This is a genomic window from Acidiphilium sp. C61, from assembly GCF_905116885.1.
Lineage (GTDB): Bacteria > Pseudomonadota > Alphaproteobacteria > Acetobacterales > Acetobacteraceae > Acidiphilium.
Window position 1 is genome coordinate 2,507,325 of the sequence record NZ_CAJHNI010000005.1, and the last position, 224,593, is coordinate 2,731,917.

Consider the following 224,593-nt stretch of genomic DNA (forward strand, 5'->3'; position numbering starts at 1 on the left):
CGAGGCATGGGTGGCGCTGCTCGCCTATGGCGCGCAGATCTATTTCGATTTCGCGGGCTATTCGGACATGGCGATCGGGCTCGCGCGGATGATCGGCATCGGCTTTCCGCTGAATTTCCGCAGCCCCTATCAGGCGCGCGACATCTCGGATTTCTGGCGGCGCTGGAACATCACGCTCTCGCTCTTCCTGCGCGACTATCTCTACATCCCGCTCGGCGGCAACCGGCGCGGCGAGGTGCGGCGCAATCTCAACCTGATGATCACCATGCTGCTCGGCGGGCTGTGGCATGGCGCGGCGTGGTCGTTCATGCTGTGGGGCGGGCTGCACGGGCTGTATCTCGTGATCCATCACCAGTGGCGGCGGTTCGGGGTGCGCCTGCCGCTTCTGGCGGCGCAGGGGCTGACGCTGCTGGCGGTGCTGCTGGCCTGGGTGCCGTTCCGCGCCGACAGCCTCGCCGCCTGCCGGATCGTGCTGCGCGGGCTCGTCGGCGCCGGCGGGGTGCTGCTGCCGCGCCAGCTCATCGCCGCGATTCCCGCCCTCGGCGCGGTCGCGCGGCCGGTCGCGGTGCTGCCCTGGCTTGGCGCGGCGCGGACGATGAGCGTGGTGCAGGGGGCGGCGCTGATCGCGCTGGCCTGGGGGATCATGCTGCTCGCGCGCGACATCCACACGCTCGGGGTGCGCGGGCGCAATGCCGCGCTGATCGCCGGTTTCGCCTTTACCGCGCAGGCGCTGATCTTCGCGCCCTTTGCGCTTCCCTTCATCTATTTCCAGTTCTGATGCGCCGGTTGTTTCTCTGCGCCATCGCCTCGCTCGCGCTCTATTTCGCAGCCTTCGCCCTCGTGCTCGACCGCCCGCTCTCGCTCGGCCTGCTGCGGCTGGAGATGCGCGAGAAACTCGCCCGCGGCGCGGCGCTGCCCTCGCCGAAGCTGGTGATCCTTGCCGGGTCGAACGGGCCCTATTCGCATTCCTGCCGGGTGATCGGCGCGATGCTGGCGCTGCCGTGCGAGAATGGCGGCATCGCCGTCGGCATCGGGCTCGACGATCTGTTTCTCCGCTGGCTTCCCCTGCTGCATCGCGGCGATGTCGTCTACCTGCCGATGGAGGTGCAGCAATACGACGTCAGCCCTGCGGCGAACCGGATGGATGTCGATGGCGCCATGCTGTTTCGCCACGACCGCGCGCTGCTGTGGCGCATGAAGCCGGGGCGGATACTCGGTGCGGCCTTCCACAACACGATGCCGGACGGGCTGGAGGCGCTGGCGGAGATGGCGGCGCGGACGGGCGGGATTGGCCATTTGCGCGCGCGGCTTGCCCGCGAGGAGGATGCGCAGGGGGATGAGATCGGCACGTCGCTCGCCACCGCCGACCGCGCCTTCCTCGCCGGGCTGCATCGGGTCGAGCCATCGGCGCGGGCGATCCGGGACGGGTATGGCACGGTGCTGATCGGCCGGTTCGTCGCCGCCGCGACGGCGCGGGGGGTGATCGTGATCGGCGGGCTGCCGACGGATTTCCGCGATGTCAGGCTGAGTGCTGCGGATACAGGCGCGATCCGCGCCGTCTATCGGCTTCATGGCGGGCGGTTTCTCGAACTCGCCGGCCGCAGCCGCTATCCGCGCGCCGATTTCTACAACAGCGAGGATCATCTGGCGCAGCCCTGCCAGTATTTTCATTCCATGCTGGTCGCGCGCGGCCTCGCCCCTCTGCTGCACCGGCGCGTCGTCGCGCCGGCGGCGGCGACGCTCAGCCTGGCGGCGACCTGCCCGCAAGAAACGCTGCCGCCCGCGCAACACAGCGTTCGAACATCGCGAGCGAGTCGAAGGGCAGGTCCTGCCCGTCCGGCGGGGTGAGCAGCCCGCCTTCGAGCGCGCCGATCACCATCAGATTGTCGCCGAGGCCGAAATCCTCGATCGCGGTGCCGGCCACCGGATCGGGCTGGGCCGCGACCTGCATGCGGCTGCGGGCGGCGAACGGGATGGCGGCGTTGGAATAGCCGAAACAGGGCCGGCCCCGGCCGAGGAACCAGCCGAGTTCGACCAGCGTGCCGGCATCGGCCGAGGCGCCGCGGAACGGGCTGAGATGGGCGATGACGATGTCGCTGCGCTCCATCATCGCGACGTCCTGGCGGAAGATCGCCTGCCACAGCGCCTCGCCGGGCCGGCAATCGGGCGGCGGCGCATCGAGCGGGGCGAGCGCCTCGATGCCGTGGCGCGCCGCGATGGCGATCCTGCGCGCGGCATGGGCGGCAGCACCGGGCAGGAACAGGTCTGGCCCGGCGAGATAGGCGATGGGCCTCCGCGTCACTTCGGCTCGTTCATCAGGCCGAAGCGGTGCAGCTTCCGGTAGAGCGTGTTGCGGCTCATGCCGAGGCTGGCGGCGGTGGCGCCGATGCGCCAGTGATGCGCATCGAGTGCCGCGACGATGCGCGCGCGTTCGGGATCATGACTGGGATCGGGATCGTGACCGGGATCGTGATCGGGATTGGCGACGGTTACTTGCGGCGTGGCCGCAGGGCCGCCCATCTGCCGGACGATCATGTGCGGCAGGTGATGCACCTCGATCCGGCCGGAATCGGCGAAGGCGATGGCGGTCCGCAGCGTGTTGCGCAGCTCGCGGATATTGCCCGGCCAGTCATAGGCGGTCATCGCCGCCATCGCGGCGGGGGCGATGCCGACCGCGCCGTCCTCGCTCTCCTCGGCGCAGATCGTCTCGATCAGGCGCTGGCGGTCGGCCCGCTCGCGCAGCCCCGGCATGGTGAGGGCGACGCCGTTGAGCCGGTAGTAGAGGTCCATGCGGAATTCGCCGCGCGCGACCATCGCCTCCAGATCGCGGTGGGTGGCGCTGATCACCCTGATATCGATCCGGATCGGCGTCGTGCTGCCGAGCGGCACGATCTCGCGCTCTTCGAGCAGGCGCAGCAGCCGCGCCTGGATGGTGAGCGGCATGTCGCCGATCTCGTCGAGGAAGAGGGTGCCGCCATGCGCCGCCGCCGCCTTGCCGCGCGCCCCGCCCGGCCGCGCGCCGGTGAAGGCGCCGGCCTCGTAGCCGAACAGCTCGCTCTCGATCAGCTGCTCGGGGATCGCGGCACAGCTCATGGCGATGAAGGGCGCGCCGCCGCGGGCGCTGGCGGCGTGGATGGCGCGGGCGAACGTGTCCTTGCCGGTGCCGGTCTCGCCGAGGAGGAGGATGTTGATGTCGCGGTTCATCACCCGCTCGGCGCGCCAGACGTTATGCGCCATTGCCGGATCGGTGCCGGCGAGGGCGGCGAGCGGGGCCGGCGCGTCGCGGCGCGGCCGGGTCATGGCGGGCAGCGTCCGCGCCGGGCGTTCCACCTCGATCGCGCGGCGCTGCGCGGTGGCGCCGGCGGCGAGGCGGGCGCGGGCGCGTTTCGCCGGCCAGACGCTGGCGAAGCCGTGCCGGTCGTTGCCATGGGCGATCGGCCAGATGGCGAAGGGCTGGGTTTCGGCGTGTTCCAGCAGACGGTCGAGCGAGATGTCGAACACCTCGGCCACGCTGCGGCCGACCAGCGTCTCGTGCCCGCTGGCGCCGAGCATGGCGGGCACCGAATTGTCCACCGCGCGGATCAGCCCGTCACCATCGACGGCGAGCAGAGAGTCGTAGGGCAGGCCGACGAGTTCGGGGCGCTCGTGAAAGCGCATGATCATGCAGTCGCGGAAATTGTTGGTGAAGTGCAACTGTTCGATGATGCGGGCGGACATGCTGACCAGGGCGATGGTCGGCACCTGGGCGGCGCGGCTGTCGTCGCAATCGAGGCAGGTGGCGTCGATCGCGCCGAGCAGCCGGCCATTCGCACCCCATACCGGCACCGCCGAACAGGTCATGTTGTTGTTGCAGGTGAAGAAATGCTCGTCGCGGTGGACGACGCGCGAGCGCCGGTCGTGCAGCGAGGTGCCGGGGCCGTTCACGCCGGCATGCGGCTCGTCCCACAGGAAGCCGGGCACCATGTTCGCGGCCCGCGCGCGGCCGGCATTGGCGGTGTCGGTAAAGACGTCGAGCACGGTGCCGTCGGCGTCGGTCAGCATCAGCACGTAGCGCGACGGGGCGGCGGAGGTTGCGGTCTGCTGGCCGATCTGCCCGAGCAGGCGGTGCATCTCGACCCGGCCGAGACGCTCGAACAGCGCGTGTTCCTCGCGGATCCGCCGCAGTGCGGCGCCACCCACATGCACGGCCGCCGGCGGTGCCTCGGGGTTCAGTCCATACTCGTCGCGGCAGCGCCGCCAAGCCGCCTCGATATAGTCCTCGTGCCGGAAGTCCCGGCCGGGCGGCGCCGCTGCGGCGCGCGCCCATCCCTGCTTCATGTCGGTCATCTTCTGGTCGCTCCCCTGACCGGATCCGCTGCCATTCGCATGCCGCTCTTGTGACGGCTTGTCGGGTGACGACAGCGCGAGACAGAGTGTTCCACACAAATTACACATTGTCACCCTGTTCCGCGGCGCTCCGCCACAGGCTTCGGCACAACCTCAGGATTTGCGCCGCCCCGGCACCGCCGGCGCGGTTGGCACGCGAATTGCTGGATCAGATGCCAGCCGGGGAAATCCGGTAACGCGTCAAACGTCCGCAGCCGTCGTCATGTGGCGCCGGCGCACATCTGGAGGGAGCGTAATGACAAGACTTGGGACGAAATCGCTGAAGCGGTCGCTGCTGGCGGCCAGTTTCGGCATCCTGGGGGCAGGGGCGCTTGTGCTTTCCGCGCAGGCGGCTGGATCCGGCAGCGAGTCGCTGGTGCAGATGCAGAAGAACGCCAATGACTGGGTGATGCCGACCGGCACCTACAATAACTGGCGCTACAGCACGCTTGACCAGATCAACGCGAAGAACGCGAAGAACATGCAGGTCGCGTGGACGATGTCGACCGGGACCAATCGCGGCCTCGAGGGCCAGCCGATCGTCATCGGCAACATGATGTATTACGAGACCTCCTATCCGAACTACGTCTACGCCATCAATCTGGACCACCCCGACCAGATCGCCTGGAAATACACCCCGCCGCGCGACACGAACGCGCCGCCGGTCGCCTGCTGCGACGTCGTCAACCGCGGGCCGGCCTATGCCGACGGGATGGTCTTCGTCGACGCGCTCGACGCGAAGCTCTATGCGCTCGATGCCAAGACCGGCAAGGTCGTGTGGTCGGCCCAGAACGGGCACCCGACTGATGGCCAGACCATGACCGGCTCGCCGATGGTCGTCGGCAACAACGTCATCATCGGCATCGCCGGCGGTGAATACGGCGTGCGCGGCTACATCACCGCCTACGACATCCATACCGGCAAGATGGTCTGGCGCGGCTACAGCGAGGGCCCGTCGAAGGACACGCTGATCGATCCGGCGACGACGATCGATGGCGCGACCGGCAAGCCCGTCGGCCCGCATTCGAGCACCAAGACCTGGCAGGGCGACGAGTGGAAAGTGGGCGGCGGCACCACCTGGGGCTGGTATTCCTACGATCCGAAGCTGAACCTGATCTATTACGGGTCGGGCAACCCCGGCACCTGGAACCCGAGCCAGCGCCCCGGCAAGAATCGCTGGTCGATGACCATCTGGGCCCGCAACCCCGAGACCGGCAAGGTCAAGTGGGTGTATCAGATGACCCCGCATGACGGCTGGGACTATGACGGCGTGAACGAGATGGTTCTCGTCAACGTCAAGGATCATGGCAAGGAAGTGCCGGCGCTGGTGCATTTCGACCGCAACGGCTTCAGCTATGTCATGAACCGCGCGAACGGCAGCCCGATCGCGATCCACAAATACGATCCCTCGGTGAACTGGGCGACCGGGATCGACCCGAAGACCAACGAGCCGATCGTCGATCCCGCCAAGATGACCGAGGCGGGCAAGAACGTGAAGGACATCTGCCCCTCGTCGCAGGGCGACAAGGACGAGCAGCCGGTTTCCTACGATCCGAAGACCGGCCTGTTCTACGCGCCGCTGAACCACCTGTGCATGAGCTACCAGGCGTTCAACGTGAAGTACAAATCCGGCTTCCCGTTCGTCGGCGCCATCGTGAACATGATCCCGGGGCCGGGCGGCTATCGCGGCCGCTTCATCGCCTATGACCCGATGACCGGCAAGACCAAGTGGCAGATCCACGACATGTTCCAGGATTGGGGCGGCGCGCTGACCACGGCGGGCAATGTCGCGTTCTACGGCACGCTGAAGGGGATGTTCCGCGCGGTGGACATCCAGACCGGCAAGATCCTCTACCAGTTCAAGACGCCGTCCGGCATCATCGGCAATCCGATCACCTACATGCATGATGGCAAGCAGTATGTGGCGGTGCTGAGCGGTGTCGGCGGCTGGGCCGCGATCGGCATGGCGGACAACCTGCACAAATCCTCCGCCGGTCTCGGCGCGGTGGGCCTGAACGCCACGCTGACCGACTACACGAACCTTGGCGGCACGCTGATGGTGTTCTCGCTGCCCTCGAAAGTGGCCAGCGCGAACTGAGGCGCGTCTTGACCATCCAGCCCGGGTCGCTCCCCTGCCCGGGCTGGAACTTTTTCTGCCTTGCCCGCTCGCGTGGCCACGCGCGGCGGGCGCCTGCAACGACAGGAACCGGCCCGATATCCGGCCGGCCATGCTGACGGAGTGAAACCCATGAAATCGTCGATGACCCGCTGGATGATGTTCGCGGGCTGTGCCGCCTTCCTCGCCGCCACACCGAAGGGCAGCGCCGCGGCCAGCACAACCGCTCAGCCCTCCAAGACCAGCCATTCCGGCACCAGCCATGTGCTGCGTGTTTGCGCCGATCCCGGCTACCTGCCCTATTCGAACCGCGCCGGCGAGGGCTTCGAGAACAAGATCGCCGAACTCGTCGCCCACGCGATGGGCCGCAAGCTCGAATATACCTGGGCGAGCTACCGCGCGCATGGCGGCTTCTCGAACTTCCTCGCCCTCAATCTCGACGCGCGCAAATGCGACGTTATCATGAACCTGCCGGCCGGCGACAACGAGGAGCTGGCGACCAAGCCCTATTACCGCTCCTCCTACGTGTTCGTGACCCGCAAGGACAAGCATCTGCACATCCGCTCGATGCGCTCGGTCTCGATGCATTCGGTCAAGATCGGGTTCGAGGCGGAAACCACGCCGGAGACCGCGGTCAAGATTCTCGGCCTGATCCGCAATGCCGTGGTGTTCCACGTCGCCGGCAATCCCGCCGCCTCGCCGCGCGAACTGCTGCAGGCGGTGCAGGATGGCAAGGTCGGCGTGATGGTGACCTGGGAGCCGGCGATCGGCGCGTTCATGAAGGATTATCCCGATCTGCAGCTGCGCCGGGTGCCGTCGGAGGAATACGGGCCGGGGCTGCCGGCGGTGCATTATTCCTATGCGATGTCGATGGGCGTGCGGAAGGGCGACACCGCGCTGCGCGCCGCACTCGACAAGGTGATCGCCACCCACAAGGCGGAGATCGCCGCGACGCTCGCGAAATTCAATGTCGGTCTGATGCCGAACCCGCGGCACTACAATTACTCCAACGGCTGAAACGGGCCGCGCCACGATCCGAAGCATGAGAAAGTGATACGCATGACCAAGAGTTCGATTTCATCATTCATCGGCGCGAGCGTGATTGGCGCCGCCGCTGCCGGGCTGCTCAGCGCGGCGGCCTTTGCCGCCGGCGGCGCGGGCGCGATGCCGAAGGGCGAGCAGCTCGCCAAGGGGAGCGACTGCTTCTCCTGCCACGCGATCAACCAGAAGGTCGTCGGCCCCGCCTTCGACGCCGTGGCGCAGAAATTCGCCGGCCAGTCCGGCGCCGAGGACACGCTGGTGAACGCGATCCGCAAGGGGCATGTCGGCACCTGGGGCAAGATCCCGATGCCAGCGCACCCGCAGCTCTCGGAGGCCGACACCAAGGAGATCGTCTCCTGGATCCTGAGCCTCAAGGGGGCACAAGCCGCGGGCGCGCCGGCCGCCGCGTCCGGCAAGACCTACAGCTACAAGGTCAACGGCAAGACGGTGAAGGTCGATTTCCCGATCTTCCAGCCCGGCACCGAAAAGGTGACCAAGGATGTCTTCCGCGGCTACGAGCTGTTCAACTCCTACTGCTTCCGCTGCCATGGCGAGGATGCCGTCGGCGGATCCTACGCGCCCAACCTGCGGGCGTCGCTGAATAACGGCATGACCGAGGCCGGCTTCACCAATGTCGCGATGACCGGGGTGAAGGCGAAGGGCATGCCGAGCTGGGCCGGGTTCTTCACCCCGCACCAGATCCACGTGATCTACCAGTATGTGAAGGCACGCGCGGTCGGCGCCGTCGGCACCGGCGCGCCCAAGGAGTGACGGGGCGGGGCCACGCCCAAGGAGTGACGATGTGGGGACATGCCCAAGGAGTGACGATGCGGGGCCATGCCCAAGGAGTGACGATGCGGGGCCATGCCCAAGGAGTGACGATGCGGGGCCATGCCCCGCGCCGGATCAGGATGTTCTGGGTATCAACAATATAGAGCACGACATCCGATCCGGATGGATCGGAAACCGCTCTGAACGAAAGGGAGTTCGGAAACATGGCCATCTCGCTGCATCCGTCCATCGACAATGGAATCAAGCCGGGCGCGTCCGGCTTTGCCGGCGGCACGCTGCGCTGCCACTGCCCGAGCCACCAGGTGGTGGTGCGCGTCGATTCGCAGACCGCCCACAACCACGCCTGCGGCTGTTCCAAATGCTGGAAGCCGGCAGGGGCGAAATTCTCGGTCGTCGCGGTGGTGCCGCGGGACAAGGTTCACATCGTCGAGAACGGCAACAAGCTGCACATCGTCGATCACAACGCGGTCATCCAGCGCCATGCCTGCCGCGAATGCGGCGTGCACATGTTCGGCCGCATCGAGAACAAGGACCATCCGTTCTACGGGCTCGACTTCGTGCATACCGAGCTGTCGTCCGACCAGGGCTGGTCGGCGCCGGAATTCGCCGCCTTCGTCTCCTCGGTGATCGAACAGGGCACGCCGCCCGCGGAGATGGGCGCCATTCGCGCGCGCTTGAAGGAACTCGGCCTTGAGCCGTATGACTGCCTCTCGCCGCCGCTGATGGACGCCATCGCGACCCATGTCGCGAAGGCGAACGGCAAGCTCGCGGCCTGACCGCCCTGGAGCCTGATCCGGCCGGGTGGCATCGCCCGGTCGGAGCGAGAGAGGCTCCGCCGATCAACAGCATGGCGTGATGGTGCCGGCCCCGCGAGGCCGGACGGCGCGCCGAGGAGGATGGATACGATGGACGTTCGCGCCGCGATTGCGTGGAAAGCCGGCGAAAAGCTCGAACTCGGCACCGTGCGGCTGGAAGGGCCGAAGGCGGGCGAGGTGCTGGTCGAGGTCAAGGCCACCGGCATCTGCCATACGGACGAATACACGCTTTCGGGCGCTGACCCCGAAGGGCTGTTCCCGGCGATTCTCGGCCATGAGGGGGCGGGGGTCGTGGTCGATATCGGCCCCGGTGTGACCAGCGTGAAGAAGGGCGATCACGTGATCCCGCTCTACACGCCCGAATGCCGGCAGTGCAAATCCTGCCTGTCGCGCAAGACCAATCTCTGCACCGCGATCCGCGCGACCCAGGGCAAGGGGGTGATGCCGGACGGCACCTCGCGCTTCTCCTGCGACGGCGAGCCGGTGATGCACTACATGGGCTGCTCGACCTTCGCCAACTACACCGTGCTGCCGGAGATCGCGCTGGCGAAGGTGCGCGAGGACGCGCCCTTCGACAAGATCTGCTATATCGGCTGCGGGGTGACCACCGGGATCGGCGCCGTGATCAACACCGCCAAGGTGCAGCCGGGCGACAATGTCGTCGTCTTCGGTCTCGGCGGGATCGGCCTCAACGTGATCCAGGGCGCGCGTCTCGCCGGTGCGAACATGATCGTCGGCGTCGATCTCAACAACGGCCGCAAGCCGATGGCCGAGAAATTCGGCATGACGCATTTCGTCAACCCGGCCGAGATCGGCGAGGATCTCGTGCCCTATATCGTCAACCTGACCGATGGCGGCGCGGACTATTCCTTCGAGTGCATCGGCAATGTGAAGGTGATGCGCCAGGCGCTGGAATGCTGCCATCGCGGCTGGGGCACCTCGATCATCATCGGGGTCGCCGGCGCGGGGCAGGAAATCTCGACCCGGCCGTTCCAGCTGGTCACCGGGCGCAACTGGCGCGGCACCGCGTTCGGCGGCGCGCGCGGCCGCACCGATGTGCCGAAGATCGTCGACTGGTACATGAACGGCAAGATCAACATCGACGACCTGATCACCCATGTCCTGCCCTTCGAGCAGATCAACGAGGGCTTCGAGCTGATGCGCAAGGGCGAGAGCATCCGCAGCGTCGTCGTCTACTGATGTCCCGCCGGCTCTGCCTGTTCGCCGTGTCCCTTCTCGGGGGCACGGCGTTCGCTGCCCCGGCACGCGGGCAGGTGGCACAGCCGCTGGTCGTGCCCTCGCCGGGGGAGATCGCGATCCGCAAGATCGTGGTGAGCGCGACCCGCACGCCGGAGCCGAGCTTCGATGTTCCGGTGTCGATCTACAGTGTTTCCGGCCGGCAGGTCAGCCTCGCCAACGAGGAGGAGAACCTCAGCGAGACGCTGAACCGCGTGCCCGGCATCGATGTGCAGAACCGGCAGGATTATGCCCAAGGGTTGCGCATCACCTCGCGCGGGTTCGGCGCGCAGACGCCCTTCGGCGTGCGCAACATCCGCATCCTCGTCGATGGCATGACGCTGACCGGGCCGGACGGGACGACCGATTCCGAGGTGATCGATCTTGGCGACATCAACCGGATCGAGGTGCTGACCGGCCCGTTCTCGGTGCTCTACGGCAATGCCTCGGGCGGGGTGATCCAGGTGTTCAGCAAGGATGGCCCGGCCCGGCCGACGGTGAGCGGCGGCATCACCGCCGCCTCCTATGGCGGCTGGCGCGTCGGCGCGAGCTATGGCGGCACGGCGCGCCTCGGGCAGGACGGTTCGTTCAACTACATGATGAACGCATCGGATTTCTACACCGGCGGCTACCGCCAGCACAGTGCTGCAAGGCGCCAGCAATTCTATGGCAAGTTCCGCGTCGAGGTGAGCCCGGACACCAGCTACACCCTGCTCGTGGATGGGCTGAACGAGCCCTATTCCGAAGACCCCGGCGGGCTGACCGCGGCGCAATATCACGCCGATCCGACCCAGGCCGGCACCAACACCGAAAAATTCGGCACCCGCAAGGTGCTGCGCCACCTGCAATTCGGGCTGGTCTTCAACCATCGGTTCAACGCGCATAACAGCGTGCGCGTCGTCGTCTACGAGGCGACGCATTCGGTGCTGCAATTCCTGCCCTTCACCGGCAATTTCGCGGCCTCCGGCGGCGGCGTGGTGGATCTCGCCCGCAAATCCGGCGGGATCGATGCCTCCTTTACCCATAAGGACCGGGTCGCCGGCATTCCGCTCACCCTCGTGAGCGGGGTCGATTTCGGCTACGAACAGCAGCACCGCAAGGGCTATGTCAACGAGTATGGCGCGATCGGCGCGCTGCGCCGCAACGAGCAGGACGTGGCGCGCAATATCGCCGAATACGCGCAAGTGAACGCCCACCTGACCAGGCGCACGACATTGGTCGTCGGGCTTCGCCACAGCAACGACTATTTCAGCGTGACCGACAATTACGTGACCAGCGCGCTGACCAACGATTCCGGTTCGGTCAGCTATGGAAACACGAGCCTCGTTGCCGGCGCGACCTATCACCTGACGCCGACGACCAATCTCTACGCCGATTACGGCGAGGGGTTCGAGACGCCGACGCTCGATCAGCTTGCCTACCTGCCCAATGGCCAGGCGGGGTTCAATTCCGCACTCCGCCCCACCAGCAGCCAGAATTTCGAGGCCGGGATCAAGAGCCTGATCGGCGCCGATACCTATCTCCAGCTCGCGGTGTTTCACATCCATACCAACAACGAGATCGAGGTGTCCTCCTCGAAGGATGCGCGCACCGCCTATTCCAACCAGGGGCAGACGGCGCGCAACGGCGTCGATCTCAGCATCGACACGCATCTGCCGCATCATCTCGAACTTTACGGCTCCTACTCGCTGCTGAAGGCGCATTTCCTCGCCAACCAGTTCGCCGGCAAGGCGCTGCCCGGCGTGCCGGACCAGCGCATTTATGGCGAGCTCGACTGGCACGATCCGGCAAGCGGGTTCTACGCCCAGGCGAATGGCCAGTGGCAGAGCCGGATGTATGTCGATTCGCAGAATTCGGCCTATGCGGCGGGGTATTTCACCGCCGGGCTCGCCGCCGGGTTCCGCGAGGATTTCGGGCCGATCCGCTTCAACGAGTTCGCCCGCATCGACAACCTGTTCAACCGCACCTATGTCGGCGCCGTGGTGATCGCGGCGAGCAACGCCGCCTATTACGAGCCGGCGCCGGGGCGGAATTTCGTGATCGGGATGCGCGCGCGCTACCGGTTCTGAGCGGGAGCGCGGGCGACCTCAGGTCAGAACAGCTTGCCGGGATTGAGCGTCGCCGCCGGGTCGAGTGCGGCGCGGATGCGGCGCATGATCTCGCGCTCGGGGGCGGCGCGCCAATGGGCGAAGGCCTCGGTCTTGACCAGGCCGATGCCGTGCTCGGCGGAGAAGCTGCCGTCGAGTTCCATGACGATGGCGTTGACATCCTCCATCAGCGCCTCGGCGCCGGCCATGAAGGCGGCGGGGTCGGCCCCCTCGGGTTGCAGCGCGTTGAGATGGATGTTGCCATCGCCGATATGCCCGAAAGCGACCATGCGGGCGCCCTGGTGGCGGGCGGCGAGCATGGCGGCGGCGCGCTCCAGCAGGGCGGGGACGGCGGCGACCGGCACCGAGACGTCGTTCTTCACCGAGGCGCCGGCGCGGCGCTGCGATTCGGAGAGATGCTCGCGCAGCGCCCAGAAGGCGGCGCGCTGCGCCTCCGATTCGGCGAGTGCGGCATCGCCGATCACGCCATCCCGCAGCGCATCCGCCAGCACCTCCTCCGCGGTGTCGCGCAGGCTGTCGCCGCGCCGCGTGGTGGCGAGTTCGAGCAGGACGTAGTGCGGCGCGGGGGCGGCCAGCGGCAGGCGGAAATCGGGCATGTGCGCCGCGTTCACCGCCATGGCGGCGCCGGAGATGTATTCGAAGGCGTAGAGCGCCGCCTCGTCCTCGTTGCGGAAGCGGGCGAACAGGTCGAGCACGGCATCGACGCTGTCGAGCGCGCAGAAGCAGGTCTGGTACTGGCGCGGCGCGCGGGCGAGGCGCAGCACGGCGGCGGTGACGATGCCGAGCGTGCCCTCGGCGCCGGCGAAGAGCTGGCGCAGCGCGTAGCCGGTATTGTCCTTGCGCAGCCGGCGCAGCCCGTTCCACACCGTGCCGTCCGCCAGCACCACTTCGAGGCCGAGCACGAGGTCGCGCGCATTGCCGAATCGCAGCGTGTTGTTGCCGCCGGCATTGGTGGAGATCACCCCGCCGATCGTCGCCGAGCCCTCCGAGCCGATGGACAGCGGCAGCAGCGCGCCGGCGGCGCGGGCGGCCTCCTGGGCTGCGCGCAGCGGCACGCCGGCCTCAAGCTCGATGGTCAGCCCCGCGGGGTCGAGGGCGCGCACCGCGTTCATCCGCGCGAGCGAGAGCACCATCTCCCGCCCCGCCATGGCCGGCACGGCGCCCGCGACCATCGACGTGTTGCCCCCCTGCGGCACCACCGGCACGCCGGCGGCGGCGCAGAGCCGCAGGGCGGCGGCCACGCCCTGCGCATCGCGCGGGCGCAGCACGGCGCGCGGGGTGTTGCTGAACAGGCCGCGCCAGTCGGCGCCGTAAGGGGCGATCTCGTCGGCGGCGAGGAGCACGCCGCCCGGCCCGAGTGCGGCCGCAAGCTGGTCGATCAGGTCTGGCATGGGCCGACTATATCGCCATTTCCCGGCGGGGAAAGCCGCCCTCGCGCGGCGGCGTTGCTCCGTTTGGGAACAGCCTGTCGCAAAGTGGACACGAAAGCTTGATCGTTTCGCCGCTTATGATAGCGTTATCACGCAGCCACGGGTGCGTCACCGCGTCCCGGCACGCAGCCTGATTTTCAACAGGGGAAACGAAGATGAAGTCGAATTGGATCAAGGGAGGCCGCGGCCTCGTCGGCGGCGTTGCCGCCGCCGCTCTCGCCGCCGGCATTGCCGGGATTGCCCATGCGGGCGCCATTTCCAACACCACGCCGACGCCGAAGGACTACACCAACACCGCGGCCAGCAACTCGACCTGGATTCTCGGTGCGAAGAACTACGACAACAACCGCTACGTCGATATCGGCGAGATCACCCCGGACAACGTTTCCAAGCTGAAGCCGGTCTGGACCTTCCAGGTCTCCGACAACGGCCCGATCGAGGCGGCTCCGGTGATCTGGAACGGCACCGCCTACATCACCTCGGCGCATGACCACGTCTATGCCGTCGATGTGAAGACCGGCAAGCTGAAGTGGGAATTCTCCGACAATCCCCATGTCATCTCCTTCGCCGCCAACCGCGGCGTCACCCTGCTCGACGGCAAGGCCTATCTCGCGACGCTCGATGGCCACCTGATCGCGCTCGACGCGACGACCGGCAAGAAGGTGTTCGACAAGGTCGAGGTCTCCGACACGGCGAACTCGTTCTACACGATGCAGCCGCTGCCCTACACCAACCCGAAGACCGGCAAGACAGTGCTGCTGCTCGGCATCTCCAACGGCGACTGGGGTGGAATCGGCGTGATCCAGGCGATCAACCCGACCACCGGCAAGGTCGAGTGGAAATACGAGACCATCCCCGGGCCGGGCCAGAAGGGCCACAATACCTGGAGCGGTGATTCGTGGAAGCGCGGCGGTGGTGCCGTGTGGACGATGATGGCGCTGAACCCGAAGACCGGCATGCTCTATGCCAATGCAGGCAACCCGCAGCCGGACTTCAACGGCCCGGCGCGCAAGGGCTCGAACCTCTATTCGGACAGCCTGCTCGCGATTAACATCTCGGGTGCGAAGCCGAAGATGGTCTGGGCGCACCAGTTCATCCCGCATGACACCCATGACTGGGATCCGGTGATGCCGCCGATCCTGTTCACCGGCAAGGTGAACGGGCAGGAAATGCCGCTGGTCGCCGATGGCGACAAGGCGGGCAATTTCTGGCTGCTGAACTCGCAGACCGGCAAGCTGGTGAGCCATCTCGCCATTGCCATGCAATACCACCTCAACCTGCCGCCGAGCCTGAAGGGCAACGTGGCCTGCCCGAACACCAATGGCGGCGTCGAATACAACGGCGGCAGCTACGATCCGAAGACCAACATGATCTACCTGCCGAGCTCGAACGAGTGCGGCTTCTGGCGGTCGACGAAGAAGGTGGTCTACATCGCCGGGCAGTTCTACCTCGGTGGCGCGTTCCCGAAATTCGTCGGGCCGAACACCGGGCAGTTCAACGCGATCGACGTGAATACCGGCGTCTTCGCGTGGCGCGACAATTCCAAGCTGCCGATGGCGGGCGGCGCCCTCTCGACTTCGACCGGTGTCGTCTTCACCGGTCTCGAGGATGGTGACTTCAACGCCTATGACGCAACCTCCGGCAAGAAGCTGTGGAGCTATGATACCGGCTCCCCGATCATCGCGCCGCCGGTTGCCTTCACCCAGGGCAACACGGAATACGTCGCGGTTGCGTCCGGCCAGGCTGGCAACCAGATGCTGCCGACCATGCCGAAGACCAACAAGGGCACCATGCTGACCATGTTTGCGCTGGCGAAGTAATGTCACCGACTGGTTTTGCGCGTAGCCTGATCATCGCGGGGGCGGCATTTGCCGCCCTCGCTCTGCCTTGCGCCCATGCCGCCGCACCCGCTTCCGATCAGGCGCGGGCGGCGGCGACGCTGGCCAATATCCGTCTCGCGGTCGGCACGATCATGACCGTCGAGAACGACGCGACCAACGGCCCCGCCCGCTACAAGGCGGCCGCCCATCGCGCGATCAACCTGCTCGTCGGCACCAAGGACGAGGCCTACGATGCCGCCGCCGGCCTGCCCGGCGATCCGGTTGGCGCGATCGGCGAGGTCAACACCCTGCTCGACCGCCGCGCCTCGCCGCCTTTCGTGCCGATGCTGCATGGCGTGCTGGTCAACCTGCAATCCTCGGTCGCGAGCCTGCAGGACGCGGCCAAGGCGCGCGGGCTCGGCGCCTATGAGGTCGACGTGTCGCAGGCGTTGCAGACGCTGGCGATGGCCGAAGGCCGCCCCGGCGCGCATGACGTCTTCGGCGGCATGCTCGGTGCGATGGCCAATACCGGGCTTGGCGTGCCTTCCGGCGCGCCGGTCGAGAATGGCTGTGCGGCGCCGCGCGCGCCGGGCTATGGCATGGCGCAGGGCTGGCTGGTATGGCGAGCCGTGAAACTCGGCAGCACGCCGATCGCCACCGCCGGCGCCGCCATGGTCAGGAAGGAAGGTTCCATGCTCGTGCTCTACACGCCCGTCGCCGCGATGGTGCAGCATCTCTGCGCCGCCAAGGCGACCCACCACGCCGCTGCCCAGGCGATGATCCGGCCCGCCGCCGCCCCGGTCGCGAAAGCGCCGGTCGCCCGGCTGATCCGCGTCTCCGCCACCAGCAGCGATGGCGGCGTGTCCTACACCATGGCGCAGGCCACCGCCGGCAAGGCGGTATATGCCGCGCATTGCGCAAGCTGCCATGGCGCCAATCTGCAGGGCGTCGCGGCACCGGCGATCGCCGGCAAGGACTTCCTGACCACCGCGAACAAGAACGGCTATTCCGCCTCGATCCTGAACACGATCGTCACGCAGAACATGCCGTTCAACGATCCCGGCTCGCTGAAGCCGGCGGAATATGCGGATGTGATGGCCTATCTGCTGGCGGCGAACTGCTTCCCCGCCGGCAAGACCGCGTTTCCGACCGATCCCGGCAGCAGTTTCGGGACGGTGAAACTCTCGACCCCGACCCATCCGGCCGGCACGCCGGACAAGTTCGGCGTCTGCGCGGTAAAATAAGTCCACCGCGCGACATAGAGCATCATCTGATCAGATGGAAACATCTGATCAGATGATGCTCTAATTATCAATGTGGTAGAGCACTAAATCCGATCCGAAAGGATCGGAAAGTGCTCCAGGGTTGAAGCCAACCTGGCCGGAGCGAAATCTCCGGCCAGGTTTTTTCATGCAAGCTCAGACGATGCCGGCGCGCCGCGTGTAGTCGCCGAAACCCTCGCCCGGCTGGCGGTCCTTCGCATAGGCGGCGATCACCGGCTCAAGGGCGGCGAGGATTTCCGCCTCGCCGGCATTCTCGCGATAGACCGTGTTGAGCCGCGAGCCGTCGGCAGCACCGCCGAGCATCAGGTTGTATTTGCCGGGATTGCGGCCGACCAGGCCGATCTCGGCGATATAGGGCCGGGCGCAGCCATTGGGGCAGCCGGTCATGCGGATGGTGATTTTCTGCTCCGCAAGCCCGTGGCCGGCGAGAATCCCGTCGATCTTCGCAACCAGCGTCGGCAGATAGCGCTCGCTCTCGGCCAGGGCGAGGCCGCAGGTCGGCAGGGCGACGCAGGCCATCGCCCCTTCGGCGAGGCGGGACACGTCCTGGCTCACCCGGTGTTCGGCGAGGATCGTATCGATCGCGGCGCGCTCGGCATCGTTCGCGCGGGCGATGATGATGTTCTGGTTGGTGGTCATCACGATCGCGCCGGTGTCGATGAGGCCGGGCAGGGCGGCGATGGCGGCGAGGGCGGATTTCAGCCGCGCATCGTCGCGGTCGGCGATGCGGCCGTTGACGATGTTCAGGGTGAGGTGGTGGTGGCCCTCGGCGTCGGTGGTCCAGCCGAGCTGGTCGTGATTGCCGGCGAAGGTGAAGGGGCGGGCGGGTTCGAGCGGGGTGCTCATCCGGCGGTTGACCTCGGCGCGGAACCAGTCGACCCCGTGGGTGTCGATCGTGTATTTCAGCCGGGCGTGCTTGCGGTTGGTGCGGTCGCCGAAATCGCGCTGGGTGGTCAGCACCGCCTCGGCCGAGTCGATCAGCAGATGCGCCGGGCAATAGCCGATCACGTCGCCCACCCGCGGATAGGTTTCAGGCTCGCCATGCGTCGCCCCCATGCCGCCGCCGACCACGACATTGTATCCGGCGATCACCCCGTTCTCGACGATGGCGATGTAGGAGAGGTCGTGGGCGAAGACGTCGACATCGTTCGAGGGCGGCACGGCGATGGCGATCTTGAACTTGCGCGGCAGGTAGGTCGCGCCATAGATCGGCTCGGCCTCCGGTTCGCCGCCGAGCACCCGCTCATCGCCGATGAACACCTCGCGCCAGGCGCCGGTGCGCGGCAGGAAATGCGCCGAGAGCACCCGCGCCGCCTCCGCCGCCTCGGCATGGGCGCGGGAGAGATAGGGGTTGGCGGTGGAGATCACGTTGCGGTTCACATCGCCGCAGGCCGCGATCGTGTCGAGCAGGGCGGCGTCGATCGCCTGCAGGGCGGCGCGCACGTTCGACTTGATGATGCCGTGGAACTGCACGGTCTGGCGGGTGGTCACGCGGATGGTGCCGTTGGCCCGCTCATCGGCGATGCGGTCGAGCGCGATATACTGGCGCGGCGTCAGCACGCCGGCGGGAATCCGCAGCCGCGCCATGAAGGAATAGGCGCGGTCGAGCTTGCGCTTGGCCCGTTCGGGGCGCAAGTCGCGGTCGTCCTGGACATACATGCCGTGGAACTTGACGAGCTGGCCGCCATCCTCGGTCAGGCCGCCGAGCGCCTGCTGGCCGAGTTCCTCGACCAGCGTGCCGCGGAGAAAGTCGCTCCGCGCCTTGATGTCCTCGTTGCGGGAAAGCTGAATGACGTCACGATCCGCCATGGTGCAATCTTTCGGTTGGTGCATCACCCGATCCGATGGAGCCATCTGACCGGACAGGGATGCTCAGTTTATCGATATGACAGGGCGCTGCATCCGCTCCGGAAGGATCGGAAATTGCCCTGGCGTTGTCGGGTCAGGCGGCCTGGCCGGCGCGGTCGAGGAAGATGCCGCACTCGGTCTTGCTGGTGCCGCTCCAGCGGCCGGCGCGCGGCGGCTCGCCCGGGCGGACGCGGCGGGTGCAGGTGGCACAGCCGATCGAGGGGAAACCCTCCGTCTCCAGCGGGTGGCGCGGCAGGCGGCGGGCGGCGAAATAGGCGTCGATATCGGCGCGCTCCCAGTCATGCAGCGGGTTGACGATGGTCCGCCCGTCCGGCCCGGTCTCGATCGGCAGGATGCGCGCCCGCTGGTCGGACTGGGTGCGCTTGCGGCCGGAAATCCACGCCTCGAACCCGGTGAGGGCGGCATCCAGCGGCATGGTCTTGCGGATGGTGCAGCAGAGATCGGGGTCACGCCCGAACAGCCCGCCATCCGGGTCCAGCTCGGCGAGATGTGCTGGGTCCGGCCGGATGGTGCGGACATCGTGCAGCCGCAGCCGGGCGATCAGCGCGTTGCGATAGGCGATCGTGTCGGGAAACAGCTTGCCGGTTTCAAGGAAGATCACCGGCAGGGTGCGGTCGATCCTCGCCACCATGTCGAGCAGCACGGCCGATTCGGTGCCGAAGGAGGAGACCAGCGCGATCCTGCCGTGATGGGCGTGCAGTGCGGCGCGCAGCATGTCCAGCGTCGCGCTCGCGCGGTCGGAAACGGGTTCGCTCATCAGTAGACGTCCTTCTTGTAGCGGCCGGCGGCGATCAGCGCGTCAACTGCTGCCTGGCCCTTCTGCGCGTCGTCGCCGCCGAGGATGCGCGCGAGTGTTGCATCGACATCGCGGGCCATCGCCTTGGCGTCGCCGCAGAGATAGAGCGTGGCCCCCTCGGCGAGCTGGGCCTGCAGCGCCGCGCGGCGTTCCCACAGCACGTGCTGCACGTAGCGCTTCTCGGGCTGGTCGCGCGAGAAGGCGAGGTCGATCTCGTTGAGCACGCCGCTCTTCAGCCAGTCCTGGATTTCGAGCTGGTAGAGGAAGTCGTGGGTGAAGCGGCGATGGCCGAAGATCAGCCAGTTCCGGCCGGACGCCCCGGTCGCCTCGCGTTCCTGCAGGAAGGCGCGGTAGGGGGCGATGCCGGTGCCGGCGCCGATCATCACGATCGGCGCGGCCGCATCCACGGGCAGGCGGAAATGCGGGTTCGCCTTGATGTGGATCGGCAGCGTGTCGCCCTCGCGCAGCCGCTCGGCGACCATGCCGGAGGCGACGCCGAGCCGCGCCCGGCCGGCGCTTTCATAGGCGACCTTGGCGATGGCGAGATGCGCCGCATCGCCCACCAGCTTCTGCGACGAGGCGATGGAGTAGTAGCGCGGCGGCAGCTTGCGCAGCAGGGAGGCGAGCTGGCCGGCATCGAGACGGTGCGGAAACGCCTCGAACAGGTCGACCGGCTGGCGCCCGGCGATGAAGCCAGGGCGCGCGGCCTCGTCGGCGGCGAGGGCGGCGAGCTTCGCCTCGCCGGTCAGTGCTGCATAATCGGCGATCAGCTTCGGGGTCAGGGTGGTGATGTCGCGCTCGCGGATCAGCGCCTCGCGCGCCGCGGCGTTGCCGGCAAGACCGGTCGCGCCGAGGATCGCATCGGCGAGTGCGGGCGCGTTGGTGGGCGCGATGCCCAGCGTGTCGCCCGGCTCGTAGCTCAGGCCGGAGCCGGTGAGGTCGAGTTCGAGATGCAGCGTCTCGCTCTCCGAGCGCGACGAGGTGATCGGGTGCAGCGCCCCAACCTCGGCCTCGAACGGGTTGGCCTTGCTGATCTCCACCCCCTCGGCGCGGTGGAAATCGACATGGATGACCGAGCCGGCATCCGCCTGCGGGGCGAGCGCGGTGAACAGGCTGTCGATGAAATTCGCGGCCGGGGCCTCGTAGTCGAGATCGCAGTCGAGCCGGGGGGCGATGCGGCGGGCGCCGAGCGCCTCAAGCCGCGCGTCGATCTGCTTTCCGGTCTCGCAGAATTGCGCGTAGGAGGAATCGCCGAGGGCGAGCACCGCGAAGGTCACGCCGTCCAGCGCCGGCGCGTCCTCGGCCAGCAGGGCGCGCATGAACGGGGCGGCGCGCTGCGGCGCCTCGCCCTCGCCCCAGGTCGAGGCGATGACCAGCAGGTTCTCCGCCTCGGCCAGCGCGGCGGGGGCGATATCCGCCATGTCCAGCACGCGGGGGGCGAAGCCGCGCTTCTGCGCGTCCTTCTTCGCGGCGTTGGCCAGGGCCTCGGAATTGCCGGATTCGGTGGCGAACAGGATGGTGAGCTTGGTCTTCGCCGCCGGCGGTGCGGCCGGGGCGGCGGCGTCGCCCTTCGCGGCGTCGATCCCGGCGAGGAAGCCGGCGAGCCAGGCGCGCTGCGTGCTGGAGGCGCGGCCGATCACCTTGTCGAGAACGGCGATGTCCTCGGGGGCGAAGGGGGCGGAATGGGGCAGGGCGGCGATGCGGGTCATGATGTCAACCTTGTGCGGAGCGGATCGAGGGTTCGGCTTCCGGGCGGTGCGGCGCGATCATCGCACCGATTCCGGCGACGGGACCGACGATCACCAGTGTGGCGGCCGGCGGCAGGGTGGCGGCGATTGCGGCGGCGGCGCCGATCGTGGTGTGGACGACGCGCTCGCGCGGCGTCGTGGCGTCGAGCAGGAAGGCGAGCGGGTCGGTCGGGCTGCGGCCGCCGGCGATCAGGGCGGCGGCGATCCGGCCGATATTCTGCCGTGCCATGTAGAGCACCAGCGTATCGGCGGCGCGGCCGAGTGCCGCGAAATCCACCTCGCCGCCGGCCGGCCCCGCCTCGCCGGTGGCGAAGACCACGCTGCGGGCGACGCCGCGATGGGTGATCGGCATATGCGCCGCACTCGCGGCACCGATGCCGGCGGAAATGCCGGGGATGACGCGGAAGGGGATGCTCGCCGCGGCGAGGGCGAGGCACTCCTCGCCGCCGCGGCCAAAGATGAACGGATCGCCCCCTTTCAGGCGCAGCACCCGCAGGCCCTGCCGGGCGAGGGCGATCAGGTCCTCGTTGATCGAGAGCTGCGGCGTGTGGATGCCGCCGGCCCGCTTGCCCGCCGGCACCAGCCGCGTCGCCGCCGGGGCGAGGGCGAGGATTTCGGCCGGCACCAGCGCGTCGTGCAGGATCACGTCGGCGGTCTCGATCGCGTGCAGCGCCGCCAGCGTCAGCAGCGCGGGGTCGCCAGGGCCGGCGCCGGCCAGCCAGACGCTGCCGGGGGCGAATGCGGGATGTCGGATCATGCGAGCCAGCCTTCTTCCTCGACGAGAGTGGCGATCCGCCGCGCGGCCTCGGGCATTTTCACGCCCTCACGCTGCCAGGTGCGGCGCAGCGCGCGGATCTGCGCGACGCGATCGGCCCATTCCGGGCCGAACCGGGTTTCGAGATCGCGGCGCAGCACGCCGGCAAGCCCGGGGGCGGCGCCGGCGGTGGAAATCGTGAGCAGCAGGTCGCCGCGGCGGATTTCGGCGACCGAGTGGAAATCGCAGAACGGCAGCACGTCCTCGACATTGACGAGCACGCGCGCCGCCCGCGCCCGCGTCGCCAGCGCTTCCGCCACCTCGGCCGGCAGATCGACGATCCAGAGCACGTGCAGCGCCGCCAGCGCCGCCTCGTCCGGCAGGGCGCGGCGCAGATTTGCCCCCGCCGCCTCGACCGCCTCGGCGCCGGGATCGTCGGAGAACAGCAGCGCGCCCTCGGCCCCCGCCGCCTGCAACGCGCGATAGCGGCGCACCGCCAGCGGGCCGTTGCCGGCAACGCCGAGCGAGGTCAGACGAGGATCGAGCGCGATCGGGATCATGGTATCTCCTGCACCGCCAGAGTATAGGAACGCGGCCGGGGCAGGAAAACAGGTTTCTCCGAATTCGGCGTTTTCAGCTGAAAATAAGTTTGATTTTCTGAATTACCCCGGGCATACGAAAAACGAGTCTAAATCTGAAGGATAATTTGGAATGGCTGACAAAGCCCGGACCAGCCCGGCGGCGGCCGCTTCAGCCGGCGCCGCCGCGCCTGCCGCCGCCATCGCGCTCGACAATATCGACCGCGCGATTCTCCGCCTGCTCGCGCGCGATGCCACCGTGCCGCTCGCCATCATGGCGAAGGAGGTCGGGCTTTCGGCAACGCCGTGCTGGAAGCGGATCAAGCGGATGGAGGAGGCCGGCGTCATCCAGGGGCGGGTGGTCGCACTCTCGCCCGAGCGGCTGGGCTATCCGGTGTCGGTCTTCGTCTCGATCGAGACGGCGGATCACTCGGATGGCTGGATCGCCCGCTTCGCCGAGGTCGTCGCGACCATGCCCGAGATCGTCGGCGCCTGGCGGATGAGCGGGGATGTCGACTACCTGCTGCACGTCATGGCGCCGGACATCCCGTCCTACGATGCGTTCTACCGCCGGCTGATCGCCGCCGTGCCGCTGCGCAATGTCAGCTCGCGCTTCGCGATGGAGCGGATGAAATCCGGCCCGCCGCCGATCTGACCGGCGGGCGCGCGCGCGCGCGGGGCAGGTGTTCAGGCGGTCAGATGTTCCTGCAACCGCGGCATCAGCTCGACGAGGTTGCACGGGCGGTGGCGGGAATCGAGCTGGAAGACAAGAATGTCGTCCCAGCCATCCTTCACCGCACCGGTCGAGCCGGGCAGGGCGAAGAGATAGGTGCCGCCCGCCACCCCGCCGATTGCGCGGGACTGGATCGTCGAGGTGCCGATCTTCTGGTAGCTCAGCATGCGGAACAATTCGCCGAAGCCTTCGATTTCCTTCTCCAGCACGCGGGAGAAGGCCTCCGGTGTCACATCCCGCCCGGTGATGCCGGTGCCGCCCGAGGTGATCACCACGTCGATCGCCGGATCGGCGATCCAGGCGCGCAGCTGGGCGGCGATGAGGTCGGCGTCGTCGCGCAGGATGGTGCGCGCGGCGAGCCGGTGGCCGGCGGCTACCACGCGCGCGGCCAGCGCGTCGCCCGAACTGTCGGTCTCCGCCGTCCGCGTGTCCGAGACGGTCATCACGGCGATGGCGACGGGAACGAATTTGCGGCTTTCGTCGATGCGCGACATGGCGTGGCTCCTTCTGTCTGCCGCGTCATATAGCGTTTCGGCGCCGGCCGCGCAGCCCGGCCCTTGACGAAGTGCGGGGCGGATGAATGTCTTGCGCATGGCATATCCCGCACTCGCGCTGACGCTCCTGCTCTTTCTCATGCTGGTGATGGCGGGCGCCTGGGTGGCGCAGCGCGCGACCCGCAATTCCGGCTGGGTCGACGTGTTCTGGACCTTCGGCACCGGCATTGCCGGCGCGGTCGGCGCGCTGGTGCCGCTCGGCACGGCGCCGCCGGCGCGGCGGCTGCTGGTGGCGGCGCTGGTGCTGGTCTGGGCCGGGCGGCTCGGCGGCTACATCCTGCGCCGCACCGCCGCCATCCGCCACGAGGATGCGCGCTATGCCCGGTTCCGCGCCGAATGGGGGGCGGGGTTCGAACGACGGATGTTCGTCCTGCTGATGATCCAGGCCGCGGTCGCCTGGCTGCTGGCGCTGGCGGTGACGCTCGCGGCGAGCAACCCTTACCCGCTCGCCCCCGGCCTGACGCTGGCCGGGCTTGCCGTGTTCGCCGGATCGGTCGCCGGCGAGGGGCTGGCGGACCGGCAGATGCATGCCTTCCGCGCCGATCCGGCCAATCGCGGCAAGGTCTGCGCCCGTGGCCTGTGGGCGTGGTCGCGCCATCCGAACTATTTCTTCGAGATCCTGGTCTGGCTCGCCTATCCGCTGATCGGGCTCGCCGGCCCGTGGTGGCCGGGCCTCGCGGGCCTCGCCGCGCCGCTGTTCATGTACTGGCTGCTGGCGAAAATTTCCGGCGTGCCGCCGCTCGAACGCGAGATGCTGGCCTCGCGCGGCGACGCCTATCGCGACTATCAGGCGCGGGTCAGCCCGATCGTGCCCTGGCCGCCGCGCCGGCGGGGCTGAGCGGCGTGCATCCGTATGCCGTCCGGCCCCGTATCAGGTCTGGTCTGACCCAAGCTTCGGAGTGAATGGATGAACCTCGCCGCCACCATGGCCGAAATGGCCGAGCGCCTGCCGATCCCCGATGCGCTGACCCGCCGCGGCATCGCCGGGCTGGTCGGCCGGACCGACCGCAAGCTCGCGGCGATGACGGAAGATGCCGAACGCGCCTTCGCGCGTGACATGGCGCGCCTGCCGATCGCCCTGCACACCGATGCGGCGAACGCCCAGCACTACGAGGTGCCGGCGGCGTTTTTCGGCCATGTGCTCGGACCACGGCGGAAATATTCGAGCTGCTTCTTCCGCTCCCCGGCCGATACGCTGGAGATGGCGGAAATCGAGGCGCTGGAGCAGACCTGCGACCATGCCGGCCTCGCCGACGGGCAGGCGATTCTCGAACTCGGCTGCGGCTGGGGCTCGCTGAGCCTGTTCATGGCGGAACGCTACCCCGCCGCCGCCATCACCGCGGTGTCCAACTCCGCCTCGCAGCGCGCGCATATCGAGGCGGAGGCCGCGCGGCTTGGCCTGGCCAATCTGCGCGTCGTCACCGCCGATATGAACGCATTCACCCCGGAGCGGACATTCGACCGGGTGGTTTCGGTCGAGATGTTCGAGCACATGTCCAACTGGCAGGGCCTGCTCGGGCGCGTCCGCCAGTGGCTCGCCCCCGGCGGCGCGCTGTTCCTGCACGTGTTCTCGCACCGCACCGGCCCCTACCGCTTCGATCACGACGATCCGGCGGACTGGATCGCCCGGCATTTCTTCACCGGCGGCATCATGCCGAGCCACGGGCTGATCGGCCAGTTTTCCGACCTGTTCGCGCTGGAGGCCGACTGGCGCTGGAACGGCACGCATTACGCCCGCACCGCGCGCCTCTGGCTGGAGAATTACGACCGCAATGCCGGCCCGATCGACGAGATTCTGAGCCGCGTCTATGGCGCTGAGGCTGCGGTGTGGAAGCGGCGCTGGCGGCTGTTCTTCCTCGCCACCGAAGGGCTGTTCGGCCATGCCGGCGGCGAATCCTGGGGGGTCAGCCACTACCGGCTGCGTCCGGCCTGATGCGCGCCGCCGCCCGCGCCCTTGCCGGTTTCGTCGCGCATGAGGACGGGCTGACCGCGACCTGCAACACCGTCGCCCTCGTGCTGGCGGGCAACACGCCGTTCTATCCGCTCTATCTCTGGGCCGTGCTCGGGCGGAATGCCGGCCCGTTCGTGCTGCTGACCCTGGCCTCGCTGCCGTTCTGGCTCGCCGTGCCGCTGCTCGCCCGGCGCAGCGGCTATGCCGCGCGCGCACTGCTCTGCACGGTGGCGACGCTGAACACCGCATGGTGCAACCATGTGCTCGGCTTCTCCTCCGGGGTGGCGCTGTTCCTGATCCCCTGCGTGATGCTGGCGACACTCGGCTTTCACCAATCCGAACGGCGGACGATGTTCGCCCTCGCCGGTCTGCCTTTCCTGGCTTATGCCGCGCTGCGCCTTGCCCCGATGCCGCCGGTCGCGACCTATCCGGCGGCGCAAGCCGCCTCGCTCGCGACGCTGAACGGCTTCAGCGTCGCCTGCCTGACCTTCTTTCTCGGGATCGCCTTCGCCGCGATCCGCCCCACCGCGCCGCCGGCGCGGGGCTAATTATCAACATGATAGAGCACTGAATCCGATCCGAAAGGATCGGAAAGTGCTCCAGGGCGGCGCCTCGCCTTACCTCGTCTAGGCCTCTCTTGGGGGACCTCTTGCCTTCGCCGCGCCACGCCGCTAGAGAATTGCCGACCGGGTGCGTAGCTCAGCGGGAGAGCATCGCCTTCACACGGCGGGGGTCACAGGTTCAATCCCTGTCGCACCCACCATCTTTTCGCGATGTCGGAAATGATGGTCACCGGTTCCTCGATCTGGACAGTCAAATATACGTTATCTTCCGGGCCGGCGGCCGCTGTCGGCGGCGGTCTGCGCCCGTTGCTTCGTGCGCGAAGTACCGAAATGGGGCAGGATTGCATGCCCTGTATGCGAGAGCATTTTAGCTTTTCATTAAATAATTGGTCGCATTCTGCGAAACCTTAATTCTGTCTTTCTGAACGCTTGGCGTGAAGACGTATCGATGATGGCGATGGCGAGATGAGTGTGACTGATGAGTGTGACTGAAACGCGTTCCGAAAGCACGAAATCCTGCACCGGTTGCCGGCAGGGCCTGTTCGACAGGCCGCTTGCCATGGCGTTCCAGCCGATCGTCGATGTCGCGGCGCGGTCCGTCTTCGCCTACGAGGCCCTGGTGCGCGGCCCCGCCGGGGAGTCCGCGGCCAGCATCCTGCGCAGCGTGGGCAAGGCGGAACTCTATGCGTTCGACCAGGCCTGCCGCGTCACCGCGATCGAGACCGCCGCGTCACTCGGCCTTGCCGACACGGCGTGGGATCTCTCGATCAATTTCCTGCCCAACGCGGTCTACGAGCCGCGCGCCTGCATCCGCACCACGCTGCAGGCCGCCGCCCGCAGCCGGTTTCCCACCGGCAAGCTCATCTTCGAGATCAACGAGGGCGAACTGCTCGCAGCGCCCGATCATCTGGCCAATATCGTGGCGGAATACGCGGCGATGGGCTTTCGCACCGCCATCGACGATTTCGGGTCCGGATATTCCAACCTCAACCTGCTCGCCAAGTTCCGTCCCGATCTCGTGAAGCTGGACATGGAGCTGATCCGCGGGATCGACACCGATGCGCGGCGGCGGAGCATCGTCGGCCATTGCGCCGCGATGTGCCGGGAGATGGGGATCACGGTCGTGGCCGAGGGTGTTGAAACGCGGGATGAATGCGCAGCGCTGGGCGATCTCGGCATCGCGCTCATGCAGGGCTATATCTTCGCCAAACCCGGCTTCCGCAGCCTGCCCGCGCCGAGCTGGGACGATCGCGCGTAATCCTGCGAAACCCGACGCCGGGTCCGCAGGGCTCATCCGGTGCCGGATCGGGCCCGGGGCAGGAAGCGCCCGCCTGCGGCGCGCAGCGCCAGCGGCGGGATGGCGACCCATTGCAGCGTCGGGCCGAGGCCGACGCCGAGCAGCGGGAGGCGCGGCATCAGCGCCGCATAGTGCCAGGTGCCGAGCCGCAGATGCACCATTTCGCTGCCGATCGTGTAGACGAGGCCGATGGCGATCGTCGTCCACGCGACGGCGGGGCTGATCGGCGGCGCGGCGCGCTCCCTGCCGAACAGGCTGAAGGCGCAAACCAGCGAGACGATCGCGATCGGGATATCGCCGCTTGTCCCGGCGAGGGCGATGAACGCAAGGCGCAGCGGGTCCGCATGATACCAGATGCGATAGAGCGGGAGTTGCAAGACCTCCCAGACCAGGTTGCCGGCAGCGACGGTCAGGACATAGCGCCGCAGCGCCGCAACGCCGAGGCCGCCCGCCCCGGCGGACGTGTTCATCGCCAAGCCCGCGCGGCGGAACCGCGCATCTGTCGGGGCCTCACCATGACGCCGAGATAGGCCAGCCGCCCGGCGCCGGGCAAGCCTGTGCCGGCCCAGAGCATCATCCGATCCGGAAGGATCGGATAAAGATGCTCTGGTTCTCGGTAAGATAGCGCATCATCCGATCCGGAAGGATCGGAACGTGCCCTACCCGCCGGCCTCCAGCCTGATATCGCCATACCAGGCGCGGCCATGGCTGTGGGAATCGTCGCAATCGGTCATGACCGCGACGGCGCCGATGATGTGCCGATGGCCGCCAAAGGCGCGGGCGAGATCGGCCTTCAGGTTGCGCCGCTCCGAGACCCAGCCGCCGGCACCGTCCGGCCCCTGCCGGAGGGCGACGATCTCGGCCTGCGAGGTATAGGGATCCGGATAGAATTTCGTGCCGTGCGGGCCCTGCTTCGCCGCTGTGACCGGGCCGTTCGCCCAGACATAGACGAGGCTGCGCAGCGTCCAGGGCAACAGCGGATTGCCGGCCACAACATAGACGCGCGCGGGATAGTCGTCCCCCGATTTCGCATGCGGGTCGAGCCCGGCATAGACATGGGCGATCTTCCAGCGCCAGCTCATCACCGGGGTCTTGTCGAGATCGATCCGGTGTTTCCAGATCAGGCCGGAGGCCGAATCCCGGCAGATCGCCTGCAACACCGGGCTGCCCCCCGACCGGGCGATACCGTATTGCGTGACATGCCGGCCGTCGAAATGCTTCACCGCCCAGCCCGCCAGCGTGCCCGATGAAAACGCCGGCGGCTGCGGCGCTGCCGCACCGGCCGGAGCGGCGAAGGGCAAAGTGAGTGCAGCCGCCAGAACGCCGCGCGCCGTGAAGGCCTTCACGGCACCGAGGCGGTCTGCACGGTTGTTCCCGGTGCCGCGCATGGCAAACTCCTGTCTCGATATGGGGCGGCGTCCATCGATGCCGCTGTTCCGTATTCGCGGTGACCGACACAATGGTTACAGGCGAAGAGCGGAATGTCCGCCTTTCAGGAGCGCGGCGCCGCCGCGGCGGCCGGAATCAGAACAGCCGGCCGATCACGAGGGTGAACGAGGCATCGTTGCGTGCCCCGCCGCGCACCCGCACATCTGTCGTCAGCGCGCTGTAGGCGAAGATCGTCCGGCTGAGGAAGGAACCCCCGAACACGCCCACCGTGGTCGCATCCGTCCGGTTGCCGGTATCCACCCGCCCGGTCGGGAACGGGCTGAACGCCACCGTCTGCTTGCCGCCGAAGGACTGCGACAGGCTGAGCCCGACATACCCGTCCGTCCGCGGCTGGAAGATATAGGGGAGATAGACGAAGAGCTTCCCGGAGGGCTGCGTGTCCAGCCGCTCGCGCACCGTGCCGAACGGTGTGGCGAGCGTGCCGAAATCGCTGTTGCCGGATTGGAACCGCGCCACCCCCCACAGCTCGATATCCAGCCGCCGCCCGTCATGCGCCTGCCCGAGCAGGACATGGCCATAGCCAGCGGTCATCTCGTTCACCCAGTCATTCGTGCTCGCATTCAGCGTGGCCGCCGGGCTGAACGATCCGCTCGGCGGGCTGACCAGATAGGACAGCACCAGATATTGATCGGCGGACGGATCGTTGACCGGATAGATGTAGCCACCGAGTTGCGGCTCGACAAAGCCGGAATTGTGGGTCAGCTGCCGCCCGCCGATCTCCTGCCCGCCGGAAAACACCACATAGGGCGCGATCACCTGCACCGCCGCCGCCATCCCGCCAACCGAAAATCCCTTGACCACACGCAGCACCGGCACATCCGTCGAGATCCGCGTATGGCCGATCTTCGTGCCGCCCGCCGTATAGAACGAACTCGCCGAACTGTAGGTGTTGTATAGCATGCCGACAGTGATGTGCGGCGGCGGGGCCGGCAGGTCGAAGGGCAGGGGATCGGCGCGGGATGACCGAAGGGCGAGCATGGTTCCGGCCAGCGCGAGCGACAGCATCGCCAACGCGGCAAGGCCCTTGGGTCTTTTGGCGGTCATCGAGACGCTCCGTGTGTTCGTCGGTTGGACATCATTGCGCGCCTTCGCTCTCGCGCAGCCGGTACGAGACGGCGCCGTAGGTGGCGACGCAGTAGGGCACGATGAAGGTGAGGATCATCTTTACCCAGTGCGGCCGGGCGAGGCCGAGCAGCGCATCGCCCTGGTTGATCAGGTTGAGGATCACGCCGACGACGATGGCAACCCGCAACGAGCTGGCGGGAATGCCATCCGCGAGGCTGAGCCGGATCACCCGCCGGGCGGCATGCAGCAGGCTCATCCGCGCCGAAGCCGCATGAACGCGTGATCCCGCATCACCGTCGAAAACGTTTCAGGCAGGCGGTCGTCCGCCGATGGCATCTGCATCATCCTCTCGGGATACCGGTATTCAGGAAATCGGTCGGGGTGGAAGGCGCGTGGGCTGTCCATAACAGCGAATTAATTAACATTTCGTATTCGTTTCGGTGTTCGCCTGCAATTTTGAACATGCGCCGCTCTGCGCATGCCGATACACATCCCGATGCATGCCGGGGGGGGGCGACGCTGCTTCAGCCGGCTTCCTGCCGGCGGCGCGGCGCCCGCACGGCATGGCTCAGGATCGTGCTCGAGGCGAACCAGCCGAGCGCGGTGAACAGAATCACGCTGCCCATCTGCCAGAGCAGCAATGTCACGATATTGACCGAGCCGTGAAACAGCCGCAGCGCCACCTCCGCCGCCGCTGCCGCCGCGAGGGCGCCGCACAGGCAGGCATGGTCGCGCCGGAAGGTCGCGCTGCGGCGCAGCAGCATCACGATGAAGCCGGCCGGAATCACGCCGGCAATGGCGATGCCCGGCACGCACATCGGGTCGAGCGTCAGGCGCAGCATGCCGCCGGCATCCTGCACGCCCAGCACCGCGCATTGCCGGCCGAACTCGCCGAGCCAGGCCAGCATCGCCAGCATCGGCAGCCAGAGTTTCCACCCCGGCTGGTCCGGGCGGCCGGCGCAGAACGCGGCATAGGCCGAGACCAGCGCGGTGACGACGCCGAGCCCCTCCGAAATCAGGAACCCCGCCTCGCCGCATTTCCCGGCGAGATCGGGGCGCGGCCCCATGATCAGCGTGATCGCGGCGAGAACCGGAACGGTGACGCCGAGCCAGGTCGCCAGAAGCCGCGCGGGCGAGGGCAGGGGCCTGACGCCGCGCAGATCCTGCGCAAGCGATGCGATCAGTTCCTCACTCCTCATCGTTCACCCCGAGTTTCGCCCGCAGGCGCCGGATGGCCCGGAAGGTCGCCACCTTCAGCGCGCCCACGCTCATCCCGGTAGCCGCGGATGTCTCGGCAAGGGACATCTCGCGCAGCTTCAGCATCTCCAGAATCTCCCGCTCGCGCGGCGGCAGCGCGCCGACCGCGGATGATATGCGCCCGACATCGATCGAGACCTCCTGCGTCTCTTTCGTCGCAAGTGAAGACGAGGTTACAGGCACATCGTCCAGCGGCGTCGTGCGGAGATGATGCCGCGCCTGCGCGCGCCGCCGGTCGGCCCCCCGCAGTTTCAGGATGCCGAGGAGAAACGGCGCCGCCGGCCGCGCCGGATCGTAGAGATGCAGGTTGCGGTGCAACGCCAGCAGCGTGTCCTGCACGATATCCTCGGCCTCGGCCGCATCGGCCCAGGGAAACCGGCGGCGGGCCATGCCACGCAGCCATGGCAGCGCCGCCCTGAGCACGGCCTCGTAGCTCCGGCGATTCCCGGCCTGCGCCTCGCGCAGCCAGCGCGCCCAATCGCCCTGCTGGTCCATCGGGCAGACTTAATCACACCTCGGGAGCAAGTAAATCGAGCCTTGAAAACGGTCCGGTTTCGAAACCAGCTCTTAACCATCTGCCCCTATGAACGCATCATCCAACCCCATCCGCGGGCCCCGCCACCCGGCAGTGTCTCGCGAAGGATGGCCCCGAAAAAACGAATTTGCGGCCGAAAATCCGGATCCACTTTCAAGAGCAATAAACAGCGAAAATCCTTCCCAAGAAAAAATCTTTTCGTCAGACAACGCTTTCAATGGGATAAAAGATGAAAAGGTTTATCAGCACACATCGTCGCGTGACGTCGGCCCTTGTCGTGTTGGCTTCGCTGCCAGCCTCCTGCGCCGTGGCGCTCGGCGCCGGTGGCAGCGCGGCACTCGCCGGGAATAGAGCGGCCGTCGCCGCGGGCAATGTTTCGGTCGTGCCTTATCTGAAAAATCGCGATCTCTCGCCGCGATCGACGATCAACATGGCCGGCATCGCGATGGCCAGCCACGCGGCGACCTGCCGTGGCGTCGTCACCCTGCTGGCCGCGCATGCGGCCTGCGGTGCGGCGCCTCGGTCGGGGACCTGAGGGGGAAGCTTGCGCCCCTCATCCGGTCGGGCGGCGGCGGGGCATCCCCTGCCGCCGCTTGACCAGGATCATCGACGAAGCGGCTTCGCCCCGCACATGGTCGCCCCATGTCAGACCCCATCCCCCTGCCGAGCGACCTCTACGAACTGTCGATGCTGACGCCCATGCGGCCGACGGCATGGACGAAATCGCTGCCGAGGCGTCCCCGGCAAAGCGCGCCCGGCGCGTCCGCCGCGACTGGAGCCGCCTACGGTCAAACGGAATAACCCGATCGGATGTCGTGCGCCAGAGCGATGGTCCGGCTCCCAAGGCGGTGGCCATCCCCTGTGCGCAAGGTAGGTTCCCGCGGCGCGGACATTTCGATAATGTTTCATTAACCCGTCCGTGCCTAATCACGGCATAGTGATTACCCGGACAGAATCCCGTCCGGCGCATTTGAGGTCGATGCCCGTTTCGCCGTCGGACTGCATTTCAGCCGCCTTTGCCTCTGCCCGTTAGGACCCCCATGTGGACGACAGCCCCGCACCCGAGCCCGGACGCCCCGCCAGATCCCGAGCTTGAGCGGCTGATCGAGCGCGACCGTGCATCGCTGCTTTATTCGATGGGCAGCAGCAGCGTCTTCGTCACCATCGCGGTCTCGGCCATCCTGATCATCGTGGTCAGGACGCCGGACGTCGCCATCGGCCTCTATGAATGGTTCGCCGGCATCCTGCTGGTCTCGGCGGGCCGCTTCGTCGACATTTTCATCCTGTTTCCCCGGCTCCGCCACCAGCCGTTCGACGGGCGGCGGATGATCCGCCGCTTCGGCATCGGCACGATGACCCTCGCCCTGCTGCTCGGCAGTTTCTCCTGGCTGTTCTTCTGGCGCCTGCCGCCGCTCTCCGAAGCCTATGCCTTCATGGTCTTCTTCGCCATGGCCGGCGGCAGCGTCACGGTGCTGAGCGCGAGCTTCCGGCTCATCATTGGCTATTGCAGCGCGGTGATGCTCCCGGGTGTCGCCTTCGTGCTGTTCGTGCGGCCGGACGATGGCGGCAAATTCGCCATTTTCGGGATTTTCGCCTTCTTCGCCTCGTTCTCCTTCGCCCGGCGCACCTCGCGCACCGTGCTGAACGGGCTGCGTCTCACCCGCTGGAACCAGGTGCTCACCCTGCGGTCGGAACAGGAGCGGCAGACCCTCGAACGGGTCAGGCTCGACCTTGCCGATGCCAACGCGACGCTGGAGCGCAGAGTGGCGGAGCGGACCTCAGAACTCGCTCACGAGGTGGCCGAGCGCGAACGCTATGCCGAGGCGCTCCGCCGTCTCGCCTCGAACGATCCGCTGACCGGGCTCTACAACCGCTCCACCTTCAACGGCCGGCTCGCCGCGATGATCGAGGGCGCCCCGCAATCCCCGGCGCGGGTCGCGCTGCTCTTCGTCGATCTCGACAATTTCAAGCAGATCAACGACCTGCGCGGCCACGAGATCGGCGATCAGGTGCTCCGCCGCACCGCCGCGCGGGTGGCGGACGCGGTGGGCGGCATGGGCGATGTCGCCCGCTGGGGCGGGGATGAATTCCTCGTCGCCCTGCCCGATTGCGATGGCGACACGGCACTGCGCCTCGCCGAAAAACTGATCGACGCGATCCGCCCGCCGATCACCGTCGGCACCGATATCTGCCGGATCGAGGCGTCGGTCGGGGTCGCGCTCTATCCGGACAATGGCGGCTCCGCCGACATCGTCATCCGCGCCGCCGATGTGGCGATGTACGCCGCCAAGCGCGAGGGCAAGAGCCGGGCGAAGCGCTTCGACCCCGCCCTCGCCGAGGATATGGCGGACCGCTACGACCTGGAGCAGGGGCTGCGGGATGCGATCCGCGAAGACCAGTTCCGCCTCGTCTTCCAGCCGATCATCGCCGCGCGCAACAGTGCCTGCACCGCGTTCGAGGCGCTGCTCCGCTGGACCCATCCGGTCCGCGGCCCGATCAGCCCGGCCACCTTCATCCCCATCGCCGAGCAGAGCGGGCAGATCCAGCGCATCGGCGGCTGGGTGCTCGAACAGGCCTGCCTCGCCGCCGCCGCCTGGCCCGATCCCTCGATCGCCGTCACCGTCAACATCTCGGTCGGCCACGTGCTGGTCGGCAACCTCATCGAGGATGTCGAGCACGCGCTCGCGGTCTCCGGCCTGCCGCCCGCGCGCCTGAAGATCGAGATCACCGAAACCATGTTCCTGCACGACGCCGAACGCTTCGCCCAACTGTTCGACAGCCTGCGCCGCCAGGGGATCGGCATCCTGCTCGACGATTTCGGCACCGGCTTCTCCTCGCTCTCCTTCCTCGGCAATCTGCCGATCGACGTCATCAAGATCGACCAGTCCTTTGTCCGCGATGCCGGCCGCAACGGCTACGCCACGATCGAGGCGATTCTCTCCATCGCCCGGGCACTCGGCTTGCAGGTGACGGCCGAGGGGGTCGAGACCGCGGAACAGAACAGCCACCTGATCGATCTCGGCGTCGGCTCGCTCCAGGGTTACCTGTACAGCCGGCCGATGCCCGAGGAAGATGTCGCCGGCTGGCTGTGCGCCCGGGCGGATGCGCTGCCGCATCCGTCGCCCGTCTCCTCCTTCGCCAGCACCTGACGCGCCGCCCGCCTCAGGTTGCCCGCCTCAGGCTGCCCCCCTCAGGCTGCCCTCCTCACGCTGAACGCGACACCCCGGACTTGACCCGGCGCAGCGGGATCGAGCTCTCGATCGAGGCGACACCGCGCACCCGCGTCAACTGCCCGACCAGAAATTGCTCGAACGCGGCGAGGCTCGTCGTCACCACCCGCAGCAGATAGTCGCGGTTGCCCGTCATCAGCCAGCAATCGACCACTTCGGGAAACGAGGCGATGGCCGCCTCGAAGCGCACCAGCGCGTCATCCACCTGCTTGTCGAGCTTGACCGACACGAACACCGAGACATCGAAGCCAAGCGCCGCCTCGTCGATCATCACGGTATAGCCGCGGATGATGCCCTCCCGCTCCAGCCGGCGCACGCGGCGGGCCACCGGCGTCGCACTCAGCCCGACCCGCTCGGCGAGATCGAGCATGGAGATACGCGCATCGCTCCGAAGGGCGGACAGGATATCCCTATCGAAATCATCGATCGTGCCGGATTTCACCATGATCGTGTGGCTCCTTGCAGAATATCGCCACGATATTGTCCAATGTCGCGTGAATCGCAAGGATTCGCTCCACCCGCCTGCCTAGACTCCGAGCACCGCCCTCATGCCGGGAGACCGCGAATGACGCCGCATCTGAAAACCGCCGAACAGCGCCTGCTCTGGCTGTCGCACTGGATGATCCACAACGCCAACCATCTCCGGCCGAAGGCGGACGGCATCAAGATCGGCGGGCATCAGGCCTCCTCCGCCTCGATGGTGAGCATCATGGCGGCGCTCTATTTCACCGCGCTGCGCCCGCAAGACCGCGTCGCGGTCAAGCCGCACGCCGCCCCGGTGTTCCACGCGATGCAATACCTGATGGGCAATACCACGCGCGCGCGGCTGGAGACTTTCCGCGGCTTCGGCGGCACCCAGAGCTATCCGAGCCGCACCAAGGACGATGACGACGTCGATTTTTCCACCGGCTCGGTCGGGCTCGGCGTCGCCATCACCTCCTTCGCCGCGCTGGTGCAGGACTATATCGCGGCGAAGCAATGGGGGCGGGATGTGCGGCGCGGCCGCATGGTCGCGCTGATGGGCGATGCCGAGATCGACGAGGGCAACATCCACGAATGCCTCCAGGAAGGCTGGAAGAACGGGCTGCGCGATGTCTGGTGGGTGATCGACTATAACCGCCAGTCGCTCGATGGCGTCGCCCGCGAGGGGCTGTGGCAGCGCATCGAGAAGATCTTCGAGGCGTTCGGCTGGGATGTGGTGCGGATCAAATACGGCGCGCTGCAGCGCGCGGCCTTCGCCGAGCCGGGCGGGGAGGCGCTGCGAAACTGGATCGATTCCTGCCCCAACCAGCGCTACGCAGCACTCACCTTCCAGGGCGGCGCCGCCTGGCGCAAGCGCCTGCTCGACGAGCTGGGCGACCAGGGCGCGGTCTCGGCGCTGATCGCCCGGCGCAGCGATGCCGAGCTGGCCGCGCTGATGGAAAATCTCGGCGGCAACTGCGTGCAGACCATGGCGGATGTTTTCGCCGCCATCGATCATGACCGCCCGACCTGCTTCCTCGCCTACACGATCAAGGGCTGGGGCACGCCGATCGCCGGGCACAAGGACAATCACGGCGGGGTGATGACGGTCGAGCAGATGCAGGCCTGGCAGCGCCACATGGGCGTGGGTCAGGGCGAGGAATGGGAGCGCTTCGCCGCGGTCGCGGATGTGGAGGGCTTCCGCGCCTGGCTCGATGCGGCGCCCTTCTTCGCCGCCGGCCGCCGCCGGCACGACGATGCGCAACTGCCGGTCCCCGCCCTCGCTTCCCCCGGCGAGCGGGAAATCTCCACCCAGGCCGCCTTCGGCCGTATCCTCGACGATCTCGCCCGCGGCGACAGCGCGCTCGCCGCGCGCATCCTCACCACCTCGCCCGACGTCACCGGCACCACCTCGCTCGGCCCCTGGGTCAACCGCCGCCGCCTGTTCGCCCGCGAGGCGATGGCCGATCTTTTCCGCGCCGAGAAAATCCCCTCGACCGCCCGCTGGGATTTCGCCCCTGAGGGCCAGCATCTCGAACTCGGCATCGCCGAGACCAACCTGATGCTGCTGCTCGCCGCCGCCGGCCTCGCCCGGTCGCTGTTCGGCCGCCGCCTGATCCCCATCGGCACCGTCTACGATCCCTTCATCGCCCGCGGGCTCGATGCGCTGAACTACGCCTGTTACCAGGATGCCCGCTTCCTGCTGGTCGGCACGCCCTCCGGGGTCACCCTCGCGCCCGAGGGTGGGGCGCACCAGTCGATCGGCACGCCGGCGATCGGCATGACCCAGCCCGGGCTCGCCGCCTTCGAGCCGGCCTTCGCCGATGAACTGGCGGCGATCATGGAATGGGCGTTCGACCATCTCCAGCGCGACGCCGCCGATCCGCATACCGATCCGCGCATCGATCCACGCACTGGCCTTGCCGATGCGGCGGGCGGCTCGGTCTATCTCCGCCTGTCCACCAACCCGGTCGAGCAGCCGGGCCGGCGCGGCACCGCCTGGCGGCAGGGTGCGACCGACGGCGCCTACTGGCTGCGCGAGCCGGGGCCGAATGCCGAACTCGTCATCGCCTATCAGGGGGTGGTGGCGCCGGAGGCGATCCGCGCCGCCGGGGCGCTGGCGGAAAGCCGGCGCGACATCGGCGTGCTCGCCGTCACCTCGGCCGACCGGCTGCATGAAGGCTGGAGCGCATCCCAGCGCGCGCGCTGCCGCGGCGAGGCGGTAACCTCGCTCGCCGAGCGCCTGCTCGCCCCGCTCCCGCGCGACTGCCGCATCGTCACGGTGATCGACGGCCATCCCGCAACCCTGTCCTGGCTCGGCGGCGTCGCCGGCCATCCGGTGCTGCCGCTCGGCGTCGAGCGCTTCGGCCAGACCGGCACGATCGCCGATCTCTACCGCGCCAACGGCATCGACGCCGCCTCGATCATCGAGCGCGTCGGCACCTTCACCAGCGGCCGTCCGGTGCTGGCCTTCCCGGCCCGTCCGCGCGCCCGGTCCGGGGCGGCCGCTCTCGCGGGGTGATGCTCGCGATCTGATCCCGGCGGGCTTGGCATCGCGCCGCATATCGTCCTACCTGCGGACCAGAGCACGTTCCGATCCATCCGGATCGGATGTCGTGCTCTATCTTGTTGATAATTAGAGCATCTTTATCCGATCAGATGATTCCATCTGATCGGATGATGCTCTAGGAGGACCGACGATGGCAGATTGTGCTGGGCGACGCTCGCAAGGGCGGCATGATGGCGCGACGCTCGCGTTGACGTCATGAGCGCGCCGGTGGAAACGGGCCTCGCGCGGCCGCGCCTGCCGCGCGCCATCTGGGCGCTCGGGTGCGTCAGCCTGCTGATGGATATCTCGTCCGAGATGGTCCACGCGCTGCTGCCGGTTTTCCTCGTCGTCACCCTCGGCGCCGGCACCGAGATGGTCGGCCTGGTCGAGGGGCTGGGCGAGGGGACGGCCTCGATCGTCAAGATGTTCTCCGGCTGGCTGAGCGACCGGCTCGGCCGGCGCAAGGCGCTGGCCATCGTCGGCTATGCGATGGGCGCGCTGTCGAAACCCGTCTTCGCGATCGCCCCGGCGGCGGGCTGGGTGCTCGGCGCCCGCGTGTTCGACCGGATCGGCAAGGGCGTGCGCGGCGCCCCGCGCGATGCGCTTGTGGGCGACCTCGCGCCGCCGGGCATGAGCGGGGCGGCCTTTGGCCTGCGCCAGTCGCTCGACACGGTGGGCGCCTTCGCCGGCCCGCTGCTCGCGATCGTGCTGATGGCGGCGAGCGGCGACAATATCCGCCTCGTCTTCTGGCTGGCGCTGCCCTTCGGCCTCGCCGCGGTGGCGCTGCTCGCGGTCGCGGTGCGCGAGCCGCCGCCAAAGCCCGATCGCCCGCCCGTCCGCCTGCCGCTGCGCGCCAGCGAATTCGCATCGCTCGGCCCGCGCTTCCGCGGCGTCGTGCTGGCCGGCGCGGTGCTGACGCTCGCCCGTTTCGGCGAGGCGTTCCTCGTGCTCCGCGCCCGCAGCCTCGGCCTGCCGCTGGCGCTCACCCCGGCGGTGCTGGTGGTGATGAACGTGGTCTACGGCCTCGCCGCCTATCCCGCCGGCCGCCTCGCCGACCGGCTGGACCGCCGGGGCGTGCTCGCCGCCGGGTTCGGCGTGCTGATCCTGGCCGATCTCTGCCTCGGCTTCGCCCCCTCGCTCGTCGTCGGCCTGATCGGCATCGCCCTGTTCGGCCTGCATATGGGGCTGACCCAGGGCGTGCTCTCGGCGCTGGTCTCCGATGCCGCGCCGCCCGGCGCGCGCGGCACCGCCTTCGGCGTGTTCCACCTCGCCAGCGGCGTCGCGCTGCTGGCCGCGAGCCTGATCGCCGGCCTCGCCTGGAGCGTCGCCGGCCCGGCGGCGACGTTCCTGGCCAGCGCCGGCTTCGCCGTGGCCGGCCTCGCGCTGCTGAGGGCTCCCGCGCGCGACGGCGCGTAAAGCTGAACCCGCGCGCGACTGACCTTGCGCGACCGATCCCGCCGCCGGGTTGCCCCTTGCTGCGGATCAGGCCACATCAGCGCAATGACCGTATCCGACCCCGACGCCGCACTCCGCCGCTCGCTCTTCCGGCACCGGGCCTTCGCGACCGGGCTGCTCGCGCTGATGGCGGCGCTGATGGCGGTGGGCTACGCAATGCCGCCCGACCCCGCCGCCCTGTTCCTGCGCGATGCCGCCAAGGCCGGGCTGATCGGCGGCCTGGCCGACTGGTTCGCCGTCACCGCGCTGTTCCGCCACCCGCTCGGCCTGCCGATCCCGCACACCGCCATCCTGCCGGCGCAGAAGGAGCGGCTCGGCGCCGCCCTCGGCCGCTTCGTCGCCAACCACGTCTTCACCGGCGCCGATGTGACGCGGTTTCTCGCCGGGCTCGACATCCCCGCCCTGCTCGGCCGCTTCCTCGCCGATCCGGCGATGTCGGCGCCGCTCGCCGAAGCCATCGCCGGAGCGCTGCCGCGCCTGCTCGATTCGGTCGAGGACGGCCGCGCGCGGCGCGTGCTCGGCCGGCTGCTGCCGCGCATGGCGGGCGGGCCGACCGCCGGCCGCCTCGTCGCCCGCGCGCTTGCCTCGCTGGTCGAGAGCGGGCGGCACCAGGAGGTGTTCAGTTTCACCCTCGGCCAGCTTCGCCTGCTGCTGCAAAGCCGCGAGGCCGAGCTGAAACAGGCGGTGCGCGAGCGCGTCCGCGAGCAGGGCGGCGCGCTGGTCGGCTGGGCGGTGGGGGCGAACATCGCCGCGCGCGTCGTCACCGCGCTCAACACCGAGCTGGAACGCATCGACCCCGATGGCTCCGAGCTGCGCGCCGCCTTCGATGAATGGGTGCGCCGCGAGATCGTCCGCCTCACCGAGGATCCGGAACGCGCCGCCGAACTCGGCGCCGCCCTGCGCGGCGTGGTCGGGCATGAGAGCGTGCGCGCCTGGGGTGGCGAGCTGTGGGCGCGGCTGCGCGCGGCGATCGCGGCGGACGCCGCACGGCCGGGTGGTCACGCGCAGCTTCTCATCGCCGGCGCCCTCGCCAATTTCGGCACGCTGCTCGCCGCCGATCCCACCATGCGCGCGCGCATCTCCGCCGGCGCCGGCCTCGTCGTCACCCGGCTGCTGCCCGGCGCGCAGGCCGAGATCGCCGGCTTCATCGGCCGCGTGGTCGGGAATTGGGATGCCGCGACCATCACCGAGCGGCTCGAACTGCGCGTCGGCAAGGACCTGCAATTCATCCGCGTCAACGGCACGCTGGTCGGCTTCCTCGCCGGCGGGCTGATCTTCCTTGTCCTGCATTTCGGATTTCACCAGCCGGGGTAAGCATGCACATCCACATCCAGGAATTCGCCGACAGCCCCTATCTCAAGCTGACGGCGCCCGAGTTTCACGAGGCCGCCGGCCTCGCCGGCGAGATCGGCGCCGGCCACACCCTGACCGTGGGCGAGACCGCGGCCGAGTTCGCCGCCGCGGCGCCCGGGATCGAGGCGCTGATCGCCACCCCCGCCGCGATCCGCCGGCTCGATCTCACGCTCGCGCCGCGCTTGCGGCTGATCCAGTCCACCTCCGCCGGCGTCGACCCGCTCGCCCCGTTCGACATGATCCCCAGCGGGGTGATGCTGCTGAACAATCGCGGCGTGCACGCCGACCGCGCCGGCGAATTCGCGATCATGGCGATGCTGATGCTGGCGACCCACATGCCCGCCTTCGCGACCGACCAGCGCGCCCATCGCTGGCAGCGCCGCGCCTCCGGCACGGTGGCCGGCAGGCGCGCGACCATCGTCGGCGTCGGCGGTCTCGGCGGCGGCGCGGCGCGGCGGGCGCGGCAGTTCGGCATCCATGTGACCGGTGTGCGCAACGGCACCGCCCCGCACCCCGATTGCGACGCGACCCGCCCGATCGCCGATCTCGACCTGATGCTGCCCAACACCGATTTCCTGCTCCTCGCCTGTCCGCTCACCGCGGCGACGCGCAACCTGCTCGATGCGCGGCGGCTGGCGCTGCTGCCGCCGCATGCCGGGGTGATCAACATGGGCCGCGGCGCGCTGGCGGATCAGCCGGCACTCTGTGCGGCGCTGCGCGCGGGGACCATCGCCGGCGCGGTGCTCGACGTCTTCGCCACCGAGCCGGTCCCGCCGGATGATCCGGTCTGGGACACGCCGAACCTGATCATGACGCCGCATATCTCCTCGGACGATCCGGCCCGCTACAACGCGGCGACGCTGGCCAGCTTCTTCGCGTCGCTGCGCGCACTCGCCGCCGGCCGCCTCCCGGCCACGCTGGTCGATTTCGCCCGGGGCTATTGAGGCGCGTGGCGCGCGCCGAACAGCGCCGAGCCGACGCGCACCTCGGTCGCCCCGCAGGCGATCGCGGTCTCGAAATCATCGGACATGCCGATCGAGCGCACCGCCAGCCCGTGCGTGTCGGCCATGGCGACGAGGGTGCGGAAATGCGGCGCGGGGTCGTCGCCGAGCGGCGGAATCGCCATCAGCCCGTGCAGGCGCTCGCCGAACCGGGCGCGCATCGCGCGGATGAAACCATCCGCCTCGGCCATGCTCACCCCGGCCTTCTGCGGTTCGTCGCCGACATTCACCTGCACCAGCAGCCGCGGCATCCGCCCGGCGCGCTCGGCGGCCGCCGCCAGCGCATCGGCGAGTTTCGGCCGGTCGAGCGAATCGATGCAGTCGAACAAGTCCACCGCCTCGCGCGCCTTGTTGGTCTGCAACGGCCCGATCAGGTGCAGCGCGAGGCCCGGATGCGCCGGGCGCAGCAGCGGGAACTTCGCCGCCGCCTCCTGCACCCGGTTCTCGCCGAACACGCGTTGCCCGGCGCCGAGCGCCGCCTCGACCGTCGCGACCGGCTTGGTTTTCGACACCGCGATGAGCGTGACCGCGCGTCCCTGTGCGGCCGTGGCGATTCGCGCGCGGAGGGCATCGAGGGCGGGCCTGATCGTGTCGGGGCTGAATTCGCTCATGGATGAACAACTGATCGCGGCGGCGCGGGCGGTCAAGCGCCGCCGCCGCACAAGCCACCCGACGCTGTGGCTGTTCACCGATCCCGCTCGGCTGCCCGATCCGCTGGCGGCGATCGCGGTGCTGCCGCCCGGCCTGTCCGGCGTGGTGCTGCGCGACGAGGTCTCGGTGGCGCGCGCCGCCGCCATCGCCCGGCTGTGCCGCGCGCGGCGGATCGCGCTGGTGGTCGCCGGCGCGCCGCACCTCGCCGCGGCGCTGCATGCCGGGCTGCATCTGCGTCGCGGCGCCCATCTCGGCTGCGCCCACCTCACCCGTGGCTGGATCACCGCCTCCGCGCATGGCCGGGCGGAACTCGTCCGCGCCCGCCGCGCCGGCGCGGACCTCGTGTTTCTCTCGCCCGCCTTCCCGACCGTGAGCCATCCCGGCGCGCCCGCCCTGGGGCCGGTGCGCTGGGCGGCGCTCGCGCGCGGGGCAGGGCTGCCGGTCATCGCGCTGGGCGGCGTGCGGGGGCGCCGGCTGCGCGCGCTCGGCCGATCCTGCGCCGGCGCCGCCGCAATCGGAGCGCTGGCCATTCAGCGCCATACACTGTGTCCTTGATACAACAGCGCATCTAAATAGCCCGCAAGCCGTCCCACGCATGTTGCTTCCTGAGACTGAAATGCCTTTTATCCGCTTGTCCGCTGCCCGGCCGCGATTGGTCGCCTTTCCGATACGGCGCAGGCAGCGCAGGATTCACGCCGGTTCGGCCGGCACAATGGAGGTTTGAATGCGCAAGTATCTTCTGGCGTCTGCCGCGTCGCTCGGCTTGATGGTCGCGGCGTCCGGCGCCGCCCACGCCCAGGCTGCCAAGGCTCCGGCCCCGGGCTCGATCCATGTCTACCTCAACGGCCTGATCAACGACCAGATCAACATGATCGGCGCGTCCGGCGACAGCGTCCAGGGCGGCACCAAGCTGAACCCGATCGGCATGTCCGGCTTCATCCGCCTGTATCCGGGCTTCGACGGCACCACCGAGAATGGCGTGCAGTACGGTGCGCATATCGAGCTGCGCACGGCCTACAGCAGCGCCGGCGTCGGCATTGCCGAGAATAGCGCCAGCGGCAGCCTGACCGGCGTCGCGATCCGCCGCGCCTTCGCCTATATTGGCACGCCGCAGACCGGTTTCGTCCGCTTCGGCCAGACCGATGGCATCTGGTGGCTGCTCTCCACCGGCGAATACTACAATTTCGGTGACGGCAACCTGTGGAACTCCGATGGTGGCGTCGGCGCCGCTGTCCCCTCGCCGGACGCTCCCTCGGGCCTCTTCACCTCGACCGGCGCGCTCTACACCACCAACAAGATCGTCTACATCTCGCCGAAGATCGCGGGCTTCCAGGCCGGCTTCGACTATGAGCCGAACTCGAACGGCTTCAAGCAGGGCGAGGCTTGCGCCATTGGCAGCACCACCTGCGCCACGCTGGCGAGCGCTCCGGGCGGTGCGGGCAATGCCCGTCGCAAGAACACCGTCACCGGCGGCATCGAATATTCCGGCGAGTTCAACGGCGTTGGCGTGACGCTGGCCTATGACTACCTGCACGCCGCGCCGATCGGCAACAGCACCGGCGCCAACGTGTACAAGTCGATGGGCATCAACGAGCTGTCCGGCCAGGTCAAGTATGCCGGCTTCACCCTCGGCGTGAATGCGAAGGCTGGCCAGGTCAACAGCGGCCTGCACTTCCTGATGCCCGGCCAGCGCGACCTGACCTTCTATGAAGTGACCGGCATCTACGACATGGGCCCCTACACGGTCGGTGCCTACTACTTCAACAACCAGTCGGCTGGCGCTTACACGCTCGGCTCCGGCATCGGCCGCACCGAGACCGACTATGGTGTTGCGGTTGGCGCCAACTACGCCCTCAGCAAGAACCTCGGCCTGTATGCGACCTACCTCTATGGTCACCGTCACCAGGCGAACTACAGCTTCGCGTCGAACAGCGCGACGAACCTGAAGAACAACGTGCAGTCCCAGGCGATCAGCCTCGGCGCCGCTCTGAAGTGGTAATCTGACCCGCAAGGTGTTCAGATGGGGCGGCGGAGCGATCCGCCGCCCTTTTCTTTTGGCGGCCTTCACGGCTGCACCTGTTTGCCGGCCCTCACGGCCGCACCCGTTTGGCGGCCTTCGCGGCCGCACCCGTTTGGCGGCCTTCACGGCCGCACGTTTGGCGGCCTTCGCGGCCGCGCGGCCCTTGGCGCGGTCGCGTCGCAGGGTTAAAGACCATCGTTGCCGGCCGGATCCTCCGGTCCGAACTGCGGAGACGAATGTGCGCTTTCCAGACATGACCTGCCCGAACCATTTCCCGCGGACCGCCCTGAAGCTCGCGGCGCTCGCCTCCGCCCTCGCGCTCGTGGCGTGCAGCAACGCGCAGCAGCCGAACCTGCCGAGCATGCAGTCCTACCGGGTGCCCCAGGCAATGGCATCGAGCGGCAATGGCGGCGGCATCGGCTCGCTGTTCAGCCTCGGCGGCAAGAGCCAGGCCGGGCAGACCGGCGTCGCCGTCAACGCCTATCTCTGGCGCGCCTCGCTCGACACGCTGAGCTTCATGCCGCTCGCCTCGGCCGATCCCTTCGCCGGCGTCATCATCTCCGACTGGTATTCCCCGCCCGGCACGACCGACCATCGCTTCAAGGTCACCGCCTATGTGCTCGGCACCACGCTCGCCGCCAACAACCTCCGGGTCTCGGTGTTCGAGCAGGGCCGCAGCGGCGGCGCCTGGGTCGACCAGCCGGTTGATCCCGCGGTCGCCAGCGGCATCGAGGACCGCATCCTCGCCCGCGCCGCCCAGCTCAAGGCCGCGGGACAGCTGAACGGCTGATCCATGGACCAGACCACGCACGATTCCGGCGCCTATGATTTTTCCGCCGCCGAGGCACGCTGGCAGGCCGAATGGGACGCGCGGGCCTGCTTCGCCACCGCCGACATCCCCGCCGGCGGCCGGCGCAAATGCTACGTGCTCGAGATGTTCCCCTACCCCTCGGGCAAGATCCACATGGGCCATGTCCGCAATTACGCGATCGGCGACGTGATCGCCCGCGCCCGCCGCGCCCAGGGCTATGACGTTCTCCACCCGATGGGCTGGGACGCGTTCGGCCTGCCGGCCGAGAACGCGGCGCGCGAGCGCAATGTCGATCCCGCGAAATGGACCCGCGACAACATCGCGGCGATGAAGACCGACCTCAAGCGCGTCGGCCTCTCGGTCGACTGGTCGCGCGAATTCGCCACCTGCGATCCCGAATATTACGGCCACCAGCAGAAGCTCTTCCTCGATCTCTTTCGCGCCGGCCTCGCCTATCGCCGCGAATCGGCGGTGAACTGGGACCCGGTCGACATGACCGTGCTGGCCAATGAACAGGTGATCGACGGGCGGGGCTGGAAATCCGGCGCGCTGGTGGAAAAGCGCAAGCTCCGCCAGTGGTTCTTCCGCATTACCGATTTCGCCGACGACCTGCTCGCCGGGCTCGACACGCTGGAGAACTGGCCTGAGCGCGTGCGCACCATGCAGCGCAACTGGATCGGCCGGTCCGAAGGCGCCGAATTCTCGATCCGCCTGACGGAACCCTGCGCCGGGATCGACAGCGTGCCGGTCTACTCCACCCGGCCGGACACGCTGTTCGGCATGAGCTTCGTCGCCCTCGCGCCGGACCATCCGCTCGCCGCCGCCATCGCCGCGACCAATCAGCAGGCCGCCGCCTTCATCGCCGCCTGCCAGAGTGCCGGCACCTCCGAGGCCGCGATCGAGGCGGCCGAGAAGCGCGGCTTCGACACCGGGCTGCGCGTCGTCCACCCCTTCGACCCGTCGCGCACCCACCCGGTCTGGATCGCCAATTTCGTGCTGATGGACTACGGCACGGGTGCGATTTTCGGCTGCCCGGCGCATGACCAGCGCGACCTCGATTTCGCCCGCAAATACGGGCTCGACGTCACCGTCGTCGTCGCGCCCAAGGACGATCCCGGCCTCGCGGTGGGCGATGTCGCCTTCACCGGCGATGGCCTGATCGTCAATTCCGGCTTCCTCGATGGTCTCGCCGTCGCGGCGGCGAAATCCCGCGCCATCGCCGAGCTTGAGGCGCGCGGCGCCGGCAAGGGCGTGGTCAACTGGCGCCTGCGCGACTGGGGCGTCTCCCGCCAGCGCGCCTGGGGCTGCCCGATCCCGGTGATCCATTGCGAGGTCTGCGGCACCGTTCCCGTGCCGGAGAAGGATCTGCCGGTGCGCCTGCCGGAAGACCTCCCGTTCGACCGGCCGGGCAACGCGCTCGACCATCACCCGAGCTGGAAACACGTCGCCTGCCCGCAATGCGGCGCCGCCGCCCAGCGCGAGACCGACACGTTCGACACGTTCGTCGATTCCTCGTGGTATTTCGCCCGCTTCTGCGCCCCCCGCGCCGCGGTGCCGGCGGACCCGGCGGCGACCTCGCACTGGATGCCGGTCGATCACTATATCGGCGGCATCGAGCACGCGATCCTGCACCTGCTCTACGCCCGCTTCTTCACCCGGGCGATGCACCGGCTCGGCCAGGTCGGCGTCGCCGAGCCCTTCGCCGGCCTGTTCACCCAGGGCATGCTCACGCATGAGAGCTACCGCACCGAAGACGGCAAGTGGCTCTACCCCGAGGAGGTGATCCGCCACACCGATCACGCGACGACGCTCGATGGCCGCAAGGTGATCGTCGGCCCGATCGAGAAAATGTCGAAATCGAAGCGCAACACGGTCGATCCCTCGGCCGTCATCGCCCGCTTCGGCGCCGACACCGCGCGCTGGTTCGTCCTGTCGGACAATCCGCCCGAGCGCGACGTGGAATGGACCGAGGCCGGCGCCCAGGGCGCGTTCCGCTATGTCCAGCGCCTCCATCGCCTCGCCCGCAGCGTCGCCGCCGACCGTGCGGACGAGGTGGCGCTGGAGCGCGCCGAGGGCGAGGCCCGCAAGCTGCGCCAGGCGACCCACCGCACCATCGCCGCGGTCACCGAGGCGATCGACGGCTTCGCCTTCAACGTCGCCATCGCCCGGCTCTACGAGCTGGCCAACGCCATCGCCGAGTCCGAGGGCCGCACCGCCCCCGGCCTGCCGGCGGCGCGGCGCGAGGCGATGTCGGTGCTGATCCGCCTCGCCGCCCCGATCATCCCGCATGTCGCCGAAGAGGCGAACGCGCTGCTCGATCCCGCCTCCGGCCTCGTCGTCGACCAGCCCTGGCCGGTCGCCGACCCGGAGCTGCTCAAGCGGGATTCGATCACGCTGGCGGTGCAGATCATGGGCAAGCTGCGCGGCACGATCGAGCTGCCGCCGGGCGCTGATGCCGAAACCGCCATCGCGGCGGCGCTGGCCGAGCCGCGCATCGCGCAACTGCTGGCGGGGGCGAATATCGTCAAGCGCATCCACGTCCCCGACCGGATCGTGAACTTTGTCGTCCGGCCCTGAAGTCCTGGTCCTCGCCCTGGCGCTGCCGCTGGCGCTCGCCGGCTGCGGCTTCCGCCCGCTCTATGGCGGCGGCCCCGCCGGGGCCGCGGTCAGCGCCCAGCTCGACGAGGTCGATGTCGGCCTCCTGCCGGACCGCCAGGGCCAGCTGCTGCGCCAGGCGCTGGAGGCCGATCTCCAGCGTGCCGGCGCGCCCGGCTTCTACCGTTACTACCTGAAGGTCAGCTATGGCGGCTGGGCCGGCCAGCCCCTCGGCCTCCAGCCCGACAGCTCGAATACCCGCGTCCGCTACATCGCCTCGGCGAGATGGGAGCTGACCGCGGAGGGCAACCGCACCACGGTGATCGCCCGCGGCACCGCCGAGGCGATGGACGCGGCCAACATCATCGACAACCAGAACTTCGCCGCCACCCTCGACCAGGGCGTGCTGCGCCACCATTTCGCCCAGCGCCTCGCCCGGCAGATCACCGCACAACTCGCCGCCTATTTCCGCAATCACCCCGACCGGGGCTAGCCGCTTGAAGATCGACGCCCGCAACGTCGAGCGGTTTCTCGCCGATCCCGGTGCGGCGCGCTTCGTCCTTGTCTATGGGCCCGACACCTCGCTCGTCGCCGAACGGGCGCGGCGCCTTGCGAAGCGCGTCGCCGGCGCGCTCGACGATCCGTTCCGCCTTACCGAACTCGATGCCGACACCGCCGAGCGCCTGCCGGAAGAGGCGGCGGCGCAGGCCTTCGGCGGCGGCCGCCGCGTGGTGCTGCTGCGCGATGCGGCGGATCGTCAGGCTCCGGTCGTCGAGACGATGCTGGAGGGCAGGGGGGATGCGCTGGTGATCGGCATGGCGGCCGATCTCGCCGCTCGCTCGAAGCTGCGCACGCTCGCCGAAAAACACACCGAAGCCGCCGCCATCGCCTGCTACCCGCCGGAGGGCGCGGCGCGCGGCCCGGCGCTGGAGGCGGCCCTGCGCGCCGCCGGGGTGGGCATCGGCCGCGAGGCGCTGGCGCTCGCCGCCAGCCGGCTCGGCGGCGAAACCGGCGCGCTGCGCGACGCCGCCGAGCGGCTCGCCCTCTATGCCGGGCCGGGCGGCGCGGTCGATCTCGCCGCGGTCGAGGCGGTGCTGGACGATCAGGGCTCCGCCTCGATGCAGGATGCGATCGATGCGGCGCTGGCCGGCAACATCGCCGCCGCCGACCATGCGATCGGCCTCGCCCTCGAAGAGGGGGCGGCGCCGGTCGCGGTGATGCGGGTGCTGCTGTCCGAGCTGGCGGCGCTGCGCCTCGTGGCCGATGCGGTCGGACGCGGCGCCAGCCCGCGCGACGCCATCGCCGCCCGCCGCCCGCCGGTTTTTTTCAAGCGCCAGCCGGCCGCCCTGGCCGCCGCCGCACGGTGGCGCGAGCCCGCCATCATGGCCGCGATCGAGCGCGTGCTGCGCGCCGAGGCCGATTGCAAGCGCACCGGCGCGATGCCCGAGCTGATCGCCCGGCAGACCCTGCTCGGCCTCGCCCAGCGCGCCGCGCGCGGGTCGGCCTCCTGATCCATCCCCTCTTTCCAGCCCGCGCCGGCGGGGCCATATCCAGCAATAGCACTATCCGATCAGATGGCGTCGTCTGACCGGAACGTGCTCTAGAGCATCATCGGATCAGATGGAATCATCTGATCGGATAAAGATGCTCTAATTATCAATAGGATAGAGTACGACATCCGATCCGGATGGATCGGAACGTGCTCTAAGACAGATCGGGGTTCAGAGGCGGTTCATGGCAGGGTCGGGCTACATCACCGTGCGCGGCGCGCGCGAGCACAATCTGAAAAACATCGACGTCCGCATCCCGCGCGACCAGCTGACCGTGATCACCGGCCTGTCCGGCTCCGGCAAATCCTCGCTCGCCTTCGACACGATCTATGCCGAGGGCCAGCGCCGCTATGTCGAGAGCCTGTCCGCCTATGCGCGGCAGTTCCTCGAACTGATGGGCAAGCCGGATGTCGACAGTATCGAGGGCCTCTCCCCGGCGATCTCGATCGAGCAGAAAACCACCTCGCGCAACCCGCGCTCCACCGTCGGCACCGTCACCGAAATCCACGACTACATGCGCCTGCTCTGGGCCCGCGCCGGCGTGCCCTATTCGCCGGCCACCGGCCTGCCGATCGAGGCGCAGACGGTGAGCCAGATGGTCGACCGGGTGATGGCGATGCCTTCCGGCACCCGGCTGCTGCTGCTCGCCCCGGTGGTGCGCGACCGCAAGGGCGAATACCGCAAGGAACTCGCCGAATTGCAGCGCCGCGGCTTCACCCGCGTGAAGGTCGACGGCAAGCTCTACGAAATCGCCGAGGTGCCGGCGCTCAACAAGAAGATCAAGCACGAGATCGAGGCGGTGGTGGACCGCATCGTCGTGCGCGAGGGCGCGGAACAGCGCCTCGCCGATTCCTTCGAGACCGCGCTCGCCCTCTCGGATGGCATCGCCTATGCCGAGAACGCCGACAGCGGCGAGCGCACGGTGTTTTCCGCCCGCTTCGCCTGCCCGGTCTCCGGCTTCACGATCGAGGAGATCGAGCCGCGCCTGTTCAGCTTCAACTCGCCGCACGGCGCCTGCCCCGAATGCGCCGGTCTCGGCACCGAAACCGTGTTCGACCCCGCGCTGATCGTCCCCGACGAGCGCCGCCCGCTCGCCGAGCAGGCCATCGCCCCCTGGGCCAACGCGCAATCGCCCTATTACGAACAGACGCTGGCCAGCCTCGCGAAGCATTTCAAGGTGAAGCTGACCACGCCCTGGGAAGACCTGCCCGAGACGGTGCGCGAGGCGATCCTGTTCGGCGCCGGCACCACCGAGATCGCCTTCTCCTACAAGGATGGCGTGCGCGCCTATACCGTCACCCGCCCGTTCGAGGGGGTGGTGCGCAATCTCGAACGCCGCATGCGCGAGACCGACAGTGTCTGGGTGCGCGAGGAGCTGGCGCGCTACCAGGCCGAGCAGCCCTGCCGGCGCTGCCAGGGTGCGCGCCTGCGCGACGAGGCGCTGGCCGTCCGCATCGCCGCGAAAAACATCGCCGAGGCCTCGGATCTCTCGATCCGCGAGGCGCGCGACTGGTTCGCCACCGTGCTCGACACGCTGACCCCGCAGCGCCAGGACATCGCCCGCCGCATCCTGCGCGAGATCAACGAGCGGCTGCAATTCCTCGTCGATGTCGGGCTCGACTATCTCTCCCTTGCCCGCAGCTCGGCGACACTCTCCGGCGGCGAAAGCCAGCGCATCCGCCTCGCCAGCCAGATCGGCTCCGGCCTCACCGGCGTTCTCTATGTTCTCGACGAACCCTCGATCGGTCTGCACCAGCGCGATAACGAGCGGTTACTCGGAACGCTGCGCCGGCTGCGCGATCTCGGCAACACGGTCCTCGTCGTCGAGCATGACGAGGATGCGATCCGCAGCGCCGATCATGTGATCGATATCGGCCCGCGCGCCGGTGTGCATGGCGGCGAGCTGATCGCCGAGGGCACGGTGGCCGACATCGCCGCCAATCCGCGCTCGCTCACCGGCGACTATCTCTCCGGCCGCCGCGCCATCGCGGTGCCGGACCGCCGCCGCCCGGTCGATCCCGCGCGGATGCTGAAACTCGTCGGCGCCCGCGGCAACAATCTCAAGACCGTCACCGGCGAATTCCCCCTCGGCGTGTTCACCGCCGTCACCGGCGTCTCCGGCGGCGGCAAGTCCACTCTGGTGATCGACACGCTCTACAAGGCGGTCTCCCGCCGGCTGATGGGCTCGGGCCAGGTGCCCGCGCCGTTCGACCGGCTCGACGGGCTCGACCTGCTCGACAAGATCATCGAGATCGACCAGTCGCCGATCGGCCGCACCCCGCGCTCGAACCCGGCGACCTATACCGATCTCTTCGCCCCGATCCGCGACTGGTTCGCCGAACTGCCGGAAAGCCGCGCGCGCGGCTACAAATCCGGCCGCTTCTCCTTCAACGTCAAGGGCGGGCGCTGCGAGGCCTGCCAGGGCGACGGTGTGCTGAAAATCGAGATGCACTTCCTGCCCGACGTGTTCGTCACCTGCGACACCTGCAAGGGAAAACGTTACAACCGCGAAACGCTGGAAATCCGCTTCCGCGACAAGTCGATCGCCGATGTGCTCGACATGAATGTCGACGAGGCGATGGGCTATTTCTCCGCCCAGCCGCGCATCCGCGACCGGCTCGAACTGCTCGGCAAGGTCGGGCTCGGCTACATCAAGCTCGGCCAGGCGGCGACCACCCTTTCGGGCGGCGAGGCGCAGCGCATCAAGCTCGCCAAGGAACTCGCCCGCCGCGCCACCGGCCGCACGCTCTATATTCTTGACGAGCCGACAACAGGACTGCACTTTGAGGATGTCCGCAAATTGCTGGAGGTTCTCCATGCGCTGGTCGATGCCGGCAACACCGTGATCGTGATCGAGCACAATCTGGAGGTCATCAAGACCGCCGATTGGATCATCGATCTCGGCCCCGAGGGCGGCGATGGCGGCGGCGAGATCGTCGCCGCCGGCACGCCCGAGGATGTGGTGGGGAGCGACCGCTCGCACACCGCCCGCTTCCTCGCCCCGCTGCTGCCCGATCCGCTGGCCAAGCCGGCGGCGCGACCCCCCGGCCGCCGCCGCAAGGTCGCCTGATGCTGCCCTAGAGCACGTTCCGATCCATCCGGATCGGATGTCGTGCTCTATCTTGTTGATAACCAGAGCATCTTTATCCGATCAGATGCTTCCATCTGATCGGATGTTGCCCTACGCCCCGGCGGCGAGCGGCGCCACGGTGACCGGCACCGATTTGTAGGTCGGCGTGCCGCTCTGCCGGTCGTGCCGCGACAGCGGCATCAGCACGTTGGCCTCCGGGTAATAGGCCGCGACCGAGCCTTCCGCGATGTCGTATTCGATGGCGGTGAACCCGGCGAGGCGATGCGCCCCGTCCTCGGCATGGGCGACGTCGATGCGCCCGCCATGCTCGATGCCGAGCCGCTCCATGTCGGCGCGGTTCATGAACACGACGTCGCGCCGGCCGAACACGCCGCGATAGCGGTCGTCCATCCCGTAGATCGTGGTGTTGTACTGGTCATGGCTGCGGATCGTGGTCAGCAGCAGGGTCTCCTGCTCCGCGCCGGCGCCGCCCGGCGGCATGAACTCGGCGCGGCCCGAGGCGGTGCGCCACTCGCGCTCGGCCGGCGGGATCGGCAGGCGGAAGCCGCCCGGCACGGCGACGCGCGCGTTGAAATCGGCGAAATCGGGGAATACCGCCTCGATCGCGTCGCGGATCAGGCTGTAATCGGCCACCATCTCGCCCCAGGGCACGGTGCTGCGGGGCAGGGTGGCCATCGCCATCCCGGCGACGATCGCTGGCTCCGAGCGCAGCAGCTGCGAGGCCGGCGCGAGCTTGCCGGCCGAGGCATGCACCATCGACATCGAATCCTCGACGGTGATGACCTGCGGTCCGCTCTGCTGGATATCCTCCTCGGTGCGGCCGAGGCAGGGCAGGATGATCGATTCGCGGCCGATCAGCAGATGCGAGCGGTTCAGCTTGGTGGCGACATGCACGGCGAGATCCAGCTTGCGCATCGCCGCGGCGCAGGCCTCGGTATCCGGCATGGCGATGGCGAGATTGCCGCCGAGTGCCAGCAGCGCGCGGGACTCGCCGCGCAGCATCGCCTCCATCGCCGCGACCGCGTCATGCCCGTGGGCGCGCGGCGGCGCGAAGCCGAACCGCTGCGCGATCCGCTCCAGCATCGCCTCGCCCGGCTTTTCGGTGATTCCCACGGTGCGGTCGCCCTGCACGTTGGAATGGCCGCGCAGCGGGCAGATCCCCGCTCCCTCGCGGCCGAAATTCCCGCGCAGCAGCAGCAGGTTGGCGATCTGGCGCACATTCTGCGTGCCGGTCGAATGCTGGGTGATGCCCATGCCATAGGTGACGATGGTCGATTTCGCCCGCGCGTAATGCCCCGCCACGGTGGCGAGATCGGCGCGCGACAGCCCGCTCGCCGCCTCGATCCGCTCCCACGGCGTCGCGCGCAGGTCGGCGGCGAGATCGTCGAACCCGTTGGTGTGGGCCGCGATGAACTCCCGATCCAGGATCCCGGCCTCCGGCCCCGCCTCGGCATCGAGTTCGAGCAGCGCCTTCATGATGCCCGAGAGTGCCGCGGCATCGCCGCCGACCCGCACCTTGAGATAGGTCGAGGCGATCGGCGTCGCCCCCATCGTCGCCATCTCCACCGCGTTCTGCGGATCGGCGAAGCGTTCCAGCGCCCGCTCGCGCATCGGGTTGAACACGATGATCGGCACCCCGCGGCGCGCCACCTCGTGCAGCGTGCCCATCATGCGCGGATGGTTGGTGCCGGGATTGTGGCCCATCGCGATGATCAGGTCGCAATGGTCGAAATCGTCGAGCGAGACGGTGCCCTTGCCGAACCCGATCGACTGCGGCAGCCCGACGCTGGTCGCCTCATGGCACATGTTCGAGCAGTCGGGGAAATTGTTGGTGCCGTATTCGCGGGCGAACAGCTGGTAGAGGAACGCCGCCTCGTTCGAGGCGCGGCCGGAGGTGTAGAACTCCACCATGTTGGGGTCGGGCAGGGCGCGCAGCACCGCGCCGATGCGGGCGAAGGCGTCGTCCCAGCCGATCTCGCGATAGGTGTCGCTCGCGTGGTCATAGGCCAGCGGATGGGTCAGCCGCCCGGCATCCTCCAGCGCGTGGTCGGACCAGCCGAGCAGCTCGCTCACCGTGTGGGCGGCGAAGAAATCGGGGCCGACGCGCTTGCGCGTCGCTTCCCAGGTCACCGCCTTGGCGCCGTTCTCGCAGAACTGGAAGGTCGAGGTGTGTTCCTTGTCCGGCCAGGCGCAGCCGGGGCAGTCGAACCCGGTGGGCTTGTTGGTGCGCAGCAGCAGGCGGGCGGCGTCGCCGGCATCCATCTGGGTGCGGATCGCCTTGGCGGTGGCGCGCAGCGCGCCCCAGCCGCCGGCGGGCGCGCCATAGGGCCGGATGCCCTTCAGGTTGTGATCGGGCACGATGCGACGTCGCGTGGTCATGGGCTGCATCTCCGCTAGAGCGCCTTCCGGTCCGTCGGGGCCGGCCGCGGTTCTCTATGATGGTGATCATTAAAGCATCGTTACCCGCTCGGATATTTCCATCCGCCCGGGCGGTGCTCTGGTCTGGCCGCGCCGGCCCGCAAGCCGGTCGCGCCTCGCACGTGAGCCAGTGTGTCCGAACCTGCAACCCCTTGGACGACAAAATACCTGTGCAGAACGGGGCAGGGGGCACGACCCCCCTTGCTGCGCGGCGGTGTATGGCCGACATCAGGGCCGATCGGCGTCTGCTGTAGGGCGTCGCCCCGCCGGAGGTCAGAACGTGGATTACCTGGGAGCCTTGCGCCTGTTCGGCCGCGCGGTCGAGCTTGGCAGTTTCTCGAAGGCGGCCGAGGCGCAGGGGGCGAAAGTGTCGACCGTCTCGCGCGCCGTCGCCGGGCTCGAGGCCGATCTCGGCGTCGCCCTGTTCCACCGCTCGACCCGCCGCCTCCACCTCACCGAGCCGGGCGAGCAATTCTACGCCCAGGTGCAGGCCATCCTCCGCAATCTTGACGAAGCGCGCGATTCCGTCGCGGCGATGCAGGCGCGGCCGCAGGGCCTGCTGCGGCTCAACCTGCCCGGCGCCTTCGGCCGCCGCCATGTCGTCCCCTTCATCCCGGAATTCCTCAAGCTCTATCCCGGCCTCAGGCTCGAACTCTCCTTCACCGACGTGCGGATGGACCTGCTGGCCAGCGGCGCCGACCTCGCCATCCGCATCGGCCCGCTGATCGATTCGACGCTGATCGCCCGCAAGCTCGCCGGCCATCGCCGCGTCGTCTGCGCGAGCCCGTCCTATCTCGCCAGCGCCCCGCCGCTCGCCGCGCCGCGCGACCTGCTGCGCCACAACGCCCTGATCTACACGCTGCAACCGACCGACCGCTGGTTCTTCCGCCGCGGCGCCGAGGCCGGCGCGCCGGAGGAGGAAGTGCCGATCGCCGGCATTCTCCGCTCCGATGATTCCGAGGCGCTGCTCGATGCCGCCCTCGCCGGCGTCGGCATCGCCCTGCTACCGGTCTGGCTGGTCGGCGAGGACATCGCCCGCGGCCGGCTGGTGCGGCTGCTGCCGGACTGGTTCTCGATGATCTCGACCCGCCCCGGCGGCATCTACGGCATCTACCCGCCGCATGCCCGCATCTCCCCCAAGGTGCGCGCCTTTCTCGACTTCATCGAGACGAAATTCGGCCGCCCGCCCTACTGGGATACCGAGGCCGGCTGATCCCTCCCGCCCGGCCTACCCGTTCCGTCCCGTCTCCCCCGCCCGAGGATTGCCCGCATGATCGTTCACGACCGCGCCAACACGCTGACCCTGCTGACCACCCTGCGCGGCTCGATCCTGCAACGCGTCGCGCCGCGGCTGCTGGCGCTGTTCCTGCTCGCCCTCGCCGTCACCATCGCCCATGCAATCCACCCGCTGCCGGACTGGCCGCTGGCCACCGTGCCCTTCACCCTGCTCGGCCTCGGCCTGTCGATCTTTCTCGGCTTCCGCAACAGCGCCTGCTACGACCGCTGGTGGGAAGGGCGGCGGCAATGGGGAACGCTGATCGCCGAATCCCGCGCCCTGATCCGCGAGATCACCGCGCTCCTGCCCGATGACGCCGCACTCACTCAGCGCCTCGGCGGCCGCATCGCCGCCTTCGCCCACCTGCTGCGCGATCATCTGCGCGGCGCGGCGGGGGCGGACTGGCAGGACTGGCTCGCCCCCGCCGAGCGCGCGTGGCTCGCCGGCCAGCGCAACCGGCCGGACGCGGCGCTGCGCCTGCTCTCCGCCGAACTGGCCGGCCTCGTCGCCGCCGGCAGGCTGAGCGACATGCTCTACCGCATCCTCGCCGAGCGCATCGCCGCGATGACCGGCATCCAGGCCGCCTGCGAGCGCCTGCGCACCACGCCCACCCCCTTCACCTACTCCCTGCTGCTGCACCGCACCGCATGGCTGTTCTGCATCTTCCTCCCCTTCGGCTTCGTGCAGACGCTCGGCCTCGCCACACCCATCGTCACGGTGATCCTCGGCTATGCGTTTTTCGGCCTCGATGCGCTGGGCGACGAGCTGGAGGAGCCTTTCGCCATCTCCCAAAATGCCTTGCCGCTCAATGCTTTCGCACGAACGATCGAGATCGCGGTGCTCGAAGCCCTCGGCGCCGACGAGCTGCCGCCGCCGCTGTTGCCGGTCAATCACGTCCTGTCGTGAACCCCGCCCCATGGGTTGACATGGCCGCGTCACTGGCTACTTGGATTTCAGAAATTACTGAAAGTTCAGACAGTGCCGCTCTCCCCCATCATCGAGGCCTTCGTGCTGCATTTCGGCGAGATGGGCAGCCATTGGGGCATCAACCGCACGGTCGGGCAGATCTACGCGCTGCTCTACGTGTCCGATCGCCCGCTGCCGGCCGACGAGATCGCCGAAACCCTCGGCTTCTCCCGCTCGAACGTCTCGATGGGGCTGAAGGAGCTGCAATCCTGGCGCCTCGTGCGGCTGCAACACCTGTCGGGTGACCGGCGCGAGCATTTCTCGACCCCGGACGACATCTGGCAGATCGTCCGCGCCCTCGCCGAGGAGCGCCGCCGCCGCGAGATCGACCCCACCCTCACCGTGCTGCGCGACCTGCTGATGGAGGCCCCCCGCTCGGAGGCCGACCGGCTCGCCCAGCGCCGCCTCGCCGAGATGCACGACCTGATCGAGCTGCTGATGCGCTGGTCGGAAGACGTGCAGAAGCTCGACAACAAGGATCTGGTCCAGCTGCTCCGCCTCGGCGGCCGCGTCGTCGCGCTGCTGGAACTGAAGAACCGCCTGCCGCTGCTCGGGCGCGGCAAGGCCGGCCGCTCCCGGCCCGAGACAACCGAAGCCGACGCCCTTGCCGGCGCCGACGCCGACGACAACAACGATACGGACAGAGAATGACAAGCATGCATGCCGGCGGGCTGGCGATCGTGCTCGCACGCGCCCAGTTCGGTTTCACCATCGCCTTTCACATCATGTTCCCGGCCTTCTCGATCGGGCTCGCCGCCTATCTGACGGTGCTCGAGCTGATGTGGCTGGTCACCAATCGCCCGGTCTATCTCGACGCCTATCGCTACTGGCTGAAGATCTTCGCCGTGATCTTCGCGATCGGCGTCGTCTCCGGCCTGGTGATGGCCTACGAGGTCGGCGCCAACTGGTCCGGCTACTCGGCCAAGGTCGGGCCGATCCTCGGGCCGCTGCTCGCCTGGGAGACGATGACGGCCTTCTTCCTCGAGGCCGGCTTCCTCGGCATCATGCTGTTCGGCATGTCGCGCGTCGGCCCGAAGCTGCATTTCGCGGCGACCGCGCTGGTCTCGATCGGCACGCTGATCTCGGCCTCGTGGATTCTCGCCGCGAATTCGTGGATGCAGACGCCCCGCGGCTACGCGATCGGCGCGAACGGCGATTTCGTGCCGAAGAACTGGCTCGCCATCATCTTCAACCCGACCTTCCCCTACATGTGGCTGCACATGGTGCTCGCCGCCTTCATCGCGACGGCGCTCGCCGTCGGCGCGGTCGGCGCGTTCCACCTGCTGCGCAACCCGAAAAACCCGGTCAGCCGGCTGATGTTCTCGATGGCGATGTGGATGCTGACCATCGCCGTGCCGGTCCAGGGCTATATCGGCGATGAATCCGGCCGCGCGACGATGACCGACCAGCCGCTGAAGCTCGCCGCGATGGAGGGCGACTTCCACACCCGCGCCGGCCAGGCGCTGCACCTGTTCGGCTGGCCCAGCCGCAGCCTCGGCCGCCTGCTCTATGACGTGAAGATCCCCGATCTCGGCTCGCTGATCATCACCCACAAGCTGCACGGCGTGGTGCAGGGGCTCGATGCGTTCCCGAAATCCGACTGGCCGGTGCTGATCCCGACCTTCTGGGGCTTCCGCGTCATGGTCGGGCTGTGGTCGCTGATGCTGCTCCTCGCCCTCGGCGCGCTGGCCCTGCGCCGCGGCGGCCGGCTCTATGAGAACGCCTGGTTCAAGCGCTTCGCGGTGGCGATGGGCCCGGCCGGCTTCATCACCATCATCGCCGGCTGGGTGGTCACCGAAACCGGCCGCCAGCCCTGGACGGTCTATGGTGTGCTGCGCACGGTGCAGAGCGCCTCGCCGCTCACCCTGGGCGAGATCGTCTGGTCGTTCGGCGTCATCATCGTGCTCTACACGCTCGTCTTCGGCGTCGGCATCCGCTACGTGCTCGGCCTGATGGCGCATGAGCCGACGGTGGGCGAACCGCCGCTGCGCGACGACAAGCCGCTGCGCAGCCATGGCCCGCACCGCCTGCACGATCCCGCTGCCGCCCCGAGCCCGGCGGAGTGACCGCCATGCTCAACGCCCACACATTGCCGATCATCTGGGGCTGCATCATGGCCTTCGTGATCTTCGCCTATGTCGTGCTCGACGGGTTCGATCTCGGCGTCGGCATCCTCTTCGCGGCCGAGCGCGGCCGCACCGAGCGGGACGTGATGGTGAATTCCATCGCCCCGGTCTGGGATGGCAACGAAACCTGGCTGGTGCTCGGCGGCTCCGGCCTCTACGGCGCCTTCCCCGAGGCCTACAGCGTGATCCTGCCGGCGGTCTACCCGCTGGTGATCGCCATGCTGATCGGCCTCATCCTGCGCGGCGTCGCCTTCGAGTTCCGCTTCCGCGCCCATACCGAGCAGCACCGGCTCAACTGGGATTACGGGTTCTGGTTCGGCTCGGTCCTCGCCGCCTTCTGCCAGGGGGCGATCCTCGGCGCCGTGCTGCACGGCACCAGGGTCGTCGGCGACCAGTTCGCCGGCGGGCCCTTCGCCTGGTTCTCCGCCTTCTCGGTGTTCACCGGCCTCGCGGTGGTCTGCGGCTACGCGCTGCTCGGCGCCGCCTGGCTGGTCTGGCGCACCGAAGGCGGGCTGCAACTGCGGATGCGCCACGAAACCGCCCGGCTCACGCTCGGCATGCTCGCCTGCATCCTCGCCGTCAGCATCTGGTCCCCGCTGCTCGACCATGCCTATGCCGTGCGCTGGTTCACCTGGCCGGGCCTCGCCGTCACCGGCCTCGCCCCGCTCGCGGTGATGGCGCTGGCCTTCGTGCTGTTCCGCGCCCTGCGCCGCGGCGCCGCCTCGCGTGACAACACCGCCTTCCTCTGCGCGCTCGGCCTGTTCCTGGTCAGCTTTCTCGGCCTCGGCTTCTCGCTGTTCCCGAACATCATCCCGCCCGGCGTGACCATCTGGCAGGCCGCATCCCCGGTCGGCTCGCAGGAATTCCTGCTGGCCGGTGCCGCGGTGATGCTCCCGGTCATCATCGCCTACAACGCCTTCGCCTACCGCGTCTTCCACGGCAAGGTCGACCACGCGGCCTTCGATCACTGAGCCCGACGCCCGGCCCGCATGCAGGGCCGGGCGCATGGCTGGACAGCATGGCCAAGCCGTGTTGATACAATGTTCCGCCGCGGCAGGACGCCGTGGCGCGGTCTTCGAGCGGAGGGTTGGACAATGGCGGGTAGTGTGAACAAGGTGATTCTGGTCGGCAATCTCGGGCGCGATCCCGAAACGCGGACCACGCAATCCGGCATGAAGATCGTCAATCTCGCCGTGGCGACCTCGGAATCCTGGAACGACAAGGCGAGCGGCGAGCGCCAGGAGCGCACCGAGTGGCACCGCGTCGTCATCATGAACGACCGGCTGGCGGATGTGGCGGAGCGTTATCTGCGCAAGGGCTCCAAGATCTATCTCGAAGGCAAGCTGCAGACCCGCAAATGGACCGACCAGGCGGGCCAGGAGAAATACACGACCGAGGTGATGCTCGGCCGGATCGGCGCCGAGCTGGTCCTGCTCGACCGTGCCGGCGCCGGCGGCGGCGACGACATGCCGCGCCCGGCGCCGCGCGCCCCGGCCGCGTCCCCGGCCGCGCCCGCCGCCAGCCAATCGCGCGGCGGCGGCTGGGATTCCGGCCGCGCCAGCGATCTCGACGACGAGATTCCCTTCTGAGCAGAGCATCATCCGCCCGGATGAAGCTCAGATAAAGCTCAGATCCCGGCACCACCCATGAACGTCTCTTCCAGCGCCCGGCGCAGGTCGCTCACATACCCATCGAGCCCGTTGCGGGCGCGTGGATGCGGCGTGCGGATCGCCACATCCCGCGCGATCCGCGCCGGGCTGCCGGCCAGCAGCACCACCCGCTCGGCGAGATAGGTCGCCTCGTCGAGATCATGCGTCACGAACAGGATCGTGGTGCCGGTCTCCCGCCAGATCCGCAGCAGCTCGTCCTGCAAGGCATGCCTGGTGATCGCATCAAGCGCGCTGAACGGCTCGTCCATCAGCAACAGGTCGGCCGAGACGGCGAGGGCGCGGGCAATGCCGACGCGCTGCCGCTGGCCGCCGGAAAGCTGCCCCGGCCAGCGCCCCGCCGCATCGAGCAGGCCGACGAGGTCGAGCGCCGCCTCCGCCCGCCGCCGCCGCGCCGCCGCGTCCAGCGCCAGCCCCTCCAGCCCGAACTCGACATTGCCGAGCACCCGCCGCCACGGCATCAGCCGCGCATCCTGAAACACCAGCGCCGCCGTCCTGCGGTCGGGCGCCGGGCGGGTCAGCAGCCGCACCTCGCCGCGCCGCGCCGCGGCCAGCCCCGCCACCACCCGCAACAGGGTGGACTTGCCGACGCCGGACGGCCCGACGATCGCGGTAAACCCGCCGCGCTTCAGGCTGAGATCGAGCCCTTCGAGCACGTTGCGCCCGGAGGCATCGCCCGGATGGCCGAAGGCGAGGCCGGTCAGCTCCACGATCATCTCCCCGGCACCGCTCATGCCCGCGTCCACGCCAGAAACCGCCGCGTCACCCGCTCGAACATCAGGTCGGTCATGCCGTAGAGCAGCGCGATCGTCAGCATGTAGAGCACCAGGACATTGGTCGCGAGCACCCCGGCCGCCTCGTTCATCCGCTGCCCGATCCCCGGAATCCCGAACAGCTCCGCCGCCACCACCGCCATCCAGCCCTGGCCGAGCCCCGAGCGCACGCCCGAAAGCATCCCCGGCAGCGCCGCCGGCAGGATCACCTTGCCGAGCCGGCGGGCGAACCCGCCCTGGCCGAACGCCGCGGCGAGTTCCACCAGCCCCTCATCGACCGCCTCGACCGCCGACCACGTCGCGAAATAGTTCAGCCAGAACACGCCGACGCCGATGATGAACGCCGCCGCCGCCTGGCTGGGGCCGAACCAGATCAGCGTGAAGGGAATCCACGCCAGCGGCGGAATCGGCCGCAGCAGCCGCGCGATCCAGGCTTGCACGGCGGCGAAGCGCGGCAGCAGCGCCACCGCCGCCCCGGCGACGATGCCGAGCAGGCTGCCGAGGCAGACGCCGATCAGGTAATGCCCGAGACTCTCGCCGATCGCGGTGAACCAGCTGCCATTGCGGATCTCGCCGATCAGCGCCTGCGGAATCGCACTCGGCGCCGGCACCAGGCTCGCCGGCAGCACCCCGCTGCGCACCGCCGCCTCCCAGGCGCCGATAAAAACCGCGAGCCCCGCCGCCGAGAGCAGCGCCGGCCGGCGTGGCGTGCCCGGCCTCATCCGGCCGATTTCACCGCATGCAGGTAGAACGAGGTGTCGAACATCGCCCCCACATCCGCGACCTTCCCGATATGGTCGATCTTCGCCTGATAGGTGTTGAGCTTTTCGGTCGCCGCGATGATCCGGCGCGGATCGGCGACCGGGTTGAGCGAGGGCGATTGCACCGCCTGCAGCAGCGTCGCCTCCGGGATCAGCCCCTTGCCGAGCGTCTTCGCGAGATCGGCGGCGGCGCGATGCGGATGCGCGCGCAGGAAATGCGTCGCCCGCACATGCAGATCGACCATGGTCTGCACCGCCGCCGGGTTGTCATGCGCGAGGCGGGATGTCACCGCGAGCACAGCGCCTGGCTGGCCAGGGAACATCGTATCGCCGCGCACGAGGATGCGCGCCCCCTTGTCGCGCTCCTGCACGATGGTCAGGGTCGGCTCCAGCGTCGATGCGGCGTCGAGCGATCCCGAGAGCAGCGCCTGCTGCAACGCGCTGGCGCCGAACCCCATCACCTCGACCGTATCCTGCGGCACATGCGCCACCTCGTCGAGCCAGTAGCGCAGCACCGTATCCGGCACCGAGCCGCGCGGCAGGCTGCCGATCCGCGCCTTGCGCCCGGTCGCCTTGCGGAAGGCGGCGAAGGCGGCGGCGGGGGAGGCTGCGTGCGGCCACATCCCGGCGAGCTTGCCGCGCCCGAGCAGGGCGATCTGCCCCTCGCCATTCGCCGCGACGATCCGCAGATCGACGCCATGCGCCTGGGCGACCATCGCCGGGCCGATCCCGATATAGGCGACGTCGAACCGGCCGGAGGCGAGCGCCTGCACCATTGCCGGGCCCGAGGAAAAACTGGTGCCGTGCAGCGCGAGCCCCGCCTGCCGCGCCCAGCCCTCGGCCTCGATGACAAAGAGCTGCGCCATCGGCAGGATCGGGATATAGGCGACGCGGAGCGCCGTCGTCCCTGCCGCCCGCGCCGTCCGCGCGCCCCCTGCGGCCGCCGCGAGCGCCGCGGCCCCCGCCATCATCTGGCGTCGTGATGTCAAAACTCTGTCTGTCTGCGGCATCTTGCTATCCCGGAACTGGCGAACCCGCCGCCGGCGCGGCGCGCGGGCGGGCAACGTAACAGCAGACGGTCCCGCTTCACAATCGCCGCGTCCGCGCACGGTGCCGTGCGCCTGTGTCCCGCGCATCAGCGCGTATTTTCGCGTCCCGCGCATCAGCGTTTATTTTGTATCCCGCGCTCTAGAGCATCATCCGATCAGATGGAATCATCTGATCGAATAAAGATGCTCGACTTATCAATATGCTAGAGCACTACATCCGATCCAATCGGATCGGAAAGTGCTCTAGCGCGGGGGCGGCGGAGCAATCCCCAGCCGCGCCAGCAGCCTTGCATCCCCGGGTGTGACGACATCCGCCAGCGTATAGCGGTCGAACACCGCGAGCAGTGCCGCCTGCGCCTCGTTCATCACCCCGTGCAACCCGCAACAGCCGCCGATCGCGCAGGCCCCGCCCTCCTGGCAGGTCACCAGCGCGAGGCTCGGCTCCATCGCCCGCACCACCTCGCCGAGCCCGATCCGCTCTGCCGGCCGCGCGAGCCGCATTCCGCCATTGCGGCCGCGAATGGTCTCGACCAGCCCTTTCTGGCCGAGCGCGTGCGCCACCTTGGTCAGATGGTTCTCCGAAATCCCGTAGGCGGAAGCCACTTCCGGGATCGACGCATGATCGTCCGGCCGCAACGCGAGGAAAATCAGCGCCCGCAGGCCGTAATCGGTGAACATTGTGAGATGCATTCACCACCCCTAACGCCGCCGCCGCGCCGGATCAACGAAATTGCATTTCCTCGGCGTGGATCTGCGCCGCCGGCACGCCATGACGTCGCGCCGTCGCGACCACCGCCTCGACCAGACGCGGCGGGCCGCAGACATAGACATCCGGCTTGTTCGCGGCTGTTGCGAGGAATCTGTCGAGCGCCTCGGCCGCGGTGCCGACGAACCCCGCCCAGTCGCCCTCCGGATGCCAGATCGCGGTGGTCACCGCGAGGGCGGGCAGCTGTGTGGCGAGATCGGCGATCTCCGCGGTCGCGAACAATTCCGCCTCGCGATTGGCGCCGAACATCAGGTGCGTCTCCTGCATGTCCTGGAAGTCGGCGAGATGGCGCAGCATCGAGAGCAGCGGCGCGAGGCCGCAGCCTCCGCCCACGAGGCAGCGCGGCCGCGGGCTCGTGTCGTCGAGGGTGAACCGCCCGAGCGGGCCGCGCAGCGAGAGCGCATCGCCCGGCTTCGCCCCGGCGCCGAGCCAGGTCGAGAACGCCCCGCCCGGCACGAGCCGGATCAGGAACTCCATCCGCCCGTCCCAGTTCGGCAGGTTGGCCAGCGAATAGGCGCGGCGGATCCCGGCGCCCGGAATCGCCACCTCCATGTATTGGCCCGGCACGAAATCAGCGGCCTCGCCGTATTCGGCGTCCGGCAGCAGGCGCAGGACGAGCGAAACGGCGCTCGCCCCCGCCGGCGCGATCCGCTCGATCACCGCCTCGCGCGTCGGCGCGCGGTGCCGCAGGATCGCCGACTCGGCATAAGGCAACGCCACCGTCATGTCGGAGGTCGGGCGGCACTGGCAGAGCAGCACGTCGCGGGTCATCGTCTCGCCAGGCTGCCCGCCGGCATCGTGGTCGCCGCTGGCGATTTCGGCGCGGCACAGGCCGCAACTGCCCTCATGGCACATCGAGGGCAGGAACAGCCCGGCTGCCTCGGCGGCGGCGAGCACGGTCTCGCCCGGCGGGCAGATGACGCCGAGGCGTGCCCCGTCGCGCGTGAAAAGGGTGATGTCGCTCATTGTTCGGTTCCTGGCGGTTCCTGGGGGTCGATCCCCGGTTCGGATGCGGATGCGGATGCGGGGGCCGGGGCGGCGCGTGGCCGTCCCGGCTTGTGATCGTTAGAGCACTTTCCGATCCTTCCGGATCGGATGTAGTGCTCTATCTTTTTGACAAATAGAGCATCTTTATCCGATCAGATGATTCTATCTGATCGGATGATGCTCTAGGCCGCCGCCTTCGGCGCGAGTGCGTCGGCGATGTCGGCCTCGGCCGAGGTGATCGGCCGCACCCCGAAGCGGTTGACCAGGATGTCGAGCAGCGCCGGCGTCAGGAAGCCCGGCAGCGTCGGCCCAAGCCGGACATTGCGCACCCCGAGTGCCAGCAGCGTCAGGAACACCGCCGCCGCCTTCTGCTCGAACCACGAAATCACCAGCGACAGCGGCAACTCGTTCACCCCGCAGCCAAAGGCCCCGGCCAGCGCCTGGGCGATCACCAGCGCCGAATAGGCGTCGTTGCACTGGCCGATATCGAGCAGCCGCGGCAGCCCGCCGATCGTGCCGAATTCGTGCGTGTTGAAGCGGTACTTGCCGCAGCCCAGCGTCAGCACCACCGTGTCGCACGGCGCCTGCTCGGCGAACTCGGTATAGTAGTTGCGGCCGGGGGCAGCGCCGTCGCAGCCGCCGATCAGGAAGAAATGCCGGATCGCGCCGGATTTCACCGCGCCGATCACCTGCTCCGCCGCCCCCAGCACGGCCTCGCGCCCGAAGCCGGTGGTCACCGTCCGCTCCGGCCCGGTGCGGCTGAACCCCGGCAGCGCCTTCGCCGCCTGCACCACCGGCGCGAAATCGCCATCGGCGATGTGCCGCAGCCCCGGCCAGCCCACCGGCCCGGCGGTGAAGATGCGGTTGCGATAGAGCGGCTGCGGCTCGATCAGGCAGTTCGATGTCATCACGATCGGGCCGGGGAAGGCGGCGAACTCGGCCTGCTGGTTCTGCCAGGCGGTGCCGTAATTGCCGGCGAGATGCGGATAGGCGTGCAGCTTCGGATAGCCATGCGCCGGCAGCATCTCGCCATGGGTATAGACGTTGATGCCGGTCCCCTTCGTCGCTTCCAGGATCGCGTGCAGGTCGCGCAGATCATGCCCCGACACCAGGATCGCCTTGCCCTCGACCGGCGTGATCCGCACCGGCGTCGGCACCGGCGTGCCATAGGTGCCGGTATTCGCCGCATCCAGCGCTTCCATCACGATGAAATTGACGCGCCCGAGCGCCAGCGCCTCCTCCAGCATCGCCTCGAGATCGACCGGATCGCCGGCGAGCAGGTCGAGCACCCGCGCCACCCCCTCGGCGATCGCCGTGCGGGTCTCGCCCAGCACCTCGGCATGATGGGCATAGGCGGCAACCCCCTTGAGGCCATAGAGCAGCAGGGCGCGCATGCCGATCACGTCCTCGCCCGCCGCTTCGGCGCCGGCGCGCACGCTGGCGACATGCGCCTGCGCCAGCAGCCCCACCAGCGAATCGGCGGGCACGAACGACGCCGGCCCGCCCGGCACCTCCGGCGCCTGCCCGGCCGCGCGCGCCGCCGCCGCATGGGCGTCGCGCAGCCGGTCGCGCAATTGCGCCGCCCGCGCGATCATCTCGACGAAGCGGGTCCGGTTGAAATTCACATTGGTCAGCGTGGTGAACAGCGCATACAGCACGAAACTGTCCGCCGCCTCGTCCCGCTGCCCGAACGCCTGCAACCGCGTCAGATACTGGCCGATGCCCTTGAGCTGATGGATCAGCACATCCTGAAGGTCGGCCGTCGCCTCGTCCTTGCCGCACACGCCCTTCGCCCCGCCGCAGCCGGCGGCCCCGGTCTCGGAGTGCATCGTCTGTTCGCACTGAAAGCAAAACATGAAATCCGGTTCCCTTCGCTGGTGATCCTCCCGGGCGGGGCCGTGCGGCCGGCGCCAAAAGGCTCATTTCAAATGACTGTTAAAATCCGCCCCTGCCTTGATCTGGATCACGCGGGCGCATGATCAGGTCGCCTGCATCACGCGGGCGCGCGATCAGGTCGTCCGCTTGCGAAACAGCCAGGCGGCGAGGCCAAGATTGACCGCGCCGATCGCCGCCATCGGCCAGAGCTGCCCGGCGAGCGTTGCGAATCCCGCCCCTTCGAGAAAGGTCGCCCGCACGATCACCAGCATGTAGCGCAGCGGATTGACCAGCGTGATCCGCTCGACCCAGAGCGGCATGTTGGCGATCGGCGTGGCGAAGCCCGACAGGATCACCGAGGGCACCATGAACAGGAACGCGCCGAGCAGCGCCTGCTGCTGCGTTGCCGAGACCGCCGAAATCGCCAGCCCCACGCCGGTGACGGCGGTGACGAACAGCAGCAGCCCGGCATAGAGCGCGCCGATACTCCCGCGCAGCGGCACATGAAACCAGAACACCGCGGCGAGCACGATCACGCTCGCCTCCACCATGCCGATCAGCAGCCCCGGCACGCTCTTGCCGATCAGGATGTCGAGCTCTGTCAGCGGCGTGACCAGCAGCTGGTCAAAGGTCCCCGCCTCGCGCTCGCGCGCGACCGACAGCCCGATCACCACCAGCGTCACCACCTGGGTGAGCAGCGCCACGATCCCCGGCACCACGAACCATTGCGAGCGCAGCGCCGGATTGTAGCGCGCCCGGATCACCAGATGCGCCGGCGGCCCGCGCCCGCCGCGCGCCGCCCGCCACGCATCGTCGAAGCCGGTGAGGATGGTGTTCGCATACCCCTCGATGATCAGCGCGGTATTGGAATTCCGCCCATCGACGATCACCTGCACCGGCGCCGCCCGCCCGCGCAGCAGGTCGCGGGTGAAATGCCGGCCGATCACCAGCACCATCTGCACCGCGCGGGAATCGATCAGCGCGTCGATCCGGTGATCGCTGTGCAGCGTGTCCGCCAGCGCGAAAGCGGGCGCGCCGAGAAACCGCGCCACCAGCTGCCGCGACGCCGCGCTGCCATCCTGGTCATAGATCGCGACCGGCACGCGGTTGAGATCGAAAGTCGCGGCATAGCCGAACACCATCAGCTGGATCAGCGGGGCGGCGAACAGCACCACGCGCCCCCTGCGGTCGCGCAGGATCGCCTGCAACTCCTTGATGACGAGGGCGATGATGCGCGCCATCCCGCCTAGTCCAGCCGCTTGCGCGCCAGCGCCCGCGCGAGGGCGAGAAAGATCGCCGCCAGCAGCGCGAGATACGCCGCATTGGGCAGGATGACGCTCCACACGTCGCCGGCGAGGAAAACTGATTGCAATATCGCAATGAAATACCGCGCCGCCACCACATGCGAAATCGCCTGCACGAAGCCCGGCGTGCTGTGCAGGTCGAACACGAAACCCGACAGGATGAAGGCCGGCAGGAAGGTGGTGATCAGCGCGATCTGCCCGGCGACGAACTGGTTGCGCGCCACCGTCGAGATCACCAGCCCCATGCCGAGCGTCGCCAGCATGAACAGCGCGGCGCAGAAGGTGAGCACGACGATCGAGCCGCGCAGGGGCACGCCGAACAGCAGCACCGCGATCGCGACGGAGCCGAACATCCCGCCCATGCCGAGCGCGAAATACGGCACCAGCTTGGCGATCAGGATGTCGCGCAGCGTCACCGGCGTCACCATCAGCGCCTCCATCGTCCCGCGTTCCCATTCGCGGGCGATGACGAGGGCGGTCAGCAGCGCGCCGGTCAGCGTCATGATCAGCGCGATCAGCCCGGGGATGAGATAATGCCGGCTGTTGACCGAGGGGTTGAACCGCACAAGCGGGCGGATATCGAGCGGGATCGGATCGCCCGTCCCCTGCCGCGCCGCCGTCGCCACCACCCACAAGGCCCAGACCTGCCGGACATAGCCCTCCACCAGCCGCGCGGTATTGGCGTCGACCCCGTCGATGACGATGCCGACCGGCGCGCCCCGCGCCGTGCGCGCCTGCCGGCCGAAATCGACGCGCAGCCAGACGATGCCGCTCACCTTGCCCGCCGCCATCGCCCGCTCCGCCGCCTGGCCGCTCTGATAGCGGTGCGGCGCGAAATAGCGCGAGCGGTCGAACCCGGCGACGAAGCTCGCCGCCAGCGCCCCCGGCTGCTCCACCACGATGCCGAGCGGCACCCGCCGCGCATCCAGCGTCACGCCATAGCCGAACAGCCAGAGCAGGATGGCCGGCAGCAGGAAGGCGATCGCCAGCGCAGACGGGTCGCGCATGATCTGCACTACCTCCTTGCGCATCAGCCCGCGCACCCGCCGCCGTGCCGCGCCGTTCATGCCGCCTTCCCCCCGGTCTCCGCGCCAAACTCCGCGCCGGTCGCCTTGCCGATCACGGCAATGAACGCATCCTCCATCGTCGGATCAGGCCGGCTCGCGTCCGCCGCCCCGGCGCGGATCGCATCCGGCGTGCCCTCGGCGAGAATCCGCCCCTGCGCCATGATCACCAGCCGGTCGCAATACTCGGCCTCTTCCATGAAATGGGTGGTGACCAGCACCGTCACCCCCGCCTCCGCCAGCGCGCCGATCCGCCGCCAGAACTCCCGCCGCGCCAGCGGATCGACACCCGAGGTCGGCTCGTCGAGAAACAGGATGTCCGGCGCGTGCATCAGCGCTGCGGCGAGGGCGAGGCGCTGGCGATAGCCGAGGGCGAGGTCGCGCGCGGCGGCGTCGCGCATCGCGCCGAGCCCGAATTCCGCCATCGCCCAGCCGATCCGCGCCGCCCGCCGCCCGCCGCGCAGCCCGTAGGCGCTGGCGAAGAAGGCGAGGTTCTGGCCCACGGTAAGATCGCCATAGAGCGAGAATTTCTGCGCCATGTAGCCGATCCGCCCGCGTGCTGCCGCCGCCGCGCGCCTGAGGTCGTAGCCGGCGACGTCGAGCCGCCCGGCGCTTGCCGGCAGCAGGCCGCACAACATGCGGAACGTGGTCGATTTCCCCGCCCCGTTGGCGCCGAGCAGGCCAAAGATCTCGCCTCGCCGCACCTCGAAGCTGATGGCGTCGACGGCGATGAAATCGCCGAACCGCCGCGTCAGCCGCTCCACCGCGATGACGGTCTTCGCCGCCCCGCTCGCCGGAGCCGGCAGGGCAGGGGTGGCGGGCGCGCCCGTCCGCGCCGTGCCGCGCGCGCGCAGCAGCGCATCGACGAACCCGTCCTCGAAGCGCGGCGCCGCCGCCACGAGGTCGATCCCCGGCGGCGTCTGCCAGGAGGCCGCCTCGCTCACCACCCGCACGAACCGCCCCTCGATCACGGTGTCGATCACCCCGGGCGTCGCGGCAAGGACCGCCTGCAACCGCCGCCGCCCGCCCTCCCGTGCGGCGGCGCGAAAAATCCGCCCCGCCATCGGCGCGGTGAAGCGCTCCGGCGGGCCCTGCGCCAGCAGCCGCCCCTCGTGCAGCAGCAACACATCGCGGCAGCGCGCCGCCTCGTCGAGACAGGCGGTGCTGAACAGCACCGTCACCCCCTCGCGCGCGGTCAGCCGGTCGATGATCTCCCACAATTCCCGGCGCGAGACCGGATCGACCCCCACGGTCGGCTCGTCGAGCAGCAGCAGCCGCTTCGGCTGCACCAGCGTGCAGGCGAGGCCGAGCTTCTGCTTCATCCCGCCCGAAAGCCGCCCCGCCCGCCGCGCCGTGAAGGGCGCAAGCCCGGTCATCGCCATCAGCGTGGCATAGCGCGCCTCCCGCGCCGCCGCCGCGACCCCGTGCAGATCGGCATAGAGGTCGAGATTCTCCCGGACCGTCAGCTCCTCGTACAGCCCGAAGCGCTGCGGCATGTAGCCGATTTCCCCCTGCACCGCGAGCGGATCGCGCCGCACATCGATGCCCAGCACCTCGATCCCGCCGCGATCCGGCCGCAGCAGCCCGGCGATCAGCCGCATCAGCGTGGTCTTGCCCGCCCCGTCGGCGCCGATCAGCCCGGTGATCCCGCCATGCGCCACCGCGGCGCTGACCTCCTCCACCGCGTCGACCACCCGCCCGCCGCCGCCGAACCGCCGGCAGACCCGGTCGAGGCGCAGCGCCGGCGCGTCATCGCCCGCCATCATGCCCGCCCCCGCAGCCGGCATCCCCCGTCACCGCCGCCGCCGTCCCGATCCGCACCGTCGCCGGCATGCCGAGCCGCAGCTGCCCGCGCGGATCACAGACATAGACGCGGATGCGATAGACCAGCGCCGTGCGCAGGTCCGGGCTTTCGATCGTGCGTGGCGTGAACTCGGCGCTCGGCGAGATGAACCCGACCCAGCCGCGATAGCGCGTGCCGGGAAAACTGTCGGTGCTCACGCTCGCCGCCATGCCGGGGCGCAGCCGCCCGAGCGCGGTTTCCGGCACATAGGCGCGCACCCAGAGCGGGGAGGGCAGGGCGATGGTGAACACGGGCGTTGCCGGCGAGGCCATGTCGCCGGTCTCCAGGATGCGGTCCTCGATCACGCCATCCTGCGGCGCGCGCAGTCGGGTCTCGTCGAGATTGCGCCGGGCGAGGGCGACGGCGGCGCGCGCCGCGTCAAGGGCGGCGCGGGCGGCGGCGATGTCCTCCGCCCGCGGCCCCTTCACCGCGAGGAGATAGGCCTGGCGAGACGCGGTATATTGGTCGCGCGCGCTGCGGAAGGCGGCGCGGGCATTGTCCCGGTCCTGCAGGCTCGCGGCGTGCCGGCGGCTGAGGGTGGCGAGCCGGCGATAGGCGAGCCCCGCATTCTCCGCCTGTGCGAGCAGCGCCTGCATGGTCGCCCGCGCCTGCGCGATCTCCTCCGGGCGGGAGCCGGCGAGCAGCTTCGCCAGCGCCGCCTTGCGCCCGGCGAGATCGGCCTCGGCGGCGGCGAGGGCATCCTGATACAAGGTCGCATCCAGCGTCGCGAGCAGCTCACCCCGCCGCACCGGCGCGCCCTCCTGCACCAGCAGCCGCGTCACCCGCCCGCTCACCTCGAAGGCCGGCATCGTCTCGCGCAGATCGACATTGCCATAGAGAACGAGCGCGGTGCGGCGCGGCGTCCGGTCCAGAAGGAACATCACCGCCGCGAGCGCGGCAGCCAGCAGCACCGCCGCAAGAGCAAGGCGGGCGGTTCGCGGCGGCAGTTTCGGCACCGAGCGTCTCCTTCCGGATGGCGTGTTGCACGACCGATCCTGGAAGCCGGGCCGTATCTCCGCATTGATCCCGATCAATCCGCGCGGGACCAGACACGAAGAAGGCGGGCGTGGCCTGGCCACGTCCGCCTTTCGTCATCCTCACGGCCCCGGAAGGGCCGTCATCCTCACGGCCCCGGAAGGGCCGTCATCCTCCGGCCCCGGAAGGGCCGTCATCCTCCGGCCCCGGAGGGGCCGGGATAGCCAGGGTCTCAGTTACCCGCGAACGGGGTGAAGCCCGGCGAGGTGGTCACCGGCGTCTGCGTCCCGGCCGGGGTGCCGGCGGTGGCGCTGTTGCCGAACGTCACGGTGGGGTTGTGCGAGGCTTCGGCCGCGATCGGCTGGCTGTTGGCCTGCAGCTGGCCCGCCATCGCGCTGCCCGCCGTCATCACCGTCAAACCTGCAACCGCCGCCATGATCTTCATTGTCTTCGTCATTGATCTTCTCCTTGTCGCGGAAGGCTCGTTGTCCGTTCCGTCGGTTTCCGCCGGCAGGGAGCAGCCGGCTTACGGAGTTGGAGATGGGCCTCTGTGACGCTTCGATGAACCTCCGGACTTTCAATAACATTCATGCGCGAATTGTATCGATCCGCGCCTTGCGCCGGATCAGGGCAACACCAGCTCCGCGCGCGCCGCCGCGAGCCGCGCGCCGATATGCCGCGCCACCTCGCTCACCCGCCGGGTCCGGTAGGTATCGGGATGGGCGATCAGCCAGTAGCTGCGGGTAAAGCGGATTTCCGGCAGCAGCCGGCGCAGCTCGGGAAACCCGGCGGCGGCGTAATCGTGCAGGATGCCGATCCCGTGCCCCGCCCGCACCGCCTCCATCTGCCCGACCACGCTGCCGCACTCGAAATGCCGCTCCATGATCCGCCCGAGCGTCGCCGCGTAGTCGAGCGCCGGGCTGTAGGCCAGTTCCTCGACATGGGTGACGAGCAGGTGCCCGGCGAGATCCTCCTGCCGCCGGATCGGCCCGTGCCGGTCGAGATAGGACGCGGCTGCATAGACGCTGAGCGTGTAATCCGCGAGCTTGCGCACCACGAGCCGCCCCTGCTGCGGCTGTTCCAGCGTGATCACCAGGTCCGCCTCCCGCCGCGACAGCGAGAAGGTGCGCGGCAGCGGCACCAGCTGGATCGTCAGCGCCTTGTGCAGCGCCGCCAGCGCGCCAAGCTCGCGGGCGAGGAAATAATTGCCGAGCCCGTCCGGCGCGCCGACGCGCACGACGCCCGAAACCGTCTCCGCCGTGCCCGCCAGCGCAGTGCCGACGCGCAGGAACTCCGATTCCGCCCGCTCGGCGGCGATCAGCAGCGCCTCGCCCGCCCCGGTCAGGGTGCAGCCGCCGGTATGCCGCTCGAACAGCTTCGCCCCCAGCTCCGCCTCCAGCGCCGAAAGCTGCCGCCCCACCGTCGCGTGGTTCAGCCGCAGCTGCCGCGCCGCGCCGAGAATCTGGCCCTGCCGCGCAATCGCGAGAAAAATCCTGATCCGGTCCCACTGCATCGCGCCTGACGTTATTTCACGCACATCGATGCCGCAATCCTGGGTGTTGATATGCGGAATTCAAAGCGCGAAAACACATCCCGCCATCAAACAAGACGGAGGACCATTCCATGCCGACCGAGATCCAGCATTTCATCGAGGGCCGCCTCGTGCCGGGCCAGAGCGGCCGCACCGCGCCGGTCTACAACCCCGCCACCGGCGAGGTCGCCGCCCAGGTTCCGCTCGCCTCCGAAGCCGAGATCGCGGCGGTCATCGCCTCCGCCCGCAAGGCCTTTCCCGGCTGGGCCGAAACCACGCCGCTGCGCCGCGCGCGCATCCTCAACCGCTTCCTGCACATCCTCGAAGAGCGCATCGACGATCTCGCCGCGGTGATCTCCGCCGAGCACGGCAAGGTGATCTCGGATGCGAAGGGCGAGGTGCAGCGCGGCATCGAGGTGGTCGAGTTCGCCACTGCCGCCCCGCTGCTGCTCAAGGGCGAGATCACCGAGAATGTCGGCACCAGGATCGACAGCCACTCCGTCCGCCAGCCGCTCGGCGTCGTCGCCGGCATCACGCCGTTCAACTTCCCGGCGATGGTGCCGATGTGGATGTTCCCCGTCGCCCTCGCCTGCGGCAACAGCTTCATCCTCAAGCCCTCCGAGCGCGACCCCTCGGCCGCCCTGCTGCTCGCGCAATGGCTGAAGGAAGCCGGCCTGCCGGATGGCGTGTTCAGCGTCGTGCATGGCGACAAGACCGCGGTTGACGCGCTGCTGACCCACCCGGACATCGCCGCCGTCAGCTTCGTCGGCTCGACCCCGATCGCCCGCTACATCTACGAAACCGCCGCCCGCCACGGCAAGCGCGCCCAGGCGCTGGGCGGTGCGAAGAACCACATGATCATCATGCCGGACGCCGACATGGACCAGGCGGTCGATGCCCTGATGGGTGCGGCCTATGGCTCCGCCGGCGAGCGCTGCATGGCGATCTCGGTCGCCGTACCGGTCGGTGAGAAAACCGCCAACGCGCTGGTCGAGCGCCTCGCCCCCCGCGTGCGCGACCTGCGCATCGGCCCGGGCACCGATCCCGAGGCCGAGATGGGCCCGCTCGTCACCCGCCAGCATCTCGACAAGGTGCGCGGCTATATCGACGAGGGTGTCGCCGCCGGCGCCGAGCTGGTCGTCGATGGGCGCGATTTCCGCCGCCAGGGCTACGAGAACGGCTTCTTCATCGGCGGCACGCTGTTCGACCGCGTCACCCCGGAGATGAAGATCTACCGCGAGGAAATCTTCGGCCCGGTCCTCTCGGTGGTCCGCGCCGGCAGCTTCGACGAGGCGGCGGGCATGATCAACGCCCATGAATTCGGCAACGGCACCTCGATCTTCACCCGCGACGGTGATTCGGCCCGCGAATTCGCCCACCGCATCCAGGTCGGCATGGTCGGCATCAACGTGCCGATCCCGGTGCCGATGGCGTTCCACTCCTTCGGCGGCTGGAAGGCCTCGCTGTTCGGCGACCACCACATGCACGGGCCGGAAGGCGTGCGCTTCTACACCAAGCTCAAGACGATCACGACCCGTTGGCCCACCGGCATCCGCGCCGGCGCCGAATTCGTGATGCCCACGATGAAGTAATGCAGGCTCACGCCTGACCGTGGGGCGGCCCGGATCCCCCGATCCGGGCCGTTTCCATGTCCGCCCCGCCAGGCCCGGACCCCAGAGCATTATCCGATCAGATGACCCGATCTGATCGGATAATGCCTTATCACATTGATAAACAGAGCATCTTTATCCGATCAGATGACTCCATCTGATCGGATGATGCTCTGCCCTACCGCCAGTCCCCTTCGTCCCTGCCTTCTTCCACATCCGCCTCCTCGCGCTCATCTTCGCGCCGGCCAGCCGCCGCGCCGAGCGGATACTCGACCTCCGCCGTATAGGCCGGATGATCGGCGCTGAGCTGCGAGCTGAACAGGATCATGTGCTCCACCCCGATCGGCGGCGAGCGGTAGAGATTGTGGCTCTGCACGAATTCGGCGAAGCGCGGCCCCACCGGCAGGTCCATCCGCGCCAGCGTCACGTGCGGGGCGTAGCGCCGCCGCTCCGGCGCCAGCCCGATCCGCCGCAGCGCGGTCTCGATCTTCGATTGCAGATGCAGCAAGGCCGGGTTCCGCTCGACCCCGATCCACAGCGAGCTTGCCCGGCCGCCCTTCTCGAACCAGCCGGCGCCGGCGAGGGTGAGCGGAAACCCCGGCGCGCGGATCGCGGCGAGCGCGTGGTCGATCTCCTCGGCCTGAAGCCGCCCGGTCTCGCCGATGAAGCGCAGCGTGATGTGCATGTTCTGCGCCGGCACCCAGCGCGCCCCCGGCAGGTTGAAGGCGAAGCCGGCGAGCGTCTGCCGGATCTCCCGCGGCAGGTCGAGGGCGATGAACAGTCGCATGGGAATGCCCTCCTCTCGGCGCGCATGGTGGGCGGCGCGCCGCGGCGGGTCAAGCTCAGGCGGAGGAGGCCTCCGCCGCCTGCCGCGCCGCCAGCCCGAGCATCAGGCCGATATTCTGCACCGCCGCCCCCGCGGCGCCCTTGCCGAGATTGTCGAGCCGCGCCACCAGCACCGCCTGGCTCTCCGCCTCGTTCTCGAAGACGAACAGCTCCATCAGGTCCGACCCCTCGGCCACCGCCGCCTGGACCCGCTGCTCGCAGGGTGTGCGGCGCACCACCACCTGCCCGCCGCCGTCATAGCGCTCCATCAGCGCCGAGCCGATCTCGCGCGCCGTCGGCCGGCCGGGCAGGGCGTCGAGATGCAGCGGGATCGACACCAGCATCCCCTGGCGGAAATGCCCGACCGAGGGCACGAAGATCGGCCGCCGCGCGAGCCCGGCATGGGCCGCGATCTCCGGCAGGTGCTTGTGGTTGAGCGACAGCGCATACAGCTCGAAGGCCGGCCCGCCCTGCTGCTCATGATCCGCGATCATCGCCTTGCCGCCGCCCGAATAGCCCGACACCGCATTGATCGCGACCGGATGATCCTCCGGCACCAACCCGGCATCGACCAGCGGGCGCAGCAGCGCGATGGCGCCGGTGGCATAGCAGCCGGGATTGGCGACCCGCGGGCTCGCCGCGATCGCCGCCGCCTGTCCCGGCGCGAGTTCGGCGAAGCCATAGGTCCAGCCGGGTGCGACGCGGTGCGCGGTGCTGGCGTCGAGCAGGCGCGGCGCCGCACTGCCCATGCCCTCGACCATCGAGGCCGCCTCGCGCGCCGCCTCGTCCGGCAGGCACAGCACGACGAGATTGACCGCTTCCATCATCGCCCGCCGCGCCGCCGGGTCGCGGCGCCGCGCGGGATCGAGGCTGCGCAGCTCCACCCCCGGCAGCCGGCGCAGCCGCTCCACAATCTGCAGGCCGGTGGTGCCGGCCTCGCCATCGATGAACACGCTCCTGTTCATGGTCCAACACTCCTCGTCCCGCCATGCTGGCACCAAACGCGGCCCTGTGCTAGGCGGGCCTCCAGTCAAACGGAGCCACCCCCCATGTCTGAATCGCAGATCGCGCCGCTCACCCTCAACATCCAGTACACCAAGGACCTGTCCTTCGAGGTGCCCGGTGCGCCCTCGATCTACACGCTTCTCCGCCAGGCCCCGAACGTGAACATCAATCTCGACGTCCAGGTCCAGCGCCTGCAGGACGATGCCGATGTCTTCGAGGTGACCCTGACCACCCGCGCCGAGGCGACCCATCCGGCCCCCGCCGAATCCGGCAACGGCGCCGAAGCCGGCAAGGAAATGACCGTTTTCATCGCCGACCTCGCCTATGCCGGCGTGTTCACCCTGACCGGCATCCCGGAAAACCAGATGGAGCCGGTGCTGCTGGTCGAATGCCCGCGCCTGCTCTTCCCCTTCGCCCGCAACATCCTCGCCGATGTCACGCGCGATGGCGGTTTCCCGCCGGTGATGCTCGGCCCGGTCGATTTCGTCGGCCTCTGGCAGGCCCGCCGCGCCGAGGCCGAGGGCCAGCCGGCCGCCAACGCCTGATCCGGGGCGGCGCCGCCCCCGCGCGCGGCGCCGCACGCTGACGCTTTTCCAGGAACGACCTGCCGATGCGCTACGTCTCCACCCGCGGTGCGGCCCCGTCCCGCGATTTCGACGGCGTCCTGCTCGCCGGGCTCGCCGAGGATGGCGGGCTGTTCGTCCCCGAGAGCTGGCCGACCTTCTCGCCAGCCGAATGGCGCGCCCTGCGCGGCCTGCCCTATGCCGAGCTGGCCGCCCGCGTCATGGCCCCGTTCATGACCGGCGGCGCCATCGGCTTCGACGATCTGCAAGCCATCACCCGCGCGTCCTATCGCGGCTTCGATCACGCCGCCGTGGTCCCGCTGGTCCAGCTCGAACCCTCGCTCTTCGTGCTCGAACTGTTCCACGGCCCGACCCTCGCCTTCAAGGATCTCGCCCTCCAGGTCGCCGGCCGCCTGTTCGACCATGTCCTCGCCGCCCGCGACGAGCGGGTGACGATCGTCGGCGCCACCTCCGGCGATACCGGCTCCGCCGCGATCGAGGCCTGCCGCGACCGCTTGCGGGTCGATATCGCGATCCTCCACCCCGAAGGCCGCACCTCCGAGGTCCAGCGCCGGCAGATGACCACGGTCAACGCCCGCAACGTCCTCAACATCGCCCTCTCCGGCACGTTCGATGACTGCCAGGACCTGGTGAAGGCGATGTTCGCCGATGCGCCCTTCCGCACCGAACTGCGCCTGTCGGCGGTCAACTCGATCAACTGGGCCCGCATCGCCGGCCAGATCCCCTATTTCGTCGCCGCCGCCCTCGCCCTCGGCGCGCCGGACCGCCCGGTCGCCGTCGCCGTGCCGACCGGCAATTTCGGCAACATCCTCGCCGCCTGGGCAGCACGCCAGATGGGCCTGCCGATCGAGCGCTTCATCGTCGGCAGCAATGCGAACGACATTCTCGCCCGCTTCCTCGCCGCCAACGACATGCGCACCGTCGGCGTGGTCGAGACCGTCTCCCCCTCGATGGACATCCAGGTCAGCTCGAATTTCGAGCGCCTCCTGTTCGAGGCGCTGGGCAGGGATGCGCCGGCCACCGCCCGCACCATGACCGATTTCCGCGCCACCGGCTCGATGCAGGTTCCAAGCGAGGTCTGGCAGTCGGTCCGGCGGGACTTCGCCGGCCTCGCCCTCGACGATGCGGCGACTCTTGCCGAAATCGCCCGGATCCGCGCCGAAACCGGCTACATGGCCGACCCGCATACCGCGATCGGCATCGCCGCCGCCCGCGCCGCCGCCCCGGTCGGCGTGCCGGTCATCGCGGCGGCAACCGCGCACCCCGCGAAGTTCCCCGATGCGATGCACCGCGCGATCGGCATCCGCCCGGGGCTGCCAGAGCGGCTGGCCGACCTATATCATCGGGATGAACATTTCGTACGCGCGGCCAACAGCCTCGGCGAGGTCGAGGCCCTGGTCCGCCATTTCGCGCACAGGAACGATGCATGAGTGACACAGTGCAGGTGACGAAACTCGATTCCGGCCTGACCATCCTGACCGAACGGATGGACCGGGTGGAGACCGTCTCCTTCGGCGCCTATGCCGGCGTCGGCACCCGCCACGAGACGGCGGCGGAAAACGGCGTCTCGCATTTCCTCGAACACATGGCCTTCAAGGGCACCGAGCGGCGCAGTGCCGCCGCCATCGCCGAGGCGATCGAGGATGTCGGCGGCCACATCAACGCCTACACCTCGCGCGAGCAGACCGCCTATTACGTGAAGCTGCTGAAGGAGGATCTCTCCCTCGGCATCGACATCATCGGCGACATTCTCTGCCATTCCACCTTCGATCCGGCGGAATTCGAGCGCGAGCGCGGCGTCATCCTGCAAGAGATCGGCCAGGCGAACGACACGCCGGACGATATCGTGTTCGACCATTTCCAGCTCGCCGCCTATCCCGACCAGCCGATGGGCTGGCCCACCCTCGGCACCGAGGACATCATCCGCGCCATCGGGCCGGATGCGCTGCGCCGCTACATGAAGGCGCATTACACGCCCGAGAACCTCGTCGTCGCCGCCTCCGGCAATCTCGAACACGCCCGCGTGGTCGATCTCGTGGCGAAGCATTTCGCCGACCTGCCGGCCGCGACCCGCGCCGAGCCGCTGCCGGCCGAGTACGCCGGCGGCGAATACCGCGAGCTGCGCGATCTCGACCAGGCGCATCTCGTCCTCGGCTTCCCCGCCGTTGGCTACGCCGATCCCGATTTCCACGCCGCGATGCTGCTCTCCACCCTGCTCGGCGGCGGCATGTCCTCGCGCCTGTTCCAGGAAATCCGCGAGAAGCGCGGCCTTGTCTACTCGATCTACAGCTTCGCCCTGCCGGCGCGCGATGCCGGGCTGTTCGGCATCTATGCCGGCACCGGCGAAGCCGAGGCGGCGGAACTCGTCCCCGTCACCCTCGGCGAGCTGGCCAAGGTCCGCCAGAGCGTCTCCGAGGCCGAACTCCGCCGCGCCCGCGCCCAGGTCAAGGCCGGGCTGCTGATGTCGCTGGAAAGCACGGGCAGCCGCTGCGAGCAGATCGCCCGCCAGTGGCAGATCTTCGGCCGCATCGTCCCGACCGCCGAAACCGTCGCGAAAATCGACGCCGTGACGGTGGACGACATCACCAGCGTCGCCGCCCGCATCTTCCGCGCCAAGCCCACGCTTGCCGCGATCGGCCCGGTCGGCCGCGTGCCGCAAATGCCGAAAATCATCGAGAGGCTGGCGGCGTGAACCGGCTCGCCCTGCTCGACGCCCTGCTCGACGCCGCGAAGCGCGCCGGAGCGGATTCCGCCGATGCGCTGATGGGCTCCGGCACCTCGCTCTCCGTCGGCCGCCGCCTCGGCAAGGTCGAGGAGATCGAGCGCTCCGAGAGCGACACGGTCGGCCTGCGCGTGTTTGTGGGAAGCCGCAGCGCCATCGTCTCCTCCGGCGCGATCGACCCCGCAGGCTTCGCCCGCCTCGCCGAACAGGCGGTGGCGATGGCCCGCGTCGTCCCCGAGGATCGGTTCTCCACCATCCCCGACGCGCCGCCCCCGCCCGATTCCGCCCCGCTCGACATGGACGATCCGGCCGAACCCGGCGTCGAGGCGCTGCTCGCCCGCGCCGCCGCGGCCGAAGAGGCCGCCCTCGCGGTCAAGGGCATCACCAATTCCGAGGGTGCGGGCGCCTCCTGGTCGCGCAGCCACGTCGCGCTGGCCACCTCGCGCGGCTTCGCCGGCGCCTATTCCCGCTCCAGTCACGGCATCTCCGTCTCGCCCATCGCCGGCGAAGGGGTGGGGATGCAGCGCGACTATGAATATTCCGCCGCCGTCCACGGCGCCGACCTCGCCGACCCCGCCTTCCTCGGCCGCGCCGCCGCCGAGCGCGCGGTCAGCCGGCTCGACCCGCGCCGCCCGGCCACCGCGAAACTCCCGGTGGTCTATCACCCCCGCGTCGCCGGCTCGCTGCTCGGCCATTTCGCCGGCGCCATCAACGGTGCGGCCATCGCCCGCGGCACCAGCTTCCTCAAGGATGCGATGGGCCAGGCGATCTTCGCCCCCGGCATCTCCATCATCGACGATCCGCTGCGCCGCCGCGGCCTGCGCTCGCGCAGTTTCGACGGCGAGGGCCAGACCGTCTCCCGCCGCGCGCTGATCGAGGATGGCCGGCTCACCACCTGGCTGCTCGATACCCGCAGCGCCGCCCAGCTCGGCCTCGCCACCACCGGCCACGCCGCCCGCGGCACGTCCGGCCCGCCATCCCCGGCGCCGAGCAACCTCTACATGCAGCCCGGCGCGCTTTCGCCCGAGGCGCTGATCGCCGATATCGGCCTCGGCCTCTACGTCATCGAGCTGATCGGCATGGGCGTGAACGGCATCACCGGCGATTATTCGCGCGGCGCCGCCGGCTTCATGATCCGCGACGGCCAGCTCGCCGAGCCGGTCGCCGAACTCACCGTCGCCGGCAATCTGCGCGAGATGTTCCTCCATCTCACCCCGGCGAACGACCTCGAATTCCGCCGCGGCACCGACACGCCGACGCTGCGCATCGAGAGCATGACGATCGCCGGAGCCTGAACCGGCCGGCTAGAGCATCATCCGATCAGATGGAATCATCTGATCGGATGATGCTCGACTTATCAATATGATAGAGCACTACATCCGATCCAATCGGATCGGAAAGTGCTCTAGGCGGCAGGCGCCTGAGGCTCAGCCCTCCGGCGTCAGCCCCTTCAGCGCGGCGGTCATCGCCCCGGCCAGCTCCGTCGGCAGCAGGATCGTCGCCCCCCGGTCCTTGTTCATCTCGTAAACCAGGTTCATCTGCCGGATCTTGAGCGCCATCGGGTTGGCGGCATAAACCTCCCCGGCATGGACGATCTGCTCGGCAATCGCCACTTCCGAACTCGCCAGCGTCACCCGCGCCTGCTTCTCCTTCTCCGCCTGCGCGTTGCGGCTCATCGCGTCGTTCAGCTCGGCCGGGATCCGCACGTCGCGAATCTCGACCGCGATCCCGCCAATCCCCCAATCCTGCGATTTGGCGGCGATCGCGGCGCGGATCTTCGCATCCATCGTCTCGCGATTGCCGAGAATCTCGCCCAGCACCATCCCGCTGATGATCTCCCGCAGCGAGGTCTGCGCCACCTGGCCGATCATCGCGCGATAATCGGTCAGCTCGGTCGCCACCCGCCGCACATCCTCCACCTTCCAGAACAGCACCGAATCCACCGCGACCGAAACGCCATCCAGCGTCAGCGTGTTCTCCGCGCTGATGATCGTGCTCTGCTTGCGGGTATCGACCAGCACATAGACCGTCTCGATGACCGGGATGATAAAAAACACGCCCGGCCCGCGAATGCCGGCGAAGCGGCCGAGCCGCAGCACCACCGCGCGCTCCCATTCGTTCGCTGTCCTGAGCGTCAGCCCGCAGACGATGCCGAGCAGCGCCACGATGGCGCCGGGAATGGCCAGTTGCAGCGGCACGGCGATGAGCACGCCGAGCACGACGAGAATGACGGCGATGGTCGCGGCGGAACGGTTCATCCGGCATCTCCCTGCGCCGCCCCGCCACCGCCCCGCGCGGCGGCCGTCACGCGGCCGAAACTGCTCCGCCGATCATGCGATGCGGGCGAGGGCGGCGTCCAGCCTTGCCATCTCCGCCTCGGCCGCTTCCAGCCGCTCGCGGTTCTCGGCGATCACCTCTTCCGGCGCGCGGCGGACGAAATCCTCGTTGCCGAGCTTGCCGCGCAGCTTGCCGGCCTCGGCCTCGGCCTTGGCCCGCGTCGTCGCCAGCCGCTTGCGCTCGGCGGCGAGGTCGATGATGCCGGCGAGCGGCAGCACCAGCGTCGCCTCGTCGAGGATGGCCTGCGCCGCGCCCTGCGGCATCTCGCCCTCCAGCGGGGCGAGGGTCGCCACCCGGGCGAGCCGGCCGATCTCCTCGCGCCAGCGCGCCGCCCGCGCCAGCGTCTCCGGCGCCGCGTCGCGGATCAGCAGGTCGATCCGCGTTGCCGCCGGCACGTTCATCTCGCTGCGCACGGCGCGGATTTCCGAAATCGCGCGGATCGCCCACGACACCTCGTCCCGCGCCGCGGCCGCCTCTGCCACCGGGGCCGGCACCGGCCAGGCGGTGCGGATCAACGAACCCGGCGCGCCATAGCCGAACTCGTCCCATAGCGCCTCGGTGACGAACGGGATCACCGGATGCAGCAGCCGCAGCAGCAGGCCCAGCACATGCGCGGCCACCGCCCGCAACTCGCGCGCGGCCTCGTCATCGCCGGCCAGAGCCGGCTTCGCCAGTTCGAGGAACCAGTCGCAGAAATCGCCCCAGGTGAAGCGGTAGCAGGCCTGCGCATAATCGGCGAGGCGGAACCCCTCCAGCGCCTCGGTCGCCTCCACGATGGCGCGGTTCGCCGCATCCAGGATCCAGCGCGAGAGCGGCAGCGTCGCTGCCTCCGGGCGGAACGCCGCCTCCGGCCGGCAGGCGTTCATCTCGCAGAACCGCGCCGCGTTCCACAGCTTGGTGACGAAGCTGCGATTGGCCTCGACCATGTTCGGCCCGAGCTTGATGTTCCGCCCGGCCCCGCTCTGCGCGATCACCGTATAGCGCAGCGCATCCGCCCCGAACTGGTCGATCAGCGCCAGCGGGTCGATCACGTTGCCCTTGGTCTTGCTCATCTTCTGGCCGCGCTCGTCGCGCACCAGCCCGTTGATCATGACGGTGCGGAACGGCACGTCGCCCATCGCGTACATCCCCATCATGATCATCCGGGCGACCCAGAAGAAGATGATGTCGAACCCCGTGACCAGCACGTCGCCCGGATAGTAGCGGGCAAGCTCCGGCGTCTGCTCCGGCCAGCCGAGGGTGGAGAACGGCCAGAGGGCGGAGGAGAACCAGGTGTCGAGCACGTCCTCGTCCTGCCGCAGCGCGACGCTCGCGCCGAAACGCACCTCGGCCTGTGCCTGCGCCTGCGCCTCGGTCTCGGCGACGAACACGCTCCCATCCGGCGCATACCAGGCCGGAATCCGGTGCCCCCACCAGAGCTGGCGCGAGATGCACCAGGGCTCGATGTTGCGCATCCAGGCGAAATACGTGTTCTCCCACGATTTCGGCACGAACTGCACCCGCCCGTCCTCCACCGCCGCGATCGCCGGCCCCGCCAGCGCCTCGGCGTTGCAGAACCATTGCTCGGTCAGCAGCGGCTCGATCACCGCGTTCGAGCGGTCGGCATGCGGCACCGCGTGCACATGCGGCTCGATCTTTTCCAGCGCGCCGATCTCGTCGAGATGTGCTACGATCCGCCGCCGCGCCTCGAACCGGTCCAGCCCGTCGAGACCATCGAGAAACGCCGCATCCGCCGGCGCGCATTCGGCGCGGATCTCGGCGAGGGTGATCCGCGCCTCGCGGTCCAGCACCGAGGGCATCGCCAGCTCATGCCGCTGGCCGACGCCGAAATCGTTGAAATCATGCGCCGGCGTGATCTTGACCGCGCCCGATCCCTTCTCCGGATCGGAATGCTCGTCGGCGACGATCGGCACCCGCCGCCCGGTGATCGGCAGGATCACGGTGCGGCCGACCAGGTCGGCATAGCGCTCGTCGGTCGGGTGCACCGCCACCGCGGTATCGCCGAGCATCGTTTCCGGCCGCGTCGTCGCCACCGTGATGGTCCGCTCCGTCCCCTCGATCGGGTAGCGCAGGTGCCAGAGATTCCCCTTCACCTCCCGCATCTCGACCTCGAGGTCAGAAATCGCCGAGCGGAACACCGGGTCCCAGTTCACCAGCCGCTTGGCGCGGTAGATCAGCCCGTCATTGAACAGCCGGACGAAAATGGTCCGCACTGCTTCCGACAGGCCCTCGTCCATGGTGAAGCGCTCGCGCGACCAGTCCGGCGAGGCGCCAAGCCGGCGCAGCTGGCGGGTGATGGTGCCGCCCTGCTCGGACTTCCAGCTCCACACCCGGTCGAGGAACGCCGCGCGGCCGATCGCCTGGCGCGATGTGCCCTCGCGCTGGAGTTCGCGCTCCACCATCAGCTGGGTGGCGATGCCGGCATGGTCGGTGCCCGGCTGCCACAGCGCATCCCGCCCGCTCATCCGGTGATGCCGGATCAGCACGTCCTGCAGCGTCATCGTCAGCGCATGGCCGACATGCAGGCTCCCCGTCACGTTGGGCGGCGGGATCATGATGGTGAAGGGTGCGGCCGCGCGCGTGGGATCGGCGGCGAAGGCACCGGCGTTTTCCCAGATTTCGTAAAGCCGCGTCTCGAACGCGGTGGGGTCGAAAGTCTTGTCCAGCATGACGCCCTTATGCGCGAAACCGGGCAGGGACGAAAGCCCGCCCGGCGCCGCTTACGGGCCGTCCTCGCCGATCAGCCGTTCGATTTCCGACCGCACGATCCGCTCGACCACGTTGGGCAGATGCTCGTCGAGCCAGGCCTTGAGCATCGGCCGCAATTCCGCCCGCACCAGGTCCTCGACGGTGATGTCGCCGCGCCCGAGCGACAGCCCGCGCTCCGGTGCGACCGTGCGGCGCAGCGTGCCGATATGCTCGGCGGCGCGCTGTGCCGCGGCAGGGCTGACCAGCCGCTCGGGATCGCGCAGCGCGACCGCTTCGGTATCGATCGTCTGCTCCGTCGCCATGCCCGGCGGTGTGGCGCGCGACAGCGTCGCCCCCGCCGCCATGGCGCCGCCTTGTTGAAGCTCGCCCTCGGGCTTCGGCGCGATGCGCCCTTCCGCGACCATCATCGTCGGGTCGAGGTCGAGCACCGGCTTCGCCGCGGCGGGTGCGGCGCCGCCGGCCTGCGCCGTCTCCGCCGCCGGCATGGCGACGGGGTCATCGTCCTTGAGAATGCGGCGGATGGAGGAAAGGATTTCGTCCATCGAGGGTTCGGCCGCGGGATCCGGTGGCGTTCCGCTCATGGGTTGGTGCCCCCTGGCTTGATGTGCAGTTCGCTGGGCCCGCTCGGCGTCGTTTTGGGCCGGGCGAGGAGGGTGCCGTCCGGCGTGATGCCGGCATTGCGGAAGGCTTCGTTGCCGTTGCCGAACAGCGCGCCCTTCACGGTGTCATAATATTTGAGATCGTCATATTGCGTGACCGGCAGAGCGAGGTCGCTCGCGGTCAGCCGGCCGACCGCCGCGGCGATGGCGTAGGATTCGTTCACCTCGGTGGCGATGTTCTGGATCTGCGTGGTCTGCGCGTTGAACAGCAGCTGCTGCGCGTTCAGCACGTCGAGCGTGTCGCGCGTGCCGACGATCTCCTGCCGCTCGGTGCCGTCGAGCGCGATGGCGTCGGCCCTGATCTGCGCCCGGCTGCTGACGATCGCCGCCCGCGCCGCCTGCAACCCCTCGAAGGCCTGGGTCGCCTGCTGCACGGCGGCGCGCTGCGCGTCGATCACCCCGGCATAGGCGTATTGAACATTGTCCCGCGCCTGGCGGATCGCGGCATATTCCTTGCCGCCCTGGTAGAGCGGGATGGTGAGATTGGCGAGGATCTGCCCGCCGGTGGCGCGCGAATGCGGCCCGCCGGGGTTGGACTGGTCGAAGGCCGAGGCCGAGAGCGAGAGCTGCGGCCCGAGCCCGGCCACCGCCGCATCCACCCCGTCCTTTTTCGACGCCATGGTGAACAGCGCCGCGACCACCGCCGGGTTGTTGGCCAGCGCCGCGCGCGCCAGCGCCGCCTTGCCCTGGTGCCCGAGGGCGAGCGGCTGCGGCGGCACCAGCGTCTTCGCCGGATAGGCGCCGACCAGCTGGCGGAAATTCTCCTCGGCGATGTGCAGGTTGCCCTTCGCCACCGCGATCTGCTCCTGCGCCCCCGCCAGCGAGGCCTCGGCCTGCGCCACCGAGGTCTCGGTGATCTCGCCAACCTTGAACTGGTCCTTCACCGCGCGGAGCTGCTGCGCCAGCACACCCTCGTTGCTGCGGTCGAGGTCGAGCAGGTGCCGGTCGGTAATCACGGTGACATAGGCGGTCACCACCTTGCCGAACACGTCCTGCTCGGTCGCGAGCAGCTGCGCCCGCGCGGCATAGACGTCGTTCTTCGCCTGGTGAACCTTGGCGATCGTCAGCCCGCCATCGAAGATCGACTGGTTGACGGTGATCTGCCCGCTGGCCTCGTTGCGCGCCGCAGTCAGACTGTTGCGCGTCAGCGTCGTCGCGCCGGTAAGGGAGTTGATGCTATTGAACGCCGATTCCGAGGTCTCGTCCACCCGCCCGGCCGAGCCCTGGATGGTGATCGTCGGCCGCCAGCCGGCCAGCGCCGCCGGCACGTTCTCGTCGGTCGCGCGCAGCGTCGCGCGCTGCTCCTGCAAGGTCGGGTTGTTGGAATAGGCTTCCGCCAGTGCGGCGGTCAGCGTCGACGGGCGATCGCCGCCCGCCGCCCGCGCCACCGGCGCGTCGAGCAACGCCACCACCGGCGCGCCGAGCAACGCCACCGCCGGCAGTGCTGCCGAAAGCGCCGCCGCAATCCGCCGGACTCCCGGCCTCGCCCGTTCTGCTCGCAAAAGTGCTGTCTCCTTAAATGCGGACATCAAATCCATCATGATATCAAAAACTGAATGCTGTCTTACGTTCAAACGCGGCAAGCGCTGGCATGTTGCAATCCGCCATGGCGCGATGGGCAAACCGCCCGCCGACCGCCTCGGCCACCACGATCCGGCCGATCCCGCCTTCGCGCAGCACGCACACCAGCCGACCGCCCGGTGCGAGCTGTGCGGCGAATCCCTCCGGCAGCGCGTCCACCATGCCCTCGATCACGATCACGTCGAACGGCGCCGCCGCCGGCGCTCCCGCCGCGAGCGCGCCGCCGACCAGCCGCACCTCCGGCGCCTCGGCGGCCAGCGCCGCCGCCGCCGCCGCGCGCAGGCCGGCATCTTCCTCCAGCGCCGTCACCACCGCGCCGCATGACGCCAGCAAGGCGGCGCAATATCCGGTGTTCGCCCCCACCACCAGCACCCGCGCGCCCGGTGCCGCCGCGGCGAAATAGGCCAGCCGCGCCACGCTCAGCGGCGCCGGCATGAACCGCCCGCCGCCGAGCGGCAGGTCGGCATCGGCATAGGCGCGATTCGCCTGCGCCGCCGGGCAGAATCGTTCGCGCCGGATCGTGCGCATGGCGATGATGATCCGGTCGTCCGCGATGTTGTTGGGCCGGATCTGGCCGTCCACCATCATCGTGCGGGCGGCGCGGAAATATCCTTCTTTGTCCGACATCGGAGATCCTCTACGCTGGAGCCGCCCCTCTATAGGACGCGCCGGCCGATCCGGCAAAGTCATCGATCCCCCGGGGCTTGACCGCGGCCAGTCCCCGCCCGATAAGCCGGGGTAAGCCGCGCCGGTCCGGTGGCAGAGTGGCTATGCAGAGGACTGCAAATCCTTGAATGTGGGTTCGATTCCCGCCCGGACCTCCAGCAGCGTTTTACTCTGCGCTGCCTGAAAATTCGCGCGTTGTCCCAAGCTACCAGAAAGACCAGCGCGCTATCTCTTGCGATCCCGCGCCAATACGCCGCCGCCCTGATTGCCCGCGGCGCCGCTTGCTCCTAGTCTGCCCGTAACAGCCGGCCAACGGAAACAAGGGGAGCGAAAAAATGTCCAGCGAATACCAGGCGCGCTATGATCAATGGCACAACGCCCCGGAGGAATATTGGGCCGAGGCCGCCCGCCGGATCGACTGGATCACCCCCTATGAAAAAGTGTTCGACCCCACCCAGGGTCCGTTCGGGCGCTGGTTTCCCGGCGCCACGCTGAACACCGCCGCCAACTGCCTCGACCGTCACATCGCCGCCGGCGCCGGCGAGCGCATCGCCCTGATCTGGGACAGCGCGATGGAAGGCCGCATCGCCCGCTACACCTATCGCGCCCTGCGCGACCGGGTGGCGAAACTCGCCGGCGCGCTCGCCGCCCGCGGTGTCGCGAAGGGCGACCGCGTGGTGATCTACATGCCGATGGTCCCCGAAGCGGCGATCGCGATGCTCGCCTGTGCCCGGCTCGGCGCCATCCATTCCGTCGTCTTCGGCGGGTTCGCCGCCCCCGAGCTGGCCAGCCGCATCGATTCCGCCGAGCCGAAACTGGTCATCGCCGCCTCCTGCGGCCTCGAACCCGGCCGCATCGTGCCCTACAAGCCGATCCTCGACGCTGCTCTCGATCGCGCCGCCCACAAGCCGCGCGCCTGCCTGATCTTCCAGCGCGAGGCCCTGCGCGCCGATCTCGTCCCCGGCCGCGACGAGGATTATCTCGACGCCGAGGCCGCCGCCGCCCCGCACGATCCCGTCCCCGTCGCCGCGACCGACCCGCTCTACGTGCTCTACACCTCCGGCACCACCGGCCGGCCCAAGGGCATCGTCCGCGACAATGGCGGCCACGCCGTCGCCCTCGCCGCCACCATCCCGATGATGTACGACGTCCATCCCGGCCCCGGCAGCGCGAGCGAGGTGATGTGGACCGCCTCCGATGTCGGCTGGGTCGTCGGCCACACCTATATCGTGTATGCCCCGCTGCTCGCCGGCGTCACCACCGTGATGTACGAGGGCAAGCCCGTCGGCACGCCGGATGCCGGCGCCTTCTGGCGCGTCTGCGCCGAGCACGGGGTGAAAACCCTGTTCACCGCCCCCACCGCCCTGCGCGCGATCAAGCAGCAGGATCCCGAGGGCGCGCTCACCCGCCAGCATGATCTCTCGAAACTCGAAGCCCTGTTCCTCGCCGGCGAACGCTGCGACCCGCCGACCGCCGAATGGATCGCCGCCCTGCTCGGCAAGCCGGTGATCGACAATTGGTGGCAGACCGAAACCGGCTGGCCGATCTCCGCCCGCTTCCGCGGCCTCGGCCTCACCGCGTTCAAGCCCGGCTCCGGCGGCCGCCCCTGTCCGGGCTACGATGTCCAGGCCCTCAACCCCGAGGGCGGGCTGATGCCCCAGGGCGAGGTCGGCGCCCTCGCCATCCGCCTGCCGCTGCCCCCCGGCTGCGCCCCCACCCTCTGGCAGGACGACGAGGGCTACCGCCGCGCCTATCTCGAAACCTTCCCCGGCTGGTATCGCACCGGCGATGCCGGCATGGTCGATGCGGATGGCGATATCTGGGTGATGGGCCGCACCGACGACATCATCAACGTCGCCGGCCACCGCCTGTCGACCGGCGCGATGGAAGAGGTCCTCGCCGCCCACCAGGACGTCGCCGAATGCGCGGTGATCGGCCGGCAGGACGCGGTGAAGGGCGAGGTGCCGCTCGGCCTCGTCGTGCTGAAATCCGGCGTCGCCCGGCCGGATGCCGAGATCGCCGCCGAACTCGTCGCCCTGGTGCGCGAGCGCATCGGCCCGGTCGCCGCGTTCAAGGACGCGCTGGTGGTCCAGCGCCTGCCCAAGACCCGCTCCGGCAAGATCCTCCGCGCGACGATGAAGCAGATGGCGAACGGCGCCAAACCCGTCATCCCGCCCACGATCGAGGACGCCGCCGTGCTCGATCAGATCGCCCCGCTGCTCTCGCCCTGATCTTTGCCCCGGCCCGCCGCCGGGATCAGACTCTGCCCCGGCCCGCCGCCGGTTCAGAACCTGTCCTTGGCGGCGCGCAGCCGGGCGAATTCCTCGGCCGAGGCGGCGCGGAGGAAGGGATTGGCCGCCAGCTCGTCGGCGAGCCGCACCGGCAGCGTCGGCGCGCCCGCCGCGCGCAGAAGCTCCACCTCCGCCGCCCGCGCCGCCACGGCCGCGTTGTCAGGATCGACATGGCGGGCAAACCGCGCGTTCGACAGCGTATATTCATGCCCGCACAGCATCAGCATCTCGGGGTCGAGTGCCGCCAGCGCCTGCAAGCTGGCATGGAACTGCGCCGGCGTGCCCTCGAACATCCGCCCGCAGCCGAGGCTGAACAGCGTATCGCCGCAGGCGCAAGCCGCATCGCCGAACACATAGGCGACATGCCCGACCGTATGCCCCGGTGTCGCGATCATCCTGACCGCAGCCCCGCCGAGATCGATCGTCTCCCCCGGCGCCAGCGCCGCATCCAGCTTCGGCAGCCGCGCCGCATCCGCCGCATTGCCGGCGATACGCGCGCCGAACCGCGCCGCGAGTTCCACCGCCCCGGCGATATGATCGTCGTGATGATGCGTCAGCAGTACCCAGTCCAGCCGCCCGCCCGCCGCCTCGACGGAAGCGATCGCCGCCGCCGCATCCGCCGGATCGACGAAGGCGCTCGCCCCGCCATGCGCCACCGCCCAGGCATAATTGTCGGCCAGCATCGGCACCCGCGTGATCGTGAAGCCGCGATGGGAAATCGTCATGATCCGTCCTTCTCTCATGCTATACGGGAGGAATGCGTCTCGATGCGCCCTCGATCGCCGATTTCTACGCCACGCCGCGCGGCGCCGCCACCGCCCGGCTGATCCGCGCCCGGCTGCGCGCATTCTGGCCGGAGGCGCGCGGCCTCGAGGTTCTCGGCCTCGGCTATCCCGGCCCCTATCTGCGGCTCTGGCGCGACCGGGCGACGCGCTGCATCGCCGCGGTGCCGGCGCAGATCGGCGCCGCCCCCTGGCCCGTCTCCCGCCCCGGCCTCAGCGTGCTGGTCGAGGACGATGCCCTGCCGCTCGCCGATGTCAGCATCGACCGGCTGCTGCTGATCCATGGTCTCGAACACGCCGAAACCGCCCGCCGCCTGCTGCGCGAGGCGTGGCGGGTGCTGCGCCCGGCGGGGCGGATGATCGTGGTGGTGCCCAACCGCGCCTCGTCCTGGGCCTATCTCGACCGCACGCCCTTCGGCCACGGCCAGCCCTATTCGCCCGCGCAACTCGGTCGGATGCTCGCCGAGTCGCTGTTCCGGGTCGAGCAGCGCGACGCCGCCCTGTTCCTCCCCCCGCTCGGCGGCCGCGCCGTCCTCCGCGCCGCCCCGCTGGTCGAGCGTGTCGGGCGGCGCATCGCCGCCCAGGCCGGCGGCGTCGTCATCACCGAGGCGACGAAGGACGTCGCCGGCGTCATCCCGCTGCGCGCCGGCCGCCGCCGCCTCGTCCTCGCCGAGCGCTGAGGGGGCGTCAGCCCTTGGCGTGCAGCTTCCGGTGATGCGCCATGTGGTGCTCGGCATAGGCCCGGAACATGGAATCGACCGTCTTCTGCTGGCTCGCGTCGAGCTTGCCGTAGAGCGTCTGGAACGCGGCGGTCAGCTTGTTCATGTTGTCCGCCTGCTTCGCCTGGATCGCGGCGAAGGATTCCATGTTCTGCACCGCGTTCATCGTCGCGAGATGCGCGGCCCGGCTCTGGTAGAGCGTCGCGATCGCGGTCGCGTTGTCGCGCGAGACCTGGGCGAAACCGTGCCAGGCATGCTGCTCGGAAGCGGTGATCCGCAGCTTCGCCTTCAGCGCCGCGAGCCGGTGATCGACATGGACGAGCATGCGCGAATGCGGGGCAGGGGCCGTTGTGGTCGTGGTCGTGGTCTTGCTCGTGGTCTTGCTTTCGGGGGTCGCCGCCCTCGCATGCGGCAGGGCGATTGCGGCGATCGAGGCGCCGGCCATGGTCGCGGCCAGCAAGGCGGCGGGGGCGTGGGTGCGAAGGCTGCGGACGGCGCGGATCGGCTTCATGTCGGAACTCCGGTTGGTTGAACCATCCCGCTCTAGCCTGCGTTTCATGACGCGATGCTGGCGCCGCCGTGTCGGAATCATGGCCTACGGCGATTTCATCCGCGGTTTTGCCCTGCGTCACCCCCCTTGTTCTTTGCCCCGTTCGGGACGATGTTGTCCCGGAGAGGACCGCACAGGTCCGGTTTGACGACGGAGACCACCAATGTTCATCGAAACCGATGTTACCCCCAACCCCGCCACGCTGAAATTCCTCCCCGGCCGCGAGGTGCTCGGCCAGGGCTCGGCCGATTTCGACACCGCCGATGCCGCGGCGTCGAGCCCGCTGGCCGCGTCGCTGTTCGCGCTGCCCGGCGTGGTCCGCGTCTTTCTCGGCGCCGATTTCATCTCCGTCACCGGCGACGATCCGGGCGCGTGGCCCTCGCTCAAGCCGCAGGTGCTCGGCGCGATCATGGAGCATTTCCTCTCCGGCCGCCCGGTGATGGACAGCGCGCAGGAAGACGCGGCGGAGGATGTCGATCCGGCCGACCGCGAGATCGCCGACCAGATCAAGGAACTGCTCGACATGCGGGTCCGCCCCGCGGTCGCCGGCGATGGCGGCGACATCGTCTTCCGCGGCTTCCGCGACGGTGTGGTGTCGCTGCACATGCAGGGCGCCTGCTCCGGCTGCCCCTCCTCGACGGCGACCCTCAAGATGGGTATCGAGAACCTGCTCAGACATTACGTCCCCGAAGTGAAATCGGTGCAGCAGGTAATGGCCTGAGCCAGCTGGCCTGACGCCCCGAACCCGACGGAGACCCGCATGACCCTCGATGCCGGCGCGCTCGATGCGCTGTTCCGCACCGCCCGCACCAAATCCGCCTGGACCGACACGCCGGTCCCGGACGACACGCTGCAAAAACTCTACGACCTGCTCAAATACGGCCCCACCTCGGCCAATTGCTCGCCCGCGCGCTTCCTCTTCCTGCGCAGCCCCGAATCGCGCGAGCGGCTGAAACCCGCCCTCAACCCCGGCAATATCGACAAGACGATGTCCGCCCCCGTCACCGTCATCGTCGCGCACGACCCGCAATTCTATGAAGAATTGCCGAAGCTCTTCCCCCATGCCGATGCCCGCGGCTGGTTCGCCGGCAACCCCGACCTCGCCGAGGAAACCGCCTTCCGCAACGGCACGATGCAGGGGGCCTATCTCATCATGGCCGCCCGCGCCCTCGGGCTCGATTGCGGCCCGATGTCCGGGTTCGACAAGGCGAGGGTCGACCAGACCTTCCTCTCCGACCAGGGCTGGCGGTCGAATTTCCTGATCAATCTCGGCTACGGCGTGGCCGAGGATCCGTTCCCCCGCGCCCCGCGCCTCGGGTTCGACGAAGCCTGCGTCCTGCTCTGAGATGACGCCGCCCGCCGCGCGGCTTCTGGTGCTGGATGCCGCGCTGAAATCCGCCCGCGCGGGGGTGATCGAGGGTGATCGCCTCCGCGCCGCGCGCGAGGGCGCGCCCGAGACCGGTCTTGCCGACCTGCTGCCGGTCTGGGCGGCGTCCTGTCTCGACGAGGCGGGGCTGGCCGCCGCTTCGCTCGACGGCATTGCCGTCACCATCGGCCCCGGCAGCTTCACCGGCCTGCGCGCATCCCTCGCCCTCGCGCACGGTATCGGCCTCGCCGCCGGCATCCCGGTCTATGGCGTCACCGTGGGCGAGGCGATGGCGGCGCTGCTGCCCGATCCCGGCCGCAAGCTCTGGGTCGTCACCACGGCCCGGCGCGGCCGCCTCTTCCTTGAACGGGACGGCGAAGCGAGCGCCTTCGACGAGACCGACCTGCCCACCCCCGCGGGCCCGATCGCCCTTGCCGGCGACCGTGCGGCGGATATCGCATCCCGCCTCGCCGAAGCCGGCCACGATGCCGTGCCCACCGGGATCGAGACCTGCACCATCGCCGGCATCGCCGCCGCCCTGCGCCAGCGCCTCGCCGCAGGGCACGCGCCGCGCCCCGCCGCCCCGCTCTATGTCGATCCGCCCGAGGCGCGCCTGCCCGCCGGCGGCCTGCGCCCGCCCCCGCAGGGGCACGACACCACCCCCACCAACCCGGCCCCGTGACCGGCGCGGGCAACGGCGATAATTCCGCGCCCGCAGCGGCGCCAGACCAACCCGCGCCCGCAGGGGCGCAAGACTGGCCCGCGCCCGCAGGGGCGCAAGACTGGCCCGCGCCCGCAGGGGCGCAAGACTGGCCCGCGCCCGCAGGGGCGCCAGACCAACCCGCGCCGGCCACGGCCGCGCACGCCGCCGCCCTCGCCGCGATCCACGCCGCCGCCTTCCAGGACGATCCCTGGTCGGAAGCCGCCATCGCCACCCTGTTCGAGAACCCGACGACATTCGGCTTCATCGCCCCCGCAGGCGGGCTCGTCCTCGCCCGTGCGGTTGCCGGCGAGGCCGAGATCCTGACCATCGGCGTCGCCGCCACCGCCCGCCGGCGCGGCATCGCCCGCGCCCTGCTGGGCGCCGCCCTGGCGGAAGCGCGGGGCAGGGGGGCCGAGACGGTGTTTCTCGAGGTCGCGGCGGACAACGATGCCGCCATCCGCCTCTATCGCGCCTGCCTCTTCCGCCCCGCCGGGCGCCGGCGCGATTATTACGGTCCGGGGCGCGACGCGCTGCTGTTCACGCGTCCGCTTTCCTGATCACCACCACGGCGCTGCCATCCGGCAGGTCGAACATGTCGAGCAGGTCGTGCCCCTGGTCGGCGGCGGCGCGCGGCACGTTCGCCCGCGGCTCGGCGCCGCGCAGCCGCACCAGCAAAATCTCTCCCGCCGCCATCGAATCGAGCGCCAGCCGTGTCCGCACGTAAGTCATCGGACAGGTTTCCGCAGTAATGTCGATGGCCCGGTTATGGGCAGGGAGTTCCATGACTTTCGTATCCTGGATTACCATTTTCTAACCAATTTCAAAAAATGGAACATCGATGAGATGAATTACATCCGCCTTTCGGACGAATTTCAAACGTAAATTCTTGCAATTCACATCAAAATGCTCCAGATCAGTTTTCAGGTAAATGATCAAGTAGTGTCGAAGAAGGACCAGTGATGCCGGATAGCCATGACACACAACAACTCCTACAACTCACCGCGCAGATTGTGTCAGCGCATGTATCGCACAATTCGGTTTCGGCCGAAATGCTGCCCACGCTCATCCGGGATGTCTACACGAGCCTCAGCGGCACGGATCAGCCTGTAGAAGAGCCGCCGCCGCCGCTCGAGCCGGCAGTCAATCCGAAGAAATCCGTCTTCAACGATTACATCGTCTGTCTTGAGGATGGAAAAAAACTCAAGATGCTTCGCCGTCATCTGAAATCGGCCTACAATCTGACGCCCGAGCAGTATCGCGAGCGGTGGGGATTGGCGAGCGACTATCCGATGGTCGCCCCCGCCTATGCCAAGCAGCGCTCCACCCTCGCCAAGAAGATCGGCCTCGGCACCAAGACCGCCGGCGCCACCCCCTCCGGCTCCGGGCGCGCCAAGAAGGGCGAATAGAGCATCATCCGGTCAGATGATATCATCTGCCCGGATAAAGATGCTCTGATTATCAACGTGGTAGAGCACTACATCCGATCCATCAGGATCGGAAAGTGCTCTACAGCATCATCCGGTCAGATGGAAACATCTGACCGGGTAAAGATGCTCGGTTTATCGATAATTTAGAGCACGTCTCAAAGGTTTCGGCCGAATGCCCGGCAGGGTCTCCCCGTCGGGCTTTTTCTTGCCCGCCATCTGCCCGCGATCTGGCCGCCTGGCCCGATTGCCTTTTCGCGCACCCTCATCCTACAATCTTCGCAAGCGAAACGCCGCCGTCTTTTTGTTTCGCACCCGGAAAAGGAACATCGCGTGTTGGATCATGCCGCATCCATCAGCCGGCGGGCGGAAATCGTCGCCCTGGTCGAGCAGAATGGCTTTCAGACGATCGAGGCGCTGGCCCGCCATTTCGACGTCACGGTGCAGACCATCCGCCGCGACCTCAACGCGCTCGCCGCCGATGGCAAGCTCAGCCGCTACCGTGGCGGCGCCGGCCTGCCATCGAGCATCGAGAACATGGAATACAACCGCCGCCGCGTGGTCCATCTCGAAGCCAAGCTCCGCATCGCCGACATGGTGGCGGCGGACATTCCCGAACACGCCTCGCTCTTCATCAATATCGGCTCGACCACCGAACAGGTCGCCCGCGCCCTGCTCGGCCATCATGATCTCTCGGTGATCACGAACAATCTCAACGTCGCGCGGATCATGAGCGAAAGCACCGATTTCCGCGTCATCGTCGCCGGCGGCATGGTCCGCAACCGCGATGGCGGCATCACCGGCCAGGCCACCCGCGACATGTTCGACCGTTTCCGCGTCGATATCGGCATCATCGGCGTCTCCGGCATCGACGCCGATGGCGCGCTCTACGATTTCGACATGGATGAGGTGATCTGTTCGCAGGCGATCATCCGCAACGCCCGCCGCGTCGTCCTCGTCACCGATCATTCCAAGTTCGGCCGCCCGGCGATGGTGCGGATCGGCACGCTCGCCCAGGTCTCCGCCCTCTATACCGACCTGCCGCCGCCGCCGCCGATCGCCGCCCTGATCGGCACGCTCGGCATCGAACTGCACGTCGCCGACCCGGCCCCCCAGCCTCCGTCCGGATCGCCGCCCGGATCGCCGCCCGGATCGCCGTCCGGATCGCCGACATGAAAACGCCCGGTCCGTTGCCGGGCCGGGCGCTCTGTCGCGATATCGGGTTGGCGCTCAGTCGGCGGCCAGCGCCATGTGCTTGCGCGCGATCGCGCCGCTGACATAGGTCTCCACCGCCTCGCCGATCGCCTCGGCATGGTTGGCGAACACGTGGTCGGCGCCGGCCAGCACGCGGTAATCGACGGCGACACCCTTCTGCGTGTTGAGCTTGTCGACCAGCTTGCGCACCGAATTCTCCGGCACCAGCTCGTCGGCATCGCCATGGATCATCAGCCCGCCGCAAGGGCAGGGGGCAAGGAAGCCGAAATCGTAATGCGCTGCCGGCGGGGCAACGCTGATCCAGCCCGAAACCTCCGGCCGGCGCATCAGCAACTGCATGCCGACGAAGGCGCCGAACGAATAGCCCGAAATCCACAGCCCGGCATGCCCGGGGTTCAGCGCCTGCATCCAGTCGAGCGCCGCGGCCGCGTCGTTGATCTCGCCCATCCCGCCGTCATAGCTGCCCTGGCTGCGCCCGACGCCGCGGAAATTGAACCGCATGACCGAGAAGCCAAGCCGCTGGAACACCTGGTACATCGTGTAGGTGATGCGGTTGTTCATGGTTCCGCCATGCAGCGGATGCGGGTGCAGCACCAGCGCGAGCGGCGCCCCCCGGTCCTTGGCATGGTGATAACGCCCTTCGAGACGGCCATCCGGCCCGGCAAACATAACTTCAGGCATGGTATTGTCTGGTCTTTCCCAATCGATCGTCACATCACCCGGCCTTCGATCGTCGCCGGGTGCAGGAATATTTCCCCGCCGGCGGCCCGAAGCCGCCCTCGCACCCTCAGGTGCCGCCGGAGCCGGGGAAACGGCTTCGAAACTTATATATAGGTTGCCTCCACGCATGATTGACCGGTCCGGTATGCATACCTACTCTCCCCGTCATGACGAGCGCGATCATCCGCAATCATGGCCCCCAGCATGGCCTCTGGCATTGTTCTGGTCGCCGGCCCGAAAGCCGCCGGTCCAGCGTGCGGAGCCCTGTGTCTCCGCCCTTCCGCAGCACGCCGCGTCGCGCCGTTGCCATGCCTGCCGGGGAAGGCGTCCGCCAAAACTTCGTCTCCCGCCCGAAAATTCGTATCCCAGGGCCTGCTAGAGCTTTTAGAGCTTTCATTTCGTCCATCCGGCGCCAATATCGCCGGAGAGGCACAGAGATAACGGATGGCATCCAGATTTTCCACGGAAATGTCGCATGAGCTCAATGTTTTTGCGTGAAACCATCCGGGCCTACCGCCAGCGCGATCCGGCCGCCCGGTCGGATCTCGAGGTTTTGCTGTGCTATCCGGGCCTGCACGCCGTCCTGCTGCACCGGGTCGCGAACTGGCTCTGGCGGCACCGGCTGCGACTCGCCGGCCGCTTCCTCTCGCATCTCGCCCGGGTGGCGACCGGCATCGAGATCCATCCCGGTGCAACGATCGGCCGCCGCTGCATGATCGATCACGGCATGGGCGTGGTCATCGGCGAAACCGCGGTGCTGGGCGACGATGTCTATCTCTACCACCAGGTCACGCTCGGCGGCACGTCGAGCGAGCGCGGCAAGCGCCACCCGACGCTTGCCAACAACGTCATCATCGGTGCCGGCGCCAAGGTGCTGGGCAACATCCTGATCGGCGAGAACGCCCGCGTCGGCGCCAATGCCGTGGTGGTGGCCGATGTGCCGGCGAATACCACCGTGGTCGGCATTCCCGCCCGCCCGGTCGAGCGCGGCACCTCGATCCGCCCGTCCAAACCCCGGTTCGACCCCTATGGCACGCCCTGCGACCCCTGCCTCGACCCGCTGCTGGGCGAGATGGAGCGTCTGCGCGCCGAACTGACCGATCTCGAAGCCCGTGTCGCCCGCGCGGAATCGCGCACACCAGACCGCGCGGAATCGCGCACACCAGACCGCGCGGAATCGCGCAAACCCGATCACGCGGAATCGCGCACACCCGATCACGCGGAGTCGCGAACACCCGATCACGCCGAAGCGCACACACCCGATCATGCCGCGCTGCGCGAGCCCAGCCATGACGCGCCCATCGCCCGCGGCTGACCCGGGCCTCTATCTCGACGCCAACGCGACCGAGCCGCTCCGCCCCGAAGCCCGCGCGGCAATCCTCGCCGCCCTCGATCTCGACGGCAATCCCGCCTCGGTCCATGCCGAGGGCAGGGCGGCGCGCAAATATCTCGAATCCGCCCGCGCCACCCTGGCCGCCCGGCTCGGCGCCCGGCCGGAAAACCTCGTCTTCTGCGCCGGCGCGACCGAGGCGAACGCGATGGCGATCCACGGCCTCGCCGCCGGCGGCGCCATCGTCATCGGCGCCACCGAGCACGACGCCGTGCGCGCCGCCGCCCCCAATGCCCGCATCGCCCCGGTCGATGACGCGGGACAGCTCGACCTTGCCGCCTTCGCCGCCCTGCTGGCCGAATGCCGCCCGACCCTTGCCTGCGTCATGGCGGCGAACAACGAAACCGGCGTGCTGAACGACATCGCCGCCATCGCCGCCCTCTGCGCTGCGTCCGGCACGATGCTGCATGTCGATGCCGTGCAGGCCGCCGGCCGCGTTGCCGATCCCGATTATCTCGCCCAGGGTGCCTCCAGCGTCGCCATCTCCGCGCACAAGCTCGGCGGCCCGAAAGGGGCGGGGGCGCTGCTGCTCGCCCCCGACGCCGCCGCCCGCCTCGTCCCGCTGATCCGCGGCGGCGGCCAGGAACAGGGCCGCCGCGGCGGCACCCACAACCTGCCCGGCATCGCCGGCTTCGCCGCCGCCCTCGATGCCGTCCATGCCACCGCCGGCTCGACCCCGCGCCTCGCCGCCCTGCGCGATGCGATCGAGGCCGGCGCGCGCGATTGCGGCGCGCGCATCGCCGGCGCCGGCGCGCCCCGGCTGGCGAACACGACCTGCCTGATCCTGCCCGGCCTTGCCGCCGAAACCCAGGTCATCGCGCTCGATCTCGCCGGCATCCGCGTCTCCGCCGGCGCGGCCTGCTCCTCGGGCAAGGTCGCGCGCAGCCACGTCCTGGCCGCGATGGGGCTGGGCGATCTCGCGTCCAACGCCATCCGCGTCTCGCTGCCCTGGAACGCGCCGGACGACGCGCCCGCCCGATTCCTCGCCGCATATCGGCGTCTTGCCGACCGCGCCTTGCGCAAATCCGCGCATGTCTCTACCTCGGCTGCGTGAACGGCGCCCGGACGCGCGCCCTCGCACCGCAACCGACTACGCAACGGATAACGCAACGGATTCAGGGGTCGCACATGCCGAACATGACTTTCATCGAGCGCGACGGCACGCGCCGGACGGTGGACGCCCCGTCCGGCCTGTCGGTGCTCGAAATCGCCCACAAGCACGGGATCGACATCGAAGGCGCCTGCGAGGGCTCGCTCGCCTGCTCGACCTGCCATGTCATCGTCGAGCCCGACTGGTTCGCGAAGCTCGCCGCCGCCTCGGAAGACGAGGAAGACATGCTCGACCTCGCCTTCGGCCTTGAAAAGACCTCCCGCCTCGGCTGCCAGATCGTGATGTCCCCGGTGCTGGACGGGCTCGTCGTGAAGCTGCCCGCCGGCGTGCGGAACGCGCAGGACGGCTGAGACCATGCGCGTCGTCGTCGCCATGTCCGGCGGGGTGGACAGTTCGGTCGTCGCCGGGCTGATGCACGAGGCCGGGCACGAGGTGATCGGCGTCACCCTCCAGCTCTACGATCACGGCGCCGCCACCGGCCGCAAGGGCGCGTGCTGCGCCGGGCAGGACATCCACGACGCCCGCAACGTCGCCGACCGTCTCGGCATCGCCCATTACGTGATCGATGCCGAGGCCGCCTTCCGCGCTGCGGTGATCGGCGATTTCGCCGATGCCTATGCCGATGGCCGCACCCCGGTCCCCTGCGTGCGCTGCAACCAGCACCTCAAGTTCGGCGACCTGCTCGGCCTCGCCCGCGATCTCGGCGCCGAGGCGCTGGCCACCGGCCATTATGTCCGCCGCGAGGAGGGCGCCGAGGGCGCCGAGCTGCATCGCGCGGTCGATGCGCGGCGCGACCAGTCCTGGTTCCTGTTCGCCACCACGCGCGACCAGCTCGCCTTCGCCCGCTTCCCCCTCGGCACCATGCCGGACAAGGACGCCGTCCGCGCCGAGGCCGCGCGGATGCACCTGCCCGTCGCCGAAAAGCCGGACAGCCAGGACATCTGCTTCGTCCCCTCCGGCACCTATGCCGACATCGTCGCGAAGCTCCGCCCCGATGCCACCGCCCCCGGCGAGATCGTCACCGAGGACGGCGCCGTGCTCGACCATCACCAGGGCATCGCCCGCTACACGGTGGGCCAGGCCAAGCGACTGGGCGCCGCCTCCGGCCATGTCGTCACCAGGATCGACGCCGCCCGCCGCCGCATCGTCGTCGGCCCCCGCGGCGCCGGCGGCCGCGAGGTGCGGATCGCCGAGCCGAACTGGCTGATCGACCCGCCCGCTGCCCCGTTCCGCGCCAGCGTCAAGCTCCGCGCCGGCGAGACGCCGCACCCCGCCGAGATCGACATCGCCCGCAACCTCGTCACCCTCGACATCCCCGCTCTCGCCGCCCCCGGCCAGGCCTGCGTGGTGTATCGCGACACCCGCGTCCTCGGCGGCGGCTTCATCCTGTGATCCGGTGATCGACACCGCCGCCGCAAGCCGGGTTTTTTTCGCACCTCGCCGACAAGTCTGATTGGTTTCGCCGCCGTGGCGGTCTATATCCAGACTGGCGCCCCCCGTCAGCCTGAAGTCCGGCCGGCCGGAGCCGCTCCCGCGTGCCGGATCTCCCTGCCGCGGGTCGATGCAACCACGCCATGGCACAAGCCATGCACGGCAAGAAAAAAAGGATTCCACACGTGGCCAACGAAAAATCGCAGAACGTGCAGGATGTGTTCCTCAATCACGTTCGCAAGAGCAAGACCCCGGTCACCGTGTTCCTGGTGAACGGCGTGAAGCTGCAGGGCGTCATCACCTGGTTCGACAATTTCTCGGTCCTCCTCCGTCGCGACGGTCATACCCAGCTCGTCTACAAGCACGCGATCTCGACCGTGATGCCCGGCGCGCCGATCCAGCTCTTCGATGCGACCAAGGCCGAAGGCGCGGCCGGCGGCAGCGGGGCGACTCTCTCCCTCGGCCGTGCCGGCGATGCCGATCGCGATGCCGAGTAGGCCGGATTGACCATACCGACAAAGGCCGCCCCCACCCGCGCCGCCATCCTGCTGCCCTGGGAGCATGGCGGGCGGCGCAACGGCCCGCGCGAGGCCGAGGCCCGCCTCGCCGAAGCCATCGGCCTCGCCGCCTCGATCGGCCTCGTCATCGCCCATGAGGAAATCGTCCAGCTCCGCGCCCACCGCCCCGCCACCCTGTTCGGCGAGGGCCAGGTGCAGCGCATCGCCGATTCCATCGCCGAGGCCGAAATCGGCGTCGCGGTGGTCGATTCCACGCTCAGCCCGGTGCAGCAGCGCAATCTCGAACGCGCCTGGAAATGCAAGGTCATCGACCGCACCGGCCTGATCCTCGACATTTTCGGCGAGCGCGCCCGCACCGCCGAGGGCGTGCTGCAGGTCGAGCTCGCGCATCTCGCCTACCAGCGCTCCCGCCTCGTCCGCTCCTGGACCCATCTGGAGCGCCAGCGCGGCGGCTTCGGCTTCCTCGGCGGCCCCGGCGAAACCCAGATCGAGGCGGACCGCCGCCTGATCACCGACCGTATCGCCCGCCTCCGCCGCGAGCTCGACGAGGTCCGCCGCACCCGCGCCCTGCACCGCGCCGCGCGCAACCGCGTGCCCTATCCCGTCGTCGCCCTGGTCGGCTACACCAATGCCGGCAAATCGACGCTGTTCAACGCGCTCACCGGCGCCACCGTCCACGCGCAGGACCAGCTCTTCGCCACCCTCGACCCGACGATGCGCCTCATCGTCCTGCCCTCCGGCCGCCACGCCATCCTGTCGGACACGGTGGGCTTCATCTCCGACCTGCCGACCGAACTCGTCGCCGCCTTCCGCGCCACGCTCGAAGAGGTCGCCGCCGCCGACATCATCCTCCATGTCCGCGACTGCGCCCACCCCGACAGCGCCGCCCAGCGCGCCGACGTGATCTCGGTGCTCGACGGCATGGCCCGTTCCGGCATGATCGACGAGGGCTGGTCCTCCCGCTGCATCGAGGTGATGAACAAGATCGACCTGCTCGATCCCGCGATTTCGGACCTGCCGGGCCCCGCCGCCATCGCCGTCTCGGCGCTTTCCGGCGAAAATCTCGAAACCCTGCGCGCCGCGATCGATGCCCGGCTCGCCGGCGCCATGCAGGTCGCGACCTACTGGCTCGCCCATGCCGACGGCGCTGCCCTCGCCTGGCTCTACCGCCACGGCGAGGTGCTCTCCCGCATGGATGGCGAGGACGCCATCGCCATCGAGGTCCGGCTCCGCCCCGAAGACCGCGCCCGCTTCGAGCGCGACCACGAGGCCGCGCTGCACGCCCCGACCTCCTGATCCATCGCCCCGATCCGGCACCCCATCCATCGCCACGGAATCCCGCCCATGATGCCTGACAGATCCGACCTTTCCGCCATCGCGGCGCTGCTGCGCGAGGTCGCCGGCAGCATCGTGATGCCGCGCTTCGGCCATATCGGCCCGGCCGATCTGCGCACCAAATCCGGCCCGCTCGACCCCGTGACCGTGGCCGACGAGGCGGCCGAGCGCGCGCTGACCGAAGGCCTGCGCGCCCTCTTCCCCGATGTCGCGGTGATCGGCGAGGAATCGGTCGCCGCCGATCCCGCCCTGCTCGGCGCGGTCGCCGGCCCCGCCCCGGTCTTCGTGATCGACCCGATCGACGGCACCCAGAACTACGCCGCCGGCCTGCCGCTGTTCGGCCTGATGATCGCCCTGGTCGAGGGCAACCAGACCATCGCCGGCCTGATCCACGACCCGCTGCGGGACGATACCATGCTCGCCACGCGCGGCGCCGGCGCCTTCCTGCTCCGCGGCGCGGCGGAGCGTGCCGAATTCCTGCCTTTGCGCGTCGCCGCCCCGGCGCCGCTCGCGCAGATGATCGCCTCGGTCTCCTGGCAATACATGGCGGCGGACGAAAAATCCCGCGTGCTCGCCCGTCTCGACGCAATCGGGCAGACGCCCAACCTGCGCTGCGCCGCCGCCACCTACCGCGCCATGGCGTCGGGCCACATGCACGCCACGGTCTCCCGCCGCACCCTGCCGTGGGACCATGCCGCCGGCACGCTGATCGTCGAGGAGGCCGGCGGCCATGTCCGCCGCCCGGATGGCGAGGCCTGGCGCCCCGCCGACATCGATGGCGGCCTCATCGCCGCCGCCGACCGCGACACCTGGCACCGCCTGCGCGACGCGCTCTACGGCTAGCTTTCCAGCTTCACCGCCTGCCAGAGCGCTTCCATCTCGGCGAGCCCGGCCGCTTCCGGCGTGGTCCCGGCGGCGGCGAGCCTCGCCTCCACCGCGCGGAACCGGCGCTCGAACTTCGCATTCGCCCGCGCCAGCGCCTGCTCGCCATCGCAGCCGAGCTTGCGGGCGAGATTGACCATCACGAAGAACATGTCGCCCAGCTCATCCTCGATCCGCGCCGGGTCCGCCCCCGCCAGCTCGGCGCGCAGCTCCGCCGTCTCCTCGTCGAGCTTGTCGAGAACCGACTCCGCATCCGGCCAGTCGAAACCCACCCGTGCCGCCCGCGCCGCGAGCTTGCGCGCCCGCATCAGCGCCGGCAGCGTGGTGGCGATGCCATCCAGCACGCCGCTCTCCGCCCGCGCCGCCCGCTCGCGCGCCTTGTCCGCCTCCCAGGCCTGTGTCTGCGCCGCCTGGTCCCGCGCCGCGGCATCGCCGAACACATGCGGATGCCGGCGGATCATCTTCGCGGCAATCCCGGCGGCGACCTCGTCGAAGCCGAACCAGCCGCGCTCCTCCGCCATCCGCGCGTGATACACGACCTGGAACAGCAGATCCCCCAGCTCGTCGCGCAGCGCCGCCGGATCGCCTTTTCCGATCGCGTCTGCAACCTCATAGGCCTCTTCGACCGTATAGGGAGCGATGGTGGCGAAATCCTGCTCGCGATCCCACGGGCATCCGGTCTGCGGATGCCGAAGTGCGGCCATGACGGCGAGGAGGCGGTCGATCGGTCTGTCGGTCATGCGATCCCGAAGCTGTGATGGGTGATCCCGCCGGGGTCACGGCGGCTTGATGAATGGCCAGCGCGCACCAGAGTAATCTATCGCCCGAGGAGAACAACCATGCACGTCATCCGCACACCGGACTGGTCCCTGCCCGAGCGGGATGCAACCCCCCCGCATCTCGCCCTCAACCGCCGCGCCGCCCTCGCCACGCTGGGCGGCGCCATGCTCGGCTTCGGCCAGATCGGCGCCGCGCTGGCCGATGCGAATGCCAAACCGGGCGATCGCATCGCCGACTACCCGCCCTCCGCCGCCCGCTTCGACCCCGCGCGCAGCCTTACCCCTCGCCACAATGCCGAGACCTACAACAATTTCTACGAATTCGGTCTGCACAAGGACATCTGGCCCAAGGCCCAGAAGCTCCCCACCGAGCCCTGGACCATCCGCATCGACGGCATGGTGGAAAAGCCCTTCACCATCTCCTTCGACGACCTGATGAAGAAGGTCAGCACCGAAACCCGAATCTACCGCCATCGCTGTGTCGAGGCCTGGTCCCTCGTCGTCCCCTGGGAAGGCTTTCCGCTCGCCGAGCTGGTCAAGCTGGCGAAGCCGCTCTCGGGGGCGAAATATCTCCGCTTCACCTCGCTCGCCGATCCCAAGGTGATGCCGGGCCTGTCGATCCCCTTCTTCCCCTGGCCCTATCACGAGGGCCTGACCATGGCGGAGGCGATGAACGAGCTCGCCTTCGTCGGCACCGGCATGTACGGCGCGAAGATGCCCAAGCAGGACGGTGCGCCGATCCGCGTCGTGCTGCCCTGGAAATACGGCTTCAAGTCGGCGAAATCCCTGGTCCGCATCGAATTCACCAGGGAGCGACCGGTCACCTTCTGGGAAAAGACCAGCCCGGACATGTATGGCTTCTGGGCCAATGTGAACCCGAACTACCCCACCCTGCGCTGGAGCCAGGCGCGCGAGCGCGTCATCGGCACCGGCGATGTGGTGCCGACGCAAATTTACAACGGCTACGGCAAATGGGTCGCCCCGCTCTATGCCGGCATGAAGCAGGACAAGAAACTGTTCATGTAACGCCCAGCAGCCGGCGGGCGATGCCGATCACCCGCCGCGCCTCGCTCCACAATTCGTAGCGGTCGAATTCCGCCGCCCTGGCCCAGGCGATGTCGGTCACGTCATCGCCCGCCACCGCCTCGCCGCCCTGATACAGCCCGGCGAAATCGAGGATGGTGTAATGGAACTCGATGCGCTGGGCCGCATCGCGATGGATCGAATCGACATGCGCCGCCAGCACGAGCGGCCCGGCTTCGAGCCCGGTCTCCTCGCGCAATTCCCGCCGCGCCGCCGCCTCCGCCGTCTCGCCCAGCTCCTGCCCGCCGCCCGGCAGACTCCAGGCCCCGAGTGCCGGCTTGCGGCCGCGGCGGATCAGCAGCACCTCGTCGCCGCGCAGCAGCACCACCCCGATGCCGACGCGCGGCGCCTCCGGATAGGCCCGGCTCATCCGGCCACCAGCGCGCGGATCGCGCGGTCCTGCTCGAACAGGTGCAGCAGCACCCGCGCCGCCCGCCCGCGCGGGGATTCGAGCTGCGGGTCGGTGTCGAGCAGCAGGATCGCGTCTTTCTGCGCCATCGCAATCAGGTCCTCGTCACGTTCGGCGTCCGCCAGAAGGTAGCCGGGCAGGCCGGACTGTTTCGCCCCCAATATGTCACCGCCGCCGCGCAGCCGGAAATCCTCGTCGGCGATGCGGAACCCGTCCTCCGTCTCCCGCAGGATCGCGAGCCGCCGCCGCGCCGCCTGGCTCGGCTCGTCGCCATGCAGCAGCAGGCAGAAACTCGCCGCCGCCCCGCGCCCGACCCGCCCGCGCAGCTGGTGCAGCTGCGCCAGCCCGAACCGGTCCGCATGCTCGATCACCATCACGTTCGCCTCCGGCACGTCCACCCCCACCTCGATCACCGTGGTCGAGACCAGGATATCCGCCTCGCCGCGGGCGAAGCGCTCCAGCGCCGCCGCCCGGATCTCGATCGGCTGGCGCCCATGCGCCAGCACCACCCGCGCGCCGAACCGCTCGGCGAGTGCGGCGAACCGCGCCTCGGCGGCGGCGATGTCCATCGCCTCGCTCTCGGCCACCAGCGGACACACCCAATAGACCCGCCCGCCCTGGCGGATCATCCGCGCCACCGCGGCGACGATCTCCTCCATCCGCCCCGCCGGGTGCAGCGTGGTGCGGATCGGCTTGCGCCCGGCCGGCTTGGCGAGAATCCGGCTCACGCTCATCTCCCCCCAATGCGAGAGCAGCAGCGTGCGCGGGATCGGCGTCGCCGTCATCACCAGCATGTCCGTCGCCCGCCCCTTGGCGCCGAGGGCGAATCGCTGCTCGACGCCGAACCGGTGCTGCTCGTCGATCACCGCGAGGCCGAGATCGTGGAACGCGACACTCTTCTGGAAGATCGCATGGGTGCCGACCACGATCGGGATCGACCCGTCGGCGAGTCCGGCCAGCACGCGCCGCCGCTCCGCCATCCGCAGCGAGCCGGTCAGCAGCGCGACCGGCACGGGGCAGAGTTTCTCCAGCGTCGCGAGATGCTGGCGGGCCAGCAATTCGGTGGGGGCGAGCAGGGCGGCCTGCGCCCCGGCCTCGACCACGCGCAGCATCGCCAGCGTCGCCACCAGCGTCTTCCCCGCGCCGACATCGCCCTGCAACAGCCGCAGCATCCGGTGCGGTGACGCGAGATCGGCGTCGATCTCGGCGAGCGCCTCGTCCTGTGCCGCGGTCGGCGCGAAGCCGAACCGCGCCAGCGCCGCCGCCCGCAGCCGCCCATCCCCGGCAAAGGCGCGCCCCGTCCGCCGCCGCCGCCGCGCGCGGATCAGCGCGAAGGCGAGCTGCCGCGCCAGCAATTCGTCATAGGCGAGCCGCCGCGCCGGGCCATCGCCCGGCATCGATTCGGGCGCGTGCAGCGCCCGCAGCGCGGCGGCGAATCCCGGCCAGCCCTGCTTCTTCAGCACGGAAGGCATCTGCCATTCCGGCAGCTCCGGCAGACGGGCGAGGGCGCCGTCCACCGCCCGCGCCATCAGCCGCGCCGAAAGCCCCGCCGTCAGCCCCCGCACCGGCTCGATCGCCGGCAGCCGCGCCGCGTCCTCCGCCGCCAGCACGTAATCGGGATGGGGCAGGGTAGGGCGGTCGGCGAACCGCTCGACCTTGCCCGACAGCAGCAGTTTCGCCCCCAGCGGAAACTGCCGCAGCCGCCCGGGATGGAACAGCACCACCTCGCCGAAGCCGCTGGCGTCGCGAATCACCACCCGGTGCGGCTGCCCCCGCCGCGCCGGCGCCTCGTGCCGCACCACCTCGACCATCACCGTCGCAACCATCCCCGGCTCCGCCTCGGCCAGCGTCGAAAACCGCGAGCGGTCGATGAAATGCAGCGGCAGGTGAAACAGCAGGTCGCCCACGCGTGGCCCGCCCACCGCGCGCGCGATCAGCGCCGCGAGTTTCGGGCCGACGCCCGGCAGGCTGGCAAGCTCGGCCCGGAACGGCGCCAGCGACTCGGAGATGTTGGTGGTCACGGGCTGACAGTGGCGGAGCACTCCACTATATCGCAACCCATCATGACCGATGTATCGACCGAGGCGCTCGCGCAGCGCCGCCGCCGGCTGCTCTACCGGGCCACCCATCGCGGCACCTATGAAAACGACCTGATGATCGGCGGTTTCGCCCGCAAATATATCGACGCGATGGACGATGCCGCGCTCGACGCGCTGGAGGCGGTGATGGAACACCCCGACGCCGAGCTGGCGGACTGGCTGACCGGCCGCAAGCCGGTCCCGCCCGAAGCCGATTCGGACATGTTCCACCGCATCCGCGACGAGGCGGCGGAAATCGCGCAGGGCGAGTTCGGCGCCAAGCGCGGGCGATGAGCCTGCTTCCCGTCTATGGCGCGCCGGAAGGGTTCGACGCCGACCTGATCGCCCGCCGCGCCGCCGAGGCCGGCACGGTGCTGCACATCGCGCGCGACGATGCCCGCCTCGCCCGGCTGGAGGACGCGCTCGCCTTCTTCGCCCCCGCCGCCGAGATCATCCGCTTCCCCGCCTGGGACTGCCTGCCCTACGACCGCGTCTCGCCCAACCCGGCCATCGTCTCCGACCGTGTCGCCGCCCTGGCCCGGCTGCTGGAGCCGGCGAAGGGCACCCGCATCGTGCTGACCACGGTGAACGCCGCCGTCCAGCGCACCCCGCCGCGCGCCCGCTTTGCCGGCGCCAGCCGCACCATCGCCCCCGGCGGCGCCGCCGCCCCGGACGATCTCGCCCGCTTTCTCGAGCAGCGCGGCTATCACCGCGTCGGCACCGTCATGGAACCCGGCGATTTCGCCGTCCGCGGCGGCATTTTCGACGTCTGGCCCGCCGGCGAGCCGACGCCTGCCCGCATCGACCTGTTCGGCGACACGGTAGATACACTTCGCCGCTTCGACCCCGGCACCCAGCGCAGCGGCGAGGCGCTGGACCAGCTCACCTTCCGTCCCGCCACCGAATTGCCGCTCGATGCCGAGGCGGTCAGCCGCTTCCGCACCGGCTTTCGCGAGTTGTTCGGCGCCGAGGCGCAGGCCGACCCGCTCTACGAGGCGATCTCCGACGGCCGCCGCCAGCCCGGCATGGAACATTTCGCCCCGCTCTTCTGCAAGACGATGGAAACCGTGTTCGACTATGCGCCCGGTGCTGCCATCAGCCTCGACCACCAGGCCGAGGAGGCCGCCGCCGCCCGCTTCGAGATGATCGCCGATCATTACGAAGCCCGCCGCGCCCCGCCCCGCGCCGGCGAGGCGCCCTACCGGCCGATCCCGCCCGCCAGCCTCTATCTCGACCGCGCCGGCCTCGATGCGCTGCTCCGCACCCGTGGCGCGACCGTCTTCTCCCCCTTCGCCCGGCCCGACGGGGCCGAGGGTGTCGAAGCCGGCGGCCGTCCCGGCGCCATCCTCGCCGCCGCCCAGGGCATCGCCTCGGTCTATGACGAATTCCGCCTGCTCGCCGCCCGCTGGCGCGAGGCCGGGCGCCGCGTCGTCCTCGCCGCCTGGTCCGCCGGCTCGCGCGACCGTCTCGCCGCCCTGCTGCGCGACCACGGCATGCGCTCGATCCCGATCGACAACGCCGCCGAGGCCCGCATCGCCCAGGGCGACGCCATATTGCTCGCCATTCTCGGCCTCGAGCGCGGCTATGTCGCCGACGATCTCGCCATCGTCGCCGAGCAGGACCTGCTCGGCCAGCGCATCGCCCGCCCACCGCGCCGCCGCCAGCGCGCCGACCAGTTCATCGCCGACGCCACCGAAATCGCCGAGGGCGATCTCGTCGTCCATCAGGATCACGGCATCGGCCGCTATGACGGGCTGGTGACGCTCAGCGTCGACGGCGCGCCGCATGACTGCCTGCGCCTGCTCTACGATGGCGACCAGAAGCTCTTCCTGCCGGTCGAGAACATCGACATGCTCTCCCGCTTCGGCAGCGAGACCGCCGGCGTCGGGCTCGACCGCCTGGGCGGCGCCTCCTGGCAGGCGCGCAAGGCCAAGGCCCGCAACCGCATCCGCGACATGGCGGCCGGCCTCATTCGCATCGCCGCCGAGCGCAAGCTGCACGACGCCGCGATCCTCGCCGCCGATGACGGCGCCTTCGCCGAGTTCTGCGCCCGCTTCCCCTATACCGAAACCGAGGACCAGGCCCGCGCCATCGCCGATGTCATGGAAGATCTCGCCGCCGGCAAGCCGATGGACCGGCTGGTCTGCGGCGATGTCGGCTTCGGCAAGACCGAAGTGGCCCTCCGCGCCGCCTTCATCGCCGCGATGTCCGGCGCCCAGGTCGCCGTGGTGGTGCCGACCACGCTGCTCGCCCGCCAGCATTACCGCCTGTTCTCCGAGCGCTTCGCCGGCCTGCCCATCCGCGTCGAGCAGCTCTCCCGCCTCGTCTCCGCCAAGGATACCGCGAAGGTGAAGGCCGGCCTCGCCGACGGCACGGTGAACATCGTCGTCGGCACCCATGCGCTGCTCTCCAAAACCATCGCCTTCGCCGATCTCGCGCTGCTGATCGTCGACGAGGAGCAGCATTTCGGCGTCGCCCACAAGGAACGCCTCAAGCAGATCAAGGCGGACATCCACGTCCTCACCCTGACCGCGACGCCGATCCCCCGCACCCTCCAGCTCGCGCTGACCGGCGTGCGCGACCTCTCGCTGATCACCACCCCGCCGGTCGATCGCCTTGCCGTGCGCACCTTCATCATGCCGTGGGACAAGCTGGTGATCCGCGAGGCCATCGCCCGCGAGCGCTTCCGCGGCGGGCAGATCTTCTGCGTCGTCCCGCATATCGAGGATATCGACCGGATGCGCGAGCGCCTGGCCGAGATCGCGCCGGACCTGCGCACCGCCACCGCTCATGGCCGCCTGCCCCCCACCGAGATCGAGCGGGTTATGACCGAGTTCAGCGAAGGCAAGCACGACGTCCTGCTCGCCACCAACATCGTCGAATCCGGGCTCGACATGCCGGCGGTGAACACGATCCTGATCTGGCGCGCCGATCTCTTCGGCCTCGGCCAGCTCTACCAGCTGCGCGGCCGCGTCGGCCGCGGCAAGCAGCGCGGCTACGCCTATCTCACCTGGCCCGCCTCGCACACGCTCGCCGCCTCCTCGCAGAAGCGCCTCGAAGTGATGCAGACGCTCGACACGCTCGGCGCCGGCTTCACCCTCGCCTCCCACGATCTCGACCTGCGCGGCGCCGGCAACCTGCTGGGCGATGAACAATCCGGCCATATCCGCGAGGTCGGCATCGAGCTCTACCAGCAGATGCTGGAGGATGCGGTGGCCGAGCTGCGTGCGGCCGGCGGCGGCCAATCGCGCGAGGCCGCGCGGGACTGGACGCCGAATATCGGCCTCGGCCTGCCCGTCCTCATCCCCGAGGCCTACGTGGCCGACCTGCCGGTCCGCCTCGGCCTCTACCGCCGCATCGGCGGGCTCGTGACCGATGCCGAGAGCGAGGCGCTCGCCGCCGAACTGGTCGACCGGTTCGGCCCGATGCCGGCGGAGGTGGAAAACCTCCTCGCCACCGTGGCGCTCAAGCGCGCCTGCCGCGCCGTCGGCGTCGAGAAGCTGGAGGCCGGGCCGAAAGGCATGGTCGTCGCCTTCCGCGGCAACGCCTTCGCCAATCCCGGCGGCCTCGTCTCCTGGCTCGCCACCCGCGCCGGCCTGCTCCGCCTGCGCCCGGACCACAAGCTGGTCATGGTCCGCGAGATGGACGTGAAGGCCCGCCTCGCCGCCGCGCGGGACATCGTGGGCAACCTCCAGCGGATTCTCGACCAGTCGAAAGCCGCATGATCCGGTGGCGTAACTAAACAAATCGAAACTTGCTCCGGCCGCCCCGGTCCTCATCTTTGCGTGAGGAAGGCGGCCGCTCCTCGGCCGCCCCGCGCATCGCCGCCCGGCGACGATGCCGCCGCGGCCGCCCTGCGGCCGCCCAGCCTGACGAGGTCATGCCCATGAACGACCGAACCCTTTTCCGCGCCAGCGCCGTTGCCCTGTTCGCCGCCGCTTTCGCAGCCTCCCCCGCTCTGGCCGCGACCACCGCGCCCGGCGCCGCCACCCCGATGCCCGCACCCACCACCGGCTCGATGGCAGCCGCCCCCGCCGCCTCGCCGCAGACCGTCGCCAAGGCCGGCAAGGCGCTGCACCAGGTGCTCGACATCAACCACAGCTACGGCGCGAAACTCGCCCACACGACCGACCCCGCCGGCAAGCAGCGCCTGATCGCCTCGGCCAAGTCCAAGGCGGCGGCGGCGATCACCGCCCAGGGCCTCACCGTCCGGCAATACGACCAGGTCCTGGCCGAGGCCCGGCAGAATCCCTCGATGCGCGCGCAGCTCTTCGCCGCCGCCGGCCTGCCGGCGCAGAAATGACCGCCTGACCGCCGCGCCGCCGCCGCAAGGCGGGGTGCTGCGGTCGCCAGCACCCATCCAGAGCATCTTTATCCGATCAGATGGAATCATCTGATCGGATAAAGATGCTCGACTTATCAATATGATAGAGCACGACATCCGATCCATCAGGATCGGAAAGTGCTCTAGGTTCTGTACCTATTGCCATGACTACGGGGCGTCTGATTCAAGTCTGTTTGGAGGACTTGGAACATGGCGGAACTTTTCTGGCTGAACAACACGCAATGGGCTGCGATCGAACCATTGCTGCCGAAGCTTGGCGGCAAGCCTCGGGTTGATGACCGCCGGGTGCTGAGCGGCATCCTGCATCGCTTTCGCGAGGGCTTGCGATGGCGAGCGCTTCCTGAGGCCTATGGGCCACGAACCACTGTGTTCAACCGGTTCAACCGCTGGAGCCAGCGTGGCCTCTGGCAGGAGATCTTCGCGGCGCTTGTCGCCTGCGCGGATCCGCCGCGCATCGCCATGGTGGACAGCACCTCGGTTCGGGCACATCGCGCGGCCGCGGGCGGTAAAGGGGGGCGCAAAGCCAGGCCATCGGCCGGTCGAGGGGTGGACGGACGACCAAGATCCACGCCGTCGCAGATGAGCAGGGACGCATCGCCGCACTCCTCCTGACGCCAGGACAGGCCTCCGACATCAGCGGCGCGAGGGCGCTTCTGCCCACAATACCGCCACCAGAAGAGCTGATCGCCGACAAAGCCTACGACGCTGATGATCTTCGCGCCTTCCTCACCCGCCAAGGCACCAGGCCGGTGATCTCGCCCATGCCCAACCGCCGCGCCATTCCGCCCTTCGACCCCGTCGCCTATAGAAAGCGCAATCTCATCGAACGCGCCTTCTGTAGGCTCAAGGACTGGCGCGCCATCGCCACACGATATGACAAAACCGCACGAAATTTCCTCGCTGGTATTTGCCTCGTCCTCGCCGTCACATCATGGATCAGTTGAGTCCAGAACCTAGAGCATCATCCGATCAGATGGAATCATCTGATCGGATAAAGATGCTCGACTTATCAATATGATAGAGCACGACATCCGATCCGGATGGATCGGAACGTGCTCTAGACCGCGTCATTGACCGCGCGCCGCCGCATCGGCTTTATGCTCGGTCATGGATCTGGCTTCCCCGCGCCCCGAACCCGCCGCCTGTGCCGATGCGGAACCCGGCCCCTGCGTCCTCACCCGCCCGCCGCGCCAGGCCGCCCCGGTCGTCGTCGCCTCGCCGCATTCCGGCAGCGCCTACACGCCCGATTTCCTCGCCCTCTCCCGGCTGGATGCCCGCGCCCTGCGCAAGAGCGAGGACTGCTTCGTCGATGAGCTGTGCGCCGGCGCACCCGTCCTCGGCCTGCCGCTGCTCGCCGCCCGCTTCCCCCGCGCCTGGTGCGACGTCAATCGCGAGCCCTGGGAACTCGACCCGGCGATGTTCGAGGATCAGCTGCCGTCTTATGTGAATGCCACGAGCCCCCGCGTCGCCGCCGGCCTCGGCACCATCGCCCGCGTCGTCGCCTCCGGCGAGCCGATCTATCGCGGCAAGCTCCGCTTCGCCGAGGCGCAGGCCCGGATCGAGACCTGCTGGCGCCCCTATCACGCCGCCCTTGCCGGGCTGATCGCCGAAACCCGCGCCGCCTTCGGCGCCTGCCTCCTGCTCGACATCCATTCGATGCCGCGCCTGCCCGGCATCGCCCACGGCCACGGGCCTGACATCGTGGTGGGCGACCTGCATGGCGCCGCCTGCGCCCGGCCGATCGTGCACCTCGTCGAACAGACCCTGCGCGGCGAGGGCTTCACCCTCCGCCGCAACGATCCCTATGCCGGCGGCTACGTCACCCGCCACTATGGCCGCCCGCGCGAGCACGTCCATGTCGTGCAGATCGAGATCGCCCGCGCCCTCTATATGGACGAGGCCGAACTCCGCCGCGGCCCCGGCTTCGCCGCGCTGCGGTCAAGCCTGACGAACCTGTTCTCGACCCTCGCCACGGCGATCCCCGCGCTGCTCTGATTATCGGTCTGACAGAGCCCGGATCTGCGCGAGCCGCCGGTAGAGCGTGTTGCGGCTGATGCCGAGCCGCCGCGCCGCCCGGCTCATGTTCCCGCCCGCCGCCTCGATCGCGCGCAGGATGATCTGGTCCGCCCCTTCGCGCAGCGACGCCGCCCCCTCGCGCAGCGATACCGCCCCGCCGGACAAAACGTCCCCGTCCTCGCAATTCCCCTCCGCATCGCCTGCATCCGCCCCGCCGCGCAGCTCCTCGGCGATATCGTCCGGCAGATGCTCCCAGCCGATCTCCTCCTCCTCCGGATCGCACATCGACTGGCCGATCCGCAGCACATTGGCGAGCTGGCGGATATTGCCCGGCCAGTCATAGGCGCCGAAGGCCGCGCGCAATTCCGGCGCGAGGCGCCGCCCGGCCTCGCCCTCGCCGCCGAGAATCCGCCCGACCAGCGCGTCGAGATCGGCGCGACGGCGCAGCGGCGGCAGGGTGATGCCGAGCCCGTTGATCCGGTAGAACAGGTCGGCGCGGAACCGCCCCTCCGCCACCGCCCGCCGCAAGTCGCGGTTGGTGGCGCAGAGCAGGGTGAAATCCACCGCCACCGGCTTGCCGCCCAGCGGCGTCACCACCCGTTCCTCCAGCACCCGCAGCAGCCGCGTCTGCAGTGCGAGCGGCATGTCGCCGATCTCGTCGAGGAACAGCACACCCCCCGCCGCCTCGCGGATGCGCCCCGCCGCCCCCTCGCGCCGCGCCCCGGTAAAGGCGCCGGGCGCGTAGCCGAACAGCTCCGCCTCGATCATCGTCTCCGGCAATGCCGCGCAGTTGACGGCGACGAACGGCCCGCCCCGCCGCGGCCCCGAGGCGTGGATCGCCCGCGCCATCACGTCCTTGCCCACGCCGGTCTCGCCATGGATCAGGATCGGGATCGCCCGCCCCAGCGCCCGCCGCGCCTGGCCGATCGCCCGTGCCACCAGCGGATCGCCGGTCTCGAGTGCGGCCAGCGCGTCGCTCGGCCAGATCGTCGTCCCCCGCGGCGCCCGCGGCCGCAGCGGCATCTCGACGCGCAGGAACATCCGCCGCCCGCCCGGCCCGCGCAGCTCCATCGCCTCGCCGCCGCACCGCCGCTCCCGCGCCAGCAGCGCGTCCAGCGTATCGTGAAACACCGAACTCACCGGCGCGACCCCGAGATCCGCCCGCCGCAACCCGAGCATCTCCATCGCCACCCCGTTCGCCCCGCGCAGCGTCCCGTCGGCCGCGAGCGCGAGCACCGCCTCGCCCGGCGTGCCGATCCCCTGCCGCGCCGCGTGAAACCGCAGCTTGATGTCACGCAGATGTGACATCTCGAACATCCGCGTCTCGATCATCTGCGCCGCCGCCCGCACCAGCCCGAAGGTGTGCGGATGATACACCCGCTGGTCGCAGGAAATATCGATCACGCCGAGCAGCTCCCCGGTCGAGGCGATCAGCGGCGACGCCGCGCAGGCGAGGAAATTGTTCCGCTCCAGGAAATGCTCGGCGCCATGCACCACCACCGGCGCCGCCTCGATCAGCGCGGTGCCGACCGCGTTGGTCCCCCGGTCCGCCTCCGCCCAGCTCGCCCCCGGCAGCAACGCCACCCGCGCCGCCCGCCCGGTGAAGCTCGCATCGCCGACCGCATCGAGCAGGAAACCATCGCCGTCGGAGAGCAGCACGATGCAGCCCGAATCGCGGATCTGCCCGTAGAGATAGTCGATGATCGGCCGCGCCCGCACCGCGAGGTCCGACACCCGCTCCCGCGCCTCGCGCAGCTCCGCGCCGCACAGATGCGGTGCCTCCCGCGCGCCGAGATCCGGCGCGAGCCCGGCGCTGACGCAGCGCTGCCACGAGCGCGCGAGCAGCGCGTTCGGCGCCGCTCCTTGCAGCCCGGCCGAGAGACGCTCCTTGCCCTCCCGCAACCGCGCCGTCCTGTCGTCTCGATATGCGGAATGATGGTCCATGCGCGTAGCCCGCCCTGCGTTTCCTCGAGTGTCGCGGCGTGGTCTGTCGCCCGCCGTCATGTTTGCCTGACACTAGGCCCCGCTGTCGGGCGGCGCAACGCAACAATGCGACACGTCCCGTTTTGGGACAGTGTCCCCGATCGGGACGTCCCGCCGCCCCCGTATCGCCGGGCGCGGCGCGGTAAATCATCGGGCGCGGCGCCGCAAACCCCGCGCGCCGGGCCGCATCCGCGCGTTGGCACGGCGCTTGCTCATCATCCTCACGAAACAATCAGCGCGGCCCGTCCCGAGGCCGCCAGAAGGAGGACCAGACCATGCCCGACGGCGCCATCCGTCCCTCGCCCGGAATCGCTCCCGGCGGATTCACCTTCAAGCCCCGCTATGACAATTTCATCGGCGGCCGCTTCATCGCCCCGCTCGAGGGCCGCTACTTCGCCAACGTCACCCCGGTCACCGGCCACGCCTATACCGAGGTCGCCCGCTCCGGCGAGGCGGACATCAACCTCGCGCTCGACGCCGCCCACGCCGCGGCGGATGCCTGGGGCCGCACCTCGGCCGCCGATCGCGCGCTGATGCTCAACCGCATCGCCGACCGGATGGAGGAAAACCTCGCCCTCCTCGCCTATGTCGAGACGATCGACAACGGCAAGCCGATCCGCGAGACCACCGCGGCCGACATCCCGCTCGCCATCGACCATTTCCGCTATTTCGCCGGCTGCATCCGCGCCCAGGAAGGCTCGCTGTCGGAAATCGACCACAACACCGTGGCCTATCATTTCCACGAGCCGCTCGGCGTGGTCGGCCAGATCATCCCCTGGAACTTCCCGATCCTGATGGCGGTCTGGAAGCTCGCCCCCGCACTCGCCGCCGGCAATTGCGTCGTCCTCAAGCCCGCCGAGCAGACCCCGGTCAGCATCCTCGTCCTCGTCGAGCTGATCGCCGATCTGCTGCCCCCCGGCGTGCTCAACGTGGTCAACGGGTTCGGCCTCGAAGCCGGCAAGCCGCTCGCCTCCTCGCCGCGCATCGCCAAGATCGCCTTCACCGGCGAGACGACGACGGGCCGGCTGATCATGCAATATGCCAGCCACAACCTGATCCCGGTCACGCTGGAGCTGGGCGGCAAGTCGCCCAACATCTTCTTCGCCGACGTCGCCGCCGAGGATGACGACTTCCTCGACAAGGCGCTGGAAGGCTTCGCGATGTTCGCGCTGAACCAGGGCGAGGTCTGCACCTGCCCCTCGCGCGCGCTGATCCACGAGAGCCTCTACGACCGCTTCATGGAGCGCGCCGTCCCCCGCGTGCAGGCGATCCGCCAGGGCAGCCCGCTCGATGCGGCGACGATGGTCGGCGCCCAGGCTTCCAGCGAGCAGGTCGAGAAAATCCTGTCCTATCTCGACATCGGCCGCCAGGAAGGTGCCGAAGTGCTCACCGGCGGCGGCCGCGCGGCACTCGGCGGCGACCTGGCCGACGGGTTCTACATCCAGCCCACCATCTTCCGCGGCCATAACCGGATGCGGATCTTCCAGGAAGAAATCTTCGGCCCCGTCGTCTCGGTGACGACGTTCAGGGACGAGGACGAGGCGCTCGCCATCGCCAACGACACGCTCTACGGCCTCGGCGCCGGTGTATGGACGCGCGATGCCAGCCGCGCCTATCGCTTCGGCCGCAACATCAAGGCCGGCCGCGTCTGGACCAATTGCTACCACCTCTACCCGGCGCACGCGGCCTTCGGCGGCTACAAGCAATCCGGCATCGGCCGCGAAACCCACCGGATGATGCTCGACCACTACCAGCAGACCAAGAACATGCTGGTCAGCTACGACCCGAAGAAGCTCGGCTTCTTCTGATCATGACCGGACCGGACCCCATGCCGCGCGTGATCGCGACGCCATCGGCCCTCGCGCTGATCGCCGAACTCACGGCGCGGCACGGCCCGGTCCTGTTCCACCAGTCGGGCGGCTGCTGCGACGGTTCGGCGCCGATGTGCTTCCCGCAGGCGGATTTCGTCGTTTCCCCGGACGATGTCTGCCTCGGGATCATCGGCGGCGCGCCGTTCCATATCGGCGCGTCGCAGTTCGAATACTGGCGTCACACCCAGCTCGTCATCGACGTCGTCGCCGGCATCGGCGGCATGTTCTCGCTCGACAATGGCACCGGGCTGCGCTTTCATGTGCGCTCGCGGCTGTTCCCGACCGAGGACGCCGCGGCAACCGTCGCCGCCGCCGCCCCGGCTCCCCAAGCCTGCCGGCGCGCAGAAGCGCCGCTCTTTGAAACCCACCACAACACCAGAAACTCTTAGGGAGACCTTCATGAAATCACGACTCGCCAGAACCGGAACCGCGCTGCTCGGCGCGCTTGCCGGCACGCTGCTCGCCGCCGGCGCCGCCTCGGCCCAGCCCGCCTATCCGAGCGTCACCCAGGCCCAGCTCGACAATGCCTCCTCCTCCAACGGCTGGCTGATGTACAACCGCAGCTACGCCGGCGACGATTACGCGCCGTTCTCCCAGATCAACACCAAGAACGTCGCCTCGCTGAAAACCGTGTGGTCGTCTGCGAAAATCGACATCCCCGACGGTTTCGAAGGCACCCCGATCGTCAATGGCGACTACATGTTCGCCACCACCCCGCTCGATCACCTCATCGCCTTCAACGCCAAGACCGGCCAGAAACTCTGGGAATATGACTACGATCTTCCCAAGACCGCGCTGAAGACCGTCTGCTGCGACACCAACAATCGCGGCGTCGCCGTCTATGGCAACGAAGTCTTCATGGGCACGCTGGACAATCACGTCCTCGCCTTCGATGCGAAAACGGGTAAGGTGCTGTGGAACGTCGAGCTCGAAAAGCCGGGCGTCGGCTACTCGATCTCCGCGGCCCCGCTGGTCGTTGACGGAAAAGTGATCATCGGCGCCGGCGGCGGCGAATACGGCGCCCGCGGCTTCATCGTCGGGCTCGACGCGCTGACCGGCAAGCTGCTCTGGAAAACCCACACCATCCCCTCGCCGACCGAGCCCGGCGGCAAGACCTGGCCGGCCGGCGCCTACAAGCATGGCGGCGGCAGCCCGTGGATGACCGGCACCTACGATCCCAAGACCAAGGAAGTCTTCTGGGGTGTCGGCAACCCGGGTCCGTGGCTCGCCTCGATGCGCCCCGGCCACAACCTCTATTCCGACAGCGTGATCGCGATCGATCCCAACACCGGCGCGATCAAGTGGCACTACCAGTACACCCGCAACGATACCTGGGACTATGACGGTGTGAACACTGCCCAGCTCGCCGACATCACCGTGAAGGGCAAGCATTACCACGCCCTCGTCGAGGCCAACCGCAACGGCTATTTCTATGCCATCAACCGCGAGAACGGGAAGCTGATCTACGCCGTGCCCTTCGTGCACGACATCTCGATCACCGGGATCAAGGATGGCCACGCCGTCAACAACCCGAAGGTCCAGCCCGCGCTCGACAAGCAGATCTTCACCTGCCCGAGCTTCCTCGGCGGCAAGAACTGGTGGCCCGGCGCGGTCGATCCCGCGACCAACATGGCCTATGTGCCGACGCTGCACGCCTGCATGACGATGAAGGGCGCGCCGGTCAGCTACGCCGCGGGCCTGCCCTATCTCGGCGAAACCTTCGAGATGAAGCCCGACCCCGCCTCGCCGCACCACATGGGCTCGATCCAGGCGATCGATCTGTCCACCGGCAAGCAGGTCTGGCAGCACCGCACGAAGGAGCCCTGGGATGGCGGCGCGATGGCGACCTCCGGCGGCCTCGTCTTCTCCGGCACGACCGACGGGCATCTCTACGCCTTCAACGCCAAGACCGGGAAAATCCTCTGGAAGAGCCCCTATCTCGGCTCCGGCGTGATCGCCAACCCGATCTCCTACACGCTCGACGGCAAGCAATATGTCGCGGTCTGGTCGGGCTGGGGCGGCGTGTGGCCGCTGTGGTCGGGCAAGCTCGGCGCCTCGCTCGCCAAGGCGCCGCGCGGTGGCCAGCTCCACGTCTTCGCGCTCAATGGTTGATCGTCGTTCACCCCGGCCGCTGCTGCGGCCGGGTCTTCGCCTCGTGATCCGGCCGCTTTTGCGGCCGGGTCTTCTCCGCACCGCCCTGGCAGCGCTCCTGCTCGCGGCCGGCGGCATCGCCCCGGCGCTCGCCTCGTCCGGCCCCTCGGTCTGCATCGACCGGGCCAATCCGCTGCAATCGGTCGATCGCGCGCTCATCGCCGCCATCGGCCGGATCGAGGGCAGCGCGCCGCGCATCGTCAGCATCGACACGCGCGATGGCTCCGACGCGCTGAACGCCAAGAAACCCAGCTTCTTCGCCGGGCTGGTCAGGCGCTGCGACCTCGTGATGGGCTTCCCGGTCGAGACCTTCCATCCCGCGCTGCCGCAAGGCGTCGCCGCGACGCACCCCTATCTGCGCACCGGCTTCGTCATCGCCGGCGAAACCACGCCGCCCGCCTTGGCGCAGCTCGCGCCGGGCACGAAAATCGGCGTCGTCTACCTCACCGTGCCAACCACCTATTTCAGCACCGGCCCCGGCGCGCATCTCGCCCAGCACCAGTATTCCACGCCCGCGAGCGTGCTCGCCGCCCTCGGCCGGCACGAGGTCGCCTACGCCCTGCTCTGGCAGCCGCTGCTCGAACAGGCGCTGGCCCGGCACCACATGACCATCCACCAGCGCGCCCTGCGCCTGCCGCACGCGAACTGGTCGGTCGTCGCCCTCCACGCGCCGACGCAGGCCGGCCGCGCCGCCGCGCGCCACTTCGATGCCGCACTCGCCCGCCTCGCGAAAGCCGGAACCCTGGCCCGCCTGGTCGCCCCCTATCACACGCCCTGACGCCTTCCGCTCGAAAGGACTACCCCGATGCTCCAACGCCTCTCCCGCTCGCTGCGCCGCCCGCACGCCCGCCTGCTCACCCGCCTGCTTACTGGCCTCGCCGCCGCTGCCGGCAGTGTCGCTCTCGCCGCCGCGGCGCCGCTGCCCGCGCTCTACACCGCGTCCCAGGCCACCGCCGGCCACGCCACCTTCGAAGCCCATTGCTCGATGTGCCACGGCAAGAACCTGGAAGGCATCAGCGGCCCGGCCCTGATCGGCCAGGGCTTCGCCAGCGCCGCGAACAACTACACCGTCGCCGCGATCTTCGACGAGTTGTCCCAGCAGATGCCCGCCGGCGCCCCCGGCAGCCTGTCGCACAAGGATTATGCCGACATCATGGCCTTCATCCTGAGCAAGAACGGCTACCCCGCCGGCAGCACCGCGCTCACCTACGCCGCCGCCGGCGCCTCGACGGCGAAGCTGGTCTCCCAGGTCAAGTAAAAGCCGGGTAACCCCCGCACCAACCCGGCATAACGGCGCGCCCACGTTGCGCGCCGTTTTTTCTGCTCCCACGCGCCCGCGTTGCGCGCCGTTTTTTCTGCTCCCACGCGCCCGCGTTGCGCGCCGTTTTTTTGCTCCCGCGCGCCCGCGTTGCGCGCCGTTTTTTCTGCTCCCACGCGCCCGCCGCCTGTTCCGGTGCCGTCATCCTCTGTCACCGAGGCTTACAATTTTTCATCCCATTCCTGAAAATATTAATATATATTGATACGAGATCGAAAGATCGTAACATTTCTTCAATTCAGGTGAGTGATCCGGTTTCCGCAATCATCAAAGGTGAGCCGACATGCAACGGAATGATATGGAGCAGGAGCGCGGCGAGCAGCCGTTTGTCCCCTTTCTCGCCCGTACGCACGAGCGACCCCGGCCGCAACCCGTCCCGCTGCCGCGCCCTGCCGCCCGCGCGCGGGTCGGCCTCGTCGATTCCTCGCGGCTGACGCGCGAATGCCTCGCCGGCGCGCTCGGCGCGGCGGGCGGCGATTTCGCGGTGCAGGGCTTTACCACCGCCGCCGAATGCATCGGCGCTGCGGCGGCCGGGTTCGACCTGCTGCTCTGCCATGCCCATGGCGAGGGCAGGGCGGCGATGCCGGTGCTCGACGATATCGGCGCGCTCCATTCCGCCTGCCCCGATACGCCGATCGTCGTGCTGCACGATTCCGCCGAACCGACCGATCCGGCCTTCGTCCGCCGCCTCTTCGTCGAGGGCGCGCAAGGCTTCGTCCCCACCAGCCGGATCGGCCTGCCGCTCGCCGCGCCGGCGCGGCTTGGAGCATCATCTGATCAGATCGACTCACCTGATCGGATGATGCTCTGCCATATTGATAATAAGAGCATCTTTATCCGATCAGGTGAGTCCATCTGGTCGGAACGTGCTCTAGGGTTTGTAGGGATTCATCGTGAGTTGATGACGGCTGCGGCGAGGTAGATCATTGCCTGGAAGCTCTGGTCTGTTTTGCAGGCGCGCAGGGCGATGCGTTTGAACTCTTTGAGCTTGCAGAAGAAATTCTCGACCAGATGACGCCATTTGTAGATTTCGCGGTCGATTTTCAGCTTCAGTGCCCGGGCCGGATGCTGGGAAATGACGACCCGGGCGCCTCTTTCGTTGAGTTCTGCGACCAGAGCGTTGCTGTCGAATGCCTTGTCTGCGATCAATCCACCGAATTCGACGTTGTCGATCAGTGGCGGGACCTCGATGCCGTCATGGCGATTGCCCGGCATGAGACGAAAGCGCACAAGGTTGCCCAGGGCATCCGTCAGCGCCAGGATTTTGGTTGTCATGCCACCTTTGGAACAGCCTATGGCCTGGCTTTGAGTCCCCCTTTTGCGCCCTGGCCGTGACGGTGGACCTTGACGATCGTGGCGTCGACCATGGCGTATTCCATATCGGGTTCATCAGATACCGCGTCGAAAATCCGTTTGAAAACATCAGCGCGGCGCCAGTCGTTGAACCGGCGGTAGGCCGTGCTCCAGTTGCCAAACATCGAAGGCAGATCACGCCACGGACTGCCAGTGCGGACAATCCAAAGTACCGCTTCCAGAAACAGCCGATTGTCCCGCCCGCTGCGGCCAGGGTCACTCGCCTTGCCAAGACAATGCGGTTCCATCCTCGCCCATTGGGCGTCCGTCAGTACAAATCGTTCCATTCACAGCTTGAATCACAGCAACACCCAAATGGGAATCCAAAATCCCCACAAACCCTAGAGCACTTTCCGATCCTTTCGGATCGGATGTAGTGCTCTATCATATTGAGAAACAGAGCATCCTTATCCGATCAGATGATTCCATCTGATCGGATGATGCTCTAGTCCGGCAGGTCGAGATCGCCGTCGAGGATGTGGCTGTTGCCGCAGACGAACCCGCCCTCCGGCGTCATCGCCGGGGTGCCGGGCGCGTAGCTCGCCTGCCCCGCGCCGAACGGGGCGGGATTGTCGATCGTCGGCGGCGCCGGGCTGAACCCAGCCTCGCACTGGCGCGACAGGGCGGTGACCGAAAGCCCGCTCGCCACGATGAAGCCGTGGTTGAACGCATAGCCGTCGCGGAACTCCGCCCCGCTCGCGCCGGGCCCGGCGAAACTGCCGGTATTGGCCATCATCACCGCATAGATCGACGATGATCCATAGCGCGACTCCACGATCATCCGTCCATCGGTGAACGGCGCCGCACTCACCGGCCCGTCCGGCCCGGCGATGCCGTTGGTGCCGCAGGCATAGGCGGGAAACGCCCAGTCGCTGGCCGCGCCGCCCGCCGGCATCTGGCAGAACGCCTTGCCGGTCCCGCCCGATTGCGGCGCCACCGCCACCGGGGCGATGCTCAGCGCGATGGCGTCGCTCGTCAGCCCGCTCAGCTCCGCGCCGGACCAGAGCGTCGCCCCGGCGATCACCACGGCGGCCAGAACGCTCAGCATGTCCGGCGTCTCGCGCAGCCGGCGCGACACCTCCTGCCGCACCGCCACCAGCGCGCCCATGGCCCGCCACGACATCAGATTTGGATTGCCGATGCTCATCCGCTCGTCAGGCTGTGCGACCTCGTAACTCATTGCGGAAAATTAACACCAGATTTATCTAAACAACAACTAAAAATATCAATTAATGAAAAGATTCGCCTTAACCGTGTGCGGTTAAGGCGTTGCTTCATGAACCCGGCCTAAAGTACTGATAGCGGCGTGTTTCCCTACCGCCCCCCAATCGGCATAAGCCTCAGCGCAGGTATCGATCGGCATGAGCCGCCCCAAGCCCGACCGCCTCGTAATGCCGCCGTGCCGCCGCCAGCTTGGTGAACACGTCCTCATAGCCGAGCGCCTTGCCGTAGGGATCGACATAGGTATAGCCGCCAGTGACGTGAAACAGCGTCGCCATCTCGTCCACCCCTTCGGGCACCACCAGCGTATGCGTCTCGCCCGGCGGCTCGAAGGCGTAGTCGCCGGCATTGGCAACCCAGTCATGCTCCAGATACCGCCAGGTGCCGCGCAGGGTGAAGGCATGCACCGGCCCGCTATGCCGATGCCGCGACAGCACGCCCGCCGCCCGCACCCGCAGGATATTGATGTAATAGCCCTGGCTCACGCACAGGATCAGCGGCCGGAACGACACATCCGCCGTCTGCGGCACCCATTCGCGCGGATCGCCGCCATCGAGATCGATCCCGCCGCCGACGAATATATCCGCCAGCATCCCGCCCGGCTGCGGCAGCTGATACGCGACCTTGCTCATATCCGGCACGGCGCCGGCCTCGTTCACATCCATCGTTGCTTCTCCCTCGCGGCCCGCGCCGCATCACGAAATCGAGTGTACCGCAATTCCGCGCCCCAGCCAGCGCCCGCCGGGCGCATCAGCCCGGAGCAAGCAGTTCGCATTAGCCCGGAGCCAGCAGGGCAGGGGTCTCCGCCCGCGCATTCCCGACCTCCGCCAGCGGGGCCGCGCCCGCCGCCGCCAGAAACGCCGCGATCCGGTCGAACTCCGCCGGCGGCCTTGTCCCGTCCCCCGCATCGCCGGGCGGAACAAAAATCACCGTCTCATACCGCGCCCGGGAGAGCAGGACCCGATAGGTATTCACCTGCCACGACGCGGCCTCCTCATGGCGGATCTCCTCCCACCGCGTGCCGCGAAACCGCCGCGCGCGCCACGCCTCGCCGGCAGGCGGGCGGATCAGGTCCCCGCCCCAGCACAGGCCGACATTATCGATCTCCAGCCCCTGGCAGGCATATTGCGTCGCCGGCGCCTCCAGCGCGTCCGAGGCGCGCACGTCCGGCCAGGCATTGAGGAACCAGCTCGCCACCGCCTGCCGGTCCATATGCGGAAAATCGGCCGACAGCCCCTCCGCCCGCAGCCGCTTCGCCCCGGCACTGCACACGAGCCCGGCCCGCCGCGTCCCGCGCGAGGCCCCCCGCAGCGCCGCCCGCATCGCGTCGAGCGACCGCGTGATCCGGAACGGCACCCCGCCCGCGGCAGCAGCGATCCCCGCCGCCACTTCCGCCTGTCCGTCCAGCACGGCGTCGATCCACGCGGCGGCCGCGGCCGAGCGCACCTGCCGCACACTGACATCGAGATGCAGTGCCGGATCGATCTCCATCCCCGCCGGCGCCGCATCCGCCAGCCGTCGCGCCGGATCGGGATGGCCGATCACCCCGTCCGGCCCGACAATCCGCCAGCCCGGCCGCCGCGCCAGCGCCTCGCCCCACGAGGCCAGCCCCGCCTCGCCGGTATTGATCTCCTGCCCATTGCCCACCAGCGCGACAATCGCCGCCCCGCCCTCGTGCCGCGCCATGATGTCGAGAAACAGCCCGGCCTCGCTATCATCGAGCTGGAACTTGCGCTGCCCGAAAGCCGCGTCCCATGCCCGCTGCGCCTCGTCGAACACGATCACCCGCTCATGCGGCGCCGCCGCCCGCGGCACGTTGTCGCGCAGAAAGCCGAGCAGCGGCTGAATCGCGCTGTCCAGCCGGTGGTTCGCCGCCCGCAGCGACATGCCGGGCCCCTTCGCATCCCGCGCCAGCGCCTCGCGCAGCACATGCACGAGCGGCAGGTTGCCGGTCAGGAACGCGGCAGGTGCGGCGCTGCGAAACATCGTGTTCAGCCCGCACAGCGTCTTGCCCGCGCCCGGAATCCCGGTGACGAACACAACAACCCGCTCGCCCGCTGCCAGCGCCCGGTCGACCGCGCGGCCGATCGCCTCGGTCGTCCGCGTCAGGTTGCTCACATCCGCCCGCGCCGCCGCGATCTCCTCCACCCCGTGCCGGCGATAGAGCATGGTTGCCGCCTCGACGATGGTCGGCACCGGCCGATACGCCCCCGCCTCCCAGGTCGCCGCGTCGATCGTCGCCGCCGGCGCCGGCAGCATCGCCTCGGTCGCCGCGATCAGCCCGCCGAGCGATGCGGCATTCGCCTCCATCACCGGCATGATCGGCTGCGCCAGCAGCGGCGGGGTCACGGCGCGCGCGGGCGCGTCGGGGGCGACCAGCACCGGCACGATCGGATGGCGCCGGCTTTCCGCGTGAAAATCGAACAGGTCGAGCGCGTAATCCTCGACCTGCAACCGGTCGGCATTGGCGAACCGCGCCGCCCCGATCTTGAATTCGAGCACGAAAATCCCGCGCTCTCCCAGCACAACGGCATCGATCCGCCGCCCCAGCCGGATCAGCGGGTATTCCAGCAACACCCGCCAGCCCCCGCACCCTGCCAGTGAAGCGGTCAGGATCGGCAGCTGCGCCCGCCAGGCGCGGATCTGCTCCTCATGGTTGAGCGTATGGGTCTCGACCAGCCTTCGGGCGAGGGCGCCGATCACCGCCTCCGGCGCCGCCGCGGCGAGTTCTCCCGCCGTGCCGGACCACCACGCCCTCACGGCGCCTTCACGCCGCTTTCACGGCCATTTGACCTCAGGCGGCATGCTCATCAGGATCGCTTCGGTATTGCCGCCGGTCTTCAGCCCGAAGGTGGTGCCGCGGTCATAGAGCAGGTTGAACTCGACATACCGCCCCCGCCGCACCAGCTGCGCCTCGCGTTCCTCCGGCGTCCACGCCTCGTCCATCCGCCGCCGCACGATCGCGGGATAGGATTCGAGAAACGCGAGGCCGACATCGCGGGTAAAGGCGAAATGCCGATCCGGCTCGGTCTCCAGGTAATCGTAGAAAATCCCCCCCGCACCCCGCGTCTCACCGCGATGCGGCAGGTAGAAATACTCGTCGCACCATTTGCTGAAGCGCGGATAGTAATCGGGGTCGTAGTTTTCGCACGCCGCCCGGAACGCGTCATGGAACAGCGCCGCGTCCTCCTTCGCCGCCTCGGTTCCCGGCTGCAACGGGGTCAGATCGCCGCCGCCGCCGAACCATCCCTTCGTCGTCACGATCATGCGCGTGTTCATGTGCGCCGCCGGCACCCGCGGCGAGTGCATGTGCGCGACCAGGCTGATCCCCGCCGCCCAGAAGCGCGGGTCCTCCGCCGCGCCGGGGATGTTCTTCGCGAACTCCGTGCTGAACGCGCCGCCCACCACCGAGATGTTCACCCCGACCTTCTCGAACACCCGGCCGCGCATCAGGCTCATCTCGCCGCCGCCCTCCAGCCGGTTCTGCCCGTCCGGCGTGCGCGTCCACGGCGTGCGGACGAAGCGGCCCGGCGCGCGGTCCGCCAGCATCCCGCCATGCGCGTCCTCGATCGCCTCGAACGCGGCGCAGATCCGGTCGCGCAGCGTGCGAAACCAGTCGCTCGCCGCCGGCTTCAGCGCCTCGTGCGCGGGCGGCGGGGCAGGGGGGGGCGGTGCGGATGGCGCATGCATATCTGTCATACCCGTCATATTACATCATCGTCGCGGCCCTTCCAGCGTGTCCGCGCGCCGTTACGGGATTGAATTTTCCACGGTTTGCCGTCATCCACAGGCGACAGCTCGAAGGGAGACAACTCATGGCTGCGGTTGCCGCATCCGGCGCGTCCAGCGCCGGGGAACATAATGACGGTCGGCAGGATTTCGCCCGGATCCTGTTTGCCACCATTTCGCTGATGGGCCTCGCCGTGCTGCTGTGGTGCTTCGCCTCGGCCCTCGCGCCCTCGCGCACGCACGAGGCGTCGGGTGCTGCCCCGGTGCCCCACGCCATGATGAACCGGCTGCGCTGAGATGAGCACGAACCCGACACAAGGCTGGCTCGAAGCCCGCCTGCCGCTCTGCGCCGCCTATCGCCGCCACTGGAGCGAGGCGCTGGTCCCCACTGGCCTGCCGCTGTCCTGGTCGGTCGGCCCGCTGGTCGGCGTCGCCCTCGCGGTGCTGACGCTCTCCGGCATCTGGCTCGGCCTCGCCTACCAGCCGAGCCTGTCCGGTGCCGCGATCTCGATCGCGGACTACACCCGCAACGTCCCCTATGGCTGGCTGATCCGCGACCTGCACCGCGTCGGCACCACCATGCTGTTCGGCGTGCTCTTCATCGAGCTGTTCCGCGGCGCCTTCTACGGCACCTACCGCAACGGCCGCGAATTCGCCTGGATCGTCGAGATCCTCCGCCTCTTCGCCTGCATGGCGGTCGGCTTTCTCGGCTTCGCGATGACGGGCAGCCCCGCCGCCCATGGCGCGCTGCTGGCGATGGCCGCGCATCTCGCCGCCATCCCGCTGTTCGGCCACCTGGTCGGCCCGGCCTTTCTCGGCGGCGCTGTGCTCAATGCCGCCACCGCGCCGCGAGTCGCGATGGCGCATGAGGCGATCGGCTTTCTCGTCCTGCTGATCGCCACCCTGACCGTCATAGCCTCGCGCGCCGCCCCGCCCGCCCATCCGGATGGCATCGCCAGCCCCGATCCGCGGATGATGACGCCCCGCGCCGCCCAGGCAAGGCGCTACTTCACCGCCTTCCTGGTCTTCGCGCTGCTCTTCGCCGCGATCCTCGTCCTCGACCCCGGCCTCGGCACGCCGCGCACCCCGGTTCTGCCGGCAGCGCTGGCGATCCCGGTGCAGGTGACGCCGCCGTGGTACCTGCTGGTCTTCCACGGCTTCGCCCGCGTCGCCGGCTCGCCGGGCGGCGGCACGCTGCTCACCGTGGCCGCCTTCCTGCTGCTCGGCGCGCTGCCCTGGCTCGACCGCGGCGCGGTGGGAAGCTGCCGCCAGCGTCCGGTCTATGCCGGCTTCCTGGTCCTGCTCGCGGTCGATCTCGTGCTGCTCGGCATCGCCGCCGCCGCAACCGGCGGGCTCTGGACCACCGTCGCCGAACTCGCGACCACCTACGCCTTCGCCCATTTCCTCATCATCACGCCGCTGGTCACCATGCTGGAAACCCCGCGCGACACAGCGGCGTCCCATTCGCGGAGGACTGCCTGATGCGGCGCCTGCTCGCCCTCTGTCTCACCGCCGGCGCGCTGCTTGCCGCCGGCCCGGCACTGGCCAAGGGGCCCGGCTTCGGCTTCCTGTCGCCCCTCGGCAGCTATGACAACGCGACGCTGCAAGCCGGCTTCGCGGTCTACCGCGCCGATTGCGCGAGCTGCCACGGGCTCAGCCTCGTGCATTACCGCGATCTCGGCGGCATCGGCCTGTCCGAAAAGGATATCGCCGCCATCACCGCGCAGATCAGCCAGCCGGATGGCACCGGCGCCGACGGCAAGCCGCACATGGTCAAGGCGACGCCCTCCGCCGCCATGACCTGGTCCTATGCCGACGCTGCGGCCGCGAAAGCGGCCAATCACGGCGCCCTGCCGCCCGATCTCTCGCTGTTCGAGGCCGGCCGCCCCAACGGTGCGGCCTATGTCCAGGCGCTGCTGCTCGGCTACCGCGCCGCCCCGCCGAACCTCACGCTGCTGCCCGATCATCATTACAACATCGCCTTCCCCGGCGGGCAGATCGCGATGGCCCCGGCGCTGAAGCCCGGCTCGGTGACGCTGGCCGACGGCAAGCAGCTGGACGAGGCGCAGATGGCGCACGACGTCGCCGCCTTCCTCGCCTGGACCGCCGATCCCCATCGCGACGACCGCCGGATCGACGGCATTGCCGCCATCCTGTTCCTGCTGGTGCTGGGCCTGGTCGGCGCCGTCGCCCTCGGCCGGAGGCGCGCATGAGCCCGGCCGAACCCCGCCGCCCGGTCATCGGCGTCATCGGCGGCTCCGGCCTCTATGACATCGAGGGGATCGAGGACAAGCGCTGGGAGCGTGTCGCCACGCCCTGGGGCGAGGCGTCGGACGAGCTGATGTTCGGCACGCTCGAAGGCGTGTCGGTGGTGTTCCTGCCGCGCCACGGCCGCGGCCACAAGCTCTCGCCGACCGACCTGAATTACCGCGCGAATATCGACGCGCTGAAACGCGCCGGCGTGACCGACATCCTCTCGATGTCCGCCGTCGGCAGCCTGCGCGAGGATCTGCCGCCCGGCCATTTCGTCATCGTCGACCAGTTCATCGACCGCACCTTCGCCCGCGCGAAAAGCTTCTTCGGTGCCGGCTGCGTCGCCCATGTCTCGGTGGCCGAACCGGTCTGCGCCCGGCTGGGCGACGCGCTGGAACGCTCCGCCCGCGCGCTCGACCTGCCGGTGACCCGCGGCGGCACCTATCTCGCGATGGAAGGCCCGCAATTCTCGACGAAGGCGGAAAGCCATCTCTACCGCTCCTGGGGCTGCTCGGTGATCGGCATGACCAACATGCCCGAGGCCAAGCTCGCCCGCGAGGCCGAGCTTTGCTACGCGACCGTGGCGATGGTCACCGACTATGATTGCTGGCACGAGGATCACGAGGCGGTTACGGTCGAGCAGGTGGTCAAGGTGCTGCTCGGCAATGCCGACCGCGCCCGCGCCCTGGTCCGCGCCGTCGTCCCCGGCCTCGGCGCCGCCCGCCCCGCCTGCACCGCCGGCTGCGATCACGCGCTCGACCACGCGATCATCACCGCCCCCGCCGCGCGCGACCCCGACCTCGTCGCCAGGCTCGACGCCGTCGCCGGCCGCGTCCTCGGGTGACCCGCCCCGCGCGGGGGTAACCCGCGCGGAAACACCCCCCGCGCGGCGCGGCCTTTGCGCAGCACCGCATCCCGACCTATGTGTCGGCCAGCGCCGCCGGCCCGCCGCGCGGCCACGTCCCACGCCACCAGCGATGAAGGAACACCATCATGGCTCTGCAACTCGGCCAGATCGCGCCGGATTTCGAACAGGACAGCTCCGAGGGGCGCCTGAACTTCCACGACTATCTCGGCTCGTCCTGGGGCATCCTGTTCAGCCACCCGAAGGATTTCACCCCGGTCTGCACCACCGAGCTGGCCGAGGCCGCGCGCCTGATGCCGGAGTGGCGCAAGCGCAACGTCAAGCCCGTCGGCCTCTCGGTCGACACTGGCGAGAACCACAAGGGCTGGGCCGCCGATATCGAGGAAACCCAGGGCCAGAAGCTCAACTTCCCGGTCATCGCCGACCATGACCGCAAGGTCTCCACCCTCTACGACATGATCCACCCCGCGGCCGACCCCACCGTGACGGTCCGCTCGGTCTTCATCATCGACCCGCAGAAGAAGATCCGCCTGATCATGACCTACCCGCCGGCGACGGGCCGCAATTTCGCGGAAATCCTCCGCGTGATCGACGCCCTCCAGCTCACCGACGGCTACAAGGTCGCCACCCCGGTCAACTGGACCGACGGTCAGGACGTCATCATCGTCCCCTCCCTCTCCGACGACGAGGCGAAGCAGCGCTTCCCCGAGGGCTTCCGCACGCTCAAGCCCTATCTGCGGATGGTGAAGCAGCCGAAACTCCCCTCGGCGAGCTGAGTCCCTCGCTGTCATGAAAGCTTCATGCCACTGTCACAATGGTTGCATGATAGTCCGCTATCGCGAAACAGTGATTTCGCCGGAACGTCCCGCGGCCTGCAAGGGCCGCGGGCGCCGTTTTCAGGAACAGGTTCTCTCGAGATGCCCGATGCTACCGCAAAAGTGAAATCCGAGCCGGCGGAGGCGCTGGCCGAGCCGCGCGTCTCCATCCGCAACCTCAGTTTCTTCTACGGCGCGGCCCAGGCCCTGAAATCCGTCTCGATCGACTTCCCCGACCGTCAGACCACGGCGATGATCGGCCCCTCCGGCTGCGGCAAATCCACCCTGCTGCGCGTGGTCAACCGGATGTACGACCTTTATCCCGGCCAGCGCGCCGAGGGCGAGGTGATCCTCGATGGCGAGAACATCCTCGCCCCCAACACCGACATCAACCGCCTGCGCCGCCGCGTCGGCATGGTGTTCCAGAAACCCACCCCCTTCCCGAAATCCATCTACGAGAACATCGCCTTCGGCGTCCGCCTGCACGAGCGCCTCTCCCGCGGCGCGATGGACGAGCGGGTCGAATCCGCCCTGCACAAGGCCGCGCTCTGGAACGAGGTGAAGGACAAGCTGCACGCCTCCGCCAGCGCGCTCTCCGGCGGCCAGCAGCAGCGCCTGTGCATCGCCCGCAGCATCGCCGTCCGCCCGCAGGTTCTCCTGCTCGACGAGCCGACCTCCGCGCTCGACCCGATCTCGACGCTGCGGATCGAGGAGCTGATCGCCGAGCTGAAGCAGGATTTCACCATCGTCATCGTCACCCACAACATGCAGCAGGCCGGCCGCTGTGCGGATCGCGTCGCCTTCTTCTATCTCGGCGAACTCGTCGAGGTCGCTGACGCCACACAGATGTTCACCGCCCCGCGCGAGAAGCGCACGCAGGAATACATCACCGGCCGGTTCGGCTGAGGAGCAACGCCATGCCCGAAGACAGCAAGCACATCCTGAGCAGCTTCGAGGCCGATCTCGCCCGTCTGCGCGACATGATCGCGGCGATGGGCGGCCTGGTCGAGACCGAGCTGGACGACGCCATCACCGCCCTCCTGACCCATGACAGCGCGCTCGCCGCAAGCGTCGTCGAGATGGATGCGAAGGTCGATGCCGACGAACGCGCGATCGAGCAATTCGCCGTCCGCGTCCTCGCCCTCCGCCAGCCCGTCGCCGACGATCTCCGCCAGGTCGTCGCCGCGCTGAAGGTCACGACCGACATCGAGCGCATCGGCGACTATGCGGCGAACGTCGCCAAGCGCACCCTCGTGCTCAACCAGTCCGGCACCACCTGGCCGCTCGCCAGCCTCTCGCAGATGGCCCGCCTCGTGCAGGAAAGCCTCAAATCCACGATCGATGCGATCGGCGAGGCCGATCCGGTGAAGGCGATCTCGGTCTGGCGCGCCGACCAGATGATCGACGATCTCTACACCACCATCTTCCGCGAGCTGATCACCTACATGATGGAAGATCCGCGCAACATCACCGCCTGCACGCATCTTCTCTTCATCGCCAAGAACCTTGAGCGCATCGGCGACCACGCGACCAACATCGCCGAGCTGACCTATTACGCCGCCACCGGCCAGACCCTGCCCGAGGCCCGGCCCAAGGGCGATCTTTCGGCCAGCCCCGCGTCGGGCCCGGCCACCTGAGGAGAGACAATCCGATGAACGAGACGGCGAAGCCGTATGTGCTGGTGGTCGAGGACGAGGCCCCGCTGGTTACCCTGCTGCGCTACAATCTCGAAAAAGCCGGCTTCCGCGTCGATGAGGCCAATGACGGCGGCGAGGCGCTCGCCCGCATCGGCGAATCGACACCCGACCTCGTCCTGCTCGACTGGATGCTGCCCACCATGTCCGGCATCGAGGTCTGCCGTCAGCTCCGCCGCAAGCCCTCCACCCGCGATCTGCCGGTGATCATGATCACCGCCCGCGCCGAGGACCAGGACACCGTCCGCGGCCTCGAAACCGGTGCCGATGACTACATCACCAAGCCCTTCTCGCCCGAGGCGCTGATCGCCCGCATCCGCGCCCTGCTGCGCCGCACCGGCACCGTCCCGACCAAGTCGCCGCTGGTCTTCCACGATCTGGAGCTGGACCCCGCGACCCATCGCGTCACCCGTGGCGGCCGCCTGCTGCATCTCGGCCCCACCGAGTTCCGCCTGCTCGAATTCTTCATGCGCCACCCCCGCCGCGTCTTCTCGCGCGAGGACGTGCTGAACGCCGTCTGGGGGCGGGATATCCATGTCGAACCCCGCACGGTCGATGTGCATATCCGCCGCCTGCGCAAATCCATCAACAACGAGACCGATATCGATCTCGTCCGCACCGTCCGCGCCGCCGGCTACGCGCTGGATCTCGACCCCGTCGAGGCTTAGAGCATCATCCGATCAGATGGAATCATCTGATCGGATAAAGATGCTCTAATTATCAAAAAGATAGAGCACGACATCCGATCCGGATTGATCTGAACGTGCTCTAAAAGGCCTCGCCCTTTTCTCCTTGGGCCTGACCGGCCACCCCATCGCCCGCGTCCACCCTGAGCCCGGCCCGGCGCCCTTCCCGATCCCGCCGGATCGGATATGGTGCGCGGCTTTTCGATGCCCGGCCCCACCCCGACAGGACGCCCCGATGGACCACGCCAACGCCACCTTCCTCACCGCGGCCGATCTCACCCTCGCCGCCCTCGCCTTCGTCTCCGGCAGCGCCGACATCTTCGCCTTCCTGAAATTCCACGACGTCTTCACCTCGGCGATGACCGGCAACACCGCCCTGCTCGGTCTCGCCCTCGGCCAGGGTCATATCCTCGCCGCCCAGCGCTCGCTCGCCGCCTTGTTCGGCTTCTGCTGCGGCAGCATCGCCGGCACCATCGCCAACGAGGCCGCCGCCAACCGCAGCCGTGCCGGGCGCCTCTGCCTGCTGATCGGCGCCGAGGCCGTCTGCCTCACCGCGGTGCTGGTCCTCTGGGCCATCACCCGCCACCCGGTCTACGGCCCGCTGCTCTATGTGCTCATCCTCACCGGCGCCTTCGCCATGGGGCTGCAAAGCATCGCCGCGCGGGAAATCAACATCCCCGGCATCAACACCGTCGTCGTCACCAACACGCTGACCCTGGTGATGAGCGCGGTCGGCGCCGCGCTGCGCCGCTCGCTGCGGCAGGGCAGGGCGGATGTCTCGCCCTTCACCCCGGTCGTGCTGCGCCAGTCCGGCATGCTCGGCATCTATCTCGGCGGCGCCGCCCTGTCCGGCCTGCTCGCCGAGACCCTGCCCTCCCTCATCGCCATCCCGGCCCTCGCCGCCGTGCTCCTCGCCTTCGTCACCGCCAGAAGCTTCCGCGACAAGCCGCGCCAGAGCATCATCTGATCAGATGGACTCATCTGATCGGATAAAGATGCTCTGTTGATCGATATGATGGAGCATCATCTGATCAGATGGACTCATCTGATCGGATAAAGATGCTCTGTTGATCGGATAATGCTCCAGATCCTGCCGGTCACTCCCGGACCAGCCTGAAGAAATAGGGCTGTTCCATGCCCTTGAAGTCCATCCAGCCCATCACCCGGTCGTCGTCGATCCGGGCGAACACGTCGTTGATCGGCTTCGCGTCGTAGAGCATCGCCGCGTGCAGCCGGCCGCGGAACCGGATGGTGCGCAGCCGCGCCCGGTGCCGCCGTGTCGCGAGCAACGGCCCGGCCAGCGGAAACACCGCCCGCAGGATCGCGTCGCGGAACGGCATCGCCGTCGTCGCCCGGATCGCCAGCAGCGCCGGGTTGACGCAATAGAGTCCGCCGCCGAGGCCGCGATGCACCAGCGGATGCACCGCATCCGGCCCGTCGAAGATCTTGCCGTGCCAGCGCGTCGCCTCCAGCATCCCGTCCATCGCGTGCCCGGTGCGAATGCCCTCGCCCCGCCAGCGCCCGGTCATCATCTCCGCCGGCGCCGGCTCCAGCCGGTCGAACAGCGCCACCGCCGCCGCCGTGGTCATCGCCGCGCCCATGGTCGCATCCATCGTCGCGTCCATGCCCATGTCCGTCGTCCCGCCCATCCGCCGCCCTCCCGCGCCTAGAGCACTTTCCGATCCCGCTCGATCGGATACCGCCTTGTCCTGATGATAACCGGAGCATCATCAATCCGGTGAGAAATTTCCAGTCATCCGAAAAGCCCGCCGGACCTATCCGCGCCCTGCCACTCGCGCCTTGCCCACCCCGGCCCGTTTGTGGTTCAAACATCGACATGAGCGGTACTGACGATATTGCTGGCCTTGGCGCAGGCCTCGGCGCAGGCCTTGGCGCCGACCTCGGCGCTGACCTCGGCGCCGATCTCGCGGCCAGCCTTGCCGCCAGCCTCGCCGCCAGCCTCGCCGACCGTCTGGCCCGCATCCTCGCCGGGCTGACGGCGCTGGTCGCCGCGCGCGGCCTCGCCGCCGGCCTCGCCGGCCCGGTCATTGTCGGCATCGCCCGCCGCCTGTCCCGTCTCGGCGCCAGCTTCGCCGCCGCCGCCAGCAGGCCGGTTTCGCGCCGCGCCAAAGCGCCACTCCCGCCGGCAACCGGCCCGCGCGCGTCATCCTGCCCCCGCGCGGACGCGCCTGACAGTCCAGCGGATGCGCAATTCGTCTCCCGCGCGGACGCGCCTGACAGTTCCACCGCTCTCGCGCCTTTCTGGCACTGCATGCCGCCGCGCCGCTTCGCCTGGCTCATCCGCGTCCTGCCGCCCACCGCCGCGATCGGCGCGCAGATCCGCCATTTGCTCGACGATCCGGCGATGGTCGCGCTGATTGAAGCGCGCCCCGCCACCGGCCGCGCTCTGCGCCCGCTCTGCCACCTGCTCGGCCTCCGGCCACCGCCGCATCTGCGCCGCCCCGCGCGTCCGGGCCGTGCCCATGCTCATGCCCGTGCCCGAGCCCATGCCCGCGCCCCACGGAAAAACGCCGCGAGTCTCCCGCATCCCCCCGCCGCGCGAAGCCGCGCCCGCACACAAGCGCCGGTCTCGCCGCCCTTGCCCCCCTTGCCCCCCTTGCCCCCCTTGCCAGACTCGCCCTTCATCCTGCCGCCAGGCAACCGCACCTGCCCGATCAGCCCCGACCTCCTGCTCGACACCGGCTGACCCTCGCGCCGGATACGAAAAGGGCGGCAACGCGTCGCGTCACCGCCCTCCCGAAATCGCAATCACGATCAAGCCCGCACCCCACCGCCGCCAGCTTGGCTCCTGCGGCGGATGCGTGCGTCAGCCGCGCAGGATGGTGCGCCCGGCGAAGCGCGCCGCCGCCCCGAGTTCCGCCTCGATGCGGATCAGCTGGTTGTATTTCGCCACCCGGTCCGACCGCGCGAGCGACCCGGTCTTGATCTGCCCGGCATTGGTCGCCACCGCGATATCGGCGATGGTGGAATCCTCGGTCTCGCCCGAACGATGGCTGATCACCGCCGTCATCCCCGCCCGCTGCGCCAGCTCCACCGCTTCCAGCGTCTCGCTCAGCGTGCCGATCTGGTTCACCTTGATCAGGATCGAATTGGCCGATTTCGCCTCGATCCCGCGCCGCAGCCGCGTCGGGTTGGTGACGAACAGGTCATCGCCCACCACCTGCATCGTGCCGCCGAGCGTGCTTGTGTAGTGCGCCCAGCCCTCCCAGTCATCCTCGGCCAGCGGGTCCTCGACCGAGATGATCGGAAAGCGCTTCGCCAGGGCGGCGATATAGTCGGTCATCCCGCCGGCATCGAGCACCTTGCCCTCGCCTTCGAGATGATACTTGCCGTCCTTGTAGAATTCGGTCGCCGCGCAATCGAGCGCGAAGGCGATGTCCTCGCCGGCGCGATACCCGGCCGCCTCGACCGCGCGCGTCATGAAGCCGAGCGCCTCCTCGGCCGATTTCAGCCCCGGCGCGAACCCGCCCTCGTCACCGACATTGGTGTTGTGCCCGGCATCGTGGAGAATCTTCTTCAGCGCCTGGAACACTTCCGCGCCCATCCGCACCGCATCGGCGAGGCTCGCGGCCCCCACCGGCTGGATCATGAATTCCTGGATGTCGATCGGATTGTCCGCATGCTTGCCGCCATTGATGATGTTCATCATCGGCACCGGCAGGGTGCGGGCATAGACACCGCCGAGATAGCGATAGAGCGGCAGCCCGATCTCGTCCGCCGCCGCCTTGGCCACCGCGAGCGAGACGCCGAGAATGGCGTTCGCACCGAGGCGGGACTTGTTGGGCGTGCCGTCGAGATCGATCATGATCTCGTCGATGACGACCTGCTCGCTCGCATCCATCCCGCCGATCGCGTCGAAAATCTCGCGCTCGACCGCCGCGACCGCGCGCTGCACGCCCTTGCCGCCGAAGCGCGCCTTGTCGCCATCGCGCAGCTCGACGGCTTCATGCGCCCCGGTCGAGGCGCCGGAGGGAACGGCGGCGCGTCCCATCGCGCCCGAATCCAGGATCACATCGACCTCGACGGTCGGGTTCCCGCGGCTGTCGAGAATTTCCCGTGCGGTGATATCGGCGATGGCGCTCATCTGATCTCCCCTTTTGCAGTGCAAAAGGGAAATACGCGCATGGGCAGCGAGGCGCAATCAGCGCAGCAAAAACATCCCCTCGACCTCGACCGCCGCATCCAGCGGCAGCGAGGCGACCCCGATGGTCGAGCGCGCATGCCGCCCCGCCTCGCCGAAAATCTCGACCGCGAGGTCGGACGCCCCGTTCATCACCTTCGCGTGCTCGGTGAACGACGCCGTCGCCGCGATGAACCCGCCGAGCCGCACCACCCGGGCAACGGCATCGAGCCCACCCTCGACATGCGCGTCGAGCTGCGCGAGCAGGTTGATGAAACAGGCCCGCGCCGCCGCGGTGCCATCCTCGATCGAAACCTGGTCGCCGAGCTTGCCGCTCGCCGCGAGCGTCCCGCCCACGAGCGGCAATTGCCCGCTGACGATCGCCATCCCGCCGGCCACCACCACCGGCACGTAATTGGCCACGGCCTTCGCCGCTGGCGGAAGGGTGATGCCGGTCGCGGCGAGGCGGGCGCGAATGTCCATGGATCAGCTCACGAGTTTCAGGATGGGGCGTTGGCGCTTCGGCCGTGCGCTGCCGGTCTCCGGCAGGTCGAGCGGCAGCAGCGGGGCGGCGGCGTCGGCCCCGGCGGCCTCGTCGGCGAGGTCGAGTTCCACGAGGTCGGGGCGCTGTGAATAGGTCGCGGCGAGGTGGCGGAACACGTAGTCGAGCAGCGAGGTCGCCTGGCTGATCGCCGCATCCCCCTCCACCGCGCCGGACGGGGCGAAGCGGGTGAAGGCGAACTCGTCGACGAACTCGTCGAGCGGCACGCCATGCTGCAACCCGATGCTGACCGCGCCGGCGAAGGCCTCGGCCATGCCGCGCAGCGTCGCGGAATCCTTGGGCAGCGAAATCATGATCTCGCCCAGCCGGCCGTCGGGATATTCGCCGGTGCGCAGGAACAGCCGGTGCCCGCCCACCGAGACTTTCTGGGTGTAGCCGCCATGCCGCGCCGGCAGCTTGCCGCGCCCGGCCGTCCCGCGCGGCGCGGGGAGGGACGGCGCCTCGGGCAGGATGGCGCAGACCGGCGCGATCGCCTCGCGCATCGCCGCGATCCCGGCGGCATCGGTCACCCCGAACGGATCGGCACCCGCGAGCGTCGCGGCCAGCGCCGACTCGGCACTCCGGCCGGAGGCGGCCAGCCGCGCCCGCGCCCAGCGGGCGAGCCCGCCCTCGGAATCGAGGGCCGAGAGCGGGGCGGCGATCCCCACCGTCTCGACGCCCAGCAGCATTTCCACCGGCCCCGGCGGCAGCAGCCCGGTCAGGCTCCGATGCTGCCGCACCCCGCAGGCCAGCGCGCGCTCGCGCGCCGCGAGCAGCGCCTCGCGCAGGCCGGGCAGGGCGCAGCGCGACGGCACCGGCACCGCCGTGACCGGAACCCCCGGCGCGATCCCGCGCGCCAGCAAGCCGGCGGAGGCGATATCCGCATGGGCGGCCAGCAGCGCGCCGATCGTCACCGCGACGTCCCGCGCCGCGGCACTCGCATAGTCGATATCGAGCCGGGCCAGCAGCAGCGCGAGATCGGCCATGCCGAGTGCGAGCCGCTGCGCCGCCGGACGCGCCAGCGCCAGCGCCGTCACCGCGGCTTCGACCGCGGCACCGAACCCGGCGGCATCGAACCTGTCATCCTCGTCGAGAAAGCCCGGCAGGTTGAACACGAAACCGGGCACCGGCTCGGCCTGTCCGCGCCAGATGCCGGGGCTCGGCGCCGCGCGGCCGGAGGCAACCAGACCGTGCAGCATCCCGCCCAGCTCCGCGCCGCGGCCAAGCTCCGCCCCGCGGCCCAGCTCCACCGCCGCCGCCTCGATCGGCGCGATCCACGCCGCTGCCGCCTCGTCGGCGCCGATCAGCCCCGGTTCCGCCCGCAGCGCGACCAGCCCCGCCGCCGCCTGCACCGGCCAGCTCGCGGGGACGATCGCGGGCTCGGGCGAGGCGTCCGGATCGGCGCCGGCCATGAGCCGCTGCAGCCGGATGCCGCGCCAGATGCTGTGCTGCGGAGGACGGCGCTTGCCGGGGCGATCCTTGATCATGGGTCGAGCCTATCCCGTTCCAGCGCCGGTTTCCAGCGCGGCTTTTGCTTATATTGTGGATATCGCCGGGCGGTTGCACAAAATCTTGTGGATAACGGCCGTGCCATCCGACGGCCCCGGCGGATGGACCGCATCCCCCGACTGTTGTATAGCGCAGGACATGAAGGAAAACCGCGATATGGCGGGTGCCGCGGCGGCCCCGACGCTGGCCTCCCTCGGAGGGCTGCGGCGCCTGCTGGCCAATCCCGGCCTGACACTGCACACGCTGCGCCATGGCGCAGCGGTCGGGCAGGACAGTTTCGGCAACCGGTATTTCGAGGAACGCACGCCGACCCGCCCCGACGGCCGCAAGCGCCGCTGGGTGATCTATGCCGGCGGCGCGCGCGAGGCCTCGATGGTGCCGGCGGAATGGCACGCCTGGCTGCATTTCCTGACCGACGAGCCGCTCTCCGAAACCGCCCGCCGCCCCTGGCAGAAGCCGCACCAGCCCAACCAGACGGGCTCTGCCGGCGCCTATCGCCCGCGCGGGCACGAGTATCGCGGCGGCGAGCGGCGCGTGACCACGGGCGATTACGAATCCTGGACGCCGGAAGGCTGAGCCGCCGCGGCGGCGATCCCATGTTCCTGCTCAAGGCGGAAAAGGCGTGATGAACAAGCGGATTTCCGAAATCCTTGCCGGACTGGTCGTGATCCTCGCGGCCTGCGTCTTCCTGGCCTATGCCGCGTCGCGCACCCGCAGCGTCGGCGGCGGCGGCTATGACCTGACCGCCCGGTTCGGCAGCATTGGCCCGCTCGCGGTCGGCGCGCCGGTGAAGATCGCCGGGGTGACGATCGGCGAGGTGACGCGCACCGCGCTCGACCCGCAGACCTATGCCGCGATCGTGCGCTTCCGCATCCAGCCGGACATCAAAATTCCGAAGGACAGCAGTGCGGCGATCGAGAGCGCCTCGCTGCTCGGCGGCGACTATCTCTCGATCTCGCCCGGCGGATCGGAGACGATGCTGGCGTCGGGACAGGCGATCACCGCCACCCAGTCGGCCATCAATATCGAGTCGCTGCTCGGCAAGTTCGTTTTCAGCGCCGCCAATTTCGCCAGCTCCGCCAGCAAGGCGCAGGGCGGCGCGGCCGACGCGGCGGGCGGGAAATGAGGCGGCTGCGCGCCGAGGCCGTCGGGGCCTTCGCCGCCGCGTCTCTGGCCCTGCTGCCTGGGTCGGTCCTCGCGCGCTCTGGCCCGCCGGTCTCGGGCGCGCCGCTCCCACCGCCCGGATCTGCCATGCCTGAGGGCGCGTTGCCCGCGCCGAACCTGCCGAATGCGCCGGATCTCCCCGGCCTGACCAGCGGCCCGGTCATCGCGCCGCCGTCATCCGCCTCGCCGCAAGCCGCTACACCGCCCGCCGTGCCGGAACAGGTCAAGCCGGACTGGATGCCGAAGCAATCGGCGACGCTCGATGTGCTGTTCAAGGCGGATGGCGCGGTCAGCCGGGTGACCGCCGCGGTCGGCGACCGGCTGACCGAGGGAACGCTACGGATCAGGGTCGGCGCCTGCGTCGTCCGCCCGCCGGACATGCCGCCCGATGCCGCCGTCTATCTCAGCGTCCGGCATAACGCCTCCGGCCACATGCTGTTCCGCGGCTGGCTGATCCGCTCCGAACCGGGCGCCGCGGTGGTGGGCGATGCGGCGGTGACGTTCCGGCTGGTCGGCTGTTCCTGATCCCGCCGACCGTCCGCCGGACCATCATCGTTGCTCAAGTATGGATGAAGAATCGTTAACAAAATCGGCTGATGCCGATTGATGCGCGGCAGATTGCGGACGCAGGCCCCGCGGTGCGGCTGCCGCTTTGCGATTGGCATTCCCGGTGCGCCGGCGCGAAAAACTGTTTTCCTGCAATCGTTTCCGTGTCGCCCTGCGATCCCGGCCTGACACCGGATTGTCACGCTGTCATCAAGTCTGTGGTTTTATCGCAACACCGATGGGAAATGGCGGCGTTAACGAAAGGATACCCTCCTGAACCGGCCGCACCGGTGCTACATAACGGGCGACGAACGGTTATCCGTCGATGTTTCAAACACGCTCCGGCGCTCGAGGAGAGAAGATAATGAAATTGCGCACCACACTTATGGCGGCCACCTTCATCGCGGCCCCCGCCCTGCTTCCCGCCGCGGCGATGGCCCAGCCGGTGACCGGCCCCTATGTCAGCCTTGGCCTCGGCTACAACATCATGAGCAGCCGCACCGTGAAGAGCGGCCCGGCGGCCCTGACGGGTGCAGGCAAGACCAAGGCGCTGTTCCATAACGGCTTCACCGGTCAGGCTTCCGTTGGCTACGGCTTCGGCAACGGTTTCCGCGTCGAGCTCGAGGGCGACTATTTCAGCAACCAGGTCGCCAAGCTGCATGTCGGCACTGCGCAGTACACTGCCTCCGGCAAGGAGCAGAAATACGGCGTGATGGCGAACGCGCTGTATGATTTCGACATCGGCATGCCCTACGTCTATCCGTATGTCGGCGCCGGCGTCGGCTACCAGTTCCTCGAGTGGAACAATGCCGGCACCTCCGCCCTGCGGATCAACGGCACGCCCGGCACCTTCGCCTATCAGGCGATCGCCGGCCTGTCCTTCCCGATCCCGGCGGCCCCGGGGCTGTCCGCGACCGTCGAATACCGCTATCTCGGCACCACCAGCAGCGTGAGCTATCGCAGCACTGCCGGCAGCGTGAAGGTTGGCGACGAAGGCAACAACATGGTGATGGTCGGGCTCCGCTACGAGCTGTTCCCGCCGGCACCGCCGGCTCCGGCCGCGGCTCCCGCGCCGACCCCGGTCGCCGCTCCGGCTCCGGCTCCGGCTCGCACCTACCTCGTCTTCTTTGACTGGGACAAGGCGAACCTGACGCCGCGCGCGCAGCAGATCGTCTCCGAGGCCGCGAAGGCGTCGCAGACCACCAAGGTCACCCGCCTGAACGTCAACGGCTACACCGACACCTCGGGCGCCGCGGGCTACAATATGAAGCTGTCGCTCCGTCGCGCGAACAACGTCGCCGCCCAGCTGGTGGCCGACGGCGTGTCGAAGAACGACATCGTGATCAAGGGCTTTGGCGAGACGCACCTGCTGGTGCCGACCGGCCCGAACGTTCGCGAGCCGCAGAACCGCCGCGTGGAAATCATCCTCCACTAAGCGAAATCTGCATAAAAGTTCGGAACACCCCGGCAGCAATGCCGGGGTGTTTTCGTTAGAGCATCATCCGATCAGATGGAATCATCTGATCGGATAATGCTCTATTTATCAACAAGATAGAGCACTACATCCGATCCGGAAGGATCGGAAAGTGCTCTAGCACCAATGTCCGGCGTGACGACCGGCAGGCTGAAGGCCGCCCATGCAACGACGACGCCCCCCGCACAAGCGGAGCGCGTGGTCGGCGGAGAGATGATCAGGCGGTGAGGTTCAGGCGGTAAGGTTCAGGCGTGGAACAGCGCCGCGAGGCGCGCCCGGCGACTCGCGGTGATGCCGACGGTGGTCAGATAGGCATCCACCCCGCCCCATTCGCGATCGATCGCGGCGAAGGCGCTGTCGAGATAGGCCGGATCGGTGCGGCCGAGCGCATCCAGCGCACCGGGATCGACCGTGGTGCCCAGCCGCTTGTTGAGGCCGCGGGCGATGTATCGGGTTTCCTCGGCGATATCGATGCGCCGGCCGGTTTCCTCGTAATCGGCGAGGATCGCGTCGTGGCTGACATCGAGCGCCTTGAGCAGCAGCGCGGTGGCAACCCCGGTGCGGTCCTTGCCAACATGGCAGTGCAGCAGCACCGGCACGCCCCAGCCGCTGGCCATCGCCTCGCTGGCGGTGGCGAGGGTCGGCGAAAGCAGGCCGGGAAGGCTGGCATAGAGATCGAGCATCGCCCGCCGCGCGCCGGCGGCACCGGGCTCGCCGGCGAGCCGGTCGATCAGGTTCTGCATCCCGGCGCCGTGGTCGGTGCTGGCGGGCATCTCGATCGTCCGTGCCGGGGCGAGGGCGGGCCAGCGCGAGGCGAAGCGCTGCCGCTCGCCGCTGCTGCGCAGGTCGCAGACAAGGCGGATGCCGAGGGTTTCCACCTGCCGCAGATCCGCCGCATCGAGGCTGGAGAGCTGGCCGGAACGGTAGATCGTGCCCGCGCGCAGCGTTCCGCCGCCGGCGAGCGGCAGGGCGCCGACATCGCGGAAATTGGGCGCGTTCGCCAGCCTGGTCATGCGGCGGTCAGGGCGCTGGCGCGAAGCGCTCGATGCGGCGGAAGCTGCTGCTTTCCTCGATGCCGCAGGCCAGCACCACGCCCGGCTGGGTCGCCGGGTGCTGCCGGGCGAACATGGTGAGGGATGTCTGGTCGGGCGTTGCCAGAACCTTGCCGAAGAGCTGCGCGCTGGAGGCGCAGAACGCCGAACCCTGGTGGATTCCGGCGGTGGACTGCACATTGGCGAGGTTGGTCACGTAGTTGTCTTCGTAGTGGTGGAAGGCGCGGCCATGCCGGGCGCGGAAATAGGCGTCCATCACATGCTGCTCGCGCAGGATGTAGGGCTGGAAGCGGGTCATGAAGCGATCGTATTCGTCGCGCTGGCCGCAGGTGAGGGCCGAGACCATCAGCGTGCTCTTCAGGCCGATGACCTCCAGCGCCTCCTGGTTGGTCGGCGTGAGACAGGCAGAGGCCGGGCCGGCATAGGCCAGGGCAGCGGACAGGAACAGGGCAATCCGGCGCATGCGTACTCCGATCGGCAACGGAAAAGGCGGCCGCCGGAGCCGGCGACCGCCTCAAATTACGCCCGGAAGCGCCGGGAAGTAAAGAAATGTCAGGTAAAATTTGATGTCAGGCGGCGATTTCGCTGAACTGCAGCACCGGATGCACGTTGGTGAAATTGCCGATATCGCCCATCACCTCGGCGCCATGGGTCTCGACCGCCTTGCCGAACGCGGCGAGGCTCTCGAAATGCAGGGTGGTGATGACGGCATAGGGCGGGGCCGAGCCGTCCGGCCCGTTCGTGCCGTGCAGCACGGTGGCGCCCTTGAGGCCCATCGTGTTCCAGCGCTCGCCGACCAGCTTCATGTGCTTGTCGTGGTAATAGGCGGTGTCGAAGGTCGAGGTTTCGGTCTTCGGATAGAGAACGGTGATTGCGATCATGGAATATCCTCCCTGGGGAACAGTCTTGCTCGGGTGAAGGCGTGATGCAAGGGGGCGCGCGTTACACTCTGGCGACGCGCAGCGCGTTGGTCGTCCCGCTCTGGCCGAAGGGCACGCCGGCGACGACGACGATCTCCTCGCCCGGCTGGGCGAAACCCTCCTGCCGCGCGACCTTGGCCGAGAGTGCGACTGCCTCGGTCATCGAGCCGACATCCTGCGCGACCACGGCATGCACGCCCCAGACCGCGGCGAGGCGACGGGCGGTGATGGTGCTGGGCGTAAGCCCGATCACCGGGCAGTCCGGCCGCTCGCGAGCCACCCGCAACGCGCTGGCGCCGGAACTGGTGAAGGCGACGATGGCGCGCGCGCCGATCGTGTGCGCGACCTGCTCGGCGGCGCGGGCGATGGCGTCGGCCGAATGGGGTTCGGGGTCCGGCCGCTTGGCGTCGATCGTCCGCCGCCAGTCATCGTCGCGCTCCACCCGGGCGACGATGCGGTCCATCATGTTGACCGCCTCGCGCGGATACTGGCCGGCGGCGCTCTCGGCCGAGAGCATCACCGCATCGGCGCCGTCGAACACCGCCGTCGCGACGTCCGACGCCTCGGCGCGGGTGGGGGCGGGGGCGGAGATCATGCTCTCCAGCATCTGGGTCGCGACCACCACCGGCAGGCCGCGCTGCTGGGCGGCGCGGATGATGCGCTTCTGCACGATCGGCACTTCCTCGGGCGGCAGTTCGACGCCGAGATCGCCGCGCGCGACCATGACGGCATCGGTCGCGTCCATGATCTCGTCGAGATTGTCGAGCGCCTGGGGCTTTTCCATCTTGGTCATCACCAGGGCGCGGCCGGCGGCGATCTCCTTCGCCTCCAGCACGTCGGCGGCGCGCTGGACGAAGGACAGGCCGATATAGTCGATGCCGTGTTCGAGCGCGAAAGCGAGGTCGGCGCGGTCCTTCTTCGTCAGCGCCGGGATCGGCAGCACCACGTCGGGCACGTTGACGCCCTTGCGGTCGGAGAGCGGGCCGCCGGTGACGACCTCGGTGAGCAGCTGGTCCTCGCGCTTGCGCAGCACCCGCAGGCGGAGCTTGCCGTCATCGAGCAGCAAGGTGGCGCCGATGCTGGCGGCCGCGATGATCTCGGGATGCGGCAGGTTGACGCGGCGGGTATCGCCGGGGGCGGGGTTGAGGTCGAGCTGGAATTCGGCACCGGCCTGCAGCTGCACGCGCCCGCCGCGGAACTGGCCGACCCGCAGCTTCGGCCCCTGCACGTCGGCGAGGATGCCGATCGGGCGGTCGAACTTCCGCTCCAGCGCGCGGATCAGCTGCAGCCGCGCCAGGTGGTCCTCATGCGTGCCGTGGCTGAAATTGAGCCGGAACACGTCCGCACCGGTCTCGAAGAGCTGGGCGAGCATTTCCGGCGTCGAACTCGCCGGTCCGATGGTCGCAACGATCTTCGTGCGCCGATGGCGCCGCAGCCTGGATGCCATGATGACCCCCTTTTTGATCTGTCTTCCTGCCAAGTCCCCGGTGTCCGGGTTGTCGTGTCGCGCCGTCTCCGGCGTCGTGTTACACGTCTCTATGGCAAACAAGCGCGGCGATGACCACCTGCCGCGCGCGGAAGGAGATCTTTTCCATGAACGACGACCGATTCGACGACGCCACCCGCACCGAGCTGGAAGCCGCGGCCTTCCGCCGGCTGGTCGCGCATCTGCGCGAGCGGACGGATGTGCAGAATATCGACATGATGAACCTCGCCGGCTTCTGCCGGAACTGTCTCTCGCGCTGGTATCGCGAGGCGGCGGAGGCGCGCGGGCTGGAGCTGAGCGATCCGGATGCGCGCGAAATCGTGTACGGCATGCCTTACAAGGAGTGGCAGGCGCGCCACCAGACCCCGGCCAGCGACGCGCAGAAGGCGGCCTTCGCCGCTTCGAGCCGGCAGGACCATTGACCGGCGCGGGCGCGCGCTCTATCCCGCGCGTCCGACCGACCCGACGGAGGAAGACAGATGGCGTTCGATGCGGCAGAAACCCAGGAAGACAATGCGAGCCACGGCAACATCGCGGCCGACCGGCTGCGCAGCATCGTCGAGCGCATCGAGCGGCTCGAGGAGGAGCGCAAAGCGCTCGGCTCGGACATCAAGGACATCTATGCCGAGGCGAAATCGGCGGGGTTCGACGTCAAGGTGCTGCGCCAGCTGATCCGGCTGCGCAAGCAGGAGCCGGCCGAGGTCGAGGAGCAGGAAATGCTGATCGACGTCTATCGCCGCGCGCTCGGCATGTGAGTGACCCGGGCGGCGTTCAGCCGCCCGGCTAGTTGAAGACCTGCGCGGCGTTCAGCCGCCCGGCTAGTTGAAGACCTGCGCGGCGTTCAGCCGCCCGGCTAGTTGAAGACCTGCGCGGCGTTCAGCCGCCCGGCTAGTTGAAGACCTGCGCGGCGTTCAGCCGCCCGGCTAGTTGAAGACCTGCGCGGCGTTCAGCCGCCCGGCTAGTTGAAGACCTGCGCGGCGTTCAGCCGCCCGGCTAGTTGAAGACCTGGGCGGCGTGTAGCCGCCCGCTCAGCCCCGGCGCAGCAGGGTCGCGGCCTCGACGGCGAAATAGGTCAGCACCCCGGCGGCGCCGGCGCGGCGGAAGCCCATCAGGGTTTCGAGAATGCCGCGTTCGCGGTCGAGCAGCCCGTGCTCCATCGCGGTGGCGAGCATCGCGTATTCGCCGCTCACCTGATAGGCGAAAGTCGGCACCGCGAAGCGCTCGTGGACGCGGCGGATGATGTCGAGATAGGGCATGCCCGGCTTGACCATCACCATGTCGGCGCCTTCGTCGATGTCCATCGCCACCTCGCGCAGCGCCTCGTCGGTATTGGCGGGGTTCATCTGGTAGGTCTTCTTGTCGCCCTTCAGCGCCGCGTTGGAGCCGAGCGCCTCGCGGAACGGGCCGTAGAAGGCGGAGGCGTATTTGGCGGCGTAGCTCATGATCCGTGTGTCGATCAGCCCCTCGGAATCGAGGGCGGCGCGGATGCTGCCGATCCGCCCGTCCATCATGTCCGACGGCGCGATCACGTCGATCCCGGCGAGCGCCTGGTTCACCGCCTGGCGTTCGAGGATCTCGACCGATTCGTCATTGGCGACATAGCCCTCGCGCAGCACGCCGTCATGCCCGTGATCGGTATAGGGATCGAGCGCCACATCGCCGATCAGGCCGAGTTCGGGGAATTCGCGCTTGAGCAGCCGGGCGGCCTGGCACATCAGGTTGTCCGGGTTCAGCGCCTCGGTGCCCTCGGGGTTCTTGAGTTCCGGCGGGGTCGCGGGAAACAGGGCGATGGCCGGAATGCCGAGCCTTGCTGCCGGCTCGACATGGGCGGCGAGGCGGTCGAGCCCCACCCGCACGACGCCCGGCATGGTCGCCACCGGGGTCGGCTCGCCATCGCCGGCGCGGACGAAAATCGGCCAGATCAGGTTGTCGACCGACAGCGTGGTCTCGGCGACCATGCGCCGCGTCCAGCCATCGCGGCGGTTGCGGCGCAGGCGGGTGGTCGGAAAGCTGCCGGTGATCATCGCTGCTCCTCGTGCGCGTTACATGATTAACGAATTGCGCATGGGCGGGGCCGACGCAAGAGGTGCCCGCCGCGCGCCGCCTATGCGTTGCCGCCCTCGATCGCGGCGATGACCGCCGCCGTCACTGCGGCCGTGGTGGCGGTGCCGCCGAGATCGCGGGTGCGGATGCCGGCCTCGGTCACCCGCTCCACCGCCGCCATCAGACGCCGCGCCGCATCCGCCTCGCCGAGATGCTCCAGCATCTGCGCCGCCGTCCAGAACGCGCCGACCGGATTGGCGATGCCCTTGCCGGTGATGTCGAAGGCGGAGCCGTGGATCGGCTCGAACATCGAGGGGTAGGTCCGCTCCGGGTTGAGGTTCGCCGTCGGCGCGATGCCGATCGAGCCGGCGAGAGCGGCGGCGAGGTCGGAGAGGATGTCAGCGTGCAGGTTGGTCGCGACCACCGTGTCGATGCTCGCCGGATCGTGGACCATGCGCACCGTCATCGCATCGACCAGCATCCGGTCCCACGTCACCGTGGGGAAGTCGCGCGCGGTGGCGGCGGCGACCTCGTCCCACAGCACCATGCCGTGGCGCTGCGCGTTCGACTTGGTGACGACGGTGAGGTGCCGGCGCGGGCGCGATGCGGCGAGGGCGAAGGCGAAGCGCATGATCCGCGCGACCCCGGCGCGGGTGAAGATCGCGACCTCGGTCGCGACCTCCTCGGCGTGGCCGCGATGCGAGCGGCCGCCCTGGCCGGCATATTCGCCCTCGCTGTTCTCGCGCACGATCACCCAGTCGAGATCCGCCGGGGCGCAGTGGCGCAGCGGCGAGGCGAGGCCGCGCAGCACCCGGGTCGGGCGGACATTGGCATATTGGTCGAACCCCTGGCAGATCGCGAGGCGCAGGCCCCAGAGGGTGACATGGTCGGGGATGTCCGGCGCGCCGACGGCGCCGAAATAAAGCGCGTCGAACGTTTTCAGCCGCTCCAGCGCGCCATCCGGCATCATCACGCCGTGGCGGCGGTAATGCGCCGAGCCGTAATCGAAGCTGGTGACGTCGAGCGCGAAGCCGCCATCGCGGCGGGCGAGGGCGGCGAGCACGTCGAGCCCGGCGCCGATCACCTCGGGGCCGATGCCATCGCCGGGGATGGCGGCGATCCGGTGGGTCTTCATGGCGCGGGCTCCTGTGCTGCGATCGGGGCATCCAGCGCCATCTTGCCCGACGGGCGGGCGCGGCGCATCGTCGATCCCGGTACCATGACTCGCGCCGGGGCAAAACCGGCTTCACCGGAGGACGCGGCAGGCAATGGTGACGACGCTGACCCATACCGGCTTCGCCGCCTGGCTCATCATCGTCGGGCTCGGCTTCTTCTTCGGCCTCGCCTACGAGGATTTCAACGCCCGCGCCGGCAGCCGCAGGCCCGGCGGGGTGCGCAGCTTCCCGCTGCTCGCCCTTGCCGGCGGCGTGCTCTACGCGCTCGATCCCGCGCCGCCGCTGCTGCTCGGCACCGGGCTCGCCGTGCTCGGTCTCTGGCTCGGCCTCTATTACTGGCGCGGGATGGAGGAGCTTGCGCCGGACGGGTCGCGCAATGTCGGGCTGATGGCGCCGCTGTCCAACCTGGTCGCCTTCCTGATCGGCCCGCTGGCGCTGGCCGGGCCGTTCTGGATGGCGGTGGGGCTCACCGTCGCGGCGACGCTGCTGCTGACGGCGCGCGAGACGCTGCACGGCCTCGCGCGCGGGATCGACCTCGCCGAGATCGTCAATGCCGGGCGGTTCTTGCTGATCACCGGCCTCGTGCTGCCGCTGCTGCCGGACCGGCCGGTGACGACGATCACCCGCGTCACCCCGCACGAGGCGTGGCTGGCGATGGTCGCGGTCTCGTCGATCTCATATGCGAGCTACCTGCTGCGCCGCTACGTGGTGCCGCGCGGCTCGGGGCTGCTGGTCGCCTTTCTCGGCGGCATCTATTCCTCGACCGTGACCACCGTGGTGCTCGCCCGCCGCGCCGGCGCCGAGGCGGGGGCGGTGGTCGAGGCGCAGAGCGGCATCGTGGTGGCGAACGCGGTGATGTATCCGCGGCTGCTCGCGGTGATCCTGCTGTTCAACCCGGACATGGCGCTGGCGCTGGCGCCGTGGATGCTCGCGGTCGGCGCCTTTGGCGGGCTGATCGCGCTCGGCTGGTACCGGCTGCGCGACCGCAAGACGGCCGTCCCGCCGATCGCCAATGTCTCCAACCCGCTCGGCCTCGGCACCGCGGCGACGTTCGGGGTGCTGTTCGTCATCGTCTCGATCCTCGCCTCGGTGACGATGCGGATCTATGGCAGTTCCGGGCTTTACACCCTGGCCGGCATCGTCGGCGTGACCGATATCAACCCCTTCATCATCAGCCTCGCGACGCATGGCGCAGGCGCCGCGCCGGACCCGGTGGAGATGGCCGCTGTGCTGATCGCCACCGGCTCGAACCATATCTTCCACGCGATCTATGCCAGCGTCTATTCGCGGGGTGCGACTGGCGCGCCGCTGGTCGTGTTCATGGCGCTGATGGCGGCGGCGAGCCTCGGCGCGGCAATTCTGGTGCATTGACCCCGCGCGCCGCGCGGGCGCAGGGTTGGGAGGGCGGTCCGACCGGGATCGCGGAGGGGTGTGATGGTGGCTGAGAGCGTGGCCCGGCCCGCTGCCAGAGCCGAAGCCGAAGTCGAAGCTGGTGCCGAAGCCGAAGCCGAAGCCGAAGCCAAAGCCAAAGCCAAAGCCAAAGCCAAAGCCAAAGCCGGGGCGGCGGCGCGCCGGCCGCTTTTGCGCGCGCGCACGGCCTGGCGGCGGATCGTCGCCGCGGGCTGCGCCGAGCTTGGCCGCGAGGCTGCCAGCGATGCCGATTCGGTGCATCGCCGCCGGGTCGCGATCCGCCGGCTGCGCAGCGTGCTGGCCCTGTTCGCCCCCTGCCTCGATAAGGTTGAGCGGCGACGCTACGATGTCGCGCTGCGCGAGCTTGGCCGCGCCTATGGCCTGGTGCGGGACTGGGATGTGGCCTGCCTGAGATCCTTCCCGGCGGCGATGGAGGGGGGGGATGCGGCGGCAGTGGCGGCGCTGCTGGCGGCGTCGGATGCGGCGCGGCAGGAGGCGCGCGCCGCACTCGCGGCGAGCGGGGCGGCGGCGGAATGCGCCGATCTCGCCGGCGATATCGCAAGCTGGGCCGCCGGACCCACGGTGCTCGACCCGGCGGTGCGGTTCCGCCCGATCGCGACGATCGGCCCCGTCCTGCTGCGCCGGCTGGACCGGCTTGCCCGCCGGCGCGGCCGGGGCATCGATCGGCTCTCGGCGAAGGAGCTGCACGCGCTGCGCCGGGCACTGAAGCGGGCGAACTATGCCGCCGAGGCGCTGGAGGGTGTCGCACCCGGCCTAGCACTCGGCGCGTTCCGCACCACCGCCGGGGCAGCGCTGGACCAGCTCGGCCGGTTCAACGATGCCGGGGTTGCGCGCGGGTTGGCGGATGCGCTCGCCTCCCGCGATGCGCTCGGGACCGAAGATGCATCCGGGCAGGGGGCGGCCCCGGTGCGGCGCTGGGCGAAGCGGCGGGCGCGCAAGGCGCGGCGGCGCCTGGAACCGGCCTGGAAGGCGTTCCGCGCAGCGCCCCGCCCCTGGTCGTAGAGGATCATCCGATCAGATGGAGCCATCTGGTCGGAACGTGCCCAGGCACGTGTCGCGGTGGCGGTGCGGGGGGCCACGCTGGTATACTCGCTTTTTGCCCGAGTCGGCGCGGCTTGCGCCCCCGAACGCCTGATCGGAGACTTCGATATGGATATGCCAGCAGATTTTCCCGCGTCCCACGCCTCCGTGATCGAGACGATGGTGTCGATCTCGGCGCAGATCTGGGACGCGAAATACCGCCTCAAGGACGAGACCGGCGCGCCGGTCGACCTTACGGTCGAGGACACCTGGCGGCGCGTCGCCCGCGCCCTGGCCGCGACCGAGCGCGAGCCCGCGCGCTGGGAGGCGCCGTTCTACGAGGCGCTGCGCGATTTCCGCTTCGTCCCCGCCGGGCGGATCATTTCCGGCGCCGGCACGGCGCGGCGGGTGACGCTGTTCAACTGTTTCGTGATGGGCGACATCGAGGACGATCTCGGCCGGATCTTCGCCCATCTGCGCGAGGCGGCGCTGACCATGCAGCAGGGCGGCGGCATCGGCTATGATTTCTCCTCGCTCCGGCCGAAGGGGGCGGCGGTGCGCGGCGTGGGGGCGGATGCGTCGGGTCCGCTCTCGTTCATGGATGTGTGGGATTCGATGTGCCGCACCATCATGTCCGCCGGGGCGCGACGCGGCGCGATGATGGCGACGATGCGCTGCGACCACCCCGATGTCGAGGCCTTCATTGCCGCCAAGCGCGAGCCGGGCCGGCTGCGGAACTTCAACCTCTCGGTGCTGGTCACCGATGATTTCATGCGCGCGGTCGAGGCGGATGCGGCGTGGGATCTCGTCTTCGAGGGCAAGGTCTATCGCACGCTGCAGGCGCGCGCGCTGTGGGAGGCGATCACCCGCGCGACCTATGATTACGCCGAGCCGGGGGTAATCTTCATCGACCGGATCAACAAGCGCAACAACCTCCATTATTGCGAGACGATCCACGCGACCAATCCCTGCGGCGAGCAGCCGCTGCCGCCCTATGGCGCCTGCCTGCTCGGCTCGATCAACCTCGCCCGGCTGGTGCGCGATCCCTTCGGCCCCGGCGCGCGGATCGACGAGGCGGAGCTTGCCGAACTGGTCACCGTCGCCGTCCGCATGCTGGATGACACGATCGACGCCTCGGGCTTCCCGCTGGAGGCGCAGCGCGAGGAGGCGGTGGCCAAGCGGCGCGTCGGCCTCGGCATGACCGGGCTGGCGGATGCGCTGATGATGTGCGGCCTGCGCTACGGCACGCCGGAGGCCGCCGCGCGGGCCGGCGACTGGGCGCGGCAGATCGAGCGCGCCGCCTATCTCGCTTCCGCCGCACTCGCCGCCGAGAAGGGCGCGTTCCCGCTCTACGACGCCGCACAATACCTCGCCGGCGAGACCGTCGCCGGGCTCGACGAGGATGTCCGCGCCGCCATCGCGGCCGGCGGCATCCGCAACGCGCTGCTCACCTCGGTCGCACCGACGGGGACGATCTCGCTGCTGTCGGACAATGTGTCGAGCGGGGTCGAGCCGGTGTTCGCCCTGGCCTATACGCGCAAGGTGCTGCAACGCGATGGCAGCCGGCGCGAGGAGGAGGTGACCGACTATGCGCTGCGGCTGTTCCGCGCGAAATTCGGCGAGACCGCGGCCCTGCCGGCGCATTTCGTCACAGCGCAGGAGCTGACCCCGGCCGAGCATGTGCGGATGCAGGCGGCGGTGCAACGCCATGTCGACAGCGCGATCTCCAAGACGGTCAACGTGCCGGAGGATATCGGCTTCGAGGCGTTCCAGGAGGTCTATCTCGACGCCTATCGCAGCGGCTGCAAGGGTTGCACCACCTATCGGCCGAACGCGGTGACCGGCTCGGTGCTGGAGGTCACACCGCCCGCGGAGGCGAAGCCGGCGCCGCAGTCAGCCCCGCCCGCGACCACCGCTGCCGGGCTGCTGGTCCGCGCCGACAAGCTGATCGGTGCCACCTACAAGCTGCGCTGGCCGGACAGCGAGCACGCGATGTATGTCACGATCAACGATATCGAGCAGGATGGGGTGCGCCGGCCGTTCGAGGTCTTCGTCAACTCCAAGAACCTCGAACATTACGCCTGGGTGGTGGCGCTGACGCGGATGATCTCGGCGGTGTTCCGCCGGGGCGGCGAGGTCGCTTTCGTTGCCGAGGAGCTGAAGCAGGTGTTCGACCCGCGCGGCGGACAGTGGAGCGGCGGGCGCTACGTGCCCTCGCTGGTGGCGGCGATCGGCGACGTGATCGAGCGGCACATGGTCGAGACCGGGTTCCTGGTGCCGCCTTCGGACCAGAAGCGCGTGGCGGCGACGCCGGAAGCGGCCCCGCTCGGCGCGCTCTGCCCCAAATGCAGCCAGCCCGGGCTGGTGCGCGAGGCGGGCTGCCTGAGCTGCCTGCATTGCGGCTGGTCGAAATGCGGCTGAGGCTTATTCGGCCGCTTCGTTGACGGGGCGCGGCGCGGTCGAGCCGCGGATGACGCAGCGCCCGCCGAGCACGATCTTGCGCACCGGGGCCTCGGGCGCGGCGAGCCGCTCCAGCAGCAGGCGCATCGCCTCGGCGCCGATCTGGGCAACCGGCTGCTCGATGACGGTGATGCCCGGGCCGATCAGGTCGGTCCAGCTTTCATTGTCGAACCCGGCGACCGCGAGATCCTCCGGCATGCGCCTGCCGGCGGCGCGCAGGGCGCGGACGGCGCCCATCAGCAGCAGCCCGTTGCTGGCGATCAGCGCCTCCGGCAGGGTGCCGCGCGCGAACCAGCGGGCGATTTCCTGCTCCGCCGCCTCGATGCTGGGGGCGGCGAAATGCGCGGCGGGGGCGAGGCCGGCGCGGCGCATCGCCGCCTCGTAGCCATCCCGCCGCTCGATCCCGGTGGTGCTGGCATTGCCGAACAGCCCGGCGATGCGCCGGTAGCCCTGGCCGAGAAGATGCTCGACCAGCATGCTTCCGGCGGCGAAATTGTCGAGCACCACAGCGTCCTGCCCGCTGGCGCGGCCGGCGCGGTCGATCAGCACCATCGGGTAAGGCGGCCTTCCGCCGCGATCGAGCCGCTCGACCGAGGCGCGGGTGGGCGCGAAGATCACCCCGGTGACGCGCTCCTGCTCCATGAGCTGGAGATACATCGCCTCCTTCTCCGGGTTCTCATCGGTATTGCAGAGAATAACGCGCAGGCCGGCGGCGTAGGCGGCATGCTCGACGGCGCGGGCGACGGCGGTGAAGAACGGGTTCGAGATGTCGGCGACGATCAGCCCGACCGTCTGCGAGTGCTGCGAGCGGAGGCGGCGGGCGGACAGGTTGGGCCGGTAGCCGGTGCGGCGCACTGCGTCCTCGACCTTGTCGCGCAGGGCGGCGCTGACCGCGCCGCCGCCGAGCGTGCGCGATACCGTCGCCGGCGATACCCCGGCGGCGCGGGCCACATCCTTGATACTGACGGCCATCGGGGCGGTGTCTTTCCTGCCTGCCGCAACGGGCTCTCGAAATCGTTCTCAGAGACTCAGCATGAAACAAGCCGGCGCGGCAAGTGAAAACCTGGGCGCTGGCTGCAAATTTTCCGCAAAACACGAGAATGTTGTTGACAGGAAAAACTGAAAACGTTTTCGCTTCTGGCCTAGGGCATCATCCGTTCAGATGGAGCCATCTGATCGGAAAGCGCTCTGGGGAAACGAGGAAACCGCCAATGCCGCCCGCCTTGCAGGATGTCGCTTTCGGCCCCGCGCTGGTCGGGCTCGGCGCAGCACCCGCCTCGAAGGAGGCGGCGATCGGCGCGGCCGCCCGCCTGCTCGAAGATGCGGGCTGCATCGCGCCGGAATATACGCGGAGCATGCTGCACCGGGAAGCTGTGACCGGCACGTTTCTCGGCCATGGCGTCGCCATCCCGCATGGCATGGGCGATGACCGGCACCTGATCCGGCGCGACGGCATTGCGGTGTTGCAGGTGCCGGGCGGGGTGGATTGGGGGGCGGGGCAGATGGCGCGGCTCATCGTCGCCATCGCCGCGCGGGGGGAGGCGCATGTCGCCATCCTGCGCCGCCTCGCCGCGCTGATGCAGGATCGGGACAGGCTCGCTTCCCTTGCCGCGACGGCGGAGGTGCTGGAGATCGTCGAGGCGCTGGCGGGCGAGGAGGCGCGCGAACTGCCGCAATCCGATGAAGCGGCGGCGGATTTCGCGCACCGGTTCGAGATGGTGGTGACCGATCCCGCCGGGCTGCACGCGCGGCCGGCCGCCGCCTGGGCGGAGGCGGCGCGGCAGAGCGGCCTCAGGGTTCGGGTGCGGCATGGCGACGAGGTGGCGGACGGGCGCAATCTCGTCGCCTTGCTGCATCTCGGCCTGCGCGCCGGCGACCGCGTGGTGATCTCCGCCGAGGGGGAGGATGACGCCGCCGGCCTCGCCCGGCTGCGGGCGCGGCTTGCCTCGCTTGCCGCGCCGGCAGCGCAGGCGCCCGCCCCGCGATCCGCGCGGGGCTGGACGCCGCCCGGACCACTCGCCGTGATCGGCGGGATCGCGGCAAGCCCCGGCCTTGCGATTGGCAGGCTGCATGTGATGGCGGGCAGCGCGGTGGAGATTGCCGACGAGACGCTGCCGCTGGCCGAGGGCGCGGCACGGCTGGAGGCGGCGCTGGCGGCGGCGCGCGCGGCGCTGCACGCGCTCGCGACAACGGCTTCAACCCGGCTCGGCGCCGGCGAGGCGGCGATCTTCCGCGCCCAGGCGGAGCTGCTGCACGATGACGAGCTGATCGTCGCGGCCTGCCGACGGATGGTCGAGGGGCATGGACCGGCCTCGGCGTGGCAGGCGGCGGTCGGCCAGCGTGCGGCTTCGCTGGCGGCGCTGGACGATCCGGTGCTGGCCGGGCGCGCGGCCGATCTGCGCGATGCCGGCCGGCGGGTGCTCGCCTGTCTCGACCCCGCGTCTGCGGTCGATGGGCTGGCGGCGCTGCCGGAGGGAGAGTGGATTCTCGTCGCACCGGATCTCCCGCCCTCGGAGATGGCGGGGCTCGATCCCGCGCGCGTGGTCGGGCTGGCGACGGCGGCGGGCGGGCCGGCCGCGCACACCGCCATTCTCGCCCGCACGCTCGGCCTGCCGGCGCTGGTCGGCGGCGGCGACGCGCTGCTCGGCCTGCCCTCCGGCGTGATGGCGATCCTCGATGGCGCAACGGGATGCCTCTACCCCGATCCGCCGGCGGCGGCGCTCGATGCGGCCATCGCCTGGCGCGCTTCGTCCCGCGTGCGGCAGGCGGTGGCGGCCCGCGCAGCAGCTGCGCCGGCGGTGACGCAGGATGGCCAGCGCATCGGCATCGCCGCCAATGTCGACCGGCCCGGCCTCGTGGCGGCGGCGCTCGCGGCGGGCGGCGAGGGCGTCGGGCTGATGCGCACCGAGTTCCTGTTTCTCGACGCCGCTGCGCCGCCGGACGAGGCCGCGCAGCTGGAGGTCTACCGCGCGATGATCGCGGCGGTGGACGGGCGGCGGCTGGTGATCCGCGCGCTCGATCTCGGCGGCGACAAGCAGGCGCCGCATCTCGGCCTGAAGCGCGAGGCGAATCCGTTTCTCGGCGTGCGCGGGGCACGGCTGCTGCTGCGCCGGCCGGACCTGCTGGAGCCGCAGCTGCGCGCGATCTATCGCGCGGCGATGGCGGGCGGGGATGTGGCGGTGATGTTCCCGATGGTGACCTCGGTCGACGAGATCGTCCGGCTGCGCGCCGCCTGCGAGCGGGTGCGCGCGGCCCTTGGCGCGCCGGTGCTGCCAGTGGGCATCATGATCGAGGTGCCGGCGGCGGCGGTGATGGCGGATCGTCTGGCCGCGCAGTGCGATTTCCTCTCGATCGGCACCAACGACCTGACGCAGTACACCCTTGCGACCGACCGGCAGAACCCCGACCTCGCCGCCGCGGCGGACAGCCTGCATCCGGCCGTGCTGCGGCTGGTGGCGCAGGTTGTGACGGGGGCGGCGACGCGTGGATGCCCGGTCAGCGTATGCGGCGGGATGGCCGGCGATCCGGCCGGCGCCGCCCTGCTCGCCGGGCTCGGGGTGACGGCGCTGTCGATGGCGCCGCCGGATATCGCGGCGGTGAAGGCGCGGCTGTGCGGCGCGCGGGTCGAGGCGCTGCGGGCGCTGGCCGCCCGCGCGCTCGCCGCCGCGACGGCGGACGAGGTGCGGGCGCTGGAGGCGGGCGCATGATCGCCCCCCGCACCGCTCCGGTGATCACGCTGACGCTGAACCCGGCGATCGACGAGACGATCGAGCTGGATGCCCTTGCCCCCGGCACGGTGCATCGGGCGCGCGGCGTCGTGTTCCATGCCGGGGGCAAGGGGGTCAATGTCGCGAGTTGCCTGGCCGATTGGGGCGGGATTCCGGTGATCGCCGCGGGTTTGCTCGGCCGCGCCAATGAAGCGCCCTTCGTCCGGCTGTTCGCGGCCAAGGCGATCCGCGACGAATGTATCCGCGTGCCGGGCGAGACCCGCACCAATGTCAAGCTCGCGCATGCGGGCGAGACCACCGACATCAACCTGCCGGGGCTGGAGGTGACGGCGTCATCGCTGCGGGCGGTGAGCGCGCTTCTGCTCCGCCTCGCGGTGCCGGGCGCGGTCGTGCTGCTCGCTGGCAGCCTGCCGGCGGGGGTGGATGCGGGGTTTTACGCCGAGCTCGCCACCGCCCTCGCCGCGCGCGGCGCGCGGGTGCTGCTCGACAGTTCCGGCCCGCCGCTCGCCCGCGCCCTGGCCGGCGCCGCGCCGCCCTGGTGCATCAAGCCGAACCGCGCCGAGCTGGAGGCGCTGGCCGGGCGGCGCCTTGCCGATGCGGCTTCGCTGCGGGATGCGGCGCGCGGGCTGGTCGGGCGCGGTGTGGCGCTGGTCGCGGTCTCGCTCGGCGCCGAGGGGGCGCTGTTCGTCACCGGTCGCGGCTGTCTGCGCGCGGCGCTGCCGCCGATGCGGGTTGCCAGCACGGTCGGCGCCGGGGATGCGATGGTCGCCGGCATCATCGCCGGGATGCATGCGGCGGCGGGTCTGGAACGGATCGCCCGGCTCGGCACCGCCTTCGCCGCCGCCAAGCTGCGCGCGCCGGGGGCCAACCTGCCCGGGCGCGACGCGGTCGAGGCGCTGGCGCGGGCGGTTGTCGTCGAGCATGAGGGGGTGGGGGCGGCATGAGTGTCATCGTTGCGGTGATTGCCGGCGGGCCGGGTGCTGTCTCGCGCCTGCTCGCGGCGGAGGCGCTGCGCCGCGCGGCGCTCGATGCGGGGCATGATATCGCGATCGAGATCGGCGGCGACGATGGCGTGCGCGATCCGCTCGCCGCCGCGCGGATCGCTGCGGCTTCGCTGGCGATCGAGATCGGTCCGCAGGCGTCGGGCGATCCCCGCTTCGCCGGGATGCGGCGGTACGGCGCGACGCTGGACGAGGTGCTGGCGGATGCCGGCGCCGTGCTGCGCCGCGCGCTGGACAGTCCTCCTGCCGGCGGGCGGCGGATCGTCGCGGTCACCTCCTGCCCCACCGGCATCGCCCATACCTTCATGGCCGCCGAGGCGTTGTTGCGGGCGGCGGCGGCGCTGGGCGACGAAATCCGCGTCGAGACGCAGGGATCGGTTGGTGCGGGAACGAAGCTGACCGGGGCGGAAATCGCGGCGGCGGATCTCGTGCTGATCGCCGCCGACCGGCAGGTGGATCTCGCCCGGTTCGCCGGCAAGCGCGTGTTCCACAGCGGCACCAAGGCCGCGATCAACGATGGCAAGGCGCTGATCGCCCGCGCGCTCGACGAGGCCGAGGTCCAGGGTGGCACGGTGCGGCCGGACTCCCGCGCCGGTGCTGCGCGGGCGCGGCCTGGGCCGTACCGGCACCTGATGACCGGCGTTTCGTTCATGATCCCGTTCGTTACCGCCGGCGGGCTGCTGATCGCGCTGGCCTTCGCCCTTGGCGGCATCCACGCGACCGACGCGGCGGCGGCGCGCAGCTTCGCCGGCGCGCTGTTCGAGATCGGCGCGAAATCGGCCTTCACCCTGTTCGTGCCGGTGCTCGGCGGCTACATCGCCTATTCCATCGCCGATCGGCCGGGGCTCGCACCGGGGATGATCGGCGGATTGCTCGCCGCGCTCACCGGGGCGGGATTTCTCGGCGCGATCCTCGCCGGCTTCATCGGCGGCTATGCGACGCGCTGGCTGAACGAGACCCTGCGCCTGCCGCGCGGCTTGCAGGGGTTGAAGCCGGTGCTGCTGCTGCCGGTCCTCGGCACGCTCTTCACCGGGCTGTTGATGGTCTATGTGATCGGCCGTCCGGTCGCCGAGCTGCTGCACCTGATGACGCATGTGCTGCGTTCGATGCAGGGGTCGGGCGCGCTTGCCCTCGGCCTGCTGCTCGGCGCGATGATGGCGTTCGACATGGGCGGGCCGGTGAACAAGGCGGCCTACACCTTCGCGGTCGGCCTGCTGTCGGCGCGGGTCTATACGCCGATGGCGGCGGTGATGGCGGCGGGGATGACGCCGCCGCTCGGCGTGGCACTGGCGACCAGGCTGTTCGCCAGCCGCTTCACCACGATCGAGCGCGAATCCGGCCTGCCGACCGCGGTGCTTGGTCTGTCCTTCATCACCGAGGGGGCGATTCCCTACGCCGCCGAGGACCCGTTCCGCGTGATCCCCTGCACCATGACCGGATCGGCGGTGGCCGGAGCGATCTCGATGGTGGCGGATGTGAAGCTGCGCGTGCCGCATGGCGGGGTGTTCGTGCTGCCGATCCCGAACGCGGTGACGCATCTGGGGCTCTATGTCGTCGCCATCCTCGCCGGATCGGCGGTGACGGCTTTGATGTTGGGGCTGGTGAAGGCGCGGCTGGCCACGCCGGAGGGATGAGATGCGCGGGATTGCCGCTTGCGGCAGGCCGGGTTAGGCATGGCGCTCAACGACAGACAGGATACCCTATGTCCGATACCATGCCGCCGCTTCCCGGCATCGACCAGCTTCGCGCCGTGATGGATTCCGATCTGCTCGCGATGGGGCGGACGCTGGGGTTCCGCCTGGTCGAGATCGCCGAGGGGCGGGTGGTGTTCGAGGGCAGCCCGGGGCGCGAGGTTTATAATCCGCTCGGCACGGTGCATGGGGGCTACGCCGCAGCACTGCTCGATTCCGCCTGCGGCTGCGCCGTGCATACGATGCTCACCGCCGAGCAGGCCTATTCGACGCTGGAGCTGAAGGTTTCGTATCACCGGGCGATGACGGCCGAGACCGGGGTGGTGCGGGCGGTGGGCACGGTGATCTCGCTCGGCCGGCGCGCCGGCTTCTCGGAAGCGAAGCTGACGGATGCGAGCGGACGGCTCTATGCTTCCGCGACTTCGACTCTCATCGTCATGCAGCGCTAGAGCATCATCCGATCAGATGGAATCATCTGATCGAATAAAGATGCTCTTATTATCAACAAAATGAAGCACGGCATCCGATCCTGATGGATCGGAACGTGTTCTAAGGAGAGACTCCATGCGCATTCTGGTGGTCGGTGCCGGCGGCACCGGTGGGTATTTCGGCGGCAGGCTGGCCGAGGCCGGCCTCGACGTGACGTTCCTCGTGCGTCCGGCGCGGGCGCAGGCGCTGGCGGCGGGCGGTCTCGTCATCCGCAGCGTGAAGGGCGATGTCCATCTGCCCGCACCCTCGGTAGTGACGGCCGACCGGCTCGAGCCGGTCTTCGATCTCGTGCTGCTGAGCTGCAAGGCCTATGATCTCGACGATGCGGTGGCGGCGATGGCGCCAGCCATCGGCCCGCATACGCTGGTCCTGCCGCTGCTCAACGGCATGCGCCATCTCGACGTGCTGGATGCGCGGTTCGGCGCGCCAATCGTGCTGGGCGGGCAGTGCGTGATTTCCGCCGCCCTCGATGCCGAGGGGAGGGTGCTGCATCTCAACGACGCGCACACGCTGACCTTCGGCCCGCGCGCCTCCGGGCAGGATGCGCGGGCGCGGACGATCGCCGAGCTGTTCGGCAGGGCCGGCTTCGTCACAAGGCTGAGCGATGCGATCATGCAGGACATGTGGGAGAAATGGGTGTTCATCGCCGCGCTCGCGGGCATTACCTGCCTGATGCGCGCGCCGGTGGGGGTGATCGTCGAGGCTGGCGGTGCCGAGATCGCGCTCGGGCTGGCGGCCGAATGCGCCGGCATTGCCGCGCGGCACGGCTTCGAGCTGCGCCCGGCGGCATCGGCGCGGCTGAAGGAATGGCTCGCCACCCGAGGCTCGACGATGACCGCCTCGATGCTGCGGGACATCGAGCAGGGCGGGCGGATCGAGGGCGCGCACATCATCGGCGACCTGCTGCGGCGGGGCGATCCGGCGGCCTGCAAGCTGCTCGCCATCGCCGATGCGCATCTGCGCGCCTATGAGATCCGCCGCGCCGGGTAACGCGCGCGCGTACCCGGTTTCATCCGATCAGATGGAATCATCTGATCGGATAAAGATTCTCTAATTATCAACAAGATAGAGCACGGCATCCGATCCGGATGGATCGGAACCTGCCCTAGCGGCCGGTGCGGGCGCGCCAGGCGGCGAAGTCGGTCTCGGTTGCGGGGTCGGTCGCCGGGTAGAGGCCGAGAATGGAGGCGCCTTCGCGCACCCGCTCGGTGACGAAATCCTCGAACGCCGTCATCTCCGTCGCTTCCCGTGCGAGTTCGTCGGCCAGATGGGCGGGCAGCACGATCACGCCATCGGCATCGCCCACGATCACGTCGCCGGGGAAGACCGGCGCGTCGCCGCAGCTGATCGGGTCGTCGATCGCGATCGCCTGGTGGAGGGTGAGGTTGGTCGGCGCGCTCGGCCTCGTGTGATAGGCGGGAAAGCCGAGAGCGGCGATCTCGGCGCTGTCGCGGAAGCCGCCATCGGTGACGATGCCGGCTGCGCCGCGCTGCATCAGCCGGGTGACGAGAATGCCGCCGGCCGAGGCGGCGCGGGCGTCCTTGCGGCTGTCGATCACCAGAACCGCACCTTGCGGGCAGGTCTCGATCGCCTGGCGCTGTTTGTGGTCGCGGTTGCGGAACACGGTGATCGGGTTGAGATCCTCGCGCGCCGGGATGTAGCGCAGGGTGAAGGCCTCGCCGACCATGCTCTGACGCGGCGGGCTGAGCGGCAGCGCGCCCTGGATCACCTGCTGGCGCAGGCCGCGCCGGAACAGGGCGGTGGCAAGGGTGGCGGTGCTGACGCGGGTGAGTTGCGCGCGTGTGTCCGGCTTGAGCATGTCGCATCTCGCGGGGGCAAGGCGGCCGGGCTGCTATGCGCCGGTCCGGCGGGGTGATGAGGACGATGTGCGAGCAGATCACACAAGCTGGCGCGGGGTCAATGCGCGGGGGTTGATTCACCTCAATGATGCCGGCCCGCCCGTGGCCTATCAGACATGATGCCGGCGCTGCTCCAGGTATTGCTCCCGGCTCTGCTCCCGGTGCTGATGAAAGGCGGCGTGTCATGGCGAACCTGGTCCGGACCGGCTTGCTGATGGCGTTGCTCACCGCGCTGTTCATGGCGGTTGGCTATGGTGTGGGCGGCGGCACGGGTGCATCGATCGCCTTCGCGATCGCGGCGGCGGGAAATCTCGTGACCTATTGGGTGGCGGACCGGGCGGTGCTGGCGGCCTATGGGGCGCGGCCGGCCGATCCGGCGGCGTTTCCCCGCCTCGTCGCGCTGGTCGATCTGCTGGCGCGCAAGGCGGGGCTGAAGGTGCCGCGTGTGTTCGTGATCGAGGCGGACCAGCCGAACGCCTTCGCCACCGGGCGCGATCCGGCGCATGCGGCGGTTGCCGTCACCACCGGGCTGCTGGGCGCGCTGGACGAGGCGGAGCTGGCCGGCGTGCTCGCGCACGAGCTCTCGCATATCCGCCATCGCGACACGCTGACGATGACGGTCACCGCGACGCTGGCCGGGGCGATCGGCATGATGTCCAATCTCGCGCTGATCTTCGGCGGCGGCGACGAGCGCCGGTCGAGCCCGTTCGCCGGCATCGGCGGCGCGCTGCTGCTGATCCTCGCGCCGCTTTCGGCGACGCTGGTGCAACTCGCCATTTCCCGCGCCCGTGAATATGCCGCCGATGCCGGCGCGGCCGCGCTGACTGGCCAGCCGCTGGCACTGGCGCGGGCGCTGTCGCGGATCGGGGAGGCGGCGCGCTGGGTCGGCAATGACGATGCCGAGCGCAACCCGGCGACGGCCTCGCTCTTCATCGTCAACCCGCTCGCCGGCACCACGTTCGATGCGCTGTTCGCAACCCATCCGCCGCTGCGCGAGCGCATCGCCCGGCTGCGCCGCATGGCGCAGTTCGACGCCAGAGCATTTTCCGATCAGATGGAATCATCTGATCGGATATAGTGTTCTGTCGCGCGCCGATACGGATTGGGAATTGCGGCGATGCGGAGCTGGGCGCGCCGGTGTGGCGCGCCCCTTGCGGATCAGCCCGCCTTGATCTCGATCTTGCGCTCGGCGCGGATGGCCTCGGGCCGTTTCGGCAGGGTGATGGTCAGCACCCCGTTGGCGAACTGCGCCTCGATCCGCGCCGGATCGGCGCTGCCGGGCAGGCTGAAGCGCCGCTCGAACCGACCATAGCGGCGTTCGTTGAGCTGGTAGTCCGCGGTCGTGGTTTCCTGCGCGCTGCGCTTTTCACCGGAGATCGACAGCGTGTCGTCGGTGGCCTTGATCTCGACGTCCTTGAGCGCGAGCCCCGGCAGCTCGGCGGTGATGACGAACGCCTTGTCCTGCTCGATGACATCGACGGCCGGGGAATCCGGCCCGCGCGACCAGAACGGCTCGAACGGGAAGCCGGCCTGCCGGGCGCGGCGCGGCGGAATGCCGTCGAAATCCTCGAACAGGCGATTGACCTCGCGGCGCAGGGATTCGAAGGGGCGCCAGAAATCCGGCATGCCGGCATGGCGGCGCTCCGGCTCGGCGGATTTGGGCCGGGGTTCGACCTGGGTACTCGACATGGCTGCGATCCTTTCCGGGTGACAGGGTTGAGCCGACGGTGTCGACTCCCGGAAATCTAGAGCATCGCCCGATCGGATGGATTCATCTGATCGGACAGAGATACTCGGGAAATCAGACAGACAGGCGCGCGGCTACTGGTCGGAGGGCGGCTCGATCTCGGGCGCGTCGATGTCCGGCTCCGGCGTCTGCGGGTTCGGGACCTCGATTTCCGGCGCGCTGTCCTCCACCGTCTCGGCCTCCGGCGCCTCGCCGACTTCCGGCGGCTCGAGATGGTGTCCCGGCAGCGCGGCGTGGGCGGGCTCGCCGATCTCCCCCGGCTTGCCGCCGGACGGGCCGGTTTCGGGCGGTTCGGGGAGTTCGGGGGTCACATCGGTTGCCGTGATCTCGCCGGCTTCGGAGAGCTCGCCGATCACCTCGACGCGGGTGAGGCCATCGAACCGGTGCACGCCGGCCGGTGCCTTCGCCTGCATGCCGTCGGCGGCGACGAGGCGCCCGTTGCCGGCGGAGCGGAAGAAATTCACCGCCTCGACCCGCGTGCCCGGCGCGCCCAGCCGCAGCGGGCGCGGCACGATTGTGCCGAGCACCGGATGCCCGTCGATCACGGTGCCGGTGGCGATGACGCGCTCGCCCTGGTGCAGCCCGTCGAGCATGCCGGGCCTGGCCGGCAGGACGAGGCCGCCGAGCCGCGCCTGCCCGGGCGGGCTCGCGCCGAGCGTGGTTTCGAGCCGGAAGCTGCGCGATCCGGGCAGGGTGGTGACGCGGGAGGCGACCCAGTTGCCATCGGCCTGGCGCTGGGCGGAGATCCCGACCGTCTGCCCCGGATGCAGTGTTGCGCCCGGCACCGGGCGGGGCAGCAGCACGGTCTGGTGCAGCACGGTGATCTCCCGCCCGTTGGCGGCGATGTGGGTGACCGGACCGATGATCGCCTGCCAGGTGGCGATGCTGCGGGCGATGCCGCCATGCGCGCCCTCGGCGACGCCGTGGACGATCGCCATGTCGCCCACCCGGAGGGCGGCGGCGGTGGCCGGCTGACCGTCGATCGTGACCAGGGTGCCGGCGGTGATGCGGTATTCCCGATTGTTCACGAAGACGCTGCCGAAGCGCTGGATCGGGCCGTAGCCGACGATGGGCGCGCTTGCGCGGCCGATGCCGGTGCCGCCGATGCCGCCGGGTTCGTGCGTGATTCCGGTGCCGCCGATGCCGCCGGTTTCCCGGCTTACGCCGGTCCCACCGATACCGCCGGCTTCATGGCTGATCCCGGTGCCGCCGATGCCGCCGGCCTCCTGCGCGCCAGCCGCTGCCGGCAGGATGCCGAGCAGGAGTGCGAGCAGCAAGCCGCGGCGGCGGCGCTTGCGGTGAGGTGCGGTCGGCTCAGGGACGGTCATCGGCATCAGTCTCGTAATAATAAACCCCGAGGCGGAGCCGGCGCAGCTTGCCCTCGCCATCGCCCGCGCCCTCGGCCTCGGTGCTGGCGAGATTGCCCTCGAGCAGGTGTTCGTTGCACTGGCGCAGAAGGCGGTCTGCCATGTCTGACAGGACGGGGCGGGCGGCGTTCAGCCGGGTTTCGCCGATGCCGTTGTGGAACAGCGCCCGCTCGATGAAGACCGGGCTGTCGCCGGCGAGGTTGTGGAAGGCGCTGCGCATGTGGTCGCCGACATTGGCGGCGAGGAAGAGCAGCTTGTCGCGCGGCTCGCCGGGGGTGAAGGCGGCGCGCAGCAGGCTTATGCGATCGTCGGCCAGCCGCTCGATCACGCCGGCGCGCTCGAGCTCCTCGATGATGGTTCGGCCGCGCACATCGACCTTCGCGGCGCGGAGCAGGGCGTCGAACCCCGGATCGTCGCCTTCGCCGCGCACCGTCAGCGGCCGCGGCGCGCCGGTCGCATCGCGGAAGGCGGCGGCGGAGACCCAGGTCCCGATCACCCTTGCCGCGGCGTTGACGCCGGCCATCGGGTCGCGCGGCGGCGGCGGCGCCGCGGTGGCGGCGGCCTCGCGCAGGCGCTTGACTTCGCGGCGGTTGATGCCGGTGACGGCGCTGATCTGGCTGTCGGTCGGGCTGGTGCCGCCCTCGTGGTTGCGGACGGCTTCATCGATATAGACGCGCTTGAGCAGGTCGCGGAACGCGATATAGCCCCAGCCCCGCCGCATCAGGTAGGCGACGAGGGGGCGCAGCAACCGGCCCAGCATGTTCTCGATATCGGATTCCATTCCCGCTCGCCCGCCGACCGTGGCGTGGGTGGCTCGCCGCCATCCGCCCCGCGTTCCATGTGTGATAAACTCCCACATAATACACGTACAAAAATTTGCAATCGGATGACAGCAGTCTCGGCCATTGGAATGACATATTCCATTATGATACTGGATCGGTTCATTATGGGAGCGCGATGACGGTCTTGGGAAGCTTGCGCGCGGCGGCGGGAGGGTGTCGGGGGGGATCGGCGATCGCCCTGCTCGCTGCCATGGCCCTGCCGGGCCACGCCCGCGCCGCGGCGCCCAACGGGTTCACCATCGGGCTCGAACCCTCGCTGTTCACCGGGCGGTTCGGCACCCACCACACGATCCACATCTATGACCTGCCCTTGTCGGTCGTCTATCGGCACGACCGGCTGCTGGTGCGGGTCGAAGTGCCCTATATCGCCGTGGCGGGGGCCGGGATCGTGGCCGGGCAGGCGGTCATTTCCGGCCACGGGTCCAGCGCCACCCGCCAGGGGCTCGGCGATGTCTGGGTCAAGGCTGAATACCGGCTCGACCACGCGCGCGGGCCGATGCCGGCCATCGAGCCCTATGTGAAGGTGAAGCTGCCGGTCGCCTCCTATCGCAAGGGGCTCGGGACCGGGCGGTTCGACGAGGAAGCCGGCGTGCGGACGATCTGGCGGATCGGCGACCGGGTGTTCCCCTACCTCCAGCTCGGCTACCGCGTGGTCGGCCGCCTGCCGGGGCTGCATCTGCAGAACGTCGTGACCTTCGAGCCGGGGGTGGCGGTGGCGGTGACGCCCCGGCAGTTCGTCAGCGTTATCCTGATTGGCCACACGCCGATCCAGAAACGGCGGACGGCGGTGGCCTCCGCCATACTGGCATATAACCTGCGGATGAATTTCCGTTGGGAATTGCAGCTTTACGCTACGCGTGGGCTGACGTCGCAAAGTGCCGCGTTTGGCGCCGGACTCGGCGTCATGGCGCATTTCTGAGCGCTGTTTCAATAGTTTAACCAGAAAAAACGGGAATCCGCGCGGCGGCGCGCGGCGGCGCGGACCTGTCCGCTTGTTCATGTTTGCTGCCGTTTTCTCGCTTGACTGTGGAACTTTCTCCCACGATAACAGCGCGACACCGGCAGTGGAAAGGAACCCTGTATGCGCGATGTTCATGTGGTTGAGCGGGACAGCGCGCCGGGGTTCGCGGGTGCTGTCTGGCGGGAGACGAGGATGGACCCGGCCGCGCCCTTCGGCAGCGGTGCGATGGAGGGTGACGCGGCGGCGGCAAGCCGTCCGGGCGGCCTTCTGACCCGCCGGGCCGGCGCGCGGATGCCGGGATGCGGCGGGCCGGTCGGACCGACGGTGGTGTTTCTCTATTCGCATGACACGTTCGGCCTCGGGCATCTGCGCCGCAACCTCGCCATCGCCGAGCGCCTGCTCGACACGCGGCAATTCGCGGTTCACCTGCTCACCGGCTCGCCGGTGATCGGGCAGTGGCGCCTGCCGCCGGGGCTGCATGTGCATCCGCTGCCGCCGGTGGTGAAGACCGGCGCGGAAACCTACAAGGCGCGCGAGGCGGGGCAGAGTTTCGGCCTGGTGAAAGGCTATCGCGCCGCGCTGATCCTGACCCTCGCGCTGCGTTACCGGCCGGACGTGTTTCTCGTCGATCACGCGCCGGCGGGAATGAACGGGGAGATATTGCCCACGCTGGCGATGATGCGGCGCGACATGCCGCAGACCCGGGTCATGCTCGGCCTGCGCGACATTCTGGATAGTCCGGAGACGGTGCGGGCGACCTGGGCCGAGCAGGACATCCCCGATCTGCTCGACCACGCCTATGACGACATCCTTGTGTATGGATCGCGCGCGCTGTTCGACGTCGCGGAGGCCTATGGCATCGGCGGGGCGGCGGCCGGACGGGTGCGCTATTGCGGGCATGTCGTCGCTGCCGACCTGCTGCTGCCGGGCAATGCGGGGGCGCCGCCGTGCTGGTCCGTGCTCCGCGCGGCGGGGCGGAAGGTCGTGCTGGTGACGGCGGGCGGCGGCGGCGACGGGTTCGCGCTGATGGAGGCGTATCTGCGCGCCCTGCCGCAGCGGCAGCCGGCTTCGTTCCACTCCGTCATCGTGACCGGGCCGCTGATGCAGCCGGCGCAGCGCGCGGCTCTCGCCGCCGCCGCCGGCGGGCGCGACGATGTCGAGCTGGTGGACTACATCACCGATCCGCTGCCGAGCCTGCGGGCCGCTGATCTCGTCATCGCGATGGCGGGCTACAACACCAGCGCCGAGCTGATCGCCGCACGCAAGCGGGCGATCCTGGTGCCTCGGCCGGCCCCGCGGGCGGAGCAGCGGATGCGGGCGCGGCTGCTGGCGGGTCTTGGCCTCGTGCGCGCGATCGAGCAGGGGCCGGATCTCGCCGCCGATCTCGCACGCGAGATTCCCGCCGCCCTCGCCGCCCCCGAGCCGCTGCCCGAAACCTGGGCGCAGCTCGATCTCAACGGTGCCGAGCGGGTGGCCGATCATCTCGCCGCCCTGGCCGGGAAGCGGCAGGATGTGCCGGGCTCGGCGTGGGAGATCGCCTGATGCCCGTCTTCGCCAGCCTTGATTCCGCCGCGTCTCCCGCCGGGGATGCGCCGGTCGTCTACATCATGAAGCGCTATCCCCGGCTGACGGAAACCTTCATCCTCAACGAGATCCGCGCGATGGAGCGGCTGGGGGCGAAGCTGCACATCGTCTCGCTGCTGCCGCCGGAGCCGCCGCCGCATCACCCGATGGTCGCCGAGGTCGAGGCGCCGCTGCATCCCGTGCCGCCGATGAGCGAGGCGGCGGGGCGCCGGCAGATTGCCGCCGCCCATGGCCGCGCCATCGCCGCCGCCCCCGCGCGCTATCTCGGCGCCTTCGGCCGGGCAATGCTGTTTTCCGCCCGGTCGCCGCGGCCGCTCTCGGTCTGGAAGCAGTTCCTGCGCGGCGGCGTGATCGCGAGCCTGTGCCGGGCCCAGGGCATCCGCCATATCCACGCCCATTTCGCCAACGCGCCGGCCGCCGCCGCGTGGTTCGCCAGCATGATGACGGGGCTGCCCTTCAGCTTCACCGCCCATGCCAAGGATCTCTACCTCACGCCGCCGCATGTGATCCGCAAGCGCGCCCAGGCGGCCAGCTTCGTTGCGACATGCACCGGCTACAACGTGAAATATCTCGCCGGGCTGCTGGAGGGCGAGGCGGACAAGATCAAGCTCGTCTATCACGGCATCGATCTCGGCCTGTTCGGCGCGCGCCGGCAGGGCGAGGCGGCCGGGGCCGCCCGCGAGACGCTGATCCTCTCGGTCGGCCGGCTGGTGCCGAAAAAAGGACATGACGACCTGATCGCCGCCTGTGCGCGGCTGCGCCGGCTCGGCCTTGCCTTTCGCTGCCGGATCATCGGCGAGGGGCCGCTGCGCGATGAGCTGCAGGCGCAGATCGCGGCGCATGGGCTGGACGGGGTGGTGACGCTCGACGGCGCGATGACGCATGCCGACCTGATCGCGCTCTACGCCACCGCCGATGTGTTCGCGCTCGCGCCGCGAATCACCGAGGATGGCGACCGCGACGGGATTCCCAACGTGATCGCCGAGGCGATGGCGATCGGCGTGCCGGTGGTCTCGACCAGCGTGTCCGGCATTCCCGAGCTGGTGCGCGATGGCGAGACCGGGCGGCTGGTGCCGCCGCGCGACCCGGCGGCGCTGGCCGCGGCGATCGAGGATATCCTGGCCGATCCCGCCACGGCGCGGCGTCTCGCCGAAGCCGGGCGGGCGCGGCTCGAAGGCGAGTTCGACCTGTGGACGACGACGCGCCGGCTGCACGCGCTGCTCGGCTGCGCCGGCTGCGCGCCAGAGGCGCCGGAGAGCGGCGGGACGCGGTTTCGCGCCGATTCGCCCACCGGACCCTCATCGCTGGCAAGGGCATCGTCGTGAGGATCCTGTATCTCAATCTCGATCGCGGCATTCCGGTCGAGGGCGACAAGGGCGCTTCGGTCCATGTCCGCGAATTCGTCGCCGCGGCTTCATCGCTCGGCCATGAGGTGACCCTCGCCTGCACCACGCGCGGCACCGGCAATCCGCCGCCGCCGGCGCGCATCCTCGAATTCGCGCCGCCGCCGGCGGACCTGTCGGTCGGCAACGAGATCGAGCGGCGCGAGCGCGTGCGGATCGAGCATGATTTTTCGGTCGGCGACCGGATCTGTGCGGCACTGGACCGGTACGGCGTGAAGCCCGATCTCGTCTATGAGCGCCACGCGCTGTTCCATCGCGCGGGCGTGTGCATTGCCGCGCGGCTCGGCGTGCCGCGGATCCTCGAGGTCAACGCGCCGCTGGTCGAGGAGCAGCTTCGGTTTCGCGGACTGCATCTGATGGACGAGGCGCTGGCGGCGGAGGAAAAATCCTATCGCGGGGCGGATGCCATCATCGCCGTCTCGCCGCAGGTGGCCGCACATGTCGCCGCCGTGCTCGGCCGGGCGGACCGGGTTCATGTCGTCCCCAACGGGGTCGATCTCGCCCGCTTCGCCGATGCCGATACGGCGGGGGCGGTGCTGCGCGCCCGGCTCGGCCTCGGCGGGCGGCGGATTGCCGGGTTTATCGGCAGTTTCAAGGCCTGGCACGGTGTGGCCGGACTGGTCGAGGCGGTTGCCACAATCGCCGCGCGGTATCCGGCGTTGCATCTCGTCGCGGTGGGCGACGGGCCGGAGCGCGAGGCGGTGGCGGCGCTGGTGGCGGCGCGCGGCCTCGGCGCGCGGGTCACGCTGCCGGGGCGGGTTCCGCATGGCGAGATCCCGGCCTGGCTCGGGGCGATGGATTTCACCGTTGCCCCCTATCTGCCGCAGCCGGATTTCTATTTCTCGCCGCTCAAGATTTTCGAATCCCTCGCCGCCGGGCGCGCGGTGATCGCCCCGGCGATCGGCGAGATCGGCGGGATCATCGCCGATGGCGAGACCGGGCTGCTCTATCCGGCGGGCGAGACGCGTGCGCTCGGCGCCGCGCTGGCGCGCCTGCTCGATGATCCGGCGGGCTGCCGGGCGATGGGCGCGCGCGGACGTGCCGGTCTTGCCGGGCGGGACTGGCGCGACGTGGTGCGGTTCAGCCTCGCCTGCGCGCCGGCCCGGTTGCCGGCATGAGCGGGCCGGGCGGCGTCTGGCTGCGGGCTTATCTGCGGCCCGAATGGCGCGCCCTTTCGGCCGGCACGGCGGTGATGGCGGCGCGGGCCGGCGTTTTGCTGATGCTGCCCTGGCCGCTGAAATTTATCATCGACAACGTGATCTTCCAGCGCCGGCTGGCGCCCTGGCTGCACGGCGTGCTGCCCGATCCGCTGACCCACCGGATGGCGCTGCTCGACACGCTCGGCCTCGCCATGCTCGGGCTCGGTATCGCCGATGCGCTGCTGGTCTATCTCGGCAACCGGCTGTTTCTCGATGCGGGGCAGCGGATCGTGTTTGCCATCCGAGCCGATCTGTTCGCGCATCTGCAACGCCTGTCGCTCGCCTTTCACCGCCGCCAGCGCGCCGGCGAGCTGATGGCGCGGCTGACCGGCGATGTGCGGCAATTGCAGGATTTCATCGTCGCGGTGGGGATCGACCTGCTGCCGCACGGGCTGACCATTCTCGGCATGGCGACGGTGATGCTGCTGATCGACTGGCGGTATGCGCTGATCGCGCTGTCGGTCGCACCGCTGCTGTTCTGGATCGCGCGGGTCTATACGGGGCGGCTGCGCAACGCGCTGCGCCAGGTGCGACGGCACGAGACGACGCTGAGTGGCGTGATGCAGGAAATCCTCGGCAGCGTGCAGGTGGTGCAGGCCTTCGGCCGCGAGCCGCACGAGGACGGGCGGTTCGGCGCCCATGCCGGGCGCAGCCTCGAGGCCGGGCTGCATGCCAATGCGGTGCAGGCGCAGTTCAGCCCGGCGATGAACCTCGCCATCGCGGTCGCGACCGGGGCGATCGCCTGGTATGGCGCGGCGACGGTGATTCGCGGCACGCTCACGCCGGGGGAATTGCTGATCTTTCTCGCCTATCTGCGCGGCATCGCCACCCCGGCGCGGCAGCTCGCCAAGACCGGGCGGGTGTTCGGCCGGGCATCCGTCGCGATCGAGCGGATCGGCGAATACCGGGCCGAGCGGTCGAGCGTCGCCGAGGTGCGGGATGCGCTTCCCTTTGCCGGGCGGGCGACGCGGATCGAATTCCGCGAGGTCGGGTTCGGCTACCGCGACGATCACGAGGTGCTGCACGGCGTCTCCTTCGCGCTGGAGGCCGGGCGCACCATCGCGCTGGTGGGCGCGACCGGCTCGGGCAAGAGCACGATCGCGAGCCTGATCCCGCGCTTCTACGACGCGACATCCGGTGCCGTGCTGCTCGACGGGCAGGATATCCGCGGCGTGCGCCTCGCGGATCTGCGCCGGCAGGTGGCTCTCGTGCTGCAGGACCCGGTGCTGTTCCAGGCGAGCGTTTGGGAAAACATCGCCTATGGGCGCGAGGGCGCAGGGCGGGACGAGGCGATCGCGGCGGCGCGCGCGGTCGGGATCGATGCGGTGGTCGAGGGCCTGCCCGACGGGTTCGACACCATGGTCGCCGAGCGCGGGCAGAGCCTGTCTGGCGGCCAGCGCCAGTGCATCGCCATCGCCCGCGCCATGCTGTGCGATGCGCCGATCGTCATTCTCGACGAGCCGAGCAGCAGCCTTGATGCCGGCACCGAGCGGCGGGTGATGGCGGCGCTCGACCGGCTGGCGGCGAACCGCGCCGCCCTGGTGATCGCGCACCGGCTTTCCACCGTGCGCGCCGCCGACGAAATCCTGGTGCTCGACGATGGCCGCATCGTCCAGCGCGGCACGCATGACGCGCTGCTGGCCGAGGGCGGGCGATATGCCGCGCTCTGGCAGGCGCTGCGCGATGATTCTCCCGCTCCCCAACTCCGTCTGGTGGCTCAATGACCCGTTCCGCGTCTGCCGTTCCGCGCCTGCTCGCCGCCCTTGCCGCCGGTGCGGCGCTTGCCGCGCCGCTGCGCGCCGCCCGCGCCGATCCCTGGATTCCGGCTTCGGGGGATGGCGTCGTCAAGCCGATGGTGCGGCTGTTTCACGGCAACCAGGCGTTTCCCGCCGGCGGCTTCACCACCAATGCGCTGCGCGGCTCGAGCGAGAGTTCGACGCAATATCGCGTCACCGGCGTGCAGGGGATCGGGGATGGCCTGTCGATCGAATACGATCTGCGCGGCGGCCGGGTGCGCAGCTTCGCCGACCGTCACCACCGGCCGGTAGCGAGCGTTTCATCCGGCCTGCAGGACGAGGAGATCGGCCTGAATTACGGGCTGGTCCAGACGCCGCGTTTCGCCGATTCTCTCACGCTGAACGTCATCGTCCCGGCGGGGCGGACGAAGCCCTCGCCCGCGCTCGGCACCGGGCGTTGGTCGGTGGAGCCGGATTTCCAGGCCGGGATCTCGCGGCCCTGGGGCAGCCTGACGATGGTCACGGGGGCGCGGGTTTTCCTCGACGGTGCGGCGACGCAGCTGCGCGCGACGATCGATCTCTCGCTCCATCTCACCCGCCGCCTCGCGCTGACCGGCGAGGTGTTCGCGGTGAAGACGATCCGGCAGAGCGGCACGATTCCGCCCGGCGCGCAGGGCGAGATCTACAATCTGGTGCGGCCGGCGGTCGGCCTGACCTGGCGGCTGACCAAGACGGTCCGGCCGTTCCTGCTCTACGAGGTGAACGTGGCGGGCGAGGGGATTCATGCCGGCAGCCGGGTGGAGCTGGGCGTTGCGGTGCATTACTGACCCGCGCGCCGGCGGCCGGGCGCTGCTGCTCGCCCGGCATGGACGGACGGCATGGACCGGCGAGGGCCGTTATCAGGGGCGCAGCGACCAGCCGCTCTCGCCCGAGGGCTGGGCGGATGCCGCCGGGCTTGCCGCCGCGCTGGGCGACGAGCCGCTCGCTTCGATCTATTCCAGCCCGCTGCTGCGGGCGCGGCAGACGGCCGGCTGCATCGCCGCGCGGCGTGGCGACGTCGCGGTGATCGTCGATGACCGGCTGGCCGAGATCGCGTTCGGCGACTGGGAGGGACGCACCCAGGCCGAAATCCGCGCCGCGACACCCGAGGCGCTGCGGCGCTGGAAGCGCGATCCCGGCGGGATGCGCTTTCCCGGCGGCGAGACGCTTTCCGAGGCGCGGGCGCGGCTGCATGGATTTCTCGCCGATCTGCCGGAGCAGGGCGGGGCCGTTCTAGCCGTCACCCATGCCGGGATGATCCGCCTCGCCTGTCTCGACGCCGAAGGGCGCGGCGATGACGGGTTTCGCGGCATCAGGATCGCACCGGGCGCGGTGCGGCGCTTCTCCCTTTGCGGCGCGGCTGTCGCGGCGCCGCCTTTCCATCATGAAACCGTGGAGTGAACCGATGCGCATCGTCATGATCGGCGCCGGCTATGTGGGGCTCGTCTCCGGTGCCTGCTTCGCCAGCATGGGCACCGAGGTGATCGTCGTGGAGAAGGATCCGTGCCGCATCGAGGCGCTCCAGGCCGGGCGGATTCCGATCTATGAGCCGGGGCTGGACCGGCTGGTCGCCGACTCCGTGCGGGCGGGGCGGCTGCGCTTCGAAACCGCGCTCGACCGCGCGCTGCCCGGCGCCGACGCCGTGTTCCTCGCCGTCGGCACGCCGTCGCGCCGGGGCGATGGCCATGCCGACCTGTCCCATGTGTTCGCCGCCGCCGCCGAGCTGGCCGCTGCATTGCCGGGGCCGACCGTGCTGGTGACGAAATCGACCGTGCCGGTGGGCACCGGGCGGCGGCTCGCCGCGCTGATGCGCGAAATCCGGCCGGATCTCGACGTGGCTGTGGCCTCGAACCCGGAATTCCTGCGCGAGGGCAGTGCGATCGAGGATTTCATGCGGCCGGACCGGATCGTCGTCGGCACCGACAGCGCGCAGGCCGAGGCGGTGCTGCGCGCGCTCTACCGCCCGCTCAACCCGGCCGGGGTGACGCTGCTCTGCACCGGGCTGGAGACGGCGGAGCTGATCAAATACGCGACCAACGCCTTCCTCGCGATGAAGATCACCTTCATCAACGAGATGGCGGATCTGTGCGAGCAGGTCGGGGCGGATGTTCACGAACTCGCCCGCGGCATGGGGCTCGACCGGCGGATCGGCCCGAAATTCCTGCATCCCGGCCCCGGCTTCGGCGGCTCGTGCTTCCCGAAGGATACCCAGGCGCTGATGCGGATCGCCCAGGATGCGCATGCGCCGGCGCGGCTGGTCGAGACCGTCGTGAGCGTGAACGAGGCGCGCAAGGCCGGGATGGCCGGGCGGATTCTCGCAGCCTTCGGCGGCACGGTGCGGCGGCAGCGGATCGCCGTGCTGGGCCTGACCTTCAAGCCGGAGACCGACGACATGCGCGACTCCCCGGCGATTCAGATCGTGCACCGGCTGGTCGAGCTTGGCGCCGAGGTGGTGGCCTATGATCCGGCCGGGATGGAGCAGGCGCGGCGGGATCTGCCGGCGGAGGTGGTCTATGCGCCGAGTGCCGCCGCGGCGCTTGCCGGCGCGGATGGCGCGGTGCTGGTCACCGAATGGAACGAGTTCCGCGCCCTGGCGCCGGACTGGCTGCGCGCGACGATGCGCGGGCGCGTCGTCGTCGATCTGCGCAACGTGTTCGACCCGGCGGCGATGCGTGCGGCGGGGCTCGATCACCACGCGATCGGCCGGCCGGCGCCGCATCGAGCACGTGCCGGCGAGGTGGAGCTGGCGCTCGCGGCGGCGGATTAGAGCATCATCCGATCAGATGGAATCATCTGATCGGATAAAGATGCTCTAGTTATCAATATGATAGAGCACGACATCCGATCCTGATGGATCGGAACGTGCTCTAGAATATCATCTTCGCGCACCGGATGACATTCGAAGGGTCAAAAATCACAGGATCGTGAGCCGCGCTGTTCGTTTGGCGACATGGCGCATCCTCTCGTCCGCCCCTATGTGTAAAATAATGGAGGAGCGAGGAATTCGCAGTGCGACGCGCGGGCTGCCGCGCATCCTGCCCGGTTTCGTGCCCGTCGTCGGGCTCGTCCTCGCCGCGGGCGCGCTGCTTCCGGCACAAGTCGCCCATGCCGCCGAGCCGCAACCCTATGACGTCGCTTTCGCGGCCACCGGCAACGCCCCGCTCGACACGCTGATCCGCCAGAGTTCGAGCCTCGAAACCCTTCGCGGCAAGCTCGCGGTCGGCCCCTTCGCGCTGATCGCCCGCGCCCGCGCCGATCTCGACACGTTCCGCACCGTGCTGGAAAGCGAGGGCTACGATTCCGGCACGATCAGCATCACCATCGACGGTCATGCCTTGTCCGACCCCGCCTTGCCCGACCTGCTGCGCAAGGCGCCGGCGAACCCGCCCGCCCGCGTCCGCGTGGCGATCGTGCAAGGCCCGCTCTATCACGTTGGCGTCATCAGCACCCCCGGCCTCACCGATCCCGCCGCCGCCGCTTCACTCGGCGTGAAGCCGGGCGAGCCCGCCACCGCTGCCCCGCTCGTCGCCGCCGCGTCCCGCCTGGAGACGAAGCTGCGCAATCTCGGCTACGCCTTCGCGAACGTCGCCCCGCCCGTCGCCGAGGCCGATGACACGACGCATACGCTCGCCGTCACCTATCCGGTGACGATGGGCAAGCGCGTCGATGTCGGCGCCATCACCTTCACCGGCATGCAGCGGATGCACCGCCGCTTCATGGCGCGGCACATCGCGCTCAAGCCCGGCCAGCGCTACAGCCAGACGGCGCTGGACGCGGCGCGCGACCAGTTGCTCGGCCTCGGCGTGTTTTCTTCCGTCACCGTCCACACGGCCGCTTCACCGCACCCCGCCGGGCAGGTGCCCATCGCCTTCGCGGTGCGCGAGCGCAAGCGCCATACCGTGGCACTCGGTGCGTCCTATTCCTCCGATCTCGGCATCGATGCCAATGTCTCCTGGACCGACCGCAACCTGTTCGGCGGGGCGCAGAGCCTGATCTTGTCGCTCGGCGCCACCGGCATCGCCGGCAGCGGCCGCAGCCAGACCGCGACCTTCGGCAAGCACACGTATGTCGTCGCCCCCGGCTACGATGCGAAGGCGACCTATCGGGTGCCCGATTTCATCCGCCCCGGCCAGTCGATCGCCGCGACGATCGAGGCGCTCAAGCAATACCTGCCGGCCTATAGCCGCACCGCCTTTCTCGGCCGCGCCATCGCTGCGCGCCCGCTCGGCCCGCATCTGACGCTCGATTACGGCGCCGGCTTTATCTTCGAGAAGGTGAACCAGGAGGGCGAAAGCCGCACCTACCGCCTCGCCCAGCTTCCCGTAACCCTCTCCTACGACACGGCAAATTCGCTCCTCGACCCCACGCGCGGCGTGAAGCTCACCCTGCGCGTCACCCCGAGCCTGTCCCTCGGTGCTGGCGTACAGCCTTTCGTCATCACCGAACTTACAGGCAGCACCTACATCAATCTCGAAGCGCCCGGCCGCGGCGTGCTGGCGCTGCATGGCGTGCTCGGCCGCATCTTCGGCGGCTCGCAATTCGGCATCCCGCCCGACCAGCGCTTCTATGCCGGCGGCACCGGCACGGTGCGCGGCTTCACCTACCAGACGGTCGGCCCGCTCTTCCCCGATGGCATCCCCCAGGGCGGCACCGCGATCGACGCGCTGGAAACCGAGTTCCGCCAGCGCATCGGCAAGCATTTCGGCATCGCCCCCTTCATCGATGCCGGCCAGGTCTCGGCCCATGGCACGCCCTTCACCGGCACGCTGCGCATCGGCGCCGGCCTCGGCCTGCTCTATTACACCGGCATCGGCCCGCTACGCGTCGATGTCGGCGTCCCGCTCAACCGTGCGCCCGGCAGCGCTTCCGTCGCCGTCTATATCGGTCTCGGACAGGCCTTCTGATGCGCCGGGTCTTCAAGATCATCCTCTGGATCGCCGGCATCCTGATCGCCCTGCCGGTCCTTGCCATCCTCGCGCTCGACATCGCGCTGAACACTGGCGCCGGCCGCGCCTTCGCCACGCACGAGATCGGCGCGCTCTCCGGCGGCACGGTCAGGATCGCCGGCCTCGCCGGCCATTTCCCGAAATACATCGCGGCACGGCGCATCGCGATCGCCGATCGCAAGCGCCAGTATCTCGTCATCGACGATGCCGTCCTCCGCTGGTCGCCGCTTGCGCTCCTGCACCGCAGGATCGACATCGGCGAGCTTGCCGCGAAACGCATCGACGTCCTGCGCCGGCCCGCGCCCGCAGCCGCGAAACCGAAGCCGAAACAATCCGCCGCGAGCAGCATCCCGAACCTCTCGCTGGTCCTGCACCGTCTCGAAATCGGCCGTCTTGCTCTCGCGAAACCCGTGCTCGGCCACACGCTCGCGCTGAACATCACCGGCCAGGCCCGCGCGAAATCGCTCGACGACATCGCCGCCACGCTTGACGCTACCTCGCTCGAAGGCCCCTCGCTCGGCGCTCCCGGCACCTACCGCCTCGCCGCGACCCTCGATGCCAACAGGGTGAACGCGCATCTCACCGTCCACGAACCGCCCGGCGGCCCCATCGCCGCCTTCGCCGGCACCGCCAGCCAGCCCGATCTCGCGAAGCAACCTGTCGATCTCTCGCTGACCATCGCTGGCCCGCGCAATGCCGCCGCCCTGCACTTCGCCAGCGCCCTCGGCGATCTCAAGGCGCACGGCACCGGCACGGTCGACCTCTCGCCAGCCACTCCCGGCGCCGATCTCACCATCATCATTCCCGAACTCGCGCCCTATGCCGCCCTCGGCAAGCAGACGCTCGGCGGCCGCACCGTGCTGCACCTCGTCGCGAAACATCGAGGCGACGCCACGACACTTCACTTCGACGACACGGTTGAGATCACGCAGGCGGCGAAACCCGTCCCCGTCCTGGTCGGCAAGCGCGCGACGCTCGCGGGCGATTTCACCCTGGCCCACGGCATCACCACCATCCACAGCCTGACGCTCGACATGGCGGCGCTAAGGGCAAAGCTCGCCGGCACCGCCGCACGGTCGCATCTCGCGCTCAAGGGCACGTTCACCCAGCCCGATCTCGCCCTCATCGCGCCGCAACTCGCCGGCCACGTCACCGAACATCTCGACCTCGCCGGCCCGCCCGACAATCTCGCCCTGCACGGCACGGTGGATGGTCTGGCAACCGCGAAGGGCGTGCAATCCGGCCCGTTCCACCTCGCGATCGACGCCACCAACCTGCCCGGCGCGCCGCAGGGACAGCTCACGGGCACCGGCGCGCTCTACGATTCCCCGCTCTCGCTCAGCGCCACTTTCGCCCGCAGCGCCGCCGGCGCGATCGATCTCGACCTCAAAACCCTGTCCTGGAAATCGCTGCGGGGGCAGGGGCGCATCACCCGCGCCCCGGGCGCGATGCTGCCGGACGGCGCGATTCACATCGCGATGACGCGCCTCGCCGATCTCGCCCCACTGCTGCACATGAAGCTCGCCGGCGCGTTCGCCGCCGATTTCACCCACCATTCCGGCCAGCCCGCCGCCATCGCGCTCACCGCCAGCCACCTCGCCTATGGTACCGTCGCCGCCCTTCGCGCCGCGCGGATCGACGCGACGATCGACCATCTCGCCACGCCCCAAGCGATCGACGCGACCGTGACCCTCACCGGCCTCGACAGCAAGGCGGCAGCGGGCAACCTGACCCTCACCGCCAAAGGCAGCGCGGCCGCGCTCGCCGTTACTGCCGCCGGCCGTTTCGCGCGCCTCGCCGGCAAGCCGGCGCAGCTCGATCTCGCCGCGACACTCGATGGCAAGACCCGCACCATCCACCTCGCGAAACTCGATGCCGCCGCCCGCGGCGTCACCGCCCGCCTGCTTGGCCTCGCCACCATCAGCGCAGGGGCGACCACCGAAATCCACCATCTCGCCCTCGCCCTGGGCGGGCTCGGCGGTGCGGCGCGAATCACCGCCGACGGCACCATCCGCCCGTCGCTCGCCCTCGATGCGAAAATCGCCAATCTCCCCGCCGGCATCGCCCGCGCCGTCGATCCCAACCTCGCCGCCACCGGCCTGCTCGACGCCACCGCCCATCTCACCGGCACGCTCGCCGCCCCCACCGGGACGATCGCGCTGCAGGGCAGGGGGCTCGGCCTCGCGTCCGGCACGGCTGCGAAGCTGCCGCGCGCAACCATTGCCGCCCGCGAGACGCTGCTCGGCCACGCCCTGCGCGGCACCATCGCCGCAACGCTCGGCCCTGCCCGTCTCAGCCTCGACGGCACCGCCCCGCTTGCGCTCACCGGCCCGATGGACCTGTCGTTCCGGCTCGACAATCTCTCGGCCTCGCTGCTGCACGCGGCCGATCCGAAACTCACCGCCTCCGGCATCGTCACCGCCCGCGCCCGGCTGACCGGCACGCCGCGCGCGCCGCGCGGCACGGTCGATCTCGCGGCGACATCCATGCGCCTGCTCACCGGCCCCGCCGCCTCGCTGCCGCCGGCCGATCTCACCGCGCATGAAACCCTGCTCGGCCACAGCGCCCGCGGCACCGCGCGCCTTGCCCTCGGCAACCGGGCGGATCTCACCCTCACCGGCACCGCGCCGCTGGCGGCCGCCGGAGCGATCGACCTTGCTCTGACCGGAACCGCCAATCTCCACCTTCTCGACCCGCTCACCGCAGCCGGCGGCACCGCGGTCGGCGGCACCGTGACGCCGGATCTCCGCGTCACCGGCACGCTGGCCGCGCCCCGCGCCGCCGGCACGCTCACCCTGGCCGGCGGCCGGGTGCAGAACATCGCCAGCGGGCTCGACCTCTCGGCGATCGACGCCACGATCACCGCCGCCGGTCGCACCATCCGGCTCGACCGTCTCTCGGCCAAGGCCGGGGCTGGCACGATCGACGGCTCCGGCAGTTTCGGTCTCGCCAAACCGATGCCGGTCGATCTGCGGCTCGCCTTCCATCACGCGAGCCCGATCGCGAGCGACATCCTGACCGAACGCCTCGGCGGCGCGCTCAGCCTCACCGGCGATATCGACACCGGCGCCAGGCTCGCCGGCACCGTCGCGATCGAGACGGCGAATATCCAGATTCCGCAGGGCCTGCCGCCCTCGGTGGTCAGGCTCGACATCCGGCGCAAGGGCGCCCGTCCGCCGCCACCCGCCGCCCCGGCGCCACCCGTGGCGCTCGACCTCACGGTCGATGCCCGCAACGAGGTCTTCGTGCGCGGCAAAGGGCTGTTCGCCAATCTCGGCGGGCGCCTGCATGTCGGCGGCACGCTCGCCGCACCGCAGCCTACCGGCGGCTTCCACCTGATCCGCGGCTATTTCAATCTTGGCGGCAAGACGCTCGATCTCAGCCGCGGCACCGTCCACTTCAACGGCAACGGCATGATCCCGGTGATCGACCTCGAAGTGAGCGGCACCGCCTCGGACGGCACCGTCTCGACGCTGGCGCTGACGGGCGCTGCCAGCGCGCCGAAGATTTCCCTCTCCAGCCTCCCGTCCTTGCCGTCGGACGAGGTGCTGGCGCATCTGCTCTACGGCACCAGCTCGCAGAGTCTCTCGGCGCTGCAGGCCGCCTCGCTCGCCGCCTCGTTGGCCGATCTCGCCGGTATCGGTGGCGGCGGGCCGGATGTGGTCGGCGGGCTGCGCAAGGCGCTCGGGCTCGACCAGCTCTCGATCGGCGGCGGCACCAGCGCGCCGACGATCAATGCCGGCCGCTACGTCGCCCCCGGGGTTTATGTCGGCGCGCAGCAATCGGCCACCGGCGGCGGCACCGGTGCCAAGGTCGAGATCAATCTCTACAAGGGGCTGAAACTGAAAACCGAGGTGCAGTCCAACAGCGGGACCGGCGGCAGCACCGGCCCCGGCGAATCGGTCGGGCTGACCTACCAGTTCGACTATTGAGCAGGCGGGTTCAGAGCATCTTTATCAATGTGGCAGAGCACGGCATCCGATCCGGATGGATCGGAACGTGCTCTATAACAGCTGCCCGCCATCGACGACGATATTCTGCCCCGTCACCCAGCGCGCCGCCGGCGAGGCCAGGAACATCGCCACCTCGGCGATTTCCTCCGCCGTGCCGAACCGCCCGAACGGAATCGAGGCGAGGGTCGTCTCGTAGAGCTTCGGATTGGTCGTCTTGCGCTGTTCCCACAGACCGCCGGGAAAGGCGATCGAGCCGGGCGAGATTGCGTTCACCCGGATCCGCTTTGGTGCCAGCGTCGCCGCCTGCGACATCGTGTAGTTGATCACCGCCGCCTTCACCGCCGCATAGGGCTGGCTGCGGGTCGAGGCGCGCAGGCCGGAAATCGAAGCGAGATTGACGATCGCGGCCCCCTCGGCGGCCTCGAGGAAGGGCAGGGCGGCATGGCTCGCCCGCACCACCGCCATCACATCCACCCCGATCGCGGCGGCCCAGCCCGCCTCGTCATCGGTCATCCCGAAGCCCGAGGCATTGTTCACCAGAATGTCGATGCCACCCAGGGCGGCGGCGGCGTCCGGCACGAACCGGGCGATCCGTTCCGCATCGGCAAGGTCGCAGGGGGCGGCGAACACCACCCCGCCATGCCCGGCGATTTCGCGCCGCGCCACGTCCAGCGCCTCAGCGCCGCGGGCACAGATCGCGACCGCGGCTCCCTCGGCGGCAAATCCCATCGCGATGGCGAGGCCGATTCCCCGGCTTCCGCCCATCACCACGACCTTCCTGCCCGCAAACCGCATCGCCCGCTCCTCGCCTTCATGTTGTGGGATGGCCGGAGCAAACGCGCCCCGGCCCGCCGGTTCAGGCCGCCTTCTGCTTGGCCGCCGTCGGATAGTCGGTATAGCCCTCGGCGCCGCCCTGGTAGAAGGTCGACATATCGGGCGGGTTCAGCGCCAGCCCGTTGCGGAAGCGGGCAACCAGGTCGGGGTTGGCGATGTAGAGCTGGCCAAAGGCCACCGCATCCACCTCGCCCGCCTCGATCGCCGCCTCGGCGCTCTCGCGGGTGAATTTCTCGTTGGCGATATACACCCCGCCGAACGCCGCCTTCAGCTTCGGCCCGATCCAGTCCGCCGCCTTGTGCTCGCGCGCCGCGATGAAGGCGATCTTCCGCTTGCCGAGTTCGGTGGCGACATGGGTGAACAAGCCGAGCTTGTCGGAATCGCCCATCGAGTGCGCATCGCCGCGCGGCGAAAGATGCACGCCCACCCGGTCGGCACCCCAGACGCCGATCACCGCGTCCGTCACCTCCAGCAGCAGCCGCGCGCGGTTCTCGATCGAGCCGCCATACCGGTCGGTGCGCTTGTTGGTCGAATCCTGCAGGAACTGGTCGAGCAGGTAGCCGTTCGCGCCATGCACTTCGACACCGTCGAAGCCGGCCGCCTTGGCGTTCTGCGCCGCGACCCGGTAGGCCTCGATCACGCCCGGAATCTCGTCGGTCTCTAGCGCGCGCGGCGTCACGAAGGGCCGTTCCGGCCGCACCAGGCTCACATGTCCCTCGGCGGCGATCGCGCTGGGGGCGACGGGCAGTTCGCCGTTCAGGAAGATGGGGTCGGAAATCCGCCCGACATGCCAGAGCTGGGCGAGGATGATGCCGCCCTCGCGATGCACCGCCTCGGTGACGATGCGCCAGCCCGCCACCTGCTCATCGGACCACAGGCCCGGTGTCGCGGCATAGCCGACGCCCATCGGCGTCACCGAGGTCGCCTCGGAGAGGATCATTCCGGCCTCGGCGCGCTGCGCGTAATATTGCCCCATCAGCGCGTTGGGGAGGCGCGCCTCGCCGGACCGCGCGCGGGTCAGCGGCGCCATGACGATGCGGTTGCGCAAGGTGAAGGCGCCTGCCTGCAGGGGTTCAAACAGTTTCGACATGGATCAGCCTTTCGGGTTGATGCTGCGACTTCAGGGAGTGGTTTCGGGCAGACCAAGGGATTTCGCGAGTCCCCTGATCAGCGCTTCGATCGCGCCGTCATTGCGCCGGTAGAACACGAAGGTTCCAACCCGCCTTGTCTCGACCAGCCCCGCCGCGTGAAGGGCGGCGAGATGGGCCGAAATGCTCGATTGCGACAGCGGGCAGCTCCGCTCGATCTCCTTCGCGCAGACGCCGAAGGAGAGCGGGTGCGGCTGCCCGACGAAATGCCGTTCCGGATCGGCGAGCTTGGCAAGGATCGCGCGCCGCACCGGATGCACCAGGGCCTTCAGCCCTTCATCCAGATCCGGCGCGCGGTCATGATCGGCATCGATCGTCATGCAACGATAGATGGATCGGAAAAATCCGATATGAAGATCGGGTTTTGTGAATTTATGCAGGGCAGGGATGCGCGCCGCCCGTCCGGCGCGCATCCCGCATCATCTCAGCCCCGCTGGTCGATCGAGACGTAATCGCGGCGCACGGCACCGGTATAGAGCTGGCGCGGCCGGCCGATCCGCTGCGACGGGTCGGCGATCATTTCCATCCACTGGCTGATCCAGCCGGTGGTGCGCGCCAGGGCGAACAGCGGGGTGAACATCGTGGTCGGGAAGCCCATCGCCTTGAGGATGATGCCCGAATAGAAATCGACGTTCGGATACAGCTTGCGCTGCACGAAATAATCGTCGTCCAGCGCGATCTTTTCCAGCTCCATCGCGAGTTCCAGCAGCGGCTCGTGCTTGATCCCGAGTTCGCCCAGCACCTCGTGGCAGGTCTGCTGCATGATCTTCGCGCGCGGGTCGAAATTCTTGTAGACCCGGTGGCCGAAGCCCATCAGCTTGGTGTGGCTGTTCTTGTCCTTCACCTCGGCGATGAAGGCCGGGATGTTGTCCTTGTGGCCGATCTCGCCGAGCATCTTGAGCACCGCCTCGTTGGCGCCGCCATGCGCCGGGCCCCAGAGGGCGGCGATGCCGGCGGCGATGCAGGCGAAGGGGTTGGCCCCGGTCGAGCCGGCGAGCCGCACGGTCGAGGTCGAGGCGTTCTGCTCATGGTCGGCGTGCAGGATCAGGATGCGGTCCATCGCCCGCTCCAGGATCGGGTTCTTCCGATACGGCTCCGGCGGCACCGCGTTCATCATGTAGAGGAAGTTCTCCGCATAGGAGAGATCGTTCCGCGGATACATGAAGGGCTGGCCGGTCGAATATTTGTAGGCCCAGGCGGTGATCGTCGGGATCTTGGCGATCAGCCGGAACGCGCTGATCTCGCGCTCCCGCGCATCGTTCACGTTGACGCTTTCCGGATAGAAGGCCGAGAGCGCGCCGACCACGCCGCACAGCACCGCCATCGGGTGCGCATCGCGCCGGAACCCGTCGAAGAAGCGGCGCACCTGCTCGTGCAGCATCGTGTGCATGGTCACGCCGCGGTTGAACGCCTCGAACTCGGCGGCCGTCGGCAGTTCGCCGAACACCAGCAGATGCGCGACCTCGAGAAAGGTCGATTTCTCGGCGAGCTGGTCGATCGGGTAGCCGCGATAGAGCAGCACCCCCTCATCGCCGTCGATATAGGTGATCTTGCTCTCGCACGAGGCGGTCTCGCCATAGCCGGGATCGAAGGTGAAGATGCCGGTCTGCGCCTGGAGCTTGCGGATATCAGCCACCTGCGGGCCGAGCGTGCCGGCCAGGAGCGGGAGTTCGGCGGTCTTGTCGCTTCCGGGTATCGTAAGCGTCGCGTGCGTCGCGCGCGCGCCTTCGGTCGTGCTGCTCATGCTCAAGATTCCTCTTCTGTCCGGTCGAACCGTCCTGATCCGCTTCCCGGTCGAGTGCCGAGACTAATCGGTCTGGGTGACTGTTTTGTAAATCCTTCGGGCATGATCGCGCAACCTTCGCGCCTGCAACATGACACTTATGCACCACCTGCGGGAGGCGGGTCGATCACCCGCTGCAACCGCGTGGTTTTCGGCTTCAGCTCGCGCCAGGGCGTGAGGACGAGGAATTCGGCGGCCCGCATCGTCGGGAAGCCCTCCTCCAGCCGCGCATGCGCCGCGCCGCGCTCCTGCGCGCCCGAGGCCAGCATCAGCGCCAGCTCGTGCAGCCCCGGATTATGGCCGACCACCAGCACGCTCAGCATCGTCTCGCGCAGCTCGCGCAGCATCTCCAGCATCCGCGCCGCCGGCGCCATGTAGAGCCCGTCGAGCACCTCGATGTTCGGTTGCCCATCCCAGAACGCAACGCCGTCCAGCGTCTCGCGCGTGCGCCGCGCCGAGGATACCAGCACCACGTCCGGCTCGATCGCCAGCTCCCGCAGCCGGGCGCGCATGCGCTGCGCCGCCGCCCGCCCCGCCGGGCTCAGCGCGCGGTCGTGATCGGCCTGGTCGCCCCTGGCCGGTTCGGCTTTGGCGTGGCGCATGAGGATGAGCTGGTGCATGTGTTTCTTTCGCGGCGGGAATGGCCGCCCGTTTATGCGCGGCTCCGCCCTCGCGATCCAGAGCGGCTTCCCTATTTATCACACATGAGCCTTGCGCTGGCGGCGGATCGACATCCATTCGCCGCCAGCGTCCGTAACCGCCACACCGTGAAGGAGGACCGATGACCGATATCCCCATCGCCCGGCGCGGCGTTCTCGCGGCGGCAGCCGGCGCCATGCTGACGCCGCCGAAGCTGACGCCGCCAAAGCTGCCGCAGCACCGCAGCCTCGCGTTCGACGTCTATCGCAATGGCAGCCATGTCGGCGTCCAGCGCCTGCGCTTCCTTGTCGATGGCACCAGCCTGACGGTGGACAACCACGTCGATCTCAAGGTCGGCCTTGTCGGCATCCCGCTGTTCACCTATCGCGCCCATATCGTCGAACACTGGCAGCGCGGCGCCTTCCACGCCGCCACCAGCGACATCGACAACGATGGCACCCGCATCCGCCTCGATGTCGAGCGCACGGATGCAGGCGTCGTCATCGCCGGCAACCGCATCGCCCGCTACACCGCCCCGCGCGACGCCCTGCCGCTCACCTACTGGAACAAGGCGATGCTGGACGGCCCGATGATCAACATGCAGACCGGCCATGCCGACCGGCCGACCGTCACCCATGAGGGCTGGTTCCGCCTGCCCGCCATGCCCTCGGGCAGCGTCACCGCTTCACGCTACCAACTCACCGGCCCGATCCGCCTCGCAGTCTATTACGACAAGACCAACACCTGGTCCGGCCTCGCCTTCCACCATCGCGGCCACATCACCTATCGCCCGATCCTCGGCTGATGGCCGGCCATCTCCGCGTCATCCTGGGCGACCAGCTCTCCCCCGCCATCGCATCCCTCGCCGGTCTCGATCCCGGCGCCGACACGGTGCTGATGGCCGAGGTGATGGGCGAGTGCACCTATGTCCCGCATCATCCGCAGAAGATCGCGCTCGTCCTCGCGGCGATGCGCCACTTCGCCAGGGCGCTGAGCGCTCGCGGCGTCGCCGTCCGCTACATCGCGCTCGACGATCCGGCGAATACCGGCACGCTTGCCGGCGAGGTTGCCCGCGCCTGCGCCGCGCTGAAGCCCGACGCCATCATCGCCACCGAACCCGGCGAATACCGCGTGCTCGAAGCCATGCGCGGCTGGGCGGAGCAGACCGGCATTCCCTGCGACATCCGCGACGACACGCGATTCCTCTGCTCCCGCGTCGATTTCGCCGCCTGGGCGGGATCGAAGAAGCAGCTCCGAATGGAGTTCTTCTACCGCGAGATGCGCCGCCGCCACCGCATCCTGATGGAGGGGGACGACCCGGTCGGCGGCAAGTGGAACTACGACCCCGAGAACCGCAAATCCCTGCCCGCCGGGCTTGTGCCCCCCGAAGCGAAGCGCTTCCCGCCCACGGCCGAAACCCGCGAGGTGCTCGCCCTCGTCGCCGCCCGCTTCGCCGGTCATTACGGCAGCCTCGACGGGTTCGACTGGCCGGTCACCGCGCGCGATGCCGAGGCGGGCTTCGCCGATTTCCTCGCCCGCCGTCTCCCCGGCTTCGGCGACTGGCAGGACGCGATGGCGGCGGACCGGGATTTCATGTTCCATTCCCTGGTCTCCGTCCCGCTCAATCTCGGCCTGCTCGACCCGCTCGATCTCTGCCGCCGCGCCGAGGCGGAATACGAAGCCGGCCGCGCCCCGCTCAACGCCGTCGAGGGCTTCATCCGCCAGATCCTCGGCTGGCGCGAATTCATCCGTGGCATCTACTGGCGGCACATGCCCGGCTACGCGACGCTGAACGCCCTCGGCGCCGAGCTGCCGCTGCCCGAATTCTACTGGACCGGCGAGACCGACATGCGCTGCATGGCGCAGGCGATCGGGCAGACGCTGCGCCGCGCCTATGCCCATCACATCCAGCGCCTGATGGTCACCGGCAATTTCGCCCTCCTCGCGGGCATCGCGCCGGATGCGGTCGATCGCTGGTATCTCGCCGTCTACGCCGATGCCTATGAATGGGTGGAGATGCCCAACACCCGCGGCATGGCGCTGCACGCCGATGGCGGCATCGTCGGCTCGAAACCCTACGCCGCCTCCGGCGCCTATATCGCCCGGATGAGCGATTACTGCGCCGGCTGCCGCTATGACGTGAAGGACGCGACCGGCCCGCGCGCCTGCCCCTTCAACGCGCTCTACTGGGATTTCATCGCCCGCCACGCCGATCGCTTCGCCGCCAATCCGCGCATGGCCATGCCGGTGCGGACATGGCACAAGATGGCGGAGCCGAAGCGCCGCGCCCTGCGCGACCGCGCCGCCGACCTGCGCCGCCGCCTGCAACACGGAGACCGAGTGTGAAACCCGTCACCAGCGCCGACGGCATCGTCTGGATCACCGGCGCCTCCAGCGGCATCGGCCGCGCCCTCGCCGAGGCGCATGTCGCACAGGGCTGGCGCGTCGCCATCACCGCCCGGCGCGAGGTCGAGCTTCGCGCCCTCGCCGAAACCCATCCGAGCCGCATCATCGTCGCCCCGGCCGACGTCACCGATCCCAACGCTGTGCGCGAGGCGGTGAACACCATCACCCGCGACGGCCCGATCGCCCGCGCCATCCTCAACGCCGGCACCTATGAGCGTGACACCGCCGAAACCTTCACCGCCGAGCGCTTGCGCCGCCAGGTCGAGCTGAACCTGCTCGGCACCGCGCACGGACTCGAACTGGTGATGCCGGCGATGATCGCCCGCAAGCGCGGCCAGATCGCGCTGATGTCCTCGCTCGCCGGCCTCGCCGGACTGCCCGGCTCGGTCTCTTATTCGACGACCAAGGCGGCGCTGATCGCCACCGCCGAAGCCCTGAAATTCGATCTCGACCGCCACGGCGTCGCGATCTCGGCGATCTGCCCCGGCTTCGTGAAATCGCCGCTCACCGCGCAGAACCGCTTCCCGATGCCCTTCCTGATGGAAACCCCCGCTGCCGCCCACGCCATCATGCGCGGGCTCGATGCCGGGCGGTTCCTCATCGCCTTCCCCGAAGGCCTGGCCCGCCCGCTGCGCATCCTGCGCCTGCTGCCCCATGCCGCCTTCTTCCCGCTCGTCGCCCGCTTCACTGGCTCGCGCACCCAGGGCGGGGCGGAGCCGGACCTGGACCCGGAGAGCTAGAGCATCATCCGATCGGATGGAATCATCTGATCGGATAAAGATGCTCTATTTATCAACAAGATAGAGCACGTTCCGATCCTGATGGATCGGAACGTGCTCTAGGTTCTGTACCTATTGCCATGACTACGGGGCGTCTGATTCAAGTCTGTTCGGAGGACTTGGAACATGGCGGAACTTTTCTGGCTGAACGACACGCAATGGGCTGCGATCGAACCATTGCTGCCGAAGCTTGGCGGCAAGCCTCGGGTTGATGACCGCCGGGTGCTGAGCGGCATCCTGCATCGCTTTCGCGAGGGCTTGCGATGGCGAGCGCTTCCTGAGGCCTATGGGCCACGAACCACGGTGTTCAACCGGTTCAACCGCTGGAGCCAGCGCGGCCTCTGGCAGGAGATATTCGCGGCGCTTGTCGCCTGCGCGGATCCGCCGCGCATCGCCATGGTGGACAGCACCTCGGTTCGGGCACACCGCGCGGCCGCGGGCGGTAAAGGGGGGCGCAAAGCCAGGCCATCGGCCGGTCGAGGGGTGGACGGACGACCAAGATCCACGCCGTCGCAGATGAGCAGGGACGCATCGCCGCACTCCTCCTGACGCCGGGACAGGCCTCCGACATCAGCGGCGCCAGGGCGCTTCTGCCCACAATACCGCCACCAGAAGAGCTGATCGCCGACAAGGCCTACGACGCTGATGATCTTCGCGCCTTCCTCACCCGCCAAGGCACCAGGCCGGTGATCTCGCCCATGCCCAACCGCCGCGCCATTCCGCACTTCGACCCCGTCGCCTACAGAAAGCGCAATCTCATCGAACGCGCCTTCTGTAGGCTCAAGGACTGGCGCGCCATCGCCACACGATATGACAAAACCGCACGAAATTTCCTCGCAGGTATCTGCCTTGTCCTCGCCGTCACATCATGGATCAGTTGAGTCCAGAGCCTAGAGCACTTTCCGATCGGATGGAATCATCTGATCGGATAAAGATGCTCGACTTATCAATATGCTAGAGCACTACATCCGATCCAATCGGATCGGAAAGTGCTCTAGTTCCCCATCGGGAAATCGAGCCCGGTGCTGCCGAACCCGCCCGCCTCGCGCGCGGTCCGGTCGAGATCGTCGGTCTCCTGCCACACCAGCCGCGATACCGGTGCGAGCACCGCCTGCGCGATCCGCATCCCCCGCGTCACCTCGAACGCCGCGGTTCCGGCATTCAGCACGATCACCTGGATCTCGCCGCGATAATCGCTGTCGATCGTCCCCGGGCTGTTGGGAATCACGATCCCATGCTTGAGCGCGAGGCCCGAGCGCGGGCGGATCTGCAACTCGAAATCCGGCGGCAGCGCGATGGCGAGCCCGGTCGGCACCAGCGCCCGCGCCCCCGGCGCGATCACCACCGGCGCATCGACCGCCGCCAGCAGGTCGAGCCCCGCCGATCCGGCGGTGGCATAGTCGGGCAGGGGCAGGCCGGCGCCATGCGCCAGCCGCTTCACGGCAACTGCAATCGTCATTGGAAAATCCCTGAAATCCTCTCCGCCAGCCGGTCGGCCACGGCGTCCTTCCCGGCGCGCGGCCATGGCTCGGCGCCCTCGCCGGTAATCAGCACGACCTCGTTCTCGGCGCCGCCCATGATGTCGGTTCCGGCGCCGACATCATTGGCCACGATCCAGTCGCACCCCTTGCGCGCCCGCTTCGCCGTCGCCTGCGCGATCAGATCGCCGGTCTCCGCCGCGAACCCGACGACGAGGCGCGGCCGGTGCCCCGCAAGACGCGAGACTTCCGCGAGGATGTCGGGGTTTTCCACCAGCGTCAGCGCCGGCGGCGCGCCGGTCTTCTTGATCTTCCGCCCCTGCGCCTCGACCCGCCAGTCCGCGACCGCGGCGCAGAACACCGCGGCATCGGCGGGCAGGGCGGCAAGCACCGCCGCGCGCATCTCCAGCGCCGTCTCGACCCGCACGACCGCCACCCCCGCCGGATCGGCCAGCGCCACCGGCCCCGAGACCAGCGTCACCCGCGCGCCGCGCCGCGCCAGCGCCGCGGCGATCGCGTGGCCCTGCTTTCCCGAACTGCGATTGGCGATGTAGCGCACCGGGTCGATCGGCTCATGCGTCGGCCCGCTGGTCACCACCACGTGCCTACCGGCCAGCGTCTGTTCGCCATCGAACCGGGCGACGATCGCCTCCAGGATCGCCGCCGGCTCCGCCAGCCGCCCCGGCCCGAACTCGCCGCAGGCCATCGGCCCCTCCTCGGGCCCGACCACCGAAACCCCGCGCCGAAGCAGCGTCTCCAGATTCGCCACCGTCGCCGGATGCGTCCACATCCGCACGTTCATCGCCGGGGCGACCAGCACCTCCTTGTCGGTCGCGAGCAGCAGCGTGGTAGCCAGGTCATCGGCCATCCCTGCCGCCATCTTCGCGAGCAGATCCGCCGAGGCCGGCGCCACCACCACGAGATCCGCGCTGCGCGAGAGCTGGATATGCCCCATCTCGCTCTCGCCGGTCAGCGAGAACAGCTCGGTATGCACCCGGTCCTCGCACAGCGCCTGCACCGAAAGCGGGGTGACGAATTTCTCTCCCCCGGCGGTGATCACCGCGCGCACCGCGCCGCCCTCCTTGCGGATCAGCCGGATCAGCTCCAGCGCCTTGTAGGCCGCGATCCCCCCGCCGATGACGATCAGCACAAGCCGCCCGGCAAGGCGTGCGCTCACAGCCGCCATCCCGAATGAATCGCCGCGATCCCGCCGCTCAGGTTGCGATAGGCCACCCGTTCGAATCCCGCCCGCCGCATCATCCCCGCCAGCGTCTCCTGGTCGGGGAACATGCGGATGCTCTCGGCGAGATACTGGTAACTCTCGCGGTCCTGCGCCACCCGCGCGCCGATCGCCGGCAGCGCCACGAACGACCATTTCTCGTAAAGCGGCTGCGCCGCCGCCACCTGCAAGCGCGAGAACTCCAGGCAGAAGAACCGCCCGCCCGGCTTCAGCACCCGCCGCGCCTCGGCCAGCACCCGGTCCTTGTCGGTGCAGTTGCGCAGCCCGAACGCGATCGACACCCGATCGACGCTGCCATCGCCAACCGGCAGCGCCTCGGCATCCGCCACCGCGAAGGCGATCTCCTCGATCCGCGCCTGCTCCTCCGCCCGTCCGCGGCCGACGCGCAGCATCGCCTCGTTGATGTCGGTCATCAGCACCGGCCCGCCGCCGGCAGCGAGCCAGCGCAGCGAAATATCCCCGGTCCCGCCAGCAAGATCGAGCAGGGTGCGGTGCGGCCGCGGGTCCATCATCCCGACGAATTCCCGCTTCCACAGCCGGTGCACGCCGAGCGACATCAGGTCGTTCATGATGTCGTAGCGCCCGGCGACGCTGTCGAACACCTCCCGCACCTTGTGCCGCTTCTCGCCGCGCGGCACGGTGGAAAACCCGAAATCGACGGTCTCGCTGCTGGTATCGGCCATGGGCTCAGGCTATAGCCCCAAACGCACCATGCCGGAACTCCCCGAAGTCGAAACCGTGATGCGCGGCCTCGCCGCGAAGCTCGAAGGCCGCCGCCTCGCCCGCGTCGTGCTCGCCCGGCCCGACCTGCGCTGGCCGATCCCCGAGGGGTTCGTGCAGTTCCTCTCCGGCGCCCGCATCGAGGGTTTCCGCCGCCGCGGCAAATACATGTTCATGCGGCTCGACCGCGCTTTGTCGGTGCTGATCCATCTCGGCATGTCCGGCCGGATGACGATCGATTCCGCCCCGCTGCCGCACCAGCACCTCACCCTCGAAACCGACGATGGCGCCGTGATCGGCTTCGTCGATCCCCGCCGCTTCGGCGCGCTCGATCTCGTCGCGACCGAGGCCGAGGATACCCATCGCCTGATCGCCGGCCTCGGCCCCGAACCGCTCGAGGATGCGTTTTCGCCTGCCACCCTCGCGGATGCCCTCGCGGGCAGGAAAACCCCGATCAAGGCGGCGCTGCTCGACCAGTCGATCGTCGCAGGCCTCGGCAACATCTATGTGAGCGAGGCGCTGTTCCGCGCCGGCATCCTCCCGCACCGCCTCGCCGGCACGATCGGGCGGGGCAGGGCAGGGCGCCTCGTGCCGGCGATCAAGGCAACACTTACCGACGCCATCGCCGCCGGCGGCTCATCGCTGCGCGACTATGTCCAGCCCTCCGGCGAACTCGGCTATTTCCAGCATGCCTGGAAGGTTTACGACCGCGCCGGCAAGCCCTGCGAACGCTGCCCCGGCCCGGACGTCTGTGCGGGAATCAGCCGCACGGTCCAGTCCGGCCGCGCCACCTATTTCTGCGCCCGCACCCAGAAATAGCCCGCGCCGGGCAACCGCCGGCCCGGCCTCAGGCCGCGTGCGCCGCCGCGACGAAATCCCGGATCAGCGGCACTGATTTCTCCCCCGGCGCGCTTTCCACCCCGGAAGACACATCAACCGCCGCCGCCCCGCTCGCGCGCACCGCCCCGGCCACGTTCGCCGGCGTCAATCCGCCCGCCAGCAGCCACGGGGCGGGGGCCCGCCAGCCCTGCATCACCGCCCAGTCGAACGCGGTGGCATTGCCGCCCGGCCGGTCAGCACCCTGCGGCGGCTTCGATTCGATGACGAACCCGTCGAGTCCCTCATCGTCGCGCGGCAGGTCGGCGGTGCTTGAAACCCCTACCGCCCGCCACAATCTCGCGCCGAACCGCGCCCGCATCGCCCGGCACTCTTTCGCGCCGGCATAAATCTGCAGCACTTCGAGATCCTGCACCTTCAGCACCGCCTCGATCGCTTCGGGTGTGGGGGCGACGAACAGCCCCACTCTCGGCACCCGCGCATCGGCGCCGATTGCCTTCAGCGCCTCGATCGTGACGAATCGCGGCGAGCGGGGAAAGAACACGAACCCGACCCAGTCCGCCCCGGCATCGGTCGCCGCCAGCCAGGTCTCCCGTGTGCGCAGCCCGCAGATCTTCGCCCGCGCCATCAGCCGATCGACGCGGCGATGGAAGCCGCCGCCGCCGCCGGATCGGCGGCCGTGGTGATCGGCCGGCCGACCACGATATAGCTTGCCCCCGCCGCGATCGCCGCTTCCGGCGTCGCCACCCGCGCCTGGTCGCCATGATCGGCGCCGGCCGGCCGGATTCCCGGCACCACCAGCACCGGATCGGCGCCGAACGCGTCGCGCAGGATGGAAATCTCGTTGGCGCTGCACACCAGCCCGTCCGCCCCGGCGGCGAGGGCCAGCCGCGCCAGCCGCAGCACCTGCTGGCGCGGCCCGCCGGCAACCCCGGTCTCCGCCAGCGCACCGGCCGAAAGGCTCGTCAGCACCGTCACCGCCAGCAATCGCGGCCGCGCCGCTCCTGCCGCTTCCGCGGCCTCCCGGGCCGCCGCGATCATGGCGCTGCCGCCGGATGCATGCACCGTCAACATCGCCGGGCGCAGCGGCAGCAGCGCGCGCACCGCCCCGGCGACCGTGTTCGGAATGTCGTGCAGCTTGAGATCGAGAAACACGTCATGCCCCGCTGCGGCCTCCAGCAGCGCTGGCCCGACCGCGCAGAACGCCTCCAGCCCCAGCTTCACCAGCCCGCAATGCGGCCCGACGGCGCCGATCAGGCGCGTCGCCTCCTCGCGCGAAGGCGTGTCGATCGCGGCGATCAGCCGCCGCGCGCCATCTCCTGCCGTGCCCATCTCAGGCGGCCGGCGGCAGGCTGATCGTCTCGTCCGCTGGTGCTGCTTGTGCCGGCGGCTGCGCCTGCATCGCGGCAAGCTGGCGCTCGGCCCGCTTCGCCCGGCGCTGCGCCCGCATCCGCCGCGGCAGATGGATCAGCATGCCCAGCAACACGCCGAGCCCGAAGGCGATCAGCACGATCGCGCCCAGCACCGCCGAGCCGAGCGTGCCGAACGGGAAGAACGCCACGCTCACCGGCACCCGGTTCGACAGGAGGAAAATCACCAGCGCCAGCAATACCAGCGCCCCGAGACTGAGCCGGATCGTCTTCAGCGGTCTACTCCTCGTCCTCGTCGTCGTCATCGTCCGCGCCATCATCCGCCCCGGCTTCGAGCGGTTTCATGCCCGCATTGACCATCTCGCGCAATTCGCGCCCGGCGCGGAAGAACGGCACGGTCTTCTCGTCGACCTTCACCGTCTCGCCGGTCCTGGGGTTGCGCCCCGACCGCGCCTGCCGCTGCTTGACCGAGAACGCGCCGAAGCCGCGCAGTTCCACCCGTCCGCCGGCGGCAAGCGCTGCGGTCATCTGGTCGAACATGGCGGTTACGATGCGTTCGACATCCGCAAGCGTGAGGTGCGGATGATCCGCCGCCAGCGCGGCGATCAGTTCAGATCTGGTCATTTGCCCGTCTCCCGTTGCAGCGACGGTGCCAGACGCTTCCGGTCCGGTCAATCCGCATTGTATCTACAATATTGAAAACGGCTGAGATTTCCGCCTCAGCCGAGATGCAGCGCCGCCTGCGTGCCCTCGATGATGAACTGCGCGGCCAGCGCCGCCACCAGAATGCCCAGCACCCGGCCGATCACGCTCGCCCCGGTCGTGCCCATCAGCCGCGCCAGCCGCCGCGCGCCCAGCATCGAGACCAGGGTGGCCACGATCATCGCCGCCAGTGCGAGCGCGTTGGCCAGCACCGCCCCCGGCTGCCCCCCCGCCTTGGCATGCAACAGCACCATCGTGGTCATCCCGCCCGGCCCGGCGATCAGCGGAATCGCCAGCGGAAACACGCTGATATCCTCGGTCGACTCGCTCGCCGCACTGCGCTCCTCGCGGCTCGCCCGCAGCTCGCCCTTCGCTGTCACCATGTCCTTGGCCGAGAGGAACAGCAGCGCGCCGCCGGCGATCTGCAAGGCCGGAATCCCGATCCCGAGCAGCCGCAGCAGCTTTTCCCCCGCAAGGCCGAACACCAGCAGCACGAGAAAGCTGATCAGCGCCGCCCGTTTCGCGATCGTCCGCCGCTTCGCCGCGTCGTCATGCGTGGTCAGCGCCGCGAAGATGATCGCGGTGCCGACCGGATCGATGATGACGAACAGCGCCACCACCGCGTAGAGGAAATCGGCGATGAAGGCGTTCAGCATCGCGCTGCCTCCGCCGCGTCGAGATCGGCCGGGGTGTTGATGTTGACGAACGGGTCGCGCTCGTCCGCGAACGCCACCGCGCGCATCCCGATCCCTGCCGCGAAACCCGCCACCCGATACGGCCCTGGCCCGTCGAGGAACCGTTCCAGCGCGTCGGCCGCCGCCACCGGCCAGAGTGCGACGAGATGATGCGTCCGCCCGAGCGAGGCCGCTACCGCGGGTGCGGCGCCCAGCCGGGCCACGAGGTCGCGCGGGGCGAAGGGCGTGTCCACCGGCAGGCTCAGCAGCGTCTCGCCGCCCGCGGCCGCCGCCCAGCGCATCCCGGCGAGAACCCCGGCCAGCGGCCCCTTGCCGCGATGCCGCCCGTCGTCCAGCACCTCGATCCCGAACCGCGCGAATCGCGCCGCATCGCCCGCCGCGCTCAGTGCGGCGGCGTCGACCTGTCCGGAAAGTGTCGTGATCGCATGATCGAGCATCGTTCGTCCGTGCAGGATCAACAGCGCCTTGTCTACCCCGCCGAGCCGCCGCCCGGCGCCGCCGGCCAGGATCACCGCCCGCAGATGAGAACCCGATCGATCTGTCATGAGGGAATTGCCAAGGGCAAAAAAGATGGGGCGAACGATGGGGCTCGAACCCACGACATCCAAGACCACAACCTGGCGCTCTACCAGCTGAGCTACGTCCGCCAACGCACGGAGGTTTAGGCCGATCGACGCGGTCTCGTCAATCGGCCTTCCCGGATAATCAGGCGGCCTTCTTGCCGATCAGCCCGCGCTTGACGATCGTCTCGGCGATCTGCACGGCGTTCAGTGCCGCCCCCTTGCGCAGATTGTCCGAAACGCACCAGAAGCCGAGCCCGTGCGGCACCGTCGGATCGACCCGCAGCCGCGAGACATAGACGGCATCCTCGCCCTGGCATTCCAGCGGGGTGACGTAGCCGCCATCCTCGCGCTCGTCGAACAGCGTCACGCCCGGGGCCGCGCGCAGCGCCGCCCTTGCCGCCTCCAGCGGCGCCGGGTTGGCGAACTCGACATGCACAGCCTCGCCATGGCCGATGAACACCGGCACCCGCACGCAGGTCGCGAACACCGCGATATCGGGGTCGAGAATCTTGCGGGTCTCGACCGTCATCTTCCACTCTTCCTTGGTCGCCCCGTCCTTCATGAACACGTCGATATGCGGGATCACGTTGAAGGCGATCGGCTTGGTGAAGACTTCCGGCTTCGTCGCCTCATGGACGTAGGTGGCCTTGGTCGCGCGCTCCAGCTCGTCCATGCCCTCCTTGCCCGCGCCCGAAACCGACTGGTAGGTCGCGACCGACACGCGGCGGATGCCGAATTTCTCGTGCAGCGGCTTCAGCGCGACCACCATCTGGATGGTCGAGCAGTTCGGATTGGCGATGATCCGCCGCCAGTCCGGCTTCGCCATGAAGGCTTCCAGCGCGTGGGTGTTCACCTCCGGCACCACCAGCGGCACGTCCGGGTCCATGCGGAACTGGCTGGTATTGTCGATCACGATGCACCCCGCCTCGGCCGCGCGCGGCGCGTGCACCGCCGAGATCGACGCTCCCGGCGAGAACAGGCCGAAATCCACCCCGCGGAAATCGAAGGTCTCCAGGTTCTTGACGGTGAGGATCGCCTCGTCGCCAAAGCTCACCTGCTGCCCCGCCGAACGCGGGGAGGCGAGGGCGATCACCTCGGAGGCGGGAAAATTCCGTTCCGCAAGCGTCTTGAGCATCTCGCGCCCGACCGCGCCGGTCGCCCCGACAACTGCAACTTTATACGCCATCTGCCTTCATCCTCATCCAATTCTGGTGCACGAGCTAGCGTCCCGCCCGGCAAGGTGCAAGGGAAATGCCCGCACCTCACACCGCAACGGCGCGAAATTCCTCGCGGTGGATCGCCGTCCGCAGCATCCTGTCGCCGCCGATCATGCCGCGATACATGCCCGACGAATTGAACGGCATCACCGGGTCCCCGGCGGCGCCGAGCGCGATCAGCCCGCCATCGCCGCCGCGCGGCGCAAGCTCGGCGATCACGTCCGCCGCCGCCTTGGCCAGGCTCTCGCCCTTGTAGCGCAGCCGCGCCGCGATCTCGGCAGCGGCGGTGTAGCGGATGAACACCTCCCCCGTCCCGGTGCAGCTCACCGCGCAGGTCTCGTCATCGGCGAAGGTGCCGGCGCCGAACACCGGCGTGTCGCCCACCCGCCCTGTGCGCTTGGCGGTGATCCCGCCGGTCGAGGTCGCCGCCGCGAGATGGCCGTGCGCATCCCGCGCCACCGCCCCCACCGTGCCGTGCCGGTCGGCGTCCGAGCGCGTGTCCGGCGCGCCCGAGGCCCGGCGCGCCAGCTCCATCTCCAGCGCCGCCCGCCGGTTCGGCGTCTCGAAATAGGAAGCGGTCTCGAATTCCAGCCCCGCCGCCCGGGCAACCGCCAGCGCGCCGTCGCCGATCATCAGCACATGCGGCGTCGTCTCCATCACCGCCCGCGCCGCCAGCACCGGGTTCACCGGCCCGCAGATCCCGGCCACCGCCCCGGCCGCGCGATCGGCCCCGCTCATGATCGCGGCGTCCATCTCCAGCGTGCCGGCATCGGTCAGCACCGCCCCGCGCGCGGCATTGAACAGCGGATCATCCTCCAGCATCACCACCGCCGCCGCCACCGCATCCACCGCCGCGCCGCCCTCGCTCAGCACCTCCCAGCCCGCGCGCAGCGCCCGCCGCAGCCCCTCGTGCCGCGCCTCGGCCATTTCCGGCGTCATGTCCGCCGCCCGCATCGTGCCAGCCCCGCCATGGATCGCGATCGAGATGCTCATTTCGTCTCCTCATTGCCGTAAGCGTCAGTTCTCGCCATACTCGGCGCGCCGGCGCACACTAATCGTCCGGAACGCAGGGAGGAACAGGAATGGCGGCAGAGCTGATCGTGGAAAGCGTCGGGGCGGTGCGGGTGCTGAAGCTCAACCGGCCCGACCGTCTGAACGCGCTGAACGAGGCGGTGCACGACGCGCTCGCCGCCGCCTTCGCCGCCATCGAGGCCGACGACTCGGTCCGCGCCGTGCTGCTGACCGGCGAGGGCAGGGGGTTCTGCGCCGGCGCCGATCTCAACCAGTCCCTCGGCGGCGGCCCGCGCGATCTCGGCGCCTCGATCGACCGGCATTACAACCCGCTGGTCCGCCGCATGCGCGCCCTGCCGAAGCCGATCGTCGCCGCGGTCAATGGCGTGGCCGCCGGCGCCGGCGCCAATCTCGCCCTCGCGGCGGATATCGTGCTCGCCTGCGAGGCGGCGAATTTCACCCAGGCCTTCATCCGCATCGGCCTGATCCCCGATGCCGGCGGCACCCATTTCCTCCCCCGCGCGGTGGGCGATGCCCGCGCCCGCGGCCTTGCCATGCTGGGCGAGACCATCACCGCCCGCCAGGCCGCCGACTGGGGGCTGATCTGGCGCTGCCTGCCCGACGAGGGCTTCCTCGCCGCCGCCCTCGCGGTCGCGGCCGATCTCGCCTCCCGCCCGACCCAGGCGCTCGCCGCGATGAAGGCCGCCTTCAACGCCGCCGGCGCCAACGGGCTCGACGCCCAGCTCGATCTCGAGCGCGACTTGCAGCGCCGCATGGGAAGCACGCCGGATTTCGCCGAGGGTGTCACCGCCTTCCGCGAGAAGCGTCCGGCGAAATTTACCGGCGCGCCGCCAGCGCAAGACTGAGCGCGATCGCGCCGAGCCCCGCGAACAGCGCGCTTGGTGCGGCGCCCGCGTGCAGCAGCACGGTAAGGATCAGGCTCGCCGCGACCATCCCGGCGGCGGAGAGAATATTCGTCCCCGCCACCGCGCGCGCCCGCGCCTCCGCCGGCGCCCAGGCCTGCACCGCGGCGAAGCTCGGCACCGCGATCACCCCGCCGCCGAGGGCGACGACGAACAGCAGCGCCAGCGTCACCCCGAACCGGTCGGCCGCCGCCAGCGCCCCCAGCGCCAGCGCCGTGATGCCGACCACCACCGTCCCGCCCCATGCCGGCGCCAGCGCGATCCGCCCGCGCAGCTGTGACGCTGCCAGGAAACTCCCCGCGCCGATCCCGAGCGAGAACACCGTCAGCCCCAGCGTCACCGCGCCGGGCCCGCGCAGCAGCGTCGTCCGCGTCAGCACCGGCAGCAGCGTCATGCAGGTGATCCCGGCGAACCAGAACCAGGCGTTGACCAGCGCCGCCCGCCACAGCGGGGCCGCCCCGCGCAGCGTGCGCAGCAGATCCGCCGCGGCCGCGACCGGGCTCGCGGAGAGTTTCAGCCCCGGCCGCGCCGCCCCCGGCCGGGGGATCAGCGCCGCCGCCCCGAAGGCGAGCAGGGCGAACCCCATCACCACGGCGCCGAGCAGCCAGGGTGCGCGCGCGCCGAGCAGCCCGCCCAGCGCCGTCCCCGCCAGGATCGCGAGGAAGGTCGCGAAATCCACCATCGCATTGGCGAGCGGCAGCCGCGCCGTCTCCAGCAGGTCGGGCAGCAGCCCGTATTTCACCGGCCCGAACAGCGCCGCCAGCACCCCGAAGGCGAGCAGGGCAGCGAACAGCACCGGCACCGAGCCGGCGAGAAACCCCGCCACCGCGAGCCCCGCCGCCCCGATCTCGATCCCCTTCACCAATGTCGCGACCCGCGCCTTGTCGAACCGGTCCGCCATCTCGCCGGCAATCCCCGAGCAGAGCAGGAACGGCAGGATGAACACCCCGCCCGCCAGCGCCACCAGCGCAGGGCTGCCCTTCGCGCGGTACAGGATCAGCACCACCAGCGCGGTCTTGAGGAAATTGTCGTTGAAGGCGGCGAAGGCCTGGCACCAGAACAGCGGCGCGAAGCGCCGGTCCAGCAGCAGCGCGCCGGGCTTCGCGCCCGAGGGCGCGTCTAGTTTCGCGTTCAGGCTTCGTCCGGCGTCTTGAGGTCGAGGCTGAGCGCGTGCAGCCCGGTCTCGAACTCCGCCTTCAGCGCCTCGTTCACCGCCCGCTGCCGCGCCACCCGGTTCATCCCCCGGAACGCGCCGGCCACCATCCGCAGCCGGTAATGCGTCTCGCCCGCCTCCGGCGCGTGTCCCGGCCCGGTCATCCGGCCGATATGGCTGGCGTGTTTCGCGCTGTCGTCCTTCAGGTCGAGCAGGTCGGGGGCGAAGCGTTCGCCGAGGATCGTGCGGATTCTGTCGGATCGTGATGTCATGGGTGGATTGTGCGCTGCCGTCGCCCGGTTGCCAAGACGCCGACAAAGGGCAAATTAGCGGACATGACGAGACTATGCCCATGACCCGGACCACCCGCCGCGTGCGCGCCTTCGCGCCCGACCCGGATGCCCCGGGCCGCGCCTGCGACATGCCCGATTGCGACAAGCCGGGCGAATACCGCGCCCCCCGCTCGCGCGACAATCTGCGCGACTGGCACTGGTTCTGCCTTGAACATGTCCGCGCCTACAATGCCGGCTGGGATTACTACAAGGGCATGAGCCCCGGCGAGATCGAGGCGCATCTGCGCGCCGACACCGCCTGGCAGCGGCCGACCTGGCCACTCGGCCGCGCCGGCGCCGTGGGCGAGGCGGTGGAGGCCGAACTCGCCGCCTTTTCCGGCATCGGCCGCGCCCGCCGCCCCGAGCCCGAGCGCGCCCCGCCCGAACTGCGCGAGGCGCTGGATGTGCTCGGCCTCGCCTGGCCGGTTACCCGCGAGGCGGTGCGCACCCGCTACAAGGAGCTTGCCAAGCGCCACCACCCCGACGCCAATGGCGGCGACCGCAGCGCCGAAGAACGCCTGAAGACGATCAACCTCGCCTACGCGACGCTGCGTGCCCGCCTGCCGGCCGAGGGGCAGCCCCGCGCCGCGGCCGGCGCCTGATCCCTTGCGCGCCGCGCCATGGCGAGTAGTCTGACCCCGAGCTGTGAGGATGAACGACCGATGAACAATATCGCTGCACTCGCCGAGACCCGCGGCACGCCGACCTCGGCAATCAACCTGCCGGACCGCACCGTCTCGGCGCGCGAAGTCTTCGGCGTCGATTGCGGCTTCGACATCCCGGCCTTCTCCGAGCGCACCGAACACGTCCCCGAGACCGACGAGAGCTACCGCTTCGACCCCGAGACCACCATCGCCATTCTCGCCGGCTTTGCGCTCAACCGCCGGGTGATGATCCAGGGCTATCACGGCACCGGCAAGTCGACGCATATTGAGCAGGTCGCCGCCCGCCTCAACTGGCCCTGCATCCGCGTCAATCTCGACAGCCACATCTCCCGCATCGACCTCGTCGGCAAGGACGCAATCGTGCTGAAGGACGGCAAGCAGGTTACCGAATTCCGCGAAGGCCTGCTGCCCTGGGCGCTGCAACACCCCTGCGCGCTGGTGTTCGACGAATACGATGCCGGCCGGCCGGACGTGATGTTCGTGATCCAGCGCGTGCTGGAGGTCGAGGGCAAGCTCACCCTGCTCGACCAGAACCGCGTGATCCGCCCGCATCCGTCCTTCCGCCTCTTCGCCACCGCCAACACGGTCGGCCTCGGCGACACGACCGGCCTCTATCACGGCACCCAGCAGATCAACCAGGGCCAGATGGACCGCTGGAACATCGTCGCCACGCTGAACTACCTGCCGCATGGCCAGGAAGTCTCCATCGTCATGGCCAAGCTCGGCATCACCGAGGCGGACGCGGCGGAGAAGAAGCGGATCGAGAGCATGGTCGCCCTGGCCGATCTCACCCGTGCCGGCTTCATCAACGGCGACATCTCGACCGTGATGTCCCCGCGCACCGTCATCACCTGGGCCGAGAACGCGCGCATCTTCAACGATGTCGGCTTCGCCTTCCGCCTTACCTTCCTCAACAAGTGCGACGAGGCCGAGCGCGCCACCGTCGCCGAATATTACCAGCGCTGCTTCAACACGGAGGTTGAAACCGGCGTGCATCCCCGCCGCGGCGCCTGATGCCGGCCGAACCCTCCCGCAGCGAGGAATTCAAGCGCGCGACCGCCGGCGCCATGCGCGCCATCGCGGGGTCGGACGAGGTGCAGGTCGCCTATCAGCCGGGGGCGGCGGGCCTCGCCGGCAAGCGCGCCCGCCTGCCGGCGCCGACCCGTGCCCTGCCGCCGGCCGAGATCGCCCGGCTGCGCGGCATCGCCGATGCGATGGCGCTGCGCCTGCGCCATCACAACGACGCCATCCACGCCGCCCGCGCCCCGGTCGCCCGCGACGCCCGCGATGCCTATGACGCGCTGGAACAGGCCCGCGTCGAAATCGTCGGCGCCGCCCACATGCAGGGCGTCGCCGCCAATCTCCAGCGCAAGCTGAACGAGGATTCCGAGGCCGAGGGGCTCGACCGGATGAGCCGCGCCGAGCAGCTCTCCACCGCCCAGGCGCTCGGCCTGCTGGCCCGCCAGCGCATGGACCCGGCCTCGATCCCCGAATCGGCCCGCCATATTCTCGATCTCTGGCGTGACACCCTGACCGGCGATGCCGACCGCGCGCTGGACGAACTCGCCGCCGAACGCGCCGACCAGGATGCCTTCGCCCGCGCCGCCCGCCGCCTGCTCGCGGTGATGGACCTCGCCGAGGCGGAGTCCGAGGCCGAGGAGGGCGAGGACAGCGAGGAACAGGGCGAGCAGGGCGAGCAGTCCCTCGCGCAGGAGAATTCCGGCGAGGGCGAGCCGCAGACCCGCGAGGACGATCAGGACCAACTCGCCGAGGCGCCGGACCAGCTCGAATCCGAAGCCTCCGACGCCGAGGCCGACGAGGAGACCGACGACGATTCCGCCGCCGCGCCGGACGAGGCGCCCGCCGGCCCGCAGCAGCGCCGCAAGCCGGTCGAGGACGAGAGCGGCGCGGCCTACCACGCCTATACCCGCGCCTTCGACGAGGAGGTCAGCGCCGCCCAGCTTTGCGATCCCGAGGAACTTTCCCGCCTGCGCCAGCAGCTCGACCAGCAGCTCCAGCATCTGCACGGCGTGGTCTCGAAGCTCGCCAACCGCCTGCAACGCCGCCTGCTCGCCCAGCAGCAGCGCGCCTGGGATTTCGACCTCGAGGAAGGCCTGCTCGATGTCGGCCGCCTCGCCCGCGTCGTTGCCGACCCGCTGCTGCCGCTCTCCTTCAAGCGCGAGCGCGAGATGGAATTCCGCGACACGGTGGTGACCCTGCTGATCGACAATTCCGGCTCGATGCGCGGCCGGCCGATCTCGGTTGCCGCCATGTGCGGCGACATTCTCGCCCGCACGCTGGAGCGCTGCGCGGTGAAGGTCGAAATCCTCGGCTTCACCACCCGCGCCTGGAAGGGCGGGCAGAGCCGCGAGAAATGGGTGGCGGACGGCAAGCCGCGCAATCCCGGCCGGCTGAACGACCTCCGCCACATCATCTACAAGGCGGCGGACGAGCCCTGGCGCCGCGCCCGCCGCAATCTCGGCCTGATGCTGCGCGAGGGGCTGCTCAAGGAAAACATCGACGGCGAGGCCCTGGCCTGGGCCTATCGTCGCCTCTGCGCCCGGCCCGAGCACCGCCGCATCCTGATGGTGATCTCCGATGGCGCGCCGGTCGATGATTCCACCCTCTCGGTCAACCAGGGCAGCTACCTCGAACGCCATCTGCGCGACGTGATCCGCGACATCGAAAGCCGCGACTTCGTCGAACTCGTCGCCATCGGCATCGGCCACGACGTCACGCGCTACTACCGCCGCGCCGTCACCCTGGTCGATGCCGAGGAACTCGGCGGCACGATGATGAAGAAACTCGCCGAACTGTTCGACCAGGACGCCGCCGAAAGCTGGGCCCGCACCGCCGCCCTCCGCGCCCCGCTGGTCGCCTGAGGCGCGGCGCGGCCGCTCAATCCGCCCGAGCGGCGTGGCCGCTCAATCGGCCGACGTCAGCCGGAACTCGATCCGCCGGTTCTGCGCGAGGTCCTTCGGCGTATCGCCCGTGGCGATCGGGTGGTTCGCGCCGAACCCGGCGGCCACCACGCGGTTCTTCGACACCCCGTCCGCGATCAGCAGGTGCAGCACGGAAAGCGCGCGCGCCGCCGAGAGATCGAAATTGTCCTTATACGGCCCGCCGGTGATCGCCTCCTTGTCGGCGTAGCCGGTGACGCTCAGCACCCAGTTGATCTTGGCGGGGATCTTCGGCGCGATCGTCTCGATCGCCTGCGCCACCTTCGCGATCTCCGCCTTGCCCGTGGCCGAAAGCTGCGCCGAGTCGGAGGGGAACAGCACCGCGCTCTCGAACACGAAGCGGTCGCCCACCACCTTGATGTCCTTCTGCCCCGCCAGCGCCTGGCGCAGCACGCCGAAGAACTCGCTGCGATACTGTTCGAGCGACTGCACCTTGCGCGCCAGCGCCTCGTTCAGCTGCTTGCCGAGATCGGCGATCTGCACATGCTCGGCCTGGTCCTTCTTCTGCGCCGCATCGAGTGCGGCGGCGATCGTCGCGAGTTGCAGCCGCAGCGCCGCGATCTGCTGGTTGAGCAGGCTGACGGTCGCGATCTCCTGCGCGTTCAGCTCCACCTGCCCGGAGAGCTTGCCGCCCGTCGCGGCGACGGCGGCGCCAAGGGTCGCGGTCTTCGCGCTTAGCGCCGCATTCGCCGAATTCAGCGTCGAATTCGCCGCCATCAACGCCGCTTCCCGCGTCTTCGTCGCCTTCATCAGCGCGGCCATGCTGGACAGTTCGTCCTGCAGCGAGGCCGTCTTCGCCTTCTGCAAGGCCAGCACCTGCGAAAGCTGGGCGATCTCGCTGCGCAGCGCGCCGATCGTCTTGTTCCGGCTCGACAGCGCCACCGAGAGAAACGCCTCCGCCAGCACAAACACGAGCAGCACGAAAATCGTCACCATCAGCAGGGTCGACAGCGCGTCGACATAGCCCGGCCAGATCTCCAGCCCGTTATTGCGGCCGCGAATGGTGCGCGCCATGGCTTAGCCCTTCGCCTCGTCGAACCGCGCCGCCACGGTTCTGGTCAGGATCTTGAGATCGTGGCGCAGATCGGCCAGGCCCTGCACGCGGCCCTGTTCCGCCTCGGCGATCAGCCGCGCCATCAGCAGCTCGATATTGCGCAGATGCGCCCGCGCGACCTCGCCACCATTGCGCTCCTCGCCCCGCTCGACGAGGCGCGAGAGTGCCGCAACCCCTTCGCCCACCCGCAGCATCACCCGCTGCGAGGCCTGGATCGATTCCGCCAGCACCGCCATCCGCTCGCTCAGCGCCAGTATGGTCTGTGCCGTCTCGCCGCTTCTCTCCTCGCTGCGCATCAGCAGACGCTGCAGCGCCTCGACATTCTCGGCGCTCTGCTCAAGCACCGCCTGCACATAGGCCGGCAGTCCGCCCTCGGCCTCGGCGGCCATCGCGCCGCTCGAAACCCGGGTCAGCCCGGCGAGCCACTCCTCCAATTCGTTGAAGAAGCGCGTCATCGCCTGGCCCGCGGTCAGGTCGAGGAAGCCGAGGATCAACGCCCCCGACAATCCGAACATCGAGGAGGAAAACGCCGTGCCCATTCCCGCCAGCGGCCCGGCCAGCCCGGCCTTGAGCTGGGCGAACATGCCGTTCACATCCCCGCCCGCGAGGTTCATCGCCGCGATCACCGCGGCAACCGCGTGCACCGTCTTCAGCAGGCCCCAGAACGTCCCGAGCAGGCCGAGAAAGATCATCACGCCGGTGACGTAACGCGAGGTCTCGCGGCTTTCGTCGAGCCGGCTGGCGATGCCATCGAGCATGGTGCGCATGCTCGCGACCGAGAGCGTCACCCGCCGCCCGTCATCCTGCCGGTCGCCGAACATCCGCGCCATCGGCAGCAGCAGCCGCGGCTTCGGCCCCTGCTCGATCGAGGCGCGCGAGCGCTGGAACCGCTCCACCCAGTCCACTTCCGGGCTCAGCCGCATCACCTGCCGCAGATTCCAGAAAACCCCGAACACCTCGACCAGCGCGATCACCGAATTGACCACCGGATTGGCAAGGAAGAAGGATTTCAGCACCGGTGCGAGAAATGCGGCCAGGCCATAGACCACCACCAGAAACACCAGCATGCGGATCAGGTAGCTGTTCGGGCGGGTCATGATCGCTCCTGTTCAGGGAAGGGTGCTCAGCGTCACGCGGTCATCCGGCGTGCCCGGCACATCGCCGAGCGCCTGGACGATGATCCGCTGCGCCGGAATGCCGGACGCCACCAGCAGGTCGCGCACCGCGAGCCCCCGCCGCAGCGCCAGCCGCCGGCCGACCGAGGGGTCATCCGCGCGGCCCGGCGCGGTTGCCCGCACCAGAAACCGCATCCCGCGCGGCCGGGGTGCTGCGAGAAACCGCTTTACCGACGCGACTGACGCCGGACCAGGCGCGGCGGCATCGCCCGGAAACACGATCGCGAGCGGCACGGGGGCGACGGGCTTTGCCGGCAGCGACGGTTTGGGTGGCGAAGGCTGGGGCGGCGACGGTTGGGGCGGGGCAGGGGACGCCTTCGCCCCCGCGGGCGGCGGTAGCGGTAGCGGTGGCGGCAGCTTCAGCCGCGCCGCCGCCGGATGCGACGCCGCGGGATGCGACGCCGCGGGATGTCTGCGCGCGTGATGCTCCACCGTGCGATGCGTCACCGCGCGATGCTTCGCCATGCGATGCGTCACCGCGCGATCCGGCGTTGCGTGAGGCGCCGGCGCCGGGCCGCCAAGCTGCCGCAGCGCCTGCGGGTTGACGACAACCTGCGCCCGCACCGGAACCATGAGGCTCACCGCGGCCGCCGCGCACGCCGCAAGGAGAAAACCCTGTCGCATTCCGCGCGACACTAGCGCATGTCTCCCATGCCGCTCAATGCCGGCCCGGTCCCTGACCCGGCTCAGGCCTTCGCGCTCTCCAGCGCCGAGCCGACCAGCTCGCGCAGCCGCGGATGGATATGCGGATTGCCGGCGACGATGTCGCCGCTCAGCGCGTCGCTGCCATCCGGTGCGGTGGCATAGCCGCCCGCCTCGCGCACCATGAGCGCGCCGGCGGCGATATCCCATAAATGGGTGCCGAATTCCCAATAGCCCTCATACCGCCCGGCCGCCGTCCAGGCGAGGTCGAGCGAGGCCGCGCCCACCCGCCGCACGCCCGCCGTCTCCGGCATCAGCGCGCCGAGCACGCGGGCGAAGGCGAGGCGGTTGCGCGGCGCCGTGCGGGCGAAGGGGATACCCGTCGCGAACAGCGCGGCCGACCAGTCCCGCCGCGACGAGACGCGCAGCCGGCGGTCGTTCAGATAGGTGCCGACGCCCTTTTCGGCCCAGAACAGCTCGTCGAGCGCCGGCGCCATCACCAGGCCGGCGACGATCTCGCTGCCGCCATCCGGCAGCCGCTTCTCCAGCGCGATCGAGATCGCCCAGTTCGGAATCGCGTGCAGGAAATTGGTCGTCCCGTCGAGCGGATCGACGATCCACCGCCAGGCCCAGTTCTCCGAGCCATGCGCCCCGCTTTCCTCCATCAGGAAAGCGTAGCCGGGTCGCGCGCGCTCCAGTTCCTCGCGGATGGTCTGCTCGGCGCGCATGTCCGCCTGGCTGACGAAGTCGGACGGCCCCTTCACCGAGACCTGCAGATGCTCGACCTCGTTGAAATCGCGGACCAGCCGACGCGCGGCCTTCTGGGCCGCGGCGACCATGATGGTCATGTGCGCGGAATGGCGGGGTGTCATGGCTTGCTACTCCGGAAAACGGTCGGGCGCGGCGGTGGCGCCGCGCGCGGCCTCAGCCCTTGGCCCGCTCGACGTAGGTCGAATCCTCGGTGCGGACGACGATACGCTCGCCCGCCTCGATGAAGGGCGGCACCATCACCTTCACGCCGTTGGACAGCTTCGCCGGCTTGTAGGACGAGGAGGCGGTCTGCCCCTTCACCACCGGATCGGCCTCGACGATCTCCAGCGTCACCGTCGCCGGCAGGTGGATGCCGACCGGGTCGCCCTCCACGAGGTCGATGATCACCGACATGTTGTCCTGCAGGAACGGCGCCTGGTCGCCGAGCAATTCGGCCGGCACCAGAAACTGCTCGAACGTCTCGCCATCCATCAGCACGAGATTGTCGCCGTCGGTGTAGGAATAGGTATAGTCGCGGTTGTCCGTCATCAGCCGCTCGACCGTGTCGGCGGTGCGCCAGCGCTCGTTGGTCTTGTTCCCGGTCTTGAGGTCGCGCATCTCCACCTGGATGAACGCGCCGCCCTTGCCCGGGGTGATGATCTGCTGCTTGAGCACCGTCCAGCGGCGACCATCATGCTCGATCACCTGGCCGGCGCGGATCAGATTCGCCTGCTGCTTCATGAAATGACACCCGATCTTGGATAAGGATGGGGCGGCTTAGCCCGCCGCGCCGCTTTGGGCAAGTTTTCGCTCCGCCGCCGCCAGCGCCGCGCGGATGATCCCGAGCCCCTCGCGGTGCCAGCGCTGGACCGTTTTGTGATCCGCCCGCAGCACGCCGCCGAGCCGGCGCCAGGGAAACAGGTGCCGCCCGGTCAGCGGATGGGTCAGTGCCCGCGCGCCGAGAATCCGCCGCAGCACGAACCGCTCCTCCGGGATCGCGGCGAGCCAGCCGAGCGCCTCGTCCATCCGGTCGATCTCGGCACCCGAGGGGTGCGGCGGGCGAATGCGCGAGGCCTCCCAGCCATAGGCATCGAGCGCGCTGCGCACCACGTCGTAGCGGGTGATCCTGAGATGCGGCGAATAGCCCCGCTCGGGCAGCGCCAGCAGGCACGAGCCCGCCGCCTCCAGCCGTGACGCGATCGCGCCGATCGGATCCGCCGCCCCGCTGACCGCCGGGCATGGCGCAATTGCCACCATCCCGCTCGTCCCGGCGCGCAGGCCCGAGCCCAGCACCTCGCCCGCCCGTTGCGCCCGCATTGTGCTCATCGCCTTTCCTCCCGTCCGGGGGCGGCAAGGGGGACGAACGGCGTGCCCTCCAGGATCGTCCCTCGTATCAGCAACCCCCAGGAGCGCAGATGCCCGGCCGGCAGCGGCGGGCGGTTCGGCTCGTCCTCCGGCGGCGGTTTCGGCCGCGCCGCCTGGCTCGGCCCGCCGGCGGCGCAGAGCCGCCGCCCGCGCTCGATGATCGTGTTGCGCGACAGGCCGAGCACGGCGGCAATCGTCCCCCAGGTCGCCCCGTCCGCCCGCATGCGGCGGATCGTGGCATCGGCGGCGTCGGTCCAGATGCGGCGTTCAGGCATCGCTCATCTCCGTGGTGGATGAGCAGATTGTTAGTTCATTCGGTTAGTGATGTCAATAAAACTAACAAATTGAATCACGCGGCCGCATCCGGGCCTGTCGGCGGATCGCCAGCATCGCCAAGCCGAATGATCAGTCAATCATATGAAAGAATTGAAGTTATTCGCCGGCTCGCGCCGACACTTCGCCCGAGTCAGGCAGGAAAAAAAATCGCGCCCGCAGCAGCACATCGCCCTCGACCGCCGCTTGTACCGCTGCTTCGCCGTTAGTATCGCCGACAATCACCACGTCGCCCGCCCCGTCTGCCGTCCCCCGCGCACGCTCGAGAAACAGCCGCGTCAGCGCGGCAGCCACCGCGCCGCGCGGCACGCAGCACGAACACCCGATCCCATGTCCGAATCGCCGCACCGCCTCCGCCGCAAACCCACCCACGACCCGCGCGCCGGCAGGCGGCGCGAACCCCTCCTGCACCAGCACCGCATCTCCCGGCGCCACCGCCCCGCCAAACCTGATCGCGATCCGCATTCCTGCTCCGTTTTCGCTCCGGCCGCCGCCTTGCGGCACGGTCCGATCCTGCATGATCGGGTAAAGATGCTCTAACCTTCTGCGCCCTCGCCGGCAGCCGCGCCGGTCGAATCGGCGATTGTGCGACCGCCGCGCCGCCCCGGCGCCGCCGTCACCACCAGCCCGGCGATCACCAGCGCCGCCCCCGCCCAGCCCACTGCCGGCAGCCGCTCGCCGACGACAACGACCGCCAGCACCGCCGCCACCACCGGCTCGACCAGAGTGATCGTCGTCGCGACACTCACCGGGATCCGCGCCAGCCCGATGCCGAAGCAGAGATAGCCGAGAAACATCGGCACCGCCGCCATGTAAACGCCCACCGCCGCATTGCCCCATGAATCGAGAAACGCGCCGCCGGTCGCCAGCAGCACCGGCATCAGCAGCGCGCCGCCGATCCCGAACGTCGCCCCCATCGCCACCACCGAGCGGATGCCGCGCAGCATCATCCGCCGCGCGGTCCAGGCATAGAGCGCATAGGTCAGTCCGCCGACGAGGCCGAGCCCGATCCCGAGGCTGCTCCCTTCGCCCGACGCCGCCCCCGGTTCCGACAGGGCGAGCAGCGCCATGCCGGCAATCCCCGGCAGCGCCCCGGCGGCCCAGCGCGCGGAGAGCCGCGTGCCCGCGTGTGCGCGCTCGATCAGCGCCGAGAAGATCGGCGCCGAGCCGAGGGTCACCACCGTCCCCACCGCCACACCGGACAGCCGCATCGAGCTGTAGAAGGCGAGGGGATACAGCGCCACCGCGACACCCCCGGCCACGAGCAGTCCTCCGTGCCGCGCCAGCGCCGGCAGGTCGCGCAGGATGCGGGGAGCGGCGAGCAGCGCCTGCAACAGCCCGCCGATCCCCATCGCCGCGGCACCGATCGCCAGCGGCCCGACCGCGGGCGCGAAGGTCGCGGCCGTGCCGGTGGTGCCCCAGACCAGCGAGGCGAACAGCACCGCCGCCACCCCGACCGCAAAGCCGCCGTCTTGCCCAGGGGCACTGTCATTGCCGCGCACAAGCGCGCTGTGATCGCCGTGTCCGCGCGCGCCGCCGTCCCCGGCCACCGTCATCCCGCCCTCCATCCTTGCCCCGACCGCGAGGTCGTCCAATGAGGGCTATTTCCGGCCTCCGCACCGAAACCGCAATCGGGCGGACTTCATGTCGGGAATGTCGCGGCCTTCAGCAGCAGCGAGGCAGCGAGCAGCAGCATCGTGACGCCAACCACCCGGTCCAGCACCCACCATGCGGCGGGCCGGCCGAACACCGGGCGGAGCATACGCGCGCCGAAGCCGAGAGCGGCGAACCACGAGAGGCTGGCGCTCATCGCCCCGGCTGCGAAAACCGGCCGCAGCGCCACCGGCTGCGTCGCCCCGATCGCGCCGAGCAGCAGCACTGTGTCGAGATAGACATGCGGGTTGAGAAAGGTGAACCCCGCCGTCGCCAGCAGCGCCCGGCGCAGCGTCACCCGCTCGCCCGCGCCGAGATCCACCGCCGCCAGCGCCTGCCGCCGCAGCGCCGCGATGCCGTTCCAGCCGAGAAACGCCGCCCCGCCCAGCGTCAGCACCAGGGTGAAGCGCGGCGCGGCGCCGATGAACGCGCCGACCCCGCCCACCCCGGCGGCGATCAGCACCGCATCCGCGAGGGCGCAGAACGCCACCACCGCGCCCACATGCTCGCGCCGCAACCCCTGCCGCAGCACGAACAGGTTCTGCGCCCCGATCGCGATGATCAGCGCCGCCGAAGCCGCATAGCCGGCGAGAAAGGAAGCTGCATATCCGCTCATGCGTCAGCCTATGGCCGCGCCGATCAAATCAGGAAAGCTTGTTTTTCTAATGTGAACGAAGTAGCGCTTCATTCGTGCTGGATTATCCCGCCCTTGCCGCCCTGCTCGGCGTCACCCCGTCCGCGATCTCCCAGCGTGTCCGCGGTCTTGAGGAGCGGATCGGCGCGATCCTGATCATCCGCGGCCAGCCCTGCACGCCGACCGCGCTGGGCAGCCGCCTCTGCGCGCACGCCGATCGCGTCCATCTGCTCGAAGTCGATCTCGCGCCGCTCCTGCCCGAGGCGGACGCCGGCCATGCGCCCACCCTGCGCATCGCGGTCAATGCCGACAGTCTCGCCACCTGGTTCCCCGACGCCGTCGCCGGTTTCAGCCGCGACAGCCGGACCCTGCTCGACCTCGTGCTGGACGACGAATCCCACACCGCCGCCCGCCTGCGCGCCGGCGAGGTGCTCGCCGCCGTCACCGCCGATCCCGAACCCGCCCAGGGCTGCCGCACCATTCCGCTCGGCGCGATGCGCTATGCCGCCTGCGCCAGCCCCGCCTTCCTCGCCCGCTACTTTCCCGGCGGCATCACCGCCGCCACCCTGGCATCCGCTCCGCATCTGCGGTTCGACCGGCGGGACACGCTGCAAGCGCGCTGGGCCATGGCGGCGCATGGCGCCAGCCTCGCCGGCCCCACTCATTTCGTGCCCTCGGCGCATGCCTTTCTCGACCTCGCGCTGGCCGGCCTCGGCTGGGGCCTGCACCCGCTCGCGCTGGCCGCAGCGCATCTCGCCGCCGGCCGTCTCGTCGAACTGCCCCCGGCTCAGCGGCTCGACGTCGCACTCTACTGGACGGTGGCCCGCCTTCACGCTGCCCCGCTGCGCCGCCTGACCCGCGATGTCGCCGCCGCCGCCCGCCGCCATCTCGCCTGATCCCGAGCGCTGCCACGCGTAGCGGCTGTCGATTGCCAATACCAAAAAGTTACTTTAACTGCCGCGCGCATGACCGGAACGTCATCCTGCGTGCCCGCCGAATGGCTCGACCGCCATCCTCTCGTCCCGCTGCTCATCCTCGCTTTGGCCCCGCTGCTGGGCCTGCTGCCAGACTGGCTGTTCGGCCTCAGCCTGAACCCGATCTGGACGAACTCCGGTGCCGCGACCGGCAGCCTCCCCGGCCTGATCCACGGCCAGTCGATCGGCGATCCCAATATCGGCTGGACCAGTCAGGCCCTCGGCCATCTCGCTGCGGAAGACTGGCTGCACCTGCGCCTGCCCTGGTGGAACCCCGATAACGGCATCGGCCTGCCGCTCGCCGGCGAAATCCAGCCGGAGGCCTTCTTTCTGCCCTTCGTGCTGCTCCTTGCCCTGCCGGCCGGCGTCGTCTGGCTGCAAACCCTGATGCAGGCCATGGTCGGCCTCGCGACCTACGCCCTGTTCCGCCGGCTGTCCCTCGGCCGCCTCGCCGCCCTCGCCGGCGCGCTGCTCTTCGCCTTCAACTCTGTCTTTGCCTTTCCGCCACATATCGGCGAACTCTGCGCGATGCCCTTCCTGCCCATCCTCCTGCACGGCATCGAGGATGCGCGCGACGAGGCACACCCCCACCGCGCCGTCATTCTCCTCGCGCTCGGCATCGCCTTCTCGATCCTGGCCGGCTTCCCCGAGGCTGCCTATGTCAACGGCCTGTTCGCCCTCGCCTGGGCCGCCTTCCGCCTCGTCCGCGCCCCGCGCCGGGTGTGCTTTGCCCTGCGCATCGCCGCCGGCGGATTCTGCGGCCTCGCCATCGCGGCGCCGCAACTCGTCGCCTTCGCCGATGCCCTGCTCGCCAGCGGCCAACTCGGCGGCCATAATTTCGGCCTGCAAGTCATCCCCGTGCGGGGTATCGCCGGCATCCTCGTGCCCTATGTCTTCGGCCCGCTGAACGACTTGATCGGCAGCAAACCCCTCTACGACATCGCGGGTTCGACCGGACATTTCATTGGCCTGCTGCCCATCCTCGCCGCCCTGTTCGGGCTGATCGCGGCGCGCGATCGCGGCCTTGCCTGGTTCCTTGGCGGCTGGACGCTGCTCTGTCTCGGCCGCCTGTTCGGCTTCCCCCCGATCATCGCCGTCAGCCTCCTCATCCCCGGCCTGATCAAGGTCTATTTCTGGCGCTACGCGACCCCCATCTGGCTGTTGCCGATCGCGACCCTCGCCGCAAGCGGGCTTGACGCGGCCCGCTTTGCGTCATTGCCGCGCGCCCTGCCGCTGTTGGTGGTCTTCATCCTTCTGGTGCTCTCCGGCGTGCTGGCGGCGCCGTCCCTGCTGCCATGGCACCTCGCCGGCGCCGTCGCCACGATCCAGCTTGCCTGGTATCGCGCCGCCCTCGCCGCCGGCGCCGCCGGCCTGCTGCTCGCCGCCCTCGCGCTCTACGCCCTGCGCGGCGAGGCCCGGCGCCTCGCCTTCGCCGCCCTTCTCGCCACCAACGCCATCGCCCTGTTCCTCGTCCCCCGGCTCGGCAATCACCGCGCCGGCACGCTCGATACCGCGGCGATATCCTATCTCCGCACCCATCTCACCCCCGCCCGCGCCTATTCGATCGGCCCGATCTTCGCCAATTACTCCGCCTATTTCGGCTATCCCGACATCACCTACGACTACTTCCCGGCCGATCTCTCCTTCGCCCGCTACATCCACGACCATCTCGTCCCGGAGTTCTGGACCCACCGGCCGCCGCCACTCTTCCAGGTGCCCTTTGTCCCCCTCACGCCCGATATCGCGCGTGCTGAATTCCTGCGCCGCGAGCCGGCCTATGCCGCGCTTGCCATCCGCTACCTGATTGCCCCCGCATCCTTCACACCCGCGCCCACCGTCGCCTTCCCGCCGATCAGCGCCAATGCCATGGCCATTCCCCTCGCGCCCGGCCATGCGGTCACCTTCCGCGGCACCGCGTCCGCCGCGCTCGCCAAGCTCCCCGCGTTTACCCGGATCGGCATCCTCCACGGCACCTACGGCAACGCTGCCAACGGCACAGGGATCATCACGATCTGCCCCGGCGCGCCTGGCGCACCCGGCGCCGCCTGCGCGTCCGGCCGCGCGCCGATGCGCGGCTCGCCGGACAACGGGCCCTTCACGGTCAAGCTGAACCATCCGGTCCATCTGCATCAGGGCGAGGCCTTCACCATCACCTTCGCCCATCGCGGCGGCACCAATCCCGATGCCGTCTGGGCCTACATCACCAGCAGTCCCACCGCCGTCGCGATCACCCTGCCCGACGGCAAGCCGGTCCCCTTCCACACCCCGCGCCTCGTGTTCAGCGCTCCCCCGCCGCCATACCTGGTCCGTGCCTGGTCGGATAATCAGCTCAGCATCTGGCGCCTGACCAACGCCGCGCCGTTCTACACGACCGACCCGGCCTGTTCCCTCGCATCGCCCGGCACCGATCACGTGATTGCCACCTGTGCGGCGCCCGCGCGCCTGACCCGCCGCGAACTCTACGCCGCCGGCTGGCGCGCGACCGACAATGCGACACCTGTTCCGCTCACCCGCACCGGCGAGGTCTTCCAGTCCGTCCCCCTGCACAAGGGGATTAACCGTCTGCGCTTCACCTTCGCGCCGCGCTACAGCCGCTATGCCTGGATCGCCGCGTCTCTCGGCCTCCTCGCGCTCCTGGCCGAGGCGGCGCGCGGCATCGGCGCAGGAGCACGGCGTAACGCAGGGCGCTGAGCCAACCCGCCCTCCCGCCACCTGCCGCCATCTCGCATGATCCCGCCCGGCGCAACGTGCCCCCGCCGCCGCTCCGGATTGGAATTGTCGAGGCGTTACTATATCTGGTCCCATCATGACCGACATTTCACTTCTCGAAGCCCTCCGCCACCGCGTCCTCCTCTGCGACGGCGGCATGGGCTCGCGCGTCCAGGCCCTCACCCTCGACACCGAGCGCGATTACTGGGGCAAGGAAAACTGCACCGAGGTGCTGAACCTCTCCCGCCCCGACCTCGTGCGCGAAATCCATCGCGGCTACTACGAAGCCGGGGCCGACATGGTGGAGACCAACAGCTTCGGCGGCTCGCCCATCACCCTCGCCGAATTCGAGCTGGGCGACCGCGCCCGCGAGATCAACCGCATCGCCGCCGAACTCGCCCGCGAGGCCGCCGAAACCTTCGCCGACGGGCGCGACCGCTACGTGATCGGCAGCGTCGGCCCCGGCACCAAGCTGCCCACCCTCGGCAACATCGAATACGACCCGCTGGAAGCCGGCCTGGCCGAGCAGTGCCGCGGCCTGATCGAGGGCGGGGTGGACGCCATCCTGATCGAAACCTGCCAGGACACGCTGCAGATCAAGGCCGCCGTCAACGGCGCGAAGATCGCCCGTGCCGAGCTTGGGCGCGATACGCCGATCTTCGTGCAGGTCACCGTCGAGACCACCGGCACCCTGCTCGTCGGGCCGGACATCGCCGCCGCCGCCACCGTGATCCAGGCGCTCGACGTGCCGTTGATCGGCCTGAACTGCGCCACCGGCCCGCAGGAAATGGCCGAGCATGTCCGCTTCCTGTCGCAGAACTGGCCCGGCCTCATCTCGGTCCAGCCCAATGCCGGCCTGCCCGAACTGGTCGATGGCAAGACCCATTACCCGCTCTCGCCGGCCGAACTCGCCTCCTGGCTCGAACGCTTCATCCACGAGGACGGCATCAACCTCATCGGCGGCTGCTGCGGCACCTCCACCCCGCATATCGCCGCCCTCGACGCCATGCTCCGCCGCAATGGCGAGGTTCGCCCGGCACCCGTCCCGCGCAAGCCGGTCTGGATCCCCTCGGTCGCCAGCCTCTACGGCTCGACCCCGCTGCGCCAGGAAAACGCCTATTTCTCGATCGGCGAGCGCTGCAACGCCAACGGCTCCAAGAAATGGCGCGAGCTGCAGGAAAAGCACGACTGGGACGGCTGCGTCTCCATGGGCCGCGAACAGGTCGCCGAGGCCTCCAACGCGCTCGACATCTGCACCGCCTTCGTCGGCCGCGACGAACTCGGCGAAATGTCCGAAATCATCACCCGCTTCACCTCGTCGGTGAACGCGCCGCTGGTGATCGACTCCACCGAAACCCCCGTCATCGAAGCCGCCCTCAAGCTCCACGGCGGCAAGCCCATCATCAACTCGATCAATTTCGAGGATGGCGAACACATCGCCGAAGAGCGCATGGTGCTCGCCCGCAAGTTCGGCGCCGCCGTGATCGCCCTCACGATCGACGAGGTCGGCATGGCCAAGGAGCCGGCGCAGAAGCTCGAAATCGCCACCCGCCTGGTCGATTTCGCCTGCCGCAAGCACGGCCTCCCGCAATCCGACCTGCTGATCGACCCGCTCACCTTCACCGTCGCCACCGGCAACGAGGACGACCGCAAGCTCGGCCTCTGGACCCTCGAAGGCATCAAGCTGATCCGCGATGCCTTCCCCGACATCCAGATCATCCTCGGCCTGTCCAACATCTCCTTCGGCCTCAACCCCGCCGCCCGCGCGGTGCTGAACTCCGTCTTCCTCGACCACGCGGTGAAGGCCGGCATGACCGGCGCCATCGTCCATGTCTCCAAAATCCGTCCCCTGCACCTCATCCCGCCCGAGGAAGTGCAGGTCATGGAAGACCTCATCTTCGACCGCCGCCGCGAGGATTACGACCCCCTCCAGCGCGTCCTCGAAATGTTCGCCGACCGCAAGGCCGCCGACGCGGTGAAAAAGGCCAAGGCCGACACCGTCGAGGGCCGCCTGCGCGACCGTATCGTCGATGGCGACCGCAAGGGCCTCGCCGACGATCTCGACGAGGCGATGAAATCCCACCCCCCGCTCGACATCATCAACAACCTCCTGCTCGACGGCATGAAAACCGTGGGCGAGCTGTTCGGCGCCGGCAAGATGCAGCTCCCCTTCGTCCTGCAATCCGCCGAAACCATGAAAGCCGCCGTCGCCTATCTCGAACCCCACATGGAGCGCCTCGAGGGCCAGCAGAAGGGCACCATCGTCCTCGCCACCGTGAAGGGCGACGTGCACGACATCGGCAAGAACCTCGTCGACATCATCCTCACCAACAACGGTTACCGCGTCGTCAATCTCGGCATCAAGGTTCCCCTGGCGGACATGGTCGCCGCCGCGAGGGAACACCGCGCCCACGCCATCGGCATGTCCGGCCTACTGGTGAAATCCACCGTCGTCATGCGCGAAAATCTCGAGGAAATGTCCCGCCAGGGGCTCGACATCCCCGTCCTCCTCGGCGGCGCCGCGCTCACCCGCAACTATGTCGAGGAAGATTGCGTCGCCGCCTACGCCTCCGGCCGCGTTGCCTACGCCCGCGACGCCTTCGACGGCCTCCACCTGATGGACAAGGTCACCGGCAACGGGTTCGACGATTACCTCGCCGCCCTCCAGTCCAAGCGCCGCGGCAAGGCCCGCAACACCAAGCGCACCCTTGGCCAGGCCGATGCCCGCGGCTTTGCCCCGGTCGACATCTCCGCCGTCCAGATCCGCCGCCGTCGCCTCACCCGCGAAACCCCGGTGCCCACCCCGCCCTTCTGGGGCCCGAAGCTCATCGAGGCGCCGCAGAAAGCCCTCGTCCCCTACATCAACGAACGCTCCCTCTTCCAGTTCCAGTGGGGCTTCCGCAAACAGGGCAAGTCACTGGACGACTTCATGGGCTGGGCCCGCCAGGAACTCCGCCCCGTCATGAAGCGCATGCTCGACATCTGTGCTGCCGAAACCATCCTCAAGCCCCAGGCCATCTACGGCTACTGGAAGGCCGCCGGCCAGGGCAACGACCTCATCCTCTTCGCCGAGGACGGCAGCACCGAACTCGCCCGCTTCACCCTCCCGCGCCAGCCGCGCGACGACGGTGAATGCATCGCCGACTTCTTCCGCGACGTGGACGACGCTGAACGCGACGTCATCGGCCTGCAAGTCGTCACCATGGGCGAAAAAGCCTCCGACACCGCCCGCGCCTGGTTCGAGGAAAACCGCTACCAGGATTACCTCTACCTCCACGGTCTTTCCGTCGAGATGGCCGAGGCGATGGCCGAATACACCCACAAACGCATCCGCGCCGAACTCGGCTTTTCCGCCGAAGACGACCGCGACATGGAAAAAATGCTCGCCCAGTCCTACCGCGGCTCACGCTACTCGTTCGGCTACCCCGCCTGCCCGAACCTCGAAGACCAGACGATGCTGCTCCGCCTCCTCGACGCCGAGCGCATCGGCGTGTCGCTCTCGGACGAACACCAGCTCCATCCCGAACAATCCACCAGCGCCATCGTCGTCCTCAACCCCCACGCGAAGTATTTTTCGGTGTGAGGGGTCGGGCGAGAGGAGGGAAGGGGAGTAAAAGAGCTTCTTTTTGAAAAAAGAAGCAAAAACTTTTGCTCTTTTGACTTTTGGATTACTCGTCGCGCTTGGCCAGCCCTGACACGACGGCCACGAGAATCAGACCGGTCATCCAGCCGAACAGCGTCTCGAACCACACCGCGAACTGTGCAATCCGCCCGCCCCAAGTCCCGGTCTCCGGTCGCCACGTCGCCTCCTGCCCGAGATTGCCCACCGGCAGAAGCACGTTCAGCGAATAGGCCAGCGGATAGAACTGCGGATACTCAAGCCTTATTGCCTTGCAATCCGTCCACCGAACATGCGCCGGCAACCCGCACATTCCGCCATACCGTGAAAACAATGCCTGTGTGGACGGCACGAACGCGCCATCCCATCGCGCCGCGGCGAAATAGCCACCACCAAAGACAAGCCAGACAACTGTGGCAATCATCAGCAGCCTGAGCGGCCGGTATCCATACCCGACCAGCGCGCCATACCCGATATGCAGCAGCCGCGCCGTCTTCCCATAAACCGAACCGCCGACCGCACGCAGCGCCTGACCCACCGAAATCTCGGGCATCTGCCCGATCAGCCCGCACTCCCGCTTGCGCCGCTCGAATGCAATCCCGACCTCCCGGGCGGCCTCGTAATGCCCCATCTCCC

208 protein-coding genes and 3 tRNA genes (2 of these 211 only partly in view) are annotated in these 224,593 nt (G+C 69.3%); 115 read left to right on the forward strand and 96 right to left on the reverse strand.

What is annotated here, in order from left to right:
• Both HUW10_RS14620 and HUW10_RS14625 read left to right on the forward strand, forming a co-directional pair.
• Positions 1 to 778, forward strand: partial view of an MBOAT family protein gene (locus tag HUW10_RS14620; RefSeq protein ID WP_174504157.1) — the 3' portion only. It extends 680 nt beyond the left edge of the window; the window shows 778 of its 1,458 coding nt (coding positions 681-1,458); its start codon lies off the left edge, out of view; its stop codon occupies positions 776 to 778.
• Positions 778 to 1,848 (forward strand): hypothetical protein, encoded by a 1,071-nt coding sequence (locus HUW10_RS14625; protein ID WP_174504158.1) that lies wholly within the window; start codon positions 778 to 780, stop codon positions 1,846 to 1,848. Before HUW10_RS14620 ends, HUW10_RS14625 begins: the two co-directional genes overlap by 1 nt.
• Here the strand turns inward: HUW10_RS14625 and HUW10_RS14630 are convergent.
• Both HUW10_RS14630 and HUW10_RS18555 read right to left on the reverse strand, forming a co-directional pair.
• The gene (locus tag HUW10_RS14630) at positions 1,742 to 2,302 is read right to left on the reverse strand and encodes a nucleoside 2-deoxyribosyltransferase (RefSeq protein ID WP_174504159.1); all 561 of its coding nucleotides are present in this window, start codon (positions 2,300 to 2,302) and stop codon (positions 1,742 to 1,744) included. The genes HUW10_RS14625 and HUW10_RS14630 overlap by 107 nt on opposite strands.
• Complete coding sequence (locus HUW10_RS18555; protein ID WP_174504160.1) at positions 2,299 to 4,326, reverse strand: sigma-54-dependent Fis family transcriptional regulator; 2,028 nt, start codon at positions 4,324 to 4,326, stop codon at positions 2,299 to 2,301. Before HUW10_RS18555 ends, HUW10_RS14630 begins: the two co-directional genes overlap by 4 nt.
• Positions 4,327 to 4,621: 295 nt before the next feature.
• Here HUW10_RS18555 and HUW10_RS14640 point away from each other — a divergent pair, with 295 nt between their 5' ends.
• The 6 genes from HUW10_RS14640 (at position 4,622) to HUW10_RS14665 (ending at position 12,434) form a co-directional block, all read left to right on the forward strand.
• Positions 4,622 to 6,463, forward strand: coding sequence for a methanol/ethanol family PQQ-dependent dehydrogenase (locus HUW10_RS14640; protein WP_174504161.1), 1,842 nt, complete (start codon positions 4,622 to 4,624; stop codon positions 6,461 to 6,463).
• A 150-nt stretch (positions 6,464 to 6,613) separates the two neighbouring features.
• A complete protein-coding gene (locus HUW10_RS14645) occupies positions 6,614 to 7,498 on the forward strand; it encodes a transporter substrate-binding domain-containing protein (RefSeq protein ID WP_174504162.1) in 885 nt (294 codons plus the stop codon).
• 42 nt (positions 7,499 to 7,540) lie between these two features.
• Entirely contained in the window at positions 7,541 to 8,293 is a 753-nt protein-coding gene (locus tag HUW10_RS14650) for a c-type cytochrome (protein ID WP_174504163.1), read from the forward strand.
• 224 nt (positions 8,294 to 8,517) lie between these two features.
• Positions 8,518 to 9,090, forward strand: a complete 573-nt coding sequence (gene gfa, locus HUW10_RS14655; protein ID WP_174504164.1) for an S-(hydroxymethyl)glutathione synthase — start codon at positions 8,518 to 8,520, stop codon at positions 9,088 to 9,090.
• A 129-nt stretch (positions 9,091 to 9,219) separates the two neighbouring features.
• Positions 9,220 to 10,329 carry an S-(hydroxymethyl)glutathione dehydrogenase/class III alcohol dehydrogenase gene (locus HUW10_RS14660; RefSeq protein ID WP_174504165.1) on the forward strand — a complete coding sequence of 370 codons (1,110 nt, stop codon included), beginning with the start codon at positions 9,220 to 9,222 and terminating at the stop codon, positions 10,327 to 10,329.
• A complete protein-coding gene (locus HUW10_RS14665) occupies positions 10,329 to 12,434 on the forward strand; it encodes a TonB-dependent receptor (protein WP_174504166.1) in 2,106 nt (701 codons plus the stop codon). The genes HUW10_RS14660 and HUW10_RS14665 overlap by 1 nt, the downstream gene beginning before the upstream one ends.
• A gap of 23 nt (positions 12,435 to 12,457) precedes the next feature.
• On the opposite strand, the gene HUW10_RS14670 is transcribed toward HUW10_RS14665, so the two are convergent.
• A complete protein-coding gene (locus HUW10_RS14670) occupies positions 12,458 to 13,864 on the reverse strand; it encodes an FAD-binding oxidoreductase (RefSeq protein ID WP_174504167.1) in 1,407 nt (468 codons plus the stop codon).
• 194 nt (positions 13,865 to 14,058) lie between these two features.
• Between HUW10_RS14670 and HUW10_RS14675 the strand changes: the two genes are divergently transcribed.
• Positions 14,059 to 15,723, forward strand: coding sequence for a PQQ-binding-like beta-propeller repeat protein (locus HUW10_RS14675; protein WP_174504168.1), 1,665 nt, complete (start codon positions 14,059 to 14,061; stop codon positions 15,721 to 15,723).
• The gene (locus HUW10_RS14680; RefSeq protein ID WP_174504169.1) at positions 15,723 to 16,967 is read left to right on the forward strand and encodes a c-type cytochrome; all 1,245 of its coding nucleotides are present in this window, start codon (positions 15,723 to 15,725) and stop codon (positions 16,965 to 16,967) included. Before HUW10_RS14675 ends, HUW10_RS14680 begins: the two co-directional genes overlap by 1 nt.
• 174 nt (positions 16,968 to 17,141) lie before the next feature.
• Here HUW10_RS14680 and HUW10_RS14685 read toward each other — a convergent pair whose 3' ends face one another.
• The 5 genes from HUW10_RS14685 to HUW10_RS14705 form a co-directional block, all read right to left on the reverse strand.
• Positions 17,142 to 18,815, reverse strand: a complete 1,674-nt coding sequence (locus HUW10_RS14685) for an NADPH-dependent assimilatory sulfite reductase hemoprotein subunit (protein ID WP_174504170.1) — start codon at positions 18,813 to 18,815, stop codon at positions 17,142 to 17,144.
• Between the two features lie 133 nt (positions 18,816 to 18,948).
• A complete protein-coding gene (locus HUW10_RS14690) occupies positions 18,949 to 19,632 on the reverse strand; it encodes a phosphoadenylyl-sulfate reductase (RefSeq protein ID WP_174504171.1) in 684 nt (227 codons plus the stop codon).
• Complete coding sequence (locus HUW10_RS14695; RefSeq protein ID WP_174504172.1) at positions 19,632 to 21,380, reverse strand: sulfite reductase flavoprotein subunit alpha; 1,749 nt, start codon at positions 21,378 to 21,380, stop codon at positions 19,632 to 19,634. Before HUW10_RS14695 ends, HUW10_RS14690 begins: the two co-directional genes overlap by 1 nt.
• A 4-nt stretch (positions 21,381 to 21,384) precedes the next feature.
• Complete coding sequence (cobA, locus tag HUW10_RS14700) at positions 21,385 to 22,176, reverse strand: uroporphyrinogen-III C-methyltransferase (protein ID WP_174504173.1); 792 nt, start codon at positions 22,174 to 22,176, stop codon at positions 21,385 to 21,387.
• The gene (locus HUW10_RS14705) at positions 22,173 to 22,733 is read right to left on the reverse strand and encodes a bifunctional precorrin-2 dehydrogenase/sirohydrochlorin ferrochelatase (RefSeq protein ID WP_174504174.1); all 561 of its coding nucleotides are present in this window, start codon (positions 22,731 to 22,733) and stop codon (positions 22,173 to 22,175) included. Before HUW10_RS14705 ends, cobA begins: the two co-directional genes overlap by 4 nt.
• Before the next feature lie 151 nt (positions 22,734 to 22,884).
• Here HUW10_RS14705 and HUW10_RS14710 point away from each other — a divergent pair, with 151 nt between their 5' ends.
• Positions 22,885 to 23,406, forward strand: a complete 522-nt coding sequence (locus HUW10_RS14710; protein ID WP_174504175.1) for an Lrp/AsnC family transcriptional regulator — start codon at positions 22,885 to 22,887, stop codon at positions 23,404 to 23,406.
• A gap of 32 nt (positions 23,407 to 23,438) precedes the next feature.
• On the opposite strand, the gene moaB is transcribed toward HUW10_RS14710, so the two are convergent.
• Positions 23,439 to 23,978, reverse strand: coding sequence for a molybdenum cofactor biosynthesis protein B (gene moaB / locus HUW10_RS14715; protein ID WP_013641037.1), 540 nt, complete (start codon positions 23,976 to 23,978; stop codon positions 23,439 to 23,441).
• Between the two features lie 97 nt (positions 23,979 to 24,075).
• On the opposite strand from moaB, the gene HUW10_RS14720 reads away from it, so the two are divergent.
• The 5 genes from HUW10_RS14720 to HUW10_RS14740 all read left to right on the forward strand — a co-directional run bounded on the left by HUW10_RS14720 (position 24,076) and on the right by HUW10_RS14740 (position 27,810).
• The gene (locus tag HUW10_RS14720; RefSeq protein WP_174504176.1) at positions 24,076 to 24,876 is read left to right on the forward strand and encodes a DUF1295 domain-containing protein; all 801 of its coding nucleotides are present in this window, start codon (positions 24,076 to 24,078) and stop codon (positions 24,874 to 24,876) included.
• A gap of 69 nt (positions 24,877 to 24,945) precedes the next feature.
• Positions 24,946 to 25,971: a cyclopropane-fatty-acyl-phospholipid synthase family protein gene (locus tag HUW10_RS14725; RefSeq protein WP_174504177.1), complete on the forward strand. Its 1,026-nt coding sequence runs from the start codon at positions 24,946 to 24,948 to the stop codon at positions 25,969 to 25,971.
• Positions 25,971 to 26,537, forward strand: coding sequence for a hypothetical protein (locus tag HUW10_RS14730; RefSeq protein WP_174504178.1), 567 nt, complete (start codon positions 25,971 to 25,973; stop codon positions 26,535 to 26,537). The genes HUW10_RS14725 and HUW10_RS14730 overlap by 1 nt, the downstream gene beginning before the upstream one ends.
• 140 nt (positions 26,538 to 26,677) lie before the next feature.
• Positions 26,678 to 26,752 (forward strand) — tRNA-Val (locus tag HUW10_RS14735).
• A 359-nt stretch (positions 26,753 to 27,111) separates the two neighbouring features.
• Positions 27,112 to 27,810 (forward strand): EAL domain-containing protein, encoded by a 699-nt coding sequence (locus HUW10_RS14740; protein ID WP_174504902.1) that lies wholly within the window; start codon positions 27,112 to 27,114, stop codon positions 27,808 to 27,810.
• Positions 27,811 to 27,842: 32 nt separating this feature from the next.
• Here the strand turns inward: HUW10_RS14740 and HUW10_RS14745 are convergent, their stop codons facing one another.
• The 6 genes from HUW10_RS14745 to HUW10_RS14770 form a co-directional block, all read right to left on the reverse strand.
• Positions 27,843 to 28,319, reverse strand: coding sequence for a hypothetical protein (locus HUW10_RS14745; protein WP_174504179.1), 477 nt, complete (start codon positions 28,317 to 28,319; stop codon positions 27,843 to 27,845).
• Between the two features lie 189 nt (positions 28,320 to 28,508).
• Complete coding sequence (locus HUW10_RS14750) at positions 28,509 to 29,237, reverse strand: DUF3047 domain-containing protein (RefSeq protein ID WP_174504180.1); 729 nt, start codon at positions 29,235 to 29,237, stop codon at positions 28,509 to 28,511.
• A gap of 136 nt (positions 29,238 to 29,373) precedes the next feature.
• The gene (locus HUW10_RS14755; protein ID WP_174504181.1) at positions 29,374 to 30,342 is read right to left on the reverse strand and encodes a transporter; all 969 of its coding nucleotides are present in this window, start codon (positions 30,340 to 30,342) and stop codon (positions 29,374 to 29,376) included.
• A gap of 31 nt (positions 30,343 to 30,373) precedes the next feature.
• Positions 30,374 to 30,619 carry a nitrate/nitrite transporter NrtS gene (gene nrtS / locus HUW10_RS14760; protein WP_174504182.1) on the reverse strand — a complete coding sequence of 82 codons (246 nt, stop codon included), beginning with the start codon at positions 30,617 to 30,619 and terminating at the stop codon, positions 30,374 to 30,376.
• Positions 30,620 to 30,887: 268 nt separating this feature from the next.
• Positions 30,888 to 31,562, reverse strand: coding sequence for an NrsF family protein (locus tag HUW10_RS14765; protein ID WP_174504183.1), 675 nt, complete (start codon positions 31,560 to 31,562; stop codon positions 30,888 to 30,890).
• Positions 31,552 to 32,115 carry a sigma-70 family RNA polymerase sigma factor gene (locus HUW10_RS14770; protein ID WP_174504184.1) on the reverse strand — a complete coding sequence of 188 codons (564 nt, stop codon included), beginning with the start codon at positions 32,113 to 32,115 and terminating at the stop codon, positions 31,552 to 31,554. The genes HUW10_RS14765 and HUW10_RS14770 overlap by 11 nt, the downstream gene beginning before the upstream one ends.
• 299 nt (positions 32,116 to 32,414) lie before the next feature.
• Here HUW10_RS14770 and HUW10_RS14775 point away from each other — a divergent pair, with 299 nt between their 5' ends.
• On the forward strand, positions 32,415 to 32,690 hold the full coding sequence (locus HUW10_RS14775; RefSeq protein ID WP_174504185.1) for a hypothetical protein: 276 nt from the start codon (positions 32,415 to 32,417) through the stop codon (positions 32,688 to 32,690).
• 505 nt (positions 32,691 to 33,195) lie between these two features.
• Positions 33,196 to 35,304 carry a bifunctional diguanylate cyclase/phosphodiesterase gene (locus tag HUW10_RS14780; protein WP_236656416.1) on the forward strand — a complete coding sequence of 703 codons (2,109 nt, stop codon included), beginning with the start codon at positions 33,196 to 33,198 and terminating at the stop codon, positions 35,302 to 35,304.
• A 55-nt stretch (positions 35,305 to 35,359) separates the two neighbouring features.
• Here the strand turns inward: HUW10_RS14780 and HUW10_RS14785 are convergent, their stop codons facing one another.
• On the reverse strand, positions 35,360 to 35,830 hold the full coding sequence (locus HUW10_RS14785; RefSeq protein ID WP_174504186.1) for an Lrp/AsnC family transcriptional regulator: 471 nt from the start codon (positions 35,828 to 35,830) through the stop codon (positions 35,360 to 35,362).
• Positions 35,831 to 35,950: 120 nt separating this feature from the next.
• Here HUW10_RS14785 and HUW10_RS14790 point away from each other — a divergent pair, with 120 nt between their 5' ends.
• From HUW10_RS14790 to HUW10_RS14805, 4 genes are all read left to right on the forward strand, one after another.
• Positions 35,951 to 38,368 carry a transketolase gene (locus HUW10_RS14790; protein WP_174504187.1) on the forward strand — a complete coding sequence of 806 codons (2,418 nt, stop codon included), beginning with the start codon at positions 35,951 to 35,953 and terminating at the stop codon, positions 38,366 to 38,368.
• 255 nt (positions 38,369 to 38,623) lie between these two features.
• Positions 38,624 to 39,811 (forward strand): MFS transporter, encoded by a 1,188-nt coding sequence (locus tag HUW10_RS14795; protein WP_236656417.1) that lies wholly within the window; start codon positions 38,624 to 38,626, stop codon positions 39,809 to 39,811.
• An 84-nt stretch (positions 39,812 to 39,895) separates the two neighbouring features.
• The gene (locus HUW10_RS14800; protein ID WP_307781119.1) at positions 39,896 to 41,164 is read left to right on the forward strand and encodes a DUF445 domain-containing protein; all 1,269 of its coding nucleotides are present in this window, start codon (positions 39,896 to 39,898) and stop codon (positions 41,162 to 41,164) included.
• Between the two features lie 2 nt (positions 41,165 to 41,166).
• Complete coding sequence (locus HUW10_RS14805; RefSeq protein WP_174504189.1) at positions 41,167 to 42,147, forward strand: NAD(P)-dependent oxidoreductase; 981 nt, start codon at positions 41,167 to 41,169, stop codon at positions 42,145 to 42,147.
• Here HUW10_RS14805 and HUW10_RS14810 read toward each other — a convergent pair.
• Positions 42,141 to 42,815 carry a YggS family pyridoxal phosphate-dependent enzyme gene (locus tag HUW10_RS14810; protein ID WP_174504190.1) on the reverse strand — a complete coding sequence of 225 codons (675 nt, stop codon included), beginning with the start codon at positions 42,813 to 42,815 and terminating at the stop codon, positions 42,141 to 42,143. The genes HUW10_RS14805 and HUW10_RS14810 overlap by 7 nt on opposite strands.
• Here HUW10_RS14810 and HUW10_RS14815 point away from each other — a divergent pair.
• The 7 genes from HUW10_RS14815 (at position 42,814) to uvrA (ending at position 52,901) form a co-directional block, all read left to right on the forward strand.
• A complete protein-coding gene (locus HUW10_RS14815; RefSeq protein ID WP_174504191.1) occupies positions 42,814 to 43,410 on the forward strand; it encodes a thiamine phosphate synthase in 597 nt (198 codons plus the stop codon). The two genes, HUW10_RS14810 and HUW10_RS14815, sit on opposite strands and share 2 nt — an antisense overlap.
• Before the next feature lie 169 nt (positions 43,411 to 43,579).
• Positions 43,580 to 44,854: a porin gene (locus HUW10_RS14820; protein WP_174504192.1), complete on the forward strand. Its 1,275-nt coding sequence runs from the start codon at positions 43,580 to 43,582 to the stop codon at positions 44,852 to 44,854.
• 274 nt (positions 44,855 to 45,128) lie between these two features.
• Positions 45,129 to 45,665 carry a DUF3576 domain-containing protein gene (locus HUW10_RS14825; RefSeq protein WP_371808634.1) on the forward strand — a complete coding sequence of 179 codons (537 nt, stop codon included), beginning with the start codon at positions 45,129 to 45,131 and terminating at the stop codon, positions 45,663 to 45,665.
• A gap of 3 nt (positions 45,666 to 45,668) precedes the next feature.
• The gene (gene leuS / locus HUW10_RS14830) at positions 45,669 to 48,263 is read left to right on the forward strand and encodes a leucine--tRNA ligase (protein ID WP_174504194.1); all 2,595 of its coding nucleotides are present in this window, start codon (positions 45,669 to 45,671) and stop codon (positions 48,261 to 48,263) included.
• A complete protein-coding gene (locus HUW10_RS14835; protein WP_174504195.1) occupies positions 48,247 to 48,774 on the forward strand; it encodes a hypothetical protein in 528 nt (175 codons plus the stop codon). The genes leuS and HUW10_RS14835 overlap by 17 nt, the downstream gene beginning before the upstream one ends.
• Before the next feature lie 4 nt (positions 48,775 to 48,778).
• On the forward strand, positions 48,779 to 49,792 hold the full coding sequence (holA, locus tag HUW10_RS14840) for a DNA polymerase III subunit delta (protein WP_174504196.1): 1,014 nt from the start codon (positions 48,779 to 48,781) through the stop codon (positions 49,790 to 49,792).
• Positions 49,793 to 50,015: 223 nt separating this feature from the next.
• Positions 50,016 to 52,901 (forward strand): excinuclease ABC subunit UvrA, encoded by a 2,886-nt coding sequence (uvrA, locus tag HUW10_RS14845; protein WP_174504197.1) that lies wholly within the window; start codon positions 50,016 to 50,018, stop codon positions 52,899 to 52,901.
• 111 nt (positions 52,902 to 53,012) lie between these two features.
• On the opposite strand, the gene HUW10_RS14850 is transcribed toward uvrA, so the two are convergent.
• Positions 53,013 to 55,301, reverse strand: a complete 2,289-nt coding sequence (locus tag HUW10_RS14850; RefSeq protein WP_236656418.1) for an FdhF/YdeP family oxidoreductase — start codon at positions 55,299 to 55,301, stop codon at positions 53,013 to 53,015.
• Between the two features lie 319 nt (positions 55,302 to 55,620).
• Here HUW10_RS14850 and HUW10_RS14855 point away from each other — a divergent pair, with 319 nt between their 5' ends.
• The 6 genes from HUW10_RS14855 (at position 55,621) to ssb (ending at position 61,297) form a co-directional block, all read left to right on the forward strand.
• Positions 55,621 to 56,553 carry a LysR family transcriptional regulator gene (locus tag HUW10_RS14855; RefSeq protein WP_174504198.1) on the forward strand — a complete coding sequence of 311 codons (933 nt, stop codon included), beginning with the start codon at positions 55,621 to 55,623 and terminating at the stop codon, positions 56,551 to 56,553.
• A 57-nt stretch (positions 56,554 to 56,610) separates the two neighbouring features.
• Positions 56,611 to 57,522 carry a bestrophin family protein gene (locus HUW10_RS14860; protein WP_174504199.1) on the forward strand — a complete coding sequence of 304 codons (912 nt, stop codon included), beginning with the start codon at positions 56,611 to 56,613 and terminating at the stop codon, positions 57,520 to 57,522.
• Positions 57,523 to 57,594: 72 nt separating this feature from the next.
• Entirely contained in the window at positions 57,595 to 58,233 is a 639-nt protein-coding gene (locus tag HUW10_RS14865) for a GbsR/MarR family transcriptional regulator (protein ID WP_174504200.1), read from the forward strand.
• On the forward strand, positions 58,230 to 59,648 hold the full coding sequence (locus tag HUW10_RS14870; RefSeq protein ID WP_174504201.1) for a cytochrome ubiquinol oxidase subunit I: 1,419 nt from the start codon (positions 58,230 to 58,232) through the stop codon (positions 59,646 to 59,648). Before HUW10_RS14865 ends, HUW10_RS14870 begins: the two co-directional genes overlap by 4 nt.
• A 5-nt stretch (positions 59,649 to 59,653) precedes the next feature.
• Positions 59,654 to 60,679, forward strand: a complete 1,026-nt coding sequence (cydB, locus tag HUW10_RS14875; RefSeq protein ID WP_174504202.1) for a cytochrome d ubiquinol oxidase subunit II — start codon at positions 59,654 to 59,656, stop codon at positions 60,677 to 60,679.
• A gap of 123 nt (positions 60,680 to 60,802) precedes the next feature.
• On the forward strand, positions 60,803 to 61,297 hold the full coding sequence (ssb, locus tag HUW10_RS14880) for a single-stranded DNA-binding protein (RefSeq protein WP_174504203.1): 495 nt from the start codon (positions 60,803 to 60,805) through the stop codon (positions 61,295 to 61,297).
• 38 nt (positions 61,298 to 61,335) lie between these two features.
• On the opposite strand, the gene HUW10_RS14885 is transcribed toward ssb, so the two are convergent.
• The 12 genes from HUW10_RS14885 to HUW10_RS14940 all read right to left on the reverse strand — a co-directional run bounded on the left by HUW10_RS14885 (position 61,336) and on the right by HUW10_RS14940 (position 74,285).
• The gene (locus HUW10_RS14885; protein ID WP_174504204.1) at positions 61,336 to 62,109 is read right to left on the reverse strand and encodes an ABC transporter ATP-binding protein; all 774 of its coding nucleotides are present in this window, start codon (positions 62,107 to 62,109) and stop codon (positions 61,336 to 61,338) included.
• Complete coding sequence (locus HUW10_RS14890) at positions 62,106 to 62,870, reverse strand: ABC transporter permease (protein ID WP_174504205.1); 765 nt, start codon at positions 62,868 to 62,870, stop codon at positions 62,106 to 62,108. Before HUW10_RS14890 ends, HUW10_RS14885 begins: the two co-directional genes overlap by 4 nt.
• The gene (locus tag HUW10_RS14895; RefSeq protein WP_236656419.1) at positions 62,867 to 63,898 is read right to left on the reverse strand and encodes an ABC transporter substrate-binding protein; all 1,032 of its coding nucleotides are present in this window, start codon (positions 63,896 to 63,898) and stop codon (positions 62,867 to 62,869) included. The genes HUW10_RS14890 and HUW10_RS14895 overlap by 4 nt, the downstream gene beginning before the upstream one ends.
• 303 nt (positions 63,899 to 64,201) lie before the next feature.
• Entirely contained in the window at positions 64,202 to 64,648 is a 447-nt protein-coding gene (locus HUW10_RS14900) for an Rrf2 family transcriptional regulator (protein WP_174504207.1), read from the reverse strand.
• Between the two features lie 31 nt (positions 64,649 to 64,679).
• Positions 64,680 to 65,690: a 2Fe-2S iron-sulfur cluster binding domain-containing protein gene (locus tag HUW10_RS14905; protein ID WP_174504208.1), complete on the reverse strand. Its 1,011-nt coding sequence runs from the start codon at positions 65,688 to 65,690 to the stop codon at positions 64,680 to 64,682.
• A 203-nt stretch (positions 65,691 to 65,893) separates the two neighbouring features.
• A complete protein-coding gene (hcp, locus tag HUW10_RS14910) occupies positions 65,894 to 67,567 on the reverse strand; it encodes a hydroxylamine reductase (RefSeq protein ID WP_174504209.1) in 1,674 nt (557 codons plus the stop codon).
• Between the two features lie 153 nt (positions 67,568 to 67,720).
• Positions 67,721 to 68,827: an ABC transporter permease gene (locus HUW10_RS14915; protein ID WP_174504210.1), complete on the reverse strand. Its 1,107-nt coding sequence runs from the start codon at positions 68,825 to 68,827 to the stop codon at positions 67,721 to 67,723.
• A 5-nt stretch (positions 68,828 to 68,832) separates the two neighbouring features.
• Positions 68,833 to 69,957: an ABC transporter permease gene (locus HUW10_RS14920; protein ID WP_174504211.1), complete on the reverse strand. Its 1,125-nt coding sequence runs from the start codon at positions 69,955 to 69,957 to the stop codon at positions 68,833 to 68,835.
• Entirely contained in the window at positions 69,954 to 71,741 is a 1,788-nt protein-coding gene (locus tag HUW10_RS14925; protein ID WP_236656420.1) for an ATP-binding cassette domain-containing protein, read from the reverse strand. The genes HUW10_RS14920 and HUW10_RS14925 overlap by 4 nt, the downstream gene beginning before the upstream one ends.
• On the reverse strand, positions 71,704 to 72,753 hold the full coding sequence (locus tag HUW10_RS14930; RefSeq protein ID WP_174504212.1) for an efflux RND transporter periplasmic adaptor subunit: 1,050 nt from the start codon (positions 72,751 to 72,753) through the stop codon (positions 71,704 to 71,706). The genes HUW10_RS14925 and HUW10_RS14930 overlap by 38 nt, the downstream gene beginning before the upstream one ends.
• Positions 72,754 to 73,004: 251 nt before the next feature.
• The gene (locus HUW10_RS14935; protein WP_174504213.1) at positions 73,005 to 73,229 is read right to left on the reverse strand and encodes a hypothetical protein; all 225 of its coding nucleotides are present in this window, start codon (positions 73,227 to 73,229) and stop codon (positions 73,005 to 73,007) included.
• Between the two features lie 168 nt (positions 73,230 to 73,397).
• Complete coding sequence (locus tag HUW10_RS14940; protein WP_174504906.1) at positions 73,398 to 74,285, reverse strand: LysR family transcriptional regulator; 888 nt, start codon at positions 74,283 to 74,285, stop codon at positions 73,398 to 73,400.
• Between the two features lie 110 nt (positions 74,286 to 74,395).
• Here HUW10_RS14940 and HUW10_RS14945 point away from each other — a divergent pair, with 110 nt between their 5' ends.
• A complete protein-coding gene (locus HUW10_RS14945) occupies positions 74,396 to 75,895 on the forward strand; it encodes a CoA-acylating methylmalonate-semialdehyde dehydrogenase (RefSeq protein ID WP_174504214.1) in 1,500 nt (499 codons plus the stop codon).
• A 196-nt stretch (positions 75,896 to 76,091) separates the two neighbouring features.
• Here the strand turns inward: HUW10_RS14945 and thpR are convergent, their stop codons facing one another.
• Both thpR and argC read right to left on the reverse strand, forming a co-directional pair.
• Complete coding sequence (gene thpR / locus HUW10_RS14950) at positions 76,092 to 76,700, reverse strand: RNA 2',3'-cyclic phosphodiesterase (protein ID WP_236656423.1); 609 nt, start codon at positions 76,698 to 76,700, stop codon at positions 76,092 to 76,094.
• A gap of 55 nt (positions 76,701 to 76,755) precedes the next feature.
• A complete protein-coding gene (gene argC / locus HUW10_RS14955; RefSeq protein ID WP_174504215.1) occupies positions 76,756 to 77,703 on the reverse strand; it encodes an N-acetyl-gamma-glutamyl-phosphate reductase in 948 nt (315 codons plus the stop codon).
• Positions 77,704 to 77,787: 84 nt separating this feature from the next.
• Here argC and secB point away from each other — a divergent pair, with 84 nt between their 5' ends.
• The 4 genes from secB (at position 77,788) to HUW10_RS14975 (ending at position 82,344) form a co-directional block, all read left to right on the forward strand.
• Entirely contained in the window at positions 77,788 to 78,288 is a 501-nt protein-coding gene (gene secB, locus HUW10_RS14960; protein ID WP_174504216.1) for a protein-export chaperone SecB, read from the forward strand.
• A gap of 65 nt (positions 78,289 to 78,353) precedes the next feature.
• A complete protein-coding gene (gene thrC / locus HUW10_RS14965) occupies positions 78,354 to 79,757 on the forward strand; it encodes a threonine synthase (RefSeq protein ID WP_174504217.1) in 1,404 nt (467 codons plus the stop codon).
• Positions 79,754 to 81,019: a pitrilysin family protein gene (locus tag HUW10_RS14970; protein WP_174504218.1), complete on the forward strand. Its 1,266-nt coding sequence runs from the start codon at positions 79,754 to 79,756 to the stop codon at positions 81,017 to 81,019. Before thrC ends, HUW10_RS14970 begins: the two co-directional genes overlap by 4 nt.
• The gene (locus tag HUW10_RS14975) at positions 81,016 to 82,344 is read left to right on the forward strand and encodes a TldD/PmbA family protein (RefSeq protein ID WP_174504219.1); all 1,329 of its coding nucleotides are present in this window, start codon (positions 81,016 to 81,018) and stop codon (positions 82,342 to 82,344) included. The genes HUW10_RS14970 and HUW10_RS14975 overlap by 4 nt, the downstream gene beginning before the upstream one ends.
• A gap of 132 nt (positions 82,345 to 82,476) precedes the next feature.
• On the opposite strand, the gene HUW10_RS14980 is transcribed toward HUW10_RS14975, so the two are convergent.
• The 5 genes from HUW10_RS14980 to HUW10_RS15000 form a co-directional block, all read right to left on the reverse strand.
• Entirely contained in the window at positions 82,477 to 83,307 is an 831-nt protein-coding gene (locus HUW10_RS14980; RefSeq protein ID WP_174504220.1) for an SPFH domain-containing protein, read from the reverse strand.
• Between the two features lie 72 nt (positions 83,308 to 83,379).
• Positions 83,380 to 86,055: a valine--tRNA ligase gene (locus HUW10_RS14985; RefSeq protein WP_174504221.1), complete on the reverse strand. Its 2,676-nt coding sequence runs from the start codon at positions 86,053 to 86,055 to the stop codon at positions 83,380 to 83,382.
• A gap of 51 nt (positions 86,056 to 86,106) precedes the next feature.
• Positions 86,107 to 86,676, reverse strand: coding sequence for a DUF2497 domain-containing protein (locus HUW10_RS14990; protein WP_174504222.1), 570 nt, complete (start codon positions 86,674 to 86,676; stop codon positions 86,107 to 86,109).
• Positions 86,673 to 88,283 carry a TolC family outer membrane protein gene (locus tag HUW10_RS14995; RefSeq protein WP_174504223.1) on the reverse strand — a complete coding sequence of 537 codons (1,611 nt, stop codon included), beginning with the start codon at positions 88,281 to 88,283 and terminating at the stop codon, positions 86,673 to 86,675. The genes HUW10_RS14990 and HUW10_RS14995 overlap by 4 nt, the downstream gene beginning before the upstream one ends.
• 16 nt (positions 88,284 to 88,299) lie before the next feature.
• The gene (locus HUW10_RS15000; protein WP_174504224.1) at positions 88,300 to 88,962 is read right to left on the reverse strand and encodes a protein-L-isoaspartate O-methyltransferase; all 663 of its coding nucleotides are present in this window, start codon (positions 88,960 to 88,962) and stop codon (positions 88,300 to 88,302) included.
• A gap of 123 nt (positions 88,963 to 89,085) precedes the next feature.
• Between HUW10_RS15000 and HUW10_RS15005 the strand changes: the two genes are divergently transcribed.
• A tRNA-Cys gene (locus tag HUW10_RS15005) sits at positions 89,086 to 89,159 on the forward strand.
• Between the two features lie 177 nt (positions 89,160 to 89,336).
• Positions 89,337 to 91,232 carry an AMP-binding protein gene (locus HUW10_RS15010; RefSeq protein WP_174504225.1) on the forward strand — a complete coding sequence of 632 codons (1,896 nt, stop codon included), beginning with the start codon at positions 89,337 to 89,339 and terminating at the stop codon, positions 91,230 to 91,232.
• A 53-nt stretch (positions 91,233 to 91,285) separates the two neighbouring features.
• On the opposite strand, the gene gloB is transcribed toward HUW10_RS15010, so the two are convergent.
• Positions 91,286 to 92,017: a hydroxyacylglutathione hydrolase gene (gene gloB / locus HUW10_RS15015; RefSeq protein WP_174504226.1), complete on the reverse strand. Its 732-nt coding sequence runs from the start codon at positions 92,015 to 92,017 to the stop codon at positions 91,286 to 91,288.
• 32 nt (positions 92,018 to 92,049) lie between these two features.
• Here gloB and HUW10_RS15020 point away from each other — a divergent pair, with 32 nt between their 5' ends.
• Positions 92,050 to 92,754, forward strand: a complete 705-nt coding sequence (locus HUW10_RS15020; RefSeq protein ID WP_174504227.1) for a methyltransferase domain-containing protein — start codon at positions 92,050 to 92,052, stop codon at positions 92,752 to 92,754.
• 7 nt (positions 92,755 to 92,761) lie between these two features.
• On the opposite strand, the gene HUW10_RS15025 is transcribed toward HUW10_RS15020, so the two are convergent.
• Positions 92,762 to 93,304, reverse strand: coding sequence for a Spy/CpxP family protein refolding chaperone (locus HUW10_RS15025; protein WP_174504228.1), 543 nt, complete (start codon positions 93,302 to 93,304; stop codon positions 92,762 to 92,764).
• A 202-nt stretch (positions 93,305 to 93,506) separates the two neighbouring features.
• Between HUW10_RS15025 and HUW10_RS15030 the strand changes: the two genes are divergently transcribed.
• Genes HUW10_RS15030 through HUW10_RS18375 form a run of 4 tightly spaced genes read left to right on the forward strand, consistent with a single transcriptional unit; the run spans position 93,507 to position 95,969 of the window.
• The gene (locus tag HUW10_RS15030; RefSeq protein WP_174504229.1) at positions 93,507 to 94,064 is read left to right on the forward strand and encodes a NifU family protein; all 558 of its coding nucleotides are present in this window, start codon (positions 93,507 to 93,509) and stop codon (positions 94,062 to 94,064) included.
• Positions 94,065 to 94,103: 39 nt separating this feature from the next.
• Positions 94,104 to 94,688, forward strand: a complete 585-nt coding sequence (locus HUW10_RS15035; RefSeq protein WP_174504230.1) for a malonic semialdehyde reductase — start codon at positions 94,104 to 94,106, stop codon at positions 94,686 to 94,688.
• 1 nt (position 94,689) lies between these two features.
• Positions 94,690 to 95,391, forward strand: coding sequence for a tRNA (adenosine(37)-N6)-threonylcarbamoyltransferase complex dimerization subunit type 1 TsaB (tsaB, locus tag HUW10_RS15040; RefSeq protein WP_174504231.1), 702 nt, complete (start codon positions 94,690 to 94,692; stop codon positions 95,389 to 95,391).
• A complete protein-coding gene (locus HUW10_RS18375) occupies positions 95,388 to 95,969 on the forward strand; it encodes a GNAT family N-acetyltransferase (protein WP_236656425.1) in 582 nt (193 codons plus the stop codon). The genes tsaB and HUW10_RS18375 overlap by 4 nt, the downstream gene beginning before the upstream one ends.
• Here the strand turns inward: HUW10_RS18375 and HUW10_RS15050 are convergent.
• On the reverse strand, positions 95,950 to 96,213 hold the full coding sequence (locus HUW10_RS15050) for a sulfurtransferase TusA family protein (protein ID WP_174504908.1): 264 nt from the start codon (positions 96,211 to 96,213) through the stop codon (positions 95,950 to 95,952). The two genes, HUW10_RS18375 and HUW10_RS15050, sit on opposite strands and share 20 nt — an antisense overlap.
• A gap of 158 nt (positions 96,214 to 96,371) precedes the next feature.
• Between HUW10_RS15050 and HUW10_RS15055 the strand changes: the two genes are divergently transcribed.
• Together HUW10_RS15055 and HUW10_RS15060 are read left to right on the forward strand one after the other, a co-directional pair.
• The gene (locus HUW10_RS15055; protein WP_174504909.1) at positions 96,372 to 96,818 is read left to right on the forward strand and encodes a MucR family transcriptional regulator; all 447 of its coding nucleotides are present in this window, start codon (positions 96,372 to 96,374) and stop codon (positions 96,816 to 96,818) included.
• 351 nt (positions 96,819 to 97,169) lie between these two features.
• Complete coding sequence (locus HUW10_RS15060; protein ID WP_174504232.1) at positions 97,170 to 98,012, forward strand: DeoR/GlpR family DNA-binding transcription regulator; 843 nt, start codon at positions 97,170 to 97,172, stop codon at positions 98,010 to 98,012.
• Between the two features lie 54 nt (positions 98,013 to 98,066).
• Here HUW10_RS15060 and HUW10_RS15065 read toward each other — a convergent pair whose 3' ends face one another.
• On the reverse strand, positions 98,067 to 98,732 hold the full coding sequence (locus HUW10_RS15065; RefSeq protein ID WP_174504233.1) for an alpha/beta hydrolase: 666 nt from the start codon (positions 98,730 to 98,732) through the stop codon (positions 98,067 to 98,069).
• A gap of 514 nt (positions 98,733 to 99,246) precedes the next feature.
• Between HUW10_RS15065 and cysE the strand changes: the two genes are divergently transcribed.
• The 7 genes from cysE to HUW10_RS15100 all read left to right on the forward strand — a co-directional run bounded on the left by cysE (position 99,247) and on the right by HUW10_RS15100 (position 105,399).
• On the forward strand, positions 99,247 to 100,086 hold the full coding sequence (gene cysE / locus HUW10_RS15070; protein WP_174504234.1) for a serine O-acetyltransferase: 840 nt from the start codon (positions 99,247 to 99,249) through the stop codon (positions 100,084 to 100,086).
• A complete protein-coding gene (locus tag HUW10_RS15075; protein ID WP_174504235.1) occupies positions 100,061 to 101,215 on the forward strand; it encodes a cysteine desulfurase family protein in 1,155 nt (384 codons plus the stop codon). Before cysE ends, HUW10_RS15075 begins: the two co-directional genes overlap by 26 nt.
• Positions 101,216 to 101,289: 74 nt before the next feature.
• A complete protein-coding gene (locus HUW10_RS15080) occupies positions 101,290 to 101,622 on the forward strand; it encodes a ferredoxin family 2Fe-2S iron-sulfur cluster binding protein (protein ID WP_174504236.1) in 333 nt (110 codons plus the stop codon).
• A gap of 4 nt (positions 101,623 to 101,626) precedes the next feature.
• Positions 101,627 to 102,664: a tRNA 2-thiouridine(34) synthase MnmA gene (gene mnmA, locus HUW10_RS15085; protein WP_174504237.1), complete on the forward strand. Its 1,038-nt coding sequence runs from the start codon at positions 101,627 to 101,629 to the stop codon at positions 102,662 to 102,664.
• Between the two features lie 224 nt (positions 102,665 to 102,888).
• Positions 102,889 to 103,200, forward strand: coding sequence for an RNA chaperone Hfq (hfq, locus tag HUW10_RS15090; protein WP_174504238.1), 312 nt, complete (start codon positions 102,889 to 102,891; stop codon positions 103,198 to 103,200).
• Between the two features lie 6 nt (positions 103,201 to 103,206).
• Complete coding sequence (gene hflX, locus HUW10_RS15095) at positions 103,207 to 104,517, forward strand: GTPase HflX (protein WP_174504239.1); 1,311 nt, start codon at positions 103,207 to 103,209, stop codon at positions 104,515 to 104,517.
• Positions 104,518 to 104,565: 48 nt separating this feature from the next.
• Complete coding sequence (locus tag HUW10_RS15100; RefSeq protein WP_174504240.1) at positions 104,566 to 105,399, forward strand: inositol monophosphatase family protein; 834 nt, start codon at positions 104,566 to 104,568, stop codon at positions 105,397 to 105,399.
• Here HUW10_RS15100 and mazG read toward each other — a convergent pair.
• Positions 105,396 to 106,178 carry a nucleoside triphosphate pyrophosphohydrolase gene (mazG, locus tag HUW10_RS15105; RefSeq protein ID WP_174504241.1) on the reverse strand — a complete coding sequence of 261 codons (783 nt, stop codon included), beginning with the start codon at positions 106,176 to 106,178 and terminating at the stop codon, positions 105,396 to 105,398. The genes HUW10_RS15100 and mazG overlap by 4 nt on opposite strands.
• A 99-nt stretch (positions 106,179 to 106,277) precedes the next feature.
• Between mazG and msrP the strand changes: the two genes are divergently transcribed.
• Entirely contained in the window at positions 106,278 to 107,243 is a 966-nt protein-coding gene (msrP, locus tag HUW10_RS15110; RefSeq protein ID WP_174504242.1) for a protein-methionine-sulfoxide reductase catalytic subunit MsrP, read from the forward strand.
• On the opposite strand, the gene HUW10_RS15115 is transcribed toward msrP, so the two are convergent.
• Together HUW10_RS15115 and recG are read right to left on the reverse strand one after the other, a co-directional pair.
• Positions 107,236 to 107,670, reverse strand: coding sequence for an NUDIX hydrolase (locus HUW10_RS15115; RefSeq protein ID WP_174504243.1), 435 nt, complete (start codon positions 107,668 to 107,670; stop codon positions 107,236 to 107,238). The genes msrP and HUW10_RS15115 overlap by 8 nt on opposite strands.
• A complete protein-coding gene (gene recG, locus HUW10_RS15120; protein WP_174504244.1) occupies positions 107,667 to 109,730 on the reverse strand; it encodes an ATP-dependent DNA helicase RecG in 2,064 nt (687 codons plus the stop codon). The genes HUW10_RS15115 and recG overlap by 4 nt, the downstream gene beginning before the upstream one ends.
• Positions 109,731 to 109,772: 42 nt before the next feature.
• On the opposite strand from recG, the gene HUW10_RS15125 reads away from it, so the two are divergent.
• The 5 genes from HUW10_RS15125 to HUW10_RS15145 all read left to right on the forward strand — a co-directional run bounded on the left by HUW10_RS15125 (position 109,773) and on the right by HUW10_RS15145 (position 116,127).
• Entirely contained in the window at positions 109,773 to 110,081 is a 309-nt protein-coding gene (locus HUW10_RS15125) for a succinate dehydrogenase assembly factor 2 (protein WP_174504245.1), read from the forward strand.
• Positions 110,078 to 113,512 (forward strand): transcription-repair coupling factor, encoded by a 3,435-nt coding sequence (gene mfd / locus HUW10_RS15130; RefSeq protein ID WP_174504246.1) that lies wholly within the window; start codon positions 110,078 to 110,080, stop codon positions 113,510 to 113,512. The genes HUW10_RS15125 and mfd overlap by 4 nt, the downstream gene beginning before the upstream one ends.
• A gap of 161 nt (positions 113,513 to 113,673) precedes the next feature.
• Positions 113,674 to 114,090 carry a DUF4168 domain-containing protein gene (locus tag HUW10_RS15135; RefSeq protein ID WP_174504247.1) on the forward strand — a complete coding sequence of 139 codons (417 nt, stop codon included), beginning with the start codon at positions 113,674 to 113,676 and terminating at the stop codon, positions 114,088 to 114,090.
• 231 nt (positions 114,091 to 114,321) lie between these two features.
• Positions 114,322 to 115,076, forward strand: a protein-coding gene (locus HUW10_RS15140) for an IS5 family transposase (RefSeq protein WP_371808636.1) whose coding sequence is annotated in 2 segments (ribosomal slippage) — positions 114,322 to 114,642 and positions 114,645 to 115,076 — 753 coding nt in all. Because the reading frame shifts where the segments join, the coding sequence is not laid out codon by codon here.
• Between the two features lie 163 nt (positions 115,077 to 115,239).
• Positions 115,240 to 116,127, forward strand: a complete 888-nt coding sequence (locus tag HUW10_RS15145; RefSeq protein WP_174504249.1) for an N-formylglutamate amidohydrolase — start codon at positions 115,240 to 115,242, stop codon at positions 116,125 to 116,127.
• On the opposite strand, the gene HUW10_RS15150 is transcribed toward HUW10_RS15145, so the two are convergent.
• A complete protein-coding gene (locus HUW10_RS15150; RefSeq protein WP_174504250.1) occupies positions 116,128 to 118,092 on the reverse strand; it encodes a sigma-54-dependent Fis family transcriptional regulator in 1,965 nt (654 codons plus the stop codon). It abuts the gene before it with no gap.
• A gap of 314 nt (positions 118,093 to 118,406) precedes the next feature.
• Between HUW10_RS15150 and adh the strand changes: the two genes are divergently transcribed.
• From adh to HUW10_RS15180, 6 genes are all read left to right on the forward strand, one after another.
• Positions 118,407 to 119,939 (forward strand): aldehyde dehydrogenase, encoded by a 1,533-nt coding sequence (adh, locus tag HUW10_RS15155; RefSeq protein WP_201712626.1) that lies wholly within the window; start codon positions 118,407 to 118,409, stop codon positions 119,937 to 119,939.
• Between the two features lie 2 nt (positions 119,940 to 119,941).
• Positions 119,942 to 120,391 (forward strand): DUF779 domain-containing protein, encoded by a 450-nt coding sequence (locus tag HUW10_RS15160; protein WP_201712627.1) that lies wholly within the window; start codon positions 119,942 to 119,944, stop codon positions 120,389 to 120,391.
• 10 nt (positions 120,392 to 120,401) lie between these two features.
• Positions 120,402 to 122,114 carry a methanol/ethanol family PQQ-dependent dehydrogenase gene (locus HUW10_RS15165; protein ID WP_174504251.1) on the forward strand — a complete coding sequence of 571 codons (1,713 nt, stop codon included), beginning with the start codon at positions 120,402 to 120,404 and terminating at the stop codon, positions 122,112 to 122,114.
• A gap of 43 nt (positions 122,115 to 122,157) precedes the next feature.
• The gene (locus tag HUW10_RS15170; protein WP_236656429.1) at positions 122,158 to 122,931 is read left to right on the forward strand and encodes a hypothetical protein; all 774 of its coding nucleotides are present in this window, start codon (positions 122,158 to 122,160) and stop codon (positions 122,929 to 122,931) included.
• A gap of 27 nt (positions 122,932 to 122,958) precedes the next feature.
• Positions 122,959 to 123,411 (forward strand): c-type cytochrome, encoded by a 453-nt coding sequence (locus tag HUW10_RS15175; protein WP_174504252.1) that lies wholly within the window; start codon positions 122,959 to 122,961, stop codon positions 123,409 to 123,411.
• Positions 123,412 to 123,754: 343 nt separating this feature from the next.
• Positions 123,755 to 124,393 (forward strand): hypothetical protein, encoded by a 639-nt coding sequence (locus HUW10_RS15180; protein WP_174504253.1) that lies wholly within the window; start codon positions 123,755 to 123,757, stop codon positions 124,391 to 124,393.
• On the opposite strand, the gene HUW10_RS15185 is transcribed toward HUW10_RS15180, so the two are convergent.
• The 5 genes from HUW10_RS15185 to hemF all read right to left on the reverse strand — a co-directional run bounded on the left by HUW10_RS15185 (position 124,360) and on the right by hemF (position 129,744).
• Positions 124,360 to 125,111, reverse strand: a protein-coding gene (locus HUW10_RS15185; protein WP_174502420.1) for an IS5 family transposase whose coding sequence is annotated in 2 segments (ribosomal slippage) — positions 124,360 to 124,781 and positions 124,781 to 125,111 — 753 coding nt in all. Because the reading frame shifts where the segments join, the coding sequence is not laid out codon by codon here. The two genes, HUW10_RS15180 and HUW10_RS15185, sit on opposite strands and share 34 nt — an antisense overlap.
• A gap of 158 nt (positions 125,112 to 125,269) precedes the next feature.
• On the reverse strand, positions 125,270 to 126,004 hold the full coding sequence (locus tag HUW10_RS15190; protein ID WP_236656431.1) for a hypothetical protein: 735 nt from the start codon (positions 126,002 to 126,004) through the stop codon (positions 125,270 to 125,272).
• Positions 126,005 to 126,164: 160 nt separating this feature from the next.
• Positions 126,165 to 126,710 carry a 2,4'-dihydroxyacetophenone dioxygenase family protein gene (locus HUW10_RS15195; RefSeq protein WP_201712628.1) on the reverse strand — a complete coding sequence of 182 codons (546 nt, stop codon included), beginning with the start codon at positions 126,708 to 126,710 and terminating at the stop codon, positions 126,165 to 126,167.
• Positions 126,711 to 126,819: 109 nt separating this feature from the next.
• Complete coding sequence (locus tag HUW10_RS15200) at positions 126,820 to 128,805, reverse strand: DUF2075 domain-containing protein (RefSeq protein WP_174504254.1); 1,986 nt, start codon at positions 128,803 to 128,805, stop codon at positions 126,820 to 126,822.
• 18 nt (positions 128,806 to 128,823) lie between these two features.
• Complete coding sequence (hemF, locus tag HUW10_RS15205; protein ID WP_236656528.1) at positions 128,824 to 129,744, reverse strand: oxygen-dependent coproporphyrinogen oxidase; 921 nt, start codon at positions 129,742 to 129,744, stop codon at positions 128,824 to 128,826.
• A 116-nt stretch (positions 129,745 to 129,860) separates the two neighbouring features.
• Here hemF and HUW10_RS15210 point away from each other — a divergent pair, with 116 nt between their 5' ends.
• The 9 genes from HUW10_RS15210 to HUW10_RS15250 all read left to right on the forward strand — a co-directional run bounded on the left by HUW10_RS15210 (position 129,861) and on the right by HUW10_RS15250 (position 137,054).
• Positions 129,861 to 130,070, forward strand: a complete 210-nt coding sequence (locus tag HUW10_RS15210; RefSeq protein WP_174504255.1) for a hypothetical protein — start codon at positions 129,861 to 129,863, stop codon at positions 130,068 to 130,070.
• Between the two features lies 1 nt (position 130,071).
• The gene (locus HUW10_RS15215; protein ID WP_174504256.1) at positions 130,072 to 131,256 is read left to right on the forward strand and encodes a cytochrome b N-terminal domain-containing protein; all 1,185 of its coding nucleotides are present in this window, start codon (positions 130,072 to 130,074) and stop codon (positions 131,254 to 131,256) included.
• Complete coding sequence (locus HUW10_RS15220; RefSeq protein ID WP_174504257.1) at positions 131,256 to 131,987, forward strand: cytochrome c1; 732 nt, start codon at positions 131,256 to 131,258, stop codon at positions 131,985 to 131,987. Before HUW10_RS15215 ends, HUW10_RS15220 begins: the two co-directional genes overlap by 1 nt.
• Complete coding sequence (locus HUW10_RS15225; protein WP_174504258.1) at positions 131,984 to 132,871, forward strand: S-methyl-5'-thioadenosine phosphorylase; 888 nt, start codon at positions 131,984 to 131,986, stop codon at positions 132,869 to 132,871. The genes HUW10_RS15220 and HUW10_RS15225 overlap by 4 nt, the downstream gene beginning before the upstream one ends.
• 149 nt (positions 132,872 to 133,020) lie before the next feature.
• Entirely contained in the window at positions 133,021 to 133,668 is a 648-nt protein-coding gene (locus HUW10_RS15230) for a peroxiredoxin (RefSeq protein WP_174504259.1), read from the forward strand.
• A gap of 141 nt (positions 133,669 to 133,809) precedes the next feature.
• On the forward strand, positions 133,810 to 134,613 hold the full coding sequence (gene pstB, locus HUW10_RS15235; RefSeq protein ID WP_174504260.1) for a phosphate ABC transporter ATP-binding protein PstB: 804 nt from the start codon (positions 133,810 to 133,812) through the stop codon (positions 134,611 to 134,613).
• Between the two features lie 11 nt (positions 134,614 to 134,624).
• Positions 134,625 to 135,344: a phosphate signaling complex protein PhoU gene (phoU, locus tag HUW10_RS15240; protein ID WP_174504261.1), complete on the forward strand. Its 720-nt coding sequence runs from the start codon at positions 134,625 to 134,627 to the stop codon at positions 135,342 to 135,344.
• Between the two features lie 14 nt (positions 135,345 to 135,358).
• Complete coding sequence (phoB, locus tag HUW10_RS15245; RefSeq protein WP_174504262.1) at positions 135,359 to 136,069, forward strand: phosphate regulon transcriptional regulator PhoB; 711 nt, start codon at positions 135,359 to 135,361, stop codon at positions 136,067 to 136,069.
• A 253-nt stretch (positions 136,070 to 136,322) separates the two neighbouring features.
• Complete coding sequence (locus HUW10_RS15250; protein ID WP_174504263.1) at positions 136,323 to 137,054, forward strand: YoaK family protein; 732 nt, start codon at positions 136,323 to 136,325, stop codon at positions 137,052 to 137,054.
• 130 nt (positions 137,055 to 137,184) lie between these two features.
• Here HUW10_RS15250 and HUW10_RS15255 read toward each other — a convergent pair whose 3' ends face one another.
• Positions 137,185 to 137,736, reverse strand: a complete 552-nt coding sequence (locus tag HUW10_RS15255) for a DUF4334 domain-containing protein (RefSeq protein ID WP_201712629.1) — start codon at positions 137,734 to 137,736, stop codon at positions 137,185 to 137,187.
• Positions 137,737 to 137,924: 188 nt separating this feature from the next.
• On the opposite strand from HUW10_RS15255, the gene HUW10_RS15260 reads away from it, so the two are divergent.
• Complete coding sequence (locus tag HUW10_RS15260; protein ID WP_236656433.1) at positions 137,925 to 138,794, forward strand: hypothetical protein; 870 nt, start codon at positions 137,925 to 137,927, stop codon at positions 138,792 to 138,794.
• 120 nt (positions 138,795 to 138,914) lie between these two features.
• Here the strand turns inward: HUW10_RS15260 and eno are convergent, their stop codons facing one another.
• The 3 genes from eno to HUW10_RS15275 are packed head-to-tail and all read right to left on the reverse strand — an operon-like array spanning position 138,915 to position 142,256.
• Entirely contained in the window at positions 138,915 to 140,192 is a 1,278-nt protein-coding gene (gene eno / locus HUW10_RS15265; RefSeq protein WP_174504264.1) for a phosphopyruvate hydratase, read from the reverse strand.
• A 57-nt stretch (positions 140,193 to 140,249) separates the two neighbouring features.
• The gene (locus tag HUW10_RS15270; protein ID WP_174504265.1) at positions 140,250 to 140,711 is read right to left on the reverse strand and encodes a RidA family protein; all 462 of its coding nucleotides are present in this window, start codon (positions 140,709 to 140,711) and stop codon (positions 140,250 to 140,252) included.
• 3 nt (positions 140,712 to 140,714) lie between these two features.
• Entirely contained in the window at positions 140,715 to 142,256 is a 1,542-nt protein-coding gene (locus HUW10_RS15275) for a TSCPD domain-containing protein (RefSeq protein ID WP_174504266.1), read from the reverse strand.
• A gap of 160 nt (positions 142,257 to 142,416) precedes the next feature.
• Between HUW10_RS15275 and HUW10_RS15280 the strand changes: the two genes are divergently transcribed.
• The 4 genes from HUW10_RS15280 (at position 142,417) to HUW10_RS15295 (ending at position 145,423) form a co-directional block, all read left to right on the forward strand.
• Entirely contained in the window at positions 142,417 to 142,854 is a 438-nt protein-coding gene (locus HUW10_RS15280; protein ID WP_371808638.1) for an NADH:ubiquinone oxidoreductase subunit NDUFA12, read from the forward strand.
• Between the two features lie 49 nt (positions 142,855 to 142,903).
• On the forward strand, positions 142,904 to 143,404 hold the full coding sequence (gene mlaD, locus HUW10_RS15285) for an outer membrane lipid asymmetry maintenance protein MlaD (RefSeq protein WP_174504918.1): 501 nt from the start codon (positions 142,904 to 142,906) through the stop codon (positions 143,402 to 143,404).
• Positions 143,401 to 143,967 (forward strand): DUF2155 domain-containing protein, encoded by a 567-nt coding sequence (locus HUW10_RS15290; RefSeq protein ID WP_174504267.1) that lies wholly within the window; start codon positions 143,401 to 143,403, stop codon positions 143,965 to 143,967. The genes mlaD and HUW10_RS15290 overlap by 4 nt, the downstream gene beginning before the upstream one ends.
• A 385-nt stretch (positions 143,968 to 144,352) precedes the next feature.
• Positions 144,353 to 145,423 (forward strand): OmpA family protein, encoded by a 1,071-nt coding sequence (locus HUW10_RS15295; RefSeq protein ID WP_174504268.1) that lies wholly within the window; start codon positions 144,353 to 144,355, stop codon positions 145,421 to 145,423.
• 284 nt (positions 145,424 to 145,707) lie between these two features.
• Here the strand turns inward: HUW10_RS15295 and HUW10_RS15300 are convergent, their stop codons facing one another.
• From HUW10_RS15300 to pyk, 4 genes are all read right to left on the reverse strand, one after another.
• Positions 145,708 to 146,475 carry a tyrosine-protein phosphatase gene (locus HUW10_RS15300; protein ID WP_174504269.1) on the reverse strand — a complete coding sequence of 256 codons (768 nt, stop codon included), beginning with the start codon at positions 146,473 to 146,475 and terminating at the stop codon, positions 145,708 to 145,710.
• Positions 146,476 to 146,482: 7 nt separating this feature from the next.
• Positions 146,483 to 146,977 carry a hypothetical protein gene (locus HUW10_RS15305; protein WP_174504270.1) on the reverse strand — a complete coding sequence of 165 codons (495 nt, stop codon included), beginning with the start codon at positions 146,975 to 146,977 and terminating at the stop codon, positions 146,483 to 146,485.
• Positions 146,978 to 147,083: 106 nt separating this feature from the next.
• Complete coding sequence (locus HUW10_RS15310) at positions 147,084 to 147,395, reverse strand: EthD family reductase (RefSeq protein WP_174504271.1); 312 nt, start codon at positions 147,393 to 147,395, stop codon at positions 147,084 to 147,086.
• Between the two features lie 61 nt (positions 147,396 to 147,456).
• Positions 147,457 to 148,881, reverse strand: coding sequence for a pyruvate kinase (gene pyk / locus HUW10_RS15315; RefSeq protein WP_174504272.1), 1,425 nt, complete (start codon positions 148,879 to 148,881; stop codon positions 147,457 to 147,459).
• A gap of 146 nt (positions 148,882 to 149,027) precedes the next feature.
• Between pyk and HUW10_RS15320 the strand changes: the two genes are divergently transcribed.
• Entirely contained in the window at positions 149,028 to 149,342 is a 315-nt protein-coding gene (locus tag HUW10_RS15320; protein WP_174504273.1) for a DUF1244 domain-containing protein, read from the forward strand.
• Positions 149,343 to 149,399: 57 nt separating this feature from the next.
• Positions 149,400 to 149,675 carry a DUF2312 domain-containing protein gene (locus HUW10_RS15325; protein WP_007422238.1) on the forward strand — a complete coding sequence of 92 codons (276 nt, stop codon included), beginning with the start codon at positions 149,400 to 149,402 and terminating at the stop codon, positions 149,673 to 149,675.
• 273 nt (positions 149,676 to 149,948) lie between these two features.
• On the opposite strand, the gene hemB is transcribed toward HUW10_RS15325, so the two are convergent.
• Positions 149,949 to 150,944: a porphobilinogen synthase gene (hemB, locus tag HUW10_RS15330; RefSeq protein ID WP_174504274.1), complete on the reverse strand. Its 996-nt coding sequence runs from the start codon at positions 150,942 to 150,944 to the stop codon at positions 149,949 to 149,951.
• Positions 150,945 to 151,024: 80 nt separating this feature from the next.
• Positions 151,025 to 152,098: a tartrate dehydrogenase gene (locus HUW10_RS15335; protein ID WP_174504275.1), complete on the reverse strand. Its 1,074-nt coding sequence runs from the start codon at positions 152,096 to 152,098 to the stop codon at positions 151,025 to 151,027.
• Positions 152,099 to 152,231: 133 nt separating this feature from the next.
• Here HUW10_RS15335 and HUW10_RS15340 point away from each other — a divergent pair, with 133 nt between their 5' ends.
• The 3 genes from HUW10_RS15340 to HUW10_RS15350 all read left to right on the forward strand — a co-directional run bounded on the left by HUW10_RS15340 (position 152,232) and on the right by HUW10_RS15350 (position 157,010).
• Positions 152,232 to 153,509 carry a DUF4010 domain-containing protein gene (locus HUW10_RS15340; RefSeq protein ID WP_174504276.1) on the forward strand — a complete coding sequence of 426 codons (1,278 nt, stop codon included), beginning with the start codon at positions 152,232 to 152,234 and terminating at the stop codon, positions 153,507 to 153,509.
• A gap of 63 nt (positions 153,510 to 153,572) precedes the next feature.
• On the forward strand, positions 153,573 to 154,571 hold the full coding sequence (locus HUW10_RS15345) for a CHAD domain-containing protein (RefSeq protein ID WP_174504277.1): 999 nt from the start codon (positions 153,573 to 153,575) through the stop codon (positions 154,569 to 154,571).
• A 147-nt stretch (positions 154,572 to 154,718) separates the two neighbouring features.
• Entirely contained in the window at positions 154,719 to 157,010 is a 2,292-nt protein-coding gene (locus HUW10_RS15350; protein ID WP_174504278.1) for an adenosylcobalamin-dependent ribonucleoside-diphosphate reductase, read from the forward strand.
• Positions 157,011 to 157,013: 3 nt separating this feature from the next.
• On the opposite strand, the gene HUW10_RS15355 is transcribed toward HUW10_RS15350, so the two are convergent.
• On the reverse strand, positions 157,014 to 158,021 hold the full coding sequence (locus HUW10_RS15355; RefSeq protein ID WP_174504279.1) for a LacI family DNA-binding transcriptional regulator: 1,008 nt from the start codon (positions 158,019 to 158,021) through the stop codon (positions 157,014 to 157,016).
• Between the two features lie 239 nt (positions 158,022 to 158,260).
• Here HUW10_RS15355 and ptsP point away from each other — a divergent pair, with 239 nt between their 5' ends.
• The 5 genes from ptsP to panE all read left to right on the forward strand — a co-directional run bounded on the left by ptsP (position 158,261) and on the right by panE (position 164,948).
• Positions 158,261 to 160,756 carry a phosphoenolpyruvate--protein phosphotransferase gene (gene ptsP / locus HUW10_RS15360; protein WP_174504280.1) on the forward strand — a complete coding sequence of 832 codons (2,496 nt, stop codon included), beginning with the start codon at positions 158,261 to 158,263 and terminating at the stop codon, positions 160,754 to 160,756.
• Positions 160,753 to 161,721 carry a 1-phosphofructokinase gene (gene pfkB, locus HUW10_RS15365; RefSeq protein WP_174504281.1) on the forward strand — a complete coding sequence of 323 codons (969 nt, stop codon included), beginning with the start codon at positions 160,753 to 160,755 and terminating at the stop codon, positions 161,719 to 161,721. The genes ptsP and pfkB overlap by 4 nt, the downstream gene beginning before the upstream one ends.
• The gene (locus HUW10_RS15370; protein WP_174504282.1) at positions 161,718 to 163,412 is read left to right on the forward strand and encodes a PTS fructose transporter subunit IIC; all 1,695 of its coding nucleotides are present in this window, start codon (positions 161,718 to 161,720) and stop codon (positions 163,410 to 163,412) included. The genes pfkB and HUW10_RS15370 overlap by 4 nt, the downstream gene beginning before the upstream one ends.
• A gap of 68 nt (positions 163,413 to 163,480) precedes the next feature.
• A complete protein-coding gene (locus tag HUW10_RS15375) occupies positions 163,481 to 163,918 on the forward strand; it encodes a PaaI family thioesterase (RefSeq protein ID WP_174504283.1) in 438 nt (145 codons plus the stop codon).
• A gap of 115 nt (positions 163,919 to 164,033) precedes the next feature.
• Positions 164,034 to 164,948 carry a 2-dehydropantoate 2-reductase gene (gene panE, locus HUW10_RS15380; protein WP_174504284.1) on the forward strand — a complete coding sequence of 305 codons (915 nt, stop codon included), beginning with the start codon at positions 164,034 to 164,036 and terminating at the stop codon, positions 164,946 to 164,948.
• A gap of 115 nt (positions 164,949 to 165,063) precedes the next feature.
• Here the strand turns inward: panE and HUW10_RS15385 are convergent, their stop codons facing one another.
• The gene (locus HUW10_RS15385; protein ID WP_174504285.1) at positions 165,064 to 165,777 is read right to left on the reverse strand and encodes a ribonuclease activity regulator RraA; all 714 of its coding nucleotides are present in this window, start codon (positions 165,775 to 165,777) and stop codon (positions 165,064 to 165,066) included.
• Positions 165,778 to 166,001: 224 nt separating this feature from the next.
• Between HUW10_RS15385 and HUW10_RS15390 the strand changes: the two genes are divergently transcribed.
• Positions 166,002 to 166,895 (forward strand): M48 family metalloprotease, encoded by an 894-nt coding sequence (locus HUW10_RS15390; RefSeq protein WP_174504286.1) that lies wholly within the window; start codon positions 166,002 to 166,004, stop codon positions 166,893 to 166,895.
• Positions 166,896 to 166,975: 80 nt separating this feature from the next.
• Here the strand turns inward: HUW10_RS15390 and HUW10_RS15395 are convergent, their stop codons facing one another.
• The 3 genes from HUW10_RS15395 to HUW10_RS15405 form a co-directional block, all read right to left on the reverse strand.
• Entirely contained in the window at positions 166,976 to 167,506 is a 531-nt protein-coding gene (locus tag HUW10_RS15395) for an Hsp20/alpha crystallin family protein (RefSeq protein WP_174504287.1), read from the reverse strand.
• Positions 167,507 to 167,638: 132 nt separating this feature from the next.
• Positions 167,639 to 168,892 carry a DUF5666 domain-containing protein gene (locus tag HUW10_RS15400; RefSeq protein ID WP_174504288.1) on the reverse strand — a complete coding sequence of 418 codons (1,254 nt, stop codon included), beginning with the start codon at positions 168,890 to 168,892 and terminating at the stop codon, positions 167,639 to 167,641.
• Positions 168,879 to 169,712: a DUF6502 family protein gene (locus tag HUW10_RS15405; RefSeq protein ID WP_174504289.1), complete on the reverse strand. Its 834-nt coding sequence runs from the start codon at positions 169,710 to 169,712 to the stop codon at positions 168,879 to 168,881. Before HUW10_RS15405 ends, HUW10_RS15400 begins: the two co-directional genes overlap by 14 nt.
• Positions 169,713 to 169,888: 176 nt before the next feature.
• Between HUW10_RS15405 and HUW10_RS15410 the strand changes: the two genes are divergently transcribed.
• The 10 genes from HUW10_RS15410 to HUW10_RS18560 all read left to right on the forward strand — a co-directional run bounded on the left by HUW10_RS15410 (position 169,889) and on the right by HUW10_RS18560 (position 185,573).
• Complete coding sequence (locus HUW10_RS15410) at positions 169,889 to 170,692, forward strand: hypothetical protein (protein ID WP_236656435.1); 804 nt, start codon at positions 169,889 to 169,891, stop codon at positions 170,690 to 170,692.
• A 162-nt stretch (positions 170,693 to 170,854) separates the two neighbouring features.
• A complete protein-coding gene (locus HUW10_RS15415; RefSeq protein WP_174504290.1) occupies positions 170,855 to 172,276 on the forward strand; it encodes a glycosyltransferase family protein in 1,422 nt (473 codons plus the stop codon).
• Positions 172,276 to 173,643, forward strand: coding sequence for a glycosyltransferase (locus tag HUW10_RS15420; RefSeq protein WP_174504291.1), 1,368 nt, complete (start codon positions 172,276 to 172,278; stop codon positions 173,641 to 173,643). Before HUW10_RS15415 ends, HUW10_RS15420 begins: the two co-directional genes overlap by 1 nt.
• Positions 173,640 to 174,839, forward strand: coding sequence for a glycosyltransferase family 4 protein (locus HUW10_RS15425; protein WP_174504292.1), 1,200 nt, complete (start codon positions 173,640 to 173,642; stop codon positions 174,837 to 174,839). The genes HUW10_RS15420 and HUW10_RS15425 overlap by 4 nt, the downstream gene beginning before the upstream one ends.
• Entirely contained in the window at positions 174,836 to 176,644 is a 1,809-nt protein-coding gene (locus tag HUW10_RS15430; RefSeq protein WP_174504293.1) for an ABC transporter ATP-binding protein, read from the forward strand. The genes HUW10_RS15425 and HUW10_RS15430 overlap by 4 nt, the downstream gene beginning before the upstream one ends.
• A complete protein-coding gene (locus HUW10_RS15435) occupies positions 176,641 to 177,483 on the forward strand; it encodes a hypothetical protein (protein ID WP_174504294.1) in 843 nt (280 codons plus the stop codon). Before HUW10_RS15430 ends, HUW10_RS15435 begins: the two co-directional genes overlap by 4 nt.
• The gene (locus tag HUW10_RS15440) at positions 177,467 to 178,096 is read left to right on the forward strand and encodes a histidine phosphatase family protein (RefSeq protein WP_236656436.1); all 630 of its coding nucleotides are present in this window, start codon (positions 177,467 to 177,469) and stop codon (positions 178,094 to 178,096) included. Before HUW10_RS15435 ends, HUW10_RS15440 begins: the two co-directional genes overlap by 17 nt.
• Before the next feature lie 4 nt (positions 178,097 to 178,100).
• Positions 178,101 to 179,462, forward strand: coding sequence for a UDP-glucose/GDP-mannose dehydrogenase family protein (locus HUW10_RS15445; protein WP_174504296.1), 1,362 nt, complete (start codon positions 178,101 to 178,103; stop codon positions 179,460 to 179,462).
• A gap of 220 nt (positions 179,463 to 179,682) precedes the next feature.
• On the forward strand, positions 179,683 to 181,599 hold the full coding sequence (locus HUW10_RS15450; RefSeq protein ID WP_174504297.1) for an autotransporter assembly complex family protein: 1,917 nt from the start codon (positions 179,683 to 179,685) through the stop codon (positions 181,597 to 181,599).
• Positions 181,599 to 185,573, forward strand: a complete 3,975-nt coding sequence (locus HUW10_RS18560; RefSeq protein ID WP_174504298.1) for a translocation/assembly module TamB domain-containing protein — start codon at positions 181,599 to 181,601, stop codon at positions 185,571 to 185,573. Before HUW10_RS15450 ends, HUW10_RS18560 begins: the two co-directional genes overlap by 1 nt.
• Before the next feature lie 72 nt (positions 185,574 to 185,645).
• Here the strand turns inward: HUW10_RS18560 and HUW10_RS15460 are convergent, their stop codons facing one another.
• The 5 genes from HUW10_RS15460 to HUW10_RS15480 all read right to left on the reverse strand — a co-directional run bounded on the left by HUW10_RS15460 (position 185,646) and on the right by HUW10_RS15480 (position 189,979).
• A complete protein-coding gene (locus HUW10_RS15460) occupies positions 185,646 to 186,389 on the reverse strand; it encodes an SDR family NAD(P)-dependent oxidoreductase (protein WP_174504299.1) in 744 nt (247 codons plus the stop codon).
• Between the two features lie 61 nt (positions 186,390 to 186,450).
• The gene (locus HUW10_RS15465; protein ID WP_174504300.1) at positions 186,451 to 187,518 is read right to left on the reverse strand and encodes an alkene reductase; all 1,068 of its coding nucleotides are present in this window, start codon (positions 187,516 to 187,518) and stop codon (positions 186,451 to 186,453) included.
• A gap of 30 nt (positions 187,519 to 187,548) precedes the next feature.
• Entirely contained in the window at positions 187,549 to 187,896 is a 348-nt protein-coding gene (locus tag HUW10_RS15470; RefSeq protein WP_174504301.1) for a helix-turn-helix transcriptional regulator, read from the reverse strand.
• A gap of 104 nt (positions 187,897 to 188,000) precedes the next feature.
• Positions 188,001 to 189,320: a citrate synthase gene (gene gltA, locus HUW10_RS15475; protein ID WP_174504302.1), complete on the reverse strand. Its 1,320-nt coding sequence runs from the start codon at positions 189,318 to 189,320 to the stop codon at positions 188,001 to 188,003.
• A gap of 137 nt (positions 189,321 to 189,457) precedes the next feature.
• On the reverse strand, positions 189,458 to 189,979 hold the full coding sequence (locus HUW10_RS15480; protein ID WP_174504303.1) for a histidine phosphatase family protein: 522 nt from the start codon (positions 189,977 to 189,979) through the stop codon (positions 189,458 to 189,460).
• A 161-nt stretch (positions 189,980 to 190,140) separates the two neighbouring features.
• Here HUW10_RS15480 and HUW10_RS15485 point away from each other — a divergent pair, with 161 nt between their 5' ends.
• The 4 genes from HUW10_RS15485 (at position 190,141) to HUW10_RS15500 (ending at position 194,064) form a co-directional block, all read left to right on the forward strand.
• A complete protein-coding gene (locus HUW10_RS15485; protein ID WP_174504304.1) occupies positions 190,141 to 190,803 on the forward strand; it encodes a DUF6134 family protein in 663 nt (220 codons plus the stop codon).
• Positions 190,803 to 192,344 carry a cryptochrome/photolyase family protein gene (locus HUW10_RS15490; protein ID WP_174504305.1) on the forward strand — a complete coding sequence of 514 codons (1,542 nt, stop codon included), beginning with the start codon at positions 190,803 to 190,805 and terminating at the stop codon, positions 192,342 to 192,344. The genes HUW10_RS15485 and HUW10_RS15490 overlap by 1 nt, the downstream gene beginning before the upstream one ends.
• Positions 192,341 to 193,144: an SDR family NAD(P)-dependent oxidoreductase gene (locus tag HUW10_RS15495; RefSeq protein WP_174504306.1), complete on the forward strand. Its 804-nt coding sequence runs from the start codon at positions 192,341 to 192,343 to the stop codon at positions 193,142 to 193,144. The genes HUW10_RS15490 and HUW10_RS15495 overlap by 4 nt, the downstream gene beginning before the upstream one ends.
• Positions 193,145 to 193,309: 165 nt before the next feature.
• Positions 193,310 to 194,064, forward strand: a protein-coding gene (locus tag HUW10_RS15500) for an IS5 family transposase (RefSeq protein ID WP_371808631.1) whose coding sequence is annotated in 2 segments (ribosomal slippage) — positions 193,310 to 193,630 and positions 193,633 to 194,064 — 753 coding nt in all. Because the reading frame shifts where the segments join, the coding sequence is not laid out codon by codon here.
• A 113-nt stretch (positions 194,065 to 194,177) separates the two neighbouring features.
• On the opposite strand, the gene dut is transcribed toward HUW10_RS15500, so the two are convergent.
• The 3 genes from dut to HUW10_RS15515 are packed head-to-tail and all read right to left on the reverse strand — an operon-like array spanning position 194,178 to position 196,584.
• Complete coding sequence (gene dut / locus HUW10_RS15505) at positions 194,178 to 194,642, reverse strand: dUTP diphosphatase (protein WP_174504307.1); 465 nt, start codon at positions 194,640 to 194,642, stop codon at positions 194,178 to 194,180.
• Complete coding sequence (gene coaBC / locus HUW10_RS15510) at positions 194,639 to 195,847, reverse strand: bifunctional phosphopantothenoylcysteine decarboxylase/phosphopantothenate--cysteine ligase CoaBC (RefSeq protein WP_174504308.1); 1,209 nt, start codon at positions 195,845 to 195,847, stop codon at positions 194,639 to 194,641. Before coaBC ends, dut begins: the two co-directional genes overlap by 4 nt.
• The gene (locus HUW10_RS15515; protein WP_174504309.1) at positions 195,835 to 196,584 is read right to left on the reverse strand and encodes a class I SAM-dependent methyltransferase; all 750 of its coding nucleotides are present in this window, start codon (positions 196,582 to 196,584) and stop codon (positions 195,835 to 195,837) included. The genes coaBC and HUW10_RS15515 overlap by 13 nt, the downstream gene beginning before the upstream one ends.
• A gap of 28 nt (positions 196,585 to 196,612) precedes the next feature.
• Between HUW10_RS15515 and mutM the strand changes: the two genes are divergently transcribed.
• The gene (mutM, locus tag HUW10_RS15520) at positions 196,613 to 197,440 is read left to right on the forward strand and encodes a bifunctional DNA-formamidopyrimidine glycosylase/DNA-(apurinic or apyrimidinic site) lyase (protein ID WP_174504919.1); all 828 of its coding nucleotides are present in this window, start codon (positions 196,613 to 196,615) and stop codon (positions 197,438 to 197,440) included.
• A 28-nt stretch (positions 197,441 to 197,468) separates the two neighbouring features.
• Here mutM and HUW10_RS15525 read toward each other — a convergent pair whose 3' ends face one another.
• The 9 genes from HUW10_RS15525 to HUW10_RS15565 all read right to left on the reverse strand — a co-directional run bounded on the left by HUW10_RS15525 (position 197,469) and on the right by HUW10_RS15565 (position 202,998).
• Positions 197,469 to 198,086: a phosphoribosylanthranilate isomerase gene (locus HUW10_RS15525; RefSeq protein ID WP_174504310.1), complete on the reverse strand. Its 618-nt coding sequence runs from the start codon at positions 198,084 to 198,086 to the stop codon at positions 197,469 to 197,471.
• Positions 198,086 to 198,790 (reverse strand): orotidine-5'-phosphate decarboxylase, encoded by a 705-nt coding sequence (gene pyrF, locus HUW10_RS15530; protein ID WP_174504311.1) that lies wholly within the window; start codon positions 198,788 to 198,790, stop codon positions 198,086 to 198,088. Before pyrF ends, HUW10_RS15525 begins: the two co-directional genes overlap by 1 nt.
• 1 nt (position 198,791) lies before the next feature.
• On the reverse strand, positions 198,792 to 199,133 hold the full coding sequence (locus HUW10_RS15535) for a LapA family protein (RefSeq protein ID WP_174504312.1): 342 nt from the start codon (positions 199,131 to 199,133) through the stop codon (positions 198,792 to 198,794).
• On the reverse strand, positions 199,108 to 199,452 hold the full coding sequence (locus HUW10_RS15540; protein WP_174504313.1) for an integration host factor subunit beta: 345 nt from the start codon (positions 199,450 to 199,452) through the stop codon (positions 199,108 to 199,110). Before HUW10_RS15540 ends, HUW10_RS15535 begins: the two co-directional genes overlap by 26 nt.
• A 95-nt stretch (positions 199,453 to 199,547) precedes the next feature.
• A complete protein-coding gene (locus tag HUW10_RS15545) occupies positions 199,548 to 200,186 on the reverse strand; it encodes a MarC family protein (protein ID WP_174504314.1) in 639 nt (212 codons plus the stop codon).
• Positions 200,180 to 200,770: a molybdenum cofactor guanylyltransferase MobA gene (gene mobA, locus HUW10_RS15550; protein WP_174504315.1), complete on the reverse strand. Its 591-nt coding sequence runs from the start codon at positions 200,768 to 200,770 to the stop codon at positions 200,180 to 200,182. Before mobA ends, HUW10_RS15545 begins: the two co-directional genes overlap by 7 nt.
• 26 nt (positions 200,771 to 200,796) lie before the next feature.
• Positions 200,797 to 200,872: transfer RNA gene (locus HUW10_RS15555), tRNA-His, on the reverse strand.
• Between the two features lie 58 nt (positions 200,873 to 200,930).
• Positions 200,931 to 201,974 (reverse strand): aspartate-semialdehyde dehydrogenase, encoded by a 1,044-nt coding sequence (locus HUW10_RS15560; RefSeq protein WP_174504316.1) that lies wholly within the window; start codon positions 201,972 to 201,974, stop codon positions 200,931 to 200,933.
• Positions 201,975 to 202,050: 76 nt separating this feature from the next.
• Entirely contained in the window at positions 202,051 to 202,998 is a 948-nt protein-coding gene (locus tag HUW10_RS15565) for an isoaspartyl peptidase/L-asparaginase family protein (RefSeq protein WP_174504317.1), read from the reverse strand.
• Between the two features lie 89 nt (positions 202,999 to 203,087).
• Between HUW10_RS15565 and HUW10_RS15570 the strand changes: the two genes are divergently transcribed.
• Positions 203,088 to 203,882, forward strand: coding sequence for an enoyl-CoA hydratase-related protein (locus HUW10_RS15570; RefSeq protein WP_174504318.1), 795 nt, complete (start codon positions 203,088 to 203,090; stop codon positions 203,880 to 203,882).
• On the opposite strand, the gene HUW10_RS15575 is transcribed toward HUW10_RS15570, so the two are convergent.
• Positions 203,854 to 205,074, reverse strand: coding sequence for an MFS transporter (locus HUW10_RS15575; RefSeq protein WP_255540124.1), 1,221 nt, complete (start codon positions 205,072 to 205,074; stop codon positions 203,854 to 203,856). The genes HUW10_RS15570 and HUW10_RS15575 overlap by 29 nt on opposite strands.
• Positions 205,071 to 205,364 (reverse strand): BolA family transcriptional regulator, encoded by a 294-nt coding sequence (locus HUW10_RS15580; protein WP_174504920.1) that lies wholly within the window; start codon positions 205,362 to 205,364, stop codon positions 205,071 to 205,073. Before HUW10_RS15580 ends, HUW10_RS15575 begins: the two co-directional genes overlap by 4 nt.
• 74 nt (positions 205,365 to 205,438) lie before the next feature.
• On the opposite strand from HUW10_RS15580, the gene HUW10_RS15585 reads away from it, so the two are divergent.
• From HUW10_RS15585 to cobT, 3 genes are read left to right on the forward strand one after another with little or no spacing between them, the layout of a single operon-like run.
• On the forward strand, positions 205,439 to 206,026 hold the full coding sequence (locus HUW10_RS15585; protein WP_174504319.1) for a J domain-containing protein: 588 nt from the start codon (positions 205,439 to 205,441) through the stop codon (positions 206,024 to 206,026).
• Positions 206,027 to 206,086: 60 nt separating this feature from the next.
• Positions 206,087 to 207,103: a cobaltochelatase subunit CobS gene (gene cobS / locus HUW10_RS15590; RefSeq protein WP_174504320.1), complete on the forward strand. Its 1,017-nt coding sequence runs from the start codon at positions 206,087 to 206,089 to the stop codon at positions 207,101 to 207,103.
• Complete coding sequence (gene cobT, locus HUW10_RS15595) at positions 207,103 to 208,971, forward strand: cobaltochelatase subunit CobT (RefSeq protein ID WP_174504321.1); 1,869 nt, start codon at positions 207,103 to 207,105, stop codon at positions 208,969 to 208,971. The genes cobS and cobT overlap by 1 nt, the downstream gene beginning before the upstream one ends.
• Before the next feature lie 42 nt (positions 208,972 to 209,013).
• On the opposite strand, the gene HUW10_RS15600 is transcribed toward cobT, so the two are convergent.
• From HUW10_RS15600 to HUW10_RS15645, 10 genes are all read right to left on the reverse strand, one after another.
• Positions 209,014 to 210,063: a peptidoglycan -binding protein gene (locus HUW10_RS15600; RefSeq protein WP_174504322.1), complete on the reverse strand. Its 1,050-nt coding sequence runs from the start codon at positions 210,061 to 210,063 to the stop codon at positions 209,014 to 209,016.
• 3 nt (positions 210,064 to 210,066) lie between these two features.
• Positions 210,067 to 211,200 carry a flagellar motor protein MotA gene (locus HUW10_RS15605; RefSeq protein ID WP_174504323.1) on the reverse strand — a complete coding sequence of 378 codons (1,134 nt, stop codon included), beginning with the start codon at positions 211,198 to 211,200 and terminating at the stop codon, positions 210,067 to 210,069.
• 12 nt (positions 211,201 to 211,212) lie between these two features.
• A complete protein-coding gene (locus HUW10_RS15610; protein WP_236656532.1) occupies positions 211,213 to 211,851 on the reverse strand; it encodes a hypothetical protein in 639 nt (212 codons plus the stop codon).
• Positions 211,852 to 211,964: 113 nt separating this feature from the next.
• Positions 211,965 to 212,792 (reverse strand): inositol monophosphatase family protein, encoded by an 828-nt coding sequence (locus HUW10_RS15615; RefSeq protein WP_174504325.1) that lies wholly within the window; start codon positions 212,790 to 212,792, stop codon positions 211,965 to 211,967.
• A 52-nt stretch (positions 212,793 to 212,844) separates the two neighbouring features.
• On the reverse strand, positions 212,845 to 213,411 hold the full coding sequence (gene efp, locus HUW10_RS15620) for an elongation factor P (RefSeq protein ID WP_174504326.1): 567 nt from the start codon (positions 213,409 to 213,411) through the stop codon (positions 212,845 to 212,847).
• A 36-nt stretch (positions 213,412 to 213,447) separates the two neighbouring features.
• Positions 213,448 to 213,996, reverse strand: a complete 549-nt coding sequence (locus HUW10_RS15625) for a DUF6362 family protein (RefSeq protein WP_174504327.1) — start codon at positions 213,994 to 213,996, stop codon at positions 213,448 to 213,450.
• Positions 213,993 to 214,310 carry an AsnC family protein gene (locus HUW10_RS15630; protein WP_174504328.1) on the reverse strand — a complete coding sequence of 106 codons (318 nt, stop codon included), beginning with the start codon at positions 214,308 to 214,310 and terminating at the stop codon, positions 213,993 to 213,995. The genes HUW10_RS15625 and HUW10_RS15630 overlap by 4 nt, the downstream gene beginning before the upstream one ends.
• Positions 214,311 to 214,467: 157 nt before the next feature.
• Entirely contained in the window at positions 214,468 to 214,833 is a 366-nt protein-coding gene (locus HUW10_RS15635) for a hypothetical protein (RefSeq protein ID WP_174504329.1), read from the reverse strand.
• Positions 214,834 to 214,904: 71 nt separating this feature from the next.
• Entirely contained in the window at positions 214,905 to 215,963 is a 1,059-nt protein-coding gene (locus tag HUW10_RS15640) for a DMT family transporter (RefSeq protein ID WP_236656439.1), read from the reverse strand.
• 47 nt (positions 215,964 to 216,010) lie between these two features.
• Complete coding sequence (locus tag HUW10_RS15645) at positions 216,011 to 216,637, reverse strand: LysE/ArgO family amino acid transporter (RefSeq protein WP_174504330.1); 627 nt, start codon at positions 216,635 to 216,637, stop codon at positions 216,011 to 216,013.
• 74 nt (positions 216,638 to 216,711) lie between these two features.
• Between HUW10_RS15645 and HUW10_RS15650 the strand changes: the two genes are divergently transcribed.
• From HUW10_RS15650 to metH, 3 genes are all read left to right on the forward strand, one after another.
• Complete coding sequence (locus tag HUW10_RS15650) at positions 216,712 to 217,551, forward strand: LysR family transcriptional regulator ArgP (protein WP_174504331.1); 840 nt, start codon at positions 216,712 to 216,714, stop codon at positions 217,549 to 217,551.
• Between the two features lie 69 nt (positions 217,552 to 217,620).
• On the forward strand, positions 217,621 to 220,320 hold the full coding sequence (locus HUW10_RS15655; protein ID WP_174504332.1) for a hypothetical protein: 2,700 nt from the start codon (positions 217,621 to 217,623) through the stop codon (positions 220,318 to 220,320).
• Between the two features lie 115 nt (positions 220,321 to 220,435).
• Positions 220,436 to 223,921 carry a methionine synthase gene (gene metH, locus HUW10_RS15660; protein ID WP_174504333.1) on the forward strand — a complete coding sequence of 1,162 codons (3,486 nt, stop codon included), beginning with the start codon at positions 220,436 to 220,438 and terminating at the stop codon, positions 223,919 to 223,921.
• Positions 223,922 to 224,006: 85 nt separating this feature from the next.
• On the opposite strand, the gene HUW10_RS15665 is transcribed toward metH, so the two are convergent.
• On the reverse strand, positions 224,007 to 224,588 hold the full coding sequence (locus HUW10_RS15665; protein WP_236656440.1) for a hypothetical protein: 582 nt from the start codon (positions 224,586 to 224,588) through the stop codon (positions 224,007 to 224,009).
• Positions 224,519 to 224,593: the 3' portion of a hypothetical protein gene (locus HUW10_RS18385; RefSeq protein ID WP_236656442.1), read on the reverse strand. 1,272 nt of this gene lie beyond the right edge of the window; only the last 75 of its 1,347 coding nucleotides appear in the window; its start codon lies off the right edge, out of view; the stop codon is at positions 224,519 to 224,521. Before HUW10_RS18385 ends, HUW10_RS15665 begins: the two co-directional genes overlap by 70 nt.

What these genes read in the sequence shown, in the direction of transcription:
- HUW10_RS14625 (WP_174504158.1), top strand. Translation starts at nt 778, where the DNA reads ATGCGCCGGTTGTTTCTCTGCGCCATCGCCTCGCTCGCGCTCTATTTC.
- HUW10_RS18555 (WP_174504160.1), bottom strand. Translation starts at nt 4,326, where the DNA reads ATGACCGACATGAAGCAGGGATGGGCGCGCGCCGCAGCGGCGCCGCCC.
- HUW10_RS14640 (WP_174504161.1), top strand. Translation starts at nt 4,622, where the DNA reads ATGACAAGACTTGGGACGAAATCGCTGAAGCGGTCGCTGCTGGCGGCC.
- HUW10_RS14645 (WP_174504162.1), top strand. Translation starts at nt 6,614, where the DNA reads ATGAAATCGTCGATGACCCGCTGGATGATGTTCGCGGGCTGTGCCGCC.
- HUW10_RS14650 (WP_174504163.1), top strand. Translation starts at nt 7,541, where the DNA reads ATGACCAAGAGTTCGATTTCATCATTCATCGGCGCGAGCGTGATTGGC.
- gfa (WP_174504164.1), top strand. Translation starts at nt 8,518, where the DNA reads ATGGCCATCTCGCTGCATCCGTCCATCGACAATGGAATCAAGCCGGGC.
- HUW10_RS14660 (WP_174504165.1), top strand. Translation starts at nt 9,220, where the DNA reads ATGGACGTTCGCGCCGCGATTGCGTGGAAAGCCGGCGAAAAGCTCGAA.
- HUW10_RS14665 (WP_174504166.1), top strand. Translation starts at nt 10,329, where the DNA reads ATGTCCCGCCGGCTCTGCCTGTTCGCCGTGTCCCTTCTCGGGGGCACG.
- HUW10_RS14670 (WP_174504167.1), bottom strand. Translation starts at nt 13,864, where the DNA reads ATGCCAGACCTGATCGACCAGCTTGCGGCCGCACTCGGGCCGGGCGGC.
- HUW10_RS14675 (WP_174504168.1), top strand. Translation starts at nt 14,059, where the DNA reads ATGAAGTCGAATTGGATCAAGGGAGGCCGCGGCCTCGTCGGCGGCGTT.
- HUW10_RS14680 (WP_174504169.1), top strand. Translation starts at nt 15,723, where the DNA reads ATGTCACCGACTGGTTTTGCGCGTAGCCTGATCATCGCGGGGGCGGCA.
- HUW10_RS14685 (WP_174504170.1), bottom strand. Translation starts at nt 18,815, where the DNA reads ATGGCGGATCGTGACGTCATTCAGCTTTCCCGCAACGAGGACATCAAG.
- HUW10_RS14690 (WP_174504171.1), bottom strand. Translation starts at nt 19,632, where the DNA reads ATGAGCGAACCCGTTTCCGACCGCGCGAGCGCGACGCTGGACATGCTG.
- HUW10_RS14695 (WP_174504172.1), bottom strand. Translation starts at nt 21,380, where the DNA reads ATGACCCGCATCGCCGCCCTGCCCCATTCCGCCCCCTTCGCCCCCGAG.
- cobA (WP_174504173.1), bottom strand. Translation starts at nt 22,176, where the DNA reads ATGATCCGACATCCCGCATTCGCCCCCGGCAGCGTCTGGCTGGCCGGC.
- HUW10_RS14705 (WP_174504174.1), bottom strand. Translation starts at nt 22,733, where the DNA reads ATGATCCCGATCGCGCTCGATCCTCGTCTGACCTCGCTCGGCGTTGCC.
- HUW10_RS14710 (WP_174504175.1), top strand. Translation starts at nt 22,885, where the DNA reads ATGGCTGACAAAGCCCGGACCAGCCCGGCGGCGGCCGCTTCAGCCGGC.
- moaB (WP_013641037.1), bottom strand. Translation starts at nt 23,978, where the DNA reads ATGTCGCGCATCGACGAAAGCCGCAAATTCGTTCCCGTCGCCATCGCC.
- HUW10_RS14720 (WP_174504176.1), top strand. Translation starts at nt 24,076, where the DNA reads ATGGCATATCCCGCACTCGCGCTGACGCTCCTGCTCTTTCTCATGCTG.
- HUW10_RS14725 (WP_174504177.1), top strand. Translation starts at nt 24,946, where the DNA reads ATGAACCTCGCCGCCACCATGGCCGAAATGGCCGAGCGCCTGCCGATC.
- HUW10_RS14730 (WP_174504178.1), top strand. Translation starts at nt 25,971, where the DNA reads ATGCGCGCCGCCGCCCGCGCCCTTGCCGGTTTCGTCGCGCATGAGGAC.
- HUW10_RS14740 (WP_174504902.1), top strand. Translation starts at nt 27,112, where the DNA reads ATGGCGTTCCAGCCGATCGTCGATGTCGCGGCGCGGTCCGTCTTCGCC.
- HUW10_RS14745 (WP_174504179.1), bottom strand. Translation starts at nt 28,319, where the DNA reads ATGAACACGTCCGCCGGGGCGGGCGGCCTCGGCGTTGCGGCGCTGCGG.
- HUW10_RS14750 (WP_174504180.1), bottom strand. Translation starts at nt 29,237, where the DNA reads ATGCGCGGCACCGGGAACAACCGTGCAGACCGCCTCGGTGCCGTGAAG.
- HUW10_RS14755 (WP_174504181.1), bottom strand. Translation starts at nt 30,342, where the DNA reads ATGACCGCCAAAAGACCCAAGGGCCTTGCCGCGTTGGCGATGCTGTCG.
- nrtS (WP_174504182.1), bottom strand. Translation starts at nt 30,619, where the DNA reads ATGAGCCTGCTGCATGCCGCCCGGCGGGTGATCCGGCTCAGCCTCGCG.
- HUW10_RS14765 (WP_174504183.1), bottom strand. Translation starts at nt 31,562, where the DNA reads ATGAGGAGTGAGGAACTGATCGCATCGCTTGCGCAGGATCTGCGCGGC.
- HUW10_RS14770 (WP_174504184.1), bottom strand. Translation starts at nt 32,115, where the DNA reads ATGGACCAGCAGGGCGATTGGGCGCGCTGGCTGCGCGAGGCGCAGGCC.
- HUW10_RS14780 (WP_236656416.1), top strand. Translation starts at nt 33,196, where the DNA reads ATGTGGACGACAGCCCCGCACCCGAGCCCGGACGCCCCGCCAGATCCC.
- HUW10_RS14785 (WP_174504186.1), bottom strand. Translation starts at nt 35,830, where the DNA reads ATGGTGAAATCCGGCACGATCGATGATTTCGATAGGGATATCCTGTCC.
- HUW10_RS14790 (WP_174504187.1), top strand. Translation starts at nt 35,951, where the DNA reads ATGACGCCGCATCTGAAAACCGCCGAACAGCGCCTGCTCTGGCTGTCG.
- HUW10_RS14800 (WP_307781119.1), top strand. Translation starts at nt 39,896, where the DNA reads ATGACCGTATCCGACCCCGACGCCGCACTCCGCCGCTCGCTCTTCCGG.
- HUW10_RS14805 (WP_174504189.1), top strand. Translation starts at nt 41,167, where the DNA reads ATGCACATCCACATCCAGGAATTCGCCGACAGCCCCTATCTCAAGCTG.
- HUW10_RS14815 (WP_174504191.1), top strand. Translation starts at nt 42,814, where the DNA reads ATGGATGAACAACTGATCGCGGCGGCGCGGGCGGTCAAGCGCCGCCGC.
- HUW10_RS14810 (WP_174504190.1), bottom strand. Translation starts at nt 42,815, where the DNA reads ATGAGCGAATTCAGCCCCGACACGATCAGGCCCGCCCTCGATGCCCTC.
- HUW10_RS14820 (WP_174504192.1), top strand. Translation starts at nt 43,580, where the DNA reads ATGCGCAAGTATCTTCTGGCGTCTGCCGCGTCGCTCGGCTTGATGGTC.
- HUW10_RS14825 (WP_371808634.1), top strand. Translation starts at nt 45,129, where the DNA reads ATGACCTGCCCGAACCATTTCCCGCGGACCGCCCTGAAGCTCGCGGCG.
- leuS (WP_174504194.1), top strand. Translation starts at nt 45,669, where the DNA reads ATGGACCAGACCACGCACGATTCCGGCGCCTATGATTTTTCCGCCGCC.
- uvrA (WP_174504197.1), top strand. Translation starts at nt 50,016, where the DNA reads ATGGCAGGGTCGGGCTACATCACCGTGCGCGGCGCGCGCGAGCACAAT.
- HUW10_RS14850 (WP_236656418.1), bottom strand. Translation starts at nt 55,301, where the DNA reads ATGACCACGCGACGTCGCATCGTGCCCGATCACAACCTGAAGGGCATC.
- HUW10_RS14860 (WP_174504199.1), top strand. Translation starts at nt 56,611, where the DNA reads ATGATCGTTCACGACCGCGCCAACACGCTGACCCTGCTGACCACCCTG.
- HUW10_RS14870 (WP_174504201.1), top strand. Translation starts at nt 58,230, where the DNA reads ATGACAAGCATGCATGCCGGCGGGCTGGCGATCGTGCTCGCACGCGCC.
- cydB (WP_174504202.1), top strand. Translation starts at nt 59,654, where the DNA reads ATGCTCAACGCCCACACATTGCCGATCATCTGGGGCTGCATCATGGCC.
- ssb (WP_174504203.1), top strand. Translation starts at nt 60,803, where the DNA reads ATGGCGGGTAGTGTGAACAAGGTGATTCTGGTCGGCAATCTCGGGCGC.
- HUW10_RS14885 (WP_174504204.1), bottom strand. Translation starts at nt 62,109, where the DNA reads ATGAGCGGTGCCGGGGAGATGATCGTGGAGCTGACCGGCCTCGCCTTC.
- HUW10_RS14890 (WP_174504205.1), bottom strand. Translation starts at nt 62,870, where the DNA reads ATGAGGCCGGGCACGCCACGCCGGCCGGCGCTGCTCTCGGCGGCGGGG.
- HUW10_RS14900 (WP_174504207.1), bottom strand. Translation starts at nt 64,648, where the DNA reads ATGCATCTCACAATGTTCACCGATTACGGCCTGCGGGCGCTGATTTTC.
- HUW10_RS14905 (WP_174504208.1), bottom strand. Translation starts at nt 65,690, where the DNA reads ATGAGCGACATCACCCTTTTCACGCGCGACGGGGCACGCCTCGGCGTC.
- hcp (WP_174504209.1), bottom strand. Translation starts at nt 67,567, where the DNA reads ATGTTTTGCTTTCAGTGCGAACAGACGATGCACTCCGAGACCGGGGCC.
- HUW10_RS14915 (WP_174504210.1), bottom strand. Translation starts at nt 68,827, where the DNA reads ATGGCGCGCATCATCGCCCTCGTCATCAAGGAGTTGCAGGCGATCCTG.
- HUW10_RS14920 (WP_174504211.1), bottom strand. Translation starts at nt 69,957, where the DNA reads ATGAACGGCGCGGCACGGCGGCGGGTGCGCGGGCTGATGCGCAAGGAG.
- HUW10_RS14925 (WP_236656420.1), bottom strand. Translation starts at nt 71,741, where the DNA reads ATGCCGGCTGCGGGGGCGGGCATGATGGCGGGCGATGACGCGCCGGCG.
- HUW10_RS14935 (WP_174504213.1), bottom strand. Translation starts at nt 73,229, where the DNA reads ATGACGAAGACAATGAAGATCATGGCGGCGGTTGCAGGTTTGACGGTG.
- HUW10_RS14940 (WP_174504906.1), bottom strand. Translation starts at nt 74,285, where the DNA reads ATGCAGTGGGACCGGATCAGGATTTTTCTCGCGATTGCGCGGCAGGGC.
- HUW10_RS14945 (WP_174504214.1), top strand. Translation starts at nt 74,396, where the DNA reads ATGCCGACCGAGATCCAGCATTTCATCGAGGGCCGCCTCGTGCCGGGC.
- thpR (WP_236656423.1), bottom strand. Translation starts at nt 76,700, where the DNA reads ATGCGACTGTTCATCGCCCTCGACCTGCCGCGGGAGATCCGGCAGACG.
- argC (WP_174504215.1), bottom strand. Translation starts at nt 77,703, where the DNA reads ATGAACAGGAGCGTGTTCATCGATGGCGAGGCCGGCACCACCGGCCTG.
- secB (WP_174504216.1), top strand. Translation starts at nt 77,788, where the DNA reads ATGTCTGAATCGCAGATCGCGCCGCTCACCCTCAACATCCAGTACACC.
- thrC (WP_174504217.1), top strand. Translation starts at nt 78,354, where the DNA reads ATGCGCTACGTCTCCACCCGCGGTGCGGCCCCGTCCCGCGATTTCGAC.
- HUW10_RS14970 (WP_174504218.1), top strand. Translation starts at nt 79,754, where the DNA reads ATGAGTGACACAGTGCAGGTGACGAAACTCGATTCCGGCCTGACCATC.
- HUW10_RS14980 (WP_174504220.1), bottom strand. Translation starts at nt 83,307, where the DNA reads ATGAACCGTTCCGCCGCGACCATCGCCGTCATTCTCGTCGTGCTCGGC.
- HUW10_RS14985 (WP_174504221.1), bottom strand. Translation starts at nt 86,055, where the DNA reads ATGCTGGACAAGACTTTCGACCCCACCGCGTTCGAGACGCGGCTTTAC.
- HUW10_RS14990 (WP_174504222.1), bottom strand. Translation starts at nt 86,676, where the DNA reads ATGAGCGGAACGCCACCGGATCCCGCGGCCGAACCCTCGATGGACGAA.
- HUW10_RS14995 (WP_174504223.1), bottom strand. Translation starts at nt 88,283, where the DNA reads ATGTCCGCATTTAAGGAGACAGCACTTTTGCGAGCAGAACGGGCGAGG.
- HUW10_RS15000 (WP_174504224.1), bottom strand. Translation starts at nt 88,962, where the DNA reads ATGTCGGACAAAGAAGGATATTTCCGCGCCGCCCGCACGATGATGGTG.
- HUW10_RS15010 (WP_174504225.1), top strand. Translation starts at nt 89,337, where the DNA reads ATGTCCAGCGAATACCAGGCGCGCTATGATCAATGGCACAACGCCCCG.
- gloB (WP_174504226.1), bottom strand. Translation starts at nt 92,017, where the DNA reads ATGACGATTTCCCATCGCGGCTTCACGATCACGCGGGTGCCGATGCTG.
- HUW10_RS15020 (WP_174504227.1), top strand. Translation starts at nt 92,050, where the DNA reads ATGCGTCTCGATGCGCCCTCGATCGCCGATTTCTACGCCACGCCGCGC.
- HUW10_RS15025 (WP_174504228.1), bottom strand. Translation starts at nt 93,304, where the DNA reads ATGAAGCCGATCCGCGCCGTCCGCAGCCTTCGCACCCACGCCCCCGCC.
- HUW10_RS15030 (WP_174504229.1), top strand. Translation starts at nt 93,507, where the DNA reads ATGTTCATCGAAACCGATGTTACCCCCAACCCCGCCACGCTGAAATTC.
- HUW10_RS15035 (WP_174504230.1), top strand. Translation starts at nt 94,104, where the DNA reads ATGACCCTCGATGCCGGCGCGCTCGATGCGCTGTTCCGCACCGCCCGC.
- tsaB (WP_174504231.1), top strand. Translation starts at nt 94,690, where the DNA reads ATGACGCCGCCCGCCGCGCGGCTTCTGGTGCTGGATGCCGCGCTGAAA.
- HUW10_RS15055 (WP_174504909.1), top strand. Translation starts at nt 96,372, where the DNA reads ATGCCGGATAGCCATGACACACAACAACTCCTACAACTCACCGCGCAG.
- HUW10_RS15065 (WP_174504233.1), bottom strand. Translation starts at nt 98,732, where the DNA reads ATGCCTGAAGTTATGTTTGCCGGGCCGGATGGCCGTCTCGAAGGGCGT.
- cysE (WP_174504234.1), top strand. Translation starts at nt 99,247, where the DNA reads ATGAGCTCAATGTTTTTGCGTGAAACCATCCGGGCCTACCGCCAGCGC.
- HUW10_RS15075 (WP_174504235.1), top strand. Translation starts at nt 100,061, where the DNA reads ATGACGCGCCCATCGCCCGCGGCTGACCCGGGCCTCTATCTCGACGCC.
- HUW10_RS15080 (WP_174504236.1), top strand. Translation starts at nt 101,290, where the DNA reads ATGCCGAACATGACTTTCATCGAGCGCGACGGCACGCGCCGGACGGTG.
- mnmA (WP_174504237.1), top strand. Translation starts at nt 101,627, where the DNA reads ATGCGCGTCGTCGTCGCCATGTCCGGCGGGGTGGACAGTTCGGTCGTC.
- HUW10_RS15100 (WP_174504240.1), top strand. Translation starts at nt 104,566, where the DNA reads ATGATGCCTGACAGATCCGACCTTTCCGCCATCGCGGCGCTGCTGCGC.
- mazG (WP_174504241.1), bottom strand. Translation starts at nt 106,178, where the DNA reads ATGACCGACAGACCGATCGACCGCCTCCTCGCCGTCATGGCCGCACTT.
- msrP (WP_174504242.1), top strand. Translation starts at nt 106,278, where the DNA reads ATGCACGTCATCCGCACACCGGACTGGTCCCTGCCCGAGCGGGATGCA.
- HUW10_RS15115 (WP_174504243.1), bottom strand. Translation starts at nt 107,670, where the DNA reads ATGAGCCGGGCCTATCCGGAGGCGCCGCGCGTCGGCATCGGGGTGGTG.
- HUW10_RS15125 (WP_174504245.1), top strand. Translation starts at nt 109,773, where the DNA reads ATGACCGATGTATCGACCGAGGCGCTCGCGCAGCGCCGCCGCCGGCTG.
- mfd (WP_174504246.1), top strand. Translation starts at nt 110,078, where the DNA reads ATGAGCCTGCTTCCCGTCTATGGCGCGCCGGAAGGGTTCGACGCCGAC.
- HUW10_RS15135 (WP_174504247.1), top strand. Translation starts at nt 113,674, where the DNA reads ATGAACGACCGAACCCTTTTCCGCGCCAGCGCCGTTGCCCTGTTCGCC.
- HUW10_RS15145 (WP_174504249.1), top strand. Translation starts at nt 115,240, where the DNA reads ATGGATCTGGCTTCCCCGCGCCCCGAACCCGCCGCCTGTGCCGATGCG.
- HUW10_RS15150 (WP_174504250.1), bottom strand. Translation starts at nt 118,092, where the DNA reads ATGGACCATCATTCCGCATATCGAGACGACAGGACGGCGCGGTTGCGG.
- adh (WP_201712626.1), top strand. Translation starts at nt 118,407, where the DNA reads ATGCCCGACGGCGCCATCCGTCCCTCGCCCGGAATCGCTCCCGGCGGA.
- HUW10_RS15160 (WP_201712627.1), top strand. Translation starts at nt 119,942, where the DNA reads ATGACCGGACCGGACCCCATGCCGCGCGTGATCGCGACGCCATCGGCC.
- HUW10_RS15165 (WP_174504251.1), top strand. Translation starts at nt 120,402, where the DNA reads ATGAAATCACGACTCGCCAGAACCGGAACCGCGCTGCTCGGCGCGCTT.
- HUW10_RS15175 (WP_174504252.1), top strand. Translation starts at nt 122,959, where the DNA reads ATGCTCCAACGCCTCTCCCGCTCGCTGCGCCGCCCGCACGCCCGCCTG.
- HUW10_RS15180 (WP_174504253.1), top strand. Translation starts at nt 123,755, where the DNA reads ATGCAACGGAATGATATGGAGCAGGAGCGCGGCGAGCAGCCGTTTGTC.
- HUW10_RS15190 (WP_236656431.1), bottom strand. Translation starts at nt 126,004, where the DNA reads ATGAGTTACGAGGTCGCACAGCCTGACGAGCGGATGAGCATCGGCAAT.
- HUW10_RS15195 (WP_201712628.1), bottom strand. Translation starts at nt 126,710, where the DNA reads ATGGATGTGAACGAGGCCGGCGCCGTGCCGGATATGAGCAAGGTCGCG.
- hemF (WP_236656528.1), bottom strand. Translation starts at nt 129,744, where the DNA reads ATGACAGATATGCATGCGCCATCCGCACCGCCCCCCCCTGCCCCGCCG.
- HUW10_RS15210 (WP_174504255.1), top strand. Translation starts at nt 129,861, where the DNA reads ATGGCTGCGGTTGCCGCATCCGGCGCGTCCAGCGCCGGGGAACATAAT.
- HUW10_RS15215 (WP_174504256.1), top strand. Translation starts at nt 130,072, where the DNA reads ATGAGCACGAACCCGACACAAGGCTGGCTCGAAGCCCGCCTGCCGCTC.
- HUW10_RS15220 (WP_174504257.1), top strand. Translation starts at nt 131,256, where the DNA reads ATGCGGCGCCTGCTCGCCCTCTGTCTCACCGCCGGCGCGCTGCTTGCC.
- HUW10_RS15225 (WP_174504258.1), top strand. Translation starts at nt 131,984, where the DNA reads ATGAGCCCGGCCGAACCCCGCCGCCCGGTCATCGGCGTCATCGGCGGC.
- HUW10_RS15230 (WP_174504259.1), top strand. Translation starts at nt 133,021, where the DNA reads ATGGCTCTGCAACTCGGCCAGATCGCGCCGGATTTCGAACAGGACAGC.
- pstB (WP_174504260.1), top strand. Translation starts at nt 133,810, where the DNA reads ATGCCCGATGCTACCGCAAAAGTGAAATCCGAGCCGGCGGAGGCGCTG.
- phoU (WP_174504261.1), top strand. Translation starts at nt 134,625, where the DNA reads ATGCCCGAAGACAGCAAGCACATCCTGAGCAGCTTCGAGGCCGATCTC.
- phoB (WP_174504262.1), top strand. Translation starts at nt 135,359, where the DNA reads ATGAACGAGACGGCGAAGCCGTATGTGCTGGTGGTCGAGGACGAGGCC.
- HUW10_RS15250 (WP_174504263.1), top strand. Translation starts at nt 136,323, where the DNA reads ATGGACCACGCCAACGCCACCTTCCTCACCGCGGCCGATCTCACCCTC.
- HUW10_RS15255 (WP_201712629.1), bottom strand. Translation starts at nt 137,736, where the DNA reads ATGGGCGGGACGACGGACATGGGCATGGACGCGACGATGGATGCGACC.
- HUW10_RS15260 (WP_236656433.1), top strand. Translation starts at nt 137,925, where the DNA reads ATGAGCGGTACTGACGATATTGCTGGCCTTGGCGCAGGCCTCGGCGCA.
- eno (WP_174504264.1), bottom strand. Translation starts at nt 140,192, where the DNA reads ATGAGCGCCATCGCCGATATCACCGCACGGGAAATTCTCGACAGCCGC.
- HUW10_RS15270 (WP_174504265.1), bottom strand. Translation starts at nt 140,711, where the DNA reads ATGGACATTCGCGCCCGCCTCGCCGCGACCGGCATCACCCTTCCGCCA.
- HUW10_RS15275 (WP_174504266.1), bottom strand. Translation starts at nt 142,256, where the DNA reads ATGATCAAGGATCGCCCCGGCAAGCGCCGTCCTCCGCAGCACAGCATC.
- HUW10_RS15280 (WP_371808638.1), top strand. Translation starts at nt 142,417, where the DNA reads ATGAAGGAAAACCGCGATATGGCGGGTGCCGCGGCGGCCCCGACGCTG.
- mlaD (WP_174504918.1), top strand. Translation starts at nt 142,904, where the DNA reads ATGAACAAGCGGATTTCCGAAATCCTTGCCGGACTGGTCGTGATCCTC.
- HUW10_RS15290 (WP_174504267.1), top strand. Translation starts at nt 143,401, where the DNA reads ATGAGGCGGCTGCGCGCCGAGGCCGTCGGGGCCTTCGCCGCCGCGTCT.
- HUW10_RS15295 (WP_174504268.1), top strand. Translation starts at nt 144,353, where the DNA reads ATGAAATTGCGCACCACACTTATGGCGGCCACCTTCATCGCGGCCCCC.
- HUW10_RS15300 (WP_174504269.1), bottom strand. Translation starts at nt 146,475, where the DNA reads ATGACCAGGCTGGCGAACGCGCCCAATTTCCGCGATGTCGGCGCCCTG.
- HUW10_RS15305 (WP_174504270.1), bottom strand. Translation starts at nt 146,977, where the DNA reads ATGCGCCGGATTGCCCTGTTCCTGTCCGCTGCCCTGGCCTATGCCGGC.
- HUW10_RS15310 (WP_174504271.1), bottom strand. Translation starts at nt 147,395, where the DNA reads ATGATCGCAATCACCGTTCTCTATCCGAAGACCGAAACCTCGACCTTC.
- pyk (WP_174504272.1), bottom strand. Translation starts at nt 148,881, where the DNA reads ATGGCATCCAGGCTGCGGCGCCATCGGCGCACGAAGATCGTTGCGACC.
- HUW10_RS15320 (WP_174504273.1), top strand. Translation starts at nt 149,028, where the DNA reads ATGAACGACGACCGATTCGACGACGCCACCCGCACCGAGCTGGAAGCC.
- HUW10_RS15325 (WP_007422238.1), top strand. Translation starts at nt 149,400, where the DNA reads ATGGCGTTCGATGCGGCAGAAACCCAGGAAGACAATGCGAGCCACGGC.
- hemB (WP_174504274.1), bottom strand. Translation starts at nt 150,944, where the DNA reads ATGATCACCGGCAGCTTTCCGACCACCCGCCTGCGCCGCAACCGCCGC.
- HUW10_RS15335 (WP_174504275.1), bottom strand. Translation starts at nt 152,098, where the DNA reads ATGAAGACCCACCGGATCGCCGCCATCCCCGGCGATGGCATCGGCCCC.
- HUW10_RS15340 (WP_174504276.1), top strand. Translation starts at nt 152,232, where the DNA reads ATGGTGACGACGCTGACCCATACCGGCTTCGCCGCCTGGCTCATCATC.
- HUW10_RS15345 (WP_174504277.1), top strand. Translation starts at nt 153,573, where the DNA reads ATGGTGGCTGAGAGCGTGGCCCGGCCCGCTGCCAGAGCCGAAGCCGAA.
- HUW10_RS15350 (WP_174504278.1), top strand. Translation starts at nt 154,719, where the DNA reads ATGGATATGCCAGCAGATTTTCCCGCGTCCCACGCCTCCGTGATCGAG.
- HUW10_RS15355 (WP_174504279.1), bottom strand. Translation starts at nt 158,021, where the DNA reads ATGGCCGTCAGTATCAAGGATGTGGCCCGCGCCGCCGGGGTATCGCCG.
- ptsP (WP_174504280.1), top strand. Translation starts at nt 158,261, where the DNA reads ATGCCGCCCGCCTTGCAGGATGTCGCTTTCGGCCCCGCGCTGGTCGGG.
- pfkB (WP_174504281.1), top strand. Translation starts at nt 160,753, where the DNA reads ATGATCGCCCCCCGCACCGCTCCGGTGATCACGCTGACGCTGAACCCG.
- HUW10_RS15370 (WP_174504282.1), top strand. Translation starts at nt 161,718, where the DNA reads ATGAGTGTCATCGTTGCGGTGATTGCCGGCGGGCCGGGTGCTGTCTCG.
- HUW10_RS15375 (WP_174504283.1), top strand. Translation starts at nt 163,481, where the DNA reads ATGTCCGATACCATGCCGCCGCTTCCCGGCATCGACCAGCTTCGCGCC.
- panE (WP_174504284.1), top strand. Translation starts at nt 164,034, where the DNA reads ATGCGCATTCTGGTGGTCGGTGCCGGCGGCACCGGTGGGTATTTCGGC.
- HUW10_RS15385 (WP_174504285.1), bottom strand. Translation starts at nt 165,777, where the DNA reads ATGCTCAAGCCGGACACACGCGCGCAACTCACCCGCGTCAGCACCGCC.
- HUW10_RS15390 (WP_174504286.1), top strand. Translation starts at nt 166,002, where the DNA reads ATGGCGAACCTGGTCCGGACCGGCTTGCTGATGGCGTTGCTCACCGCG.
- HUW10_RS15395 (WP_174504287.1), bottom strand. Translation starts at nt 167,506, where the DNA reads ATGTCGAGTACCCAGGTCGAACCCCGGCCCAAATCCGCCGAGCCGGAG.
- HUW10_RS15400 (WP_174504288.1), bottom strand. Translation starts at nt 168,892, where the DNA reads ATGACCGTCCCTGAGCCGACCGCACCTCACCGCAAGCGCCGCCGCCGC.
- HUW10_RS15405 (WP_174504289.1), bottom strand. Translation starts at nt 169,712, where the DNA reads ATGGAATCCGATATCGAGAACATGCTGGGCCGGTTGCTGCGCCCCCTC.
- HUW10_RS15410 (WP_236656435.1), top strand. Translation starts at nt 169,889, where the DNA reads ATGACGGTCTTGGGAAGCTTGCGCGCGGCGGCGGGAGGGTGTCGGGGG.
- HUW10_RS15415 (WP_174504290.1), top strand. Translation starts at nt 170,855, where the DNA reads ATGCGCGATGTTCATGTGGTTGAGCGGGACAGCGCGCCGGGGTTCGCG.
- HUW10_RS15420 (WP_174504291.1), top strand. Translation starts at nt 172,276, where the DNA reads ATGCCCGTCTTCGCCAGCCTTGATTCCGCCGCGTCTCCCGCCGGGGAT.
- HUW10_RS15430 (WP_174504293.1), top strand. Translation starts at nt 174,836, where the DNA reads ATGAGCGGGCCGGGCGGCGTCTGGCTGCGGGCTTATCTGCGGCCCGAA.
- HUW10_RS15435 (WP_174504294.1), top strand. Translation starts at nt 176,641, where the DNA reads ATGACCCGTTCCGCGTCTGCCGTTCCGCGCCTGCTCGCCGCCCTTGCC.
- HUW10_RS15445 (WP_174504296.1), top strand. Translation starts at nt 178,101, where the DNA reads ATGCGCATCGTCATGATCGGCGCCGGCTATGTGGGGCTCGTCTCCGGT.
- HUW10_RS15450 (WP_174504297.1), top strand. Translation starts at nt 179,683, where the DNA reads ATGGAGGAGCGAGGAATTCGCAGTGCGACGCGCGGGCTGCCGCGCATC.
- HUW10_RS18560 (WP_174504298.1), top strand. Translation starts at nt 181,599, where the DNA reads ATGCGCCGGGTCTTCAAGATCATCCTCTGGATCGCCGGCATCCTGATC.
- HUW10_RS15460 (WP_174504299.1), bottom strand. Translation starts at nt 186,389, where the DNA reads ATGCGGTTTGCGGGCAGGAAGGTCGTGGTGATGGGCGGAAGCCGGGGA.
- HUW10_RS15465 (WP_174504300.1), bottom strand. Translation starts at nt 187,518, where the DNA reads ATGTCGAAACTGTTTGAACCCCTGCAGGCAGGCGCCTTCACCTTGCGC.
- HUW10_RS15470 (WP_174504301.1), bottom strand. Translation starts at nt 187,896, where the DNA reads ATGACGATCGATGCCGATCATGACCGCGCGCCGGATCTGGATGAAGGG.
- gltA (WP_174504302.1), bottom strand. Translation starts at nt 189,320, where the DNA reads ATGAGCAGCACGACCGAAGGCGCGCGCGCGACGCACGCGACGCTTACG.
- HUW10_RS15480 (WP_174504303.1), bottom strand. Translation starts at nt 189,979, where the DNA reads ATGCACCAGCTCATCCTCATGCGCCACGCCAAAGCCGAACCGGCCAGG.
- HUW10_RS15485 (WP_174504304.1), top strand. Translation starts at nt 190,141, where the DNA reads ATGACCGATATCCCCATCGCCCGGCGCGGCGTTCTCGCGGCGGCAGCC.
- HUW10_RS15490 (WP_174504305.1), top strand. Translation starts at nt 190,803, where the DNA reads ATGGCCGGCCATCTCCGCGTCATCCTGGGCGACCAGCTCTCCCCCGCC.
- dut (WP_174504307.1), bottom strand. Translation starts at nt 194,642, where the DNA reads ATGACGATTGCAGTTGCCGTGAAGCGGCTGGCGCATGGCGCCGGCCTG.
- coaBC (WP_174504308.1), bottom strand. Translation starts at nt 195,847, where the DNA reads ATGGCGGCTGTGAGCGCACGCCTTGCCGGGCGGCTTGTGCTGATCGTC.
- HUW10_RS15515 (WP_174504309.1), bottom strand. Translation starts at nt 196,584, where the DNA reads ATGGCCGATACCAGCAGCGAGACCGTCGATTTCGGGTTTTCCACCGTG.
- mutM (WP_174504919.1), top strand. Translation starts at nt 196,613, where the DNA reads ATGCCGGAACTCCCCGAAGTCGAAACCGTGATGCGCGGCCTCGCCGCG.
- HUW10_RS15525 (WP_174504310.1), bottom strand. Translation starts at nt 198,086, where the DNA reads ATGGCGCGGGCGAAGATCTGCGGGCTGCGCACACGGGAGACCTGGCTG.
- pyrF (WP_174504311.1), bottom strand. Translation starts at nt 198,790, where the DNA reads ATGGGCACGGCAGGAGATGGCGCGCGGCGGCTGATCGCCGCGATCGAC.
- HUW10_RS15535 (WP_174504312.1), bottom strand. Translation starts at nt 199,133, where the DNA reads ATGACGACGACGAGGACGAGGAGTAGACCGCTGAAGACGATCCGGCTC.
- HUW10_RS15540 (WP_174504313.1), bottom strand. Translation starts at nt 199,452, where the DNA reads ATGACCAGATCTGAACTGATCGCCGCGCTGGCGGCGGATCATCCGCAC.
- HUW10_RS15545 (WP_174504314.1), bottom strand. Translation starts at nt 200,186, where the DNA reads ATGCTGAACGCCTTCATCGCCGATTTCCTCTACGCGGTGGTGGCGCTG.
- mobA (WP_174504315.1), bottom strand. Translation starts at nt 200,770, where the DNA reads ATGACAGATCGATCGGGTTCTCATCTGCGGGCGGTGATCCTGGCCGGC.
- HUW10_RS15560 (WP_174504316.1), bottom strand. Translation starts at nt 201,974, where the DNA reads ATGGCGTATAAAGTTGCAGTTGTCGGGGCGACCGGCGCGGTCGGGCGC.
- HUW10_RS15565 (WP_174504317.1), bottom strand. Translation starts at nt 202,998, where the DNA reads ATGAGCATCTCGATCGCGATCCATGGCGGGGCTGGCACGATGCGGGCG.
- HUW10_RS15570 (WP_174504318.1), top strand. Translation starts at nt 203,088, where the DNA reads ATGGCGGCAGAGCTGATCGTGGAAAGCGTCGGGGCGGTGCGGGTGCTG.
- HUW10_RS15580 (WP_174504920.1), bottom strand. Translation starts at nt 205,364, where the DNA reads ATGACATCACGATCCGACAGAATCCGCACGATCCTCGGCGAACGCTTC.
- HUW10_RS15585 (WP_174504319.1), top strand. Translation starts at nt 205,439, where the DNA reads ATGCCCATGACCCGGACCACCCGCCGCGTGCGCGCCTTCGCGCCCGAC.
- cobS (WP_174504320.1), top strand. Translation starts at nt 206,087, where the DNA reads ATGAACAATATCGCTGCACTCGCCGAGACCCGCGGCACGCCGACCTCG.
- cobT (WP_174504321.1), top strand. Translation starts at nt 207,103, where the DNA reads ATGCCGGCCGAACCCTCCCGCAGCGAGGAATTCAAGCGCGCGACCGCC.
- HUW10_RS15600 (WP_174504322.1), bottom strand. Translation starts at nt 210,063, where the DNA reads ATGGCGCGCACCATTCGCGGCCGCAATAACGGGCTGGAGATCTGGCCG.
- HUW10_RS15605 (WP_174504323.1), bottom strand. Translation starts at nt 211,200, where the DNA reads ATGACCCGCCCGAACAGCTACCTGATCCGCATGCTGGTGTTTCTGGTG.
- HUW10_RS15610 (WP_236656532.1), bottom strand. Translation starts at nt 211,851, where the DNA reads ATGGTTCCGGTGCGGGCGCAGGTTGTCGTCAACCCGCAGGCGCTGCGG.
- HUW10_RS15615 (WP_174504325.1), bottom strand. Translation starts at nt 212,792, where the DNA reads ATGACACCCCGCCATTCCGCGCACATGACCATCATGGTCGCCGCGGCC.
- efp (WP_174504326.1), bottom strand. Translation starts at nt 213,411, where the DNA reads ATGAAGCAGCAGGCGAATCTGATCCGCGCCGGCCAGGTGATCGAGCAT.
- HUW10_RS15625 (WP_174504327.1), bottom strand. Translation starts at nt 213,996, where the DNA reads ATGAGCACAATGCGGGCGCAACGGGCGGGCGAGGTGCTGGGCTCGGGC.
- HUW10_RS15630 (WP_174504328.1), bottom strand. Translation starts at nt 214,310, where the DNA reads ATGCCTGAACGCCGCATCTGGACCGACGCCGCCGATGCCACGATCCGC.
- HUW10_RS15635 (WP_174504329.1), bottom strand. Translation starts at nt 214,833, where the DNA reads ATGCGGATCGCGATCAGGTTTGGCGGGGCGGTGGCGCCGGGAGATGCG.
- HUW10_RS15645 (WP_174504330.1), bottom strand. Translation starts at nt 216,637, where the DNA reads ATGAGCGGATATGCAGCTTCCTTTCTCGCCGGCTATGCGGCTTCGGCG.
- HUW10_RS15655 (WP_174504332.1), top strand. Translation starts at nt 217,621, where the DNA reads ATGACCGGAACGTCATCCTGCGTGCCCGCCGAATGGCTCGACCGCCAT.
- metH (WP_174504333.1), top strand. Translation starts at nt 220,436, where the DNA reads ATGACCGACATTTCACTTCTCGAAGCCCTCCGCCACCGCGTCCTCCTC.
- HUW10_RS15665 (WP_236656440.1), bottom strand. Translation starts at nt 224,588, where the DNA reads ATGGGGCATTACGAGGCCGCCCGGGAGGTCGGGATTGCATTCGAGCGG.